The 230,686-nt window shown below is 49.4% G+C and carries 217 protein-coding genes, 2 tRNA genes and 3 pseudogenes (2 of these 222 cut by a window edge); 94 read left to right on the plus strand and 128 right to left on the minus strand.

The window, feature by feature from the left end:
• Both AWQ22_RS01370 and AWQ22_RS01375 read right to left on the minus strand, forming a co-directional pair.
• A protein-coding gene (locus AWQ22_RS01370; protein ID WP_065709951.1) for a TIGR03279 family radical SAM protein crosses the window boundary here: on the minus strand, positions 1-376 show its beginning. Its footprint begins 959 nt before the window's first position; 376 of the gene's 1,335 nt are visible here — the first part of the coding sequence; it begins with the start codon at positions 374-376; the stop codon falls past the left edge of the window.
• Between the two features lie 3 nt (positions 377-379).
• Complete coding sequence (locus AWQ22_RS01375; RefSeq protein WP_065709952.1) at positions 380-1,348, minus strand: undecaprenyl-diphosphate phosphatase; 969 nt, start codon at positions 1,346-1,348, stop codon at positions 380-382.
• A gap of 319 nt (positions 1,349-1,667) precedes the next feature.
• Between AWQ22_RS01375 and AWQ22_RS17025 the strand changes: the two genes are divergently transcribed.
• Entirely contained in the window at positions 1,668-2,297 is a 630-nt protein-coding gene (locus AWQ22_RS17025; RefSeq protein WP_315862007.1) for a DUF3120 domain-containing protein, read from the plus strand.
• Between the two features lie 18 nt (positions 2,298-2,315).
• Here AWQ22_RS17025 and lipB read toward each other — a convergent pair.
• Positions 2,316-2,960: pseudogene (gene lipB / locus AWQ22_RS16275) on the minus strand (lipoyl(octanoyl) transferase LipB); the annotation flags it as partial.
• Positions 2,961-3,527: 567 nt separating this feature from the next.
• Here lipB and hpf point away from each other — a divergent pair.
• Positions 3,528-4,109: a ribosome hibernation-promoting factor, HPF/YfiA family gene (gene hpf, locus AWQ22_RS01385; RefSeq protein WP_012305897.1), complete on the plus strand. Its 582-nt coding sequence runs from the start codon at positions 3,528-3,530 to the stop codon at positions 4,107-4,109.
• Positions 4,110-4,270: 161 nt separating this feature from the next.
• Here the strand turns inward: hpf and AWQ22_RS01390 are convergent, their stop codons facing one another.
• On the minus strand, positions 4,271-5,059 hold the full coding sequence (locus AWQ22_RS01390) for an S-adenosyl-l-methionine hydroxide adenosyltransferase family protein (protein ID WP_065709953.1): 789 nt from the start codon (positions 5,057-5,059) through the stop codon (positions 4,271-4,273).
• Between the two features lie 85 nt (positions 5,060-5,144).
• On the opposite strand from AWQ22_RS01390, the gene AWQ22_RS16900 reads away from it, so the two are divergent.
• Positions 5,145-5,309 carry a hypothetical protein gene (locus AWQ22_RS16900; RefSeq protein ID WP_012305899.1) on the plus strand — a complete coding sequence of 55 codons (165 nt, stop codon included), beginning with the start codon at positions 5,145-5,147 and terminating at the stop codon, positions 5,307-5,309.
• Between the two features lie 170 nt (positions 5,310-5,479).
• Here the strand turns inward: AWQ22_RS16900 and AWQ22_RS01395 are convergent, their stop codons facing one another.
• Positions 5,480-6,643, minus strand: a complete 1,164-nt coding sequence (locus AWQ22_RS01395) for a GuaB3 family IMP dehydrogenase-related protein (RefSeq protein ID WP_012305900.1) — start codon at positions 6,641-6,643, stop codon at positions 5,480-5,482.
• Positions 6,644-7,105: 462 nt separating this feature from the next.
• Complete coding sequence (locus tag AWQ22_RS01400; RefSeq protein ID WP_041443725.1) at positions 7,106-7,282, minus strand: hypothetical protein; 177 nt, start codon at positions 7,280-7,282, stop codon at positions 7,106-7,108.
• A 347-nt stretch (positions 7,283-7,629) separates the two neighbouring features.
• Between AWQ22_RS01400 and menB the strand changes: the two genes are divergently transcribed.
• Both menB and AWQ22_RS01410 read left to right on the plus strand, forming a co-directional pair.
• Positions 7,630-8,466, plus strand: coding sequence for a 1,4-dihydroxy-2-naphthoyl-CoA synthase (gene menB / locus AWQ22_RS01405; protein WP_065709954.1), 837 nt, complete (start codon positions 7,630-7,632; stop codon positions 8,464-8,466).
• Positions 8,467-8,648: 182 nt separating this feature from the next.
• Positions 8,649-9,485, plus strand: a complete 837-nt coding sequence (locus AWQ22_RS01410) for a photosystem II manganese-stabilizing polypeptide (RefSeq protein ID WP_012305903.1) — start codon at positions 8,649-8,651, stop codon at positions 9,483-9,485.
• Between the two features lie 236 nt (positions 9,486-9,721).
• On the opposite strand, the gene sigC is transcribed toward AWQ22_RS01410, so the two are convergent.
• Positions 9,722-10,918 carry an RNA polymerase sigma factor SigC gene (gene sigC / locus AWQ22_RS01415; RefSeq protein WP_062431912.1) on the minus strand — a complete coding sequence of 399 codons (1,197 nt, stop codon included), beginning with the start codon at positions 10,916-10,918 and terminating at the stop codon, positions 9,722-9,724.
• 414 nt (positions 10,919-11,332) lie between these two features.
• Between sigC and AWQ22_RS01425 the strand changes: the two genes are divergently transcribed.
• Positions 11,333-13,444, plus strand: coding sequence for a TIGR00300 family protein (locus AWQ22_RS01425; RefSeq protein ID WP_065709956.1), 2,112 nt, complete (start codon positions 11,333-11,335; stop codon positions 13,442-13,444).
• Positions 13,445-13,643: 199 nt separating this feature from the next.
• Here the strand turns inward: AWQ22_RS01425 and AWQ22_RS01430 are convergent, their stop codons facing one another.
• Positions 13,644-13,898, minus strand: a complete 255-nt coding sequence (locus AWQ22_RS01430) for an RNA-binding protein (protein ID WP_012305906.1) — start codon at positions 13,896-13,898, stop codon at positions 13,644-13,646.
• Between the two features lie 375 nt (positions 13,899-14,273).
• Here AWQ22_RS01430 and mgtE point away from each other — a divergent pair, with 375 nt between their 5' ends.
• The 3 genes from mgtE (at position 14,274) to AWQ22_RS01445 (ending at position 18,844) form a co-directional block, all read left to right on the plus strand.
• The gene (mgtE, locus tag AWQ22_RS01435) at positions 14,274-15,644 is read left to right on the plus strand and encodes a magnesium transporter (RefSeq protein ID WP_012305907.1); all 1,371 of its coding nucleotides are present in this window, start codon (positions 14,274-14,276) and stop codon (positions 15,642-15,644) included.
• Positions 15,645-15,680: 36 nt separating this feature from the next.
• A complete protein-coding gene (locus AWQ22_RS01440) occupies positions 15,681-17,240 on the plus strand; it encodes a WD40 repeat domain-containing protein (RefSeq protein WP_065709957.1) in 1,560 nt (519 codons plus the stop codon).
• 110 nt (positions 17,241-17,350) lie between these two features.
• Entirely contained in the window at positions 17,351-18,844 is a 1,494-nt protein-coding gene (locus AWQ22_RS01445) for a type II CAAX endopeptidase family protein (RefSeq protein ID WP_232321435.1), read from the plus strand.
• Here AWQ22_RS01445 and AWQ22_RS17030 read toward each other — a convergent pair.
• Genes AWQ22_RS17030 through AWQ22_RS01465 form a run of 5 tightly spaced genes read right to left on the minus strand, consistent with a single transcriptional unit; the run spans position 18,841 to position 21,348 of the window.
• Complete coding sequence (locus AWQ22_RS17030; RefSeq protein WP_232321437.1) at positions 18,841-19,302, minus strand: DUF4351 domain-containing protein; 462 nt, start codon at positions 19,300-19,302, stop codon at positions 18,841-18,843. The genes AWQ22_RS01445 and AWQ22_RS17030 overlap by 4 nt on opposite strands.
• A gap of 60 nt (positions 19,303-19,362) precedes the next feature.
• Positions 19,363-19,791: a hypothetical protein gene (locus tag AWQ22_RS17035; RefSeq protein ID WP_232321439.1), complete on the minus strand. Its 429-nt coding sequence runs from the start codon at positions 19,789-19,791 to the stop codon at positions 19,363-19,365.
• 31 nt (positions 19,792-19,822) lie between these two features.
• Positions 19,823-20,023 carry a hypothetical protein gene (locus AWQ22_RS01455; protein ID WP_012305911.1) on the minus strand — a complete coding sequence of 67 codons (201 nt, stop codon included), beginning with the start codon at positions 20,021-20,023 and terminating at the stop codon, positions 19,823-19,825.
• Between the two features lie 53 nt (positions 20,024-20,076).
• The gene (thiS, locus tag AWQ22_RS01460; RefSeq protein ID WP_012305912.1) at positions 20,077-20,280 is read right to left on the minus strand and encodes a sulfur carrier protein ThiS; all 204 of its coding nucleotides are present in this window, start codon (positions 20,278-20,280) and stop codon (positions 20,077-20,079) included.
• Positions 20,281-21,348, minus strand: a complete 1,068-nt coding sequence (locus tag AWQ22_RS01465) for a thiamine phosphate synthase (protein WP_065709959.1) — start codon at positions 21,346-21,348, stop codon at positions 20,281-20,283.
• Positions 21,349-21,492: 144 nt separating this feature from the next.
• Here AWQ22_RS01465 and AWQ22_RS01470 point away from each other — a divergent pair, with 144 nt between their 5' ends.
• Entirely contained in the window at positions 21,493-22,149 is a 657-nt protein-coding gene (locus tag AWQ22_RS01470; protein WP_065709960.1) for a 7-carboxy-7-deazaguanine synthase QueE, read from the plus strand.
• The gene (gene queC, locus AWQ22_RS01475; RefSeq protein ID WP_065709961.1) at positions 22,150-22,827 is read left to right on the plus strand and encodes a 7-cyano-7-deazaguanine synthase QueC; all 678 of its coding nucleotides are present in this window, start codon (positions 22,150-22,152) and stop codon (positions 22,825-22,827) included.
• A gap of 57 nt (positions 22,828-22,884) precedes the next feature.
• On the opposite strand, the gene grxC is transcribed toward queC, so the two are convergent.
• Positions 22,885-23,151: a glutaredoxin 3 gene (grxC, locus tag AWQ22_RS01480; protein ID WP_030006074.1), complete on the minus strand. Its 267-nt coding sequence runs from the start codon at positions 23,149-23,151 to the stop codon at positions 22,885-22,887.
• Between the two features lie 205 nt (positions 23,152-23,356).
• Here grxC and AWQ22_RS01485 point away from each other — a divergent pair, with 205 nt between their 5' ends.
• On the plus strand, positions 23,357-25,396 hold the full coding sequence (locus tag AWQ22_RS01485) for a cation:proton antiporter (RefSeq protein ID WP_065709962.1): 2,040 nt from the start codon (positions 23,357-23,359) through the stop codon (positions 25,394-25,396).
• 42 nt (positions 25,397-25,438) lie between these two features.
• Here the strand turns inward: AWQ22_RS01485 and AWQ22_RS01490 are convergent, their stop codons facing one another.
• From AWQ22_RS01490 to AWQ22_RS01540, 11 genes are all read right to left on the minus strand, one after another.
• Positions 25,439-26,017, minus strand: a complete 579-nt coding sequence (locus AWQ22_RS01490) for an HPP family protein (protein ID WP_030006076.1) — start codon at positions 26,015-26,017, stop codon at positions 25,439-25,441.
• A 264-nt stretch (positions 26,018-26,281) separates the two neighbouring features.
• On the minus strand, positions 26,282-26,557 hold the full coding sequence (locus AWQ22_RS01495; protein WP_012305919.1) for a MoaD/ThiS family protein: 276 nt from the start codon (positions 26,555-26,557) through the stop codon (positions 26,282-26,284).
• 103 nt (positions 26,558-26,660) lie between these two features.
• Positions 26,661-27,968, minus strand: coding sequence for a threonine synthase (gene thrC / locus AWQ22_RS01500; RefSeq protein ID WP_012305920.1), 1,308 nt, complete (start codon positions 27,966-27,968; stop codon positions 26,661-26,663).
• A gap of 188 nt (positions 27,969-28,156) precedes the next feature.
• Complete coding sequence (gene kaiC, locus AWQ22_RS01505) at positions 28,157-29,707, minus strand: circadian clock protein KaiC (protein ID WP_012305921.1); 1,551 nt, start codon at positions 29,705-29,707, stop codon at positions 28,157-28,159.
• A gap of 182 nt (positions 29,708-29,889) precedes the next feature.
• Positions 29,890-30,204 carry a circadian clock protein KaiB gene (gene kaiB / locus AWQ22_RS01510; RefSeq protein WP_030006078.1) on the minus strand — a complete coding sequence of 105 codons (315 nt, stop codon included), beginning with the start codon at positions 30,202-30,204 and terminating at the stop codon, positions 29,890-29,892.
• A 66-nt stretch (positions 30,205-30,270) separates the two neighbouring features.
• Positions 30,271-31,170 carry a circadian clock protein KaiA gene (locus tag AWQ22_RS01515; protein ID WP_065709963.1) on the minus strand — a complete coding sequence of 300 codons (900 nt, stop codon included), beginning with the start codon at positions 31,168-31,170 and terminating at the stop codon, positions 30,271-30,273.
• A 162-nt stretch (positions 31,171-31,332) separates the two neighbouring features.
• Positions 31,333-33,114, minus strand: a complete 1,782-nt coding sequence (locus AWQ22_RS01520; protein WP_065709964.1) for a glycosyltransferase family 39 protein — start codon at positions 33,112-33,114, stop codon at positions 31,333-31,335.
• Between the two features lie 60 nt (positions 33,115-33,174).
• Positions 33,175-35,877 (minus strand): PEP-utilizing enzyme, encoded by a 2,703-nt coding sequence (locus tag AWQ22_RS01525; protein WP_065709965.1) that lies wholly within the window; start codon positions 35,875-35,877, stop codon positions 33,175-33,177.
• Positions 35,874-37,052: an LL-diaminopimelate aminotransferase gene (locus AWQ22_RS01530; RefSeq protein ID WP_065709966.1), complete on the minus strand. Its 1,179-nt coding sequence runs from the start codon at positions 37,050-37,052 to the stop codon at positions 35,874-35,876. The genes AWQ22_RS01525 and AWQ22_RS01530 overlap by 4 nt, the downstream gene beginning before the upstream one ends.
• A 27-nt stretch (positions 37,053-37,079) precedes the next feature.
• On the minus strand, positions 37,080-37,406 hold the full coding sequence (locus AWQ22_RS01535; protein WP_012305927.1) for a co-chaperone YbbN: 327 nt from the start codon (positions 37,404-37,406) through the stop codon (positions 37,080-37,082).
• A gap of 211 nt (positions 37,407-37,617) precedes the next feature.
• Positions 37,618-38,421: a PspA/IM30 family protein gene (locus AWQ22_RS01540; RefSeq protein WP_012305928.1), complete on the minus strand. Its 804-nt coding sequence runs from the start codon at positions 38,419-38,421 to the stop codon at positions 37,618-37,620.
• A gap of 585 nt (positions 38,422-39,006) precedes the next feature.
• Here AWQ22_RS01540 and AWQ22_RS01545 point away from each other — a divergent pair.
• Positions 39,007-40,149: an ATP-binding protein gene (locus tag AWQ22_RS01545; protein ID WP_315862432.1), complete on the plus strand. Its 1,143-nt coding sequence runs from the start codon at positions 39,007-39,009 to the stop codon at positions 40,147-40,149.
• 89 nt (positions 40,150-40,238) lie between these two features.
• Positions 40,239-41,492 (plus strand): tryptophan synthase subunit beta, encoded by a 1,254-nt coding sequence (trpB, locus tag AWQ22_RS01550; RefSeq protein ID WP_012305930.1) that lies wholly within the window; start codon positions 40,239-40,241, stop codon positions 41,490-41,492.
• A gap of 73 nt (positions 41,493-41,565) precedes the next feature.
• Here the strand turns inward: trpB and AWQ22_RS01555 are convergent, their stop codons facing one another.
• The 3 genes from AWQ22_RS01555 to AWQ22_RS01565 are packed head-to-tail and all read right to left on the minus strand — an operon-like array spanning position 41,566 to position 43,134.
• Positions 41,566-42,225: an HAS-barrel domain-containing protein gene (locus tag AWQ22_RS01555; RefSeq protein WP_012305931.1), complete on the minus strand. Its 660-nt coding sequence runs from the start codon at positions 42,223-42,225 to the stop codon at positions 41,566-41,568.
• Positions 42,226-42,243: 18 nt separating this feature from the next.
• Positions 42,244-42,414, minus strand: a complete 171-nt coding sequence (locus tag AWQ22_RS01560; RefSeq protein WP_012305932.1) for an NAD(P)H dehydrogenase subunit NdhS — start codon at positions 42,412-42,414, stop codon at positions 42,244-42,246.
• A 54-nt stretch (positions 42,415-42,468) separates the two neighbouring features.
• Positions 42,469-43,134 (minus strand): RNA polymerase subunit sigma-70, encoded by a 666-nt coding sequence (locus AWQ22_RS01565; RefSeq protein ID WP_065709968.1) that lies wholly within the window; start codon positions 43,132-43,134, stop codon positions 42,469-42,471.
• An 82-nt stretch (positions 43,135-43,216) separates the two neighbouring features.
• On the opposite strand from AWQ22_RS01565, the gene AWQ22_RS01570 reads away from it, so the two are divergent.
• Positions 43,217-43,798, plus strand: coding sequence for a glyoxalase-like domain protein (locus AWQ22_RS01570; protein WP_065709969.1), 582 nt, complete (start codon positions 43,217-43,219; stop codon positions 43,796-43,798).
• Positions 43,799-43,813: 15 nt separating this feature from the next.
• On the opposite strand, the gene nadB is transcribed toward AWQ22_RS01570, so the two are convergent.
• The 8 genes from nadB to AWQ22_RS01610 all read right to left on the minus strand — a co-directional run bounded on the left by nadB (position 43,814) and on the right by AWQ22_RS01610 (position 50,387).
• A complete protein-coding gene (nadB, locus tag AWQ22_RS01575) occupies positions 43,814-45,487 on the minus strand; it encodes an L-aspartate oxidase (protein ID WP_065709970.1) in 1,674 nt (557 codons plus the stop codon).
• Positions 45,488-45,811: 324 nt separating this feature from the next.
• Positions 45,812-46,303: a Dps family protein gene (locus tag AWQ22_RS01580; protein ID WP_012305936.1), complete on the minus strand. Its 492-nt coding sequence runs from the start codon at positions 46,301-46,303 to the stop codon at positions 45,812-45,814.
• A gap of 194 nt (positions 46,304-46,497) precedes the next feature.
• A complete protein-coding gene (locus tag AWQ22_RS01585) occupies positions 46,498-47,319 on the minus strand; it encodes a ChaB family protein (protein WP_084448940.1) in 822 nt (273 codons plus the stop codon).
• A 50-nt stretch (positions 47,320-47,369) separates the two neighbouring features.
• Complete coding sequence (locus AWQ22_RS01590; RefSeq protein ID WP_012305938.1) at positions 47,370-47,690, minus strand: hypothetical protein; 321 nt, start codon at positions 47,688-47,690, stop codon at positions 47,370-47,372.
• Positions 47,691-48,132: 442 nt separating this feature from the next.
• Complete coding sequence (locus tag AWQ22_RS01595; RefSeq protein WP_062431953.1) at positions 48,133-48,612, minus strand: DUF4079 domain-containing protein; 480 nt, start codon at positions 48,610-48,612, stop codon at positions 48,133-48,135.
• A 125-nt stretch (positions 48,613-48,737) separates the two neighbouring features.
• A complete protein-coding gene (gene folK, locus AWQ22_RS01600; protein ID WP_012305940.1) occupies positions 48,738-49,289 on the minus strand; it encodes a 2-amino-4-hydroxy-6-hydroxymethyldihydropteridine diphosphokinase in 552 nt (183 codons plus the stop codon).
• A gap of 5 nt (positions 49,290-49,294) precedes the next feature.
• The gene (gene folB, locus AWQ22_RS01605; RefSeq protein WP_012305941.1) at positions 49,295-49,657 is read right to left on the minus strand and encodes a dihydroneopterin aldolase; all 363 of its coding nucleotides are present in this window, start codon (positions 49,655-49,657) and stop codon (positions 49,295-49,297) included.
• A complete protein-coding gene (locus AWQ22_RS01610) occupies positions 49,650-50,387 on the minus strand; it encodes an SDR family oxidoreductase (RefSeq protein WP_065709971.1) in 738 nt (245 codons plus the stop codon). Before AWQ22_RS01610 ends, folB begins: the two co-directional genes overlap by 8 nt.
• 218 nt (positions 50,388-50,605) lie before the next feature.
• Between AWQ22_RS01610 and bioB the strand changes: the two genes are divergently transcribed.
• From bioB to lspA, 3 genes are read left to right on the plus strand one after another with little or no spacing between them, the layout of a single operon-like run.
• Complete coding sequence (gene bioB / locus AWQ22_RS01615) at positions 50,606-51,694, plus strand: biotin synthase BioB (RefSeq protein WP_065711595.1); 1,089 nt, start codon at positions 50,606-50,608, stop codon at positions 51,692-51,694.
• A gap of 3 nt (positions 51,695-51,697) precedes the next feature.
• Positions 51,698-52,339 (plus strand): biotin transporter BioY, encoded by a 642-nt coding sequence (locus tag AWQ22_RS01620; RefSeq protein ID WP_030006089.1) that lies wholly within the window; start codon positions 51,698-51,700, stop codon positions 52,337-52,339.
• A gap of 56 nt (positions 52,340-52,395) precedes the next feature.
• Complete coding sequence (lspA, locus tag AWQ22_RS01625; RefSeq protein ID WP_065709972.1) at positions 52,396-52,902, plus strand: signal peptidase II; 507 nt, start codon at positions 52,396-52,398, stop codon at positions 52,900-52,902.
• Between the two features lie 69 nt (positions 52,903-52,971).
• On the opposite strand, the gene AWQ22_RS01630 is transcribed toward lspA, so the two are convergent.
• The gene (locus tag AWQ22_RS01630) at positions 52,972-53,358 is read right to left on the minus strand and encodes a hypothetical protein (protein ID WP_030006091.1); all 387 of its coding nucleotides are present in this window, start codon (positions 53,356-53,358) and stop codon (positions 52,972-52,974) included.
• Positions 53,359-53,580: 222 nt separating this feature from the next.
• Here AWQ22_RS01630 and AWQ22_RS01635 point away from each other — a divergent pair, with 222 nt between their 5' ends.
• Positions 53,581-54,714, plus strand: coding sequence for an extracellular solute-binding protein (locus tag AWQ22_RS01635; protein WP_065709973.1), 1,134 nt, complete (start codon positions 53,581-53,583; stop codon positions 54,712-54,714).
• A 73-nt stretch (positions 54,715-54,787) separates the two neighbouring features.
• Positions 54,788-55,933 carry a Gfo/Idh/MocA family protein gene (locus AWQ22_RS01640; RefSeq protein WP_065709974.1) on the plus strand — a complete coding sequence of 382 codons (1,146 nt, stop codon included), beginning with the start codon at positions 54,788-54,790 and terminating at the stop codon, positions 55,931-55,933.
• Here the strand turns inward: AWQ22_RS01640 and AWQ22_RS01645 are convergent.
• Together AWQ22_RS01645 and coaD are read right to left on the minus strand one after the other, a co-directional pair.
• Positions 55,915-56,628: a hypothetical protein gene (locus AWQ22_RS01645; RefSeq protein WP_030006094.1), complete on the minus strand. Its 714-nt coding sequence runs from the start codon at positions 56,626-56,628 to the stop codon at positions 55,915-55,917. The two genes, AWQ22_RS01640 and AWQ22_RS01645, sit on opposite strands and share 19 nt — an antisense overlap.
• Positions 56,553-57,089, minus strand: coding sequence for a pantetheine-phosphate adenylyltransferase (coaD, locus tag AWQ22_RS01650; protein ID WP_012305950.1), 537 nt, complete (start codon positions 57,087-57,089; stop codon positions 56,553-56,555). The genes AWQ22_RS01645 and coaD overlap by 76 nt, the downstream gene beginning before the upstream one ends.
• Before the next feature lie 127 nt (positions 57,090-57,216).
• On the opposite strand from coaD, the gene purC reads away from it, so the two are divergent.
• From purC to lpxC, 3 genes are all read left to right on the plus strand, one after another.
• Positions 57,217-57,969 carry a phosphoribosylaminoimidazolesuccinocarboxamide synthase gene (purC, locus tag AWQ22_RS01655; protein WP_065709975.1) on the plus strand — a complete coding sequence of 251 codons (753 nt, stop codon included), beginning with the start codon at positions 57,217-57,219 and terminating at the stop codon, positions 57,967-57,969.
• Positions 57,970-58,143: 174 nt separating this feature from the next.
• Positions 58,144-60,315: a BamA/TamA family outer membrane protein gene (locus tag AWQ22_RS01660; protein ID WP_062436449.1), complete on the plus strand. Its 2,172-nt coding sequence runs from the start codon at positions 58,144-58,146 to the stop codon at positions 60,313-60,315.
• 45 nt (positions 60,316-60,360) lie between these two features.
• A complete protein-coding gene (gene lpxC, locus AWQ22_RS01665; RefSeq protein ID WP_065709976.1) occupies positions 60,361-61,188 on the plus strand; it encodes a UDP-3-O-acyl-N-acetylglucosamine deacetylase in 828 nt (275 codons plus the stop codon).
• Between the two features lie 112 nt (positions 61,189-61,300).
• On the opposite strand, the gene AWQ22_RS01670 is transcribed toward lpxC, so the two are convergent.
• Positions 61,301-61,936: a peroxiredoxin gene (locus AWQ22_RS01670; RefSeq protein ID WP_030006099.1), complete on the minus strand. Its 636-nt coding sequence runs from the start codon at positions 61,934-61,936 to the stop codon at positions 61,301-61,303.
• A 3-nt stretch (positions 61,937-61,939) separates the two neighbouring features.
• Positions 61,940-62,113 (minus strand): hypothetical protein, encoded by a 174-nt coding sequence (locus AWQ22_RS17040; protein ID WP_157094564.1) that lies wholly within the window; start codon positions 62,111-62,113, stop codon positions 61,940-61,942.
• A 130-nt stretch (positions 62,114-62,243) separates the two neighbouring features.
• Between AWQ22_RS17040 and psbU the strand changes: the two genes are divergently transcribed.
• On the plus strand, positions 62,244-62,660 hold the full coding sequence (psbU, locus tag AWQ22_RS01675; RefSeq protein WP_012305956.1) for a photosystem II complex extrinsic protein PsbU: 417 nt from the start codon (positions 62,244-62,246) through the stop codon (positions 62,658-62,660).
• A gap of 108 nt (positions 62,661-62,768) precedes the next feature.
• On the opposite strand, the gene AWQ22_RS01680 is transcribed toward psbU, so the two are convergent.
• The 3 genes from AWQ22_RS01680 to AWQ22_RS01690 all read right to left on the minus strand — a co-directional run bounded on the left by AWQ22_RS01680 (position 62,769) and on the right by AWQ22_RS01690 (position 66,151).
• Positions 62,769-64,181: a hypothetical protein gene (locus AWQ22_RS01680; protein WP_065709977.1), complete on the minus strand. Its 1,413-nt coding sequence runs from the start codon at positions 64,179-64,181 to the stop codon at positions 62,769-62,771.
• A gap of 158 nt (positions 64,182-64,339) precedes the next feature.
• Complete coding sequence (rpe, locus tag AWQ22_RS01685) at positions 64,340-65,029, minus strand: ribulose-phosphate 3-epimerase (RefSeq protein WP_012305958.1); 690 nt, start codon at positions 65,027-65,029, stop codon at positions 64,340-64,342.
• Between the two features lie 120 nt (positions 65,030-65,149).
• Positions 65,150-66,151, minus strand: a complete 1,002-nt coding sequence (locus AWQ22_RS01690; protein WP_045441446.1) for a TrkA family potassium uptake protein — start codon at positions 66,149-66,151, stop codon at positions 65,150-65,152.
• Positions 66,152-66,396: 245 nt separating this feature from the next.
• Here AWQ22_RS01690 and AWQ22_RS01695 point away from each other — a divergent pair, with 245 nt between their 5' ends.
• On the plus strand, positions 66,397-67,653 hold the full coding sequence (locus tag AWQ22_RS01695; protein ID WP_065709978.1) for an acetylornithine transaminase: 1,257 nt from the start codon (positions 66,397-66,399) through the stop codon (positions 67,651-67,653).
• A gap of 89 nt (positions 67,654-67,742) precedes the next feature.
• On the opposite strand, the gene AWQ22_RS01700 is transcribed toward AWQ22_RS01695, so the two are convergent.
• The 3 genes from AWQ22_RS01700 to fbp form a co-directional block, all read right to left on the minus strand.
• Positions 67,743-69,308 carry a B12-binding domain-containing radical SAM protein gene (locus AWQ22_RS01700; protein WP_012305961.1) on the minus strand — a complete coding sequence of 522 codons (1,566 nt, stop codon included), beginning with the start codon at positions 69,306-69,308 and terminating at the stop codon, positions 67,743-67,745.
• Positions 69,309-69,422: 114 nt separating this feature from the next.
• Positions 69,423-69,641, minus strand: coding sequence for a hypothetical protein (locus AWQ22_RS01705; RefSeq protein ID WP_065709979.1), 219 nt, complete (start codon positions 69,639-69,641; stop codon positions 69,423-69,425).
• 53 nt (positions 69,642-69,694) lie between these two features.
• Positions 69,695-70,744 carry a class 1 fructose-bisphosphatase gene (fbp, locus tag AWQ22_RS01710; RefSeq protein WP_012305963.1) on the minus strand — a complete coding sequence of 350 codons (1,050 nt, stop codon included), beginning with the start codon at positions 70,742-70,744 and terminating at the stop codon, positions 69,695-69,697.
• A 236-nt stretch (positions 70,745-70,980) separates the two neighbouring features.
• On the opposite strand from fbp, the gene malQ reads away from it, so the two are divergent.
• The 8 genes from malQ to AWQ22_RS01740 all read left to right on the plus strand — a co-directional run bounded on the left by malQ (position 70,981) and on the right by AWQ22_RS01740 (position 75,176).
• Entirely contained in the window at positions 70,981-72,498 is a 1,518-nt protein-coding gene (gene malQ, locus AWQ22_RS01715) for a 4-alpha-glucanotransferase (RefSeq protein WP_065709980.1), read from the plus strand.
• A complete protein-coding gene (locus tag AWQ22_RS01720; RefSeq protein WP_065709981.1) occupies positions 72,499-72,882 on the plus strand; it encodes a DUF1818 family protein in 384 nt (127 codons plus the stop codon).
• Between the two features lie 101 nt (positions 72,883-72,983).
• Positions 72,984-73,148 (plus strand): hypothetical protein, encoded by a 165-nt coding sequence (locus AWQ22_RS16675; protein ID WP_157094565.1) that lies wholly within the window; start codon positions 72,984-72,986, stop codon positions 73,146-73,148.
• A complete protein-coding gene (locus AWQ22_RS17330) occupies positions 73,129-73,311 on the plus strand; it encodes a type II toxin-antitoxin system RelE/ParE family toxin (protein ID WP_065709982.1) in 183 nt (60 codons plus the stop codon). The genes AWQ22_RS16675 and AWQ22_RS17330 overlap by 20 nt, the downstream gene beginning before the upstream one ends.
• Positions 73,308-73,604: a helix-turn-helix domain-containing protein gene (locus tag AWQ22_RS01730; protein ID WP_065709983.1), complete on the plus strand. Its 297-nt coding sequence runs from the start codon at positions 73,308-73,310 to the stop codon at positions 73,602-73,604. Before AWQ22_RS17330 ends, AWQ22_RS01730 begins: the two co-directional genes overlap by 4 nt.
• A gap of 112 nt (positions 73,605-73,716) precedes the next feature.
• Positions 73,717-73,935, plus strand: coding sequence for a hypothetical protein (locus AWQ22_RS01735; RefSeq protein ID WP_030006109.1), 219 nt, complete (start codon positions 73,717-73,719; stop codon positions 73,933-73,935).
• On the plus strand, positions 73,932-74,201 hold the full coding sequence (locus tag AWQ22_RS17335; protein WP_030006110.1) for a hypothetical protein: 270 nt from the start codon (positions 73,932-73,934) through the stop codon (positions 74,199-74,201). The genes AWQ22_RS01735 and AWQ22_RS17335 overlap by 4 nt, the downstream gene beginning before the upstream one ends.
• A 45-nt stretch (positions 74,202-74,246) precedes the next feature.
• Positions 74,247-75,176 (plus strand): nuclease-related domain-containing protein, encoded by a 930-nt coding sequence (locus AWQ22_RS01740; RefSeq protein WP_065709984.1) that lies wholly within the window; start codon positions 74,247-74,249, stop codon positions 75,174-75,176.
• Here the strand turns inward: AWQ22_RS01740 and AWQ22_RS01745 are convergent.
• Positions 75,150-76,790: a rhomboid family intramembrane serine protease gene (locus tag AWQ22_RS01745; RefSeq protein ID WP_065709985.1), complete on the minus strand. Its 1,641-nt coding sequence runs from the start codon at positions 76,788-76,790 to the stop codon at positions 75,150-75,152. The two genes, AWQ22_RS01740 and AWQ22_RS01745, sit on opposite strands and share 27 nt — an antisense overlap.
• Before the next feature lie 83 nt (positions 76,791-76,873).
• Here AWQ22_RS01745 and AWQ22_RS01750 point away from each other — a divergent pair, with 83 nt between their 5' ends.
• Complete coding sequence (locus tag AWQ22_RS01750; protein ID WP_065709986.1) at positions 76,874-77,803, plus strand: putative selenate ABC transporter substrate-binding protein; 930 nt, start codon at positions 76,874-76,876, stop codon at positions 77,801-77,803.
• A 90-nt stretch (positions 77,804-77,893) separates the two neighbouring features.
• On the opposite strand, the gene gloA is transcribed toward AWQ22_RS01750, so the two are convergent.
• The 4 genes from gloA to pbpC form a co-directional block, all read right to left on the minus strand.
• A complete protein-coding gene (gene gloA / locus AWQ22_RS01755; protein WP_065709987.1) occupies positions 77,894-78,289 on the minus strand; it encodes a lactoylglutathione lyase in 396 nt (131 codons plus the stop codon).
• 42 nt (positions 78,290-78,331) lie between these two features.
• Positions 78,332-78,616: a transporter substrate-binding domain-containing protein gene (locus AWQ22_RS17045; protein WP_232321443.1), complete on the minus strand. Its 285-nt coding sequence runs from the start codon at positions 78,614-78,616 to the stop codon at positions 78,332-78,334.
• Positions 78,598-79,416 (minus strand): transporter substrate-binding domain-containing protein, encoded by an 819-nt coding sequence (locus AWQ22_RS01760; protein WP_232321445.1) that lies wholly within the window; start codon positions 79,414-79,416, stop codon positions 78,598-78,600. The genes AWQ22_RS17045 and AWQ22_RS01760 overlap by 19 nt, the downstream gene beginning before the upstream one ends.
• 651 nt (positions 79,417-80,067) lie before the next feature.
• Positions 80,068-82,386, minus strand: coding sequence for a penicillin-binding protein 1C (gene pbpC, locus AWQ22_RS01765; protein ID WP_084449027.1), 2,319 nt, complete (start codon positions 82,384-82,386; stop codon positions 80,068-80,070).
• Between the two features lie 164 nt (positions 82,387-82,550).
• Here pbpC and AWQ22_RS01770 point away from each other — a divergent pair, with 164 nt between their 5' ends.
• The gene (locus tag AWQ22_RS01770; RefSeq protein WP_030006116.1) at positions 82,551-83,156 is read left to right on the plus strand and encodes a HupE/UreJ family protein; all 606 of its coding nucleotides are present in this window, start codon (positions 82,551-82,553) and stop codon (positions 83,154-83,156) included.
• Between the two features lie 155 nt (positions 83,157-83,311).
• Here the strand turns inward: AWQ22_RS01770 and fusA are convergent, their stop codons facing one another.
• Positions 83,312-85,399: an elongation factor G gene (gene fusA, locus AWQ22_RS01775; protein WP_012305975.1), complete on the minus strand. Its 2,088-nt coding sequence runs from the start codon at positions 85,397-85,399 to the stop codon at positions 83,312-83,314.
• A gap of 452 nt (positions 85,400-85,851) precedes the next feature.
• Between fusA and AWQ22_RS01780 the strand changes: the two genes are divergently transcribed.
• The gene (locus tag AWQ22_RS01780) at positions 85,852-86,601 is read left to right on the plus strand and encodes an RNA methyltransferase (RefSeq protein ID WP_065711596.1); all 750 of its coding nucleotides are present in this window, start codon (positions 85,852-85,854) and stop codon (positions 86,599-86,601) included.
• 3 nt (positions 86,602-86,604) lie between these two features.
• Here AWQ22_RS01780 and AWQ22_RS01785 read toward each other — a convergent pair whose 3' ends face one another.
• Positions 86,605-88,131: a bifunctional pantoate--beta-alanine ligase/(d)CMP kinase gene (locus AWQ22_RS01785; RefSeq protein WP_065709989.1), complete on the minus strand. Its 1,527-nt coding sequence runs from the start codon at positions 88,129-88,131 to the stop codon at positions 86,605-86,607.
• Positions 88,132-88,150: 19 nt separating this feature from the next.
• Positions 88,151-89,017, minus strand: coding sequence for a septal ring lytic transglycosylase RlpA family protein (locus AWQ22_RS01790; protein WP_065709990.1), 867 nt, complete (start codon positions 89,015-89,017; stop codon positions 88,151-88,153).
• Between the two features lie 332 nt (positions 89,018-89,349).
• Between AWQ22_RS01790 and purM the strand changes: the two genes are divergently transcribed.
• The 4 genes from purM to nblB all read left to right on the plus strand — a co-directional run bounded on the left by purM (position 89,350) and on the right by nblB (position 92,114).
• Positions 89,350-90,375: a phosphoribosylformylglycinamidine cyclo-ligase gene (gene purM, locus AWQ22_RS01795; protein ID WP_065709991.1), complete on the plus strand. Its 1,026-nt coding sequence runs from the start codon at positions 89,350-89,352 to the stop codon at positions 90,373-90,375.
• A gap of 52 nt (positions 90,376-90,427) precedes the next feature.
• The gene (locus tag AWQ22_RS01800) at positions 90,428-90,874 is read left to right on the plus strand and encodes a hypothetical protein (protein WP_062431989.1); all 447 of its coding nucleotides are present in this window, start codon (positions 90,428-90,430) and stop codon (positions 90,872-90,874) included.
• Positions 90,875-90,961: 87 nt separating this feature from the next.
• A complete protein-coding gene (locus AWQ22_RS01805) occupies positions 90,962-91,426 on the plus strand; it encodes a CBS domain-containing protein (protein ID WP_065711597.1) in 465 nt (154 codons plus the stop codon).
• 31 nt (positions 91,427-91,457) lie between these two features.
• Positions 91,458-92,114: a phycobilisome degradation protein NblB gene (gene nblB / locus AWQ22_RS01810; protein WP_062431990.1), complete on the plus strand. Its 657-nt coding sequence runs from the start codon at positions 91,458-91,460 to the stop codon at positions 92,112-92,114.
• Between the two features lie 173 nt (positions 92,115-92,287).
• Here the strand turns inward: nblB and petL are convergent, their stop codons facing one another.
• Both petL and ftsH2 read right to left on the minus strand, forming a co-directional pair.
• Positions 92,288-92,383, minus strand: a complete 96-nt coding sequence (gene petL, locus AWQ22_RS17340; protein WP_099240448.1) for a cytochrome b6-f complex subunit PetL — start codon at positions 92,381-92,383, stop codon at positions 92,288-92,290.
• 137 nt (positions 92,384-92,520) lie between these two features.
• On the minus strand, positions 92,521-94,407 hold the full coding sequence (ftsH2, locus tag AWQ22_RS01815; RefSeq protein ID WP_065709992.1) for an ATP-dependent zinc metalloprotease FtsH2: 1,887 nt from the start codon (positions 94,405-94,407) through the stop codon (positions 92,521-92,523).
• 400 nt (positions 94,408-94,807) lie between these two features.
• Here ftsH2 and AWQ22_RS01825 point away from each other — a divergent pair, with 400 nt between their 5' ends.
• A complete protein-coding gene (locus AWQ22_RS01825) occupies positions 94,808-95,839 on the plus strand; it encodes a DMT family transporter (protein WP_065709994.1) in 1,032 nt (343 codons plus the stop codon).
• Here AWQ22_RS01825 and gcvH read toward each other — a convergent pair.
• The 4 genes from gcvH to pdhA all read right to left on the minus strand — a co-directional run bounded on the left by gcvH (position 95,818) and on the right by pdhA (position 99,049).
• Complete coding sequence (gcvH, locus tag AWQ22_RS01830; RefSeq protein WP_030006127.1) at positions 95,818-96,216, minus strand: glycine cleavage system protein GcvH; 399 nt, start codon at positions 96,214-96,216, stop codon at positions 95,818-95,820. The two genes, AWQ22_RS01825 and gcvH, sit on opposite strands and share 22 nt — an antisense overlap.
• Positions 96,217-96,395: 179 nt before the next feature.
• A complete protein-coding gene (locus AWQ22_RS17235; protein ID WP_257784300.1) occupies positions 96,396-96,518 on the minus strand; it encodes a hypothetical protein in 123 nt (40 codons plus the stop codon).
• A 15-nt stretch (positions 96,519-96,533) separates the two neighbouring features.
• On the minus strand, positions 96,534-97,859 hold the full coding sequence (locus AWQ22_RS01835; protein WP_065709995.1) for an aminopeptidase P N-terminal domain-containing protein: 1,326 nt from the start codon (positions 97,857-97,859) through the stop codon (positions 96,534-96,536).
• A gap of 158 nt (positions 97,860-98,017) precedes the next feature.
• Positions 98,018-99,049: a pyruvate dehydrogenase (acetyl-transferring) E1 component subunit alpha gene (gene pdhA, locus AWQ22_RS01840; protein WP_065711598.1), complete on the minus strand. Its 1,032-nt coding sequence runs from the start codon at positions 99,047-99,049 to the stop codon at positions 98,018-98,020.
• A gap of 278 nt (positions 99,050-99,327) precedes the next feature.
• On the opposite strand from pdhA, the gene AWQ22_RS01845 reads away from it, so the two are divergent.
• The 5 genes from AWQ22_RS01845 (at position 99,328) to AWQ22_RS01865 (ending at position 107,414) form a co-directional block, all read left to right on the plus strand.
• Positions 99,328-101,478 (plus strand): IMS domain-containing protein, encoded by a 2,151-nt coding sequence (locus AWQ22_RS01845; RefSeq protein ID WP_065709996.1) that lies wholly within the window; start codon positions 99,328-99,330, stop codon positions 101,476-101,478.
• The gene (locus AWQ22_RS01850) at positions 101,478-102,056 is read left to right on the plus strand and encodes a metal-binding protein (protein ID WP_065709997.1); all 579 of its coding nucleotides are present in this window, start codon (positions 101,478-101,480) and stop codon (positions 102,054-102,056) included. The genes AWQ22_RS01845 and AWQ22_RS01850 overlap by 1 nt, the downstream gene beginning before the upstream one ends.
• A 2-nt stretch (positions 102,057-102,058) precedes the next feature.
• Complete coding sequence (locus AWQ22_RS01855; protein ID WP_065709998.1) at positions 102,059-102,532, plus strand: phosphoribosyltransferase; 474 nt, start codon at positions 102,059-102,061, stop codon at positions 102,530-102,532.
• 78 nt (positions 102,533-102,610) lie between these two features.
• Positions 102,611-103,807 carry a GNAT family N-acetyltransferase gene (locus AWQ22_RS01860; RefSeq protein ID WP_065709999.1) on the plus strand — a complete coding sequence of 399 codons (1,197 nt, stop codon included), beginning with the start codon at positions 102,611-102,613 and terminating at the stop codon, positions 103,805-103,807.
• A 118-nt stretch (positions 103,808-103,925) separates the two neighbouring features.
• Positions 103,926-107,414, plus strand: coding sequence for a DNA methyltransferase (locus AWQ22_RS01865; protein ID WP_065710000.1), 3,489 nt, complete (start codon positions 103,926-103,928; stop codon positions 107,412-107,414).
• 41 nt (positions 107,415-107,455) lie between these two features.
• Here the strand turns inward: AWQ22_RS01865 and AWQ22_RS01870 are convergent, their stop codons facing one another.
• Complete coding sequence (locus AWQ22_RS01870; protein ID WP_030006138.1) at positions 107,456-107,977, minus strand: TolB family protein; 522 nt, start codon at positions 107,975-107,977, stop codon at positions 107,456-107,458.
• Between the two features lie 78 nt (positions 107,978-108,055).
• Here AWQ22_RS01870 and AWQ22_RS01875 point away from each other — a divergent pair, with 78 nt between their 5' ends.
• The 3 genes from AWQ22_RS01875 (at position 108,056) to AWQ22_RS01885 (ending at position 110,970) form a co-directional block, all read left to right on the plus strand.
• Positions 108,056-109,585 (plus strand): YifB family Mg chelatase-like AAA ATPase, encoded by a 1,530-nt coding sequence (locus tag AWQ22_RS01875; RefSeq protein ID WP_065710001.1) that lies wholly within the window; start codon positions 108,056-108,058, stop codon positions 109,583-109,585.
• A 125-nt stretch (positions 109,586-109,710) separates the two neighbouring features.
• Entirely contained in the window at positions 109,711-110,175 is a 465-nt protein-coding gene (locus AWQ22_RS01880) for a DUF6978 family protein (RefSeq protein WP_065710002.1), read from the plus strand.
• Between the two features lie 3 nt (positions 110,176-110,178).
• Positions 110,179-110,970, plus strand: a complete 792-nt coding sequence (locus AWQ22_RS01885) for a DUF1828 domain-containing protein (protein ID WP_065710003.1) — start codon at positions 110,179-110,181, stop codon at positions 110,968-110,970.
• Between the two features lie 109 nt (positions 110,971-111,079).
• On the opposite strand, the gene AWQ22_RS01890 is transcribed toward AWQ22_RS01885, so the two are convergent.
• Positions 111,080-112,801, minus strand: a complete 1,722-nt coding sequence (locus tag AWQ22_RS01890; RefSeq protein ID WP_065710004.1) for an FAD-dependent oxidoreductase — start codon at positions 112,799-112,801, stop codon at positions 111,080-111,082.
• Positions 112,802-112,847: 46 nt separating this feature from the next.
• On the minus strand, positions 112,848-114,263 hold the full coding sequence (locus AWQ22_RS01895; RefSeq protein WP_065710005.1) for an LCP family protein: 1,416 nt from the start codon (positions 114,261-114,263) through the stop codon (positions 112,848-112,850).
• A 295-nt stretch (positions 114,264-114,558) separates the two neighbouring features.
• Between AWQ22_RS01895 and moeB the strand changes: the two genes are divergently transcribed.
• A complete protein-coding gene (gene moeB / locus AWQ22_RS01900; RefSeq protein ID WP_012305997.1) occupies positions 114,559-115,734 on the plus strand; it encodes a molybdopterin-synthase adenylyltransferase MoeB in 1,176 nt (391 codons plus the stop codon).
• A 225-nt stretch (positions 115,735-115,959) separates the two neighbouring features.
• Here the strand turns inward: moeB and AWQ22_RS01905 are convergent, their stop codons facing one another.
• Positions 115,960-117,057, minus strand: a complete 1,098-nt coding sequence (locus tag AWQ22_RS01905) for an RpoD/SigA family RNA polymerase sigma factor (protein ID WP_030006142.1) — start codon at positions 117,055-117,057, stop codon at positions 115,960-115,962.
• Between the two features lie 659 nt (positions 117,058-117,716).
• On the opposite strand from AWQ22_RS01905, the gene priA reads away from it, so the two are divergent.
• On the plus strand, positions 117,717-120,134 hold the full coding sequence (gene priA, locus AWQ22_RS01910) for a primosomal protein N' (protein WP_065710006.1): 2,418 nt from the start codon (positions 117,717-117,719) through the stop codon (positions 120,132-120,134).
• A 25-nt stretch (positions 120,135-120,159) separates the two neighbouring features.
• Here the strand turns inward: priA and nadC are convergent, their stop codons facing one another.
• The 10 genes from nadC to petG all read right to left on the minus strand — a co-directional run bounded on the left by nadC (position 120,160) and on the right by petG (position 128,887).
• A complete protein-coding gene (gene nadC / locus AWQ22_RS01915; RefSeq protein WP_065710007.1) occupies positions 120,160-121,023 on the minus strand; it encodes a carboxylating nicotinate-nucleotide diphosphorylase in 864 nt (287 codons plus the stop codon).
• Positions 121,024-121,028: 5 nt separating this feature from the next.
• A complete protein-coding gene (locus AWQ22_RS01920) occupies positions 121,029-121,340 on the minus strand; it encodes a DUF2973 domain-containing protein (protein WP_030006144.1) in 312 nt (103 codons plus the stop codon).
• A 143-nt stretch (positions 121,341-121,483) separates the two neighbouring features.
• Positions 121,484-122,794 (minus strand): lipid-A-disaccharide synthase, encoded by a 1,311-nt coding sequence (locus AWQ22_RS01925; protein WP_065710008.1) that lies wholly within the window; start codon positions 122,792-122,794, stop codon positions 121,484-121,486.
• Positions 122,795-122,810: 16 nt separating this feature from the next.
• Positions 122,811-123,602: a hypothetical protein gene (locus AWQ22_RS01930; RefSeq protein ID WP_157094567.1), complete on the minus strand. Its 792-nt coding sequence runs from the start codon at positions 123,600-123,602 to the stop codon at positions 122,811-122,813.
• A gap of 97 nt (positions 123,603-123,699) precedes the next feature.
• Complete coding sequence (locus AWQ22_RS01935; RefSeq protein WP_012306004.1) at positions 123,700-123,900, minus strand: hypothetical protein; 201 nt, start codon at positions 123,898-123,900, stop codon at positions 123,700-123,702.
• Entirely contained in the window at positions 123,890-125,275 is a 1,386-nt protein-coding gene (locus AWQ22_RS01940; RefSeq protein WP_339374699.1) for a PP2C family protein-serine/threonine phosphatase, read from the minus strand. Before AWQ22_RS01940 ends, AWQ22_RS01935 begins: the two co-directional genes overlap by 11 nt.
• Before the next feature lie 325 nt (positions 125,276-125,600).
• Positions 125,601-126,551 (minus strand): glycosyltransferase family 2 protein, encoded by a 951-nt coding sequence (locus AWQ22_RS01945; RefSeq protein ID WP_030006148.1) that lies wholly within the window; start codon positions 126,549-126,551, stop codon positions 125,601-125,603.
• A gap of 51 nt (positions 126,552-126,602) precedes the next feature.
• Positions 126,603-128,543 (minus strand): transglycosylase domain-containing protein, encoded by a 1,941-nt coding sequence (locus tag AWQ22_RS01950; protein ID WP_065710011.1) that lies wholly within the window; start codon positions 128,541-128,543, stop codon positions 126,603-126,605.
• Positions 128,533-128,661, minus strand: coding sequence for a hypothetical protein (locus tag AWQ22_RS17240; RefSeq protein ID WP_255447975.1), 129 nt, complete (start codon positions 128,659-128,661; stop codon positions 128,533-128,535). Before AWQ22_RS17240 ends, AWQ22_RS01950 begins: the two co-directional genes overlap by 11 nt.
• Positions 128,662-128,770: 109 nt before the next feature.
• Positions 128,771-128,887, minus strand: a complete 117-nt coding sequence (petG, locus tag AWQ22_RS01955) for a cytochrome b6-f complex subunit V (protein WP_012306008.1) — start codon at positions 128,885-128,887, stop codon at positions 128,771-128,773.
• A 182-nt stretch (positions 128,888-129,069) separates the two neighbouring features.
• Here petG and AWQ22_RS01960 point away from each other — a divergent pair, with 182 nt between their 5' ends.
• From AWQ22_RS01960 to AWQ22_RS02025, 14 genes are all read left to right on the plus strand, one after another.
• Positions 129,070-129,444 (plus strand): cytochrome c, encoded by a 375-nt coding sequence (locus tag AWQ22_RS01960; RefSeq protein ID WP_012306009.1) that lies wholly within the window; start codon positions 129,070-129,072, stop codon positions 129,442-129,444.
• 54 nt (positions 129,445-129,498) lie between these two features.
• The gene (locus AWQ22_RS01965) at positions 129,499-130,197 is read left to right on the plus strand and encodes a DUF2834 domain-containing protein (protein ID WP_065710012.1); all 699 of its coding nucleotides are present in this window, start codon (positions 129,499-129,501) and stop codon (positions 130,195-130,197) included.
• Positions 130,197-130,934 (plus strand): SDR family NAD(P)-dependent oxidoreductase, encoded by a 738-nt coding sequence (locus AWQ22_RS01970; RefSeq protein ID WP_065710013.1) that lies wholly within the window; start codon positions 130,197-130,199, stop codon positions 130,932-130,934. The genes AWQ22_RS01965 and AWQ22_RS01970 overlap by 1 nt, the downstream gene beginning before the upstream one ends.
• A gap of 110 nt (positions 130,935-131,044) precedes the next feature.
• Entirely contained in the window at positions 131,045-131,293 is a 249-nt protein-coding gene (locus tag AWQ22_RS01975; protein WP_012306012.1) for a DUF3146 family protein, read from the plus strand.
• Positions 131,294-131,464: 171 nt separating this feature from the next.
• Positions 131,465-132,028, plus strand: a complete 564-nt coding sequence (locus AWQ22_RS01980; RefSeq protein WP_030006152.1) for a cyclic nucleotide-binding domain-containing protein — start codon at positions 131,465-131,467, stop codon at positions 132,026-132,028.
• A gap of 64 nt (positions 132,029-132,092) precedes the next feature.
• Entirely contained in the window at positions 132,093-132,899 is an 807-nt protein-coding gene (locus AWQ22_RS01985) for an aminotransferase class IV (protein ID WP_232321449.1), read from the plus strand.
• A 132-nt stretch (positions 132,900-133,031) separates the two neighbouring features.
• The gene (locus tag AWQ22_RS01990; RefSeq protein WP_065710015.1) at positions 133,032-133,850 is read left to right on the plus strand and encodes a TPM domain-containing protein; all 819 of its coding nucleotides are present in this window, start codon (positions 133,032-133,034) and stop codon (positions 133,848-133,850) included.
• Positions 133,851-134,078: 228 nt separating this feature from the next.
• Positions 134,079-135,137: a ribonucleotide-diphosphate reductase subunit beta gene (locus AWQ22_RS01995; RefSeq protein WP_198166514.1), complete on the plus strand. Its 1,059-nt coding sequence runs from the start codon at positions 134,079-134,081 to the stop codon at positions 135,135-135,137.
• A gap of 151 nt (positions 135,138-135,288) precedes the next feature.
• Positions 135,289-135,645, plus strand: coding sequence for an STAS domain-containing protein (locus tag AWQ22_RS02000; protein ID WP_065710016.1), 357 nt, complete (start codon positions 135,289-135,291; stop codon positions 135,643-135,645).
• Positions 135,646-135,659: 14 nt separating this feature from the next.
• Entirely contained in the window at positions 135,660-136,055 is a 396-nt protein-coding gene (locus AWQ22_RS02005) for a Mini-ribonuclease 3 (protein WP_030006156.1), read from the plus strand.
• Between the two features lie 544 nt (positions 136,056-136,599).
• Entirely contained in the window at positions 136,600-137,445 is an 846-nt protein-coding gene (gene rlmB, locus AWQ22_RS02010) for a 23S rRNA (guanosine(2251)-2'-O)-methyltransferase RlmB (RefSeq protein WP_045441474.1), read from the plus strand.
• Positions 137,446-137,575: 130 nt separating this feature from the next.
• A complete protein-coding gene (locus tag AWQ22_RS02015; RefSeq protein ID WP_062432053.1) occupies positions 137,576-137,854 on the plus strand; it encodes a DUF1816 domain-containing protein in 279 nt (92 codons plus the stop codon).
• Between the two features lie 199 nt (positions 137,855-138,053).
• The gene (gene glyQ, locus AWQ22_RS02020) at positions 138,054-138,935 is read left to right on the plus strand and encodes a glycine--tRNA ligase subunit alpha (RefSeq protein ID WP_012306021.1); all 882 of its coding nucleotides are present in this window, start codon (positions 138,054-138,056) and stop codon (positions 138,933-138,935) included.
• A 38-nt stretch (positions 138,936-138,973) separates the two neighbouring features.
• On the plus strand, positions 138,974-139,843 hold the full coding sequence (locus AWQ22_RS02025; RefSeq protein ID WP_065710017.1) for a fructosamine kinase family protein: 870 nt from the start codon (positions 138,974-138,976) through the stop codon (positions 139,841-139,843).
• Here AWQ22_RS02025 and AWQ22_RS02030 read toward each other — a convergent pair.
• On the minus strand, positions 139,824-140,528 hold the full coding sequence (locus AWQ22_RS02030; RefSeq protein ID WP_232321451.1) for a TIGR04282 family arsenosugar biosynthesis glycosyltransferase: 705 nt from the start codon (positions 140,526-140,528) through the stop codon (positions 139,824-139,826). The genes AWQ22_RS02025 and AWQ22_RS02030 overlap by 20 nt on opposite strands.
• The gene (gene tsaB, locus AWQ22_RS02035; RefSeq protein ID WP_065710019.1) at positions 140,456-141,115 is read right to left on the minus strand and encodes a tRNA (adenosine(37)-N6)-threonylcarbamoyltransferase complex dimerization subunit type 1 TsaB; all 660 of its coding nucleotides are present in this window, start codon (positions 141,113-141,115) and stop codon (positions 140,456-140,458) included. The genes AWQ22_RS02030 and tsaB overlap by 73 nt, the downstream gene beginning before the upstream one ends.
• A gap of 165 nt (positions 141,116-141,280) precedes the next feature.
• Here tsaB and rpsN point away from each other — a divergent pair, with 165 nt between their 5' ends.
• Entirely contained in the window at positions 141,281-141,583 is a 303-nt protein-coding gene (gene rpsN, locus AWQ22_RS02040; RefSeq protein ID WP_012306025.1) for a 30S ribosomal protein S14, read from the plus strand.
• A 225-nt stretch (positions 141,584-141,808) separates the two neighbouring features.
• A complete protein-coding gene (locus tag AWQ22_RS02045) occupies positions 141,809-142,057 on the plus strand; it encodes a hypothetical protein (protein ID WP_062432061.1) in 249 nt (82 codons plus the stop codon).
• 34 nt (positions 142,058-142,091) lie between these two features.
• Here the strand turns inward: AWQ22_RS02045 and AWQ22_RS02050 are convergent, their stop codons facing one another.
• The 9 genes and pseudogenes from AWQ22_RS02050 to AWQ22_RS02090 all read right to left on the minus strand — a co-directional run bounded on the left by AWQ22_RS02050 (position 142,092) and on the right by AWQ22_RS02090 (position 152,438).
• Positions 142,092-143,729 carry an ABC transporter substrate-binding protein gene (locus AWQ22_RS02050; protein ID WP_065710020.1) on the minus strand — a complete coding sequence of 546 codons (1,638 nt, stop codon included), beginning with the start codon at positions 143,727-143,729 and terminating at the stop codon, positions 142,092-142,094.
• A gap of 20 nt (positions 143,730-143,749) precedes the next feature.
• Positions 143,750-144,616 carry an ATP-dependent sacrificial sulfur transferase LarE gene (gene larE, locus AWQ22_RS02055; RefSeq protein WP_065710021.1) on the minus strand — a complete coding sequence of 289 codons (867 nt, stop codon included), beginning with the start codon at positions 144,614-144,616 and terminating at the stop codon, positions 143,750-143,752.
• Between the two features lie 471 nt (positions 144,617-145,087).
• Positions 145,088-145,822, minus strand: a pseudogene (gene urtD, locus AWQ22_RS17345) (urea ABC transporter ATP-binding protein UrtD); the annotation flags it as partial.
• A 9-nt stretch (positions 145,823-145,831) separates the two neighbouring features.
• On the minus strand, positions 145,832-147,001 hold the full coding sequence (urtC, locus tag AWQ22_RS02065; RefSeq protein ID WP_041443328.1) for an urea ABC transporter permease subunit UrtC: 1,170 nt from the start codon (positions 146,999-147,001) through the stop codon (positions 145,832-145,834).
• Between the two features lie 36 nt (positions 147,002-147,037).
• Entirely contained in the window at positions 147,038-148,216 is a 1,179-nt protein-coding gene (locus AWQ22_RS02070; protein ID WP_065710023.1) for an urea ABC transporter permease subunit UrtB, read from the minus strand.
• Between the two features lie 99 nt (positions 148,217-148,315).
• Positions 148,316-149,632: an urea ABC transporter substrate-binding protein gene (gene urtA / locus AWQ22_RS02075; protein ID WP_012306032.1), complete on the minus strand. Its 1,317-nt coding sequence runs from the start codon at positions 149,630-149,632 to the stop codon at positions 148,316-148,318.
• Between the two features lie 219 nt (positions 149,633-149,851).
• Positions 149,852-150,802, minus strand: a complete 951-nt coding sequence (locus AWQ22_RS02080) for an ADP-ribosylglycohydrolase family protein (protein ID WP_065710024.1) — start codon at positions 150,800-150,802, stop codon at positions 149,852-149,854.
• Positions 150,803-150,808: 6 nt separating this feature from the next.
• The gene (locus AWQ22_RS02085; RefSeq protein ID WP_065710025.1) at positions 150,809-151,198 is read right to left on the minus strand and encodes a hypothetical protein; all 390 of its coding nucleotides are present in this window, start codon (positions 151,196-151,198) and stop codon (positions 150,809-150,811) included.
• Positions 151,182-152,438: a folylpolyglutamate synthase/dihydrofolate synthase family protein gene (locus tag AWQ22_RS02090; RefSeq protein WP_315862434.1), complete on the minus strand. Its 1,257-nt coding sequence runs from the start codon at positions 152,436-152,438 to the stop codon at positions 151,182-151,184. Before AWQ22_RS02090 ends, AWQ22_RS02085 begins: the two co-directional genes overlap by 17 nt.
• Positions 152,439-152,657: 219 nt before the next feature.
• Here AWQ22_RS02090 and AWQ22_RS16285 point away from each other — a divergent pair, with 219 nt between their 5' ends.
• Positions 152,658-153,851 (plus strand): glycosyltransferase, encoded by a 1,194-nt coding sequence (locus AWQ22_RS16285; RefSeq protein WP_071925375.1) that lies wholly within the window; start codon positions 152,658-152,660, stop codon positions 153,849-153,851.
• Positions 153,852-153,853: 2 nt separating this feature from the next.
• Here AWQ22_RS16285 and AWQ22_RS02100 read toward each other — a convergent pair whose 3' ends face one another.
• The 17 genes from AWQ22_RS02100 to AWQ22_RS02180 all read right to left on the minus strand — a co-directional run bounded on the left by AWQ22_RS02100 (position 153,854) and on the right by AWQ22_RS02180 (position 169,594).
• Positions 153,854-155,146 carry a glycosyltransferase gene (locus AWQ22_RS02100; RefSeq protein ID WP_071925376.1) on the minus strand — a complete coding sequence of 431 codons (1,293 nt, stop codon included), beginning with the start codon at positions 155,144-155,146 and terminating at the stop codon, positions 153,854-153,856.
• A gap of 11 nt (positions 155,147-155,157) precedes the next feature.
• Entirely contained in the window at positions 155,158-155,553 is a 396-nt protein-coding gene (locus AWQ22_RS02105; RefSeq protein WP_084448945.1) for a UDP-N-acetylglucosamine 2-epimerase, read from the minus strand.
• A gap of 225 nt (positions 155,554-155,778) precedes the next feature.
• Positions 155,779-156,189, minus strand: coding sequence for a hypothetical protein (locus tag AWQ22_RS02110; RefSeq protein ID WP_065710030.1), 411 nt, complete (start codon positions 156,187-156,189; stop codon positions 155,779-155,781).
• Positions 156,190-156,352: 163 nt separating this feature from the next.
• Positions 156,353-156,775, minus strand: a complete 423-nt coding sequence (locus AWQ22_RS02115; RefSeq protein WP_065710031.1) for a DUF29 domain-containing protein — start codon at positions 156,773-156,775, stop codon at positions 156,353-156,355.
• 111 nt (positions 156,776-156,886) lie between these two features.
• Complete coding sequence (wecB, locus tag AWQ22_RS02120; RefSeq protein ID WP_065710032.1) at positions 156,887-157,975, minus strand: non-hydrolyzing UDP-N-acetylglucosamine 2-epimerase; 1,089 nt, start codon at positions 157,973-157,975, stop codon at positions 156,887-156,889.
• Positions 157,976-157,995: 20 nt separating this feature from the next.
• A complete protein-coding gene (locus AWQ22_RS02125) occupies positions 157,996-159,291 on the minus strand; it encodes a hypothetical protein (protein ID WP_065710033.1) in 1,296 nt (431 codons plus the stop codon).
• Positions 159,292-159,371: 80 nt separating this feature from the next.
• Positions 159,372-160,652, minus strand: a complete 1,281-nt coding sequence (locus AWQ22_RS02130) for a lipopolysaccharide biosynthesis protein (protein ID WP_065710034.1) — start codon at positions 160,650-160,652, stop codon at positions 159,372-159,374.
• A gap of 19 nt (positions 160,653-160,671) precedes the next feature.
• Complete coding sequence (locus tag AWQ22_RS02135) at positions 160,672-162,117, minus strand: aminotransferase class I/II-fold pyridoxal phosphate-dependent enzyme (protein ID WP_269465851.1); 1,446 nt, start codon at positions 162,115-162,117, stop codon at positions 160,672-160,674.
• A complete protein-coding gene (locus AWQ22_RS02140) occupies positions 162,114-163,013 on the minus strand; it encodes a bifunctional 2-polyprenyl-6-hydroxyphenol methylase/3-demethylubiquinol 3-O-methyltransferase UbiG (protein WP_065710035.1) in 900 nt (299 codons plus the stop codon). The genes AWQ22_RS02135 and AWQ22_RS02140 overlap by 4 nt, the downstream gene beginning before the upstream one ends.
• Positions 163,014-163,022: 9 nt before the next feature.
• Positions 163,023-163,886, minus strand: coding sequence for a sugar phosphate isomerase/epimerase (locus AWQ22_RS16290; protein ID WP_071925377.1), 864 nt, complete (start codon positions 163,884-163,886; stop codon positions 163,023-163,025).
• A 40-nt stretch (positions 163,887-163,926) separates the two neighbouring features.
• Positions 163,927-164,391: a GNAT family N-acetyltransferase gene (locus tag AWQ22_RS02150; protein ID WP_065710036.1), complete on the minus strand. Its 465-nt coding sequence runs from the start codon at positions 164,389-164,391 to the stop codon at positions 163,927-163,929.
• Between the two features lie 42 nt (positions 164,392-164,433).
• Positions 164,434-165,495 (minus strand): N-acetylneuraminate synthase, encoded by a 1,062-nt coding sequence (gene neuB / locus AWQ22_RS02155; RefSeq protein ID WP_065710037.1) that lies wholly within the window; start codon positions 165,493-165,495, stop codon positions 164,434-164,436.
• Between the two features lie 2 nt (positions 165,496-165,497).
• The gene (locus AWQ22_RS02160; RefSeq protein ID WP_065710038.1) at positions 165,498-166,199 is read right to left on the minus strand and encodes a cytidylyltransferase domain-containing protein; all 702 of its coding nucleotides are present in this window, start codon (positions 166,197-166,199) and stop codon (positions 165,498-165,500) included.
• A gap of 92 nt (positions 166,200-166,291) precedes the next feature.
• Positions 166,292-166,894 (minus strand): acyltransferase, encoded by a 603-nt coding sequence (locus AWQ22_RS02165; protein ID WP_065710039.1) that lies wholly within the window; start codon positions 166,892-166,894, stop codon positions 166,292-166,294.
• 2 nt (positions 166,895-166,896) lie between these two features.
• The gene (locus tag AWQ22_RS02170; RefSeq protein WP_065710040.1) at positions 166,897-167,319 is read right to left on the minus strand and encodes a DUF29 family protein; all 423 of its coding nucleotides are present in this window, start codon (positions 167,317-167,319) and stop codon (positions 166,897-166,899) included.
• Positions 167,320-167,324: 5 nt separating this feature from the next.
• On the minus strand, positions 167,325-168,269 hold the full coding sequence (locus AWQ22_RS02175) for a Gfo/Idh/MocA family protein (protein ID WP_065710041.1): 945 nt from the start codon (positions 168,267-168,269) through the stop codon (positions 167,325-167,327).
• Complete coding sequence (locus AWQ22_RS02180) at positions 168,266-169,594, minus strand: nucleotide sugar dehydrogenase (protein WP_065710042.1); 1,329 nt, start codon at positions 169,592-169,594, stop codon at positions 168,266-168,268. Before AWQ22_RS02180 ends, AWQ22_RS02175 begins: the two co-directional genes overlap by 4 nt.
• A gap of 247 nt (positions 169,595-169,841) precedes the next feature.
• Between AWQ22_RS02180 and AWQ22_RS02185 the strand changes: the two genes are divergently transcribed.
• Positions 169,842-170,081 carry a DUF29 family protein gene (locus AWQ22_RS02185; RefSeq protein ID WP_065710043.1) on the plus strand — a complete coding sequence of 80 codons (240 nt, stop codon included), beginning with the start codon at positions 169,842-169,844 and terminating at the stop codon, positions 170,079-170,081.
• Positions 170,082-170,260: 179 nt separating this feature from the next.
• Positions 170,261-172,051 (plus strand): aspartate--tRNA ligase, encoded by a 1,791-nt coding sequence (gene aspS, locus AWQ22_RS02190; protein WP_065710044.1) that lies wholly within the window; start codon positions 170,261-170,263, stop codon positions 172,049-172,051.
• 128 nt (positions 172,052-172,179) lie between these two features.
• On the opposite strand, the gene hetR is transcribed toward aspS, so the two are convergent.
• The 8 genes and pseudogenes from hetR to speD form a co-directional block, all read right to left on the minus strand.
• Entirely contained in the window at positions 172,180-173,124 is a 945-nt protein-coding gene (gene hetR / locus AWQ22_RS02195) for a heterocyst differentiation master regulator HetR (RefSeq protein ID WP_232321453.1), read from the minus strand.
• A gap of 244 nt (positions 173,125-173,368) precedes the next feature.
• Positions 173,369-174,494: pseudogene (locus AWQ22_RS02200) on the minus strand (aldo/keto reductase).
• A 23-nt stretch (positions 174,495-174,517) separates the two neighbouring features.
• A complete protein-coding gene (locus AWQ22_RS02205; RefSeq protein ID WP_232321455.1) occupies positions 174,518-175,588 on the minus strand; it encodes a tetratricopeptide repeat protein in 1,071 nt (356 codons plus the stop codon).
• 178 nt (positions 175,589-175,766) lie between these two features.
• Positions 175,767-176,813: a recombinase RecA gene (recA, locus tag AWQ22_RS02210; RefSeq protein ID WP_030007051.1), complete on the minus strand. Its 1,047-nt coding sequence runs from the start codon at positions 176,811-176,813 to the stop codon at positions 175,767-175,769.
• A gap of 168 nt (positions 176,814-176,981) precedes the next feature.
• Positions 176,982-178,646 (minus strand): bifunctional 3,4-dihydroxy-2-butanone-4-phosphate synthase/GTP cyclohydrolase II, encoded by a 1,665-nt coding sequence (gene ribBA, locus AWQ22_RS02215; protein WP_065710046.1) that lies wholly within the window; start codon positions 178,644-178,646, stop codon positions 176,982-176,984.
• Between the two features lie 78 nt (positions 178,647-178,724).
• Positions 178,725-180,386: an ATP-binding protein gene (locus tag AWQ22_RS02220; RefSeq protein ID WP_065710047.1), complete on the minus strand. Its 1,662-nt coding sequence runs from the start codon at positions 180,384-180,386 to the stop codon at positions 178,725-178,727.
• Positions 180,387-180,598: 212 nt separating this feature from the next.
• Positions 180,599-180,829 carry a hypothetical protein gene (locus tag AWQ22_RS02225; protein WP_030007054.1) on the minus strand — a complete coding sequence of 77 codons (231 nt, stop codon included), beginning with the start codon at positions 180,827-180,829 and terminating at the stop codon, positions 180,599-180,601.
• 371 nt (positions 180,830-181,200) lie between these two features.
• A complete protein-coding gene (gene speD / locus AWQ22_RS02230; protein ID WP_041443332.1) occupies positions 181,201-181,584 on the minus strand; it encodes an adenosylmethionine decarboxylase in 384 nt (127 codons plus the stop codon).
• A gap of 208 nt (positions 181,585-181,792) precedes the next feature.
• On the opposite strand from speD, the gene clpB reads away from it, so the two are divergent.
• The 3 genes from clpB to AWQ22_RS02245 all read left to right on the plus strand — a co-directional run bounded on the left by clpB (position 181,793) and on the right by AWQ22_RS02245 (position 187,068).
• Positions 181,793-184,786 carry an ATP-dependent chaperone ClpB gene (gene clpB, locus AWQ22_RS02235; protein WP_065710048.1) on the plus strand — a complete coding sequence of 998 codons (2,994 nt, stop codon included), beginning with the start codon at positions 181,793-181,795 and terminating at the stop codon, positions 184,784-184,786.
• Positions 184,787-184,953: 167 nt separating this feature from the next.
• A complete protein-coding gene (locus tag AWQ22_RS02240; protein ID WP_065711603.1) occupies positions 184,954-186,303 on the plus strand; it encodes an AAA family ATPase in 1,350 nt (449 codons plus the stop codon).
• 3 nt (positions 186,304-186,306) lie between these two features.
• Entirely contained in the window at positions 186,307-187,068 is a 762-nt protein-coding gene (locus tag AWQ22_RS02245; RefSeq protein ID WP_065710049.1) for a hypothetical protein, read from the plus strand.
• 59 nt (positions 187,069-187,127) lie between these two features.
• Here the strand turns inward: AWQ22_RS02245 and AWQ22_RS02250 are convergent, their stop codons facing one another.
• Positions 187,128-189,197 (minus strand): M3 family metallopeptidase, encoded by a 2,070-nt coding sequence (locus AWQ22_RS02250; RefSeq protein ID WP_065710050.1) that lies wholly within the window; start codon positions 189,195-189,197, stop codon positions 187,128-187,130.
• A gap of 178 nt (positions 189,198-189,375) precedes the next feature.
• Here AWQ22_RS02250 and AWQ22_RS02255 point away from each other — a divergent pair, with 178 nt between their 5' ends.
• The 6 genes from AWQ22_RS02255 (at position 189,376) to AWQ22_RS02275 (ending at position 194,951) form a co-directional block, all read left to right on the plus strand.
• Positions 189,376-191,955 (plus strand): M1 family metallopeptidase, encoded by a 2,580-nt coding sequence (locus tag AWQ22_RS02255; RefSeq protein ID WP_065711604.1) that lies wholly within the window; start codon positions 189,376-189,378, stop codon positions 191,953-191,955.
• Between the two features lie 270 nt (positions 191,956-192,225).
• Positions 192,226-193,299 carry a Gfo/Idh/MocA family protein gene (locus tag AWQ22_RS02260; RefSeq protein WP_012306070.1) on the plus strand — a complete coding sequence of 358 codons (1,074 nt, stop codon included), beginning with the start codon at positions 192,226-192,228 and terminating at the stop codon, positions 193,297-193,299.
• Positions 193,300-193,401: 102 nt separating this feature from the next.
• A complete protein-coding gene (locus AWQ22_RS16905; protein ID WP_012306071.1) occupies positions 193,402-193,539 on the plus strand; it encodes a hypothetical protein in 138 nt (45 codons plus the stop codon).
• Positions 193,540-193,667: 128 nt separating this feature from the next.
• Positions 193,668-194,693 (plus strand): hemolysin family protein, encoded by a 1,026-nt coding sequence (locus AWQ22_RS02265; protein WP_315862435.1) that lies wholly within the window; start codon positions 193,668-193,670, stop codon positions 194,691-194,693.
• Positions 194,694-194,790: 97 nt separating this feature from the next.
• Positions 194,791-194,875 (plus strand) — tRNA-Tyr (locus tag AWQ22_RS02270).
• A 4-nt stretch (positions 194,876-194,879) separates the two neighbouring features.
• A tRNA-Thr gene (locus AWQ22_RS02275) sits at positions 194,880-194,951 on the plus strand.
• A gap of 325 nt (positions 194,952-195,276) precedes the next feature.
• Here the strand turns inward: AWQ22_RS02275 and AWQ22_RS02280 are convergent.
• On the minus strand, positions 195,277-195,528 hold the full coding sequence (locus AWQ22_RS02280; protein ID WP_030007062.1) for a hypothetical protein: 252 nt from the start codon (positions 195,526-195,528) through the stop codon (positions 195,277-195,279).
• 166 nt (positions 195,529-195,694) lie between these two features.
• On the opposite strand from AWQ22_RS02280, the gene AWQ22_RS02285 reads away from it, so the two are divergent.
• Entirely contained in the window at positions 195,695-197,089 is a 1,395-nt protein-coding gene (locus AWQ22_RS02285; protein ID WP_065710052.1) for a sensor histidine kinase KdpD, read from the plus strand.
• 157 nt (positions 197,090-197,246) lie between these two features.
• Here the strand turns inward: AWQ22_RS02285 and rpsF are convergent, their stop codons facing one another.
• Positions 197,247-197,594 (minus strand): 30S ribosomal protein S6, encoded by a 348-nt coding sequence (gene rpsF / locus AWQ22_RS02290; protein WP_012306075.1) that lies wholly within the window; start codon positions 197,592-197,594, stop codon positions 197,247-197,249.
• Positions 197,595-197,841: 247 nt separating this feature from the next.
• Between rpsF and AWQ22_RS02295 the strand changes: the two genes are divergently transcribed.
• A complete protein-coding gene (locus AWQ22_RS02295; RefSeq protein ID WP_065710053.1) occupies positions 197,842-198,636 on the plus strand; it encodes a fumarylacetoacetate hydrolase family protein in 795 nt (264 codons plus the stop codon).
• A gap of 45 nt (positions 198,637-198,681) precedes the next feature.
• Positions 198,682-200,403, plus strand: coding sequence for a peptide ABC transporter substrate-binding protein (locus tag AWQ22_RS02300; protein ID WP_065710054.1), 1,722 nt, complete (start codon positions 198,682-198,684; stop codon positions 200,401-200,403).
• Between the two features lie 11 nt (positions 200,404-200,414).
• On the opposite strand, the gene AWQ22_RS02305 is transcribed toward AWQ22_RS02300, so the two are convergent.
• Entirely contained in the window at positions 200,415-202,091 is a 1,677-nt protein-coding gene (locus tag AWQ22_RS02305; RefSeq protein WP_065710055.1) for a serine/threonine-protein kinase, read from the minus strand.
• A 365-nt stretch (positions 202,092-202,456) separates the two neighbouring features.
• Between AWQ22_RS02305 and pheT the strand changes: the two genes are divergently transcribed.
• A complete protein-coding gene (pheT, locus tag AWQ22_RS02310) occupies positions 202,457-204,886 on the plus strand; it encodes a phenylalanine--tRNA ligase subunit beta (RefSeq protein WP_065710056.1) in 2,430 nt (809 codons plus the stop codon).
• A 47-nt stretch (positions 204,887-204,933) separates the two neighbouring features.
• Here pheT and AWQ22_RS02315 read toward each other — a convergent pair whose 3' ends face one another.
• Positions 204,934-206,325 carry an NAD-dependent malic enzyme gene (locus tag AWQ22_RS02315; protein ID WP_065710057.1) on the minus strand — a complete coding sequence of 464 codons (1,392 nt, stop codon included), beginning with the start codon at positions 206,323-206,325 and terminating at the stop codon, positions 204,934-204,936.
• 248 nt (positions 206,326-206,573) lie between these two features.
• On the opposite strand from AWQ22_RS02315, the gene AWQ22_RS02320 reads away from it, so the two are divergent.
• Positions 206,574-207,176 carry a Uma2 family endonuclease gene (locus AWQ22_RS02320; RefSeq protein WP_065710058.1) on the plus strand — a complete coding sequence of 201 codons (603 nt, stop codon included), beginning with the start codon at positions 206,574-206,576 and terminating at the stop codon, positions 207,174-207,176.
• Between the two features lie 185 nt (positions 207,177-207,361).
• Complete coding sequence (gene glmM / locus AWQ22_RS02325; RefSeq protein ID WP_232321539.1) at positions 207,362-208,768, plus strand: phosphoglucosamine mutase; 1,407 nt, start codon at positions 207,362-207,364, stop codon at positions 208,766-208,768.
• On the opposite strand, the gene recN is transcribed toward glmM, so the two are convergent.
• Entirely contained in the window at positions 208,765-210,531 is a 1,767-nt protein-coding gene (gene recN / locus AWQ22_RS02330) for a DNA repair protein RecN (protein ID WP_065710060.1), read from the minus strand. The two genes, glmM and recN, sit on opposite strands and share 4 nt — an antisense overlap.
• Positions 210,532-210,650: 119 nt before the next feature.
• On the opposite strand from recN, the gene AWQ22_RS02335 reads away from it, so the two are divergent.
• The gene (locus AWQ22_RS02335; RefSeq protein WP_065710061.1) at positions 210,651-211,547 is read left to right on the plus strand and encodes a D-hexose-6-phosphate mutarotase; all 897 of its coding nucleotides are present in this window, start codon (positions 210,651-210,653) and stop codon (positions 211,545-211,547) included.
• Positions 211,548-211,571: 24 nt separating this feature from the next.
• Here AWQ22_RS02335 and AWQ22_RS02340 read toward each other — a convergent pair whose 3' ends face one another.
• From AWQ22_RS02340 to AWQ22_RS02350, 3 genes are all read right to left on the minus strand, one after another.
• On the minus strand, positions 211,572-212,300 hold the full coding sequence (locus AWQ22_RS02340; protein WP_065710062.1) for a Stp1/IreP family PP2C-type Ser/Thr phosphatase: 729 nt from the start codon (positions 212,298-212,300) through the stop codon (positions 211,572-211,574).
• A gap of 64 nt (positions 212,301-212,364) precedes the next feature.
• Positions 212,365-214,107: an AarF/ABC1/UbiB kinase family protein gene (locus AWQ22_RS02345; RefSeq protein ID WP_065710063.1), complete on the minus strand. Its 1,743-nt coding sequence runs from the start codon at positions 214,105-214,107 to the stop codon at positions 212,365-212,367.
• Between the two features lie 79 nt (positions 214,108-214,186).
• Entirely contained in the window at positions 214,187-214,516 is a 330-nt protein-coding gene (locus tag AWQ22_RS02350) for a DUF6825 family protein (protein WP_030007074.1), read from the minus strand.
• A gap of 162 nt (positions 214,517-214,678) precedes the next feature.
• On the opposite strand from AWQ22_RS02350, the gene leuD reads away from it, so the two are divergent.
• The 3 genes from leuD to AWQ22_RS02365 are packed head-to-tail and all read left to right on the plus strand — an operon-like array spanning position 214,679 to position 216,909.
• The gene (gene leuD / locus AWQ22_RS02355) at positions 214,679-215,272 is read left to right on the plus strand and encodes a 3-isopropylmalate dehydratase small subunit (RefSeq protein WP_065710064.1); all 594 of its coding nucleotides are present in this window, start codon (positions 214,679-214,681) and stop codon (positions 215,270-215,272) included.
• A gap of 6 nt (positions 215,273-215,278) precedes the next feature.
• On the plus strand, positions 215,279-215,656 hold the full coding sequence (queD, locus tag AWQ22_RS02360) for a 6-carboxytetrahydropterin synthase QueD (protein WP_012306089.1): 378 nt from the start codon (positions 215,279-215,281) through the stop codon (positions 215,654-215,656).
• Positions 215,656-216,909, plus strand: coding sequence for an FGGY-family carbohydrate kinase (locus AWQ22_RS02365; RefSeq protein ID WP_065710065.1), 1,254 nt, complete (start codon positions 215,656-215,658; stop codon positions 216,907-216,909). The genes queD and AWQ22_RS02365 overlap by 1 nt, the downstream gene beginning before the upstream one ends.
• Here the strand turns inward: AWQ22_RS02365 and AWQ22_RS02370 are convergent.
• The gene (locus AWQ22_RS02370) at positions 216,906-218,576 is read right to left on the minus strand and encodes a serine/threonine-protein kinase (RefSeq protein ID WP_065710066.1); all 1,671 of its coding nucleotides are present in this window, start codon (positions 218,574-218,576) and stop codon (positions 216,906-216,908) included. The genes AWQ22_RS02365 and AWQ22_RS02370 overlap by 4 nt on opposite strands.
• 131 nt (positions 218,577-218,707) lie before the next feature.
• Here AWQ22_RS02370 and AWQ22_RS02375 point away from each other — a divergent pair, with 131 nt between their 5' ends.
• Positions 218,708-220,324 carry an MFS transporter gene (locus AWQ22_RS02375; protein WP_065711605.1) on the plus strand — a complete coding sequence of 539 codons (1,617 nt, stop codon included), beginning with the start codon at positions 218,708-218,710 and terminating at the stop codon, positions 220,322-220,324.
• Between the two features lie 178 nt (positions 220,325-220,502).
• On the opposite strand, the gene AWQ22_RS02380 is transcribed toward AWQ22_RS02375, so the two are convergent.
• Complete coding sequence (locus AWQ22_RS02380) at positions 220,503-222,104, minus strand: iron uptake porin (protein WP_065710067.1); 1,602 nt, start codon at positions 222,102-222,104, stop codon at positions 220,503-220,505.
• Positions 222,105-222,385: 281 nt separating this feature from the next.
• Between AWQ22_RS02380 and AWQ22_RS17245 the strand changes: the two genes are divergently transcribed.
• From AWQ22_RS17245 to AWQ22_RS02390, 3 genes are all read left to right on the plus strand, one after another.
• A complete protein-coding gene (locus AWQ22_RS17245; protein ID WP_257784301.1) occupies positions 222,386-222,514 on the plus strand; it encodes a hypothetical protein in 129 nt (42 codons plus the stop codon).
• A gap of 95 nt (positions 222,515-222,609) precedes the next feature.
• Positions 222,610-223,380, plus strand: coding sequence for a hypothetical protein (locus AWQ22_RS02385; protein WP_065710068.1), 771 nt, complete (start codon positions 222,610-222,612; stop codon positions 223,378-223,380).
• A gap of 91 nt (positions 223,381-223,471) precedes the next feature.
• A complete protein-coding gene (locus tag AWQ22_RS02390; protein ID WP_065710069.1) occupies positions 223,472-224,605 on the plus strand; it encodes an amidoligase family protein in 1,134 nt (377 codons plus the stop codon).
• 39 nt (positions 224,606-224,644) lie between these two features.
• Here AWQ22_RS02390 and AWQ22_RS02395 read toward each other — a convergent pair whose 3' ends face one another.
• A complete protein-coding gene (locus tag AWQ22_RS02395) occupies positions 224,645-225,202 on the minus strand; it encodes a zinc-ribbon domain-containing protein (RefSeq protein WP_065710070.1) in 558 nt (185 codons plus the stop codon).
• Positions 225,203-225,371: 169 nt separating this feature from the next.
• On the opposite strand from AWQ22_RS02395, the gene AWQ22_RS02400 reads away from it, so the two are divergent.
• Positions 225,372-226,157 (plus strand): proteasome-type protease, encoded by a 786-nt coding sequence (locus AWQ22_RS02400; protein WP_030007082.1) that lies wholly within the window; start codon positions 225,372-225,374, stop codon positions 226,155-226,157.
• Positions 226,158-226,188: 31 nt separating this feature from the next.
• Here AWQ22_RS02400 and AWQ22_RS02405 read toward each other — a convergent pair whose 3' ends face one another.
• The 5 genes from AWQ22_RS02405 to AWQ22_RS02425 all read right to left on the minus strand — a co-directional run.
• The gene (locus AWQ22_RS02405; protein ID WP_065710071.1) at positions 226,189-227,118 is read right to left on the minus strand and encodes a bestrophin family protein; all 930 of its coding nucleotides are present in this window, start codon (positions 227,116-227,118) and stop codon (positions 226,189-226,191) included.
• A gap of 64 nt (positions 227,119-227,182) precedes the next feature.
• Positions 227,183-228,073: a mechanosensitive ion channel family protein gene (locus tag AWQ22_RS02410; RefSeq protein WP_065710072.1), complete on the minus strand. Its 891-nt coding sequence runs from the start codon at positions 228,071-228,073 to the stop codon at positions 227,183-227,185.
• A 243-nt stretch (positions 228,074-228,316) separates the two neighbouring features.
• Positions 228,317-229,201: a transglutaminase family protein gene (locus AWQ22_RS02415; RefSeq protein ID WP_065710073.1), complete on the minus strand. Its 885-nt coding sequence runs from the start codon at positions 229,199-229,201 to the stop codon at positions 228,317-228,319.
• 45 nt (positions 229,202-229,246) lie between these two features.
• Positions 229,247-230,197, minus strand: coding sequence for an alpha-E domain-containing protein (locus AWQ22_RS02420; protein ID WP_030007086.1), 951 nt, complete (start codon positions 230,195-230,197; stop codon positions 229,247-229,249).
• A gap of 72 nt (positions 230,198-230,269) precedes the next feature.
• Positions 230,270-230,686: the 3' end of a circularly permuted type 2 ATP-grasp protein gene (locus AWQ22_RS02425; RefSeq protein WP_065710074.1), read on the minus strand. The gene runs 1,035 nt beyond the window's last position; 417 of the gene's 1,452 nt are visible here — the last part of the coding sequence; the start codon falls outside the window, past its right edge; the stop codon is at positions 230,270-230,272.

A 230,686-nucleotide genomic window follows, 5' to 3' on the forward strand; every position in this document is an offset into this window, starting at 1 on the left:
AGAGAAAGCTGAGGCGATAGTCGTCATCTTTTAAGTAGAGGCTTTGGCGTTTGCCGGGGGGCTGCTGGTCGATAAAGCAAAAGGGACAGCGGTTATTGCATTGGATCAAACCGTCAAAGAGGGCGTTGTCAAACTCTAAACCCAGGTCTTCGTCGTAGTCTTTTTCGATTTCGAGGTGATGGGATTTCCCCTTAGCATCGAGGACTTCTAATTCGAGGTATTCGTCGGCGCAGAGAAATTGATAATCGATGAGATCCCTCGGCTTCATCCCATTAATGGAAACGATGGCATCACCAGCCTCAAAGCCAATTTCAGCGGCAATGGAATCGGGGACAACGTGGCAAATTTGGGCGGGCTTGATGGTGGAGACGCTCATGGGTTAACGCAGCAGGGTTAATGCCAAGATGATCATACCAAAGCCTAATCGATACCAGACGAAAACCCAGGTTTGGTGTTTTTGGAGAAATTGGATCAGCCAGGCGATCGCCAAGTAGGAAAACACCGCTGAAGAAATCAGACTGACAATTAGGGTGAGGGGCGGCACTGTTGTTAAGCCCCCACTCACTAATCCCTGGAATTCCACCAGGCCAGCGATGGTAATGGCGGGAATCCCTAGCAGAAACGAAAAACGCGCCGCCGTAGCTCGGTCTAGATTCATAAACAGGCCCGCTGTAATCGTCGAACCAGACCGCGACACTCCGGGGATGACAGCGAGAGCTTGGGCGCAGCCCATGAGAATACCATCCTTGAGGCTGAGCTGGTCAAAGGCGCGTTGGTGCCGGGGATAACGTTCGGCAAGGGCTAATAAGATCGCCATCACAATGGAGGCGATCGCAATGGCGGTTAAGCTGCGCAACGGTGACGCGTCATAGTTAGGGACAAAAATTTTGAGCAGCAGACCCACGCAAAGGATCGGGAAAGTCCCCCACACAATGCCCCAAAACATGCGCCACTCTTGTTTTTGCCAATCTTTTTGTTGCCAAGCTTGCCAGGCCCCACCAATGACCTGCCGTAAATCTTGCCAGAAATAACCCAGCACAGCGACGATGCTCCCCAGTTGAATCACGGCGGTGAGAGCCACCCCTGGATCGGGCCAACCGAGGGCCACGGGGATCACCTTGAGGTGAGCAGTGCTACTGATGGGGATGAATTCGGTTAAGCCTTGCACCAATCCTAAAATAATCCCTTGGAACCAATTGAACTGTACCGGGGCGATCGCCAACGTATTTTCGGGCGTGGCGGCATTGATGCGCAGATGCCAAAAGCTAATCAACAGAAATAGAACCAAGCCGAGGGCCACCATACTGCTGAACTCAAACCAGTGCCGTTGTTGCTTTTTTTTGAGCATTGATGTCGCTTCCCTTGGGCGTCGGGTAAATCTGCCTCAACTACTCTAGTCAATCTGGTTGACCTTGACTAGCTTTTAGAAAAATCCGGCCTGGGGATTCCCCACTCGGAGGTTAAATCCTCGGCGATCGCCCCTCAGAAATGGCAAAATCAGGCAAATTTCCCGTCCTCTTTATGAGAAAATCGGGAGTCATAAGTTAAAATTCATTAATAAATATTTACAAGTTATTGTTACAAACCACTTTGTTTTGCTGAACCATCCTCTTTTCTCTGTCGGTGCAGTGTATGTTCTCAAGCGACAACAGGATCTCCGCCGCAATATTCCCCTCCTAATTTGCCTCGCATCGGGCTTCTTGGTTTCTGTGCCTGTTTTTTTCCAAGCCCCCCTGGTCAGGACGGCTCCCTGGCTGAGTTTGGCATTGACTCTCCTCTGGGTAGCGATCGCCTGTGGCCTCCGGCAGCGAGAAAATACCGAAATTTGGGGTGATCTCCTCTGGGGTTTTAGCTGGAGCTGGTTAGCCGGAGCTATCTATTGGGGCTGGTTGCGCTATGAACCCTTTTTACATCTTCCGGTGGAGGCGATTGGGCTACCCTTTGCCCTGTGGGGCCTGTGGCAAAAGCGGGGCTTGGTGGGACATTTGTTTTACCTGGGTTCCCTCCTTGGTACGGCGATCACCGACATTTACTTTTACCTCACGGATTTGATCCCCTACTGGCGCAAGCTCATGTATGCCGAGCCAGATTTTGTGATGCCCATTTTCCAAGCGGCCTTAGCCCAGATGCAGACCCTCTGGGGCATTAGTTGGGCAGTTGTTCTGGTGAATTTATTGATCGGCATTAGTTGGTGGGCCTTCCGTCAGCCCCAAATCCCCTACTGGAGTTTCGCCGGGGCCGTGGTCAGTACTCTCCTCGTCGATGGTCTGTTTTGGATTGCGGCTTGCTTCGCCTAGGAGATTTTGTTGCTTGATCATCTCCAACTGAAAAACTTCACCAAAAATCTTCGGTAAATCTTCGCGCACTTGGGCCAAGGTAATCTCCGGTAAAAACTGCTGCAAACTCCCCACGGGGCGATCGCCAATGCCGCAGGGAACAATCCGTTTAAATCCCGCCAAATCCGGGCAAACATTCAGGGCAAACCCATGCATCGTAATCCAGCGCTTCACCTTGATGCCAATGGCTGCCACCTTGTGACCCTCGACCCACACCCCAGTTAGTCCAGGAATTCGTTCCCCCACCAAGCCATAGCGCGCCAAAAGCCGAATTAAGACCTCTTCCAATTGCCGCAGATACCAATGCAGATCCTGTTGGTGGCGACGCAAATTCAAAATCGGATAACCGATCAATTGTCCCGGACAATGGTACGTTACTTCGCCGCCCCGCTCTGTCCGATGCAATTCTACGCCTGCGGTTTCCGGGGAAAATTTCACAAAATCCAGCTTTGAACCTGTCCCTAGGGTATAGACCGGAAAGTGTTCCAGCAGCAGTAAAACATCACTCAACTGCCCATCCCGTAGGCGTGCTTCCACCAGTTGTTGTTGCTGTGCCCAAGCTTCGGTGTAAGGCCAAATTCCCCCTTGATAAAATAGACAAGAGAAGAAAGGGTGTGAATTGATATGACGCAATGTCAAGGGATCCGACAAAACATTAAAAGTCATCAAGGGGCGATCGCCTTTTGGCAAAACAATGTTAGATATTGTCCTCACCATAGCAAAGAGTTAAGAACTGTAAAAGCTTCCTGGCTTTCTTAATGTTTCAAAAAAGATAAATTGACAAGGCCCAAAGGCAAAACCTACAATTAAAACTATAGAGAGAAAGAGATAAATCCTAAAAATTCCCAGTCAATAAGTTGTCAGCAACTAATTTTCTCCAAAAGAACTAAAAACCGCTTAATTTTCAGTTTGTTTATCTCATCAAAAAAAGTTTCTCTAGTATTCAAACCTACGCTAATACTTGTAGAAGTGTTGCGTAATATTAAACGGACGGATCTATATATGACGCCACCACAATAGTTTTTCGCCTTGAAGAAACCTTGCTAGAATAACGAAACACTTCACCAACAAGTTCTTGTTTACACCAGTCATTTCATTGCGAATTTTCTTAGGCTTTAAATCCAGATTTCATTCGTAAATTGTGTACAAAGTAAACTTGTTTTATCCATTCAGATGGAGTAACCAGAGACTATGAAGCTATTGATCCAAGGCAACAACATTGCAGTAACTGAATCGATCCATGACTATGTTGAAAGCAAGCTTGAAAAAGCAACTAAGCACTTTCAAACCTTCGCCACAAAAGTAGATGTGCACTTGTCTGTTGCTAACAATGCTCGCATTACCGACAAGCATAAAGCTGAAGTTACTGTTTACGCCAATGGTACAGTGATTCGCGCCCAGGAAGGCAGTGAAAATCTCTACGCCAGCATTGACCTTGTTTCTGATAAAATCGCCCGCCAACTCCGCAAATATAAAGAGAAAAATTTTGGCAAGAAAACCCACGTTCAGGAAAAAACCAGTGAAGTGTTACCTGAGGATCCGGTGCCAGATAATCTCATTGGCGATCGCGCCCCAGAGCTTCCCTCTGAAGTGGTGCGGATGAAGTATTTTGCGATGCCCCCCATGACCATTGATGAGGCTTTAGAGCAGTTGCAGTTGGTAGACCACGACTTCTATATGTTCTTGAACAAAGACACAAACGCCATCAATGTGATCTATATCCGCAACCACGGTGGTTATGGTGTAATCCAACCGCGCCTTGGCAAAGAATAGTTGATTTTTTCCAGGTTCATTTAATGACTTTTAGACAATAGTTATTATTTGGATCTTCGGCAAATCTAATCCCTGATTTAAAGGAAAGTTTTTTAACATAAAGCTTTCCTTTTTTATTGCTTCTTTTTTGTGGGTTATCAGAGACTAATTAACTTAAATAGTTAGCAAATTTGGTATTGAACCATTGCGCTCCGTTGCACCTGAAAAAAGTGTTGGGCATTACCTTGATTTACACTGATTTCTAACCAACCATGGCTTCCTACCAAGGCACAGGGATGATTTTTCGGCACATCTCCATAGGTACAAACCAGGGGAATTTGTTGACCCGCTAACGTTGCTTGGCCCTGATTATTTGCACATACAGTATTGGGAATGGTGGTAATCAAGTTCCCAAAGTGGTCGATGTGCTGGATTATCCCGGTGTAGGACTTGCCATTGCTCTGATAGGGGGGAACATCTAAACGAATGATTTCTGTTGATTTGAGGGGACGGCCCAGTTTGGATAAAGGAACGCCCAGGGAAAGATGGGCTGCCACTGGCGCGAAAATGTCCCGGCCATGGAAAGTGTGACTCAGGTTTTCCCTCAGAGGCGATCGCCAATACTGGGGATTATCCAGTTCTACCGCCGCAATAATGGCATCCTCTGCAAACAAACCGCTTCCTAAACCGTTATTCGGCCCCACAAAATAACCTTGGTTCAATGCCACGGCGATCGCCTGGCGGTCAGTGCCTACCCCCGGATCCACAACGCCCACGAAGATTGTTTCCGGCGGGAAATAAGGCGCTGCACTCAACAGACAAAAGCGACCAGCCCACAGATCCTGGGGCGGAATATTGTGGCTGAGATCAATCACTAGGGCTTGGGGGGCGATCGCCGCCATAACCCCCTTCATTGTCCCCACATAGCCGTCCTGTAAACCGAAATCTGTCACTAAGGCGATCGCCATCATGTTTTAAGTATTTTGTAGTATTTGATACAGTTTAATCTGAAGCCTGTTACTCTAAAAATAGCCAATTATCCCCTGCGAGAAGATCATGTTTAGAAACGTTCAACAGCAAATCGTCAAGCAAATTAAACGCACCCACCGCGAAAACCTCAAGAAAAATTTGCAGCATCGCCTCGAAGCCGCCCGGAATTCCGGCAATGACCACCTCGTGCAGCAGTTAGAAGCAGAGGCCCAGTACCTTGGGATCGGTTAAACAATATTCATCTCAGTCGAATAATTTTTTTACCAAAACAAGAAAAAAGGGAGTGTTAAAAAACATTCCCTTTTCTTTCGGTTAATTTGATGGATTTGCTTAAAACGAAGGCTCACTTTTCAAAAAGCTAAATAAACCTCCATGCCGAAAATCAGCAATCATTGCCGAGCCTATTTACCCATGCCCAGTTTTTGGGCTTTTTGGTAAACCTTCCCTTCCGTCAACAGCGAAGGAGCAATTACTACTTCTACCTGTTGCATTTCCTTGATATTTTTGGCGCCGAGGGTTCCCATACTTGTTTTGAGAGCGCCTAAGAGATTATGAGTTCCATCATCAAGTTTCGCTGGCCCCGTCATAATCTGGGTGATCGTGCCAGTTGTTCCCACATTAATCCGGGTTCCCCGGGGTAGTACAGGGCTAGGTGTCGCCATCCCCCAGTGGAAACCGCGACCCGGTGCTTCCGCCGCACGGGCAATGGGAGACCCAATCATTACTGCATCTGCCCCAGAAGCAATACATTTACAAATATCGCCACCAGTAACAATTCCACCATCGGCAATGATCGGCACATAGCGGCCAGATTCTTTCTCATAATCATCGCGGGCCGCAGAACAATCAGCAACTGCGGTTGCCTGGGGGACACCAACTCCAAGCACACCACGGGAGGTACAAGCCGCTCCGGGGCCAATCCCCACGAGCACGGCCGCTGCCCCTGCACGCATCAGTTCCAACGCCGCATCATAGGTAACGCAGTTCCCCAGGACAACTGGAATGGGCAGTTCAGAACAAAGTTTGTGCAAGTTTAGGGGGACAATCCCTTCAGGAGATAGGTGAGAAGTAGAAACTACCGTTGCTTGGATAAAGAGAATATCGGCCCCAGCATCAGCGACAATTTTGCCATATTTGGTGGCACCGACAGGGGTAAGACTCACTGCAGCGAGGCCGTTTTGGGCCTTGATTTCTTGGATGCGTTTCTGGATTAGCTCCGGTTGGATCGGCTTGGAATAGAGCTCTTGCATTAAGCCGACAAACTCGGTTTTATCAACTGCGGCGATCCGATCAAGGACTGGGTTGGGATCTTCATAGCGGGTTTGGAGTCCCTCAAGGTTCAATACGCCCATTGCACCCAAATCAGAAAGCAGCGCTGCCATTTTTACATCGACAACGCCATCCATTGCACTGGCTAAAATTGGGATATTTAGCTTAATTCCACCAATTTCGAGACTGGTATCTGCCAGTTCAGGGTCTAGGGTACGACCGCCCGGAACGAGGGCAATCTCATCGAATCCGTAAGCACGACGAGCTGTTTTGCCACGACCAATTTGAATGTCCACTCTTACTCCTTAATGATTGCCAAAACTTAAATGTGTCAGTCTAGGATAACTGATTGCTTGCATTTTCTTACAAAAAAGCGACCACCAGACGTCAATCTTTCTGGAGGCTGAATTTTGGGCTTGGTGCTGGTGACTCAGTTCGTGTGTAGATTCACGTAAAAGCAACTCGATGGACTAGCCTCATTTTCACGGAAGCGAACAACCATTTCTCCTAGTTAAGAATCACTTTGTTGCAAAAGAATTGACAGATAAGAGTGAGAATTAGAGTGAAAAATGACTAGGATTTTGATTGTCGGATCCAAAGAAGTGGTAGAGAATATTCTGGGAAAGAGGCTCCCAAGGTATTGAAGCTTGAGAGGTCGCTAAAGGGTTCTAAAATTTTTCCTGGGGAAAGATTTTGTCTTTAAAAAAGATTTACGGGTGATTGGCGATCGCCAAGGGACTATCGACCATTAAGCGGCCCTAGAAACTATAAAGGCCAGGGGCATAAGATTCGACAACATTACCGGTTTCTTCACAACTCACCATTAAATAATCGCAGGTTTCACAAGTTGTTTCCCGCAGGCTAGAGTTGTGTAAATAACGGCGCAGAGCTGGAGCACCACAGTTCGGACAAGGGAGCGAATATGAACAATCCATAGCTTTGTCCTGAATTCTAAAAAAATTAAGGTCGGTGATTTTGAGGGTCGTTTGAAGTTTCATTAAAAAGCTTTTAAATGCAATTGAGTTGATCCCAAGAATATTCTCTTACCTTTTTCTTTGATCCTAAACATACTTAAGACTAATTTAAGTTTTTACCGAAAAATAGTCAAAAACAGTTTCGGGTTTTCCGTACTTTTAAGTAAAGGTTAACAAAAAAATATTAAGTTTGTCGGCCCTTTAAAAGAGTGTGAGCCTCCGTCGGGACACATCTTTCACAAGGCCAGTGAACCTTAGCAGTAGGGGAATGGGATAAGATGACGGGCAGTCATTGTCTATGAAAAATTATGGAATCTCTTGCTTGGCAAGCCGTCAAAGCTTACGAAGATATTTTGTATCAAAAGTTAGATGGGATTGCAAAAATCACGATTAATCGTCCCCACAAGCGCAATGCCTTTCGACCCCAGACAATCTTTGAAATGTATGAGGCCTTCTGCGATGCCCGGGAAGATCAAGACATCGGTGTCATCCTGCTCACGGGGGCTGGCCCCCATACGGATGGGAAATATGCGTTCTGCTCTGGTGGCGACCAATCGGTGCGGGGTGAAGGGGGTTATGTCGATCAAGCCGGGGTACCGCGCCTAAACGTGCTGGATCTGCAGAAACTGATTCGCTCGATGCCCAAGGTGGTGATCGCTTTGGTGGCGGGCTACGCGATCGGCGGCGGCCATGTACTGCATCTTCTCTGTGATCTAACGATTGCCGCAGATAATGCAATTTTTGGGCAAACGGGGCCAAAAGTAGGCAGTTTTGACGGTGGATTTGGGGCGAGTTACATGGCGCGCATTGTCGGACAAAAAAAAGCCCGGGAAATTTGGTTTCTTTGTCGCCAGTATGATGCCCAGCAAGCGTTGCAAATGGGCTTGGTAAATCAGGTGGTTCCCGTCGCCCAGCTAGAGGCTGAGGGGGTGCAGTGGGCCAGGGAAGTGTTGAGTAAAAGCCCCATTGCGATTCGCTGTCTTAAGGCGGCGCTGAATGCTGATTGTGATGGGCAAGTGGGCCTCCAGGAGCTAGCGGGGAATGCCACTATGCTTTATTACATGACAGAAGAGGGCAGAGAAGGGAAGCAGGCTTTTTTGGAAAAGCGATCGCCAAATTTCCGCCAATATCCCTGGTTGCCGTAAAAAACCCAAGGTGATCACCCAGGTAAGATGAGGATTCATTACCACTAAAGGATCCCAATTTGGTAGAGTAGATACCGATATAAAACCGGATAGCTTGTCCCTATTAGATCCCAGACTTTTAAAAAATTAAGTGGAACGGACAAGATTAGTTCCGCCCTGAGATTGACAAAAAGAGGTTAATCATGAAGTTACGTTCGTTATTAGCAGCCATTCTGGCTCTGTGTATCGGCGTGCTAACTGCTTGTAGTGAAGCGCCCGATGCTGCGACCGTCGATGTGAAGCAACTAACATACGACGAAATTCTCAATACAGGACTCGCGAACTCCTGCCCCCAAATCGCGAACTTCACCCGGGGAACAATTCCCATTGCCCCCAATGAAACCATTGAATTCTCTGACCTCTGCTTAGAGCCTCAAACCTATTTCGTTAAGGAAGAGCCCCTCAACAAGCGTCGTGAAGCTGAATTCATCGAAGGTAAGCCCCTTACCCGCTACACCTCTTCCCTCGAACAAATGACCGGGAAGATCAAAGCCGATAGCGAAGGGCTCCTTACCCTGGTAGAAGAAGACGGTATCGATTTCCAACCGATTACGGTTCAGTTGCCCGGTGGTGACCAAGTACCTTTCCTCTTCACCATTAAAAATCTAGTGGCCCAGACCTCTACCCCGTCTGACTCCATCAACACTTCCACTGACTTTATCGGTGAATTCCGGGTCCCCCCCTATCGTGGTGCCGTATTCCTTGATCCCAAGGCCCGTGGTACCGCTAGTGGTTATGACAACGCTGTCGCTCTACCTTCCCAAGCCGATGAAGAAGAGCTAACCCGCGCCAACATCAAGCAGTATGAATCTCGCACTGGTGAAATTTCCCTGCAAATTGCCAAAATCGACGAGAAAACTGGTGAAATTGCCGGCACCTTTGAAAGCGAGCAAACTTCATCCACTGACATGGGTGCAGAAGATCCCGAAGAAGTCCGAATTCGCGGTATTTTCTATGCACGTCTAAAGACGGCTGCTTAATTTCAACTTCTCAAACACTGTTCAATCGAGGGGCGGCAATGCCCCTTTTTTGTGGTCTTTTTTCGTTGTGGTTGACTAAATTTTCGTCTACCTCTTTCCCAAACTCTTTTAGAGAAAGCTTTCGAGAAGAAAAATCTGGATTTTAGGCTAGTCGTAAAAAAACTGAACATAAAAAAGATCCAGAGTCAGGGAACCCTAGATCATCGCCTCATCCTCTTGGGATGGCTCATTGATGTTTAGGACAATGTATCCAAGTAATCCCGCATAATATTGCGACGTTTGGGCTGGCGGAGTTTCTGGAGGGCCTTGGCCTCAATTTGGCGTACTCGTTCCCGCGAAAGCTCTAGCATTCGGCCAATCTCTGCGAGGGAGTAGGTTTTACCATCGCCTAGACCATAGCGCAGTTGAATGACTTCCCGTTCCCGGTCGGTGAGTTCTGTCAGTAAGTTATGCAAGTCACGTTGCAGAGACTCCCGCACAAGATTTTCTTCGGGGGAAGCATCTTGGGTTTCTAGGAGATCGCCTAATTCTGTGTCTCGGTCTTTGCCGACGCGAATTTCGAGGGAGACGGAACGGGGAACCTTTTGTAAGACCTCTCGCACCTGCTCTGGGGTCATCTCCAGGGCCTGGGCTACGTCGTCTAAGCTGGGGGTACAACCTTGGGTTTGGGAAATTTGCCGCTGTGCTTTTTTGATTTTATTGAGCTTTTCGGTGACATGAACCGGGAGACGGATGGTGCGACTTTGGGTGGCGATCGCCCGGGTAATGCCCTGACGAATCCACCAGTAGGCATAGGTCGAGAAGCGATAGCCCTTTGTCGGGTCGAACTTATCCACCGCCCGCTCTAAACCGAGGGTTCCTTCTTGGATAAGGTCTAAAAGTTCGAGGCCGCGATTCTGATATTTTTTGGCCACCGAAACCACCAAACGGAGGTTGGCCTGGATCATGTGCTCTTTTGCCTTGGCCCCAGCCTTGAGGATCGAGTCAAGTTCTTTAACGCTTAAGCCCACTTGCTCGGCCCAACGCTGTTTACCCTGGCGAATGATATCCCGCAACACGGCTCGCTCTAGGTCCATTTCCTGGGCCCAGCGATTGAGGGAAGGACGGCAACCCAACTCAATGGCTAGGCGGTCATGGACATTGATACAACTCAAAAATTCTGCCAAAATTTCGTCGCCTGCTTCTGCCCCCTCTTGTCGTTTTTCCAAAAGCTGGATATAATTTTGAACCTTGCGGGCTTCCGTTAGCTCCTCATCTCTTTCGAGTAACGGTACGCGCCCGATGTCCTGCAGATACAGCCTCACTAAATCTGTGGTCTGACCATTCCGGAGGGTTGTTTCATCCGGATCAAACACAGCAAGCTCATCGTTGCTAGCGGTTTCGGTTAGGGAGTCAAAGGAACCTTGGCTCTTGGACTGCTTGGCGGTGGTCATAATGGCGACTCTCCTGAAAAATATTAGGGGGGTGCTTACCCTTAAATTTCCCTGAATAAAAGTCCTTTTCAAGGTTTTGATATATAAATTAACATCTCGGCCCTAGTCCAAAGGCGATCGCCGCTACAGTTTCATGTCAAATTTTCATGACAAAATAATCCTTTAAAGGCCAACAAAATCGTCAAATATTGCCAGTATCCAAGGCGTTTTTGTCAGCATTTACCAATATAAAAACAAGGCGATCGCCCCCAAAGCCTAAAAACTCGAAAAACTTAATTTGCGGTGGTTCTAGCGACCCCATAGAATTAAACTCGCGCCACAGAAAACAGGGTTTTGTACCGTACCGATCAATACAATTCGCCCGCTTTTCCCGTTGCATGATTAGTCCTAAACCATTCAGCTTTTAAATTGACCATGACCAACCCAACCCGCATTTTGATGTGTGCCCCCGACCATTACGAGGTGGACTATGTCATTAACCCTTGGATGGAAGGAAACGTCCACAAATCGTCCCAAGCTCAAGCCATTGAACAGTGGCAGGCCCTACATCAAATCATCAAAGAGTATGCCGTTGTTGATCTCGTGCCCCCTGCCCAGGGCTGGCCAGATATGGTTTTCACGGCCAATGCCGGTCTGGTCTTGGGTCAAAAAGCGATTCTCAGTCGTTTCTATCACCCAGAGCGCCAAGGGGAAGAACCCTACTTTAAGCAATGGTTTGCGGAAAATGCTTTCCAGGTCTATGAGCTGCCCCAGGATTTGCCCTTTGAAGGGGCAGGCGATGCCCTCTTTGACCGGGATTCTGGAGCGTTGTGGGCTGGTTATGGTTTTCGCTCTGAACTCGACTCCCACGCCTACATTGCCCAATGGCTCGATGTGGAAGTTTTATCCCTACGCCTGATCGATCCCCGCTTTTATCACTTGGATACTTGCTTTTGTCCCCTCAGCGGCGGTTATCTCCTCTACTATCCTCCCGCCTTTGATACCTACTCCAATGCCCTAATTGAGCGGCGGATTCCGGCGGAGAAGCGTATTGTTGTCCCCGAACCGGATGCGGTGAACTTTGCCTGCAATGCGGTCAATGTCGATGATGTGATCATCATGAATAAAATCAGCCCAGAACTCGAAACGGCGATCGCCACCAAGGGCTTTCAGGTACGACAAACGTCCCTCACTGAATTTCTCAAGGCAGGGGGGGCTGCAAAATGTTTAACCCTAAAAACCACAGAACCGATTCAAGAAACCGCCCAAGCCAATGCTCCGGTGGATAGTCGGATTATTCACCTCGAAGGGCATCTCCTCGATGCGGGCATTTTGAACCAAGCCTTGGATTTAATCAATGAACAGGGCGGCAGCGCAAAAGTATTAAATTTCAACCTCGGCATCGAGCGAAAAAATACGTCATCGGCCAATGTACGGGTATCCGCACCCTCTCCCACCACCATGGAGGACATTATGTCCGCCCTCATTGAAATGGGCGCGATCAGTGCTTCGGCAGAAGATATTCAGGATGCGCACCTAGAAACCGTGAAGCAAATGGGAGTCGCCCCCGATGATTTTTATGTGACGAATATCTATCCCACGGAAGTCAGGATCAAAGGCCAATGGGTTAAGGTGAGCCACCAACGCATGGACGGGGCGATCGCCATTAGTGAGAGCAACGGCACTATTCATGCCCGCTGTCGTCTGTTGCGGGATCTCCAGGTGGGGGAAAAGGTCGTTGTGGGCATCGACGGGATTCGCACCAACCATAAAACCACCGCTCGCCCCAGTGCCGAAAAACAAGAATTTAGCTTCATGGGGGCCGGGGTTTCGAGTGAACGCCGTGTGGAATTGGTCGTTGAGCAAATTGCCTGGGAACTCCATAAAATCCGTGCCCAGGGTGGAAAAGTCGCGGTCACGGCTGGGCCAGTGGTGATCCATACCGGGGGGGCGCAACATCTCGCTAGTTTAATTCGCCAGGGCTATGTCCATACTTTGCTCGGTGGTAATGCGATCGCCGTCCACGACATTGAACAATCAATGATGGGCACTTCCCTCGGCGTTGACATGAATAAAGGCGTCCCCGTGCGTGGTGGCCACCGTCACCATCTCAAAGTAATCAATACCATTCGTCGCTGTGGCAGTATCGCCAATGCCGTGGCCCAGGGGCTCATTACAAAGGGGGTAATGTATGAATGCGTCCAAAATAATGTGCCCTTCTGTTTAGCCGGATCTATTCGTGATGATGGCCCTCTCCCGGATACAGAAATGGATCTGATTCGCGCCCAGGAAGAATATGCTCGCTTGCTAGAAGGCACCAATATGGTTTTGATGCTTTCGACAATGCTCCATTCCATTGGCGTCGGCAATATGACTCCTGCCGGGGTGAAGATGGTCTGTGTCGATATTAATCCTGCGGTGGTCACAAAACTAAGCGATCGCGGCTCGGTGGAATCCGTCGGCGTGGTCACCGATGTGGGACTATTCCTCAGTCTCCTGACGCGACAACTGGATCGACTCAACCAAAAGGCTGCCATCACTGTGTAATTTTCCCAAATAATCCAGGCGATCGCCAAAAAACTCCCTCGGAAATTCTGGGGAGTTTTTTTGTTGCTGCTCCCGAATCATAGCGATTAAAAAAACCACTAGATACAAAACTAGTGGCCTCACTGAATTTAATTCATGTTGTTTGGGAGCATGGGTCGTTTCTTAGAAATTACATCCCATGCCAACGCAGAGATGATATTTAGCGGCTGTTGGTGCGGGGTCTTGCTTTATTGACCTTCATGTCGCGGCCCATCCAGCTAGCACCATCGAGGGCTTCAATCGCCTTATCTTCTTCTTCATCGTTAGACATTTCCACAAAGCCAAAGCCACGCTTTCTTTGGGTTTCACGGTCTACCGGAAGATAAACGCGTTTTACTTTACCGTAGTCATTAAAGACTTCACGAAGATCGTCTTCTTCTACGGCGTAGTCCAGGTTTCCAACATAAATTGACATAAAAATTGTCTCCTTAAAGATGACTTAATCTGTGCATCGGGGAAGGAGAGTTCGTAGTCGTATCGGGCGGGGAGATTTTCTGTCAATACTGTCGTAACCAAACACAATACCAAACGAGACAAAACCGTAACCGAGTACTTTCGAATTCTTTTGATTCCCAACAATACTAGGCTAGCACAGTCAAAAAAATAAACACAAGTTTTGGGGGGCACTTGTTTTGTAGAATAAATAAAGTTTTATGAAGCGCTTTCTCCTTTTTTTGATAGCCTGAGCACTTTTACTTAGATAATCGCAGAGTCACCCTTCCTTTAAGCTTTGTTCTGGGTACCCAGGCTGTTGTTGGCCGCACATTCCGAGGCAAAACGATCCATCAAGATGACTACATCCGCTAAACATACTGAGCTGCGCCAGTTGGTCCGAAGCCAATTGTTGCTTTTGCTGGAATCGAATAATTTGCAAGGGGCTAAATCGCTACTTGTGCCCGTACAGCCCGTTGACATTGCCGAGGCGATCGAAGATTTACCAGAATCGATGCAGGTCATTGCTTTCCGTCTGCTTTCTAAAGCAGAGGCCATCGAAGTCTATGAATATCTAGATTCATCGGTGCAGCAGGCCCTCATTCAAAAATTTAAGCGCCAGGAAGTGCGGGAAGTCGTTGACCAGATGTCCCCCGATGACCGGGTTCGTCTTTTCGATGAATTACCGGCGAAGGTGGTACGGCAGCTCCTAGAACAGCTCAGCCCTGAAGAAAGACAGGCGACGAATCTTTTGCTCGGTTATGAGGAAGATACCGCTGGCCGGGTAATGACCCCGGAGTATATTTCCCTCAAAGAAACCTTCACCGTTTCAGAAACCATCGAGCGGATTCGGCAACAGGCCAGCAAATCGGAAATTATCTACTACCTCTATGTCACTAACGCGTCCCGGCAACTGGTAGGCATTGTCTCCCTACGGGATCTTGTTGTCTCTGAGCCAGATTTACCGTTGTCAGAGATTATGACCAGGGATGTGGTCTCGGTTCATACAGATACTGACCAAGAGGAAGTGGCGCGAACGATTCAACGGTATGACCTACTCGCTTTACCTGTGGTGGATCGAGAAGATCGTCTGGTGGGGGTCGTTACGGTGGACGATGTGATCGACATTATTGAACGGGAAGCCACAGAAGATATCTATGCGTTGGGGGGGCTGCAAACGGATGGTGATAATTATTTCCAAATGAATCTGTGGACGGTGGCTCGACAGCGGGTTGTGTGGTTGTTTGTGTTGCTAATTACGAATACCTTTACGGGCTGGATTATTAGCTCCCAGCAGTCGCTCTTGGAACAGGTGGTGATTTTGGCGGCATTTATTCCGCTCTTGACGGGGACTGGAGGAAATGTGGGGGCACAGTCTTCAACGGTGGTGATTCGGGGTTTGAATACGGAAGATTTGAACGATCTAGGGCCAGCGAAGGTAGTCGGACGGGAGGCGATCGCCGGGGCTTTGTTAGGGGCGATCCTGGGGATTGTGGTGATTGTCTGGGCCTACTTTCTCCAGGGAAATCTGGCGGTGGCCATTTCGGTGGGGATCAGTTTGGTGGCGATCGCCGTGCTGGCATCGGTGGCTGGCTCCTCGCTACCATTTTTGTTCCGATACCTAGGGTTAGACCCGGCCCTAATGTCGGCACCCTTTATTACAACGGCGGTGGACGTGATTGGGGTTTTGATTTACTTTAATATCGCCCGCATGATGTTGAGGTTATGATAAGGCGAACGCACCCGTGAGGAGGGTCATGTTTTGATGGGAAAAAAGCAGCAATGGTTGGAATTTGCAGAATTAGGTTTGCTGCTGCTGGTTTTCTTGGCGTGGATCTGGGATGTGATTCAAGGCGACGGTAATTCGACAGCTTCATTAGTCATGTTCCTGTTCTGGATCACCCTAGGGCTAAATTTTTTTAACCGCATTGCCCATCAACGACACCAGCGGCGACAAATCCTGGGCATGGTGCGCAGCCTTGAGCAACGTTTACAAGGTCAGTTTCAAGGACAACTGCAACCCCTCACCGAACAAATTCGCCAAGCGAGCCAAATCAATGCCAGCCTGGCCCAAATCGAAACAGATGGAGAAATGCAAACCTATCTGCGCAGTTTAGAAAAAGCCCTAACCAATGTGGTGCAGTATCTCAATGAAGCTGTCTTGGATGAACGACTCACGAATTTAGAACAGGAATTTTTACGGCAGCAACCTACCCCAGCCGCAACATCTCCAGCCATCGCCCAGGCAGTTGCCGATGATCTAAAACCAGAGGCGATCGCCGATCCTTGGGCCACGGAAACACTCCCCGCTCCAGAACCACCCGCAGCGCCGCAACCCAAGCAGCAATGGCAGTTAGTCGCTACTATCCCAGCCCACCGAGATTGTGTGAGTGCTTTAGCCTTTAGTGCCGATCAAAAATTCCTCGCGAGTGGCAGTTGGGATCATCAATTAAAACTCTGGCGCGTAGACGATCAAAAGCAAATTTCCCAAGTGAACGCCCACGAGCAGGGTATTTTAAATCTAGCATTCATCCCCCCTGTGACCGGAGCCAAGGCGGAGACAGAACAAATAGAAACATTGGCGATCGCCAGTAGTAGTTTTTCGCCGGAGATCAAGCTCTGGCACCTCGACCAAAGCCAAGCGGTGCCCCAACTCACGCTTCAAAAATCCCTGGAGGGACACCAAGGGGCCGTTTATGCCATGGCTTTGACAGGCCAACAAACACTCATCACCGGGAGTCACGATCAGACCCTGCGCCAGTGGCAACTTGAGGCTGGTAGCGTTTATCAACAAACCCTTGATCTCAATGATCAGATCCAGGCGATCGCCCTGGCTCCCAAAGAAAACCTCTTTATCAGCGGTGGCACAGAGGGCATCCTCAAGTTTTGGCGCACCACGGATCATCGCTTACTCGGTAGTTTAAAAAATGATCCCCCCGCAGCTATTGCGGCGATCGCCATCCGCACTGATGGTAAATTGTTTGCCTCTGCTGGCGAACATGGCCTGATTCATCTGTGGCAAGTGGATATTAATCACCTAGAGGTTTTACCGGAAACTGTGCCTTGTTTTACCCTCGAAGCCCACGAAAAGCCCATTACCCAGCTTCTGTTTAGTCGTCAAGGTCATTTTCTCCTGAGCAGTAGCGTCGATGGCACGATCAAAATTTGGCAGTTAGGCATCACTGAGCCTTTGACGACGTTAAATTTCAACACTCCCGACCAAGAAGATCATGTACGTTTACTGTCCCTAGCCCTCACTGCCGATGGGCGGACCCTCGCGGCGGGCGGTTCCGATGGCACGATCAAAATTTGGCAGCAAGTTTAATCAGATTTCATTCACGATAGCCAGCCAGGGAAATTATCCACCGTTAAATATTGATTCCGTGAGAAACAACAGGCTAGGCTAGATCCACTGTTTTTGTGCGGGTAGCTAACGTGAAGCGCGTAATTTTAATTCTGTTGACGATTATTACCCTGGTGCCGCTCCTGTCTTCGTTGTGGGCCAGTTTCCAGGAACCGCAGATCCAGGGCCGCCTCGAACTGTATCAAACCAACTTGGTGCTTCAGGCCGCAGAGTACGATCCCAATTCCACGGCCACGACTTCCCCTGAGGCGATCGCCACCCTCGTGACCCAACTGACGGGCCAAGATCCCTACAGTAGTGCGATCGCCCAGTATAAAAAAGTGCTCAGTAGTAGTGAAGCCCGCCAAAAACTCCTCACAGACTCTACAGAAACAAGCGCGACTCAAACCCAGGCGACCAAAAAGGCGATCGCTGAAACCGCCACTTTAATCGATGAACTCCAGCTCAGACTCGGAATTTTGTATGCCAGTCGCGGCAAGCTCGAACAAGCACAACAGCGATGGGAAGCCATTTCCGGAGAAGAATCTGATGGTTTGGCCCAAACTTTAGCGCCCCTCTGGCTTAACTCCCAAGCTCCCACTGACCCAGATGCCTTAACCCAGGCCCAGCTTGAAACCTGGTTCGAGCAACAAAATCTCCAAAAGCTATACCAAATTCAAGACAATCTTCCGGCACAACAGCAACTCCAGCAACAAATTCAACAGAATGCGCAACGGGCTTTTTTAAAATTAACGGTCATTACCGTCTTGCCCTTTAGTGTGGGGCTTTTTGGCTTGGGTTTTCTCATCTTTTTGGGCGTTCAAGCTTTCCGGAAGCAGGAAGCAGCCCTTTTGCACATTGATGATCAAGCGACTTGGAACACCCCCTGGAATGGAGAAATTATCTGGCAAGTTTTTATCGTTGGCTTCTTTCTCGTCGGTCAAATTATTTTGCCCCTTGCTTTACCTATCGCCCTCCAGGCCTTTAGCATCGATGCCACCGCTTGGAGTGTACGTGAAAAGGCTGTTTATACCCTCATCACCTATTCACTGATGGCGATCGCTGGTTTAATCGTTCTAGCGGCTTCGGTTTGGGAATTTCGGCCCCTCCCCCAGGGCTGGTTTCAGGTGAAATGGCTGGATAACTGGACGGTATGGGGATTTGGAGGCTACATGGTGGCCTTGCCGCTGGTGTTACTCGTTTCCCTACTCAATCAACAAATTTGGCAGGGCCAGGGGGGCAGTAATCCGATTTTGTTTCTCGCTCTCAAAGCCCAGGATCAGGTGGCTTTAACAATTTTCTTTTTGACGGCCTCGGTGATGGCTCCCCTCTTTGAAGAAATTATGTTCCGAGGTTTTCTATTGCCTTCTCTAACCCGTTATGTCCCAGTGTGGGGCAGCATTATTCTCAGTGCGTTCTTGTTTGCGATCGCCCACATGAGTTTGTCGGAAGTTCTACCTTTAATGACCCTGGGCATTATTTTGGGATTCGTTTATGTTAAATCCCGCAACCTGCTGGCCCCGATGCTCCTCCATAGTTTGTGGAACAGCGGCACTCTATTGAGTTTGTTTATTCTCGGTAGCTAGGTAGGGTTGCCCTCGGTGGGATTTTCCCGTAACCAAGTTTCTAGTTCTGTGGCTGACTCAAACCCAAATAGGCGATCGCTTAGGGCCTCCAGTTGAGTTAGATTCAGGGCCTGGATTTGTGGGGCGAATCCTGAAGCTTGCTCCGGGAAGCGTTGCTGAACAAATCGCAAAATCAACTTGCAAGCCTCCTCCTGTCGTCCTTCCTGGCGGCCTTGCTGTAGACCTTCTTCCATCCAAGACGTGACAATTCGCAGTACCTGGGCTTCCTCCTGGGGCTGAATTCGGTGTAGTTCCTGCTCAAAGATCTGCTGTTCTGCCATATTTAACCTCAGATAAGTATCCACAAAACCCGACAACAAATGAATTCTGGCCGAATCTAAACGAAGCGTCACAATCATCCGTAAACATTCTAACTTGACCTTTGGGCGTTCCTCTGAGCTAAAGTGCATCTTTGCCATGAGCGCAGCCGCAACGGGGTTTGGTTGGCGGAGAAAGTCATGCCACGGCAAGCGGTTCAATTAAATAGTCTGGAAAGAAAACCTGAGAATGTCCTTGGAAGGAAACGCCACCGAAAAAGTTTCCGGTTCTAGCCTCTGGGGAGAGCGGTAAGAAAATAAGGCAATGGGGTAAATGGGTAAACGATACTTTTCGTACAACCGCGCAAAATAGAGAAACATCCGTTCCGCAAAATCTGCTTGGGAGGTTGCTTGATTTTCAACGTGTACGAGAAAACAAGTCTCTTGGCCGCGAAAGTGAAGTTTCGCCACAATATCTACATTGCGACGCGTTTGGCCAGGTAGGTCATTGAAAACTTCTTGGGTAAGAAAAGTTAAGGAGTCCTGTTCGGCTGTTTCGAGGATTTCCGGCGCAAAAAGGGCGAGAAAATCCCAGAAAAAGGTCGTCAGCAACTCCTTAAACAACAAATCATGATCGATGGTTTGGGTCATGGTTCAACCGGAAAACCAAGGTAAAAGCAGTCTAAATTTCGTCGGGGATTACCCATTTGGGGGGTTCCATCATTTTCTTGAGGCGCGCTGCTTCGGCGATTTCGTGCATTTTGTCGATGGAGACGGTCTGCACAAATTCGCTGGCTTGGGCTGCATATTCTTTGTTGGGGCAGTCTTCCCCTAGGATGCAACCATTGACGCACTCAACGGCACAGTTTACGGTTTGACTCATTTTTCGCTCAAGGAGTTGAAGGTGTGTTGCTCTGTAGTGTAACGGTTTCAGCCTCAGCCACCACCGACAATGGTGACAATTTCTAGGCGATCGCCTGCTTGAATCAAGGTATGCTCCCACCGCTGACGGTGCAAAATTTCGCCGTTGTATTCCACTGCCACGAGGCGCGGGTTCATGCCCAATTGCTCAAGACAGCGGGGTAAAGATAACTCACTCGCAATGGTTTTTAGTTCACCATTCACCCAAACATCGATCATTTATGCCGTGGCCTCCTCAAGGTTTTGTAGGGTTTGTTGGCGGTGTAATTGGGCCGCAAAAAACTGAGCTGTCAGGGTCGGGTCTTCACTCTGCATCAAGGCCCGCACCACTGCAACCCGTTCGGCTCCGGCGGCCAGAACCTCGCCGAGATTTTCGGTGTCAATGCTGCCAATCGCAAACCAGGGCACAGGACAATTTTCCCTGGCATGGCTGACATAACTGTGACCCGCAGCGGCTTTCCCCGGTTTAGTAGGGGTTTCATACACGGGGCCAATACCCACATAATCGGCTCCTTCACTCAATGCTTTTTCTAATTCCGTGGGATTGGTGGTGGAGCGGCCAATAATTTTATCGGGGCCAAGGAGTTGGCGGGCAGTGGCAATGGGTAAATCCGTTTGGCCGAGGTGAACGCCGTCGGCATCCACGGCTAGGGCAAGATCCACACGGTCATTGACGAGGAATAAAGCATGGTAGCGATCGCATAATTTTTTCAGGGCGATCGCATTGGCAAACCGTTGTTCATCGGGGGTTTCTTTGTCACGGTATTGCACAATTTCAACGCCCCCCTGGAGAGCTGCTTCGGTCACTGCCAAGAGCTTTTCGTGGGGAGAAGTCACTAGATAAAGTCGTGCTTTTTCGAGACGTTGTTTCAGTTGGGGGCTAAAGAGTTGACTTTCGAGGGTATAGACCTGATACCGCATCTGTTTACAGGCGATCGCCATCTCCGTTTTGTAGAGTTTGGCGTACTCTTCTAGCACCCGGAGCGCTTCTTCGACCCGACAAAGATTGGCCCGGAGCAAATGATTAAGATCCGTGCGGCTTTCTTCCTGGGGATGACTGAGGCTGGTGCCTACATCGTTGGGCGTATCCCGTGCGGCGCGCAATTCGTCGTGATGCCATTGGGCCAGGGTTTGGCGCATTTCCTTGCAACGGGCGGCCAGTTCAGCATGGTTCAAGCCAAATCGAAACCATTCTTCAACAATGCGCAGTCCCTCCCTGGCTCGGTCAAGGTTGGCATCGAGGATGCGAAAAATAGCGGTGGTATCGGTGGAAGCAGGTTTAACCATGGTGACGGCGCACAAAACAGAATCGGCAGGCAAATTCTTACTTTATCGCATCTCCTAGGGGATCTCTGGATTTTGCCCCGGAGACAGGCGATCGCCTTTTAGAATACAGTAGTAACCCTGTGTTATTTTTTGTTGCCCAAGGCCATGGCCCTTCGTACCGTACCGCGACCCTTGCTTGATTCCGTTGATTCTTTAGAGATTGCATCCGTCACCTATCCCGTCGTAGAAACCTTTCATTCGATCCAGGGGGAAGGCTTTTGGTTTGGCACAGCAGCTTTTTTCATTCGCCTTGCCGGTTGTGATGTGGGTTGCCCCTGGTGTGACACAAAAATTTCCTGGAATCCGAAACGTCATCCCCAAGTTTCCGTTGGTCAATTAAGAGATCAAGTGCAAGTGGCCCAGCCGAAGATCATTGTCATTACGGGGGGGGAACCTTTGATGCATGACCTTTATCCTTTGACGATTGGGTTGAAAGAAACGGGTTTGCCGCTCCACCTAGAAACCTCCGGCGCCCATCCCCTCAGCGGTCATTTTGATTGGCTGACCCTGTCCCCAAAGCCTTTTAAAGCGCCATTGCCGGAAATTTACGATCAGGTCAGTGAATTAAAGGTCGTGATCGACCAAGCCACGGATTTTCAGTGGGCCGAAACCCAAGCCCAAAAAATTGCCGCAGAAATTCCGCAATATCTCCAACCCCAATGGGAAAATCCTGCCAGTCAGAGCCTTATTTTCGACTATATTTTGGCTCACCCCGAATGGCGTCTTGGTCTGCAAACCCATAAGTTTCTGGGGGTGCGCTAGATGAAACGGGCTGTTGTTTTACTCTCCGGTGGCTTGGATTCGGCCACCAGTGCCGCCCAGGCGATCGCCGATGGCTATGAAGTGTTTGCTCTCTCCTTTCGCTATGGTCAGAAACATAGCCGGGAATTGGTCGCCGCCCAGAAAATTGCCGAACATTTAGGGATCGCCGAGCATTTCATCATGGATGTGAATTTGTCCCAGTGGGGCGGATCTTCCCTAACTGACGTTAACCAAGCGATTCCCCAAAGTGGTGTCCAGACAGGGGATATTCCCTCGACCTATGTCCCCGGTCGTAATACGGTATTTTTGGCGATCGCCCTTTCTCTCGCTGAAGCAAAACAAGCCGAAGCGATCTACCTGGGGATCAATGCCGTGGACTATTCCGGTTATCCTGACTGTCGCCCCGAATATCTCGCCGCCTACCAGAAGTTAGCGGATCTGTCTTCCAAAGTTGGCATTGAAGGTCACGCACCCCAATTGGTTGCGCCCCTTGTGCTTGATACCAAAGTAGAAATTATCCAAAAGGCTGTGAAATTGGGGGTTCCCATTGCCGCAACCTGGTCTTGCTACCAAGGGGGAGAACATCCCTGCGGCTTATGTGATTCCTGCCGGATTCGGGATGAAGCCCTGATCAAAGCGGGTTATCCAGAGCTAACGAGCCAGAACATTCAAAAATAACCAAACAAAAACCCCCAGACCGAAACCGAGGGTTGGGGAAATTAGTGCTGGTCAAATCTAAGCCGCCTGCATCAGAAGATCGTCGAGTTTGCCTTGGTACTCTAGTTCATGGAGATCATCACAGCCGCCCACGTGCTGATCGTTAATAAAAACCTGGGGGAGACTACTGCGGCCATTGGCTCGGTCTGTCATGGCCTCCCGCGCTTGGCGATCGCCATCAATGCAATACTCTGTATATTCCACTTGCTTACTGTCGAGGAGATGCTTGGCCCGGATACAAAAAGGACAGGTGCTCCAAGTATAAATTTCAACGGTTGCAGCCATAATTTGGATTTTTCTGAAATGTAACAATTTATTTCAAGTTTAACGTTTCCTGGGCCTAAAAGCGGCGATGCCCTTTTCTCTCTGTAGGGAAATTTGAGCAAGCTTAAGGGCCAAAATTCCCTGTTTTTGCCATAAAATTGACAATTTATTTTCGTTATAAACTTCTTCCGCTACACTGGGAGGCTAGCCTTTTTCTCGGACTGCCATGGTTGCCGAATCGATCCAATACATCACAGAAAATCCGATTTTTACGTTTATTCTGCTGCTGTTGGTCTCCCTGACCATTCCCCCTATTTTTGAACGGCTGAATTTACCTGGCTTGGTGGGCTTACTCTTTGCAGGGATTATCCTTGGTGAAAATGCCCTAGGCCTCCTCGACTCAGAGAGTGAAACAATGGTTTTATTCTCGGAAGTGGGCAAAATTTACCTGATGTTTGTGGCCGGATTAGAAATTAATTTGGCGGAGTTTCGGAAAACCCAAGATCGCTCCATTGGCTTTGGTTTTTTGACATTTATTGTGCCGTTAACGATGGGAACGGTGGTCGGCCTCAGCTTTGATTTTGGTTGGAATGCGGCGATTCTCATTGGGTCTTTATTGGCTTCCCATACGTTGTTGGGTTACCCAATTATTAATCGGCTAGGGATTCTCAATAATGAGAGTGTAACGGTCACGATTGGCGCGACGATTTTTACGGACATTGCGGCTTTGTTGGTGCTGGCGATCTGTGTGTCAATTCACCAGGGCGATTTTTCTACGGCTTCTTTGGTCTTGCAACTGGCATTATTGGTGGGCTACGGAGCTTTGGTACTTTTCGGTCTGTCCTGGCTTGGTCGAGAATTTTTCCAGCGCAATGGGGATGAAGAGGGCAATCAATTTTTATTTATTTTGCTGGCTGTCTTTCTCGCGTCAGTGGGGGCCCAGGTGATCAATGTCGATAAAATTGTGGGGGCTTTTTTGGCGGGTTTGGCGGTCAATGATGTGGTCGGCAAAAGCCCGGTAGAGGAAAAAATCGAATTTGTGGGCAGTACGCTATTTATTCCATTCTTCTTTGTGGGGATGGGGTTACTGCTTGATATTCCGGCATTTATTAATAATTTGCTCTATGAATTTCCTCTCACGTTTTCGATTGTGGGTGGGTTGTTGTTGTCTAAATTTATTGCGGCGGCGATCGCCAAACAGATTTATCGCTATAGCTGGGCCGAAACCCTCACGATGTGGTCGTTGTCGATCCCCCAGGTGGCGGCAACCCTGGCGGCGGCCTTGGTTGGTTTCCGGGTGGGACTGATCAGCGAATCGGTATTTAATGCGGTGATCGTGCTGATGCTAGTCACTTCGATGCTGGGGCCGGTGTTAACCCGTCGCTTTGGCCGTTTATTACCCAGTAGTGGCAAGGATATTGCCCTGACAACGGTTAAGGTGTCGCCATCGACGGATCGGTTCAAAATTGTTGTGCCCATTGCCAATCCCAGCACCAAGGATTATTTGCTCGAAGCAGCAGGGCTTTTAACTCGTATTCGTCAAGGGGTTGTGATGCCTGTGTCGATTGTGACGGGCCACGCCCACATGGATGATCCGGCAGTGATGACGGGGATCAACCGGAGTCAAAGCTTACTCCAAGAGGCGATCGCCCAGGGGGAGCAACTGCAAATTACAATGCAACCAAAAATTCGCATCGATGACGATGTGGCCGCCGGGATCAGTCGCGTGGCCCGGGAAGAAAATGCCAACTTAATTTTGATGGGCTGGGGAAAAACCGAGGGTCTCAAAGCAAGGCTCCTGGGGACTTTAATTCATAATGTCTGTTGGTCGGCCCATTGCCCGGTGGCGGTCGTGCGTCTCTTGGATGACCCGAAAAATTTGCGGCGGATCATGGTGCCCTTTAAAGGGATCTCAGCCCAAAATTTACAGATGGTGCAATTTGCTGAACTTTTGGCGATCGCCAACCAAGCCGAAGTCACCGTCTTCCATGTGTGCGAAACCTGGATGACCAAAGACCAACGCAACTTGCTCAAAGCCGACCTAGAAAATGCCCTGCAAAATGCCGGAATCACCACCAAAATGCAGATTCGGATCATCCGTTACCACGACGTGGCCAAGGCAATTCTCCATGACGCCAAAGACTTCGACCTTGTCATTCTGCACTCTACCCGTTACCGTACCGCCGGAGGCCTAGCTGTGGGCGATGTCACCACAAAAATTTCGAGCCAAATCCAAACATCCGTCGTCATTTTCAACGAACTCTAGCCCTCATTCGCCTAACAAAAGTAGCGTTTTTTAAAGTTCAACCTAAAGCCAGTGCTTTGGATAAGGACGTCCCGGCACCACACGACTAAAAATTACCGTCAACCACACAATCAACACAGAACCGCATAAAGCAGGCGTCAAAATAAATTGCCAGGACGCATGACTCAAAATACCAATTAAGGCTACGGCCCCCGAAGGCGGATGGACGGTTCGGGTCAGTTGCATGAGCTTAATCGTCACTGCCACCGCCAAACCCATAACCCAGGGCGCATCTCCGAACAAGTGAAATAACACCACACAACTGCAAGCCCCAATTACATTCCCCACAATTACGTTGCGGGGCTGGGCTAATGGACTATCCGGCACCCCAAATACCAGCACGGCCGTGGCCCCAAAGGGAGCCGCAATCAAAGGATAGGAACTATAAACCGAGATGTAAGCCAGGGTCGAAATACCAATAAAACTGCCTAAAAATGACAAACCAATATGTTGTCGGGAGAAGCTGGGTTGATGTCTACGGCTCTGTTGCAGCGTATAAAATTTGCGTCGCCACCGCCTCAAAATTGCTGTATTAGAACGTTTTTTTAATCGAATAGATGCCCGCCGGGGAAATGATGACATAAAACTTCCAATCAAGATCGATAGGATTGCTGGATTTTAATAACCTTGCTTCATGCAATTATTTAAATTTATCATGACGTTCTTGCATTTATGGCTTTTTTATGAGATCAATTTTTAATTTCAAGGTCAATTTTTGCTTATAAAGTCAGCTAAAAATCAGCCTATTTTTAATCGAATCAAATGTCATCAACAAATCAAAAAATAAAAAAACGAGGGAAGTATTCTTCCCCCGTACAAAAGCATTCATGGTTATTACTCGAAACTTTAGCCCCCTGCCACAGCGGGTACAATGCTGACCTCATCACCGTCATTTAGAGCAGTATCGACACCGTTCAGAAAACGGATATCTTCTTCATTGACGTAGAGGTTTAAAAAGCGTCGAGGATTGCCCTGTTCATCACAGAGGCGAGCCTTAATGCCGGGGCAGTTTGCTTCTAGGGAATCGAGCAATTCTTTAATGGAAGAACCAGCGCATTCAACGGTGGGTTGATCCTTCGTAAACTTTTGGAGGGGAGTTGGAACTAAAACTTTAATTGCCATTTTGAGTCAGACAAATTTTTTTAAAACTAAACGATAAGGAACAGGGATTGGGTCAGATCTACCGTGCAGTGACAATGAGAAAAGACCCAATTTAGAACAGCAACTATACCAAAGTTTGCTGCCACTCTAGACGCTCGAGGGTGCGGGCACGATCAAGAGCCTGCTCGAAACTTTCCAGGTTGGCTTCGATGGTGAGGGGTTCACCAGCAGCATTTTGTACTGCTTCTTGGGTCTTGAGGCCGTTCCCAGTGATGTAGACGACTGTCTTCTCGTCGGGGTTGATCTTGCCTGCTTCTACGAGTTTTTTCAAAACGGCAATGGTGGTGCCACCAGCAGTTTCGGTGAAAATGCCTTCGGTTTCAGCAAGGAGTTTGATTCCGTCAACAATTTCGGCATCGGTGACGTCTTCAATGTTGCCGTTGGTTTTGTTGGCGATTTCTACGGCGTAGACACCATCGGCCGGGTTGCCAATCGCAATGGACTTGGCGATCGTGTTGGGCTTCACAGGAGTAATAAAGTCACGGCCTTCTTTGTAGGCCTGAGAAATGGGAGAGCAACCTTCAGCTTGGGCACCGCTGAAACGAACCGCTTTGTCTTCAACAAGACCGACTTTGACGAATTCGTTAAAGCCTTTGTAGATCTTGGTGAAGAGGGAACCGGAAGCCAGGGGCGCAACCACGTGGTCGGGGAGTTCCCAGCCAAGTTGTTCGATGACTTCATAGCCCAGGGTCTTGGAGCCTTCGGAGTAGTAGGGGCGGAGGTTGATATTCACAAAGCCCCAGCCGTGGGAGTTGGCAACTTCAGAACAGAGGCGATTCACCTGGTCATAGTTGCCGTGGACGGCCATCAGAATGGGGTTGTAAATCAGCGTGCCGAGGACTTTCCCGGCTTCGAGATCGGAGGGGATAAAGACGCAACAGTCTAATCCGGCATGGGCGGCGATCGCCGCTGTGGAGTTTGCCAAATTACCAGTGCTGGCACAGGAAACGGTCGAGAAACCTAATTCGCGGGCGCGGGTCAGGGCAACGGATACCACCCGATCCTTGAAACTCAAGGTGGGCATATTCACCGCGTCATTTTTAATGTAAAGCTCCTTGATGCCGAGACGACGGGCCAAACGGTTCGCTTTGAGGAGGGGCGTAAAGCCAGTGCCCACATCAATGGGTTCTCCGGCAACGGGCAAAAATTCTTTGTAGCGCCAGATGGACTTGGGGCCAGCTTCGATGCTTTCACGGCTCACTTTGCTGGCGATTTTCTCGTAGTCGTACTTCACTTCGAGGGGGCCAAAGCAAAACTCACACACGTGGAGGGCTTTGGGTTCGTACTCAGCGCCACATTCCTTACAGGCGAGGGCGGTGAAGTTGGCGGTGTCGAGGGAGGCGACGGCGGTATCAAGGGTTGCTTGCGTCATTAGGGTTTTCTCCGTTTCCATGAATGCTGAATGCTTAATTGAAAGCCATAGTAAACAGTTCCAAAACTGTCGTCAATCATACCCGATAAAAATAGTCGGGATTAAATCTGCGTAAAAAGAAAGAGGCGATCGCCTCTTCTCCCCCAAAAATATTCTCCCCTGGGGGAGATGCCGCTAGGCAGAGGGGGTCATTCCGGCAAGGTCTTATCCTGTACACCCCGCATAATCCGCGACAACTCCGACTTCTCATCCACGGCAATCCGCGTCGGCGAACCACTAATAATCCGTTCGTAGTTTCGGAAAGAATCCTTAATCGCTGCCCCACCTTCACTGATGGTGTATTCCCGAATGCCCTTGTCATGCCAAGATCCCCGCATCTTAAAGACGTTGATCGCCCGGGACATCTCGCCGCGAATCTCGACATATTGCAGCATTAGAATCGTGTCCGTAATCGTCGAAATGTGAGATTCCGTAATCGAGTGGGCCCCCATAAACTGATCCGTTGTATTCGTAAAGAAGCCCGTAATCTCTTCCTGTTTCGCGTAACCCGTTACCCCAATCACAAATTGGCGAAACGCATTATTGGTCACGCCCCGCGCTAACGCTGATAGTGAGTCAATCGCAATCCGGGACGGCTTAAATTCAGAAATTTCTGACTTAATCATCTGCAAGTGATCCTCCAGACCCGCCGACTCTGGATAGGAACAGAGTAACTTGAGCAGCCCTTTGCGTTCCATCTCCTCAAAATCAATCCCCCAGGAAGAGGCATTACGCGATAACTGTGCCCGAGACTCTTCATAGGCAAACAGGATCGCCCGTTCGCCGCGCCGACAACCTTCTTCGAGGAACTTACTTACGAGTAAAGTCTTTCCAGTACCTGTGGCTCCCGTGGCTAGGATGATCGAATCTTTAAAGAAACCGCCGCCGCACATTTTATCCAGGGTTTCCACCCCGGAAGAAATCCGTGCATTAGAAGACCGCTGGGTCAGACGCATTGCCCCCAGTGGGAAAATATTGATCCCGTCGTTGGTGATCGTGAAGGGATATTCCCCCTTCATGTGGGTTGTTCCCCGCAGCTTAAGGATTTCAATAGTGCGTCGCCGCCGTTCCCCTTCTAGGACATTCCGCAGGATCACCACGTTATCTGAGACAAATTCTTCGACCCCAAAGCGGGCTACAGGGCCATATTCATCCAGTCTTTCCGTGGTCATGATTGAAGTGACCGCAAGGTGTTTCAATCGCGCAACCAGGCGAAAAATTTCCCGCCGGACGACGGGGGCAGCATCATATTGCTGAAAAACCGCTGTCACCGAGTCAATGGAAACAAGCTTGGCATTATATTTACGAATCGCGTATTGAATCCGTTCAATCAAGGCAGATAGATCAAAGTTACCCACCACTTCTTGACCATCGGGATCTGGGGAAGCATCGAGAATAAAGAGCTTACCTTCATCAACGAGACTTTGGAGATCCCAACCGAAGCTATGGGCGTTCTGGATAATATCCCGGGGAGATTCCTCAAAGGTGACAAAAAGCCCTGGGTAATCGAAATGCTTGATGCCGTGGTAAAGAAACTGAATTGCCAATAAGGTTTTCCCAGTCCCCGAAGTACCACTCACTAGGGTTGTTCTGCCTGAGGGTAAACCACCATGACTAATCTCATCGAGACCTTCGATGAGGGTACGGATTTTTTGGACGCCTTTGATGGCACCGTTATTAGAGGAGGTGGGCTGATTCATTACGACTTAGGGACTGGAGATATAAATAAAAAAACGAAGAGATTTAACTAGGGTTGTCCTAATGCAGGGAGAGCAAGCGCTTGAAACGCCATCTTTTTGGACGGCATAGCCTGATAACCCAACGAGACGAAGGAAGTATACGAAATCAAATGGCTTTATCCTACTAGAAAGTGCTCCTGTTCTTAAAGCTCTTCTTCCCGTTCTAAAAACTCTTCGTAAAGGAGATCGAGACCAATCAATACTTTTTCTCGGTCGGAGAGGTCACCGATGATCTTACGGACGGGAGGTGGAAGCACTTTGGAGAGGGTTGGTGTCGCCAAAATCTTATCTTCTTCGGCTAGTTGGGGGTTTTGGAGGACATCAATTACTTTTAGGGCATAGACCCCTTTAAAGTCGGTTTCTAAAATATTTTTTAAGGTTTTGAGGGCGCGGACAGAGTTGGGGGTATTGCCAGCCACATAAAGCTTTAAAACATAAGTTTTCTTTAGGAGGTTCATAGACAAGGCTGATGTGGGTAGGAATAGGGTTAGGTGCTAGGCGTCGTGGAGGGGAATGATTTCATCCTAGTCTATCCGAAATAGAAGTTCAAAAGGTAGATCTTCACGGGGGATGGAACGACGATACATTTCACACAAGTGGGCGACGATATCGATGAGGGTAAGGCGATAGTCTAGGAGGATTTCTTCGCTTCTCCCTTCAAGTTTGAGCTGTTGGGCGAATTCGTCCATTAACTTCATGTGAGTTTCGAGGATGTAGGAGACAGAAACATCGGCAAAAAAAGCCTGATTGACAAATTGATCAATGGCTTGATTTGTGGGGAGATCACCACTGAAGTAGCTTAGGACAATATCGCGATAATCGGCGACAAATTGCTCCCGAAATTCTTGCTGTTCTTCGGGGGAAAGACTGCGATAAAAATATTTGGGATTGCGCTTGTAATAAACGCCGAGATAGCCTAATCGTTCCCGTAATTTTTCGGCGAGACGGCGCTGTTGTAACAGTAAAAAAGCTTGGTGGGTTTTATCGGGATCGCTGTGGTGGGGATCTTGGGGTTTGTCGCTCAGGGCACAGCTTGGGGCGAGGTGCAAAAATTGGGCGATCGCCTGATCGATGGTCAACGATAAGTTTTCGAGATTGGCAAAATCCAGGTATTTTTCGGCACTATGGTATAGCTGCTCGGAGACATCTTCTTGGGAAATTTCACAGGCGGTGGTCGGCCCAAGAAAGACACAGGGGAGTAAAATTCCACTCTGAGTTAAGCGCTCAAAATAGTCTTGGTTTTCTTTCCCTCGAACAACCACAAGGCAGTCAATTTGTTCTTTATTTGCCTCAAGAAATGCCAGGAATTTTTGGCCATAGTCAAGGAGCTTGATCTGATAGCGATCGCCTGTCAATTGAGCTTCAATTTTTCCGGGTTGAAAACCAGGAGGTGTAACTAGATAAAGGGAGAGTTTAGAAACCAAAGTAGACCGACCAACATCGAAATAAGCTTAAGTTAAAGGATAGCTTTCTTTTAATAATGGGACAATTATAAAGATAAGCTTAATTTTTTTTGCTTGCTTGGGGTTACGGTAACATCTTTTGTCAAAATAGGCTGAGATTTTACCGGAAATTTAGCGCCAGCATTATTTTTGTACCCGCAACAGTTCGTAGGGCGATCTTTCCAGGAGGAGATCAAGGGTTTTGTCCCCTAGGGGAAGTTCTGGGCGGGTGGATGTGCGCACCACCAACAGAAAAGAAGAATTGGCCTGGGTTAAGGTGCTATCGATGGCGGCGAGTTCCTCTTCTTTATCATCGTCAATAAAGAGAATATCTTGGCCTGTATAGAAGACGAGGCTCGGCTTTTCAAACCCCACCATCATCACTGTTTCGTCAGGCCGCTGCTGGGCTGTAATGGTATCGGCAATTTCCCGGAGACTGGCTTGGCGAGCTTGATCCAGCAAAGTGCTGGCGGGTAGTAAAACAAGGACAATAAATGCCACCATAATCGCCCCATTAGCTAGCCAGATCCCCAGGCGCGATCGCCACACACAAACCGCAAGAACAACCGCCCCCAGGAGCCAAATCCCACAGCCCCACCAAGCAAGGTTTGATTGGGCATAGGTCGTAGCCAGATCCGGGGCCGCAGGATCATAACCAATGACTTGGGGGCTATAGATCATAAACCCGCTGAGAATCAGCAACAGCCCCACATTGGCGATCGCACTCCAACGGAATCCTGTTGAGGGTTGCCGGGGCGTTTCAATAACATGGCTGAGAAACAACGCCACCAAAATTGCGGCGGCGGGCAAGAGGGGAATTGTATAACTCGGTAGTTTGGTGACGGCGATGGTAAAGAAGCCAAAAATCACCCCAAACCAAATGCTTGCAAAGACGGCAAGGTGGGTAGAACGCGCCTCCTGACGCCAACGGGCCGGACGATGTAACTTGAGTCGGGCGATCGCCGCTGGTAGATACACAGACCAGGGCAAAAACCCCACCAATACCACTGGAAAGTAAAAATACCAGGGAGCATCGTGGCCATTGACTACCCCCGTAAACCGATCAAAATTGTGGTAGCCAAAAAAACTATCAATGTACGCTTGGCCATTGCGGAGGGTCACCAGGACAAACCAAGGTAAGGCGATCGCCGTGAAGATCAAAGCCCCAGTCAAGGGTTTCGCTTCCCCCAGCAGTACCTCACGGAACTTGCCGACATAAAGCAAAAAGAGCATGATCACGAGTCCCGGCACCACGATCCCCACCGGCCCTTTGGTCAAGACCGCACAGGCAAATAACGCGTAAGCCGCCATGTACCAGCCATTGGGTAACCAGCGATTGATCGGCTGTCCACCGCTACCATAACCATAGAAAAAACAAATCAAGCCCCCACTAAAGCAACCATTAAGGAGCATATCGGAGACCCCCTGCCGCGCCCAGACAATGGTTTGTAAGTTCAAGGCGATTAAGCTACTGCCGATCCAAGCTGCCAGCCAGAGTTTGCGTTGGGTATTAGGAGCTTCGGGATTTTGGGCCGCCGCCGCTGTACCAAAACCAAACTGACGCAGCACCACAAAAACCAAGACCATTAAACCAAGAGCCGCAAAGGCAGAGGGTAATCTGGCCCCCCAGGCATTCACCCCAACAATTTTGTAGGCGATCGCCATCAGCCAATACACCAGGGGCGGCTTATCAAAGCGGGTGGCATCGTTGTAATAGGGCGTAATCCAATCCCCTGTGGCTAACATCCGTCGGGCCGCATCCGCAAACATGGGTTCCGTTTCATCCACGAGGCCCACAGCGCCAAGATGCCAAAAAAAAGCGAGTCCCCCCAGGAGACCCAAGGCGATCGCCGAAATGATCCCCGTGGTTTTCGGGAATTTCTCATAGCTGTGGTACCAACGACGAACAGAATCAAGGGGCGACATGGGCAAATTGGAGGATTTTAAGTAAAAAACTTCAGCGATTGTAACCTGCTACGTGGGCAACTAATTCGCATCCGTAGACAGGGCTTCTGGATCTAAAAGTTCCACCTGACCCAGGCGACCGTCGAGGCGTACCCATTGGCCTGGTTGGAGAAGCTCAAGGGCCATGGTGACATTAGCAACCATTGGAATTTGGTGTTGGCGGGCCAAACTTGCCCCCTGGGAGAGCATGCCCCCCTGGGTTGTGATAATGCCGCTGACCTCCTTGAGATGCTCTAGAAAATGTTCATCAATGTAGGTGGTCACCAAAATATCATTGGGACTCCAGGACATGACCCGTTCCCCAGGTAAACAGCGATGGACACGGCCAATCACCGAGCCACTACTCACCGCTTGACCCTGGAGTTTTTGTAAAAAGCAACTACTCGAAACATCTTCTTTCGTGGTCAATTGACCGTAGATAATCTCTGGGGGAGGCCCCTGTTCTTGGTTTAAATTCATTTGCGATCGCCGATATTGAATTTTTAGCTGGAGGCGGGAAAACTCCTGGGATTGGGGGGCATTAATCAAGGCCTTTACCTCCGGGAGCTTGAGCCAAAAAATATCCTGGGGCTGCTCTAGATAACCTTGGTTTTGCCAAATCTGGGCGATCGCCAAAAAATGCCAGCGCAACTGGGCCAAGAACGTTTCACAAAGCCCCGTCACTACTTCCTGTTGACGGTAGATCTGCTGGAGTTGGCGCTGGGCGGAGCTAAGGTCAGGGGGAGAAATGGCGGTGCGCGGCTGGTTCACTAAATCCGTTAATTGTTGGCGGATCGTCCCCGAATCTTCTCGCCAGCGCCGCTGGGCCAACTCCCAAGGGAAATCTGCCCCATCCCCATGCTCCTTCAGCCACTGATTTAAACGACCAAATAAATGTTCACCATCGGGCAGCTCTGCGAGTTGGGCAAATAAAGCCGCCCGTGTAAAGGGTTCAACGGCCCCCTGGCGTGGTTCCCCTGTGGTGCGGAGGGTCCCCCGGATATCCACGGCCAACTGATTGAGAGCTTGGAATTTGGGGGGGAGCGGCGGCAGAAAATGGGACAGCCCCGTGGTCAAACGGCGACGCCAAAGGATCACTTCCCCCCGGAGCCAATAGCCAAGCAGGAGTTCCAGTATCTCCGTGATTTGCTCGACATTTTGCACCAAATCCGCCAGGCTGAGGGTCGAAAGATCATTGCGGCTGATCATTTTGATCGTTTTTAGCAGAGGGTAACAAAGGCGCTCCGCTTCCTGCTGAAACTCTGGGTACCATTGCCAATCCCAATGCAAATAGCGGTAACAAAACAGAGGATGGCGAAAGCTAAACAGCAGACACCCCAGTCGGGATTGGAGGTCGCTAAATTCAAAATTTTCCCGGCGACAGACCCGCTCCCAAAAGCTGCGATTGAGATAGCTATATCCCCGATGATGGGAAATCAAGGCGATGTTCTGGAGATTTTCGCGCCCTTCCCACAGGGCATCATAGATACTGGCGATCGCCCCTGGTGCCGTGACCTCTAATAGGGAGGCGCTCAAAGGGGATAAAGGTTTGGGGAAATGGCTCGCAATTTCTTCCCTCGTCCAGACCGGATGGAGATGATAGATCGGCCGCACCCGTAAAATCCAAATATCCTGGCCCGTAAAACACCATTCCAGGGCCTGGGGACTGCCCTGTTGATGTTCCAACTGACGGCTGAGGTGGGCCACTTCCTGCAAAATATCCAAGGGAGGATGGTTAGCATAGGGTTTCCCGCCCAGGGGCTGGGGTGAATCCAGACCGTAGTACAGCAAAAATTGGCCTTCTCCAATCACGAGCGGCGTAATAAAATCTCGGACAACTTCCGTGAGGGGATCCTGGCGCTTGTAGGGGAGCGGCGGGCGACTGTAGGTAATGCCAGACCATTGCACCGTGGGTTGGGCTTGCACCAGCAGTGCTTGTTTCCCCACTGCCGTTTGACTAAAGCCATTCACCAGGGCAACTTCCAAGGCTTCTGGGCTGGTGAGTTGCTCCGTGGGAATCTGAAATCTGGGAAGGACTTTTTCGCTGGAGAGACGCACCATATAAGGGCGATCGCCACTGGGTTTTAGTAAATCAACCAGTCGTTTAAAATCATCCCCTGGTTTTAGCACCCACCCCGGCAAAACAGGATAACCCAAATATTTCAATTGGCTGAGGGTCGCCGCATCCTGGCCCACTTGGGGACTACTGAGGCGCTGATCGAGGGAGAGAAAGCCGGATTCAGGCCGAAAAATTTGCCAAACTTGCCGACTATTTGTTGTCTGTTGACTTAACCAGCCCAGGAGTCCCCCCAGGGCGATCGCCGCGACCCAATAGCCCGGCACCGCACCGTGGCGGATCGTGAGAGCCACAAAAATCAAAGTCAAAACGGCCCAGATCCCCAGGCGAATTTGTCGAAATACCGTCAAGCCCACCAAGCCAATAAAACTGACAATGGGCGTAATCTGCCAATCGTGGAGTAACAAGCCTCCCCACACCGCCGCAAAAGCCAGATCTTGGGTGCGCCAATAGCGGCCCATCATAAAAGCTAAAAGACTGATGAGTTCCCAAGGGGATTGGTACGGGAAAAAATACCGGGTGAAGAGCACCACAATTATCCCCAGGAGACAATCTCCCAACAGTTGCCTAGGGGGATGGCGATCGCCCCAGGGCAAAATACAAACTGCACCGAGGATTGGGATTAAAGTGAAAATGAGTAGACAACCCCAGACCTGCGTCAATGTCATGGTTGTGGCGAAAGGAATGTTTGGATCCGGCGCACGGCTTCCCGCAGTACCGCTGGTTCCTGAACGAGGGCAAAGCGGACATAGCCTTCCCCTGTTTTACCAAACCCTGATCCTGGCGACAGGGCAATGCCCGTTTGGGCCACTAATTGGGTACAAAATTCCAAAGAAGTTCCTGACCAAGCTTCTGGCAACTTGGCCCACACATAGAGGGTCGCCCCAGGCTTGGGTACAGACCAACCGTGGTCATTGAGGGCTTCGACGAGGGCATCCCGGCGGTCTTGGTAAACGCGCACATTTTCCGCGATGGTGGCTTGATCCCGTTGGAGAGCGGCGATCGCCCCGTTGAGAATCCCTTGGTATTGGTTAAAATCAACCACCGCCTTAATTTGGCGTAGGGCCGCAATCAGTTGGGCATTCCCCACCGCAAAGGCAGTACGAAAGCCTCCCATATTAAAGGACTTTGAAAAGGTAAAAAATTCAATGCTACAGGTTCTTTCCGGATCGGCCTGTAATACCGACGGTGGTGCCGTTTCCCCAGCAAAATAAATGTCGTTGTAGGGGAAATCATGGATCAGCGCCAGATCATGGGCCTGGCAAAATGCTACTGCCCCTTGAAAAAAATCGAGCGTGGCGATCGCCGTCGTGGGATTGTGGGGATAACTGAGAATCATTAAGCGACTTTTTGCCAAAATATCCTGGGGGATCGTCGCGAATTTCGGCAAAAAATGATGTTCAGCGGTGAGGGGCATAAAGTAACTTTCGCCACCCGCCAGCGCCACCCCACCCGCATAGGAGGGATAGCCCGGATCCGGCAGCAGAGCATAGTCACCGGGGTCGAGCAAGGCCAGCGGCAGGTGGGCCGTCCCCTCCTGGGAACCAATCAGCGCCAAGACTTCAGTATCGGGATCAACGGCAACCCCATAACGCTCGGTGTACCAAGTGGCGATCGCCTCCCGAAAAGCCTGGGTATTGCGGTGGAGGACATACCCATGGGTTTGGGAGTCTGTTAATGCCTGGGCAATGGTTTCCGTGGCGATCGCTGAAGCAGGGAGATCAGAAGAGCCGAGGGATAGATCAATTAAATCCTGACCCGCTGCCACCGCCTTGGCCTTGGCCCGGTCCATATCTGCAAACACATTTGCCGAAAGCCGTGATAACCGCTGGGAAAAATGCATAGGGGCAAATCAAATCGCTGAAAAATATTACAGTTGGGCTTCAACAAAATCCTTAAGACCCTGCTTCGTAATCGCCCCCTCATGGCTCGCCACAACCTTCTGGGCCTTAAAAAAGCGCAGGGCCGGCACCCCCTCCACTTGGCATTGGGCAACGGCTTCCGGATTGGGGTCTACTTCGAGCTTAACGACTTTTAGGCGATCGCCATACTCCTGGGCGGCCCAACTGACCGAGGGCGAAACTAACCGACAAGGCCCACACCAACTGGCCCAAAAATAGACCAAGATATCTTGATTGACGTTGAGGACTTCCTGCTCAAACTGGGAATCGGTAATTTCCAAAACGCTGCCACTCACAGGGGGTGAACTCCTTGATTACTTACAAAATGAAGACAGTTCCTTACGTTAACAGTTTTCGGCGATCGCTGGATCAATGGATTTACGAACAGCCACAAAACTCCATAAGCGAGCCAGGTAGGAATTCTTTGGACTTCTACCCAGCCAAGTAATCTGTTTGTAAGGTTTCAAGACCCAAAAACCGGGATAAAGCCCCCCTCAAGGCAAGACCCTAGAGATTTTTCATTTGGGTGCGTAGGGCCTCCAGCTCAGCATCCACCGCCGCAAAATCAGCATCCGTTGGTTCGGGAGTTTCGACGGGAGTATCGGATACTTCTTCCATTTCATCCACCATCTTGGCCGCTTCTAGGGCTGGTGCTTCCTGGGAAGCCGCTTTGAGCATCGCCAACTCATCATCAATGGAATTGGAGGCTTCGAGTTGGGCAAATTCTTGATCTAAACTGGCACTGCCCAAGACATTGGTTGCTTCAGATTGGGCTTCGAGTTCCATGATTTTGTCCTCCATCCGCTCGAAGGCACTCATCGCACTGCTGGTGTCGATGTTGTTCATGGTGCTCTGAAGTTGGGCATTCGCTTTCGCAGCGTTGGCCCGGGCCTTAAGCATATCTTTCTTGGTTTTGGCCTCTTGGATTTTGCTTTCTAGGGCAAGGAGGTTTTCCTTGAGGGTTTTTACCTGGGCATTTTGTTGGGTCAGTTGCTGTTGGAGGACTGCTGCGGTGTCCGCAAAGGTTTTTTTCCGGACTAGGGCTTCCCGGGCAAGATCTTCTCGACCGTTCTTAATGGCTAATTCTGCTTTCTTTTGCCAAGTGGTCGCTTCGGTTTGGTTTTTGATCAGCTGTTGCTCAGTTTTTTTCTGGGCGGCGATCGCCCGGGCCACCGACTGGCGTAATTGCACCAAACTTTCCCCCATATCGGCAACGGCCTGTTCCAATATTTTTTCGGGGTCTTCGGCCTTACTGACCATATCATTGAGGTTGGCTTTAACAACACGACCAAGACGATCTAAAAATCCCATGATGCTATATCTCTATACGTGATTGAGTGCAATTTAAACTGTGACTTACTCTGGCAAAGGGGTAAGCATACTCCTTTACATTTTAATCACTCCTTTGGTTTTCTATGGTAGTCGCTTCTACTGCTTGGGTCATTGGCTAAGAAGCTCGTCGGGTGTGAATGCCCAAAGGAAAGCTGTATTCACCCGCAAAAGTTGCATTTTGGTGTAGTTGGTGGTCAATGCGAGTTCGATTTTCTAAGTTTAATTTTTAAGACCACACTGCTATCTTGGCTGGTTTTCGTATTATTTTGAGATTAGTAAAACAAAATATGACGATATCTAATCAATATCTAACCAATGGGGTAAAGCCTAAATAGGTTATTGTAAGATAGTGACTTTCCTGGAAAAATCATCCTCGTGAAAATTCAGCACCAGTTGTAAATCGAAGGGATATAGATTCCTGATATCGATGCAAGTAGGCGAGTAACGGCCACTTTTCAAGGGAAAAGCCTGGGGTGAAAAAGCGAGATTGCAAGTGAATTTGGCCTGACTTCCCCAACTGTCGCGACTAAACTATGCACTTATGATGATCTACATATTCTGCTCATTGAAGATAATTTGGCGGAAGCTGAATTGTTAGGGGATCTACTGGCAGATATTGAGATGGTGCAGTGCGATATTGTGCATTTTGCCCACCTCGAAAAGGCGATCGCCTGTCTCGAAGACCAAACCTTTGACGTGATTTTGCTCGATTTGAGCTTGCCCGACAGCCAAGGCCTCAGCTCCCTCCCGATGCTGATGGGCATTGCTCCGGACGTTCCCATTGTGGTGCTGACGAATACCAATGATGCCGAGTTAGCCCTCGAAGCGGTGCACCAAGGGGCTCAGGATTATTTAATCAAAAAAAATATCGCCTTTGACCAAGAGACATTACTCCGCTCAATTCTCTACGCCATCGAACGCAAGCGGAATCAACAGGCCCTCAAGTTAGCCAACGAGCGACTCCGGCAAGAGATGAAGGCCCGCGAAGCAATGCAGCTCAAACTTGAACAATCCAACCAGGAGCTTGAACAATTTGCCTACATTGCCTCCCACGATTTGAAGCAACCCTTAGCGAGTATTTACTCTTGGTCTCAACTGCTCCAGGTGCGCTACGGCAATTGTCTGGATGAAAAAGGGAGTAGTTACCTCAATGCGATCCAAGATTCCGTGCGCCAGATGACCCAGCTCATTGAAGATCTTTTAACCTATTCGCGGGTCGATCGAGTAGAAAATACGGCGGTGGATGTGGATTGTAATTTGATCGTCCATCAGGTTTGTAATCGACTCAGTTCGGCGATCGCCCAACAAAGCGCCAAACTCACCATTGATTCCTTGCCTACCATCCAGGGAAATCCCCTACAAATCAGTCAAATTTTCCAAAATTTAATCGAAAATGCCCTCAAGTATTGCCGGGAAGAGGTGCCCCCCCAGATTCGGATCAGTGCCGTCCAAAACGATAACCACTGGGTTTTTAGCTGCCACGACAATGGCATTGGCATTGAAGCCGATTATTTTGAGCAAATTTTCTACGCTTTTAAACGCCTCCATTCCCAGAGTCAATATTCCGGGACAGGCATTGGCCTCGCTGTCTGTAAAAAAATTGTGCGCCGTTATGGTGGTGAAATTTGGTTGACTTCTACCTTTGGTGAAGGCTCTACTTTTTACTTTTCCTTTCCGATGCAATCTTCCTCCAAGGACAATGCCTAGGAAGCAGCTCTAGGGTATCTGCGAGGGAGTTTGATCAAGTTACAATAAAGCTGACCCAGACCTAGTTGATTTCACCTGATACAGACACCGTGACTATTTCTCCCATTTCTCCCCAAGACACTACCTTTAACCCCAATCAACCCGATGCCTTTGGGCGTTTTGGGAAATATGGTGGTAAATATGTGCCTGAAACCTTGATGCCCGCTTTGGCTGAATTAGAAGCGGCCTATGCCCAGTATCGTAACGACCCGACTTTTCAAGCAGAATTAGCTGGACTATTAAAGGATTATGTTGGTCGTCCCAGTCCTCTTTATTTCGCGGAACGACTGACGGCTCGCTATGCTCGCCCCGATGGTTCTGGCCCGCAAATTTACCTGAAACGGGAGGATCTCAACCACACGGGTGCCCACAAAATCAATAATGCGATCGCCCAGGCCCTCCTCGCCAAACGTATGGGCAAAAAACGCATCATCGCCGAAACTGGTGCGGGTCAACATGGCGTTGCCACAGCGACGGTCTGTGCCCGGTTTGGGCTGGAATGCATTATCTATATGGGGGTGCAGGACATGGAACGCCAAGCCCTCAACGTCTTCCGGATGAAATTATTAGGAGCCACCGTCCAACCCGTAGAAGCGGGCACTGGAACCCTCAAAGATGCCACCTCCGAAGCCATTCGGGACTGGGTAACAAATGTAGAGACAACCCACTATATCCTCGGTTCCGTAGCTGGCCCCCACCCCTACCCGATGATGGTGCGAGATTTCCACGCGATCATTGGTGCCGAAACTCGCCAACAATGTGCAGAAAAGTGGGGTGGCCTCCCGGATATTCTGATTGCCTGTGTGGGCGGTGGCTCCAATGCCATGGGGCTTTTCCACGAATTTGTTAAAGATTCGACCGTGCGCTTGATTGGCGTTGAGGCCGAAGGGTCTGGGATCACCAGTGGTCACCACGCCGCTACCCTCACCCAAGGGAAACCAGGGGTCCTACATGGGGCCATGAGCTACCTATTGCAAGACACCGAAGGCCAAGTCGTCGAGGCCCATTCCATCAGTGCGGGCTTAGATTACCCTGGCGTCGGCCCGGAACACAGCTACCTCAAAGATACTTGTCGGGCTGAATATTACAGTGTCACTGACCAAGATGCAGTGGCTGCCTTCCGACGGGTGTCCGAGTTAGAAGGAATTATTCCCGCCCTGGAAACCTCCCATGCCTTTGCTTATTTAGAAACCCTTTGTCCCCAGTTGTCGGGTAGTCCGCGCATTGTGATCAATAGTTCTGGTCGGGGCGATAAGGATGTACAAACGGTGGCAAAATATCTCGATCGCCATGGTTGGGACTAGAGAAATTCGAGATTAAAGTCTAAATTACGGTAAATAACGAGGGGGATTGATTGTAATCCCTCTTTTTTTGTGGCTACCAATGAATCTGACTCAGGATGTAGCGGAGTCGGTCGTAGTCGTCCTTGAGGAGGGTGCTGATCATGCGACCCACATCCACTAACCATTGGCGATCGCCTTTTCGCAGTCGGTAGACTTCCCGCACTGCTGCCGCCATGAGGGATTCTGGGGGCACCCAATTCACCTGCAAAAGCACCCGGAGAAACTCTAATCTGTCGGTGAAGTGAATAATTTCGTCCGGCTCGCAATGGTAAACCGATTGGTGAATTTGGGGGGGACGGGGCGGTAAATATTGAAACACTTCGCCCCGCCGACCATTGCGGCGATTACTGGGAATTTCAAAACCGACGATGGCCGCCCGAAACTCTGTTTTGAGCATCGCAAAAATTTGCGGCTGTTGTTCTCGCAACTCTTCGAGGCTCATCCCCAAGGCCCTGGCCCGATGGACTGAATCAATGGGGGCCGTGGTGACATAGGTAACGACCCCGTAGACGATGTTGCCTGATTCTTCGTCATAGGATTTTACCCAACTGCCAAAGGGGGGCATCACTGGGAAGCTGAGGTCTTCCGGCTCCAAACATTGGGCAGTAAACTCAGTGGTGGCAGTTTCAATGACCTCGGCAATGTGATCGGGGTGGCGATCGCCAGGGGAAAATTGGGGCAAGGGCAGACGCATAGGACGAGCCAAAGGGACTTATTTCGTGACTTCAAGCTCCGCGAGGTTAAAGGTAATCAGTTTATCCCAGTTCCCCCCTTCAAAAAGAACTGCTGCCCGACCATCACTGACCCGTTGGACGAGGCCCTTAAACCGATAAAAGGTGTCATCGGGGTTGATTACGCGCACCGTGCTACCAGGGAGAATCATCGCTTCCAAACCTTTCACTGAAATGACTAAGAAATTTTACCTATCATAGCGCGTTCAATTGGCGTTACTCGCCGAATCTGTCAGGCGATCGCCTTCGTTATTGAGTTGGGGTAGGGATTCTGGAAAGTAGATCGTGCGAATATCTGTCGGCAACTCTTCTAAAATCAATTGACGCCCTTGGTTAAGCCAATTCTCCACATCCTCAACGGTCAAATACTCTCTCTCGGCCTGGAGATGGGCAGAAATGCGGGTCGAGCTCCAGTGAAAATGATCCGCGAGCACCACAATCAACCGGGGCAGTGGCGGAACTAAATCCAAGGCTTGTTCCAGGTAACACCACAGGGGCGGCGTTGTCCGCTTAATGTCATAGTTAATGCTGGCCACCGGCGGAATCTCAAACTGATCCTGGTAGGCCGTTGCCACTTCCAAAAGCCACTGCTGTAAAGATTGAAACCCTTGGGCTTCTAAATCGAGGGTGCGCATTTCGTGGAAAATTTGCCGCCAGGTCAGGGCAAAAAGATAGTCCGTCTGCACAGGCGATCGCCCCCCATGGCCAACGAGCGTGTACACCAACGGCGCATATCGACAAAAAATCCCTGTGAAGTATTTCCCTTGATCAGAATAGCGTTGACAAAAAGTCAGCAGATCCGAATCGCTATAATGATTGAGGGCCAAAATCAGTGGATGATTGGTTTCAGAAAAACTCGGAATCTGAATCATGTCCTGCAATAATGCCTAAAAAGTGCCTGTGCGGCGTCACTTGATTTTAATCATAAGCGATTCACCTCCCAACTTTTGTTCCATGACCGTTGCTTTCTCTGCATTGTCCCATCCCTCAATGGCAGCCTTTTTCCCCGCCTTCGATAGCCTGTTTTCCACCCAAGGCATCATGGTGATGTTGCTCTGTGCCTATGGGGTCGCCATGTGGATGTTTCTGACCACAGCCCCCAAAGTCCACACGATTATGGTCTCGGATCTAGAAGTGGCCAGGGGATTTTATGAAGGAATTTTGCAGCTCCCCGTCGCCGATGTCCCCCTCCACTACTACTACAACTATGAACAAACCCTAGGGGCCGCCAGCCTTGACCCGATGTATATGGGGGCCAGTCCCATGGCGATGGGCCGCACTGAAACCTTGGGGGGGGCAGACGGGTTATGGTATCAACTGAAAAAAAATACCCAACTCCATGTGGTATCTGGGGCGAGCCTTGGAAAAAAGAATCGCCAACGCCACGTTTGTTTCGATAAGGATTGTTTAGAAGCGCTCCTGCTCCGTGTCCAAGCCCGCCGTCTCAAATATAAAATTCGCCAGGAAAAACCCTTAAACTTTCTGGTCAAAGACTGGGATGAACGGGTGATCGAACTCGCAGAAGTCATTAATTAACTCGCTATAGGTTTATCAACGTAACGGCCCCAGGCGCGACGGTGCAGAACGTTGCAACGTTTCCCCTTCAACTAACGTATGCACTTGCCAAGGGACTTCAGCGTTGGGATAGTCGGTGCGATAGTGCCCACCACGGCTTTCGGTACGCCAGAGGGCACTCTTGAGGATTAAGAGGGCAACATCGGTGAGATTACAGGTTTCTGCGTAGAGACGAATTTGCGCCTCGGCATCGGGATGCCTTAGATGGATTTGCTGTGGGGGATGGCCCTGAAGAAATTGCGCCAGGGGCATTTGCTGGAGTTGTTTTTGCCAGGTGCTTACCTGGGCGATCGCCTCCTGTAAGATTTTTTGTTCTCGACAAATACCAGCGCTTTGCCAGAGCAATAGGGGGAGATCGGCCCGGATCGTTTGCACTTTAACGGATAATTTTTTCCAGCTTGCGGTGATGGTCTGGATCTCAGGATCTTGTACCGCTAGGGTCGATGGTTTTGGCTGGAGATCCCGCAGTTGCGCCGCAAAAACCAGACATTCTAGCAAGGAGTTACTCGCGAGACGGTTCGCCCCATGGACGCCCGTACTTGCGGTTTCGCCAATGGCATAGAGCCCTGGAATCGAGGTTTCACAGTCTGTATTGGTGGTAATCCCTCCCATCCAATAGTGGGCGGCGGGGGCCACAGGAATCGGCTCCGTAAAAACATCCACCCCCCACTCGGCACACATCCGAATAATGTTCGGGAAGCGACGGCGGATTTTTTCGGCGGGGATCACACTCAGATCGAGGTAAACATGGGCATTGGCCGGATCACCGGCATTTTCGGCTAGGTAGCTAAAAATAGCGCGACTGACCACATCACGGGGGGCGAGTTCACCGTCGGGATGGTAGTCAAAGGCAAAGCGATCGCCATTAAACCCCAATAAATGCGCCCCTTCACCCCGTACCGCCTCACTAATCAAAAAATGGGGGGCGTTCGGTTTCGTTAAGGCCGTGGGATGAAACTGAAAAAATTCGAGATCCCGCAACTGGGCACCTGCCCGCCAGGCTAGGGCCACCCCATCCCCGGTACTGACAGTGGGATTTGTGGTTTGGGCAAAAATTTGGCCGCCACCGCCTGTCGCTAAAATTACGGCTCCTGCGGCAATCCATTGGATGTGGTGATCAAATAAAACACTGACCCCTTGGCATCGGCCCGTTTCATTGCGCCAGAGTTGGAGGGCAAAGGCCTGGGAAACAATGTGAATGTTCGGACGTTCAACCACCTGCTCGATCAAGGTGGTAATGATCGCTTTGCCGGTGGTGTCGGCAGAATGTAACACCCGGGGGCGGGAATGGGCGGCCTCCAGGGTCATCGCCAGTTCCCCATCCCTACGGTCAAAGGCGACTCCCATGGCCACCAGATGATCAATGGCTTCCTTCGCGTGGTTAACTAAAAACTCAACAGCCTCAGGGTCACACAGGCCCGCCCCCGCCTTGAGGGTGTCTTGGAAATGTAATTCTGGGGAATCCATCGGGGCGATCGCCGCCGCAATCCCGCCCTGGGCCCACTTACTCGATCCAGTGCGTAGCTTTGCCTTTGTGATGAGACCCACCTGTAAATGACTCGGCAAGGACAAGGCTGCATACAAGCCCGCTGCGCCACTCCCAATGACAACAACATCAAATTGAGTCGGCAAATTGGTCACGCTGGTCATTCCTTTGGGCAGTGGGTGGGCAATAAATTCTAATCACTATAGCTTTAAACCGCGGCGAACTGTGAGTTGTCCTTGACTACCCATGACGCCTGGTTGATTTCAAGGCGATGGCGCAAAAGAAAAACATTTCTGCCATTGAATTCACAAAAAAAATCCCCCCAGAACGGAGGGACTTGCTTTTTTTTCGGGGTGTTGGGAAATTTTCCTGGCTGAAACTAACGGTAAGTTAGCCATTGGGAAAATAACTTGAAGCTATAGCCGCAGTAGATGAATATCATGGGCAAAATTAACCGAAATCAACAAATTTTCAGTGAAAGTTTCGATTTATCGCACAATGCTACTGAGCATCCAAGCTTGTTTCTCATGATCGCGGATCCGGCCACTGAGGAGTTCTACTGTAGAAACATCGTGGTTTTGTTCTGCCTGTTGCAGGACGCCCTTCAGCTTCTCGGTCAGGGTGATGTGGTCATTCGATAGCTCGGCGATCATTTCTTCGGCGCTGGCTAAACCACTGGCCTCCTTGAGAGAACTCAATTCTAGGAACTGATGGAAGGAACCAGGGGCGGATAAGCCTAAGACCCGGATACGTTCGGCAATGTCATCTACGGCGATCGCCAAGGCTTGATACTGCTCTTCAAGTAGGTTGTGAATACCGTAGAACAGATTCCCTTGGACGTTCCAGTGGAAATTCTGGGTCTTTAGGTAAAGCAAATAGGTATCTGCCAGAATGTGGGACAGAGATTGGGCGATCGTTAAGGATGCCTCTTGGTTTTGGGTCGTTGTACCAGTGGTGGGGGCTTGTAAAGTCGTAGCCATAAAATATTTTCCTCCTAATGTTGTTAAAGGGATTTGGTAAATGGGTTAGAGAGGCCCGGTTAGCAGGGTGAAGTCATTCGCTCCGACCCCCGGGCTAAACAGAGTTGTGTTCTAGGACAAACTCTGCTTTAAGGTTTTTTAGAATTCATGGTTCTTAAATGCTTCAGCGTGCTCACTGTGAGTCAAGGTTTAACCTAGGCCTGTTGTAGGGTTTTGGGTTTTGCCCAGATGCCCTGGCTGTTCTGTTCGTATTCATCTTCGACCCGCATCCAAGCGCGGTAGGCAGCGACGTGTTGATTTTGCTTCTCTGTGTAGACCTGGTTGTAAACCTCGACAAAGGTTTCTTGGGCCGCATCAGCAAGGCGTGAGCGCACAGACTCCGGCAAATCCTCGGTTGAGCTGACTTTTCCAGTATCAAAGCGGGAGAGCAAGAAGTCTTTACAGGAGAGAATGTCTGTCCCGCCTTCCGCCTGGAAGAGACTTTCTAATTCTGTGGCAGTACCCTGACTTGTTTCGGCGGTCAGCATCAAGCCACCTGCTTTAATCTTCGTTTCGTAGATGGCTGCCTTTTCTTTGGGCATGCCGAGGCTAACGAGGGCAGAGATGAGTCCGACACCTGCACCACCGGCGATCGCCCCGCTAGTTGCGCCGAGGAGGGCCGCACCGATGGGGCCACCCGCGACCACCGTACCAATGAAAGGAACAAATAGGACACCGAAGCCACTCAGGGCACTAAATAGGGTTCCGAAGAGGGCACCGTAGATTGCGCCGGACTGCAGACCTTCTTTAATGAAATCTGCCCGACCGAAGAAACCAGTGATTTGGGTTTCTGACTGCAGATTCTTACCGATGATGGAGATGTCTTCTCGTTTCACCCCCATATCGAGCAACTGCCTTAGTACTTTGTTTGCCTGTTGGCGATCCTCAAAGATCGCGGAAACAGTACAGGGTACTTTGGTCTGAAGATCAGCCGTTTGTTGATTGTTTTGGTTCTGATCAAGGGTTGCCGTAGTCATGGATTATCCTCCCATTGTCTCTTGTTCGTGTTGCGTGGTGAGACAGAGGATTAGAAGTTGTTGACAGCTTTCTGGAAGGATTGGTCTAACTCTTGCCAAGCACTTTCAAAGCCCTTCTGCAAGTCATCCCAGGCTGATTCGCTGGCATTCTGAAGTTCGTCGAATTTCTGTTGGGCAGCATCCCGCTTGGCGGTTAGCTCTTCGAGCATATTTTGGTATTTGAGTTTGCCGTCTGCCTCTGCTTGATCAACTTTGGCACGGAACTCATCAATGCGGGCGTCGATTTTATCAATCTGCGCTTTGACTTTCTCTTTATAGCGTTTTTGATTTTCTGCGTTTTGTTCTAGGGTTTTATTTAGTTGGTTAGCCATAAAGTAAGGCTTAAACCTCCTTGTTGATGTGTTCTTCAAAAAATCAAGCACGGGTCAGATTCAAAGTTCAAAATGTTGTTTTGAAATCGAATTCGTTTTTGCTTGACTACACCTTTAATATTATGAAATATTCCGACTGAGTACATCTATCGATAGACATAGATCGCTTCTGAAATGCTTATTTATCAAGGGTTTCAAATTTCAAAGGTATTGTTTTTGCAATATTTATTCGGTTTCCCGAACCTAAACCGAACCGTTTTTTTAAAGTCTTTCTGAATTGCTCAAAAAAGACTTTAACCATAATCTTTTATTGTTTAATTTTGCTCCCATATAATTTTAGCAAGCTGCCACTAAATATCTGGGCGGATACAATAAAAAAGAGGCCGCCCGGATGACGACCCCCAGAAATTTTCTTTTTAGGCGTAAAATTTAAGCTGTTGATTTAGAAGGATAAACCGAGATTAATGCCGAGGGCAGCATGGACCACAAGGAGAGCGATCGCCGCCGACCCCACATAGGCATGCACCGTGCGCAGGGAATCTTTGCCGAGGAATTTTGTGATCGATAGCGCACCGTTGGCCATCAACATCCCAATGGCGATCGTGCCTGTCCAGAAGTGGGGACTTTCAAAAATTGGCTCTCCCTGCATGACTAGAGAAAGAACACCCCCTGTCCAACCCAGGCTGATAAAGGTTGTGAGCCAGAGCGCTGCTTTTTTGTGCCAGTAGGCGCTCTCGTTTTTGTCGCTGACATCTTCACTACGGCGAATCTGCCAACCCTTAACGGCGGCAGAACCACCGACGGCCACGATGACAATGCCCATCATCAAGGGATGCCCCCAGTGGGTAACGATTTCTGGGATCGGTAAAGTATTGAACCAAGCGGCAATTGGTTCTAGATAAGGACGAATGAACTCACCCATGTTATTTCTAAAAATTTTCTTAAAAAGTTTGCGTTCTCTATCTTAGAGGATTCGTTAAACCGCCCACGACTTTCGGCGAGAGGAAATATGGCCAATGGATCACAAATGGTTGGATGGAGTGACCGTTAGGCGATCGCCAAAATTTTTTCCCGGAGCGTTTGGTCTTCGGTGAAGGTCTGGTTGGTGGCTGCCAAATCATCCAAGAGGGGCTGCAGATAAACCCGGAGCGGCTGGGCATCATCGGGGAGGGAAAGGTCTGGGTTGATATCGAGGATGCCCTGGGTGAGGAACCAACGCTTTTTAATATCCGGATCTGGAATGACCAAATTTTCCGCCTGGATCACCGCGTCATTAAAGAGCAAAATATCGAGATCCAGGGTGCGGGGGGCATATTTATCAGCAGTGCGGACTCTGCCGAGCTTTGTTTCGAGCGATCGCAAAATATCAAACTTAAATGCTGTCGCCTCGTACTCTGTTTCGACAAAGGCAACACAGTTAATGTAATAGGGCAGATCCTTGGTGGGGGCTTGGCCTGGGGCCGGAATCGCGTCCGTCACAAAACACCGCGAGACCGCTTTGAGCTGACAGAACTGCTTTAATTCCGTCATCGCTTGCAAGATATTGGCTTCCGGTTGAATATTCGAGGCGACGCTGAGGTAGACACGATTCTGGGCCATGGCTTTTAACGCTCCCGGTAGATGGTAACCGCCGAAGCCTTGGCAAAACGGAGGGCGCCGGGTTTATCAATGGTGACTTCTACCTTTTCGACAAGGGCATCGGTAAAGCAAATATCAGCGACGACCTGGGCCATTTTTTCGATCAAATTGTAGCTAGAAGGCTCAATGGCGGCCAAAATTGCCTTGGTGATTCGTTTGTAATCAACGGTGTCATCGATACTGTCGGTTTGGCCCGCTTTGGTGAGATCCGCATGCATCACCACATTGATCACTACATCCTGTTTTTTGGTGCGTTCTTCCGGAAAAATGCCGATAATGCAGCGCAACAGCAGGTCACGAATATAAATTTTATCGAGGCTTTTAGACATAGAAATTTTCTCCTAGGTGAAACCCACCATCAACACAAATGACTTGGCCAGTGATGAAGTCATTTTTTAAATAAAACAGTACCGTCTGGGTAATATTGCGTGGATCACCAAACCGTCCCAGGGGGGTTTTTGCAATCACGGCTTGCACCCGCTCATCTCCCTCCGCATTAACTGGTGGCAAGATGGGGCCTGGGGCGATCGCATTGACACGAACATTGGGGGCAAGCTCAAATGCTAACATCTTCGTGAAACTATGGAGCATCTTTTTGCTCAGGTGATAGGGCACGTGCTCATGGTCGTAGCCGTAGATGCGCGTATCAAGGAAATTAATCACATTCCCGTGGCTAGATTCTTTAGAAAAGAACGCTTTCGTCAACAGAAAAGGGTGCAGGGCGTGAACTTGAATATTGTCCCAGAGATTTTCTGGACTCAGGGCAAACAAACTTTCCGTATTAAACATCGAGGCATTATTAATCAAGATGTCTAGTTGGGGCGTTTTCGCTTTCACCGTCTCGATCATCGCCTCCACACTGTCCCGCTGGAGCAGATCCGCCGCCACAATATCCACCGAAATTGGCAAAGCTGAAAGCTCTTCGGCCAGTTGTTCTACCTCGGCTTGGGAAGAGCGGTAATGGAGGATGAGATTGATTCCTTCCTGGGCGAGGGTCCGGGCGATCGCCGCACCGATGCGTTTTGCTCCCCCTGTGATTAAAGCGGTTTGTTGACTCATGGTTCCCGTTCGGCAATTAAAACCCATAGAAGTTAACCTATTCTTTCTGGAGAAAGCAAGCGTGACCCGGATGATGCGTACCAACCGAGAGATCCGCCACCGCTGCCTGAAGATGTAACAGATGTACAGAGAACCTTTAAGCCAGGGAAACGGGAATGATAAAATTTGGAATACTTTTTTAGTAAAAGAGAGAGAAGGTCAACGTGGTTCAAGTACCGATCAAGCCCACCCCGCAAACCCCCGCCCCCACCACTGCAATTCCCAACGGCCCGGCCCTCGAAGCTTGGTTAAATGACTGGGCGCAGCGGATTATTAATGGCGATCGCCTCACCCGTACCGAAGCTCTCCGTCTCACCGCCATCACTGGCCCCGAAAATATCCTCAAACTCTGTGCCGCTGCAGATTTGATCCGGCACGAATGCTGTGGCAATACCGTTGACCTCTGCAGCATTGTTAATGTCAAATCTGGCAGTTGCTCCGAAAACTGTAGTTTCTGTTCCCAGTCCGCCCACCACCCCGGCGAAGATTCCCCTGTGTATGGCCTCAAAACCGCCGAAGAAATTATTGAACAGGCCAAAGCAGCCGAAGCCGCTGGTGCCAAACGTTTTTGTCTCGTCAGCCAAGGCCGGGGCATTAAGTACAATAGCCCCAGAGACAATGAATTTGAGCAAATTTTAGAAACTGTGCGCCGCATCCAGGCAGAAACAGCGATCAAGCCCTGCTGTGCCCTCGGCGAAGTCACCCCAGAACAAGCCCAACAGCTCCGGGAAGCCGGCGTCACCCGCTACAACCACAACCTCGAAGCTTCGGAAAATTTCTTCCCCGATATCGTCACCACCCACAGTTGGCAAGACCGGGTCGAAACCATCAAAAATCTCAAAGCAGCAGGCATTCAGGCGTGCAGCGGCGGCATCATGGGCCTCGGTGAAAGTTGGGAAGACCGGGTTGATTTGGCGATCGCCCTGCGGGATCTCGAAGTCGAATCTGTGCCTTTGAATCTCCTCAATCCCCGTCAGGGAACTCCCCTCGGAAGCAATGACCGCCTCGATGTCTACGAAGCCCTCAAATGCATGGCAATCTTCCGGTTTATCTTGCCCGAACAAATTATCCGCTATGCTGGCGGTCGCGAAGCAGTGATGGGGGAACTACAACATCTCGGCCTGAAGGCAGGCATTAACGCGATGCTCATTGGCCACTACCTCACCACCATGGGCCAACCCCCCGAACAGGATCAAGCAATGCTCGAATCCCTTGGCTTACAAGGGGGTGAAGCACCGATTCCTGGCCAATATTCCGCCGCCCAATAACCCTTGAAAGCGAAAGCCCTCCCCAGATCCTTGTCCCCAAAGCAAACTGCCACCACTGGCCCGAACTGGTTTAACCAACTCCTGTGGGCATTGATCGGTGTATCCCTGACGATTGGGGGCACCTTCATCGAGGCCCATCGGCTCAATCTCCCTTGGGACTGGTCAACGGCGGGACTACAAACTCAGTCTTTGGGGATTTACTGTCAAGTGGCTGCCGTTCTCCTCACGGGCTGTTTGGGGGGCAAAAATGCGGGGATTATCGCCCAGATTGCCTATATTCTGATCGGTTTGTTTTGGTTGCCAGTGTTCTCCCAAGGGGGAAAACTGGGATATCTGACAGAACCCACCTTTGGTTACATTCTTGGCTTTATCCCAGCGGCGGGCATTTGTGGTTGGCTTGCCTTTCGGTATGTGCTGAGTTTAGAAGCCCTCGCCCTCAGTGCTTTTTGTGGTCTGATCGCTCTCCATAGTTGTGGCATTCTTTATCTGGTGGGGCTGACCCTCCTGGAAAAATTACAGGCGACGGAACTGAGTTTGCTCCAGGCGATCGCCCTCTACAGTGTGACTCCCTTTCCGAGTCAGTTAATGCTAGTCTGTGGTGTGGCCGTGTTGGCCTATGGGGTACGACGGATTTTGTTCTATTAGGCCAAAGTATTGGGCTTGATATTCTTTCTTTTTAGCGAAACGGAAACTCTCTCTCCATGGATCTGCGCCAAGATTTACTGAAAAATCGCTGGTTTTGGCTTGTTGCCTTCCTCGGATTAGTCCTCGATCAACTCACAAAAACCATTGTGCTCCAGACCTTGCCGGAGGTGGGTGATACCTTTGCCCTCTGGCCGAATGTCTTCCACTTCACCTATGTGCAAAACACTGGGGCCGCCTTCAGTATCTTTACCGATGGGGTGCATTGGCTCCGGTGGTTGTCCTTGGGGGTCAGTGTGGGTTTGATGGCCTTGGCTTGGTTTGGCGATCGCCAAACGCTCTGGGAACAAAGTGGCTACGGATTTATTCTTGCGGGGGCGATGGGCAATGGCGTCGATCGCTTTTTATTTGGCTATGTGGTCGATTTTCTAGACTTTCGCCTGATTAATTTCCCCGTGTTTAACATTGCCGATGTCTGTATCAACATTGGCATCGCCTGTTTATTGCTCAATTTATGGTTTTCCTACCGCCTCGCCCAAACAGAATCGCCCCCTAACTCTAAGTAATCTTTTAATAATCTGGATTTTAATAATCTGGAGGGTGGAGCGATCGCCGTTATGGATTCTCAGAAAATATCAAGAATAGATATATTCACTGCCATTGTGTTCGTTTTGCTGCGAGAGCAACTGCTCTTCTAATTGGGCAATACGTTTGTAGGCCACCGTCAACTGGGCCGTTAGTCGCTTGATCTGCCATTCCGGGCTCATTTGCTTCTCGTCCATGGAACGCCCTTCTAAGCCTAGGGTTTCATCAAATAAAACATCTTTGTGGTGAAAGGATTCTCCCCCGACCCGAAAATCTAAGCCAAAGACCGCTGGATCAATTTTGGGAACCATTGTCATCAAATCTGCTTCCGACAAGGATTGTCCCGTTGGGCCTAGCCCCTGCTGCATTTGTTCGACGGTTTGATACAACAGATCAAGCTGATGTTTCAACTCGTTGATATAGCCTTGAACACTCATATTTTGTCAGCCTAAAGTCGGGTCTTTGTCCCATGCTAGTACCAACCCCAAGGCTGTGAATATTTATCCTGATATATTTAAGATTCTCTTAGAAAACCTTAAGAAAACCTTGCCTCTCTAAGGATAAAGTTGCAATTGTCCTGGCTAAGGTTGCACTTGATTAAAGGCTAAATTTGCTATTTTTTGAAAAGATATTTCCCAGGGGAAACGACATTTAGATTTATGCCCAATCGCCGCCATTTTTTAACTATTTCCGCACTCTATGCCCTTGCTGGGTGTTTGGGAGGGTGTCAACGAACCTCGGAGACAACTTTACAAATCAATACATTACGGGGGTCAATCTCGCCACAACTGTTGACATTATTTCGGCAAAACCAAGGGCAAATGGTCAGCTTAGATCTCAAACCCCTAGAACAGCTCCAAGAATTATTTGTAGTGCTGCAGGATGCGGCCATGAGGATACCGGAGACGTCTGAAAATTTCCTCAATCGCTCGGCAGCGGTGCCGGATTTGCTGACCCTGGGCCATGGTTGGTATCAACAGGCGATCGCCTTGGGATTTGTTCAACCGTTATCTCTGGAGGAACTAACGCGGTGGGAAGAGTTGGGGGAACCTTGGCAACGGTTTTTGCGCCGCAATGTCCAGGGCGAGATCGACCCCCAAGGGCAACTGTGGGGACAGCCTTACCGCTGGGGCACGACGATGCTGGTCTACCGCAAGGATAAGTTGAAAAACCTGGGGTGGACACCGACGGATTGGGCGGATCTATGGCGGCCAGAATTACAGGGAAAAATTTCTCTGCTGAACCAATCGCGGGAAGTGTTGGGGCTTTTGCTGAAAAAACGGGGGAAATCCTACAACGAAACTGATCCAGAGGCGATCGCCAATTTAGAGAGCGATTTCCAAACCCTCCACCGCCAGGTCAAATTCTATAGTTCCACCCACTATCTCCAGCCCCTCAACATGGGCGACACCTGGATTGCCCAGGGGTGGTCCCAAGATATTTTGCCGCTCCTGCAACGCTACCGGAATTTAGGGGCAGTGATTCCCGCCAGTGGCACGGCTCTCTGGTGTGATCTGTGGGTGCAGCCCCAACGCAGCCAAACTTCTTTTGAGACCCTAAAAACTTGGTTAGATTTTTGTTGGGAACCGGCAGCGATTCAGCAGATTTCCCGCAGTAGTCATGGGGCCTCTCCACTGATTTATGCGGCGACCAATTTAGACCCTGCCATCACTGATAATCCGTTAATTTACCTCGATCAAAATACCTTCCGGGCCAGTGAAATCATTGAGATGTTAAACCCGGAGGTGACAGCCCAGTATCAACAGGTTTGGCAAGCAGTGCGCCAGGGCTAGGCCAGAAAAATTTTGATTTTGCCCACCGCTGTTCTGGATAATGCGGAGGAAGATCATCGATTGAGGAGTTCCCATGACCCACGACACCATTGGGGTGGCGATCGCCGGTACCGGTTTTGGCCAAAAAATTCACATTCCCGGCCTCCAACACCACCACCGCACCGAAGTGGTCTCGGTTTACCATCGCGATCCGGACAAAGCCCAGGCGATCGCTGCTGCCCATCAAATTGCCGAAAGTGCCAGCGACTTTAATGCGCTTCTAGAAAATCCTGCCGTTGCCGCCGTTGCCATTTCGACGCCCCCTTTTTTGCATTATGAAATGGCCAAACAAGCCCTCCTGGCCGGGAAACATGTCCTCTTAGAAAAACCCATGACCTTGAATGGGGCTGAGGCGCGGGAGCTCTACCATCTAGCAGCAAAAAAAAATCTGGTTGTAACCCCAGATTTTGAATTTCGCTTTGTCCCTGCTTGGCAATGTCTCGCGGAATATCTGCAACAGGGTTTTGTGGGTGAAAAACGCCTGATTACGATCAACTGGTTAGTGACCAGTCGAGCCAACCCAGACCGACCTTGGAATTGGTATGCCCGCCAGGATCAAGGGGGCGGTGCTTTGGGGGCGGTGGGTTCCCACGCCTTTGATTATGTCCATTGGTTGTTTGGCCCTGTGAAACGTTTGGCGGGTCATCTCAGTTGCGCCATTAAAGAGCGACCCGACCCCAAGGATGGCGATCGCCTTAAACCCGTCGATGCCGATGACACCTGCTTGATCATGCTAGAACTGGCCGACGGTACGCCCTGTCAAATCAATATCACCTCCGTCAGTCACCACGGTCGGGGCCACTGGCTCGAAGTCTATGGCGATCGCGGTTCCCTGGTTTTGGGGAGTAGCAACCTCAAGGATTATGTCCATGGTTTTACGCTCCAGGCGGGCCAGGCGGGTGAAGCACTGCAACCTGTGGCCATTCCAGAGCGCCTTGAATTTCCCCAAACCTTTGCCGATGGCCGCCTTGCGCCCTTTATCCGGGTCGTCGATCATTGGGTCAAAGCCATCGACCGCTGTCAACAAAATCAAGGGATACCCGCAGATCCAGTGGCGATCGCCCCGACGCTCCGGGAAGGGGTCTATTCTCAGTTGTTAATGGATTTAACCCACCAGGCCTATACCCAAGGCCGTTGGTTAACGGTGCCGGATCTCGATACCTATCTCGATCTAGGCTGACGCGGTTGGGGAGAAGTACGCCGTCCCTGGGGATTTTGGCCAGTCGCCTGGGGCGCTAACCCATTATTCGAGGATGGTGGTGGTTGGAGTTGCCGCCGTCCATTTTGGACAATTTCTAGTTGCTCCCGGAGATTCACCTCAAGGCGGCCAAGGAGATTGTGGGCATATTGATCCGCATCTTGTTGGATGGCCTGGGCCTCGGCGATCGCCTGGTTTTTCATTTGCTGCACTTCCTGGGACACCTGCTGCCGAAAGGCCTCTAGATCGGCGAGGGTACTTTGGCGGAGGGCTTGGCATTCCTGCTCTGTGGTGTAGCGTAATTGGGCCGCCTGTTGCTCAGCTTGCCGGGTGAGGGCCATCTCGTCTAAGTATTGGGCGGCCTGCTGCTTGGCACTGGTGACAATCCGATCCGCATCGGCTTCGGCCTGTTCAACGAGGTGTTGCTTGTATTGGAGCACTTCGACGGCCCGCTCAATAATTTCAGGAACACTGGCCCGTACCGCATCGAGCTGGTCTAAAACATCGTTGTCTTTAACGAGAGTTAGTCCCGTGAGGGGAATTTGAAAGCCTTCAAAAATTACTTCTTCTAAATGGGTGAGCTGTTCCTGCACATTCAAGTCTACCCCTCGATAAAGGGTTGGGGAGTTGGCATTATTGTCGGTGGGCTTACCTGGGGAGGATGAACTTTGTACCATTGATAAAGATCTTCAGCGACATTGTCAGGAACGAGGTGATCAACGGAACCACCAAATTTAGCAATTTCTTTGACGACGCTGCTGCTGAGAAAACTATATTCGTTGGAGGTCGCCAGGAATACTGTCTCGATATTATCCCAAAGCGTCTTATTTGTATGCGCCATCTGTAGCTCCTTCTCGAAGTCGGATAGCACCCGTAGTCCTCGTAGTAATACACCCGCATTACGTTGCCGCGCGTAGTCGGTGGTTAAACCCGTGAAACTCGCCACTTCTACATTGGGTAAATGTTGGGTACAGCGACGAATCTGGGCCACGCGCTTTTCGAGGCTAAAAATCGGCGATTTACTGGGATTGCACAGCACCGCCACGATTACTTTTTCAAAGAGGCGATCGCCCCGTTCAATAATATCGAGATGACCCAGGGTGATCGGATCAAAGCTTCCAGGATAAATAGCAATCACAAAATACAGCGCCACACAGAAGAGATCGGCTTTATTGTGACATATTGTTTCCCCAAGCCCCTAGGCAAACCCAGGGACATCAGCCCCTACAATGGAGAATGATTTTATCCACGATTTTAACCAGCTTATGAGCGAGCACCACCCGGAAAAAAAATACGAAGGTAAGGCAAAAATTCTCTACAGCACCGCCGACCCTGATGTTCTCCTCACTTACTTCAAAGATGACGCCACCGCCTTCAATGCCCAGAAAAAAGGCACCATCCAGGGCAAAGGAGAAATGAACTGCACCATTGCCGCTGCCCTCCTCCAATGGCTGGAAACCCAGGGTATTCCGACCCACTTTATCGAACAAACCAAAGCCGATGAAATGCTCGTTAAAGCAGTTGAAATTCTGCCGGTAGAAGTGGTTGTGCGCAATATTGCGGCGGGTAGTCTTTGTAAACAAACGGGTTTGGCCCAGGGCACAGTTCTCCCCCAACCCCTCGTGGAGTTTTATCTCAAGGACGATGACCTCGGTGATCCGCTCCTAACCCGCGATCGCCTTATGCTGCTTCAGATCGTCACCGCCGAGCAACTGGCCCAACTCCAGAACTATGCCCTGCGGATCAATGGTCTGATGCAAGGCTTTTTTGAGCGCTGTCAGATTACCCTGGTGGATTTTAAAATCGAGTTTGGCACCGACAAAACAGGCACAATTCTTTTGGCCGACGAAATTAGTCCCGACACCTGCCGCCTGTGGGATCAAACCGAAACAGACCCCAACCTGCGGGTGATGGATAAAGACCGCTTCCGTCAAGACCTCGGTAACATCGAAAACGCTTATCAAACTGTCCAGGCTAGGGTCTTGGCCCAGGTGCAGCAATTGCAATCCCTCGCCTAAATTTTCCCGACCCAAGGCTAAATTACGGGGTCTAGACATGGAAACATAAGCAACGCTTCCCCGTCTTCGACTCTGGTACAATCCAGCAGAGTAAATTACTCATGTTGGCCGATTTACAGAAAAAGCACTTATAAATATAGTGCTGATAACTTTCGTTTGATCTGGTGTTTGGACGTGCAGAAACAACAAAATTTAGACTATTTTTCCCCCCAGGCCCTCGCACTTTGGGCGGCGATCGCCTCTTTGGGTGTGATGTCTCCGGCCCATGCCGAACCCCGATCAGAAGGGAGTCACTCCGATCCCCTGGTGCCAACGGCGACCCAAGTTGTTGTGCCAGCTCTGCCCGTAGAGGATGTAGCCCCCACAGCAGCACCAGCTTCCCAGACGCCAGCGCCCCAATCCGAAAACCTGGCCCAATCATCAACCCAAGCTGTTACCTCTCCCGTTGCTCAGGCTCAAGAAGCTCCCCAAGATAGTAATCTGCCGCAACTCTACGCCCAGCAGCAGGGAAATTCCAATGCCCAGCAAGCCAACCCCAACGAGCCTAGGGTATTGGTCGCAGAAATTCAGATTAATGGTGTGGGCGACAACGTCGAACTGGAACAAAGAATTATCCGGGCCATTGAAACCCAAGCCGGGCGGCCGACGACGGTTTCGCAAATTCGTAATGACGTGAACCGCGTTTATGCGACAGGTTTATTTGCCAATGTAGTCGCCACCCCGGAAGATACACCCCTTGGGGTACGGGTGACCTTTGACGTGGTACCCAACCCCGTTTTGACCGATATCGTCGTGCAGGCATTGCCCCTAGAAGGCAGTCAAAATATTACCCCTCCCGAAGTTGTCGATAATATTTTTAGCGATCGCTATGGCGAAATTATCAACCTCAACGATTTCCAAGAGGGCAGTAATAAGCTGCAACAACTCCAGCAGTGGTACCAAGACAATGGCTACGATTTAGCGAAAGTGATCGGTATTGATGAACCCAGTGCCGATGGGGTTGTGACCCTCGTCGTCGTTGAAGGGGTGATCGAAGATATTCAGGTTAATTTCATCAACGCCGACAATGAATCCGTTGATGGCAAGACCCGAGACTTTATCATCACGCGGGAAATGGAACTCAAACCAGGAGACGTTTTCCGGCGGGATGTCGCCCAACGGGATCTCCAGCGGGTGTTTGGTCTGGGGTTATTTGAAGATGTCCAGTTAGATTTCACCACAGGCACCGAAGATCCGACCCAGGCCGTCCTCAATCTAAATGTCATTGAAGGAAATACAGGCTCCATCGCTGCAGGTGGGGGGATTAGCTCCGCCAGCGGTTTCTTTGGGAGTGTGAGCTACCAACAACAAAACCTGGGTGGCAATAACCAGCGTCTGGCTGCAGAATTCCAATTAGGACAACGGGATGCTCTGTTCGATCTATCCTTTACGGATCCTTGGATTGCCGGCGATCCTTACCGGACGTCCTATTCGGTCAATGCCTTCCGCCGTCGTTCTATTTCACTGATCTTTGATGGTGGGGAAAATGATGTTGATCTGCAAGACAGTGGCGATCGCCCCCGAATTAATCGGATTGGCGGTGGGGTGACCTTTAGTCGTCCTTTATCGAAGGATGTTTTTGGCCCCTCTGAATGGCGCGCCTCCCTCGGCTTCGACTACAATCGCGTCCGGATTACCAATGCCGATGGTGATACAGAGTTTATCGACGAAGCTGGGAACCAACTCAGTTTCTCTGACAATGGTATTGACGATATCTTTGCCCTGAGTCTAAATGTGGTGCGCGATAAGCGGACGAGCTTCGATGGGGCAACCCGCGGCTCCATTACCCGTTTCGGCACCGACCAGACCATTCCCATTGGTAGCGGCAGTATTCTCTTTAACCGACTCCGGGCCAGCCACAGTATCTATATGGATTCACCGATTAAACTCCCCAGTTTTGGCAGTGAAGAGAAACCCCATACTTTGGCCTTCAATATCCAAGGGGGCGCAATTATCGGGGATTTACCCCCCTACGAAGCCTTCTCCCTTGGGGGCAGTAACTCGGTTCGGGGCTTTGAAGAAGGAGACCTCGGCAGTGGCCGTAACTACATCCAAGCGACAGCAGAATATCGCTTCCCCATTTTCTCGGCGGTGGGTGGTGCGTTATTTGCGGACTATGCCACAGACCTCGGTTCCGGGGATGATGTGCCTGGAGATCCGGCGGGAACCCGTGGTAAGCCCGGTAATGGTTTCGGCTATGGTATCGGTGTGCGGGTGAATTCTCCCCTGGGGCCAATCCGGGTGGATTATGGGCTTAACGACCAAGGGGACAGTCGTATTCACTTTGGTATTGGTGAGCGTTTCTAGGGTGTTATCGGTCTGATTTCGTGGGGGGCAACCCCCTTTTTTGTGATGGTTAAAACGTTAAAAACAACCGTTGAATGTTCTGGGGTGGGTCTCCATTCGGGGCAACGGGTCACCCTAAGGCTCATGCCCGGCGATCGCCACCATGGTCGTTATTTTGTGCGTACAGATTTACCAGGGCAACCCCAGATCCCGGCCCGAATTGAGGCCGTCGATCAAACCCTTTTGTCTACGGAATTGGCAGTGGGTGAGGCCAAGGTCAGAACCACAGAGCATTTGTTAGCGGCATTGGTGGGTCTTGGGATCGATGTTGTGCGCCTCGAAATAGATGGGCCGGAGTTACCCCTGTTGGATGGCTCAGCAGCGCAGTGGGTAGAGGCGATCGCCAAGGCAGGCACCCAGACCCTCATGGATGAAGCGATCGCCGTTCCTGTGGTCACAGAACCCGTTTGGCTCCGGGAAGATGACGCGTTTGTGGCAGCCTTACCCTCACCGGAACTGCGGTTTACCTATGGCATCGATTTCACCTACAAGCCCATTGGCAACCAGTGGCACAGTTGGAGCCCCGCAGCAGAACCCTTTGCCCAGGCGATCGCCCCGGCCCGGACGTTTGGCTTTGCCGATCAAATTGAGCAATTGAAAAAAGCTGGTTTAATTCAGGGAGGCAGTCTTGATAATGCCCTCGTTTGTGATCAGGAAAAATGGCTCAATCCGCCGCTCCGGTTTGAGAATGAGCCGGCTCGCCACAAATTACTTGATTTAATCGGGGATTTGAGTTTGCTTGGTACGATCCCCACGGCCCATTACCTGGCCTATAAAGCAAGCCATAAACTCCATACCCAGCTTGCTAAAACCTTACAGGCAACGCTTTTTTAAAATTCTAATCAAGCTGCTATTGGGTGAAGGATAACGCCGATAGTTTGACCTGTATTGCTGGGGCTGGCGATCGCCTTTTTTCAGAGACTGCCAACCCCTAGGACCTGAAGCTCTACTTATTTGGTTGGGGGGTCATGCGCAGATAGGGCTTGATTTCCTTAACGCCCTTTGGAAACTTGACCTTCGCATCCTCAGTGGAGATTGCCGGAGAAACCACAACATCTTCACCATCCTGCCAGTTGACAGGGGTCGCTACGCTGTAGTTGTCTGTGAGTTGCAACGAATCCAAAACCCGCAAAATTTCTTGGAAATTCCGGCCGGTGCTGGGGGGATAGGTAATGGTTAAACGCACCTTCCGCTCAGGATCAATGACAAAGACTGTCCGCACCGTTACCTTCGGATTGGCATTGGGGTGGATCATGTTGTAGAGGGTAGCGACCTTCTGATCTGCGTCGGACAAAATCGGGTAATTGACAGCACATCCCTGGGTTTCGTCGATATCACCCACCCAGCCATTGTGGGAGGCCGTGTCATCAACGCTGAGGGCAATTACCTTAGCATTGCGCTTTTCAAACTCTCCCTTTAACCGAGCCACTTCGCCCAATTCGGTGGTGCACACGGGGGTAAAGTCAGCGGGGTGAGAAAACAAAACAACCCAACTGTCGCCGGCCCAATCGTAAAAATCAATTTCCCCAATGGTGGAATCTTGGGTAAAGTTGGGGGCCACATCGCCTAACCGGAGAGACATAAACTAAACTCCTGATGTTAAATAAACTACCAAAGGATCATTATGGCCCATCTCCCTGGGAAGATGCCAAGGGAGGCGATCGCCACCGGAAAATGATAAGCTGCCGTCACAGAGCGCAATATTTATTAACTTTTGTTGCCATTCTTCAGAATCAAAAAAGCCGAGGGTGACAATCAAGCCGGAAAAATGAAATAATAAGCCAGAATTTTTTACGTTAGTAGTTTCAGGCCGCCTGAAGCTTGGTATTTTACATAAATCTAAGAATCATCAAAAAAAGCTGGGAAAAGCCTAGGAGGAATCAATCATAATGAGTAGAGTTGTGAGTGCATTAATGGGGCTCGTCCTCATGTTCGGTTGCGCGTTCTTTAGCGTTCAGCCCCAAGCCCAAGCCCTCGATTTAAGCAATGGCTTTGTTTCTGCAGCCGTGCTCGGTGAGCGTGTTAATCCCGCTGACAAGGTGCTTGAGTCAGAATATGGCAAGAAAATTGACCTAAACAACGCCAGCGTCCGTCTTTTCCGCGAGCTCCGTGGATTTTATCCCACATTGGCCAAACGCATCATCGAAAATGCCCCCTATGACAGCGTTGAAGATGTATTGAATATCCCCGACCTCAGCGAGAAGCAACTGGCACGGTTAGAGGAAAATTTGGAGCGTTTCACTGTAACACCGCCTGCCGATGTGTTTATTGATGGTGACCAACGTCTGAACACCGGTGACTATTAAAAATACAAACGAAATCTTGCTGCGTTTAGGAAGATGTTTGTGAGTCAAACCTAAATTTTCAATGGCAATTAACCTATTCCTGAGGGATAGGTTTTTTTACGACAATTTTTAGGATTTGGGGCTCGGTTGGCATAGTCGATAAAACTGAGGTACCCAGCGGGATTCCCAATAAAATGCCCCAAAGGCCAGCACGGGCGCGAGGAAAGTCAGCAGCAGAAAGCAACCCGCCAGGGTTGACAGGGACATCGCGAAAAAATCTTGGGTCAGACGCACCAGGTCATGGTCGAGGAGGCCCCCTTTCCCGACCCGGTAGGCAATGCGGAACGTTTCGCTGGTCATGAGCCGCCCGAAAAAGGCACCATTTTCCAGAAAGCTAAAACTGGCCAACAGAGCATAAAGGGTTTGTTCACCGGAGACATGGCAAAAATATTTGCCGAGGGCAAAGTACAGACAAATAAAGACGGCGGCAATTTCTAAGAGATGACCCATGGCGATAATGGCGATTTGATCCCAACCCGTCAGGATCAAAAGGATTTGCAAGAGAGTCAGACCAGCCAAGGTAATCAGGGTGCCGCGATTGCGACGGTATTGCCAAGCGAGATAGGCGATCGCCCCGTAGAGCAGCCACAAAATAATGCTGGCGCGGCCGAGGGCGAGGGTAATTCCACCCCCAAAGATAAAGTCAAAACTCGGCACAGCGGGATAGCCAAACAGCCAAAAGGCGATCGCATGGCCAATTTCATGGACGAGGGTGAGAAAGGTATTCAGAATAAAGCGACTGGGGGGCAGCAAAAAGAGAATCAGACCTAGGCCGCCACCAATGAGGAGCGCCTGGGGGGTATCCGGAGACAGTTGCCGTGACCGGGGGCGCTGGTTGGGGATTTGGGACGGCAGAGCACCATGGAGAGAAAAACAGGTTTTGAGGAGGTATTGTCGTTGCTGACGATGGTAAACATTAAGGTAAACTTTCTCGACATCATCTAGGGAGAAATGCTGCAAAGCCTGCTGGATAATCTGGCAATAGTCTTGGCGATCGCGCTGGTCAATTACCGTTAACTTGATCACCAAGGCCCCAGCGGAAGGGGTAACTTTGATACTCCATAGGTATGCAGCGAGTAGTTGCCGGAGTTTCAGGGTGAAAGCATCATTCTTGAGGGCAGTCTTTTGGGGCGGTTCTTGGGTGCTGAGTGCTTCCGGGGAGGGTTCTCGTTCGGCTGGGGAGAGTAAGCCCGCTACAATTGTCCATTCCCAGTCGGGAGTAACTTCCCCAAACCGCAGGCCTTCAACAGTAAAGGTTTCTGTGATCGTGTGCTCCCAGATTTTCTGCCAAGGGGTAAGGATTTGTTTGGCGATCGCCTGGTCGGGGGTATTAAAACCTTCGAGTTGAATTTTGAGGTGCTTATCAGCCACCCGTTTGAGCATCACCCGGATCTGGTGGGGTTGAAACGCTTGCCTTAACACCTGGGCGATCGCCTGGGGATTTCCCTGTTCCGCCAATCGACGCAAATCCGACTCTTTCACAGCACAACCATTCTAGAGGGGAGCATTTCGATTATGCCACCAGACTCCCTTGGCCACAAAAATAGGGAAAAACAGTTCTGTCTTTCCCCACTCATTCATTGTGCTAAAACATCTTCCGGTCTGAAGTCCCCCTTTGAAGGGGGATTTAGGGGGATGTCCTAGGCCGCAACCGCTTCTGATTTCTTACTGTTACGAATCCCTTCAATCGCCTCAGCATAACTGGGGGCTTTGAAAACAGCAGAACCCGCAACAATCGCATTTGCACCCGCATCAATCACTTGCCACGCATTAGCAGGCTTGATCCCACCATCGACTTCAATCCAAGGATCCAGGCCGCGCTCATCACACATGGCCCGGAGTTTTTCGATTTTGTTCACCATCGAAGGAATGAAGCTTTGGCCGCCGAACCCAGGGTTTACGCTCATGATCAAAATCAGGTCACAAACATCAAGGACGTGCTCAATGATGTCAAGGGGCGTAGAAGGATTCAACACAACCCCAGATTTTTTACCCAGTTCACGAATCTGGCAGAGGGTGCGGTGGAGGTGGGGAGACGCATTGTGTTCTGCGTGGACGGAGATAATGTCAGCGCCAGCTTTAGCAAAATTTGCCACGTATTTTTCTGGCTCAACGATCATCAAATGCACATCCAAAGGCTTTTTGGTGTAGGGACGAATGGCTTCGACGATTAACGGCCCAATGGTGATATTCGGGACAAAACGACCATCCATGACATCGACGTGGATCCAATCAGCGCCAGCCTCATCGACTGCTTTAATTTCTTCACCAAGGCGGCTAAAGTCCGCTGAAAGAATGGACGGGGAAACTACAATTTTCTTGTCAGTCATGGTGGGTGGATTCCTCTTATTATCTCAAGAATTCTAAGTTGGTATCAATATTAACAAAAGTTTGTATCAATATTTTTTGTGGCCTAGCCTGGGTAGAGCATTGTTTCAGGAAACACTGACCTAGCGCTGGGGGGGACGTAGAGGCCCATCGGTTTGTACAGGGATCAAAATACTATTTAATTTACGCAGTTGTTCAGCTGTGCCCATACAAATTAAAAAGTCCCCAGATAACAGTAAGGTATCACCCGTCGGCCCAGGAATAAGGCTGCCATCTTGACGGCGAATTGCGAGGACGAGGGCACCGGACTGTACCCTGAGTCGGGCTTCACTGAGGCTTTTGCCAATGTAACCGCCGCAATTGCTATCCACACGGATTTCTTCGAGGTAGTAAGACCGTTCTGCGCCAGTCAAAATGCCATCAACAAAATCCATAACCTGGGGTCTCAGGGCAGCGGCGGCTAGGCGACGTCCCCCGGTAATGTAGGGAGAAACAACGGCATCGGCTCCGGCGCGGCGTAATTTTTCCACGGCTTCTTCGGTACTAGCCCTGGCGATCGCCCGAATTTTTGGATTCAATGTTTTGGCAGAGAGTACCGTATAGAGATTTTCTGCATCGGAGCTGAGTGCCGCCACCAAACAAGTTGCCCGGTCGATTTTCGCTTCATGGAGATGTTGATCGAGGGTGGCATCTCCTTGGATGCAAATGTAGCCTTGATCCTGAGCGGCTTCGATAATGTCGGGATCTTGGTCAATGACGACAAAGGGAATATTTTCGGCGAGAAATTCCCGGGCCACCTGCTGCCCTGTGCGACCGAGGCCACAAACAATGTAATGGTTATTGAGACGACTAATTTGCTGCTGGTACTGTTTCAATTTTTTTATCTCCTGAAAATAGCCGCTAATCATTGCTTCGATGAAACGGTTGACGATATAACCAACCGCAATCAAGCCTAAAAAAATCAGAATAATGGTGAATATCCGAGAGCGATCGCCTAGGGGATGAATTTCCCCAAAGCCCACCGTGGCTAAGGTGATCATCGTCATGTAGGCCGCATCTACCCATGACCACTGCTCCACGACAATAAACCAACTTGTCCCCAGCAGAAACAGCGCCACAAGCATCAGCAGACCCAATTGCAGTTGCCCCCTGAGGCGTCTATATTTTTGCTCAATGCTGTACACCGATGAACCTCAAGATAAGTCTGATGTTTGTAGGGAAAGTTGCAGACAATTTCAGCCGACCCGTAGGAAGCTAAAAAAACATAGAATTTCTTTAGCTCATTCCCCCCTTGTATTTAGCAAAAAAGATTACCCATTGGCTAAACTGAAATTTAACTTTGAGTCTCGCCATCGAAGAGGAGTAACCCGTGAGTCCCCAAACGCTACTGAACCATTCCCCAGCCCAAAGCTTTAACCCAACTCAGTTCGATCAGTATGTGATGCATACCTATGGGCGCTTTCCGGTGGCGATCGCCAAGGGGGAAGGATGTCGTCTGTGGGATACCGAAGGGAAAAGTTACCTCGATTTTGTCGCAGGCATTGCCACCTGCACCCTGGGCCATGCCCACCCAGCCCTGATCCAAGCGGTCAGTGCGCAGATTCAAAAACTGCACCATATTTCTAACCTCTACTACATCCCAGAGCAAGGCGCTTTAGCCCAGTGGATCGTCGAACATTCCTGTGCCGATAAAGTCTTTTTCTGCAACTCCGGGGCCGAAGCCAACGAAGCGGCGATTAAATTAGTCCGTAAATATGCTCACACCGTCTCAGATTTCCTCGAACAACCCGTGATCCTTTCGGCGAAATCGAGCTTCCACGGGCGTACCCTTGCGACGATTACCGCCACCGGACAACCCAAATACCAAAAACATTTCGACCCGCTCCCCGATGGGTTCGCCTACGTGCCCTACAACGACATTCGCGCCCTCGAAGAAGCGATCACCGACATCGATGAAGGTAACCGCCGCGTCGCCGCCATTATGCTCGAAGCCCTCCAGGGAGAAGGGGGCGTCCGGCCTGGTGATGTGGAATATTTCCAAGCAGTGCGGCGCATTTGTGACGAAAACGGAATTCTCCTTGTCCTCGATGAAGTGCAAGTTGGGGTCGGGAGAACTGGCAAATACTGGGGCTACGAAAACCTCGGCATTGAACCGGATATTTTCACCAGTGCGAAGGGATTAGCGGGAGGAATCCCCATTGGCGCGATGATGTGCAAGGATTCCTGTGCGGTCTTTAACCCTGGGGAACACGCCAGCACCTTTGGCGGTAACCCATTCTCCTGTGCGGCGGCCCTAGCGGTGGTTGAAACCCTCGAACAGGAAAACCTACTCGAAAATGTCAACGCCTGTGGGGAGCAGCTCCGGGCGGGCTTAAAGACCCTGGCTGAAAAATATCCCTACTTCAGCGATGTCCGGGGCTGGGGTTTGATCAATGGTATGGAAATTAAAGCAGACCTCGAACTCACCTCCATTGAAGTGGTCAAAGCAGCGATGGAAAAGGGTTTATTGTTAGCTCCCGCTGGCCCGAAGGTAATCCGATTTGTGCCGCCTCTGATTGTTTCCGCCGCAGAAATCAATGAGGCGATCGCCCTTTTAGACCAGACCCTCGCTGCCATGGCCCTCTAAATTTCTTTATCCTGCCCAAAGCAATAAAAAGCTCCCCCATTGTTAAAAAATCGGGGAGTTTTATTTTTACATGCTTGGCCCAGTGGGAATTACACCGTAACGGGGGTGGGAGTAGAGGTTTCTTCCTGTTCTAAAAATTCCGTTAACTGGGTTTCGATGCTGTCTTTGACGATCTGGCGATATTCCAGGAAATGCTCGTTGTGGGCGCAGAGGGTGAGGTAATGCTCAAAAACTGCCGGATTGTGGCGCAAAATACCAAATAAATGGTGCCAGAAGCGCCAGCGGGTATCCCGTTTAATGCCCTGTCGCCAAATGACGATCGCCAATGCCTTGAGATCGACCAGGCTGGGCAACTTGGCCGGGGGATGACATTTGGGCGCGCCCAATTTCAGGAAACAACGATAAATGCGGTCTAGATAAAGGTGGGGATCGTAGAGTTGCCAAAAGGCGTGGACATACTCATTGGCAATGTCTTCGAGGGGACGGGTGGGGATGAAATTCATCAGGGTCGTTTGGTTGATGTTGCCGTCCTTTTTCGCCCGGAGTCGCCCTTCTGCTTCGAGGCGGTGCCAGAGAGCCGTATTCGGTAAGGCCTGGAGCATCGCAAAGGTGGTGGTGGGGATCGCCGTCAGTTCTGCAAATTTGATAATGCGATCGCCTGCCCCTTTCTTCTCCCCATCGAAGCCGATAATAAAACCCGCCATGGGCCGCAATCCCGCTTGAATAATTTTGTCAATGGATTCAGCGAGGGAACTGCGGGTATTTTGAAATTTTTTCGTCAGTTGCAGACTCTCTTCGTCAGGGGTTTCAATACCCAGGAAAACCGCATCAAAGAAACATTCCACCATCAAATCCATCAGTTCTGGATCGTCAGCGAGATCCACCGAAGCTTCAGTATTGAAGCGGAAGGGATATTGATGTTCCCGTTGCCATTCCTTAAGGGCCTTGAGGAGGAGTTTGACATTGCGTTTATTGCCGATGAAATTATCATCCACCATGAAAATACTCCGTCGCCAACCCAATTCGTAGAGGCAATCTAACTCCTTAAGAAGCTGCTCTGGGGTTTTGGTGCGGGGTTTGCGCCCATAGAGGACGATGATGTCACAAAATTCACATTGGAAGGGACAGCCCCGGGAAAATTGCACTGACATCGAATCATACTGATCCAATTCCAGCAGATCATAACGGGGGACGGGGGTGGTGGTGACATCGGGTTTTTCCTCAGCCCGAAAGGTGCCTGAGGTTGCGCCATTATTAACGGCCTCCACAAACATCGGCAGGGTGATTTCCCCTTCATCGAGGATCAAAAAGTCCGCCCCCACATCCTGGACTTCTTCAGGTACCGACGTCGGGTAGGGGCCACCAACGGCCACTAATTTATCTCGTTTTTTGGCTTCTTTGATTTGATCGAGGAGGTCATCCTTTTGGACGATCATCGCCGACATCAAGACCAGATCGGCCCATTCCCATTCCGCTTCGGTGACAGCACGGATATTGCGGTCAACCAGCTTAAATTCCCATTCTTGGGGTAAAATCGCCGCCACAGTAATCAAGCCCAAGGGGGGCAGCAGCACCTTGCGGTTGACCAGTTCAAGGATTTTTTCGTAGGACCAAAAGGTGGGCGGAAAAACCGGATAAATGAGGAGGACACGCATGGTATTTAAAGTTTTATGATGAAAGGGTTTTAAAAAGGCTGATTTTTAGAAGGCGATCGCCGACCATCATCAAAACTGATGTCAGGTAAGCGCACAAGTGCCTTCAGTGTAGCGCTAAAGTTTTGTAACAGTATCCACGGCGAAAATTGGCCCCACCATGGCGATAGAAACCGCATCGGCGAGGACTTCTCCCGTTACAGTAACTTGCAGCCCTGGCTGCTGACAGGTCTGGGGCAAATCCCGCAGTTCATAGTTGACCCCCGCTGCTGTTTCGAGAACCCATACGCCAACACCCAAGGATTGATGGGCAATGCGCCCCGTTAACTCTTGCATTCAGCTTCACCTCACAGTTGTCGATCCGAATTTTTGCCACATCCTCTCAATGCTTAAACACCGACGGTTTCCCGCTCTGCCTCTTGGATAAACGATTCAACCAATTCCACATTTTCCACACTGCCGAGGATTGTCGGGGTGCGCTGGTGGAGATAGGTCGGCACAAAATCCAGGAGCGGCATAGTGCCTGTGCTGGCTTTCCCCCCGGCCTGTTCAATGAGCCAAGCTAAAGGTGCTGTTTCATAGAGGAGGCGCAGTTTGCCCTCTGGCTTTTTCTTTGTGCCCGGATAGAGAAAGACGCCCCCCTGCATCAGGATGCGGTGTAAATCCCCCACGAGGGCACCGCTGTAGCGGGCCGTGTAACCTTCGTGGCGGTGCATATAGCGGATATAATCCCGAATCGAATCTTCCCACTGCCAGAAATTCCCCTCATTGACGCTGTAGATCGAGCCATGGTTGGGCATTGTGATGTTTTCTTCGGCGAGGATAAATTCCCCCAAACTGGGATCGAGAATAAACGAGTGAACCCCTGTGCCAATGGAGTAAACCAACATGGTCGAAGGGCCGTAGAGAATATAACCAGCAGCAATCTGTTTATGGCCATTTTGGAGGAGGTCGGCGGCGTCTCCGTCAAGATCCATGCCTTCCTGTTGGCGAATGGAGAAGATAGACCCCACGTTGAGATTAATATCGACATTGGAGGAGCCATCAATCGGATCGTAGAGCAGCGTATAGCGACCGATGGGGCAGTTTTCAGGAATGTAGTAGGGTTTTTCCATTTCCTCGGAGGCGAGGCGACAAACGAGGCCACTTTGTTTGAAAACGGAAATAAAGACATCGTTGGCATAGAGATCCATCCGTTTGACAGATTCTCCTTGGACATTTTCTTCGCCCGTGAAGCCGAGTACCCCTTCCATCAAGCCAGCGCGACTGAGGCGACGGGCAACGAGCTTTCCGGCGAGGGCAATGCGATTCATGATGGCGCTGATGTCCTGGGCCGCCGTGTCGAAGCTCTGGAGCTGTTGCAAAACATGGCGGGAGAGGGTGGTGCAGTCGCGGTCAAGACTGGGACTTTGGGTAATGTCGTTATTGTGATCTGGCATAGGCTTTTTCCTTTGTGGGTTTGCTCCAATGGTAACGATTGTGTTTGGGGGATGCGCTCTTGCTAAAGGATTACTTAATGGAAAAGCAAGGAAAAAAGGAAAGTATTTGGGCAGAATGGGCGGGATATAGGCAAACCTTGACCTTAAGCTGTCAAAAATCGTCACAATCTCCGGCTGTACGGGAAACGGTTGCTAGGATGGCCAGTAGAGAAAAATTGTGAGCTTGTAATCTGCGTATGTTTCAACGTCGTGCTAGTGGTGTTCTGTTGCATCCTACGTCTTTGCCGGGTCGATTTGGAATCGGCGATCTAGGGCCAGAAGCCTATCGATTTATTGATTTTCTTGCCGATAGTGGACAGCAGGTTTGGCAAGTTCTACCCCTGGGGCCAACGGGGTTTGGGAATTCTCCTTATCTGTGTTATTCGGCCTTTGCGGGCAATCCGATGCTGTTAAATTTGGAATGGCTGGCTTCAGAAGATTTATTAGAAGAAGCTGATTTGGCGGCCTGTCCAAGCTGCCCTAGAGACCGGGTGGACTATGATCAGGCGATCGCCTTTAAGATGCCCCTCCTGAGAAAAGCCTGTAAACGCTTCCAGGCGGTGGCGACCCCAGAGAGAAAACAAGAATTTCAAACCTTTTGCGAAGAGCAGGCCTATTGGCTCAATGATTATGCGCTCTTTATGGCCCTCAAGGAAGCCCACGATGGTAAAAGCTGGTATGACTGGGATGCGGCCCTCGCTTGGCGTGATCCAAAGGCGATCGCCGAGCAGACAGAGATCCTCGCCGATCAAATCTTTTTCCACAAATACGCCCAATCAGAATTTTTCCGCCAGTGGTCAACCCTAAAAAGCTATGCCAATGAAAAGGGCATCCAAATCTTTGGGGATTTGCCGATCTATGTGGCCCACGACAGCGCCGATGTGTGGGGCCATCCGAAAATTTTCCGTCTCGATTACGAAACCGGGGCTGCCAAGTGGATGGCGGGAGTCCCACCGGATTATTTCAGCGAAACGGGCCAACTCTGGGGCAACCCAGTCTACAACTGGCGTAACCTGTCGCGCCGTCACTATTCTTGGTGGATCGAGCGCATTAAAACCATGCTGGAGTATGTCGATATTGTTCGTATCGATCACTTCCGGGGTTTTGAAGCGTTTTGGGCGGTGCCTCAGGGCGAAAAAACGGCGATGAATGGCCGCTGGATCAAAGCTAAGGGTGACGAATTTTTTGCATTACTCAAAGATAAACTCGGTGAATTGCCCATCGTTGCCGAGGATCTAGGGGTAATCACGCCGGATGTGGAGGCCCTGCGGGATAAATATCGCTTGCCAGGTATGAAGATTTTGCACTTTGCCTTCGATAGTGATCGCGCTAATCCGTTTCTACCGTTCAACTACACTAATCGCAATTGCATTGTCTACACGGGCACCCATGACAATGACACCACTGTGGGCTGGTTTGACAAGCGCAGTGACGAAGAAAAGGCACGGGTCACGGATTACCTTGGTTGTCTCTGCGATGAGGGGATTCACTGGGGCTTGATTCGTCTGGCGTTGGGTTCCGTGGCAAATCTGGCCGTTTTCCCCCTCCAGGATCTGCTTGGTTTGGGATCTGAGGCAAAGATGAATACCCCTGGAGTGGCGGCAGGCAACTGGACTTGGCGCTACCAGCCGGAAATGCTGAGTGATGACCTCATTGGCAAATTACGCTACCTCGTCTATCTTTACGGGCGTGAACCGGAGTATCGAGGCGAATAAATGGGGCGATCGCTCAAAAAAGGGACGGGTTGGCGGTTAGGCTGGGATCCTGACCCCACCCGGACTTTCCAGGGCTTGGTTGGAGCCGATGATTGGGCTGTGGAATTAACCGCAGCAGAATTTGAAGATTTTTGTCGCTTGTTGGTGCAGTTAGCCGATACGGTCGAAAGTATTGCCTCGGAATTGATGCCAGAGGAACGGATTGCCATCGAAGCAGAAAGTGATTTGGTCTGGCTAGAGATTGAAGGATTTCCAGCCTGTTATAGCCTGCGTTTGTTAGTCCTCACCCAACGGAACATTGAGGGAAATTGGCAACCGGAAGCTGTGCAGCAGTTGGTGCAATTAAGTCATGTTTTTCATAAAAGTCACGAACTTCCCCTTTAATACTCCCGAAGAAAGGAGTCAGAAGATTATCGGAGGTGGCGATCGCCCTGCAACCTCCTAGAAATTCAAAAAAAATGTAACATTTATGTTATGTTGAGGCTATGTCCTGGAGCGTTGAATACCCTTACCCTGATGTTGAGAAGTTCATCCTTGAACTCCCACCGAGTTTGGCGGCTAAGTATTTTCGTCTCACGGATCTAATGCTAGAGTTTGGTTCCCATCTCGGTATGCCCCATACCCGACCCTATGTCAGATGGCTTATTTGAACTTCGCATTAAAGGTAGAGAAGGGATTGCACGAGTGTTTTACTGCACGCTAGTAGGGAAACGGATCGTTATGCTGCATGGCTTTGTGAAAAAATCTCAGAAAACACCAGCGAAGGAACTCAGAATTGCCAAACGTCGTATGTTGGAGGTCAAGAATAAATGAATCATACTGAACTGAAAAAAAAGGCATTAGCTAATCCTGAAACGCGTATTATGTACGACGACATGGAAGCTGAATTTTCATTGTTGAGACAAATGCTCAAAGCAAGGCAAGAAGCTGGTCTTTCTCAAGCGGAGGTTGCTGCTCGCATGGGAACTAAAGCCCCCGCTATCACACGGTTAGAATCATCTCTTAGTAATGGCAAGCATTCACCTTCTTTGGCAACCCTACGCCGTTATGCTCAGGCTGTAGGTTGTGAGCTTCAGGTAACATTAATTAAGTCTGAAAATATTTAGAACTTTACATAGTTTTTCTAACGAAATTCTAAGCGATCACCCTGAAACCCACTAACCGTCTAAGAATTTTATAATTCCGCTATAATCTGATTAGAAAACAACGGCTTTTTTTATGACTGAACTTCTAGAACAAGCAATTAAACATCTGCAATCTTTGGATACAGAAAAGCAAGATGCGATCGCCACTTTGATTATGGAAGAGCTTGAGGATGAAGCCAAATGGGATACTGCTTTTGCTCAATCCCAAGAACTTCTAGCAGATTTAGCAGCTGAGGCGATCGCTGAATATAAGGCAGGCCAAACTCAAGCACTAAAATTTGAAGAATTGTGAAGTCAAGAACAACAGCTAAATTTCGTAAGGCGCTCGCAAACTTACCTAATGCTGTTCAAAAACAAGCACGTCACGCATATCGTCAATTTCAAGAGGATCCAGCCCATCCCAGTTTGCGGTTTAAACAGGTTCACCCCAAGTTACCAATCTACTCAGCTCGCATCAGTAAAAACTACAGAGCAGTTGGCCAACAAGATGGCGACACAATAATTTGGTTTTGGATTGGTTCCCACGCAGAATATGACAAACTCCTATCACAAATTTAGTTGTCATAATATTTTTTATTCGGACTACCTTATAAATTAATCAGCATGATCATCAAAGAAAAAGATCCCATTGATGCAAACATAGAGCAGTTAAAAACGATCATCAATTTACCTAATTTATCCGAAGCAAAAGTTTTGCAGGCAAAAACAGAGCTAAAGAGACTCACCTCTGGTAATCAAGGAGAAAAGGATTCTGCTTATTTTATTGACTTTTATTATAAAAATTCACCAAACTGGGCGATTATTCACGATCTTAGAATTGAACATAATGGATTAGTTGCTCAAATTGACCATATCTTAATCAATAGATTTCTTGATTTTTATATCTTAGAAACCAAACATTATGTCCGTGGTATCAAAATCACAGAACATGGCGAATTTTTAGTTTCATTCCAGAAAAGCTACAGGGCAATAGAGTCTCCCATTGAGCAAAATAAAAGACACATCAAAGTTTTAAAGAACCTTCTCCAGGGTGAAGAAATACTACCTAAAAGATTAGGAATACCATTACAACCCCATTTTCTTGCTTATGTTTTAGTTTCGCCAAAGTCCCGTGTAATTCGTCCCAAGACAAAAGATTTTAAAACAGATGCTGTCATTAAGTCAGACGAATTTTATAAACAAACACGAGACAATCTCAATAATGAAAGTATATTGACAACTCTTGGTTCAATCACAAAAATAATTTCATCCGAATCATTGCAGCAAATAGCGAAAAACCTAGTCAGTTATCATCGACCTTCTCAGTTTGATTACTATAAAAAATTTTCTATTTCTAGAGAAAGAGACAATCGGCACCCCGTTTCAATAGAACAGACAAAGAAAACAAAATACTATTGCTATTGCTGTAAGCAACCTATTTCCAAAAAAGTCGCAATGTTTTGTTTTAATAATAAAATTCGCTTTGACGGAAAAGCATACTGTTTCGATTGCCAAAAGCAATTCCCCTTAAATTCGCCTCAACAAAAGGGTTAGGGTAACTCCCCAACAGAGGCCCAGTAAATGGCTGTAAAAACTAACATTCGGGGAACTCAGATCCACCGCAAACTGGATCACAATAATTAAGCAAATCAAGCGAAATTGTCTGCCTGCAGCTTCGAGGTGAAACCGTCGCCATCCCTGCCACAACACCACGGCGATCGCCCCGATCATGCCCATAATCGAGCCAGAAGCCCCGACCCACACCTGGTAGCCATAGCGAATTTCTGTAGTGAGATAGGCCAACCACGCCGGAAATGCCTCGTAGTCAAAGCCCTGGGCCAACAGCACCAACCCAAACAGCGTTACCGTCGCCCCGAAACCACTGCCTAAATAAACAAGGAGATAACGCGATCGCCCCAGATGTTTTTCGGCAAAGGGGCCTAGCAACGCCAAGGTTGCCATATTCATTAAGAGATGGGCCAGCCCCACATGGATAAAATTCGCCGTAAACAAGCGCCACCATTCCCCCCGCAACACTTGGTTGGGAATGAAACCACCACCCTGGAGAACCGCTTCTGGATTTTCGGGACTGCTAACGGCGATCGCCCCCAGGAATACCAGACAGTTGACGGCAACTAAAACAGAATTCACCGAAAGTTGCTTTTGCCCCGCAGGTAGTTGGCCCACGAGGGATTGATAAAGCTGCTCTTGGGTTTCCTGCCGTACTAGGCGACTAAGGCGGGCCAGATCAGGATAAACGTCTACGAGGAGGAGCGATTGGGCTGGTCGGGGAGGATGTTGGCGGCGCATCTGGACGGCATTGCGGAAACGTTTATTTGAGTCCTCCTGGAGAGTCTGTAAAATGGCATTTCCTTGGGAGACACTTCCGGCCCCATAGTGGGCGATCGCCAGCCAAAAACCCTTGATCTCTTTGGCATAATCCCGGAGAGGGCCTGTTAATAGCCGTTGCACCGTCTTGATTTCGCCACAAAAAGCCGCCGTAAATAGTAATACCAGATGCCACTGACGGCGATCGCTCCCCCGCAATAGTTGCGCTTTGGTTTCTGGTTTCAGCACCAGTTGTAAGAGTTCCGACAGTTGACCCGTTTCCCCCAGGGCGCGGCAATAGTAAACCAAAAGCAAAGGTTCTTGGGGGGTTTGCGCCATTCCCCGGAGCCAAGCCAGCAACCCCATCCAATCAAACCGCATCGCATAATCCATGGCGATCGCCTGACGGGCTAAAAAACTGGGGTGATCCTGGTATTTCTCTAAAAGATTTAAGCCTGGGGTGAGTTGGCCCCGTTGACTCAAAATTAAAGCGCGAATGATCTGCGGCTGTTCCCACCAACCATCAAAGGGATGGAGATATCGCAAATACAAAGCCCATTGGTAGGCCCGTTGAAAATCTTGCCGGGACAAAAGACCTTGGATCTGCCGCAAGCCCAAAGATGGCACGAGGATCAACAGAAACCAAGCGATACCGCCCCACCAAGCAGCCCAAGCCATCGAAATCAGGTTCATTCCCCAGGTGAGGACGAGGACAAACCCCGCCACCCAGAACCATCCCAGAGGACGGGGTCGTGGCGATCGCCAAATACGGAGCATCAAAACCCCGCAGGAAAAAGAAACAGCGTAAAACCAAATTAGGGGCCACAAAGCAGATGCCATTACGAAAGCCATTGGGGGGAAAAAACATTAATTGCTATCTTAAGTTGGGAACAAATCTTTTTCTTTCCCTTGAGAAATTACCCATGAAAAAACGGCTCCTGTCTGCCCTCTGTCTGCTTTCCCTCAGTGTCTTTGGCTGTACCGCCCCATCGACTACGGATGTTAGTCCCGTTGAAAATGAGACGCCAACAACGGCAGTGCAACCCTTGGTCACGGGGGCGATTCCCGACCAGGATCCTGAAAAATTGCAGCGACTCTATGGCCTGCTGGCGGATTATCTCAGTGCTGAACTGGGAGTTCCTGTGGAATATAAACCCGTCACCGATTACCTCGCTGCAGTCACAGCCTTTAAGGTGGGAGATTTAGATTTAGTCTGGTTTGGTGGATTAACGGGTGTCCAAGCGAGATTGCAAGTCCCTGGGGCTGAGGCGATCGCCCAACGGGATATTGACGCTGAATTCCACTCGGTACTGATTGCCAATGTGAATAGCGGCCTGGGGGAATTAGCCAGTGACGCCGATTTAACCCAAGTCAAAGGCAAAACCCTCACCTTTGGTAGTGAATCCTCTACCTCTGGCCGCTTGATGCCCCAATACTACCTAGAACAGGCCGGAGTCTCTCTTGAAGATTTCCAAGGGGAAGTGGGTTTTTCGGCCTCCCACGATGCCACCATTCAACTGGTCGAAGCGGGCACCTATGACCTGGGGATGCTCAATGAACAGGTGTGGAACAGTCGCGTCGAAGCTGGGGAAGTAGATACCAATAGAGTGAACGTGATTTGGCGATCGCCCGCCTACTACGACTATCACTGGGTCATTTCCCCCGACGTGGACGAGCGCTATGGGGAAGGCTTCCGGGATAAAGTTCAACAGGCTTTGCTCCAACTCGATCCCAACAATCCTGACCACAAAGAAATTCTTGATTTGTTTGGGGCGACCCAGTTTATTCAGACCAGCAACGAAAACTATGCTGAAATCGAAGCTGTGGGCCGCCAGATTGGCAAAATCCAATAAACGAAGGTTTTCTTGAAGGCTAAGAAGTCTCTTGATCTGCCTCCTAAAATCTCCCCCAGACTGGGGGCCGGGGGGCTTTATCAATCAGCTCTAAGCGGCGGCCTTTTTCATTTCGATCAATTCGATCTTGTAGCCATTGGGATCTTCGACAAAGGCAATCACCGTGGTGCCGTGCTTCATGGGGCCGGGTTCCCGGGAAATTTTACCGCCCAGCTCGCGGATTTTTTCGCAGGTGCCATAGATATCATCCACACCCAGAGCAATGTGACCAAAACCATTGCCGAGGTCATAGCGATCGGTGTCCCAGTTGTAGGTTAGTTCGATCACGGTATTGTCTTTCTCGTCGCCATAACCGACAAAGGCTAGGGTGAATTTGCCGTCGGGGTAATCCTTTTGGCGCAGGAGTTTCATCCCCAGAACATCACAATAAAATTTGAGGGATTCTTCTAAATTGCCAACCCGAATCATGGTGTGAAGCATTTTCATAGGGGCTGTTTTTCTCCGTTGGTAACAAACTATTTCTAGTGTCTATTCTAAATTGAGTTTCCCTTGGAGCCAGTCTTGGGCAGTGCGGACGAGGGTACCGTCTTCTTCAAGGGCCACGATACTCACATCGAGGGGCAGGGCTAGGGGACTATCGTAAGGTAAAACAAAACCCAAATTTTCGGTATTTAGGTTAAAGTCAGCAACCCGCAAGGGTAAGTCAGGATTCTGACTGAGGTAATACTCCAGGGTTGGCCGATCAAAAATTACACCGTCTGCTTTATCGGCTTCCATTAAGGCGATCGCCTCTTCTAAGCTAGGGCGTTGCACAACTTTGGCACGATATTCGGCAGCAAAAGCTTCCCCTGTGTGCCTTGGACAACGGCCATGCGGGTGCCGCGTAAATCTCCAGGGTCACGGATTGCATCCTCTGGCAATTTAGCGAGGGCAAGGGTAAAAGCCGAGGCCAATCCCCCGATTAAAGAAGAAACCGCAATCAAAGAGATCAACATCCAAACTCCGGCGATAAACCGTCCCCAAGGGGTTTTGGGCGAGCGATCGCCATAGCCCACCGTCGTCAGAGTCACCAGGGCAAACCACATCCCATTGCCCACGCCGCGCAGATACTGGTTGGGGAACTCTTCTGGATTATGGCGTCTCTCCACGAGCCACATGCCGTTACCCACTAGAAATAAACACACTAGCAAAACCCCCACCGATGAGAGGGCTGTGCGCGTGAAAAAAGGCCGCACCCGTTCCCAAATGGGGGGCGACTCTTCGGGCAGCAAAACCCCTAATCCAGAAATGAAAAAAGGCTGGGTGAAATCAACTGCTTCTAAACGCTCGGCGGTAATACTAAACGGCCCCACCAGGAGGTCTAATTCCCCGGTGGCCACGGCATCCAGGGCCGCTTGTGTTTCCGTTTGCAGAATCAACTCATATTCCCAGCCATTCACAAAGGCGATAGTTTCCCAGATATCCGGCACAATCCCTTGAAAGTCACCGTTGACCGACTCCACTAAAAAAGGAGGGGTGCCGCCAATGCCAACCTGGAGAATTTCTGCCGCTTCATCGTCTGGCAAATTATCAGGACTTTGGGCCAATCCGACTTGGATCTGTGCTTCGGCCAAGATGGATAAGCCAATTAAGCCAAGAATTTGTAGGCCCTTCTGCCTAAGTTCCCTGATCGAAAAAAAATCACCTACTTTTTTTACATTAACCATTCCTAAGATTATTCAAATAACGACAGTGCCATTGTAGTCACTAGCAATATTCTATTGGTGAGCTGATTTTTAGACACAAGTGAAGCACTTCGTAAAATCAATCTCTGTTTAAAACCTGATTTTCTCGCCTGTAGATTGACGACAGCAGTTGCATATTCTGTAACGATGGCCTTTACTTCCCCTGGCTTGTTTACAATAAAGCTAATGTTTCTTCCCACACATCATTAAATGCTCAAGCTGGTTGTTGAGATCACCAAAACTTGAGTACTGCCAAGGCTTACAGATTTATTTTCTGGAGCCTTTTTTATATTTAAAAATGATTGAACGCCATCTCTGAGGCAACGACATGCTGCATTTCTAAGGTGATATGCACTGATTTTCAGCAATGGGAAATGCTAGAAATCAAAAAATAAGTACTGACATCATTGTTTAATTTTCTTTGAAAGCAATTTCAAAAAACAACACAGTCAGTAAAATCAGTTTATTTTGGGTTAGCTGCCGATGAATCATCCAACTTACAAGAGATTTAGAATCTTTTTGGGGACAGAACATCAGCATTTAATTCACTGAAAATCCCCGCTTCGTGGTTTGGGACGGGGCTACTTCTACGGAAAAGTTGACTTGATCCTGGCGATCGCCTTGACGAATTTCTAAGGTCTGGGGGCCAGGGGTCAGTCGTAACTTCGGGTTCTGGGGATCATCCGGTTGCCAGGGATTGCCATTGAGCCGCCATTGCACAGGCTCTTGGTTCGTGGTTTGAAATTGGACTACCAGTTGGCCGGGATTGTTGGGGTCGCTCAGGAGGCGATCGCCATCTTGGGGAAACAGAATTTTTAAGCCGCTTTGGGGCATCGCCAAGGTCGTTTGGGTCGCCAGCCAGCGGTCATATTCCGGGGGCAACACGAGACGAATCTCGCCGTTAATTTCCTGGTAAAAGTCATCTAAATCCATTTCGTACTCGGCTAGATCTTCTGGGAAAAAATATTCCTGGACGATGACTGGACAAAGGCCCGTGGATTTTTTGCCAGACAGGGCACAAATAGGACGTTTGACCATGGCCGCTGGCTCAGAAAATGCTGAGGGCTCACGTTGTTGGTGCAAGTGCAACATAATTTCGCGCCAGAGCGGTGCAGCCCCTGCCACCCCTGAAACTTGCTGCATGGGTGTGCCATCGAAGTTACCGATCCAGGTAGCGACAGTGTATTTTTCGCTAAACCCCACCGCCCAGGTATCACGATAATTTGAGGATGTTCCCGTTTTGACCGCCGCTGGAAATGGTAAATTTAACGCCGAATCGACCCCAAAGGCGATCGCCCTGGCCTGTTTATCACTCAGCATTTGGGTAATCAGTTGCCAAGTTGAGGAGTCACTGAGAAATGTTGTGGCTGATTCCGGATGAGCAAAATGACTCACCAAATCACTTTTTTTCCCGCCATTAGCCAAGGTGCGATAGGCATTGGCCAACTCCATCAGGGTTACTTCACCGCTCCCCAGGGTGAGACCCAAGCCATAGTAGTCGGGGGCTTCGGTTAAATGCTGAAAACCCAATTGGTGCAAACGTTGTAAAAATGCCTCAACGCCCACTTTTTCTAAAACCCGCACCGCCGGAATATTGAGGGAATTTCCCAAAGCGAGACGCACCCGCACCGGGCCTAAAAATTTTTCATCGTAGTCCGTGGGTTCATAGAGTTTGGCGTCGGGAATGGCATAGTAGGTGGGAATATCCGCCAAAATCGTATTGGGGCGAATGATGCGGTTTTCTAGGGCCAATTGATAAAGAAAAGGCTTGAGGGTGGAGCCTGGTTGCCGAAGGGATTGTATCCCATCGGTTTCGCCTTGGGGCGTAAAGTAATCCGTAGATCCCACATAGGCCAAGATTTCGCCGGTTTGGTTATCAATGGCGATCGCCGCTCCTTGGTGAACATGATTTTGGTTTAAATTTAAAACGCTCTGGCGCACCTGTGCCGCAACAAAATCCTGGAGATTTTTATCGAGGGTAGTGCGAATCACGGGGTTTTGGCTGGTGTCCAATTGGTCTGTTAACAAAAAAACAAAATGGGGCGCACTGAGAATGCCCTGGTGACGCGGTTGCAGGGTAACGGCTTCCTGAAAAACCCGATCCGCCTGTTCTGGAGAAAGTTCTCCCTCGGCGACGAGGCGCTCCAACACATACCGTTGCCGTTGTTTGAGATTGTCCCAATAGTGGTAGGGGTTGAGATAGGTGGGACTGTTGGGAATGGCCGCAAGGAGGGTCGCCTGGGCCAAATTAAGATCTGCTGCCGCCACACCAAAATAAATCTGAGCTGCCGCCTCAACGCCATAGATATTGCCCCCCATGGGTAAACGGTTAATGTAAGCGGTGAGAATTTCTTGGCGATTCATGCCCGCCCCTAAACGCCAGGCGACCCAAATTTCCTGGAGTTTCGCGTGCAAAGTCCGGGGGCGATCGCCTAACATCCGGGCAAGCTGCATCGTAATCGTCGAAGCCCCGCTGACAATTTTTTGATGTTTGATGGCTTGGTAAGTGGCCCTGGCGATCGCCTGGAGATCCAGGGGGCCATGGTGGTAAAAATCACCATCCTCCGCCGCGATAATTGCCTGCTGAAAATAGGGCGAAACTTCATCGAGGCTGACAACAGAGGTATTTTCTTGGTCAGCGCTGAGGACTGTCCCCAAAAACAAACCATTGCGGTCATAAAAGCGAAAGGCTTGGTCGGTTTGGGCAATATCCGCTGCTTGCAAGGGCATCAGGAAGGGCGTTAAACGCACCACCAAGGCGATCGCCCCCAGGACAGCGATCATTTTTAGAGGGAGGGGCGATCGTCGCCAAATTTTTAGGAGCCAGTCACGCAGCAACACAAGCAGCTTGGGCCTCATCTCTTTTCGTAGTTGTAGCCCTTTTCTGGGGCGATCGCCCAAAGGCTTAATATTTTATATTTTGCAGTTTTACCGAATAAAGCGAATCTTTAAGACTCATCACCAAAGCGATATTACCCATGGGATTGTTCACTAAAATTGGAATGTTTCAAAGGAGCGACACCATGGGTCAGCGTCACATTCGGCACGGTTTGTTATTTCTTGGGGCGATGCTTTGCGTTTTTCTGCCATCAGTGGCGATCGCCCACGTTGGCGGCCACGAAACCGCTGGCTTTTGGCATGGCTTTCAACATCCCCTTGGGGGCCTCGATCACCTCGTTGCCATGTTAGCGGTGGGGATTTGGGCCGTTCAAGTCGAAGAAAAGCAAGGGCGTTTTTTACTCCCCCTGAGTTTTCTGGGACTGATGTTGGTGGGCGGTTTGCTCGGCATGGTCGGCATGACCGTACCAGGGATCGAGGTTGGCATTATCTTTTCCGATCTACTGTTAGGTTGTTTTGTTTTCTTTGGCACCCGTCTGCCGTTGCTGTGGAGTAGTCTCATTATTGGGGCACTGGCCGTTTTTCATGGCTATGCCCACGGCGCTGAAATGCCTGCCAATGCCCAAGGTCTTCAATATGCCCTCGGTTTCCTGGCGGGGACTGCGAGCTTACACCTCATCGGCATGGGAACGGCTTTTCTGGCCTTGCGTCGTCAACAGATTCAATTTTTCCGCATTGCTGGGGTGATGATGGTGGTCGCTGGTGTGGCGGTCTTGGCCCAAAGCATTTAAGCAGCGATACTGACAGGTTTGATCAAAGAACTCTCCGGGTTTCAGTGGAGAGTTTTTTAATGGGTTGATGGCGACCAAAGAAAAAACCGACTGGCATTTTCACCAATCGGCTTTTTGGTTCTAATCTCGCCCGGTGGGAGAGCATCGTCTAATGGTTAGCTATTCGCTTCCGCCCGTTCTTTAGCTTCCTTGATCACTTCATCCGCAACATTCTTCGGACAAGGATCATAATGAGAGAACTCCATGGAGAACTGACCACGGCCAGAGGTCATGGTACGCAGATCACCGATGTAACCGAACATTTCACTGAGGGGCACTTTGGCTTTGATGCGGATCCCAGTGGCACCGGATTCTTGACCTTCGATCATGCCACGACGACGGTTGAGGTCACCGATCACATCCCCAACGTAATCATCGGGGGTAAAGACATCCACCTTCATGATCGGTTCGAGGATTTGGGGGCCAGCCTTGGGTAGGGTTTGACGGTAGCCACTCTTGGCGGCGATTTCAAAGGCGATCGCCGAAGAGTCAACCGGGTGGAAACCACCATCCGTCAAAGTCACCTTCAGGTCAACACAGGGGAAACCTGCCAGCACACCCTTCTCGATGGATTGCTCGAAACCTTTTTGAACGGCGGGCCAGAATTCACGGGGAACGTTACCACCAGTGACCTTGGACTCGAACTGGAAGCCGCTACCGGATTCGCCAGGTTCAATAGTGTAGTCGATTTTCCCGAATTGACCGGAACCACCAGACTGTTTCTTGTGGGTATAGCTGTCGTTGATGACCTTGGTGATCGATTCACGGTAGGCAACCTGGGGTTTACCCACTTCTACTTCCACGCCGTAGGTACGCTTGAGGATGTCTACTTTAATATCGAGGTGAAGTTCGCCCATCCCTTTAATAATGGTTTCACCGCTCTCTTGGTCGGTTTCTACCTGGAAGGAGGGATCCTCTTGCACCATCTTGCTGAGGGCAACCCCCATTTTCTCGTTGCCGCCTTTAGTTTTGGGGGCGATCGCAATGGAGATTACCGGGTCGGGGAAGACCATCGGTTCGAGGGTCGCCGGATTGTCCTTATCACAGAGGGTGTGACCCGTTTGGACGTTCTTCATCCCGACGATGGCGATGATGTCACCCGCTTGGGCTTCATCGATTTCCTCACGGGAGTTGGCGTGCATTTCTACCATCCGCCCGATGCGCTCAGTTTTGCCCGTGGCCGTGTTGAGGACAGTGTCACCCTTTTTGAGCATCCCAGAGTAAATCCGGGTAAAAGTCAAGGCCCCAAAACGGTCGTCCATAATCTTGAATGCCAAAGCACGGAGGGGCTTTTCGGGGTCAACAATCGCAAAGTTGCCCGTTTCGTTCCCTTCAATGTCCGTTTCCGGCTGGGGATTGACTTCCATTGGGTTGGGGAGATAGTCCACAACCGCATCGAGAACCAGTTGTACTCCTTTGTTCTTAAAGGAGGAACCACAGTAGGTGGGGAAGAAAGCCAATTCACGGGTTCCTTTCCGGATACAAGCCTTGATTTCGTCAATGCTGACTTCTTCGCCTTCAAGGTATTTTTCCATGATCTCGTCGTCTTGTTCGACAGCGAGTTCGACGAGGGCTTCGCGGTATTCTGCTACTTGATCCTTCATGTCTTCGGGGACATCGGTGATCTCGTAGTTCATCGGATCGCCAGATTCGTCCCAAATCCAAGCTTTTTCGGTAAGCAGATCAACAACGCCCTTAAATTCGCTCTCTGTACCGATCGGCAGGGTCATTACCAGGGGGGTTGCCGCCAGGATATTTTCTACCTGCTTCACAACGTTGTAGAAGTTAGCACCGATCCGGTCTAATTTGTTGACGTAGATCAACCGTGCAACTTTAGAGTCGTTGGCATAACGCCAGTTAGTTTCAGATTGGGGTTCTACACCACCGGAACCACAAAATACACCGACACCACCGTCGAGTACTTTTAGGGAGCGATAAACTTCAATGGTGAAATCGACGTGACCGGGAGTATCGATAATATTGAGCTGGTGATCTTTCCAGAAACAGCTTGTGGCAGCGGATTGAATGGTAATCCCGCGCTCCTGCTCCTGCTCCATGAAGTCAGTGGTGGCTGCACCGTCGTGCACTTCACCTAATTTGTGGATTTTTCCGGTTAACTTCAGGATACGTTCGGTGGTGGTGGTTTTACCCGCATCGACGTGAGCGAAGATACCGATATTACGATATTTGGTCAGGTCTTTCATAGGTTTATGTTCGCTCGATAAAATTTAAGTACTACTATTTTTACTAGGGTGATCACTCGGTGCAATTAGACGTACAACTGAAAACGTCTCGGTCTTGTTTGAGCCAATCTAAAACCGATGTGGTTTATGGTGAGTCGTTAAGGGACTAATTTGTATTGTAAGTGTCACGCGCTTGGTTCGTATAAGCTGCCGCTCCAGTCTTGGGAAAACTGAATATTTTGCTACAGCAAAGAATATTAAAATCCTTGCGGGGCACGATGGCAACATTACAGATTGTAAATTATCTTGCGGTCAACTTAAAAGGATCTTGGGGGGCGATCGCCAATGGGTGAGGTAACCATGACCCAAATATTGAGCCGATGGAATCAGATTCCGATTTGGCGATCGCCAGGGTTTTTTTGGGGTCACGCCCACGGCACAATGGGGAGTTGCACTGCGATGGAGAAAATAGCTTGGCGAGTTTGACGCATATTCGGATTGTGGTTGTAGAACCTGCAGGGGCCCTAAATCTTGGCTCCATTGCCCGGGTGATGAAAAATATGGGCCTAGGACAATTGTTCTTAGTGAATCCCCATTGTAACCATTTGGGCCAAGAGGCTTTTTTAATGGCAGTCCATGGGCGGGAATTTCTCGAACGGGCGGTGGTTGTTCCCGATTTGACAACGGCATTGACGGGTTGCAAAAAGGCGATCGCCACCACTGGACTCCAGCGCAGTTTACCGATGCCTGTGGAAACCCCCAAAGCAGCTTTGCCCTGGTTTTTAGAAGACGATCAACCCAGTGCGCTAATTTTCGGGCGAGAAGACCACGGCTTGAGCAATGGCGAATTAAACCAAGCCCAAAGGCTGGTCTGCATTCCCACGGGGGATGCATATACATCCTTGAATTTGGCCCAGGCGGTCGCTGTTTGTGGCTACGAATTGCGCAGTTTAGCCACCGAAAAACCCACTTTTGTCCCAAGAAAAATAACCACAGCAGTCCCGGATCTGGCCGATCTCAGTGAATTAGAGGGCTATTACCAGCACCTAGAGCGGGTGTTGTTGCAGGTGGGATTTCTGTATCCCCACACCAGTGCCTCACGGATGGAAACGTTTCGGAATTTGTACCACCGAGCCAGCCCCAGTAGCCGCGAGGTGGCGATGTTACGGGGAATTTTACGACAGGTGGAATGGGCGATCGCCAACGCCGCTTCACCCGAATAATATTTAGGCCTGATTTATACCTTTATATAAATGAATAATTTTAGCGACCACCGCCTCAATGCTGAGGTTATCGGTAATTAACTCCACCGCATCGGGAGCCTTGGTCAAAGGAGCAATGGCGCGGGTACTATCAAGGCGATCGCGTTCGGTGATTTCTGCCTCTAGTTGTCCTAGGTCAATGTTGGTTTCTCCCTGGGAGGCGAGATCCTTGGCGCGGCGTCTGGCCCGTTCGGCAGGGGTGGCAGTCAAGAAAATCTTGAGTTCGGCATCGGGAAACACATGGGTACCGATATCGCGCCCCTCTGCCACGAGGCCCCCATTTTCACCGAGGCGTTGCTGCTGCTTCACTAGGGCTTGGCGGACAGCGGCTTGGGCGGCGATAACGGATACGTGTTTTGTCACAGTCGGCGTGCGGATTGCCTGGGTCACATCAAGGTTATTCGCCAGCACGGTAATGGGTTCGGTGGGCGCCTTGGGGGGCACTAAGGTAATGGTGGCGGTACTGACGAGTTCGGCGACGGCAACTTCATCCTGGGGATTGATGTTGTTTTCTAAAACGAGATAGGCGATCGCCCGGTACATTGCCCCGGTATCTAGAAAGAGAAGCTTGAGCTGCTCGGCCACTTGGCGGGTAACGGTAGATTTACCAGCTCCGGCGGGGCCATCAATGGCAATAATCGGCTGACGGGTTTTTAGCATGGTGTTATCAATCAAACGGGTTTGACCGACATAGGCGGCGATCGCCAGTAAACCAGATTTTTGCACCTGGGGCAGGGGCGTCAGGGTTTCTGGATCGACTAATTCTAAATATTGCAGTTGTACCCCCGGAAATTTAGCGAGGGTTTCTTTGGCTGCCGCAATGAGCCGACCTGCGTGCCGTTCCCCCGTTTGAAATAGCGCTTGGGCAGTTTGGAGGGCTTGGGAAAGGGCGATCGCCTCGGCTTTTTCGGCAGTAGATAGATATTGATTGCGGGAACTGAGCGCTAACCCCGATGGCTCCCGGACGATGGGACAACCCCGGACAGTGACGGGTAGATGCAAATCCTGCACCAGCCGTTTAATAATTGCCAGTTGTTGGGCGTCCTTTTCACCGAAATAGGCGATCGCTGGCCGTACCAATTGCAACAGTTTCACCACCACCGTCGCCATCCCCGTAAAATGGCCTGGACGAAAGCGACCACAAAGCCCGCTGGTCAACCCAGGAGGCGGCAAGATCTGCACTGGTTCTGGCCCCGGATACATTTCGGCTACTGTGGGGGCAAAGATGAGGTCTACCCCCAAGTCGTCACAAAATTGGCGATCGCCTTCCCATTGCCGGGGATAGTGGTCAAGATCTTCGTTGGCCCCAAACTGCAGAGGATTAACGAAGATACTCACCACTACAAAGTCTGTTTCCACCCTTGCCCGTTGGATTAAACTGCCATGGCCTCGGTGGAGTGCCCCCATCGTGGGGACAAAACCAATTTTTTGCCTCGGGGCAACCTGGGCGATCGCCGTTTGTAATCCAGCAAGGGTGCGTACAACTTTCATCGGCTAAGGGATGGAGACGTTAGTTCAGAACCTCTAACTTTACCGTAGCCACGCCAGCACTGACTAACCCAATCTGCTGGGCCGAACCCTTGGACAAATCGATAATGCGACCAGGGGTGAAGGGGCCACGGTCATTGATGCGCACCACCACAGAACGACCATTGCGGACATTTGTTACCCGCACCTTTGTGCCAAAGGGTAAGCTCTTGTGGGCGGCAGTCATCGCATTTTGATTAAACCGTTCGCCGCTCGCCGTGCGTCGGCCATGGAATCCTGGCCCATACCAAGAGGCCCGGCCTTGCATGGTGCGTTGTACCTTCAGGCCAGCACCCGCCACATTTTTTGCCTTGGGGGCATTGGTGATCGCCGCCATGGGTTCAGCACCACCGAGGATCCGCCGGAAGCGATTCACCGCAATCAGAGCATCCTGGGTCTCATTGCCCGTCCGATCCGCGAGGAAAACCGAATCATCTAGGGTGATCAAGGGTGCATTGTCATAGAGCAAGTCATATTTGCCTGCGGCCTGCCAACTTGCAGAAAATTTCGTGGCATCAAAGTCCGCTTGGGCAACGAGGGTATTTAATTCTTGGGAAACTTTTTGGGCGATCGCCTGGGCCTCATCATCGGCGGCATCACCAGAATTGAGAAACGTGAGAACGGGGAGTTGATTGACGTAGAGGGTGGTAGCAGTCCGTTCTTCGTGGGGATAAGAAAACAACGTCGCAATTGGTTCTAAACGTTCTGCCGCAGCGGTCACTTGAGTACGGGCCAGAACACGAGGAGACGTATCCGTATTTGCTAGGGTTGGTGCTGCGGTCAAGCTCAAGGGAGCAAAGGTCGTAAAGGCAGCAGACAAAGCGAGCAAATGTTTACGTTTTAAGGTCATGAAAAAAAATTGAATTCAACTACCGCCGAAAACCATGCCTCACCAAAAACAATTGACAGTAGAGGGTTTCCTTTGGTCAAAGGGGCCGTTGCATCCAAAAAATGCGCTTACCCACACCTAAGTCAGAACGTTGTGATCACGTTACATTTCTTAAGCCGACATACAGTAACACAGGCTTTTTTGGCTTCACATCCGTATACACAGAGTCGAAAATGGGGTTTCAGGTCAAAATAAATGGCAACGAATAAAGTTAAAGCACGGTAAAATCTGCTTTTCGAGTTTTGTCAGACTCGACAATTTCCCTTGACCAATTCATAAAGAATTTTTATCGCATGGACTACCAACAAGCAGGAGTAGATATCGAAGCAGGGCGTTCCTTCGTCAAAACCATCAAGGATAACGTCGAAAGCACATACCGACCGGGGGTACTGGGTGGCCTCGGTGGGTTTGGCGGCTGCTTCGAAATTCCCGCTGGCTATCGTCAACCGGTGTTGATTTCCGGTACGGATGGGGTGGGCACAAAGCTCAAAATCGCCCACCAGACCGATCAGCACCACACCGTCGGCATTGATTTGGTGGCAATGTGTGTCAACGATATCCTCACCTCTGGGGCCGAACCGCTCTTTTTCCTCGACTATCTAGCAACGGGCAAGCTCGAACCGGAACAATTGGCCCAGGTGGTTGTCGGGATTGTTGAAGGGTGTAAGCAGAGTGGTTGTGCGCTTCTGGGGGGCGAAACAGCGGAGATGCCGGGTTTTTACCAAGCAGGGGAATATGATCTTGCGGGCTTCTGTGTGGGGATCGTCGAAAAGAGCGAAATTTTAGACGGCTCCCAAGTGCAGGTCGGCGATGTGGCGATCGCCTTACCCAGTAGCGGTGTCCACAGCAATGGTTTTTCCCTAGTGCGGAAAATCATTGAAACGAATCAATTGTCCTGGAACGACAAACCCGCAGAATTTCAGGGCAAAACCCTCGGTGAAGTCTTCCTTACGCCCACCCAAATCTATGTCCAGGCGATCCAAGGTGCCCTCAAGGCCAACATGGAGATCCACGGTATGGCCCACATCACCGGAGGCGGTCTCCCCGAAAATCTGCCCCGGTGCCTCCAAGCCAATCAATCCATGGCCATTGATCCGAGCACCTGGGAGATTCCCACCCTTTTCCAGTGGCTGCAAACCATGGGCGATGTCCCCCAATCGGCCATGTGGGACACCTTCAATATGGGCGTGGGCTATGTGGTGATTGTGCCGGCCCCCAAAGCGGCGGAAAATGTTGCTTGGTTTAAGGCCCAGGGGATCGCGGCTTGGCAAGTGGGTACGGTGGTCGCAGGTCAAGGGGAAGTCCTCGGGCTACAATAGCTACGGTCATCCTTGCCAACGATTAATAGTTACTAATATTGGGTTTGAGTTCATGTTTTCCTCCTTCGACAATCAAGGCCCGCAACCCAGGGAAAAATGGCGATCGCACGTGGATTGGTTCGTCCAAGACTACCGCTCCCAACTGACGGCCCTCGCCTGGGGGCTCCAGCAGGAATGGCACCACGACGGCACGATCCTCGGCATTGACCTCAAACCCCAGCCCCATTTTGTGCCCTGCTCCCCAGAAACCCTCCAGACCTTGAATCGACGGGTGGGGGGGCGTCTCCAGGAAATCCTGGGAATCATTGCAGGGGCAGACTTTGAGCAGGAAGTGATTATCCTCTGCATTGGTGACGGGCAGGTGAAACTGGTGTATTACCAAGCTGACCCCAGCCCTGAAACCTGTTGGCAAACCCATGGCCCCGACCTGGATCAGTTGATTGCCGATTTAGAAGCGGCCATGGCTGAATCTATCCAGCTTGAATCAGCCTCGAAGTAACGATCTACTACGAGAACCCCACAATAAAGCGAGATTTTCCTAAAATAAAGACAGAAAATCCTAAAAATCCCCTAAGCTGGCATCATGATTACCAAAACCGTGGCTGAAGTCATGACCCCCGATCCCGCCGTGGTCAAAGCAGATGATTCGCTCCAAACGGCGATCGCCCTCCTTGTGGAGAAAAAAATTAGCGCCCTTCCCGTTGTTGATGGTCAGGGTAAATTGGTGGGGATCATTTCAGACAGTGACCTCACCTGGCAAGAAACAGGGGTAGATACGCCCCCCTACATCATGTTGTTGGATAGTGTGATTTATCTGCAAAATCCCGCCAAGCACGACGCTGAGATTCACAAGGCCCTCGGCCAAACGGTGGGGGAAGTCATGAGCAAAAAAGTTTACACGATCCACCCCGAAAAAATTGTCCGGGAAGCGGCCCACTTAATGCATGAGAAACACGTGGGTCGTTTACCCGTCATTACCCCAGACAGCGAAAAAGTCATTGGGATCATTACCCAAGGTGATATTATTCGAGCAATGGCCCAGGCCTCTTAAATTCCATTGTTTCATTTGGTAAAACATCTTCATGGCTTCCCTCGAATCCGTCCGACAACTGCTTTCTTCCGATAGCTTTGGCGATCGCATTTCCGGCTTAAATCAGCTCCGGGCTTTTTCGTCCCAGGATGCGTTTCCCCTGATTCAGCCCCTCCTGAGTGATCCCGAAGCACGGGTACGTTATGCGGCGGTCAGTCAAATGGATGCGGTGGGCCAAGGCTTTGAAACAGAGGCTTTAGCACTACTCCGCCATGCCCTTTTTAACGATTCGGAATTGGATGTCAAGGCAGCCGCCGCCGATGCGATCGCCGGCTTAAAAATTGCCGAAGCCTATGATGATTTGGCCCAGGTGTACCATTCCACCTCGGAGTGGTTGTTGCAATTCAGCATCGTGGCAGCCCTCGGTGAATTGGGCAATCCTAATGCCTTCGATTTACTCAAAGAAGCCCTCAAATCAGAAACAGAGTTAGTACGCACCAGCGCGATCAGTGCCCTCGGAGATCTAGGCGATCGCCGCGCCATTGAACTATTAACTCCCTTTATTGCTGATCCCGATTGGCAAGTGCGCTACCGTTTGGCCCAATCCCTAGGACGGCTGGGGGGTGAAGAAGTTAAGCCCTTCCTAGAAACCCTAGCCCAGGATGAACAAGTGGCAGTGGCCGATGAAGCGAAGCACCATCTTAATTAGGTTTTATCGTAATTAAAGGGACTCATTTTTGAATTTTTTCTGCTTAACCATAGCATTCATTTTTAACTGAATAAACAACAAAAAACTGCCTCGGATTTTCATGTCAATGATTTCTCCTGGGGCAGTTTTTTAGAATGAGTTTCTAACGAAATATCGCGCTAAAAATCAATTCCCTAGATAATGTTTGCGGCCCGTAGACCAAGGAAGCCAGCAAGGGCAATACCAGTGAAAACAACGATATAACCCGCAAAAGGAATAATGGCAGCCATCTGATGTAGTCCTAATAAAAACATTGCCATTCATTATAAAGGAAAGGGCGATCGCCCCAAAAAGTTGACCCAAGAAAAGAGGGAACAAGTCAGTGACTAGCTCCCCCCGATCCTTAGATTAATCTCAAATTATGGGTTTAGAGTTGTGGTACAAACTGCTCCTTTTCGGGAACGGTTGTGTATTCCGCTACAATCTGCCGAAACTCTTCTCCATCGATAGTTTCTCGTTCGATCAGCAGATCTACGAGACGATCAATGACTTCTCGGTTATCACGCACCAGTTTGCGGGCGAGGCGGTGGGCTTCTTCGGCGATAATCCGAATTTGCTCATCAATGCGCGAAGCAACTTCTTCAGAATATTCCGAGCGGTTCATAAAGCCACCACCGAGGAAAACTTCACCCTGCTGGCTTTCTAGAGACAACGGGCCAAGATCACTCATCCCAAAGCGGGTCACCATTTGGCGGGCCATACCACTGACCTGTTGGAGATCACCCCCAGCGCCAGTAGTTACTTCATCATGGCCAAAGATTTCTTCTTCGGCAGCCCGGCCTCCGAGGGCACCAGCAATGCGGGCCATTAGCTGAGATTTCGTCGTTAAACCCTGTTCCTCGTTAGGGGTGAACCAGGTTAAACCTTGGGCTTGGCCACGGGGAATGAGAGTAACCTTCTGCACCGGATCGTGATCCTTGAGTAGGGTGCCGACAATCGCATGGCCTACTTCATGGTAAGCAATCAGACGCTTGCTCTTGCTGTCAACGAGGGGTGTCCCTTCCATCCCAGCGATCACTCGGTCTACGGCGTCATCAATTTCCGCCATGGTGATTGCTTCTTTACGGCGACGGGCTGTGAGAATTGCTGCTTCGTTCAAGAGGTTAGCGAGATCAGCGCCACTAAAACCAGGCGTCCGGCGGGCGATGACATCGAGAGAGATTTCGTCAGCAAGTTTTTTGTTGCGAGCATGGACTTCGAGGATGCTCAAACGACCTTTGATATCGGGGGTGTCCACAGTCACCTGACGGTCAAAACGACCGGGACGCATTAACGCAGAATCTAGCACGTCGGGACGGTTGGTTGCGGCAATGATGATGATGCCAGTATTACCCTCGAAACCATCCATTTCCGTTAGAAGCTGGTTCAAGGTTTGTTCCCGCTCGTCGTTACCGCCACCGATGCCTGCACCCCGTTGACGACCAACGGCGTCAATTTCATCGATAAAGATTAAGCAAGGGGCATTTTCCTTGGCTTTTTTGAAAAGGTCACGTACCCGGGACGCACCAACCCCAACGAACATTTCGACAAACTCAGAACCAGAAATACTGAAGAAAGGTACGCCCGCTTCACCGGCGATCGCCTTGGCGAGGAGAGTTTTACCCGTTCCAGGAGGCCCCACAAGCAGTACCCCTTTGGGAATTCGCGCCCCCACTGCGGTGAATTTTTCCGGCTGTTTCAGGAAGGTGACAACTTCTTGGAGTTCTTCTTTTGCTTCTTCGATGCCAGCAACGTCATCGAACATGATGCCCGTTTGGGCTTCCATCATGAACTTAGCTTTAGACTTGCCGAAGTTCATCGCTTGGCCAGGGCCACCGGGCATATTACTGGAGCGACGGAAGAGGAAGAATAGCGCCGAGATTAACAGGATTGGGAAGATCAGATTGCCGAGAATGCCCCATACAGCGCCATTGTTGCTGACAGGGTGAGAATCGAAATCTACCTTGGCGTCCCGGAGCTTACTAATCAGCTCAGGAGAATTGCCCGGTAAATCAACCCGGATTTGTTGCACACGGTTATCGAGTTCTGGGTCAACCGCTTCGATGATCGCTGTGCGGCCCCCTTCGTAGAGATCAACACTTGTTACCCGGCCAGCATCTAAATACTCAAGGAAGCGGCCATAGCTCATGCGGATGTTGGCGCTATTACCAACGAGGTTGGAGGGATTTGCCGAAAAGGCTCCCTGCCAGACAAAAAAGCTGATCACGAGTAGGGGAAGTGCCCAGAGGACAACGGTTTTCCAAGATGGTTTCATGGGTTAATCTTTGTTATGTTTGATTCAATAAATGGATGCGGCGAGAAGTAGCGCTAGGCCACTCATCTTTGCAATCCCTAGGGGCGCACCACGAAGCAAAGGTTTCCGCGCTTGTTAGCAATATGAAAAGAAAGCGTTGCTTAGGGGCTTTGCCTATAAATTGGCATTTTTATGACGATGTCTTAACTAAATTTAACTTAATTCTCATTTTGATAGCAACTTTCTGGGATTTTCTTAGGGCGAATCGCTGCTTTTCGCTGGGCGAGGGGAATGCCGATGATTGGCTGCGTTTCCCAGACAAAGGGAGGACTGATCGTTTTCTACTGTAGATTTGGTTAAGGTTAATTGGTTAAGGTTAAATATTTAATTCAATTTTTTAGATTTTCAACGTGATTTTGCTGTGATCTCTCCTTCCCCTGTTCCCCAAGACTCTCTGGCCACCAATGCGGCGGCTCCCCATGACCCAGTTTCCCCTGATTCATCAACCCAGTCGCCCTTACAGTGGACTTTATTTTTGCTCATTTTGGCGTTGCTGGCGGTGTCGTTTGCGGCGATTTTTATCCGTTGGTGTAGTACGGAGCTAGGGGCCGGGGCCACGGTTTTTAATCGGTTGTGGTTGGCGACGGTGGTTTTGGGCTTGTGGGAGCTGTTGAAACCCAGGGCAGATGATCGCAATGTTACGGCGATCGCCCCACGGATTACCGGCAAAGATTATGCTTTGTTGCTTTTGGTGGGGGCGGTTTCTTCGAGCTCTGTGGTGCTGTGGGCGCTCTCCCTCGCCGAGACGAGTGTGGCGAATTCGACGGTTTTACGCAATTTGACGCCACTGTTCACAACCCTGGGGGCTTGGTTATGGTTACGCCAAAGTTTTGACCGACGCTTTCTCTGGGGTCTGGTGGTCGCTATGGGGGGGGCGATCGCCATTGGGGTGACGGATTTCCAGTTGGCCTGGCAGCATTTGACCGGGGATCTGCTGGCCCTACTGTCAGCTCTTTGTTATGGCGTGAATTTGCTCTTGGTGGAAAATCTGCGCGATCGCCTGGGGGCCAGTCAAATTTTGCTCTGGCGCTGCGGTTTCGGTTGTCTGTTACTGTTGCCTTTTGTGTGGCTCACCGAAGACCATCTGTTTCCTCAATCGCTACCGGTATGGGGAGCCGCCATTGGTTTAGCTATTTTGTGTCAGTGTTTTGGCCAGGGGCTAGTGGTCTATAGTCTCAAAACCTTTTCGTCTGGCTTTGTGGCAATTTTTCTCCTTTTGGAGCCAATCATTACGGCGGTGTTTGCCTGGGGTCTCTTGGGTGAGACGTTAACGCCGACCAATGCGATCGCCTTTTGCGGGGTGCTTGGGGGAATTTATCTGGCGAAATCGGCCCAGACCCAAAAGCTCCAAACCCAAGCTGCCACCCAATCCTATTCTTCGCCTGCCACCTGAAGCCGGTATTCTTCGGCGGTCATCGTTTCGGCGAGCATTTCATCGTCGAGGTTATCGACCCGCACTTTGATAAACCAGCCCTCTTCGTAGGGGTCTTCGGAAACCATCTCTGGGGATTGGATCAACGTCTCATTACGGTCAATGACAGTGCCGGAAATCGGCGCGTAAAGATCCTCGACGGCTTTGACTGATTCAATGCTGCCAAAGGTTTCGCCCACAACAATTGCATCCCCTTCCTCTGGTAACTCTAGGAACACAATATCCCCCAATTCATCGATGGCATGGGCACTCAAGCCAATGGTGGCAATTTCCCCATCGAGGCGAATATATTCGTGGCTATCTAAATAGCGGAGGTCATCTGGATATTCGAGTTCCATAGTCAATTTCTCTAGGCTGGAAGGTTGCAGGGCACAGACAGAAAATCGCCATGGATGTGTCAAGTCTGTACAACCCTTGGGCTACTTTATTCTGGAATTTTGGCAAGATCAAGGCTTAACCAGAAATTTGTTACGATTTCTGAGCCATGGCCACAATGGCCGCAACGCCTCAAGGCCCATTAGCGGCGATCGCCTTTTATTTTCTGACCGATTTTAGTGCCCATTTCCGTTTTCGCCGACCAAAATAGATAGACCGTTAGACTCAGAAAAAATAGCCCAAAGCCGAGTAAATCACGCTGCATCTCGAAAATGATTCCCTAGTGCTCTAGATCTTTAATTTCCTTGGGGACAGCCGCCGTCAAAACCTCATGGCCCGTTTCTGTAACCAGCACATCGTCCTCGATGCGAATGCCAATACCTTTCCAGTGGTCGGGAATTTCTGGCTGACCTTCGGCCGGTTCAATGTAGGGGGAAATGTAAATCCCCGGTTCAACGGTGACAATATTGCCCGCCGCAAAATTCGTCCAAGCATCCTTTTCCGGGCCGATTTTGTAGATCCCTGCGTCATGGACATCTAACCCTAACCAGTGGCCCGTGCCGTGCATAAAGAAAGGCTTATATTTCTCCCCTTCGATCAATTCTTCGAGATCGCCCCGGAGTAATCCCAAATCCAATAACCCCTGGGTGATGACCCGCACGGCAGCGGCATGGGAGCTTTGGTAGGAATGTCCGGGTTGGACGGCTGCAATGGCTTGTTTTTGTGCTTCGAGGACAATTTCGTAGAGGGTTTTTTGTTGCGGGGTAAATCGGCCACCAATGGGGAAGGTGCGGGTAATGTCGCCGTTGTAGTAGTCATAGCAAGCCCCTGCATCGATCAGGAGTAATTCGTTGTCCTGGAGTTGGGCACTATTTTCAACGTAGTGCAAGATACAAGCATTGGCCCCCCCGGCAACAATGGAAGGATAGGCAAAGCCGGCAGCCCCTTCGAGGCGGAACAGGTGTTCGATCTCGGCTTGGACTTGGTATTCGTAGAGTCCAGGTCTCGCATATTCCAGTGCCCAGAGGTGGGCTTTGGCAGAAATGGCTGTGGCCCGACGCATTAGGTCTAGTTCCGCTGGGCTTTTGACCATGCGCATCTGATGTAAAATTTGCCCCGGATCTTCAAGGGCAGTGGGGCCTGTACCGCGCTTCGAGCGGGTTGCCAGGAGACGTTGGTAGTGTTGCAGAATCGTTTGGTTGAATTTTTCGTCCCGGCCCAGGTGATAAAAAAGGCGATCGCCGCCCTTGAGATATTCCGGCAGTTTTTCGTCTAATTCTTGAATTGAGTAGGTGATATCCGCGCCAAATTTTTCCTTGGCCCCTTCGACTCCGGCCCGGTAGCCGACCCAAATTTCCTGGGCCAAATCCTTTGGTTGCACAAACAGAATAAATTGATGTTCTGGGTGGTGGGGAGCGAACACAGCCACCGCATTGGGCTCATTGAAACCCGTTAAATAATAAAAATCGCTATCTTGGCGAAAATTATATTCCACATCGTTATGCATCACCGCATGGGGCGCACTGCGTAGGATGGCGGTTCCCTGACCAATTTCGGCCATGAATGCTTGGCGACGCTGTTGATATTCCTGCGGTGTAATGCCCATTGATTTTTATTGATTTGCGCTTGTTTTAAGTGAATAAAATGGTAGCAAACTTTTCTGTCCCCGAATTTAGCCCCGGAAATTGACCCATAAAAAAAGGTTGGCGACTTCACCCAAAAGGCGATCGCCAACCTTTTTTTTTAGATCTCTAAAGATCTGTTCTAGCTTTCGGCAAAAATGTATTTGCGCAGATCTGCCGGATTCGGCTCGGGACTACTTTCAGCGAAGGTCACAGACTCATTTACAACTTCTTGAATTTTCTTCTCAATCGCCTTCAGTTCCTCGGCGGTGGCCAAGCCCCGATTGGTGACAAATTTTTCAAAGCGTTTAAGCGGATCCCGCTGGGCCCAGAATTCTTTTTCTTCAGCAGACCGCAATTCGTCGGGATCGGCGAGGGAGTGACCCCGGAAGCGGTAGGTTAGTGCTTCGATCAAAGTTGGCCCTTCTCCGGCTCTGGCTCTGGCCACGGCTTTTTGGGCCACATCCCGCATTGCCAACACATCCATCCCGTCCACTTCATAGCCGGGCATCCCAAACACACTTGCTTTCTTATAAATCTCCGGCTGGGACGTTGCCCGTTCATGGGCCATACCAATCGCCCACTTATTGTTCTCTACGACAAATAAAATCGGCAATTTCCAGAGGGCCGCCATATTCAAAGTTTCAAAAAACTGACCATTATTGGACGTTCCATCCCCGAAGAAACAAGCCGTCACATTATCAGCATTTTTATTGCCCATCACTTCCTGGCGGTATTTACTTTGGAGAGCCGCACCTGCCGCCACCGGAATGCCTTCCCCGATAAACGCATAGCCCCCCAGGAGACCATGTTCCTTGGAAAACATGTGCATTGAGCCGCCCCGACCCTTGCTGCAGCCTGTCTCTTTCCCAAAAAGTTCCGCCATTACTTCCCGTGCGGGAACCCCAGCGCTGAGGGCGTGCACGTGGTCACGGTAGGTACTACAAACAAAATCTTCCCCCTGCCGCATTGAGCGAATCACCCCAGTGGAAACCGCTTCCTGACCGTTGTAGAGGTGAACAAAGCCAAACATTTTGCCACGGTAATACATCTCAGCACACTTATCCTCGAACAAGCGTCCTAAGGTCATATCTTCGTAGAGCATGAGGGCTTCTTCTTTGGTGATCTCTACCGAAGAACTATCAAATTCTGGGGCTGTCCGTTCTTTATGCATCATTAACATTCAGGATTTTTCGGTTAGTCTTATGAGTCGATCACGCGGCGCGAGGGCTGTGTGAAATCTGCAGTAACAGTTTAGAATCAAATTGACTTCCATAGAAGCAAAGCATCATCGGTTCAATCGCTTAGCAATCAACAAACCAGAGGGTCTGAGGTCTATGTTCTAAGGATTGCGGGGCTCGGTAACGCTACAGCGTGCAACCTATGGTGTTTAAAATTCTTTGGTTAATATAACCTTAATTGACCTGACTTTTGCTGATAGGAAAGTAAACTGTGCGCATTCCGCTCGACTATTACCGCATCCTATGCGTCCCCGCCAAGGCAACCACTGCCCAAATTACCCAAGCCTATCGCGATCGCCTTTCCCAATTTCCCCGTCGCGAACATAATGCCTTGGCCATTGAGGCCCGCAACCGGATTATCGAGCAAGCCTTTGAGGTGTTATCCCAAACAGAAACCCGCGCCGTCTACGACCATGAGCTGTCGGGCAATATGTTTCGTTCCCTCGTCCCCAGCCGTCCGAAACTGCCTTTTCCCGATCGCCCCTCCAGTGACACAGAGTTAGAAGCCCTGACGGCCCACCAACCAACCATTGACATCGCGGAAAAAGATTTACCGGGGGGACTGCTATTACTCCTCGACTTGGGGGAGTACGAATTAGTGCTGAAGTGGGCTGCCCCCTATCTCAAGGGCAAAGGCAAGTTGGTCAAGGAAGGGAAATTTGGGGCCGTCGAAATCGTCGAGCAAGAACTGCGGCTCTGTTTGGCCCTAGCCCATTGGGAATTGAGCCGGGAACAGTGGCTCCAACAACATTATGAACAAGCGGCTCTCTCCGGTCAGAAGAGTCAAGAGCTACTGGTAGATGTGGCACAATTTGCAGACCTCCAACGGGAAATTCAAGGGGATCTCAATCGCCTCAGACCCTATCAAGTTCTAGAACTTCTGGCCCTACCCGAATCAGAAACCCAAGAGCGACAACGGGGCTTACAACTGCTCCAGGAAATGTTGAGTGCTCGCGTGGGGATTGATGGCCAGGGGGACGATCAGTCGGGTCTAAGTATTGATGATTTTTTGCGCTTTATCCAGCAGTTACGCAGTTATCTAACGGTGCAAGAACAGTTGGATCTCTTTGTGGCAGAATCAAAGCGACCTTCGGCGGCAGCGGCCTACCTAGCGGTGTATGCTCTCTTGGCTGCTGGGTTTTCGCAACGGAAACCTGACCTGGTCGTGCAAGCCCAGACCCTATTAAAACGCCTCGGCAAACGCCAGGATGTTTTCTTGGAGCAATCAATCTGCGCCTTACTTTTAGGTCAGCCAACGGAAGCTAATCAACTGCTAGAACAAAGCCAGGAACAGGAAGCGATCGCCTACATTCAAGAGCAGTCTGAGGGGGCACCGGATCTACTCCCAGGCCTATGTCTCTACGGGGAACAGTGGCTGAAGACAGAGGTTTTTTCCCATTTCCGCGATCTCCGGCAACGGCGTGAAGATGGCTCTGTTTCGTTGACGGCTTACTTCGCCGATCCTGAAGTGCAGCAATATCTTGACGATCTCCTCACGGAGGCTGTCCCCACACCCACACCTCCTTCAGACACAGAAAGTACAGCGGCCCCGTCGGAAAAGCCACCGGAAACATTACAGTCAGAAACCGGTGTTTCGCCGCACCCTAGTCGTCCCGCCAAGGTTGATTCCTTTGAGGATCTCGTCACTCAAACTCCCGCTACAGTTCCCCCGGCACCGCCTTCTCCTGGTGTAGCACCTGTAACTGCGGCATTAAACCCAGACCCGGAAGCGTCTTCCGCTTCGTCAAAATCAATTTCGTCAAAAAAGTCTATCGGGCCTTGGGGGGCGATCGCCGCTATTGTGGGGAGTGTTTTGCTGGTCGTGGGCCTGGTGCGAATTTTGTCTGGCCTAACTACCCAGGAACCCTTACAGGTCACCCTCAACGGTGAGCCACCCCTAACGATCCCCAGCTTAGACACCGCCGAGGCAAATAATCCGGAGAATGGGACAACCGATACAACGACGACAACGCCTGCGCTCAATGAGGCGATCGCCGCTGAGGTGATCCAAACTTGGTTTAAGAGTAAAGCTAGAGCCTTTGGCCAAGACCGTGATTTGGCGGCCCTAGAAAATATTTTGGCAGAACCGTCCCTGTCCCGCTGGCGCAGTAGTGCCCAGGCCGTCCGCAGCGCTGGTACCTACCGCACCTATGACCACAGTTTGACCATTGAAACGGTGAGCTTCAACCCAGACCAACCCAATGTAGCGACCGTGGAGGCCCAGGTGCAGGAAAAGGCAGATTATTACCGGGCGAATGGGGAACGTGATCCCGGCCAGTCCTATGATTCTGACCTGCGTGTCCGCTATAGCTTGGTGCGCCAAGGCGATCGCTGGTTGATTCGTTCTTCCCAAACCCTGTAATGCCTTCTGGACGTACCCACGATCAGATCACCTTCTGGGGGCTGCCTGTGGTGGTGGGCCTTGGTTTTTTCCTACTGCGGCGGTGGGAATTGGCCCTCATTTTAAGCTTGGCCTATCTGTTTAGCGGCTTAATGTTTGGCCCGGACTTGGATATTCATTCCGTGCAGTTTAAGCGTTGGGGGATCTTCCGCTGGATTTGGCTCCCCTATCAAAAAAATCTCCGCCATCGTTCAGCCCTTTCCCACGGGTTTTTAATTGGCACAATTGTTCGTCTCCTTTATTTAGGGACAATTCTGCTGTTGGTCACAATGGTTGGCGTGGCGATCGCCCAATTAATTCTTGATTTTCCCTGGAACTGGCGCACTGTCTTTCTCAATATCCAGCAACAGTGGCAACAACATTATTGGGCGGAAAGTTTGGCGCTCTTTGTGGGGCTAGAAATCGGGGCGATGAGTCATTCCGTTAGCGACTGGCTTGGTTCCATGGTTAAGCGTTCCCAAAAAAAAGGCTTGTTTTCTTTCTTTTCCCGAAAAAAGCGCAAAAAACGCCGTAAATCTCCCCGTTCTTCCCGAAGATAACCATGGCAGACCTCAAGATCAGTTGGACTGAATATCACGCTTTAATTGAACAATTAGCCGTCACAATTCAAAGATCCCAGTGGGAATTTAATCAAATTCTCTGTTTGGCGAAAGGTGGCTTAAGGATTGGTGACATTTTGGCGCGCATTTTCGATCAACCCTTGGCAATCTTCAATGTGGCTAGCTACGGCGGCATCGGCAACCGCGAACAGGGAAAACTCTTGTTTGCAGAACATTTCACAAATTTTGGCCCCCTCGGCGATCGCCTTTTACTGGTAGACGATTTAGTTGATTCGGGGCGGAGTCTCCAGCAAACCCAGACCTGGCTCCAAACCCAAGCCCCCCAGATTACAGAAATTCGTACCGCCGTCCTCTGGTACAAAGGCCATTCCCAATTTCAGCCCAATTACTTTGTCCAGCATTTGCCCGATAATCCTTGGATTCAGCAGCCCTTTGAGCATTACGAAAAATGGTGAGCCATGCCCAGGGAGAGCCATGCAAAATCAAGCGAGATCCATTAAGGTATAAAAAATTCTTAAATTTTGCCCAAATCAATGGTTGCCCCGTCGCAAATTACCGTTACTTGGCACAGTGAAATCGCGGAAATCCCCAAAGCTGCCTGGGATGCGATCGCCGCGCCATTGAAAACCCCTTTTTTAGAATGGGATTGGCTCCACAATATTGAACTGTCTGGCAGTGTCGGCCCCCGGACAGGCTGGCAACCCTGCCATCTCTCGGTGCAGCGGGATGGAGAATTTATTGCCATGGCCCCCCTCTACATCAAAGGCCACAGCTACGGCGAATTTGTCTTTGACCACCAATGGGCCGATCTGTCCTACCGCCTGGGCCACGAATATTACCCAAAACTCGTGGGGATGACCCCCTTTACGCCAGCCGTGGGCTACCGCTTTCTCATTGCCCCCGGCGAAAATGAATTGACCCTCTCCCAGGTCATGGTCGCTGCCATTGATCAATTTTGCGATCGCCAACAACTGTCTGGTTGTAATTTTCTGTTTGTCGATCCCACCTGGCAAAAAACCATGGAACAACTCGGCTTCCGGGCTTGGCTCCACCATGGCTACATCTGGAGTAACCAGAATTTCGACAACTTCGACGACTATCTCGGTGCTTTTACCTCCAACCAACGCAAAAATATTAAGCGCGAACGCAAAGCCGTTGACAAAGCAGGTTTATCCCTCAAGATGATGACCGGGGACGAAATTCCCGCCCATTACTTCCCACTCATTTATCGTTTCTATAGCAGCACCTGCGACAAATTTTTTTGGGGCAGTAAATATCTCCGTAAACCCTTTTTTGAAACCCTAGAATCCACCTATCGCCATCGCGTTGTTCTGGCCGCCGCCTACACACCAGAAGATGATAAACATCCCGTCGGTTTATCTTTTTGTATCCGCAAAGATGATTATCTTTATGGCCGCTATTGGGGCGCCTTTGATGAGTATGACTGTCTCCATTTCGAAGCCTGCTATTACAAACCGATCCAATGGGCAATCGAGCAGGGAATTACGATGTACGATCCGGGCGCTGGCGGAAAACATAAGCGACGACGAGGTTTCCCGGCAACCCCAAACTATAGCCTCCACCGTTTTTATCAACCCCGCATGGGCCAAGTTTTAGACGCTTATATTGATGAAATTAATGCCATGGAGCAACAGGAAATTGAAGCGATCAATGCGGATATTCCCTTTAAACGGCAGGAAGTTCAATTGAAAATTTCCGAGCTTCACTAGCCAAAAGCGCGATCGCCCACCGACCATCCTCCCTTGGGGGAGATGCCACAGGTAGAGAGGATTCTCTTAGTGTATGGAGTAAAATTAAGGGGCGATCGCCTCAATATGTGTATAAGGTATGACGGATTTTATTCAGAAATGGCAGAACTCAGAAGGAAATGAGCGAGCCAATTACCAGAGCTTTTTGAATGATTTTTGTGAATTTCTGGGGGTAAAAAAGTCGCCACCGAAGGGAAGCGGGAATAATAGTTATTGTTTTGATCGGGATGTGAAAATCATTGCGCCGAGTGGGGCGGCAACGACAAATTTTATTGATTTCTACAAAGAGGGTTGTTTTGTCTTCGAGACGAAGCAGGGTAGCAACAGCAGCAATAAGGGGCACGGGAAACGGGGGACGGCTGCCTACCGGAAGGAGATGAAAAAGGCGTTTGGGCAGGCGCTGAAGTATGCGCGGTTTGTAGAGCCGAAGCCGCCGTTTTTGATTACCTGTGATATCGGGGATCATTTTCGGGTTTGGCAGGATTTTAGTGAGTCGTGGCTGAGTGCGAATGGGAATTACGGAACCTATGACAGTGTGCCGAAAATTCCGTTTACGGATCTGGAAAAGCCGGAAGTTCGGGATTTTTTCTACAAAATTTTTACGAATCCACAGGCGTTAAACCCGGAAAAGATCGCGGCGCAGGTGACGCGGGAAGTGGCGGCGGATTTGGCGGAGTTGGCGAAAACGTTGGAACAAACCACCAAGCCTCAAGAAGTAGCGCAATTCCTGATGCGGTGTATTTTTACGATGTTTGCGGAGGATGTGGGTTTACTTAAGGAGCAGCTATTTACGGAGGCTCTTAGGGAGCGTTGGATTCCGAAACCAAAGGATTTTAAGCCTCAGGTTGAAGCGTTATGGCAGGCGATGAATGATGGGACAAGTTTTGGGTTTCATGGGCAGTTGCTGCGGTTTAATGGGGGGCTGTTTGCGAAACCGCAGGCGATCGCCCTCACGACAGACCAGCTGAAAATTCTCCTCACGGCGGCAGAACGGGATTGGAAAAATGTGGAGCCTGCGATCTTTGGGACATTACTCGAAAGAGCTTTGGAGAAGAAGGAGCGGAGTAAGTTGGGGGCGCATTATACGCCGAGGGCTTATGTGGAACGGTTGGTGCGTCCGGTGATTATTGAGCCTTTACAAGAAAAGTGGCAACTGATCCAAGGGGAGGTGGAAACGCTCTTGGAGGAGGAGGAGGAGGCTAACTCGGCATCAGCGAAGACGAAAAAACGGAATGCGGCGGCGGATAAGCTGACGGAATTTCTGGGGGAGTTGCGGCAGATTCGGGTGCTGGATCCGGCTTGTGGGTCGGGGAATTTTCTCTATGTGACGATGGATTTGATGAAAACGCTAGAACTGGAGGTGTTGAATCGTCTGGGGACGGTGATGGGGGCTTCTCAGTTACGGCTAGATTTTGATCAGATTAATCCGTCGCAGTTTTTGGGGATCGAGATTAACCCCAGGGCGGCGGAGATTGCGGATTTGGTGATCTGGATTGGTTATCTGCAATGGCATTTTCGGTTGTTTGGGAGTTTGCCGCCGGTGGAGCCTGTGTTACGGGAATATAAAAATATTGAGAATCGGGATGCGGTGCTGGATTATGACGGGACGAAACCGGCGATCGATCCGAAAACGGGTAAGGTGCGGACGCGCTGGGGTGGGCGCACAATGAAGCATCCGGTAACGGGGGAGGATGTGCCGGATCCGAGTGATCAAGTTGAAATTTTGGAATATATCAACCCAAGGGAAGCGCAATGGCAACAGGCTGATTATATTGTTTCAAATCCGCCCTTTTTGGGTAATGCCAGAATGCGGGAATATTTGGGAGATGGCTACGCAGAAACGCTGCGGAAAGTGTATAAAGATGTGCCTGATACTGTTGATTTTGTAATGTATTGGTGGCATAAAGCTGCAGACTTAATTAGAAAAGATAAAACTGCAAGATTTGGATTTATCACAACAAATAGTATTCGACAGTCTCGATTACGTTCTGTTGTAGATTTTCATTTCAATCAAAAGACAAGAATTAGACTATTTTTTGCTATCCCAGATCACCCGTGGGCAGATGGGGAAGCCGCCGTAAGAATTTCAATGACAGGTGCAGAAAAGAAAACTAATAAATTACAATTTTCTCAACTTACAAACTTAACACAAGAAATTAAGGGTGATACTCCAGAAGACACAGCTTATAGCTTAAGATTTACCTACAAAAATACCAAAGACATTTTTAGCAATCTCCAATCTGGATATGATGTCACGCAATCACAATCTTTATTGAGCAATCAGGATTTGGCATCGCAAGGTTTTGTTGTTGGTGGTTCCGGCTTTGTTTTAAAGGGGCAACTTTTAGATATTGTAAAACAATTAGAATCGGAGTTTATTTATCCTTTCAGCACAGGAAGAGACTTGGCACAAAATCCAGAAACTAGATATGCAATTGATGTTAATCATCTAACAGCAGAAGAATTGCCTGTTAAATGTCCTAAGATCTATCAATGGCTTTTAGAAAGTGTTAAGCCGGAAAGAGAGACAAATAATGACCCCAAGCTAAGAAGAGAATGGTGGAAATATAGAAGAGCGAATTCTAGTATTAGATTTGGAATCAAAGAAATTTCGAGATATATTGCCACAACACGAACTTCTAAACATCGAGTTTTTCAGTTTTTAGAATCGTCAATTATGGCTGAAAGTGGAGTAGTCATGATTTTTCTTGATGATGCCTATTGGTTAGGGATTTTATCAAGTCAATTACATATAAATTGGTCAATTAAAGCTGGTGGATGGATGGGAGCGGGGAATGACCCTGTATATAATCATGCTCGGTGTTTTTATACTTTTCCATTTCCAGATCCATCGGAAGAACTGAAACAAGAAATACGAGAATTAGGCGAGCGATTAGACAGCCACCGCAAACAAGTCCAAGCCGCCCATCCCGAAATCACCATTACCGCCATGTATAACTGCCTCGAAAAAATGCGGAGTGGCGAACCCTTCACCGATGGCGACAGAGAATTTAATAACAAAGCCCTGATCACCACCCTCAAACAAATCCACGACGACCTCGATCAAGCCGTATTCCGTGCCTACGGTTGGGACGACCTGATCCCCCTGTGGCAACAAACCCAAACCGACCCCAACAACACCGAAACCAAAGAACAACTCGAACAAAGCATCTTGCAAAGATTAGTCGATCTCAACGCAGAACGAGCCGAAGAAGAAAGAAACGGCTTTGTCCGTTGGCTCCGTCCCGAATACCAAGCCCCCGATCAAGTCGTCACCCAGAAAGTCATAGAAGGTATTGGCGTAGAAGAAGAAACAAAAGAAGCCGTTATTGCCCCTCCTGAACAACAAAAATTCCCGACAAAACTCAAAGACCAACTCGCCGCGATCCGAGATTTATTGCGTACCCAAGGCGGCGAATGGACAATTACCCAAATTGCCGCCCAGTTCAAAGGCACAAGCGCAAAAAAATTAGAAACGATTCAAAACTGCCTAGAAATCCTCGAAGACCTCGGCGTCATTTTGAGTCACACCGAAACCGAAACCAAGTGCTACTACGCTACCCTCTAGTGATCAGTTGGTGCTGCATTAGCTAAGAAGGTCAGGAGATATTATTCGACATCTAATTGACGGCCATTGCGATCATAAACGAGGATATCCCACTGGCCATTTTCAGCGGCTTCAAAGGCAATTTTAGACCCATCAGCACTAATGGTTGGATTACGCACTTCTTGGTTTAAGTTGTCGGTTAGATTCCGCTTTTGTTCAAACTCGCGATCATAGAGATAAATGTCAGATTCGCCGCGACGATTGACGGCAAAGACAATGTAGCGACCATCTTCAGAAACGGCAGGATGGGAGGCAATTTCATTCAGGGCATTTAAACCCGGTAACAGGATTGTTTGTCTGGTACTGGTATCGAACAAATAGATATCCTGGGAGCCGTTGCGGTCTGAGGCGAAAACGAGGTAAGGTTCGGCGATCGCCGGGTCAAATTCGAGGGCTCGACTATTTAAACTGCGGCCACCGGGATCAACGGGAAAATTAACAATGCGCGGATAACCAACGCAGCTCTGGAGCAGCAAACCAAGGCTACCGAGAAACAAACTGCGTAGAAAAGGAACATAGCGCATAGGTCAAAGGGAAATCAAAGGGCGGGCGATCGCCAATTTTTCTATAATATTGTCCTAACAGCACACTAAAACAGAGCCATGCTAGCAAAAATTTGGAGTGCCACCATTGTCGGGGTCGATGCCCTCAGGGTCGGAGTGGAAGTGGATATTTCCGGCGGCTTACCGAAAATGATGGTGGTCGGACTGCCGGATACAGCAGTACAAGAATCCCGGGAACGGGTCAAGGCCGCCCTCAAAAATTCTGGCTTCGGCTTCCCTGTGCGCAAAATTTTAGTCAATCTCACCCCCGCCGATCTCCGCAAGGAAGGCCCTAGTTTTGATCTTCCCATTAGTGTGGGCATTTTGGCAGCGACGGAACAAATTGAAACAACGCTCCTGGAAGATTTTTTATTTTTGGGGGAAGTGTCCCTCGATGGCACTCTCCGGCCTGTGGCAGGGGTTTTACCGATCGCCGCCGCCGCCCAAAAATTAGGGTTTAAGGGGATGGTCGTTCCCACTGCTAACGCCCAGGAAGCAGCAGTCGTAGCGGGTCTAACAGTTTATGGCTGTGGAAATTTAAAGGAAGTGGCGGATCTGTTGGGGGCACCCCATGGGCACCAAGCTGTAAAAATCGATATCCGAGAGGCGATCGCCAAAGCCGCCCACCTCGTCCCCGATCTCAAAGACGTCAAAGGCCAGACCCATGCCCGTCGCGCCCTCGAAATCGCCGCCGCTGGGGGCCATAATCTCGTTTTTGTGGGGCCACCCGGTAGCGGAAAAACGATGCTAGCCCGAAGATTACCGGGCATCTTGCCGAAACTGTCCTTCGATGAAGCCCTAGAAGTGTCACAAATTCATTCCGTCGCTGGTTTACTCAAAGATCGTGGCACATTGGTAACAGCACGCCCCTTCCGTAGTCCCCACCACTCCGCCTCTGGCCCTTCCCTCGTCGGTGGTGGTAGTTTTCCGCGCCCTGGAGAAATTTCTTTGGCTCACCGGGGGGTATTGTTTCTCGACGAATTAACAGAGTTCAAACGTACTGTTTTGGAGTTTTTACGGCAACCCCTAGAAGATGGTTTTGTGACCATTTCCCGCACCCGCCAGTCAGTGGAATTTCCCGCCCAATTTACCCTCGTTGCCAGTACAAATCCCTGCCCTTGTGGTTATTTTGGTGACCCGATCCAAGCTTGCACTTGCAGTCCCCGCGCTCGTGAACAGTACTGGGCGAAACTTTCTGGGCCGTTGATGGATCGTATTGATCTCCAGGTAGCGGTCAATCGCTTGAAGCCAGAGGAAATGATGCAACAGGGTGTCGGGGAAGATTCTCACACCGTCGCAGAACGGGTTAACCAGGCGCGACAGATTGCCCAAGTGCGATTTCAGGATCACCCTCAAGTGCACTGTAACGCGGAGATGACCACCAAGGATTTGCGGCAACATTGTGGCCTTGACCAAGGCAGTCGTAACTTACTCGAAGGGGCAATCCGCAAGTTGGGATTATCGGCCCGGGCCATGGATCGGATACTGAAGGTATCCCGGACAATTGCCGATTTAGCCGCCGCTCCCACCATCCAAACAGTCCACATTGCTGAAGCGATTCAATACCGCACCATTGACCGAATGCAGTAAAGAGAGTTTTAAAATTGTCTTAAAAGCTGCAATAGACTAAATGTATACTACAACAGATAACAAAACTAAGTGATTGAATTAACGAGTTTACAAAATCATTAAATTTTTAACTTTGTCCATCAGCGATGTTAATCTTGTCTCAAAGCCAGTTTGATTTATTACTTCTTGATAAAACAAAAGAAATTTATGGTGACATTCATTGGGAAAAAGATCTAGAACACCAAGGTTCTTTGATTTTTCAAGTAGGTATTGATTCATCTATTGAAAATAACTTATTCATCAAAGGCACTTTTAATCAAAAGAGAGAAACACTGACTTATTCAATGATATTGCCACCATATGGCAGTATTTATCGGTTGGATATGGGACAAACACATCGTAATCCTGACAGAAGACAGAAAATAGGAAGAGTGCATAAGCATCGCTGGACTGAACAATACCGAGATAAGTGGGCTTATGCACCAGATGATATTACAGAGCCAGTGACTAATCCAGAAGGAGTATGGCGACAATTTTGTTTGGAATCAAATACTAAGCACGCTGGAAATATGATTGGATTATCAACTGGTTTACAGGGAGAGCTGTTTTGAAATATGAATATTTGCAAGCATATTTTAGATAATCTTGAAAATTTGTTTGAATGCGATCCTCATGGTGAATATGTCCGGATAGAAACCCCTTTTATTTATCCTGACGGAGATATCATTGATTTGTATTACAAAAGTAAAGATCCACTTTTTGCAGTACTGACTGATTTAGGTGGAACACATGAATGGCTGAGCGCACAAATCCTTTCTCAAGGAAGATCACAAAAACAAAATGATCAAATTAAAGATATTTGTCTTACCTACAGGATTGAGTACAGAGGGGGAGAATTCTTTATAGATATGGGAAAAGGAAATGAACAGAGGAATATATCTGAAGCAGTATTTGATCTAAGCCAAGCAATTATAAGAGTAGCTAGTTTGTGGTTTGTCCAATTGGATAGGGTTCGTAACGACGCACTTAATTCGGTGGAAATGTTCTTGGATTTACACGATTTTCAATATGAAAAAAACAAAAAAATTCAAGGGACGTCAGGTCAAAATTGGAAGTTAGATTTCTGCATCAATCATCCAAATAAAACAAGTTATTTATGCTTGCTTAGCACTGAGAAAAAAAATAACACCAGAAATATTATAAATCGTATTTATACAACTTGGGGGGATTTAAGGGAACTCAAAGAAAATGATAAGTCAGGTCATTTACAGTTTATCTCTCTGCTAGATGATCGTTATCCGGTTTGGACATCTAAGCAAAAAAAGTTACTTAAAGATGCTGATTCTATTGTCAAAAACTTTTCTAATAGAAATGACATCAAAAACACTCTTGCTGGGATCACATAAAAATAAGAGAACAAGCGATCCCATAACAAAGCTGGTGGCTAATTCAAACTTTATATCATCGAGGTTATCCAATATCGCATCCTTAACTGGATGTAGTAGTAGGTTTTATTTAAATTCCCTCAAGGACAAACCAAGGGGCGGCCTTGTTAATTCTGCCGATCGCCTGAATTTTTTGGGGAGTCTGCAAATTTCCCAGCCATTGGTGCATCTGGGGATCGAGGGTTACCACCTGAATTGGTTGCGACTGATCAGGTAAGGCGATCGCATATTGGCAATTACCTTGGGAAAAAATTTCACCGCTGTAGAGTTTTGCCTGGGGTGTGGGTGCTGAGACAAACGGCCTGCGATCGCATAAACCATTTTCAGGATATTGTTCGGGATGATCGAGGTAAAATCGTTGCCATTTCAACCATTCGGGATGGTCAAAGGCCAAATTATACAAAGGGATCACTGCTGCGGGCGCGACGTTATCCGTCAATAATTTTTCTTGGAGTTGCCGGACATCAATCTCTTTTGGGGCGCACTGATTTTGAATTGCCAGGGCCGCTGCTTGGCCTGCTGCCTGACCAAGATTGAGTACCAGGGGTTGCAGGCGCGTTGCCCCGTTGGCGATGTGGGAAACGGCGATATTTTTTTCACAGGCAAGCAAATTTTCCACCGTGGCTGAGCACAGAGCCATGTAGGGAATCGTAAAGGGAGTACCTGTCCAGCGGCCACCCCAGGGGATCGACTTTGGCGTGAGGGGAAACTCAAAGCCCGGATAATGGTGGTCATTGGCGTAATTTCCCACGGCGATCGCCTGGACTTCTCCGGCTGAATTTAACGGCAAAGGTGCAACAGTACCCTGGGGTAAAATTTGCTGCTCCGTAAGGGTTTCTGTCCCGATCAAACGCCGACTTTCCCGGAAATAGGGCATCAGGGCAAAACTGCCGCCGTACAAGTCATGGGGAAAAACGCCCGTCGCTAGGCCATATTGGCCGCCAGATACTTGGGAAATGTAATCCGCAAACGCCAAACTGTGGACCTGGGCTTCCCGATAAAAATTAAGGCGTTGCTGGGGATCTAAAAGGCGATCGCCCCCCAAACCAAAATCATTACCAGCGAGGGGCCAGTTCATCATGTAGTGGCCATTGGGCAAGCCCCCATAATTCAGAAAATGCTCCAGGCCATATTTTTCCCAAGCCCCTTGGAACGCCGAAAAATCGCCATGGCTAGGCGGTGGCTGCCCCCCTTTTTCCTTTAGATAAAAAACCCAGGTGGGCGACTGCACCGGGTAGGTTTGTGTCATTTCGTTGGGAGCAGCAGGGGCGCTGGGTTCCTTAAATTTCTCTGACCAATCCCAACCCCAACGGTGGGGCACCTCCCCCAGGGCCAGTAGATCCCCTAATTCTGTCCCGTCGAGGATCATGTCCGCCTCAATCCAATAATCTGGGAAACGTACCGCACAAAGGCGATCGCCTTGTCTTTTGACTTCCAGGGGGATCTGTCCCGCAATCCAGGTTAACTGCTGCTCTCCTTTAACCCAATCTGCAAAAATCTCAGCCCCAACTCGCGGCTCAAAAGTGAACATACTCACCCAACTGTGATCCAAGCCTGCTTGCTGATGTCGCCGTTGTAGCTCCCGGAGAAAAGCGCCCCAAAGTCCCGTCTGCCAGGCCTTGAGTTCATTGCCATCCGGTGCCGCTACCCCTGCCGCCGTGAGCATCCCCCCCAACCAGGGAAACTCACTCACCAAAATTGTTTTAATTCCTTGTCGCGCACATTGGAGTGCCGCCGCTGTCCCCCCGGTGCCGCCCCCGACCACCAAGACCTGCGTCCGTAAGTTTTCCATTAATTTGCTTAGTGTTTAGTTTCTAATCGATTCAATTACTTTCAAATTAATTGGACACAAACGATTCCTGGGATCGTTCCAGCCAATCTTGGCCCACACGGATCGTAAAGTCCGATTCAATTTCGCCGATGGAAGAAGCTTCAACCCTGCCCGTACCTAGGTTTGCTAGCAGTTGATTTGCCCCAGCCACATTTCCCTGTTGGGCGATCACTTGGGTTTGCTCAAGGCGGTCTGGATAATCACTCGACAAATAAATATTCGTAAAGCCCTGGGTCTGCAAAAATTCCGACACCTGCCGCGCCATACCCGGTGAACCAGAGGCATTTTGAATCGCAATGCGCACGTTGTTCGTTAAAGTGCCGTCATTTTCGCCGGGTGCTGACCAGACGGGCGATTCCACCGCGAAAAATTCTGTCATCACCTGGTTTTTACCCTGGTCAGAAATAATCCAGTAACTACGGTTATATTCACCCACGTCACTAAAGCGCCCTGGGAGCATCACCATCTGAAAATTTTCGGGCTCAAGCTGTCGCGAAAAATTCATCAATGCCAGCATTTCTTCCCAAGTTAGATTCGTATCAATGTGTTCACGTACTAAACCAATCAGAGCCGGGAGACGGGGAATAATCGCCGGGGATTGAATTTTTTCCCGGAGCGCTTTGAGGAGTATCTGTTGGCGTTGTACCCGACCAATGTCACCATATTGATCCTGCCGGAAGCGGACAAACTGTTCTGCCTGTTCTCCATCTAGCACTTGCCAGCCTTTTTCGAGGTTGATCTCTAGGCCCTGGGTCTGGTCTGTGTATTGCATATCCGCTGGGACAAACACATTAACTCCCCCCACGGCATCAACCAACTCTTTGAAGGTGTCGGTGGTCAAACGCACATAGCGATCGACTGCCACACCATTTAAGGCGTCACTCACAACCTGGGCCGCCAACTGGCCGCCACCGTAGGCATTGGCTTCATTAATTTTTGTAATGCCCACATTGGGAATTCTGACTTGGCTATCCCGGGGGATCGAAAGCATATTGACTTGTCCCTGTTCTGGCTCGAAGCGAACCAAGAGGATTGTGTCGCTGCGTCCATTAAATTCGGCTTCTGGATTCTCCGTCCCTTCGACGCGATCAACCCCCATCACAAGGACATTCACGGGGCGACCCAAGCTGTAAGTCCCTAATTGCCGCAAACCGTCGGTGGCAAGGCTTCCCAGGGGAGCTGGCAGGAAAGGTAATACCAATTGGGCAATGGGGGTATAGACGGCGATCGCCGTGCCTAGGGAAGCGGATAGGAGAATTGTGCCCATAAACCCAACCCCCCATGACAGTCCCCGCACGAAAGGCGAAAAAACCTTAGACTTTGGCTTATGGCGGCGGGAGAGATTGTGGCGCGGTGATCGAAGAAGCTTCGTGGAGCCTTTGCGGGGGTGATCCCCATTCGTAACTTCCTGACCGTGAACCATAAGACCGTTTCTCCTAGGGATCAATACAAAATTATCCCGCTTAGTGAATCCTAAAAGCGACTATACCCTGTCAATATAATTTGCCGCAGTGTTGCACAATGCTTTCCTCAAAAAATACCAATAAATTCATCAATCGTCGCCTATTCCTGGGCAAAATATTTTCTGCCCAAGGCACAATCCCTTAAGCTAACCTAGAATCTAACCCCACAACGCAGTAGACTAAAAGACTGCAATCGTGTTCTTGGTCGTGACCCCAGACCGCAGACTCTAAAACATTTCCTCAGAACACCCAAAAATGTTAAATCCTAATTTAGACACTATAGAACTAACAAAGGATGACTACGAACGCTATTCACGGCACCTAATCTTGCCGGAAGTGGGCGTAGATGGACAAAAGAAGCTTAAAGCCGCCAGTGTCCTTTGTATCGGTAGTGGTGGTCTCGGCTCGCCATTACTGCTCTACCTTGCCGCTGCGGGAATCGGTCGGATTGGTCTGGTCGATTTCGACATTGTAGATTTTTCTAACCTGCAACGCCAAATCATCCACGGCACTTCTTGGGTTGGCAAGCCGAAGATCCAATCGGCTAAAAACCGGATTCTAGAAATCAACCCCTTTTGTCAAGTTGATCTCTACGAGACCCAGATTAATTCGAGTAACGCCCTCGACATTATTAAAGACTACGACATCGTTGTGGATGGGACTGATAATTTCCCCACCCGTTATCTCACGAACGATGCTTGTGTGCTTTTAAATAAGCCCAATGTCTACGGTTCGATTTTCCGGTTTGAAGGCCAAGCCACCGTCTTTAACTATGAAGGCGGCCCTAACTACCGCGATCTATATCCCGAACCCCCGCCACCAGGCATGGTGCCATCCTGTGCAGAGGGTGGTGTCCTTGGTGTATTGCCAGGGATTATTGGCACGATCCAAGCCACAGAAACCATCAAGATTATCCTTGGGGCAAAAAATACCCTCAGTGGCAGACTTTTACTTTTCAATGCCCTCGATATGAAATTCCGGGAATTGAAATTACGTCCCAACCCAGAACGTCCTGTAATCGAAAAATTAATTGATTACGAACAGTTTTGTGGCATTCCCCAAGCAAAGGCAGCGGAGGCAGAACAGCAGGCAGCTATGGAAGAAATGACAGTTACAGAACTCAAGGCATTGTTGGACAGCGGTGCTGATGATTATGTTTTGATTGATGTCCGCAATCCCCACGAATATGACATTGCCCAAATTCCGGGGGCGACCCTGATCCCTCTCCCCGATATTGAGCAAGGCGATGGGGTTGATCAGGTCAAGGAATTACTGACAGAAGGGAAAAAGTTAATTGCCCACTGTAAGATGGGCGGCCGCTCAGCGAAAGCCCTCGGTATTCTCCAGGAAGCAGGCATTACAGGCATCAACGTCAAAGGTGGGATCAAAGCCTGGAGTGAAGAAGTTGATGCTAACGTTCCCTTGTACTAGACAGTCTTGGGAATGAGGCTACAGGTTGGAACCACATAAAATCGTTGAAATGATTAATTCATGAAAAACGCGCCCGCACCAAGCGGGTTTTTTTGTGGGCACAAAAGCAATAAACCATAGAAAAAACCCCTCTTAAATATTACAGAGGGGCTACGGGGGCAAAAGCGAAAGGAGGAATAATCTAGGTTGGCGATCGCCAAATCCAGCAAAGATTAATCTGGGGGATCAATACAGCCAACTTTTGAGGCGGCGGGCCACCTGGGGACGCCGTAACTTACGCATCGCCTTACTTTGGATTTGTCGTACCCGCTCCCGAGACAGATTAAACATCCCACCCACTTCTTCGAGGGTATGGGGTTGCTCAGAGGACAGGCCATAGCGGAGGGCAATGACTTCTTTTTCACGGTCAGTGAGCACGTCACCGAGGACATCCCAAAGTTCTTGGCGCATCATCGCTTCACTCATCCGTTCTTCGGGAAGTTGAAGGCCATCATCCTCAAGGAGATCGACCAGTTCCGTGTCTTCGCCTTTACCCACCCGGTGGTTCAGGGAGAGAGATTGACGCCGGAGTTGAAGGAGTTGGTGAAGTTGATCAGCGGTAATATCGAGTTCTTGGGCCAATTCCGCTTCAGTTGGGTTCCGTTGCAGGCTTTGTTTGAGCGTCCGTTGGGCTTTTTTGAGTTTGTTGAGCTTCTCGACGATGTGGATCGGTAAGCGAATTGTCCGGGCATCATTGGCAATGGTGCGGGTAATCGCCTGGCGAATCCACCAATAGGCATAGGTCGAAAACTTGTAGCCTTTGTTGGGGTCAAATTTTTCGGCGGCACGGTTAAGGCCGATCGCCCCCTCTTGAATCAGATCCAGGAACGGTACACCCCGGTTAAGATAGCGTTTCGCAATGGAGACCACAAGACGCAGATTGGAGCGAATCATCTTCCGCTTCGCCACCCGGCCTTTGTACAGGGCAGAGTTGAGCTGTTTAACCGTTTCGAGGCCAAGGACACTCGCCCATTCTTCATTGGTAGGCGATCGCCCCAATTGTTCCTGAAGTTCAAGGCGACGCTCTTCGGCATCATTGAGGAACTTAACACTGTGGGCCAGTTGAATTTCTTCGTCTGGCTTGAGGAGGGGGTAGCGGGCCATTTCTTTAAAAAAAGCACCGACAGTATCCTCATTGCGACTACGGACTCCCCGCAAATTTGTGAGTTCTGTCTCTGAAAATTCCGCTTCAACCATTGAATTGCTCGATTCTAATTCAGTGGCTTGATGGCTATCTTGAGCATACACAGGGTCAAGACTGTTGGTTGTGGTTGTGTCGAACATAATCCTACGAAATAAAGAGTCAGGGGATGTGTGGTGGGAAGCGAGGATTAGCTAAAGAAAAACAAAAATAAGCAGAATTCAATACCAAATAATCGTTTATCAGGATGCAGCTAAAACAATTTCAAGGAGCAGACAGTTCATTCCTTAGAACTGTTATACCTGTTTGAGCTCTGGGAATGTAAATAAGCTTTTAATAAAAATCAACAATTGCAGCAATTAGTAAAGGTTTCTGGGAAAAATCCGAGACTTTTCTCAGAATTAATGTAGCAGATGGTTGAGTAGAATATGGTTTTGTTAAATACAAAATTAAGGTTTTGTTGAGTGGATCTTTTGCCCAGGGAAGTTGTGTAAATTTTTCTTAAATTGCTTGCCAAGCCCCAAAAGATCGGTTGCCCATCAAAATAGCTTGACATAGCAGACTGGCGGCATCTGCATTATCAGCGACACTTCTTTTAAGGATTATTTAATGTGATGTAATCCAGGAAATTTTAAGAAAGTTTAGTTTTGATTAGAAAAATAAATTCTCATAATTTACTTCTTACTTCCCTCTACCTAGGGTTGTATATAGAGAAAAATAATTATGCTTATTTGAATTGATAAAAAATCATGGGGTATAGTGCTTTTGCAGTGAGTTTTGGGAATCTTAGGAGATCGGGGATTTGGATTGGCTTGAGGTCTTAGTTGATTGTGGTTATACTCAGGGGCTTTTTACCTATGGAGTGCCGCCAGAATTGACGGTAGTGCCAGGGGATATTGTATTGGTTGGGTTTGGGGCGCAACAGGTGGGGGCGATCGCCATTCGCTTCATTGCAAAGCTCCCCCAGGGACTAGATCCTGAGCAAATTCGTCCGGTGCAGGGGATCATCGCGCGGGGCTTTTTTTCGCCCCACTATTGGCAGCTTTTATTGCGGGTTGCCCAGGCCTATCAAACGGATATGATGACGGTGGTACGAATGGCTTTGCCGCCGGGTTTATTGCGGCGATCGCAACCCCGTGTTCGGCTTTTGAAAACCGATCTCGTCTCCATCGACATCGACTCTTTACCACCGACGGCCCAACAACTTTTCCAGTTACTCCAGCGGGGATCAACCCAGGACTACAGTGTGAAGTACCTCCAACGACAGATTAAGTCGGTCTATCGGGGGATACAGGAATTGGAAAAGGCGGGCCTCGCAGAACGATATTTGGCGACCCCCCAGGTCATCCACGGACAGCGGCAAAAGTGGGTGAGTTACGTGGGCGAACGGGAAGGGCTCACCAAACGACAACGGGAAATTTTGCTGGTGTTGCGCCATGAAGGGGGCGAAATGTGGCTCTCGGAATTGGTGGGGGTGGCGAAAACAACGGCGGCAACGGTGACGAAAATGGCAAAGGTCGGTTGTGTGGCGATCGCCGAACGGGAAAAATTACGCTTACACCGCGCCCCAGATCAAAATTCAGATCAAGCAAAAACCCTAACTGCCGCCCAACAACAAGCCTTAGAAACGATTCAAGCCATCCAAGGATACGGGGAAGTTTTGTTACATGGGGTGACGGGTTCAGGGAAAACGGAGGTTTATCTCCAGGCGATCGCCCCCCTGTTATCCCAGCAAAAATCTGCCCTTATTCTCGTGCCAGAAATTGGTCTCACACCGCAACTAATGGATCGGTTTCGGTCACGGTTTGGCGATCGCGTTTTGACTTACCACAGCGGCTTATCAGAAGGGGAACGCTACGATACCTGGCGACAAATGTTGCGCCCCGACAGCCAAATTATTATCGGCACCCGTTCCGCTGTTTTCGCTCCCCTGCCCAATCTGGGGATGATCATCCTCGACGAAGAACACGATAGCAGCTACAAACAGGATCAGCCCGCCCCCACCTACCACGCCCGCACCGTTGCCCGGTGGCGATCGCAACAGGAAAATTGCCCTCTGATTCTTGGTTCTGCGACCCCGGCCCTGGACACCTGGGTGAAGTTTCAAACGACCCAGGCCCAAAACTCGAATTACTATTACATTTCCCTACCTGAGCGGGTGTATGCTCGTCCGCTGCCCCCTGTTCAAATTGTTGATATGCGCCATGAACTGCGGGTCGGCAATTATTCCCTGTTTAGCCAGTCTCTCCGGCAAGCCCTTGAACGCATCGCCCAGACCCATGAACAGGGCATTTTATTCGTTGCCCGTCGCGGTCACAGCACCTTTGTTTCCTGTCGCAGTTGCGGTTATGTGATGGAATGTCCCCATTGTGATGTGTCTCTCTCCTACCACTATGTCCAGGAGGGAAGTCTGCCTCTATTGCGCTGTCATTATTGCGATCATAGCCAGCTCCAACCCAAACATTGCCCTAGCTGTAATTCCCCCTATTTCAAGTTTTTCGGGAACGGCACCCAAAAGGTTTTTCAGGCGATCGCCAAGGAATTTCCCCAACTACGTTGTCTGCGATTTGATAGTGACACGACCCGTCGCAAAGGAGCGCACCGCGACTTACTGGGACAATTTGCCCGCGGTGAGGCGGATATTTTACTGGGAACCCAAATGCTCACGAAGGGTTTAGATGTGTCTCAAGTGACTTTAGTGGGGGTGATTGCGGCGGATGGCCTGTTGCATCAAAGTGATTATCGGGCTGCGGAACGCACTTTTCAGACCTTAACTCAGGTGGCGGGTCGGGCGGGTCGAGGCGATGAACCGGGACAGGTGATCATTCAGACCTATTCCCCAGAGCATCCGGTAATTCAAGCGGTGAAAACCCATGATTACCTGACCTTTGCCGAGCGGGAAATCAGTCAACGGCAGGAATTGGACTATCCGCCCTTTGGCAAATTAATTTTGCTGCGCTTTAGTGGAGAAAATCATGATCAGGTACGTTACACTGCCGAGGCGATCGCCGAAAAATGTTTCCCACTGCTCGAACCCGAAGACGAACTCCTTGGCCCTGTGCCAGCGAATATTCTGCGGGTGGCACGGCGGTACCGTTGGCAGGTGGTTTTAAAATTTCCCCAGCGCAAAACGGAGATCCCCGATTTAACTTTTTTGCGGGAATTTTGCCCGCGTCCGGTAAGCCTTGCGATTAATGTTGATCCGTTATATATCGATTAGCCATTCAGTGAAAATTTTTTTAACACTAAGCCGTAATTTTCATACTGATATCGAGCCACGGCGCACGGGTAATCGTCGCACTGGTGGAAATATAATCGATCCCCGTCAACGCCACCTCCCGCAACGTTTCCAGGGTAATATTGCCCGACGCTTCCAATTTCAGACGGGGATTTTTTTCCCGTAACTGGGGGATCAAACCCGTCATCATCGCCACGGACATATTATCCAGCATCAAAATATCGGCCCCCGCTGTCACCGCTTCAAAGGCCTGTTCCGGGGTTTCGGCTTCTACTTCAATCGCTAGAGGATAGGGCATATTTTGCCGCACAAGGGCGATCGCCTGGGAAATTCCCCCTGCTGCCTGGATGTGATTGTCCTTGATCATCACCGCATCATCTAGCCCGAAACGATGGTTTTGCCCGCCACCCACCTGCACCGCATATTTTTCCAGCAGACGTAAGCCAGGAGTGGTTTTGCGGGTGTCCACCAATTGCGTCGGCAAATCAGCAATTTTTTCCACATACTGCGCCGTCATTGTGGCGATCCCGCTCAAGCGCATCAAAATATTCAACGCGACCCGTTCCCCCATGAGCAAAATATCGAGGGGAGCCGTCATCGTGGCGATTAAATTCTTCGGCTGTCCCGAAGAACCTTCTGACAAAACCGTTTCAAATTTAAAATTCTGGGGATCCAGTAACTGAAAAACCCGTTCCACTAAAGGTAAACCCGCAACCTTACCATCTGCTTTTAAAATCAATTTCGCCTGACCGATGGGGGCTGGGGTATTTGCAAAAAGGGATTGGGTGGTGCGATCACCTCGTCCGAGATCTTCCTGTAACCATTGTTGGAGGAGGGGATCAACGATGAGCCAAGGGGGTAAGGTTGCCATCGGTTTTAGGCATCCTCTTCTTGATTATTTTCACCACTCGGCGATGAGTTGTATAAATTATCCAGGCGTTGCCTCGCGTCTTCTACATCCAGCGATCGCACGACCAATAGCGGTTCATTAATCGGTTGGCCCAAGTCGTCAACCATTTCTGGGTGGGGGGTCGGCCGGGGCCGTTGGGATTGCGTTCCTTGGGTATTACTCTGAAAATTCGGGTAGACCCTTGTTTCATTACTCAGCATCATAAAGCTGCGCACCAAGTTCACCGCTGCGATGGTGGCGATAATTCCAAATGCCAAAATAAACAAGAAATGAAACATTATTAATCTGTGCCTCGCTTCAATAGCAGCAATTCGGTGCAAAAAAAGGGCTACGCTATGCTTAGGTCTATTATCTCGAAAAAATTCCCGTCTGGCAAAGGGTGATCGCCTTTGATCCCCAAAGGTTAAGTATTTATCCTTAACTATTCTCTTTGGTTTAAGCGGGAATCCCGATGGTGTACTGGCGGCGGCTGATGGCCTAAATCCACCGTCGTTAAGTGCAACAGATCACCGATCATCAGCGTTAATTTATGGGCGGCCCCCGCCTCGCCACGACAAGCCTGGAGAGAGGCTTGCATCGCCTGAAGTTTTTCAGGATGGTCTAAATAATCTAACACCAACGCTCCTAGGGTTTCTGGATCTAATTCCCCCAACAGCTCCGGCACAATGTCTTTTTTCGCCCAAATATTTGGCCAAGCATAACGCACTCGATGTTTGCGGGCATGGGTAATAATGCGTCGATTAAGCCAGCGCACAAACCAGGTTCCCAACCAGGGAATTTTCGCAATGAGACCGGGAATGCCATCCCAGGCGCGCATCGCGTCCAACTGTTGCGTGGGCAAAAGCACCAGCATCGGCAAGCCCAAAGCGCCTAATTCAGCGGTATTTGCGCCAACGGTGGTGAGACAAAGTTGACATTGCCTTAAGTCCTGGTGAGCAGGAAAGTCAGTAACCAGTTGAATCTGCGTGCCATCGGCGACTTGTAAATAGGGCTGATCCCCGGTGTGGCAAAGCTCAAGGGCAGGTGCAGCAAAGCGTTTTACCATGGGATTTCGTTGGCGATCGCCATAGTGCAGTAGCGTTTGCACGGTAATGGTCGGGGCTACGGGGAGTAAAAATTTCACTGCTGGGCGCTGGCGGCGGATCACACCGGCGGTGGCCACGAGTAAAGGGACTCCCTGGGCGAGTTTCATCCCCTTAGAGCCTGGTAAGAGACCGATGATCGGTGGGGTGCTGGCTGGCTGTTCCTCCTGGGAGATATCCACCATCAGATCGCCGACCACTTGAAATTTAGCCTGGTACTTGGGGGGAATTTTCGCTAGAACCTGAGCATTCATTACCCCAAAACCATCAATCCAGCGCCACCAGCGGGCTTCCCACTCGGCGTAAATTAGGGTTTTAAAGCCGAGGCGTTTACCAATCACCAGGGGAAAAAATTGATCCCCACCGAGGAAGAGCACCACCCCCTGGGAAAACCAAGACCAAGATTCGGCGGTTTTTCCCCAGAGCAGAAATGGGAAAAAATGCTTGGCGGCCTGAACCCGGTCAACTTCGGGATAACTGCGGGCGATCGCCGCTTCTTGACCCGTGCTGTGGGAACAGGGAGCCAAGACCACAGAAATGCGTGGGAGGCTTCCCCAATGGGCACGCACGGCCTGCACGACGGGACGGAGCCAAGTGGTCACTTCACCGGGGCCATTGGTCAGGATAATCAGGTCAAAGGGTTGGGCCATTGTTGCTCAAAAACCCCTAGACCTGCTCTTTGACTAAAGATTTGCGGGTTTGCTGCTGCCTGGTCAAGTTGAGGGGAGGGCGGGATTTTTGGAGTTGGAGGGGCCGGGGAGATGGGGTTTGGGGTCTGGTGTAGAGGCGCAGTATTCCCAGAAGAGCTTCCCGCAGGGGCTTTTCCCGTTCCTGTTGCCAGCTTAATTGCAAAAAGTTATGGAGGGTGTGGCGCTGTTCTGCCGTCAATCGTTGCTCTTGTAATAACTGCCGCAATTGACGAATCGCGTAGAGTCGGCGGATACTGCTGCGATCGCCTAAATTTTCAAGGGCTTGCTCGAATTGTTGTTGAGGCGATCGATACTGCCAGTGGCGACTGAACATCAGGGCAAACATCGCACTAATCATGAACCCTTGAATGAGCATCACGCTGGTCAGCCAGTGGTTCGCCATGGATTGCCAAAAGGCGATCGCCCCATAACTCAGTAACACCGTGAGGCTGCCGCCCATACCCGCCAGGAGTAACCGTCGGTGGCGACTATGCCAGAGTCGATAACCTTCTTCTAAATATTTCTGCCAAGGCGAAGCTTCAAAAAGATAAATCGCGGCCATTGCCCCAGCTCCCAAGGCGATCGCCACCAGCAGTTGCCATTGCCAGAGCCAAAGACTAGTAATGCCGACCCCCAATCCGCCAACTTTGCCCACCCAAAGCCAATCCACAGACCGACTGAGGGCAAACCATCGACGCGGGCGCTGACTGAAACGGCGCACCTTCGCAATCAAAGCAGGAGATGATCGTACGCGAAAAGACTTAGACACGAAAACAGTCTAGGGGCTAGTAATATCGACAGAAATCTTTCCAAAGCAGGAAAAGTTCCTTTTAAGCATACCGTACTTATCAGAGGAGAGAAATCCCTTAACCGCGACGGATGCCACTAAACCAATAACCGAGGACAAAACCTAAGATCAAGGCCCACATTTGACCACTATCGACGAAATTTTGAAAGCCATCACGGATTTGACCCAAAATATCAGGATCTTCGACATAGCCCGTTTGGGCGATCACAATTTGCTCAGATGCTACGGATGGTAAGGGCAAAGGAGATTTAGCAGTCATGGTGTTGACACAGATGGGACTCAATTGCTTCTGATTGTACCTGCACAACAACCAAGGTCATATCATCACCGCCACGCACTTTGGGATAGGTGAATTTTTCCACTTGGGTAAAAAGTTCCTGCACAATTGCTTCCGGCGTCTGGCAATTTTGGCAGGCATTTTGAAAGACGCGCACAAGGTTTTCTTCGTCAAAGCGATCGCCATGGGAGTTGACGGCATCGGTAAACCCATCGGTGTAGTAGAGGATGATATCCCCCACCTCCAGCACCACTTTAGCGTCTTCGTAGGACGAATCTAGATCCAGACCAATCAACATGCCCTGGGTGTCGAGGGGTTCGATGTTTTGGGTTTGGGCGCGCCACAGTAGCGGCGGGTGATGAGCCGCATTGCTATAGGACAGGGTACGGGTTTTCGGATCGTACTCTGAATAAAATAGGGTCACAAATCGGTGGGAATTATCTAGATCCGCGTACATGACCCGGTTTAGGTGTTCAAGGATTTTAGCGGGACTGTGGCGGTTGAGCACTTCGGCCCGGAGCATCCCCCTGGTCATGGTCATAATCAAACCTGCCGGGACGCCTTTCCCCATGACATCGCCAATGACGATACTCCAGGGGACACATTGCACAAGCTTCGGATCATCCTGGCGGCGGATGCGGTCGTAGTTACTGGGAATGAAGTCGTAGTAGTCGCCCCCAACCCGGTAGGCATTGCGATAATCGGCGGCGATCGCCAAACCTTTGATTTGCGGACATTCACTGGGTAAAAGATGGTTTTGAATTTCCGAGGCGATTTCTAGTTCCCGGTCTTGCTTTTCTTTGCTCCGGAGTTTACTGGTGAGGTCATTGTTGGCGATCGCCACCGCTGTTTGATCCGCCACCAGTTGCACCAATTTTCGCCGGGTAATATCCCAGCCATACTGGGGATCACGACTAAATACATAAAGCTTGCCACGGGTCACATTTTTGACAAGGATGGGCGTGCTACAAACCCGAATTTCTTCGCCAAGCTGGGCCTGGAGTTTTTCGTCAAATTGCAACGCTTCCTGGGCCGTACAGGTCGCTGCCTCTGGGTTTGTGGTCCGCGCTCCCGTCTGAAGCTGCGTAAATGCTTGTCGGATAAACTGACAATCTCCCCCTTCACCACAATAAAATTTTTCGAGCTGCACCTGGCCCTGGGCATCAAACAGCACCAAAGCACCACCATCAGCATCCACCACCCGCGCAGACATTAGGGGGGTCAACTCAAGAAATTGGTTGAGGTTGTTAAAACTTCTGAGGGCAAAACCCAGGGAACTCAACAGATCTTGAACCTTCGTTTGCTCTCGGCTGAGCTTCGCAATTTGCGCCCGCAAAAATTCGACATCTTCGCCAATAGCCGTTTCTAAGCGGGAGTCTGGCTTGCCGGAAACGAGCTGCAACTCTGACTCCCGGGCGGCAGGGTCAAAATACTTGGGAGTGGCAAAGTTAGAGGCAGAAGGAGTCACAATCGTCGTTTTCGTGGGATGTGTAGAGAAATAGACCTAGTACAAATAAAATTGTTAAAAAATCAACCCTGAGACAGATTCCGTAACTAACAAAAAGTTAGCTTTTTTCAGGAAAAAAATACTCGATTTTTAAGAACTGAAAGAGATTGATTTTTTACGGTTGCTAATTCATAGCTCAATCCCCATGATCTTGTCAAGATAATTTTTGCGCAATTCAAGATCGACGGGCCAGTTGATCTTCCCGGTAGGCAGCATAGACCCCCTGCACGTTATACCAATTGAGAAAAATCCGGGCAATTTCGAGGGCCAGTTGTGATTTTCCTCGCTGGATTAGCCAACCTAAAAGGGGTTTTAGACGTTTTTCATTGAGCCAGCCCCCCAGGGAAAGGATGCCCCAGAGCAGACGGTGGAGCCAGGTCATTTGGATCATCATGCGAACTTCCCAGGTGGGGTGTTTTTTGTAGAAGATGACCCCCATTTTGCCCCGCTGAATTTCTTGATCAATGAGCTGAGGGATTTGCGCCAAACTGAAGGGGGGATGCCAGTGGTAACCGACGGCATCGGGACATTTAATCAGGGTGAGACCCAGTTTTTTGAGACGGACACCCAGTTCTAAATCTTCCCAACCATAGAGCTGAAAGCCGGTATCAAATAAGCCAGCTTCGAGGAGCCATTTGCGGGCGATCGCCACATTTCCCGTCGCAAAGTAGGCCGCCGAAAAATCTGTCACCTTAAAGGGTTCACTGGTGGGATCTTCAAAATTGGCAGTATTGATCACACGTCCGTAGGTAAATAGGCGATCGCTTTTGAGTTTGCGTTTACCCCGGCGGAGTCCCTCTAGGTGGGCTGCCAAAAAAGTTTCTGTGACGACCAGATCACTATCAATAAAAATAATAATCTCCCCCTGGGCCTGTTCTACGCCGAGGTTTCGGGCCGCCGCCGCCCCTTTGTGAGACTGTTCAAAGAGTCGTATGTGGGGATATTGATCCGCTTCGGTCTGGAGCCAATCCACTGTGCCATCGGTGGAGCCATCGTCCACCACCACCACCTCGTAGCCTCCATTTTCTAGCTCTTCCGGCACTTGCTGCTGTTCTAGGGCCTGGAGGCATTTTGTCAAAATGGGTTTGCGATTGTAGGTGGGAATAACGACACTAATGTAAACCAAAGTTTTAACCCAAGGAAATGGAAAAAGACTGTCCTATTATGCCGGATACCCCTACGGTTTAGGGCGGGGATATTTAGACGCTGCCGGGAAATATTGGGGTTCTTCTCCCTTAAGGGCTTCCTGCATAAAGGCGCGCCAGATGGGAGCCGCATCGCCGCCGCCAGTGGTACCAGTGCCCATGGGCCGATAGTCATCATTGCCAATCCAAACCGCTGCTGCCAGTTGGGGTACATAGCCCACAAACCACACATCCCGTTCTGAGGAGGTAGTGCCAGTTTTTCCGGCGGCGGGGCGATCGCCTAAATTAGCGGCCTGACCTGTGCCGCCATTCACAACTCCTTGGAGCACTGTTGTCAGGGAGGCCGTGGCCCAAGGATCTAAAACTAAACGTGGCTGGGGTGTATTATCCAAAAGAACATTCCCTTGGCTATCGGTGACCCGTAAGATCAAAGTTGTTTCACTTTGCCAGCCATTACTCGCAAAAGTGGCGTAGGCGCTGGCCATTTCTAGGGGGCTGATCCCCACTGCGCCGAGGGGCAGAGAAATAACTGGTTGGAGCGGACTCTCGATTCCCAATAAACGACATAGTTCAATCACCTTTTCGAGGCCCACTGCTTTCCCAAGTTTGACAGCGGGAACGTTTTTGGAAGTGACTAGGGCGTCATACAAACTCACGGTGCCAGAAAAAGATCCCCCATAGTTTTGGGGTGAATAGGTACCGTTGCCATCGGGGTAACTCACAGGGCTATCGTCGATGGTCGAAAAGGGCGTATAGTTGCCACTCGCAAAGGCAGTGTAGTAAACAAAAGGTTTAAAGGCTGATCCTGGCTGACGTTGAGACTGAATCGCCCGGTTAAATTGGCTTTCTTCGTAGTCTCTGCCCCCCACCAGAACCTTGACAAAATGGGTACGCGGATCAACGGCAGCTACGGCAATCTGGTCAGCCCGTAACCCCCGACTGCGGGCCTGCTGAAAGGCTTTTTGTACCGTTTCTTCGGCACGGCGTTGCATATTGAGATCCACGGTGGTCTGGACGCGCATCCCGCCTTTACGAACTAATTCTTCGCCAAAGCGTTGGGTGAGCTCTTCTTCTACGGCTTGGGTGATATAGGGGGAAGCACTGGCTTTCCAGGCAGTCGGTTGGCCCACCAAAAGGGGTTCTTGGGCAGCAGCGGCGGCTTCTTCGGGAGTAATCCAACCGAGATCCTCTAGGCGATTTAGAACGATTTTTTGCCGTTGTTTGGTGGCTTGGTAATCTCGAAAGGGGCTGTAATCTTCGGGGGCTTGGATCATCCCGGCCATCACGGCGGCTTCGGGCAGGGTTAGATCGGCGGCGGATTTATTGAAATAGGATTCGGCGGCTGTTTCGACGCCATAGTTGTTGTGGCCCCAATAGATGTTATTGAGGTACATTTCTAGGATTTCGTCCTTGGGGAAAATCTGTTCGATGCGGAGGGCGAGGACGGTTTCGGCGAGTTTACGGTTGTAGGTACGATCTTGGGCTAGGAAGAGGTTTTTCACCAATTGCATGGTGATGGTTGAGGCTCCTTCGGTGATGCCGCCTGCTTCAAGGTTGGAGAGGATTGCCCGACCAATACTGGTGGGATTGATGCCGTTGTGTTGGTAAAAATGGCTATCTTCGATGGCGAGGATGGCCATCTTGAGTTCGGGGGAAACTTCACTGAGTTCGATATTGGTTCGGTTGGCTTCACCGTGGAGGCTCAGGAGGACTTTGCCGTTGATATCGTAGATATAGCTGGTTTCGGTGGGCACATAGGTCTTTAGGGTCCGCACATCGGGCAGGTTCCGGAAACTAATGGCAAGACCCACTAACCCCCCAGCGGCGATCGCACTGCCGAGCATGGTGCAACCAATCACCGTTCCCATGGCCTTTTGGGCAACTCCCCGCAAGAAACCTTGGGGCGATCGCCTTTCCTTGGACTGACGGGCAAGGGCTTTTTTCGTTTTGTGCCGAACGGTACTAGATGACAATGGCGCTAACCTCTAAAGACTTGAGAAGGTAAGTTGAAACAGTCCAAACCATGGGTGGGGAGCGATCACCCACAGCAACGGTGTTGCCCACCAACGTTTCTGCCCAAAATTCTAACAAGGGAAATTCCCTTTTAAACCCGTGGTGCATTGTGTTGTAAAAAATAATCCCTGCTCCAAAAAAGCAAGGATTGGCGATCGCTACTGGGATAGAAGCCGTAGATGGCTAGTTACTCCATGCCGAGGTCATTACCACGCTTGTACTGGAGATAGGCAGCGACGAATAAACCAGCGAGGGTTACGGGGATCAGGCCCAACACAATACCGAGTAAGAGGGGTTCAATCACAGGGGTTTCTCCTTATGGCGGCAGATTAAAGCTAACTGTTAAAGATTTTTAATCATTCTATGGGATGGAGGAAGTCCGTGCAAAGGGATTTGATTCGACATTCTTAGGCGATCGCAGTAGGATAACCATTAAGAAAAATTGCGTAATATCAACAAAGTTGTATCTCCTCTACAGCAAACCCCGTGGCTAATTCTTCTGAGCTTTCCGTCCCAAATTTTTCGAAGCTCCTCTTCGTAATCATCCTAGTGCTGGCCATTGCTGCCCTGGGGATCTTTGGTGTGTACAGTACCCAGGCCAGTGACCCCTACATTCAACAGGTTTTAGCGCTCCAAGGGGATGAACTGCGGGGCAATGCCATTTTTCAAATTAATTGTGCTGGCTGTCACGGCCCCCAGGCGGATGGCAACGTGGGGCCAAGTTTACGGGCCGTCGCCCAGCGAAAATCCGACGTGCGTTTGATTCAACAGGTTATCAGCGGGAAAACGCCCCCCATGCCGAAATTCCAGCCGGCCCCCCAGGAAATGGCGGATCTCTTGAGTTACCTCCGCACCCTGTAGTTGTTTCAATGACGCCATTTATTATTCTTCCCTGTCCCTAGGAGTTCACTCGCTATGGCCCGCTCGATTTTCCTTGGTTCCCTGTGGCTTGCCTTTGTGTTGTATGCCTTTTTGGGTGCGCCCCCCAACCAACCGGAAACCCTAGAGCTGATTACCGCTTTATCCGGTGGACAGTGGGACGGCATCAACCCGTTGATCATTGCCCTGTTTAACATCATGGGTATTTTCCCGGTCATGTATGGGGCGCTCTTGTTTCTCGATGGCGATCGCCAAAGGTTACCCGCTTGGGTCTTTGCGGCAGGCAGTTTTTTCCTCGGTGCGTTTGCGTTGCTGCCCTATTTAGCGTTGCGGCGCGATAATCCCACCTTTACGGGGCAGAAAAACTGGTGGCTCCGGTGGCAGGATTCGCGACTGTTGGGCTTGTTTTGTTTGGTTGCGCTGCTGGGACTCCTGATTTACGGATTCAGTGCAGGGGATTGGGGGGATTTTGGCACCAGATTTTGGGGCGATCGCTTTATCCACGTGATGAGCTTAGATTTTTGTTTGCTGGCACTCCTATTCCCGACCCTGATCAAGGACGATTTAGCCCGCCGTGGCCTTGGGGAGCAAAACTGGTTGCTGTGGGCGATCGCCTTTACCCCTCCCCTTGGTGCTGCTTTATACCTTGCCCTACGTCCTCCCACCCTAGAGGCTCACGAAAACCCTGCGGCCCCCAGTCAGACCTTAAATACTGCGGAGGTAAGTCGTCCATAATGGAAACCCTTGTTATTGGTGCTGGTCGCGGCATCGGCCTAGAATTTGTCCGGCAATACCTCGCCTCAGATCTGTATCAGCGGGTCTATGGCACCTACCGCCAGCCCTCCGCCGATCTCCTGGCGTTACAGGAGCGCTACCCTGATCGACTCCAACTAATCCCCGTGGATGTGACCCAGGAAGCGCAGATCACAGCGGCGATCGCCACCCTCAAAGCCCAAACCTCTCGCCTTGATGAAGTAATCTATTGCGTCGGTCTTCTGCATCACCAAACCCTCCAACCGGAAAAAAGTCTCCGCCATATTCAAACAGAAAATTTACTGACGTACTTTCAAGTCAATGCCATCGGTGCTGTCCTCTGGGCCAAGCATCTCCTCCCCTTTCTCCGTCACCCAGAACCCGCAATTTTTGCCGCTATTTCCGCTAAAGTCGGCAGCATCGAAGACAATCGCCTAGGGGGATGGTATGGCTACCGTGCCTCGAAAGCAGCCTTGAATATGTTTTTGAAAAATATCGCCATTGAATGGAGTCGCGTTGCCCCAAATATCATTGTGGCGGCCCTGCACCCAGGGACAACGGCTACCGATCTCTCCCAGCCTTTCCAGAAAAATGTCCCCCCCGAAAAGCTCTTTTCGCCCACGCGGACAGTGAGCCAACTGCGCCAAGTGATCGCCAATCTGCATCCCCAGGATACGGGTAAATTTTTTAACTGGGATGGTGAGTCTTTGCCCTGGTAGCGACAGAAAGTGGGACGATTTTGCCATGAAATGCTGAAATGATGGTGCGTTTTGCGGCAAAAACTTCCACAATAGGGAACGTTCTTTAGCACCAAATCAAGGTTGTTGTTGTGCCTGAAACCCCGGCCCATGTGCGAATTTTGCAACAGTCCTGGCAGCAGGGCAAAATCATTGGCGAAGTGCAAGCGGGTTCCTATCAATGGGAATTTCAGTGGCATTTCCGCCAGGGAAAATTGCGGGTACATCCGACCCTTGGCCGCGCCTTAATTTACGAACCCCTGGGCCGATTTTTGGAGCAGAGTGATTATCGTCTGGAACCAGGCGGCGATTATCAGTTCACTCTCCGGTCACGGCTATAAAGTTCCTCCAACTCCCTTTCGGATCAATTGTGGGGAGACTGAAATTTAGATAGTGACACGGTAACCCAATCAAAAAATCTTGTTACACATCGCCGCAGCGGTCTAAGTCCCTTGGAGATCCGGGGTAAAATAACCACAGACCGCACCATTCGTGCTAAAAGGACATTGGCAATGCAGAAAGTATTATTTCTGTTTGGAGAATTAAATGATGATGATATTGACTGGCTTATCACTGCCGGTAAGATTGCCAAAATTCCGCCGCAAACAGTTTTAATCCAAGAAAATCAACCTCTGGAAAATTTCTACATTCTCCTCGATGGCTCGGTATCGGTTTTCATTGACCTCATGGGAGTGACAAAGGATATTGCGGTGCTCCAGAGTGGGGAAGTTTTTGGGGAACTGTCTTTTATTGATCAGCAGTTACCCAGTGCCAGTGTCAAAACCTGTGGTGAATGCTTATTACTGGCCGTATCCCAAGACAAAATTTCCGATCGCCTGAATCAAGATATTGGCTTTTCGGCACGATTTAATCGGGCGATCGCCACTTTTTTAGCGAGTCGTCTCCGGAATACGGTGCGTCACCTCGGTGAGGATAAAGATTTCGTGTTTAATCAAAGTCGCGCTACCGAAGCCGTGCCCAGCATGATTCAAGAAAATCTCAATGTCGCTACCACCCGCTTCGATTGGTTGCTGCGCCGGGTACAATCCCAAACGGCGCCGGAAAATCCTGTTTAACGCTCTCCGCCAGGTAAAAGCAGTTTGAAGTATGGTGTGATGGAAATTTTAGAATTTTATGGTCATGGGCTATTGGTACGCGGGGGCTTGGTACGAGGGGACAGAACTGACTCTCCCGGTTAGTGATCCGAGTTTTTTATTTGGGGCGACCCTCTTTACGACGCTCCGGGTTCACCAAAACTCCCTCACGGATTCCCGCAGTCTATGGTCTCACCATGGCGATCGCCTCCGCCACAGCATCAAAACTTTGCAATGGCCAGCACCCGATTGGGAGCGCATTAACCAGGGTGCCCAAAAAGTGGCCACCGTTGCGCCCGTGGTGCGGGTGACAATCCTCCATGATGGCCGCGAACTGATCCTCGGTCGTCCACTGCCAGAACATTTAGCCCAACAGCAACAGCAGGGAATCCAAGGTTGGTTGGCCCAAGACCCCTATTTCCAGAGACCCCAGGCGGATTTTAAAACAGGGAATTACCTCAGTGCGTGGCAGGCCCGTCAACGGGCGATCGCCTTGGGGACAGGAGAAGCAATTCTGCAAGCTCCCAGCGGCCACTGGCTCGAAACCGCCACCGGAAATTTATGGGGTTTTAAACAAGGCACTTGGTACACGCCGCCCCTGGGGGGAATTTTGCCTGGGGTGATGCGATCGCACCTCCTAGGGCAATTGCAAAATCAGCAACTCCCCGTCCAGGAAATTCCTTGGGACATTGATCTGATCCAAACCTTCGAGGCGATCGCCTACAGTAACAGCGTCGTGGGCCTGATTCCGTTCCAGGCGATTCAGGGAGTTAATTTTTCCTTAAACACTCTCCAAATCAACCATCCAGCCCTGCGCCACCTCCAGCATTTGAGCGGTCAACTGGTCGTGTAATCCAGGTAAATCCTCGAAAAGCATTGAGAAAAATCTTAAAATACTTAAAATAAAGTAACAAGCCGTAATAAAAACGCGATTAATTTTCATAATTAGCGGCCCCTGCTGGCTTCATTATTTTCAGAAATTTCTATGAATCATTTCTTGCCTCGTCCCCTGCTCCGTAGTCTTTTCGCGGCCTGTTTGGCGGTGATGACCTGGGCGATCGCCCCCGCTGCCTTCGCCGTTAACAACCCTGAACTGCTCCCCGATTATGAAACGCCGGTCGTGGATTTGGCGAACTTCCTCCCCCAGCTCCAGGAAGAAAATCTCGTGACGGATCTGAACAATTTTGAAGCAGAAACGGGCTGGAAAATGCGTGTCTTAACCCAATTTGACCGCAGTCCCGGACGGGCCGTAAAGGAATACTGGGGTCTCGATGATAAAAGTATTTTGCTCGTTGCCGATGGCCGGGGGGGTAACCTCTTGGCCTTTAGCATTGGTGATGATGTTTATGAGCTGATGCCCCGCACCTTCTGGATCGAACTCCAGACCCGCTTCGGCAATATGTATTACGTCCGTGAACATGGCGAAAATCAGGCGATCGCCGATGCCCTAGAAACCGTTAAAGTCTGTGTCACCAAAGAAGGCGGCTGTATCGTTGTACCTGGCTTACCCCGTGAACAGTGGTTACTCACCCTCATTAGTTCCGTTGTTGGGGGCGTTATCTGTGGCTTTGCTGCCATTCCCCGCAAGGAAGGTCAAGCCTTTGCCTGGCAGTGGGCCTTAATCATGTCTCCTCTCTGGGGCATCCTCTTTCTCGCCTTTGGGGTTGGCCCCGTTGTCACCCGCACCTCTGACTGGTTACCCTTACTCCGCAATATCCTCGGCTTCATGATGGGGGCGATCGTGGCATTTATTGCGCCGATGTTTAATCAACCGAATCCTTCCGAATCCGAATCTGAATCCTAAAGCTTGTCCCCTTGTAAAATTCAACCTGATGCCTCTCAGTTCCTTGGGAGGCTTTTTTATCTGCTCGCCCAGAAAAAAAACAAAAATTGCAATCAGACTACAAATAGTGCTTTCTGGGGGACAATCATTCCAACTACACCCATCACTGGTGTGGTATCTCTCAGCAAACTCTTTTAAACTAAACTAAGACCTTTTAAGATTTGTATCCTCTACGCGGCCCCAGCCACTATGCAACAATCTCTCCTTGACCGGATGCCCACCAATCCCATCTTTAATCCCGATGGGAATGACGATATCGCCCACCGTTCCATTTGGTTCGGAGAAACTACCAACCTGATGCAACTGAACGACGTTCGCTACCCTTGGGCGGTGGGACTGTACCAACAGATGCGCGAAAACTTTTGGATTCCCCAGAAGCTGGACATCACCCAGGATGTCACCGACTACCACAACCTGACAGATTCAGAACGCCGCGCCTTTGACGGGATCCTCAGCTACCTCACATTCCTTGATTCTGTCCAAACCTGTAATCTTCCTCACATCAAAAGTTCGATTACGGCCCCAGAAATTAGTCTCTGCATTGCCGAGCAGATCTCCCAGGAAGGGATGCACAACCAGTCCTATCAATACATGATTGAGACGATCATCCCTAGCGATCGCCGCAGTGCCGTCTATGATTTTTGGCGCACGGATAAAGTTTTACGCGATCGCTGTGAGTACATTGCCAGCAACTACCAGCGCTACATTGACAATCCCACCCCAGAAAACTATTTCACGACCCTCGTCGCCGACTATTTGCTAGAAGGGCTGTATTTTTACAATGGCTTTGTGTTCTTCTATAATCTCGCCTCGCGGATGTTGATGCCCGGTTCTGCGGATATTTTTAAAATGATTAACCGGGATGAACTTAGCCACGTGCGCCTATTCCAAAAACTGATCCCAGAGGCTATGGCCACCTTTGATCACTCTGTCAATCACATCTATGAAATGGTGGAACGGGCCGTACAGTACGAATGCCAATGGACAAACCACATTGTCGGTAACGATATCCTTGGCATTACAGAACAAAGCACCGAGATTTACACCAAGTATTTGGCGAATATTCGTCTTCAAGCCATCGGCCTCGAACCGTTGTACAAAGGGGATCAATACAAGAAAAGCCCCTACCGTCACCTCGAACGGTTTTCAGACACGAAAAAAGAAGGCAACACCAAAGCCAACTTCTTTGAGGCCGGGGTAACCAGCTACGTGATGTCATCGGGAATTACAGGCTGGGATGAATTTTAAGCAGGCACTAGGGACGATGGTGCGGCAAAAAATCTGTAGTTTGTTGTACTGTTTTTCGTCCCTTATTCTGCCCGCAGTCGCAATGAGCTAAAATTAGCGTTGCATATCCGTTCAGTTTGAGGAGGAGAGGACTATTCCTGAACCGCTAAATCTGACTGTAAGTTTGAGAGGAACTTACGAAGTCATTGACAACAAATATCAAATTTTCCGCTTAACTGGGTTATTGGATGCTTTTTCCGAGCCTGTGTTTAGTACAGCCATCAAAAACCGCATTAATGAAGGCCCCCACGATATTATCCTCTCCCTAGCCCAAATTGATTTTGTGGATAGTTCTGGTATCGGTGCCCTGGTGCAGTTGGTAAAACACACCCAAAACACTGGGGGAACGATGCAAGTGGTGACCAATCCACGGGTAACCCAAACGGTGAAGTTAGTTCGCCTAGAGAAATTTTTGTCTCTACGGAACTCCATTGATGAGGCGATCGCCCACCTAGACGAGAAAAAATAGGGACGAGAAAACCATTGTTTGTCCCTGACATTACCGCTGATCAGCTCCGACAATTATCCCCCGCGTCCTTAGCCTATGTGGGGGATGCTGTTTATGAACTCTACAGCCGCTGTTATTTTTTGTTGCCCCCCTGTCGCATCGCGGATTACCACGGTAAGGTGGTGGCGGAGGTGCGGGCAGAAACCCAAGCCCAATATTTAACTCTCCTGGAACCCCATTTAAGCGAGCTAGAACAGGATATTGTTCGCCGGGGGCGCAATGCAGCCACCGGAAAACCAAGGCGTCTGAGCTTAGCTATTTATCGGCAGGCCACAGGTTTTGAAGCCCTAGTCGGATATCTCTATCTCACAAACCCGCAGCGTTTGGCCGAATTATTTACCTATTTACCCCAAGAACGGTCTGGGGTCTGATATGATCGACTCTCTTTTGTGTTTCGTTGGGGCTTTTTCCCCTAGGGAGCGCCCCGCCTGAGGTAAGACCAAAATATGTTTGTGTTGATTTAACGGTTGGCTGAAAAAGGTGACTTTGTTGATTTTAAATAACCGGAGTCATACTCTAGGCGATCGCCCCAGCCCCTGCAACTGATTTTCCTTGACAAGTTAATACATCTGAACGACCAAAGACTGATTTTTTATGAACAAGCCACATCGATCCGATTCGGGTAAAAAATACGGTAGAGCTGCTGGGGGAAGAGACCGCAAGCCGAGCAAAAAGTATGGAAAAGCTTCTTCCTTTGATCGGGATCGACGTTCTGATTGCCGCGAAGATGGCGGTAAATTTGAACGGGGCGATCGCCCAGCCCCCCGGCGCAAGGGTCAATTTTCCCGACGAGACGAAGGAGGAGAGCGCTCCTTTAAACGCTTTGATAAACGCAGCAGCCAAGGTGCTGGCCCGAATAAAAGACGCCCCATTACAGACCGTCCCAAACCCCAGCGTAGCCAAGGGCCAGAATTCATCCCCCAAGATGCGCCTGAACTCACGCCCCAAACCGCCCCAGAGGAAGTTACCGAAGCAGTCACCCCAGAAGAAGATAATGACTTGATCTACGGCAAACATGCGGTGTTATCAGTGCTGGAGAGCGAACGTCCCCTCAACCGAATTTGGGTCACCTCCCGCCTGCGCCACGCTAATCGTTTCCATACCCTCCTCCAGGCCGCCAAGAACCAAGGCACGGTCATCGACGAGGTGAGTATGTCCCGCTTAGACTATCTGACCAACCGGGGCGTCCACCAGGGCATCGCTGTGCAGACGGCTCCCTATGAATATATGGAGTTGCCGGATCTCATTGAGCAAGCGAAGGCCAAAACAGAATCTCCCGTGGTTGTGATTGCCGACGGCATCACCGATCCCCATAATTTGGGGGCGATTATTCGTACTGCCGAAGCGATTGGTGCCCAAGGGATGATTATTCCCCAACGGCGGGCGGTGGGGGTAACCTCAACGGTAATGAAGGTGGCCGCTGGTGCCCTTGAACATTTCCCGGTTGCGCGGGTGGTTAATCTTAGTCGGGCCATGGAAGAACTCAAGGAAGCTGGTTTCTGGATTTATGGCACTGCCGCCGGAACCAGTAAAGCCTTACACAATATCAAATTTGAAGGTGCGATAGGATTAGTTATCGGTTCGGAAGGACAAGGTCTTAGTTTGTTGACGCAAAAGCATTGTGATGAACTGGTTGCAATTCCGATGACCGGGAAAACCCCTAGCCTAAACGCTTCCGTCGCTGCGGCGATCGCCTTATATGAAGTGTACCGACAAAAGCTTGTACGCCAGGTGCAAATCACCCTCCCGGATACCCCCTAAGGCAGTATGCAAAGTGAGCGCTTTCGGGATAAAACAAGAGTTGTTGGTTTGGATCCAGACAAGCTATCTTCAACAACAAGTATTTTTCCAGTAGACCCATACCTCAAACTTCACCACCACAGGGACAGATATGAAAGAACTTTTGCTCAAGCTCTTCGAGACCATTGGCCGTGCCTATTGGCTTGAAATTACCACTGAGCAACCGGAGTGTACCTACTACTTTGGTCCTTACCTCAGTCGCAAAGAGGCGATCGCCGCCCAGCCCGGTTTCCTCGAAGACCTTACCAACGAAGGCGCCCAGAACATCGACGTAAACCTACAACGGTGTCGTACCCCCAAAGAGCTCACTATTTTTGATGACTCTGGGTCAAAAAAAACCCTGATGCCCATCTTTAGCTTTAGCCACTAGCTTCTGAATTATTCCCCCTGGTAATCCCCATTTTCTGTGTGTGCCCCGGCGCTATTCATAATGGGGATTTTTGTCGTGGTTGCGAAGCCGCTTCCCTGAAACCAGGACGCCACAGGGGTAGAAGTCTTGTGATATCTTCATTAGGGAACAAAATCTATAATTCTGTCCATTTCCTAGCAAGTGTTCGAGGCAAAATAGCGTGTCGTTAAATTTTCAAGAAATCATCGCCACCCTCAATCAATTTTGGCGGGATCGTGGTTGTCTAATTGCCCAGCCCTACGACACCGAAAAAGGGGCCGGCACCATGAACCATCACACTTTTTTGCGGGCGATTGGCCCTGAACCTTGGTCCGTTGCCTATGTCGAACCTTGCCGTCGCCCTACCGATGGCCGCTACGGTGAAAACCCCAACCGGGTACAGCATTATTTCCAGTACCAGGTGATCATCAAACCGTCACCGGACAACATTCAAGAGATTTATTTAGACTCCCTCAAAGCCCTGGGGATTCAGCCGGAAGATCACGATATCCGCTTTGTAGAAGATAACTGGGAGTCGCCGACCCTCGGTGCCTGGGGCGTGGGCTGGGAAGTGTGGCTTGATGGCATGGAAATCACCCAATTTACCTATTTCCAGCAATGTGGTGGCCTCGACTGTCGTCCGGTTTGTATTGAAATCACCTACGGCCTAGAACGCCTGGCAATGTACCTCCAGGAAGTGGATGCGATCACCAAGATCCGCTGGAATGAGACCACCAGCTACGGAGATATTTTCCTGCAAAGTGAAATTGAGCAATGTACCTACAATTTTGAAGCGTCTAATCCGGAAATGTTGTTCCAGCTATTTTCGCTCTACGAAGCAGAAGCCCAACAACTCATTGAGAAAGGGTTGGTGATGCCGAGCCTTGATTATGTGCTGAAATGTTCCCACACGTTTAATTTACTCGATGCGCGGGGAGTGATTGCCGTGGCCGAACGTACCCGTTACATTGGGCGGATTCGTCACATGGCCCGCCAGGTGGCCCACCTTTACCTTGCCCAACGGGAAGAATTGGGCTTTCCGTTACAAAAGGCGATCGCCTAAGCTGGAGATAGACTCCGCCGACGAATTGAGGTATTGCGATGCGTACTTCCCTAGGGGCCATTGCCGAGCACATTGCGGCAACCACTGGCCAACCGTTTACCCTCGAACAGCAGCGTTCCGTGGGGGGCGGCTGTATTAATCAGGGCTACTGTTTGGCAGGCTCTGGCCAGCGGTATTTTGTGAAGCTCAATCGCCCGAATCAGACGGCAATGTTCGCCGCAGAAGCCTTGGCCCTCCAGCAAATGGGCGCAACCCAAACTATCCGTGTTCCAAAGCCCATCTGTTGGGGGGAAACCGAGAGTAATAGTTATATCGTCCTGGAATGGATCGATCTCGGTGGTGGTAGTGGTGAGGCTTGGCAAGCTATGGGCCGCCACCTCGCAGAACTTCACCGTCGGGGTACGGCGGAAAAATTTGGCTGGGATCGCCCCAACACTATTGGTTCTACGCCCCAAATGAATGACTGGCAAAGCAATTGGGCTGAATTTTGGGCGGAACAACGCCTTGGCTATCAACTGCGTCTTGCGAGGCGAAAAGGGGGCGATTTTCCGGAGCCACAGCGGATCATTGAAGGAGTACGAAGAATTTTGCGGGATCATCAGCCCCAACCCTCCCTCGTCCATGGGGATCTTTGGTCAGGGAATGCCGCAGTGACGGCCCAAGGAGAACCGATTATTTTTGACCCGGCGGCCTACTATGGCGATCGCGAAGTGGATATTGCGATGACAGAGCTATTTGGTGGCTTTCCGGGACGTTTTTACCAGGGCTATAACGAGGCTTGGCCCCTGGATTCTGGCTATGGTGATCGCCGCGATTTGTACAACCTCTATCACGTACTCAATCACTTCAATTTATTTGGTGGGGGCTATGGCAACCAGGCCAAGCGAATTATTCAGCAGCTTTTTTAAGAGTGTTTTTAAGGTTGTCCCAAACCCTGAGATCGGCGGGTTCGTCAATGTCCTGGAGTATTGGCAGTAAGGCAAGGCTTAGATTTAACTGCTGGCAGCGGGCCTCAGTTGCCGAGAAAACTTGAGCTGTACCCCAGGGCATTTCTGTAAAGAGAGCAGCAATATTTTGGCGCAGACCAATCAGATAATAACCGCCGTCCACTGCTGGGCCAAGGACAACTTCAGCCGCATCTAATTTGTCAAAGGCCGCTGCGAGAATTTCATCGGTAATGCCTGGGCAATCGATACCAATCACCACGGTTTTGTCATAATCTTGTTGCTCACTGGTTTGAAAAGCATGAATCAGGCGATCGCCTAAATCTTGGCCCTGTTGCGCTTGATAATGCCACTGTTCCCCCAGCCAGGCCGCCATTTGGGTTGTTGTACCACCGGAAAAGTAAATCGAAATCTCGATATTTTTCAAAACTTCTACGGTTTTCAGAGTATGTTCCGTCAGGTGGCGTTGTAGTGTTGCGGCCCCTTCCGCCCCTAAAGCGGGAATTAAACGGGTTTTTGTCTGGCCCGGCACCGGGTAGCGGGTGAAAATAATGAGATGAGCTGCTTTGTGACACATTACTGATAAACGGGGTGTTGCCCATAGAACGGTACAACCGCGCCCCAAGGCCCCTGGGGGTCTGCTTGCCATTGGGATTGGGCAAGGCTTAAAACTTCAGTCACAGTATCACCAATCGTTTCTGGGGGATCGATCACCTGCAAATCAGGAAAATTGCCCTGACAATCTGCCCAGGCCGTGGGGGTGAATAACTGATCCGGCACGAGGGCGATCGCCCCTGTCGCAGTGATTTGATAAATGGCCCCAAAGACTGCGCCCCGTCGCGCTGGCAAAGCCACAGCCACCGTTTGACCCAGACAATTTTCTCGGTTCTGAAAGGCGCACCCCGTCGTGGATCGCTGCGCGATCGCCGCTAAGGTCGAGATGCCATAGAGGGGAATGTTTAACTGTTGGGCGAGGGTGCGGGCCGTGACAACGCCTAACCGAGTGCCCGTGAAGCCACCAGGCCCCTTTGCCACCCCTAAAAAAGCGATGTCTTGCCAAGCATGGGGCTGGATAAACTCCTGGAGATAGCAATGGAGTTGGGCCGATAAATCCCGTCCCAGTTCCCACAGGGCCGTGCGTTGTTCCCCTGTGACCAAGTTCCGTAAACTCAGCCCTAACTGGGGAGTTGTGGTGTGGAGTGCTAAACCCAAGGTGGGCTCCGGTGCGATCGCCATAGATGTCTGCAAATTGCCACAAATAACAGGCCTTTCATTCTAGGCGATCGCCTGCCGATTACCCAACGGTAGCCCCATAAATTTAGCCTTAGGGATTAGGAATTTTGGCCATTTAAGCTATGATAGAAAATGCTGTCTTTATATAGAATTTTTAGACTAAATTTCATGGCCAAGAAATCAATGATTGAGCGCGACAAGAAACGTGCTCGCATGGTGGCAAAATACGCCGCAAAAAGAGCTGCCCTTAAGGAAGCTTTTAACAACGCAGCTGATCCCCTCGAAAAACTCGAAATCCACCGCAAAATCCAGAATCTTCCCCGCAACAGCTCTCCGACCCGGATGCGCAACCGTTGCCAAATTACTGGCAGACCCCGCAGCTACTACCGCGACTTTGGTCTGTGCCGCAACGTCCTCCGGGATTGGGCTCACCAAGGCTTGCTCCCCGGTGTGGTCAAATCCAGTTGGTAGTGACTGGTCTCAGCCCCAAGGGTTAAGACAATTTAGCGATTATTTTTATATTTTTTTTCGAGGTAAGGCTTAGCTTTACCTTTTTTTGTGGCGATGGGAGATGGGCAATTTTCAAAAAAGCAGCAATTGTCACCTCCCCTGAAGAAATTCTTTCGTTACACTAGAGGCGTCTCTTGGTGTTTTGTATTGATTCAAACCTCATTGGAGTTACCTAAGGCGATCGCCATGTCTGAATCCGAAAAAGAAAAATTTCTATTTCCCATTGAGAGCTACCGAGGCGAATTCAAAATGGAGAAAGTCCTCTTTAATGCCAACCTACAGGAGTTTGCCCAGCGGGTAAATTTTATCTGCAACTTAGAAACGAACGGCAAAATTTCATCACAGCAAGCCTATCAAGAAATTAAAAACCTTTGGAAAACCCTAAAAAGTACCCGCAAAAGCCTTGAACTCCCCGATGAGGAGAACAAAGCTTAGTCTTTTTTGGGGAATAATATTGGCGATCTTTTCGCTACTTTTCCACCAGCCAGAGAGGTAAACTTTGGCTCGGGTTTACGGCCAAACCTTGAATATTAGCCTGGGCAAAAACATATTCTTTCCCTTGCCAAATGGGGATATAGGGCACATCTGCCACCATTTGTTCTTGGATTTGCGTAAAAATTTCGAGGCGTTTTGTTGGGTCAGTTTCGGTTCGTTGGGCATCAATTAATTGGTTCATCGCTTCATTCCAATAAAAAGACCCTTGGTTTTGGGCGCCCCCCGATTCACAGCCCGTTTCTGGCGATCCCACCTCACAATTCAAAAGGGGATGAATGTAATTATCCGCATCTAAAAAGTCCGGGTACCAGTTCCCCAAAGCCGCCGGATAAATCCCCTGGGCGATATTCTGGAAAAAGGTTGCCCCTTCCACACTGCTGGGTTCAAATTGCAACAAGCCCTCCAGTTCACGGTTGGCATACTCCCTTAGGGTTGTGGCGATAATGCCACGGGTGGTGGAGCCAGACGGGTACCACAGGGGAATTACAGCCGGATTTTCTGGGGTAAAGCCCGCTTCGGTAAGGAGAGTTTTGGCCTGTTCAATGTTGGCATCACCATAGGCGCTTTGGAATAGCGGTTGTGATGCTGGAAAAGAAGTCGGAATCAAACTATAGAGCGGATCAGCCTGGCCATTGAGTACCCGTTCGTTGATCAGGTTGCGGTCGAGGAGAGCGGCGATCGCCTGGCGGACTTCGAGCTGATCGAGGGGGGCTTGGTTACGGTTTAGCACCATAAAATTCACCGCTGTCCCCTCTGCTTCTAGGGCTTGAATTTCGCCGCTTTCTGCCTCCCGGAGGAGATTACTCACCTGTTCCGGCTCCAGGGATTGGTAGGCAATATCCACGGCCCCCGTCTGGAGCGCATTAAATAAATTGGCGGCATTACTATTAAAAATTTGGATATCAACTCCGGCATTCTTCGCGGTTTCGCCCCAGTAATCGTCATTGCGGTCGAGGGTAATGGTGTCACTCGTAAAGGCCGTTAGCTTGTAGGGGCCAGTGCCCACCAGTTGACTGGGGTTAAAGGCACCTTCGCTGATCTCGTAGGCCGCAGGGGAAACAGCACTAGCCCCAGCAAAGGCCAATAATGCAGGAAACGCAGCAAAGGGTTGCTTGAGGGTAATGGTCAGTTCATATTCCCCGGTCGCTTCGATATTCTCGATAATGTCCCCTAGTAAAAAGGAAGGTTTGCCTTTGTTTTCCATGAAGCGATCTAAAGAAAATTTCATCGCCGCCGCGTTAAAGGGTTCGCCATCATGGAAAGTGACGCCTTCCCGCAGGGGAATTGTATAGGTGAGGCCATCGTCGCTAATGGCGGGCAGAGCTGCGGCCAGGAGGGGTTTGATCTCCGTGGTCCCGATTTCGTAGGTGTAGAGACTTTCGGTGACGTTGTAGATGATATTTAAACCGGCAATTTCGTAGCTATCGGCGGGATCGATGGTGCGGGGTTTGGCGGTGGTGCCTAGGGCCAAACGATTATTGACATCGGCGCTAATGGTCGTCGTTTCGCTGCTGGGGGTTGTGCCGTTGGGATTGGGATTACAGCTCACCAGGAGGGAACCAAAACAAAGGGCGATCGCCGCTGCGGAATAAAATTGCCGGGAATGGATCATAGTGCTTTTGGACAACAGGACTAGGTGGACTTGATCATAGCGGGATTTGACCCCGAATATTGTTGGTTAGACCGGGTTTGGGGATCGAGGACTTGGTTCAGCTTGCCACTGCGGTAGCCCTCTAGGTCTAGGGTGACGTACAGAAACCCATAGCCTTGGAACGTTTTGACCAGGGCATCAAGATCTACCTGGACGACAAAATCGCGAATTTGTTCGGGGGGCAACTCAATGCGAGCCGTGTCACCTTGGGAACGAACCCGCAGCGATCGCCAGCCCAAACGCCGCAGATAAACTTCACAACGACCGACCCGCTGGAGTTTTTCGGTGGTGATCAGTTCACCGTAAGGGAACCGGGAACTGAGGCAGGGTTGCGCGGGTTTATCCCACCAGGGCAATCCCAACTGTTTGGAAATTTCCCGCACTTCTAATTTGGTGATCCCCACTTCTGCCAAAGGCGATCGCGCCCCCCGTTCCTTCGCCGCTTGAATCCCCGGACGATAGTCCTGGAGATCATCGGCATTGACCCCGTCAATCACGTAGGGATAGCCCCGTTCTAGGGCCAGGGGTTTGAGGGTGTCGTGGAGTTCGCTTTTGCAAAAATAGCAGCGGTTGGCCGGATTACTGACGTAATTAGGGTTGTCCATTTCGTGGGTTTCCACCTGTTCGTGGACAATACCAATGGTTTTCGCCTGGGCGATCGCCGCTTCGAGTTCTTCGGGTAACAGGGATGGCGAAACGGCAGTCACCGCCACGGCGTGATCGCCCAAAACATCGTGGGCTACCTTGGCCACCAAAGTGCTGTCAATGCCCCCAGAATAAGCAATTAAAGCCCGTTCCGTTGCCTCGAAAAAATGTTGCAGTGCCGTGAGTTTTTCTTGCCAAGCCATGGATCGCCGCGTTCACTGAAGGTTTAGCCTGGGATCTTAACAGATTGCTCTGGTGCTTTTGGCCCCAAGGCGATCGCCATCTCCCTAGCCACCATAGATTTGATCAATCTCGGCCTCGATTTCCCGCACCATCTCCAGAGGAAGCCCCAATTGCCCCAGGAGTTGCTGGTAGACAATGCTCTCTAGTTCATTGACCCCATTGGCCCGAATGACCTCATAACTGAGCTTTAGGGCGGTAATTTTTTCGTTTTCCGTGGTTAGGGTATCTGTCAACTGCTCTAGGGGCAGATTGCTTGCCAGATAATTTTCCAGTTCCCCTTGCAGTTGCGCCTGGTGCTGACTGTCGTTGGTAAATTGCTCACTCAGGCGACTGAGGATCACCTGTTTCTGCTCTGGGGCAAAGTTGCCATCGGCCCAGGCCATACTCGCAGCGATGCGAATCAGGTTCATTTGCTCCGGTGTGACGGTGGGCGCTTCCCCCAGATAAACCTCAATCACTTTGGGGTCGTTCTGTACCTGATTCATGTTGCCTTCACAGAGCACAGAACCCTGGTGCAGTACCGTTACTTGCCGCGCAATCTGGCGCACAAACTCCATATCATGTTCAATCACGATCAGGGAATGGCTTTCGGCGAGGGCGAGGAGTAAATTACCGACATTTTCCGTTTCCTCATCGGTCAAGCCCGCCACGGGTTCGTCCACCAGCAACAGATCCGGAGACTGGGCCACGAGCATACCAATTTCTAAACGCTGTTTTTCCCCATGGGCTAACCAGGCCGCTTGGATATCGGCTTTTTCGGTAAGGCCAATGGTTTCTAAAAGACTTAGGGTTTGGGTTCTTTCCGTGGCCTTGGTTCCCCCAAAAAGAGTCGGTAAAACATTTTTGTGGCGATTACAGGCGAGGTCTAGGTTTTCGCGTACCGTTAAATTTTGGTAGACCCGAGGCGTTTGAAATTTGCGACCAATGCCGAGGCGGGCCACTTTATGTTCCGGGAGACCGCTGATGGTTTTGCCTTTAAATTTGACTTTGCCTGTGGTGGGTTTAACCTTGCCGGTGATTACATCTAAAAACGTAGTTTTCCCCGCACCATTGGGGCCAATGATCACCCGCAGCTCCCCTTTACCCATGCGGAAGGTGAGGTTATTGAGGGCTTTAAAGCCATCGAAGTTGACGGTCAAATTCTCAATTTCCAAGATATTTTCCATGGCCTCGCCCTACTCCTTTGTCACTAATTGGTCTTCTTGGATATTTTGCACATCGGGATCGTCGGCGATCGCCGGATAACTCACTGGTTGTCCGATCCCCAACAGACGGGCCACCTTGACCCAGAGAACGTCCCGCACCCAGCCCACAATGCCGTCGGGAAGCACCGTCACCACGATTAAAAACAGCGCCCCTTGGAAAAACAGCCAAATTTCTGGGAAGCTTTCACTCAAATAAATGCGGGCAAAATTGACCAAAATCGTGCCAATAATTGCGCCGATCAGGGTCGCCCGGCCCCCCACTGCCACGGAGATCACCATCTCAATGGAAAAGGCCACTTCCATGTAGTTCGGCGTGATAATCCCACTTTGCACCGTATAAAGGGCTCCGGAAATTCCGGCGATCGCCCCGGCGATCGCAAAAACAACGACCTTAAACCAGGTGGGATCGTAGCCCGTAAACCGCACCCGCGTTTCATCATCCCGAATGGCGATTAACATCCGGCCAAAGCGACCACTCGTTAGCCAGCGACAAAGGAGATAAACCAACAGCAAGGCGACAATCGTTGTTTCATAAAACAGCAACTGAATCCCTGAATCCCCGACTCGCTGCCCTAGGAAAACGGCGGTATCTGTTTTGAGACCGTTGGTGCCGTTAATCAGTTTTTGCTGACCATTGAAAAAATTGAAAAAGACCAACAGCGCCGCCTGGGTGATGATCGAAAAATAAACCCCCTTAATGCGATTGCGAAAGACGAGATAGCCCAAAATCCCCGCAACGATCCCCGGCACCAGCACCATGGCAAGCAGAGTCAGGGGTAGCGAGTAAAAGGGCTGCCAAAAGAGGGGTAATTTTTCGACGCCATAGAGCATAAAAAATTCGGGAATGGCACCATCAGGCAGTTGCAAACTGAGGTGCATCGCCAGGGCATAGCCACCGAGGGCAAAGAAAATCCCTTGGCCAAGACTAAGCAAGCCAGTGTAGCCCCAAATGAGGTCGATCCCCAGGGCGACGATCGCCATGGAGAGAAAACGCCCCACGAGTTTGAGGCGAAATTCCGGCAAAATCAAGGGCAGGATGACCATCGTAATGATCACCAGAGCAAGGATGATTGCTCCCTCAATGAGAAGTTTGGTGCGCTGTTGTTTGCGCTGGTCACGTCGGGTTAAACCTACATTCATGGTGCTGTTTATGGGCTGGGCTATCGGGAAAAGGGCTTATAGTTCTGCGGTTCTGCCTTTCGGCGGGAAGAGACCCGCAGGCCGGAACTGGAGGAAGCCGATAATAATCACAAAGGTCATCACTTTCGCCATACTGGTGGTGGCAAAAAAAGTGGCCAAATCCAAGAGAAATTGTGGGGCTTGGAGGGAGGTGAAAACGGTAACAAATGTGCCAGAACCGATGAGATAGTTGATAATCCCCAAACCGAGGGCCGCCAAAATGGTACCAAGCAAATTACCAACGCCACCAACGACCACCACCATAAAGGCATCGACGATGTAGTTTTGGCCGGTATTTGGCCCGACGGAACCCAACAGGGCGATCGCCACCCCGGCAATGCCTGCTAAACCAGACCCCAGGGCGAAGGTCAAAGCATCAACGCGGGCGGTAGGAATCCCCAAACAGGAACTCATTTCACGGTTTTGGGTGACGGCACGGATTCGGAGACCCCAGTTGGATTTGTTCAAAAACCAGTACATCGCCCCTAGACAGATCAGGGTCAAGACGATGATAAAAATGCGGCTGTAGGGCAGTTGGGCAGAACCCAGGGAAAGTCCCCCCTGGAGCCATTTGGGCGCAGTCACATCCACATTTCGGGCACTAAACCACGGCTTTGTGAGGGCGTCATTTTTCGTCAGATTGACCGTGAAAATCACTCCAAAACCAAGGGCAAAGGCGGCAACCACATTTAATTTATCCAGCCACGTTTTTAGGGTCGCAGATTGGATCTTGGCGAGATTTAAGGCTTGGAGCACGGCCCAGCGGATCACATCTTTAAGGAGAAAGGCAATGACCCCGAAGGCGATCGCCCAGTTCACACTGCGGACAAACTGCTGCAAAATTAGGCTAACCCCCCAGGTGGCCAAGAGGGTTTCGAGGGGACGGCCATAGAGATAGCGGATTACGCCCCGCTCTAGGCCAAAGCCTACTGCGGCGGCGACAAAAAAAGCCAGGGGAATCGCAAAGATAATGTAGAGATTAAAAAAAGGTTCTCCGAACCCCCGGAATACATTTTGGACCACAAAGGTTGTGTAGGCGCCCAGCATCATCAATTCGCCGTGGGCCAGGTTGATCACCCCCATCAAACCAAAGGCGATCGCCAAACCCAAGGCCGAAACCAAAAGCACAGAGCCAATGCTGACTCCGTTAAAAATACCGATTAAAAGTTCTGTCACAGGGCAAACCCACCACAATACGCGCAATAAAACCGCGAGAAAGCCGGATTCTGTAGGGCGGAATCCCAGCTTTCCCGAAAAACATCTGGGCGTTAAACCCTAGATGGCATATTTTTCACCCTTTGTGGGGTCGCTCCAGTCACAGGCAAATCCTTTGGTGGATTCAACATACTGGTTCCAGGCTTGGGGGGCGATGGGGCCGTCGGTTTCCCAGACGATATCGAACATCCCGTCTTCCCGTACCTGACCGATGCGCACGGTCTTTGAGAGGTGGTGGTTAACATTCATCGTCACCGGGCCTTCGGGAGCCGCAAATTCTTGACCAATGGCGGCACTCCGTACAGCTTCGAGGTCATAGGCATCGGTCGCCCCATTGGCGATCGCCGCTTCTACTGCCTGCTTCCAGATGTAGACCATGATGTAGGCCGCTTCCATGGGGTCATTGGTCACCCGGTCTTCACCGTACTCTGCTTTAAAGTCTGCCACCCACTTTTCATTTTCAGGGGTTTCCACGGTTTGGAAGTAGTTCCAAGACGCATAGTGACCCGTGAGGTATTCGGGGCCAATTTGACGGACTTCTTCTTCGGCGATCGACACCGACATGACCGGATATTGCTCCGGGGTGAGGCCCGCATCACGAATTTGTTTGAAGAACGCAACGTTACTGTCACCGTTCAAGCTATTGAAAATCACGCCGCCGTTGGGAAGCGCTGCTTTGATTTTGGTGATAATCGGCGTCACTTCAGTGTTACCGAGGGGCAGATAGTCTTCGCCGACCGTGGTGCCACCTTTGGCTTCTAACTGGGCTTTGATAATGGTGTTCGCAGTTCTGGGGAATACATAGTCAGAACCCACGAGGAAAAATTCTGTGCCCTTATTTTCGAGGAGCCAATCCACAGCGGGCTCGATTTGTTGGTTCGGGGCGGCCCCAGTGTAGAAGATATTCTTCGAGCATTCCTGGCCTTCGTACTGGACAGGGTAGAACAGCATGTGGTCTTTTGCTTCAAAGACATCTTTAACCGCTTTTCGGCTGGCAGACGTCCAGCAGCCAAAGACGACGGCGACACCATCTTGGTCAATGAGTTTTTCGGCTTTTTCTTTGAAGACATCCCAGTCGGAGGCACCATCTTCGACAATGGCTTCGATTTGTTTGCCATCGATGCCACCGGCGGCATTAATTTCTTTGATGGCGAGTTGTTCAGCTTCGACCACGGTGGTTTCACTAATGGCCATGGTGCCACTGAGGGAGTGGAGAATGCCAACTTTGATCGTGTCACCACTGGGGGTTGAAGTTGTGCTGCCACTATCGGGGGTATCAGGGGTTTCTGTGGGTTGGCCGCAGGCTTTGAGGAGAATACTGGAACCGAGGGCGGCGGAACTGTAGAGAATAAATTTACGTCTTCCGAGATTACTCATGGTTAATGCGATTTTCTCAAGGGGCTTTGGGATAGTGTGTGGGAGGAAAGAAGCTTAAAAGTTTAAGTCGTGTTTAAGCTTTGCAGTGTAAAAGTCCCGCCCCTAAAAAAATGTGACACTTGATACAAAGTGCCGATGCGCTTGATTCAAGGGTTTGTTAATGGAGAAGAATTAATTTAACTTTACATTAAAGAAAATGGACTGCTTGCCCCTGCTCGGTCAGCGGATAGCCCTGAAGAGGCGATCGCCTAACTGGAGAATGTTATCCCGCCGGGGAATTTGCGCCAGCCAGTCAGGGGGAATATTGTCGAGGCCGTAGTAAAGTCCGGCTAACCCCCCGGCGATCGCCGCTGTGGTATCGGTGTCGTCCCCTAAATTCACCGCCGCGAGCACCGTATTCGGGTAATTATCATGGTTTAAACAACACCAGAGGGCGGCTTCGAGGGCATGAACGACATAACCGCTCGCTGCAATGGTTTCCCTGGGAAGTGTGGCGAAATCTGCCACCAAAAGCCGCTCATAGTGGCTGAGTTCCGGCTTATAGATGGAATCGCGATAAAACTCTTCAGCCCGTTGTATCCCTTGCTGGTAGGCAATTTCAATACTTTTTCCGTGTAACAGTTCCAAGGCAATGGAAATATAAATGCCGCAGGCAATGAGTGAACGGGGATGACGGTGGGTCAGGTAGGAAATGTTGTGTACGAGATCCAAGAGATCGGCATAGGGCAGTCGCTCACCACAAAAGGCGAGGGGCAAAATACGCATCAAGGAGCCGTTGCCATTACTCCGCTCCCCGATCCCACCTGCTTCCAGGGGATTGATACCCGCTAAAATTTGGTGAATTGCGGCGGCAGTCGTGTTGCCCACATCAAAGGTTTCGCCGTGGGGTGTCCAGTAAGCTTCCTTGAGCCAGAGACCCATCTTGCGGCCCAGATGTTCGGGGAGCTCTTCGCCTAGACCCACTTCGGCGATCGCCTCGGCCAGACAAAAAGTGAGGGAACTATCATCCGACCAAGTGCCAGGGGGTTGATTGTAGGTGCCATAGCCCCGCATCGTTGTCACAGGATCCCGCTGTCGGGTGCGGCGCTCAGAAAATTCCACAGGCACGCCCAGGGCATCCCCCACACAAAGCCCCAATAATCCCCCGTGAATCTGCGCTTGCGTGACCATCAACGATTACCCTCCTAAGTGATCAAATTGCTCAAACATATTGTGGATCAACTGTTGGGTTTTCGCTTCCAGTTTTTGCCAATCCACGGCCCCGGACGCCTCGAACAGGGTTTCATCTATTTCCACGGCGCAGCCATTTTCCACGAGGGCTCCGGTGGGATAGGCGACAAAACAAATCTGATAACAGAGATCCCAGATATTGACTGTCGTTTCGATGGTGTCTTTTTTCAGGCGTAAAATATAGCCAGGGTAGGGATCTTGGATATCTTCGTACTCACCAGTCCAGGGGGAATCTTCGAGCTGGGCGCGGAAATTATCGACGACCCGAATAAAGGCTGGTTGGAGCAACATTTCGGCCTGATTCCAAGCTTTACGGGTTTTAAATTTTGGCTGCATAACTTAGAAATTCTCCCAAAAGATATAACGAACCACATAACACCCTAGTGTGGGGGGAGGCGATCGCCTGATCAAGGGCTTCGGGTAAGGTTTCATGGGTTTGACAGGATGCGAGGGCCGGACAAATCACCTGGGCCAACATTGCTAGGGCTTGGGGATCAGCGCTTCTATGGCCCCCCACTGGTAGGAGATGCAGGTGATCCCCGTCTCGTAGGAGGGCTTGAAGGACATTTTGGTGATCCTTGGTGGAGAGCATTCCCATGACCCAAGTGACGGGTTGGGGGAGGGTGTCTACATATTTGCGTAATTCCGCCGCCGCCACACCATTATGAGCGCCATCAATGAGGATTTTTTGCCCCTGCCACTGGTGCCATTCAATGCGGCCCGCCCAGCGAGTTTTCGCAAGGCCATCGCGCAATTGTTGATCGGAAATTTGCCAACCTTGTTTGCGCAACGCATAAATAGTTTCAATGGCGATCGCTGAATTATGCAGTTGAATATCCCCTAAAAGCGGCAAAAAATATTCAAAATCACCGTATTTCGCTATCCTCCTCTGTTCTCCTCCTGAAGGGGGATGAATGGCTTGGGCGGGTTGAATCCAGGTGGCAGGACAATTTAACTCACTAATTTTTTCACGAATCACTTTCGCCGCGATCTCCGGCACTTCCCCAATCACCGCCGGACAATCTTGTTTTAAAATGCCCGCTTTCTCCCCGGCAATTTTATCTAAGCTGTTACCTAAGCGCTGCCAGTGATCCATGCCGATGGAGGTAATGACAGAAACGAGGGGGCGATCGCAAACATTCGTCGAGTCCAAGCGTCCCCCCAACCCCACCTCAATCACGGCAATATCTACCTGTTCCTGGGCGAAATACAAAAATCCCGCCGCCGTAATCACCTCAAATTGGGTCGGTGTTTCTTGGTTGGGATCAATGGCCGCTTTCACCTGTTCCAAAACCGTCAATAACCGCTCGGACGGAATCGGCTGATTATTCAAACAAATCCGTTCTGTCCAGTCCACCAAATGGGGCGACGTAAACCGCCCGACCCGATAGCCTGCCGCCGCCAAAATGGAAGACAAATAGGCACAGACCGACCCTTTCCCGTTCGTGCCTGCCACATGGAGAATCGGTACTTGGCGCTCTGGATGACCAAGGTTCGCCAATAGTTGGGTAATGCGCGTTAAACCGAGGTTAATGCCAAACCGTTCAAAGGTTTCAAGGAGATTGGCGATCGCCACTTGGCTCATGGTGAATATCAAAAATTTGGGACAATATCCCCAGACTATAATGGATTAACGTATGGGAAATTTCCAAAATCTGGGTTAATGCTGTTTTACGGAACTCCGCTACTGGTTCGATCTCACAGAGACCGACTGACAAGCCCTAGTCGATGCCTGGCTGTTTGGGAGGAATGTGAAAAAATACTTTAAGCTGTAATTTTCTGACCAAAAAGCCAAGTGAAAATTTTAGTTATTCATAATAGATATCGTAATAGAGCAGGAGAAGACTCTACTTTTGATCAAGAAGTTGCTTTATTACAACAAAGCAATCATTCCATTCAAGTCTGGACGAAGGACAATAAAGACATCAACGTAGGTAATTTTTTAGATGCCATAAGATTAGCGCTTAGTACAATATGGTCTAGCAAATCTTACAGGGAGCTTTTAGCTATCATCGATGATTTTAAACCAGATATTATTCATGTCCATAATACTCTGCCATTGCTTTCGCCATCTATTTTTTATGCAGCTAAAAAGAGAACAATTCCAACGGTTATTACTATTCAAAACTACCGTTTGAGTTGCCCTAAAGGAACTTTTTTTCGGAATAATAGTACCTGTGAGATATGCCTGAATAAATCTTTATTGTTTAGTGTTTACTATAAATGTTATCGAGATTCAAGATTGCAGACCGCAACAGTTGCATTGATGTTACAAGTTCACCGTTTATTGAGAACTTGGACAGAAACTATAACTGCCTATATTGCGGTAAGTCCATTCGTTAGAAATAAGCTTGTTGAGATGGGGATTCCTGCGGAAAAAATTTATTTAAAACCCAATTTTCTTCAAGGCGAGACCAAGTGGCTTGAAACTATTGACTTTGGAAAATATTATCTTTTTGTTGGCAGACTAGAAACAGAAAAAGGAATTCTAAATTTATTAAATGCATATCAAAATTTAAAATCTGAATATCCTTTATATATCGTCGGCAGTGGTAGTTTACAGTCAGTAGTGGAACAATATGCCTCTGATAATCATAAAATCCAATATTTAGGACAAAGAACGCGGGAAGAAGTTATTCAATATATGCAAGGGGCGATCGCCTTAATTTTTCCGTCTATTTGGTATGAAGGTTTTCCTTTAACAATTTTGGAAGCTTATAGTCAGTCTTTGCCAGTGATTGGTTCAAATATCGGCTCCGTGAGCTATGCAATCCAAAATGGAATTACGGGTTTAACTTATCCAGCAGGTGATGAAAAAGCTTTGAAACGAGCATTGTTGTCTATTGAAAATGATAGAAAAGACTGGATTGATCTCAAAAAAAATATTCTAAACAACTTAGATGAGATCTACTTTGTTGACAACAATATAAGCTTTTTGGTAGAAATTTATCAAAGAATAGTTAAAGACTATTATTGTAAAGAAAATTGAACTTATTGGTTATTTTTGTTACTGTCTGCACGCTGAATAATTAATTGTATTAATTTTGCAGCTAATGCTTCCCGTGTATATTTTTTTAGAATTTCCGGGTTGGGTGAATAACTGAGTTGTTCAGCATTAAGCATTTTTTTAATAACGTCTTTGATGCTAGAAACTGAATTCCCTAAATAGACACCTACTCCTACTTCTTCAATCAGGTCGCTGGCAATTGTTCGTTTGTCAGAGCCAATTGCTAGAATCAGGGTGCCAGAATACATATATTCAAATATTTTGTTTGTTAGTATTCCACTCACTTTGGGGTCATTCCAATCCAGAAAAATTAATGCATCAGCTTCTTTTTGAATGTTTAAGATCTCTTTTCGAGGCAAATAAGGTTTTATTGTAACAATTTTAGAGACTCTAAATCTCTCAATAAGAGAATTGATATATTGGAAACTTAAAGAATAGAAAATCACCTCTATTTTTTTGTCTATATTCTTTTGTTGCTTTGATAATTCACTTAGAGCTTCAAAGAGAGACAGTGGATTTTGTTTTTCTAAAACTGTGCCAGTATAAACCATTCTCACTTTACTTGTTTTTAAATTGGCTGACATGCTCTTTAATGAATATTCATCGATATCAAACCCATTTTCTATAACAAAAGTTGGCTTTCCAAGCTTATTTTCTAAAGTAAGTTTTAACGGTTCAGAAACAACGGTAAGCAAATCGCATGAAGCAGTATATTTTTTTTCAATGTATCTTTCTAGGCGAGAAAATATTCCCTTAGATTCAAACAAGTGTCCATCACTCCATAAGTCTCTATAGTCAGCCACCCAAAATATTTCTTTGTGTCTTTTTTTGACATAGTGGCCAATGATATGAGCAGCAGGTGGGCCAAAGGTACTAACAACGATATCAAAATTATTTTTTTTGTATATTTGGCTAATCTTTTTTATCGCCGGAGTAATCCATAACATACTCGCAAAAAAGAGAGAACCTGTCCCAAGAAAAGTATTTGCTTTCCTGAAAAAAGAGCGAAGCTTTGTGTATTTTGTCGAAGAGGATGGTTGATGATTTGAATTATTTAGTTTGGATTTAATGGGGAGATACTGAACTTCTTCAACCCACATAGACTCTAGCTCTGGATAACTTTCTAAATCTAGAGGTGTTCTAAAGGATTCTAATTTGGCAGTTACAACACAAACTTCGTGACCTAGTTTTTTCCAATATTTTGCCCAGGAATATGGTCTCAGCGACGCTGATCGATTGGTTGGGGGGAAGTCATGGGCAATAATCAGGATTTTCATGTACTGATGATTTAGCTGAGGAGGTGATGGACGATGAGTTGGGCGGCTTTTCCATCACCATAGGGTTTAGTTGTATCTAGCGGAGGTGGTACCGCTTCAAACCGCTGTTGTAGCTGTTCCTGCATGGTAGCTTGATCAACTGGTGGCAGTAAATAGTTCCAGCCCAGCTCAACGAGTTCGACCCATTCTGTTTCTTCCCGGAGCGTGACACAGGGGACACCATAGAAAAAAGCTTCTTTTTGGACACCGCCAGAGTCTGTGATAGTGAGCCGGGCATTTTTTTCGAGCATGACCATATCCAGGTAGCCGACGGGTTCAATAACGGCAAGAGTTTGGGCCATTATAGGTAGATTCGCTTTTTCTAGAGCTTTGCGAGTGTGGGGATAGAGTGGGAAGACAACTGGGATTTGTTTGGCCGCCTAATTACCTTCACGGGTTGACATCACCCTCAACAGTATAGCCAGGTCTGTCATAATTTTTTGACGGAGAATTTGCTGTTGACTATTAAAAATTCAAAGAACGATCTAGTACATCTGCCAAGCGATAAGAACAATCCTTTGGCATATCGATACCTGTTTCGGCGATCGCCTAAAACAAATCTCCATATTCTGTCAACACTGCCAAAGCAACCTTTAGCTTTCGTCGGTTCGATTCGGAGGGATCAAGCTGAAATTCGATTTCGGCAATACGGCATCGAGTTTCAATTCGAGTTCGGCGAGCCGCATATTCTTCCGTTCTAGCTCGGCGTTGCTCTTCTTCAAGTCTGCGTTGCTCCTCCTCAGCTCTTCGAGACTCAGCTGCTCGTTCCTGAGCCATTCTTCGTTCTTCCGCTTCAATTCTGCGTTGCTCCTCCTCAGCTCTTCGTTGTACTTCCTCAGCTCGGCGTTGTGCTTCTTCAACCAAGCGGTTTGTTTCTCGATTTCGACGGTTCCACTCAACGCCGAAATTAGCCAATGTAGCCAGGAGGGCTGCCACAGTACATCGGTTGCTCCAGATTCTTGGTTCGGCGATGATGCCGAGAAATTCAAAGTCGGTTTGGTCATAGAACCTCAAAAACGCAATGGCGATTAACAGCAGGGTCAGAACGGTAGAGGGCAACAGCCCCAGAAAATTGAGCCACATCTAAATCAACAGCAGGATTTCACTATTTTACTCAACGCCCCCCAACTCTGGCTCCCTGGACAGGGATTGTGAGGTGATCGCCTTTTAAAAATTCAAAGAACGATCTAGTACATCTGCCAAGCGATAAGAACAATCCTTTGGCATATCGATACCTGTTTCGGCGATCGCATTCAAACGGGCGTTGACATAGGCTTTATCAATCCACTGTTGCGTCAGAAAGCGTTTTAAACTGGGACTGTCTTCAAGGTATTGTTGAATATTATTGCGCTCCCGTTCAATGGTGACCTGCCAACTGCGAGACCGTTTTTGAGGTTGATGATCCCACTTTAATAGGTGATGTAAAATCAGCCGGATACTACTCAAAAGGCGATCGCGTTCCCGTTTAGACAAATCCCGAACCTCTTCCACTAAATTCTCGATATCAAGGGCACTGAACTGACCGTTTTCAAGCAATTCGGCCATGGTTTCGGCCCATTGACTAAAGTCTTGTTCATACAGGGTACTCATGGGTCTTGCTGCCGATGGGTGGGTTTGTTGATTTTATTTCGATTATAGTGAGCTGTTATGGAGAGAAGAAGGCGAGTATGGGAATGATGCGGATTTTTATGTACTGATGATTTAGCTAAGGAGGTGATGGACGATGAGTTGGGCGGCTTTTCCATCACCATAGGGTTTAGTTGTATCTAGCGGAGGTGGTACCGCTTCAAACCGCTGTTGTAGCTGTTCCTGCATGGTAGCTTGATCAACTGGTGGCAGTAAATAGTTCCAGCCCAGCTCAACGAGTTCGACCCATTCTGTTTCTTCCCGGAGCGTGACACAGGGGACACCATAGAAAAAAGCTTCTTTTTGGACACCGCCAGAGTCTGTGATAGTGAGCCGGGCATTTTTTTCGAGCATGACCATATCCAGGTAGCCGACGGGTTCAATGATGCTTAAGGCTTGGGTCAGGGAGGCGAAAAGATCCGTTTTTTCTAAGGCTTTGCGAGTGCGGGGATGCAGGGGAAGCACGACTGGAATTTGTTTCGCTATTTCGCTGAGAACCCCGAAGATCGCCTGAAGTCGTTGGGGGTTATCTGTATTTTCCGCGCGGTGGATAGTGGCCAGTAAATAGTTTCTGGGTTGTAGCTGGAGGGTCTGTAGAATTTGGCTGCGGCTTTCAGCTTTTTCTCCATAGTAAAGGGCGGCATCATACATCACATCGCCAACTAAGGCTATTTGATCTGCCCTGATACCTTCATGATGGAGGTTGGCAACGGCGGTTTCGGTGGGGGCAAAAAGTAAATCAGAAATTCGGTCTGCCAGAATTCGGTTAATTTCTTCGGGCATCTTTTTGTTAAAAGAGTGGAGTCCGGCTTCGACGTGGGCGATGGGAAGGTGTAGTTTGGCTGCAGCTAAAGCGCCAGCAAGGGTCGAATTAGTATCGCCATAAATCAAAACCCAATCGGGTTGTTCTCTGATCAGAACGGCTTCAATGGCACTGAGCATTTGTCCAGTTTGGGTGCCATGGGAACCAGAACCAATGCCTAAATGGTAATGGGGGGCTGGAATTTCCATTTCCTCGAAAAAAATGGCTGACATATTCTCATCGTAGTGTTGTCCGGTGTGGACAAGGATTTCTTTTAGACCAGGTGTGTTTTGAATGAGACGAGAAACGGTAGCCGCTTTGATGAATTGGGGACGGGCACCAACAATAGTTACAGTTTTCATCCATTAATTTTTGTTGCACTTTATCTATATCCTGATTGATTATTCACTGTCATGACAATTTTATTTATAAAATCATCCAGGTTAAGCTGATAATTGGTAAATATTGAATTAACTTTACTGTTGCCTAGCTTGAGCTTTATCCAATTTTCAATATCCATATCATTTAATGGTACGGTTTCTGCAATTTTTAGATTTCGCTCATGACTGTAATATTGACTACGATTACCGTCTGGTCGAATTTCTGGATCAAGCAATCCAGTACTCACATTCATCCAGGCAGCTTCAATTGTCGTACTACTATTATAAGTGATATGTAAGTCAGACAAATTTAATATTATAGGAAGAGGAAATTCACTAGATTTTTCCCATTCTACTGTTTTGATATGTCCAAAGGTTTTAGCCAAATACTTTTCAATAGTTGAAAACTCAGAACCACGGATTTGTACTGGATGCAAACGAATTAGCCAATTGTAATTTTCACCCAATTTCAAAATTGTTCTTTCAAGAGCATAGGGCATGACACCATTCGGAACATATTGACCAAAATGTTTTTTCATTCCCCACTGAAGCGTGATTATAATAGTTGGCTTTTTGTTTTGTAAAAATAAATTTTTGTTTATAGTTTCTTTGACAAGAAAATCCTGATAATCATTAACCAGAAATCTCTGAAACCAAGGGTTGCCAATAATATCCACAGAAATTCTTTTTGAAGTAGTCCATTTTTTAAGGGCTTTGGCACTGCTTCCATCCCAGCAAAGAAAACCACTAGGAAGATCTATAGGGGAAGTATTTTTTCTATACTTTTGTCCATACCAAGAGTGTTGATCTGTAATAATGCCGTGCTGCAAATCATAGACGGGAATTGATAGTGAGTGACAAGCTTGACATAAAGATGAGGATGGTTGGATAACAATAATAACTTTAGGGCAAGCAATACTTAAAATTTTGAGCCATAATTTTTTCCTCTTTTCCTTAACCCAAGACAACCTTTTCTTTTGTCCTTGAAAAATATTAATTAATCTAGATTGTAGAGCAATCCATAAAAAGCTTTGGTTGAAGCTTAATGGATTACCATATCCTAATTGTCCAGTTAATTGAGAAAAAGGTTTCGCCACAGTGATAATTCTCAAATTTTTTTGTCTTAATAAATCACCCATACTATCTAGGAGATGAGCATAGGCTTGATTCTGATAATTATGTCCACGATTATTGTCGTGACAGATTAGCAAAACATCACAAGAATTGATAGAATTCCAATCGTCACTCTTAATAGATGAATAAAAAATTTGACTTATTTTTATTAATTTTTGAATCATAATTGCTTTAGGAAATTACTGCTTATCAAGAATGTAGATAAAGATGAATTTTACTTTGAAAGTGAGTCTTAATTGTATCTTTAGAAGTTATTTTGAAAGAACAGATTCCAAGGCATCTTATAGACTCTAGCAGATAGAAGCCATGTCATTAGAAATGACAGAAAAAAAGCTATCATAGTCCCCTGGGCTGCGCCGATCGCCCCATTCCAGATAATCAAAAAGTAGCTACTGATTAAATTAACCACTGCTGTTAAAAATGTTACCCAAGCTAGTAAATGGGTCTTTTGGGCATAAAAAATATAGTTTGTCACCATATAATACATTCCCTGAAAAGCTCCACCTAAAGCAATCCAGATGATAAACTGACTAGAACTGACAAATTTTTCCCCTACTAGGAATTTTAAAAAGAAAGGCGCTGTAGTAGCAAGAGTGATTGACAGCATTAAAATACAAAAATCATAAACATAGGTCAGTTTGACTATTTTTAGATTAAGTAGAACATCCTCTTTTTTTAGTTGACTAAAAAGCCAAGGAGAGTAAGCCCGATTAAAGGATGTTGCCAGTATGCTAATAATCATACCTATTTGGGAGCCTACTACATAAATACCAGTATCTTGGATTCCTACTAAATTAGTAATTAAGATTCGGTCAGTGGTGGCGATCGCTAAACCACCTAGAGTATGTGGAATAAGTGGGATTCCAAAGTCAAGGGCATTTTTAATATAAAAAAAACTAAATCTAGGTTTGAAGCAATTTTCTCGAAATAAAATTAATAAAGCTAGAGATGCAAATATTCCTACAGCAATTACTTGTGCATAAATTCTACCTTGCCAATTCATACCCCAAAATACTACAAATAGAATTGAAAAACTTACATTAATTAATGTTTGAATTATTTGGTAGGTTCCATACTGAATGGGCTTTTTTTGAACCTGCCAAAGAGTTAGAAGAATTGTAATAATAAATTGTCCTATACAAACCAAGAAAACTGCCGATAACCATTTTCTGGGGAATTGAGTAATTTGACTAATCCAGCCTGATAAAAATAGCGTGACTAAGCCAGTCAAAACTGAACTAGCAATTAAAATATAAAAACAATTAGTAATAAATTTGGGAAAATCAATTGATTCTTTTTCGTAAAATTGTCTGGCAATAGCCCCATGGACATTGAGACCGATAAAAGTGGCCATCATGCTGACTAAAACGGAAAACATAGAAACAATTCCATAATCTTCTGGACTTAGGAATCGAGTCATTATTGGCAAAACCAAAAAGGGTATCGCGCTATTTAAAATGTTGGTTATAGTGTAAATTCCCGCCGATTGAATTAAAGGATAGTAGAGACTTTTTCTAAAAAGCATATATTTTAAAATTGACAAATTACTTGCCAATTATTGCTTCAATGGTTCTCTGAATATCAGAATTCGACATAGAAATAGCACTGGGTAAACTCAGCCCTTGCTTGCTTAATTTTTCTGCTATTGGCAAAACTTCTCCTTGGTTATAAATTGGTTGGAGATGAAGGGGGGGAAATAAAGGACGGGTTTCTATATTTTTGCTTTTTAATACTTCCATTAGCCGATCTCGATCCATTTCAAATGCTTGATCGTCAATCAAAATAGAATAAAGCCAAAATACACTGTTTGCCCAATCTGCTTCAGGGGGTAACTGGATACCTGCTACATTCTGCAATCCTGTAGTATAAGCCTGAGCAATTCGTTTTTTAGCGGCAATAATACCATCGACTCTCTCCATCTGGGCTACACCTAAAGCTGCTTGGATATTAGTCATTCGGTAGTTATACCCCAAGACGGGATGCCAATAGCGTTTTTGTGAGGACATTCCGTGATCTCGTAAAATCCGAACTTTTTCAGCTAAATCACTACGATTTGTAACAACAATACCTCCTTCACCCGTTGTGATTATTTTGTTCCCGTAGAAACTAAATGTACCAAGATCGCCAATTCCTCCAACAATTTTTCCTTTATATAGAGCTCCTTGTGCCTCAGCCGCATCTTCAATCACTGACAAATTATATCGATTAGCAATTTCTAAAATAGGATCTAGATTGCAAGGATGGCCGTATAAATGAACTGGAATAATTGCTTTCGTCTGAGGAGTAATAGATTGCTCAATTAAATCAGGATCGAGATTCCAAGTTTCTGTTTCACTATCAACAAATACTGGCCTAGCTCCTGTGTAGCTTACCGCGTTAGCTGTAGCAATAAAGGTTAAAGAAGGTACAATCACTTCATCACCACAACCGATTCCCAGAGACAACAAGGCAAGATGAAGTGCCGTAGTTCCACTACTGGTAGCAATAGCATAACGAGTCCCACAAAAATCAGCCATCATTTCTTCAAAGCGAGTCACAAATTTACCTGCTGAAGAAACCCATCCAGTGAGAACACATTCCGTCACATAGCTTAATTCCTTTTCTCCCAAAGAAGGTTCAGCTACGGGCAAACGCATTCTATTATCGAAAATAGCCAAGTCAGCAACTCGATGATGTTCATCTAAAAGAGGAATTACCCTAACAGGATCGCTAAATAAAGATGCCACCTCTTCGCTTGACATTCCTAAACGAGCCGTCTTGGAATTAGGTCTTGGTACATCTGATATAGGCGATTCCAAACCATAACCTTTCAGAATAGCTCTGCGAATATCCCCATCAGTAACTAAACCGACAAAAACCTGAGTATCTGGCTCAACAAGTAAAGCCGTACCGAGGGATCCTTGGTCAATTGCTTGCATTGCCTGTCTGATAGTGCCTTTGTATGACAAACTCATTGCTTGAATACTTTCTCTATTTATATTTGTCTTCACTTTCTGACCTCTACTATTAATGTATCACTCGTTAATCGCTCTTCCCGATCGCGCTTATATAGAGATTCTATGCGTTGTAATATAGGCTTAGTTTCTTGGAAACTAGGTGCTGATAGTTGGGGTTTCCCATAATCTAGCCAATTAAGTAAATTACGCAACCCATAACGCTGTACTCCACGAATTGTAAACGCTGTAAAGCTTGCTTTCCTTAAAGCATATCCCAAAGTATCAGCAGTAAAGTAACTCAGATGAGCAACTTGCCAATAAAAATTTCTGTAATCAGATTGCTGTTCTAGCAACTCATCGTCACAATTAGGTACTTCAATCAGAAGATACCCGCCAGGAGCCACAAATTCAAAACACTGTTTTAAGAATTTAATTGGATTACGAACATGTTCTAAAACGTGGAATAAAGCAACTGCTTGAAATTGACCTCTATAAGGTTCTATAAATTCAGGTCTATCTATCCATCCCCGAATAAATTTTCCATCTAAATGAGCCTGAGCTAATTTGATACGACAACTGCTAATATCTATGCCTAAAGCATCATATTTCTGTTGCGCTAGTAAATCAACGAAAAAACTATATCCACAACCAATATCTAAAACTTTTCCTCCGGGAACTAAAGATTGAAGCCACTTAACACGCCTTTCAGTATCATCAACACTTTTTTTTCTCCATACTGCTAAATCAGTTTTACCCATAATATTTTGGGTTTGAGAATCTGTATTATAAAACTCTGTTTCTTCTATTTCTGAAGGCAAAGGATATAGTTGAATGTGATCGCTGACCTGATGACGAACCACTTTAATTTTCTTTGAAGGATCATCTCGCAATGTTTCGCTGACTACTTCATAGCTGCCTTTTTGTTTTGTCAATAAATCTTCAATTTCCATAACTTTTTCTTAGTTCTCTAGTTTTAAAACTTTTTTTACAATTTCGTAATCTTGCTGTATGGATTCTAATTTACGATAAATTTCTAAAGTAATTGTTTTGCTCCTAAAATCGTAGGCTCTCAATTCGTCTAAAGTTTTGCTATCTTGATTAAACCCTCTGTTTTGGTCGTGAAATCCATCATTTTCGCTGATATGAATATAGTTAGTGTGATTAAATAAAGTGCCGAATTGCTCTGCAAAATCAAGTTTTAATGAATTTACACTCACTTTTAAATGAGCAATATCTAGTAATAATTCAAACTCCAACCTGTCCCTAAATTCTAAATAACTGTCATAATCTGTTAACAGAAAAGGATTTTGCCCATTATATGTTCTAGCATTAGTCTGAGAAAACACATTATTTTCTATATATAGTTCGATATCATCACCAACAAGCTCTTTAAGAATATTAAAGGCACGACAAAAACGATTAATTGCCTGATTTTTATTAAATAACTTATCTTTGCCGATTTTTTGTCCGATCTCCTTGACTCTAATATCAACGAGGAAACCGGCATGAAACCCAAGTTTTTTAGATCCAAGTTTTTTAGACAGTGTGATCGCATTTTTGCAATGTTCTAAACTTCTCTCATAAATTTCATCATTGAGAGATGCTAAATTTAGAACAAAATGATTTTTAGGAGGTGGAAAGTAGTTATGAACCAAATAGTTTAAACTGTACTGATCTTGAAGCTGCAATAACTCCATTTCATAATCATTATAGTAATGAGTTCCCCCTGTAAGTTCTATATTTGTAAATCCTCTTTCAGCTATCTCTTTTACCGATTCCCCGATTTTTTTCCGTGAAGAACAAGCCGATGATATATAAATCATAAATTATATTATAATTTTTTGAGCTGATTAATTTTAAGTTTTATATTTCCAAAAAGCCAACTAATTGTTCATTTTCTCGCTCTTTAAATTTATATTTTAGTGCTTTATAGAGATTCAAAGCTGGATTATTATCTGCATACACTTTTAAGCGAATTTGATTGGCACCTTTAGTTCGAGCTGCTGCGTGAAGAAAAAACATCATTAATTTACCCAATCCCTTTTTTCTATATGCAGGGTGAATATAAACTCCTAAACTAGGAACTGTGTAACCTTCATCCCATCCCCGGAGCATTCCATAGCCCAGTATAGTTCCGTGCCTTACTAAAATATAGTACAAATCCTGGCCTATATACTTGCATAATTTTTTTGCATACTCTTCAGTAAAGGGGTGAGGATGAAATATTAGCGAATCCCCATTTTCTTCTATGGTTTTAAATAAACTTACCAACTGTGGCTCCCATTGCCGATCTAAAATTCTGCATTCTAATTCTGATGAATTTTTCATAGATTTATTAAATGATATTTCAATTATTCTTCTAGAAGCTTACTAACTCCAATCTATGTCAGATAAGGTCAAGTAACTTTCAGCAGAGATATCTCTAGTCACTCCCTTACCCAGAATGCGATCGTACCAAGACGGTTGCAATCCAAAGCCAGGACGCTTACAGACCAAATCCTCTGCTGATATAATTTTTCCGGCTTTTATATGCCGACGTGCCACCAAACTTTTCTGCATCATTGGCTTGTTTGGCAACTCACTTGCTGTCGGCTGTTTAATACCATCTCCTAAAGCTGCTTCCACATCTCGAATAGTTTGAACTAATGCAGAGAGTTCAGCAGGTTCTAAGGAGGCTCGGTGATCGGGGCCGTTCAAAGTACGATCTAAAGTAAAATGCTTTTCGACCACACAAGCTCCTATTGCCACTGCCCAAGGACTAGCTCCAATTCCTGTTGTATGGTCAGAGAAGCCGACAGGAAAACCGAAAGCCTGTTCTAGCGTTTTCATCGCTCGTAAGTTTACTTCATTGATAGGGGCAGGATACTCAGAAGTACAATGCAAAATTACTATTTTTTCTGCTATTCCTCCTGTTTTTATCGTGTTTACTGCTTCCTCGACTTCTGCTAAATTTGACATCCCTGTAGATAAAATAACAGGACGCCCCTTGCTTGCTACATAACGCAAAAATGGTAGATTAGTTGTATCCGTTGAGGCAATTTTATAAGCAGCAACATCAAGATGAGCGAGCATATCAACACTTTTGTTCTCATAGGGAGTACACATATATATAATCCCTGCGCGATCGCAGTGTGTTTTTAATTCTTTGTGCTGATCGTCATTCAGTTCTACAGACTTGAGCATTTCATACTGACTTCCAGGCTTTCCAGTTGTTTCAACTTGATATTGTGCTTTTGGAGCTTCTGGAGTAATTAATTCTTCCGTTATAAAACTTTGAAATTTAACAGCATCCGCACCTGCTTTGACGGCAGCATCAACTAACTGATGAGCTAATTCTATGTTGCCATTATGGTTTACTCCAGCCTCAGCAATAATAAAGCAAGGTTTATCCTGACCAATTTCTCGATTACCAATTCGCACATATTGACTCATGTTTATTTGCCCTTCATCCTTTCTCTAATTAAAACTTCTGCAATTGTAAAGTCTAGTTCACTATCTATATCGATACTTCGATTTTCAGGCATCAGATAGCCTTGCATATCCCCACCATATAGCATTTTATTTTGCCGAATAAACTTAGTTCTTATCACATCCACTGCACCATTTAGGCGATAAACAGGTGGTAGTTTCTGACTTTGATAGTATTCTCGTTCATCTTTGCCCTCCAAAAAAGGAACGAGGCGATTTTCATCTATAAATGATTTCATCCAATACGGATGATGGTTTACTTTACATACTGAACGAATACAATCAGCGTCATGATTTTTGAGTTTTTCAATGCATTGTTTCACATCTTCTGGAATTCGCAAAGGAGATGTAGGACGCAACCAAACCACCATATCTGGTATATAATTCTCTTTTTCTTTTAAAAAATCCAAAGTATGTAAACAGACTGGTAAATCTGGGGTTTTATCTAAGGCTAATTCAGCCGGACGTAAAAATGGAACTTCTGCTCCATATTGAGAACTAATTTTAGCAATTTCAGGAGAGTCCGTAGACACTAGAACTCTATTGTCAAGAGAAATAGCCAATTCTATAGTCCAAGCGATTAAAGGTTTTCCTGCCAAGTTACGAATATTTTTCCCAGGTATTCTTTTTGATGCAGCTCTTGCTGGGATGATTATCAAAGTTCTCATAAAATGAAGTTTTGTTTTACATTATTCAAAATTTAAGTAGCTTACATTCTTAAAGATATAGACTCAAAGAGTTTACTCATTGAAAGGTTTGTTTATTTTACTTTCTTGATAGTCATTGAAGAAAATTTTTGATATGAAACTCCTTGAGAATCGACTGCCAAACCAGTCGCATCAAACTCTAACACATCTCCATAAGCACTCATCCACCCAACCAAACGTGCCGGAACCCCAGCCACCATTCCATAGGCCGGAACATCCTTCGTGACCACTGCCCCCGCTGCCACAAAAGCGCATTCATAGAGCGTTACCCCACAGACAATCGTTGCATTCGCCCCAATACTTGCACCCCGCTTAATCAACGTTGTTCCGTAGTCATCACTCGTATTGCGAGGAAACTCAGACCGGGGCGTTTTCACATTCGTAAAGACCATGCTAGGGCCACAGAAGACATAATCCTCTAAAACAACCCCCTCATAGAGGGACACATTATTCTGAATCTTACAGCCGTTCCCAATCGCCACCCGATTCGCCACAAACACATTTTGCCCCAGGGAACAATCCCGGCCAATCTTGGCCCCACCCATCACGTGGGAAAAATGCCAAATCTTTGTCCCCTGACGGATCTCCGCACCAGGGTCAATATAGGCCGATTCGTGGGCAAAATAATCACTTGTTTTTTCTTTCTGTTCGTTCATCTTCAGTTCATAACCTGGTCTAAAGCTGCTGCCAGAATCTCATTTTTGTTCACCTGGGCTTCTAGCTCGATAGCCGAATACTTGCCTTCAAAAGCCTCTAGGGCTGCCTTGCGGATCGCCGTATCAAACGCATCCTCCAAGATTTCTGTTAATTCCTCCCGATTCGCATAAACACCCCCAGCCTTGCGCCGCTTATTTGTCCGCTGCATGGCCTTTGCCGCATTGTAAATCGAAAAATCCCAAGAGCGGGTCGTCCGATTTTCCGCCGCCTGCTTAATCAAATGCAGGAGCAAAATCACGCCATAACTATAAATTTTGTTGAGCTTGTCCTCCTTCGACATTTCCTCCATTTCCTCGATGAGCGCGAGGGCATCCCCATAATTTTCCGTTTCGATATACTGCCGCAACAGGGTCAATTCTTCCATGGGATTTACCTCTCTAAATCACGCTGAACCTGCTCCAAAATGTTAACCACTGCTACCCCATTCCAGCCATCGGAGCGGGGGCGTTGTCGTGTTTCCATACAGTCCAAAAAATGTTGGCATTCCTGGCGGAGGGGCGGTGGACTCTCAAAGTTTGCTAGCCAACTGCCTTGATCCTGATTTTGCAGATCCTGATCCACCGTTTTTTGGTAAACCGTCACCTGCCCAGACACCTCATCATAGACCAGCATCTCCTGGGAACCAATCACCATTGTTTTCCGTTCCAGTAAAGGCGCATACCAAGAACAATGGATATGGGCGGTTTGTCCCCCGGCAAAAGTTAAAGCCACATCGACATCATCCGCCACTGTGGGTTGGAGCATTGTTCGTCCCGCCGCTTTTACTTGTTGTAATGTGGGTTGTCCGAGTAAGTCTAAGACGACGGAAACATCGTGGGGCGCAAACGACCACCAGACATTTTCCTCGCGCCTAACCCGTCCCAGCTTGGTTCGCCGCGTTGCCACATGCAAAACCTGGCCCGCTTTTCCCGTTGCGAGATAGTCCCGCATCCAGGCGATCGCCCCTTGGTAGAGCAACAAATGACCGACCATCAAGATCCTTCCCTGCTGATCCGCATATTCTGCTAGGGCCTTGGCTTCATCTGCCCTGAGAGTCATTGGCTTTTCTACAAAAACATCCTTGCCCGCTTCTAAGGCTGCTAGGGCTAGGGAATAGTGGGTCGGGGCAGGGGTCGCAATCACAATCCCTTGGGCTTCACTGTTTAGCGCTTTGGCGAAGTCAGCATAAACTTGTACATCAGGATATTGCTGGATAACTTTTTCCCGAAGCACCGGTGCCAATTCGACAACCCCGGCCAATGCTCCCAATTCATAAAAATTTTGAACGAGGTTTTTGCCCCAGTGGCCCGCCCCCACAACAATCACTCGACTCATAACAACGTCACCTTATCTTTGTCACAGTTCAAATGGCGCGTCACCCCCCGCGTATCTAGCACCGCCTGGGCCTGCTTGACCACATTGCCATAATCAATGGCACGATGATCCGTCGTAATCACCACCAAATCAACGGCTTGAAGCAATTCATCTGTGAGGGAAATTGAATGCAATTGCTCACTGTTGACCTGAATCTCAGGGACGAAAGGATCATGGTAAAAGAGGGTGACGCCAGCTTGGGAAAGCCGTTCAAGTAAGGCGATCGCCGGTGATTCCCGACAATCTCCCAAATCTTTTTTGTAAGCCACCCCCAAAAGCAACACTTGAGATTTTGAGGGCGCAACCCCCACCCGATTTAAGATGCGCCAAATTTTGTCCGTCACAAATTCCGGCATTCGACGGTTAATTTCTCCCGCCAACGCGATGAAATGGGTTTCAAAATTATATTCTTTCGCTTTCCATTCCAGATAATGGGGATCAATCGGGATACAATGGCCCCCGACCCCAGGCCCCGGATAGAATGGCATCATCCCGAAAGGTTTTGTGTTGGCCGCATCCAACACCTCCCAGACATCAATCCCTAGGCGATCGCACAACATTGCCAACTCATTCACAAGGGCAATATTCACCGCCCGAAACGTATTCTCAAAGACTTTGACCAACTCTGCGGCCTTAGCACTGGTCACCGGCACCACATGATCGATAGTTTGGGAGTAAAACAACATCGCCGCCTCTAAAGAGTCAGGATCAGAAGCCCCTACCACCTTATTTGTATTTTTAGTGGTATAGCGCTTATTGCCTGGATCGACCCGCTCCGGTGAGTGGGCCAGAAAAAAATCTTTCCCTTGTCGCAAACCGCTAATCCCTTCCAACAGGGGGCCCATTACCTCATCCGTTGTCCCTGGATAGGTCGTGGACTCAAGGGTAACCAGTTGTCCTGGCTTTAAATGTTCAGCAATTTGTTGGGTCACACTTTCTACATAGGACAGATTCGGCGTGAGATTTTGAGTTAATGGTGTTGGCACACAAATGACGACCACATCTAGATCTGGAATCGCCGTAAAATTTTCGACGGCCCTAAGGCGACCACTCTGAACAAGTTGCTGTAACGCCTCATCCTCTACGTCAGGAATATAATTTTCAGCGGCGTTAATTTTGGCTGTTCGTGCGGGATTTTGCTCAATCCCGATAACATGAAAACCGACTTTAGCCTTCTCAACTGCAAAGGGCAAACCGACATAACCAAGGCCGACAACACCGACTGTTGCTGTACGTTGCCGAATTTTCTCTTTAAATTGAGTGAGCAGGGGAGCTTCTGAATTCACAGCTTATTTTCTCGAAATTTTGGGCAACTGAAACTCTTTAAGCTTAGATTACCCGAACCAACGATAAAAGTCCTCAGATTCAAGGCTGCCTAGCACAGTGAAAAAGAAGACAAAAGGCGATCGCCCTGATCAAGAATTCTTTTTGGATGTGGTTTAGATACCATAAAAATTGTAAACGCTTGATTGAGCAAACCTTCCTTAAAGCCGATGAAGCCCAAACCTGTTGCCTCATACGAAAATGATTTTTATGGCTGGGCTCAGTGGCAAGCCCAGGCGATCGCCCAAAGGCAAGTATCAGAGGCGGCGTAATCCTAGCTTAAAATCTCGGCTCACCGATGCCGTAGAGGATGGATTTGAGGCTGGCCTTGATTTAGCCCTACGGAAAACAGATTTGCCCCTAAAAATTTTCCCTGAGCAATGTCCCTATGGTTTTGAAGCGGCGATCGCCGATGACTTCCTCTGTGATGTGAGCCAGGATTGGCAATAACTGACTTGAAAGCTTATCGGTTGGTTTTGGTGAGAGCAAACGGGTACCGGATTTTTGTTAGATGGCAGCCAGTTTTACCCTTAAGTTTGGGATGCCCAAGAGAATGTAGGCAAGACCCAGGATCTTTGGTAGGCTTAGTATCGCTTTAAAACTCTATGCTTTAACTATATATACTAACTATGCGTACTCATTACTGCGGGGATTTGCGCTCCGAGCACATTGACCAGACCGTAACCCTGTATGGCTGGGTCGATCGCCGTCGGGATCATGGTGGCGTAATTTTTATTGATCTACGCGATCGCACGGGCATTGTCCAGATTGTCAGTGACCCCCAGCGAACTCCAGATTCCTACAATGATGCCGATGCTAGCCGTAGTGAGTATGTCGTAAAAATTGTTGGGAAAGTCAGTGCCCGCCAAGAAGGGGCGAAAAATCCCAAATTACCCACCGGCGAAGTGGAGATCTACGCTGACACCATCGAGATCCTAAATGGCGTCCATAAACAGCTCCCGATCCTCGTTTCCAGTAGTGCCGACGGCGATCAAGTCAAAGAAGACCTCCGACTAAAATATCGCTACCTCGACCTGCGCCGAGAAACCATGGCGAAAAACCTCCAACTGCGCCACACCGTCGTCAAATCAATGCGCCGCTTCCTGGAAGACGATGAAAACTTCATGGAGGTGGAAACGCCAATCTTGACTCGGTCTACCCCCGAAGGCGCGCGGGATTATCTGGTGCCGTCCCGAGTGAACCCAGGCGATTGGTATGCCCTGCCCCAGTCGCCCCAGCTTTTTAAACAATTGCTGATGGTGGCCGGCTGCGATCGCTACTATCAAATTGCCCGCTGCTTCCGCGATGAAGACCTCCGGGCTGACCGCCAACCGGAGTTTACCCAGTTGGATATGGAAATGAGCTTCATGTCCTTCGACGAGATTATTGACCTCAACGAACGCCTAATTTGTCGTATTTTCCAGGAGGCCCAGGGCATTGAACTAGAGCGCCCCTTCCCGCGCATCACCTACGCCGAGTCTATGGAAAAATATGGCTGCGATCGCCCTGATACGCGCTTTGGCCTGGAGCTAGTCAATGTCTCCGATATCGTTGCGGACATGGGCTTTAAAGTCTTTTCTGGCGCGGTTAAGAGCGGTGGCCAAGTAAAAGTCCTCCCGATTCCCAACGGAAACGATGCTATTTCTAATGTACGGATCAAGCCCGGTGGTGATCTGTTTAATGCCGCCGTCGAAATGGGAGCCAAAGGGCTTGCCTTTATTCGGGTGCGGGAAGACGGGGCGATCGATACCATCGGCGCGATCAAGGACAACCTCAGTGACGCTCAAAAACAAGAACTCCTCCGTCGCACTGGAGCTGAAGCGGGCACGCTCCTCCTCTTTGGGGCTGGGGCAACGGATATTGTCAATAAGTCCCTAGACCGGGTGCGACAGTTGGTCGGTGCCGAGATGGGCTTGATCAATGAAAATCAGCTCAATTTTGTTTGGGTTACAGATTTTCCGATGTTTGAATATAACAGCGACGAAAAACGCCTCGAAGCCTTACACCATCCCTTCACTGCACCGAATCCAGAAGATCTAGAGGATCTGGCAACGGCCCACGCCCTCGCCTACGACATCGTCTTAAATGGCATTGAAATCGGTGGCGGCAGTCTACGGATTTACCAGCGGGAAGTCCAAGAAAAAGTCTTCCAGACCATTGGCTTATCAGAAACCGAGGCCCAAGAAAAATTTGGTTTTCTACTTGAAGCCTTTGAATATGGCACCCCGCCCCATGGCGGCATTGCCTATGGTTTAGATCGTTTGGTGATGCTTATGGCCCAGGAGGATTCCATTCGTGATGTGATTGCCTTCCCGAAAACACAACAGGCCAGCTGTCTGTTGACCGATGCCCCGGCGGGAGTCGATCAAAAGCAACTGAAGGAGCTCTTTGTCGCTTCTACGGCCCCGGAAAAAGACTAGGCCATTGGCTTTCAAGACAACTGAAATTGTTTTCAAAAAGAATAATAGGGGATGATCGTGCAATTTCGGCGATCGCCCCTGTTTTTTTATGCTCTACATCGTTTGGGAAAGGGCGGCTGTTCTCGGCTTTAGGAAAGGGAATGATCTTTGGGGCCAAACATCATGTGAATCGCCATGGTGGGTTTGCCCCGTTGGTGATATTTTTTCGCCCAGTGCCGCATTAATTCATGCAGTTCTGTCTGGGCCTGGGATAGATCGGCGGGGGCAATATCAAGGGATTCAAAAATGCGCATGACGTTGTGTTGTTGCTTTGTCCAGGCATGGCTAAGGCGCAAAAAGTGGGCGGCGTCTTCGAGGAGGGAATGGGGGGCTTTTGTTGGGCTGTCGGGGCCGCCGTAGGTAGAACTCAAAAGGATGTAATAGGGCATCCCCCAGGGATTATCGAGGCGCATCACGGTCTCGGCGTGGAGCAAACGGCGTTTGATATGTTCGGCGAGGGCTTCACTGAGGGGCAATGGGCGATCGCCTGGGATTTTTGCCTGGGCCTGTTGGTGTAAAAAAGCAATAAGATCCGCAAATTCGGCGGAGGAGATCCCCTGGGCCGCTGGGAGATCTGGGGGCAGTTTCGCTTCGAGGTAAGTCTGTTGGTCTTCGCTGAGGCGATCGCCCGTTAACCGGGGTTGGGAGTGATGCCAGGGATACTGCCCTAACCAAACCTGGGGCAATTCAGTCAGGTAAGTGGGTTCCTGGAAAGCCGCATGCTGCAACCGTTGGCCCGCCTGGAGACCCTGCTCAATTTCCTGGACAATGGCCTTGACCCGTTTCGGTTCGATGTGGTGCAAATGCCCAGTCATGCGTAGATTTCCCCCCTGCTCTACATAGGTGGTATAGACCGCACATTTGGCCGCCGTTGCCGCCGCATCCAAAAAAGCCCCATGGCGATAACTGCTTTGCCGGAGCGCAAAAAACGCCAAAGACAACAACACTTGATCAAAGGCACTCGGATTTAGGGCTTGGAGCAGTTCTAGTTCCGGTTGTGCCATCGACGAAAAAGCCCCAGAGGAATTGGTCAATTTTCAGAGTTCCCCAAACGAATCAACTGGCAAGTTAGACAAGAATAATGAAGTTTCGATGATCCCTTTAGGGGCTAAATTCTACTTGGCTTTTGGCCATTGGCTGTGGCTTATCCCCTGAAAATAGGGAAAATCTGACATTTGGCTGAGTTTAATGACCCGTTTTGGCGACGAATCGGCCTCACGAAAATTTAATGGTTATTGACAGGCTAAATGCATCCGCCAATATGCGCAAAAATCAAAATCAAGTTTCCCAAAGACGACGGCGCGGTTTTCCGTTCAAGCGCTGGTGGGCCTCCTGGAGCAGTTGGGGGATGGGCAGTTGGCTGGGGCAACGGGGTAAACAGTCGCCACATTCTGTACAGGCATTGCCTTTTTTTGCCAGGGAACCAATGGCCGGCATTTTCGAGCATTTGATAGCGGTATTCGCCGTAACTTTGCATATCGTAGGCGATCGCCAAATTTCTGAGGCGGAGAATTTCGGGGATTGCAATCGCTTCAGGGCAGGGTAAGCAGTCGTAACATTGGTGGCATTCTGTCCCCTGGAGGCGTTGGTGTTGGTGCTGACTCAGGTTTGTGAGGCGCTGTTGTTCCTGGGGGGTGAGGGGCTGATCTTGGTCAACGAGGGGCACCAAAACAGCCAATTCAGTGGGATTGGCTGCCCCAAAACTGAGGGTCGTAATCCGGCGATCGCCCAACAAAAAACGGTAGGTGAGCTCTAGGGGTGTGTCCGGTTGGCAGAGGGTCTGGAGGGTCTGGGGTGGGGTAAATAGTTGGCCTCCTTTATCACCAGGGGAAATGATAAAAATCCCTAAATCTCGTGCTGCAGCAAGGGCGATCGCCTCAGCATTACGCTGAAAAAAATAATAGTAATGGAGGTTAACAAATTCAAAATAGCCCGTTTCGATGGCCGTGAGAATTAAAGGCAGGGGACCGTGGGTCGAAAAACCAAGGTGGCGAAATTTGCCTTGCCGTTGCAATTGTTGGAGCGGCCCTAGTCCCGTTTCTAAAAACCACTGGAGATGTTCTGCTGTATTAATCCCGTGGATCGCCAGGCAATCTAAATAATCGGTGCCTAAATTTTCTAGGGAAGCTGTGATGGTCTGCTCAATTTCCGCCGCCGCCCCCTTGGGTAATAGTTTGCTAGTGAGAAAAAAATTTGACCGGGGGAGACCCAATTTGCAAAAAGCTTGCCCCAACAAACGCTCACTCACCCCGTAGCTCGGCGCTGTTTCAAAATGATTAATCCCCAACTGCCAAGCCCGCTGCACCGTTGCCGTCATGGTTGCGCTGCTGTCTAAAGCTCGCATTGTCCCCAGGGAAAAAATAGAAATATCTAGTCCTGTTTTCCCAAACCGTCGGTAGCGCATGGTGATCGTGACTGGTGCGGTTCCTAGCCCTCTTCGATGGCCGCCATGAGAGATTCCGTAATATTAACCCCCCGGCGGTCGCCCCGTTGTTGGTAGAGATCCCGCGCCATTTCTAGAGCTTCGAGGGCTTCGCGGGAACGTCGCCGCCCCTGGAGGGCCACCGCAAAATTGTAAAAGGCCGCCGGATCCGTGGGGGACAATTCCGTTAGGGCGCGGTAGGCAATAATGGCGTTGATATAATCCTCGGTCTTCATCGCCGCCGATCCATATAAAGCAAAGGCTTCGCGGGATTGGGGATCGACAAAACTAGCCTGTTCATAGGCGGCGATCGCCTGGGGGAATAAATTTTGGGTTTCGTAGATCTTGCCGACCCGAATTTGCATCGCACTGTCGCGGGTGCTGAGGCGGCGGGCTTCTTCCAGGAAGGCGATCGCCTGGTCACGATCATTGAGACCAAACCACGTCACCGCTGCCTTAATGCGAAGTTCTGCGTCATTGGGCCGTTGGCGCAGCAAATCAGGAAACAGCACTGCCGCCTCTTGGTTCCGTCCTAATTGCAACAAACTGGTTAAACTATTTTGCAGCGCCATGGTGTTGTTGCTGTCTTTAGCCAAAACTTTACGGTACGCGACCAGAGCTTGATCGTAGTCCCCGGCCCGAAATTGCACGGTCGCTAAACCCAGACTGTAGGCCAGGTTATTCGGCTGCAGTTGGGTGGCTCGCTGGTAGGCGTTGATGGCACTGCGGTTATCGCCACTTTGGGCCAAATTAAAACCCAGGGCATTGAAAAACTCTGCATTGTCATCTTCTAATTCCGTAGCCCGGCGGTAGGCCGTCACCGCTTCTGAATAATTGCCCAGTTGAGAGAGGGCGTAACCGAAGGCACCATGGATCCGGGCGTTGTTGGCTTCTATGGTGAGAGCCTGGCGGTAATGCTGCACTGCTTGGGCAAAATTCCGATTGGTCAGCTGTTCATTTCCCTGTTCGAGGAGGGCATTGAGTTGGGGATTAGCCCAAGTGACTGAAGGGGACAATACACCGAAGGCGATCGCCACACCGCAACCCACTAACCAACGAGAGAAACGAATACCCATAGTGAACGTAACGTTTTTTTTCAAAATGACGCATCCGATTCTAGCACGCCGCAAATTATGCTGTTGTCTGGTGTCTGTTCCCCTAATTTTCAAAAAACTCAAGAAAAAAGAGGCTTAAATTCGCCCCTTGTCTCACCATCTTGCATTGGGTAAGGAATATTTGCTGCCACAAAAATGCTTATTCTTCTTCGGTGGTGTGGTGCTCATCCCCGAAACCCATGGAACTCATATCCAGATTTTCCCGGACTTTTTGGGTGACGATCGCCGCAACGTCCGGATTTTCCTCTAGATACTTCACTGCATTGTCGCGACCCTGGGCAATGTTATCCCCTTCGTAGCTGTACCAAGCACCTTTACGGGTAATAACTCCCGTTTGTTCAGCGAGGTCTAGCATGCAGCCCACACGAGAGATTCCTTTCCCAAAGATAATGTCAAATTCAGCAATGCGGAACGGTGGGGCAACTTTATTTTTGGCCACCTTAACCTTGGCGCGGATGCCAAATTCCCCTTCGCTCCCTTTCTTGAGGGTTTGGATGCGTCGGATATCGAGGCGCACGGAAGCATAAAATTTAAGGGCTGTCCCGCCAGTCGTCACCTCTGGATTACCGTAACTAATGCCAATTTTTTGGCGCAATTGATTGAGGAAGATTACTGTACAACCCGAACGCCCCATATTCCCGGCAATTTTACGGAGGGCTTTACTCATGAGACGGGCCTGGAGACCCACCTGCACATCGCCCATTTCTCCTTCGATCTCTGCCCTGGGCACGAGGGCCGCCACCGAGTCAATCACAATCAGATCCACCGCCGCTGAGCGAACCAATTGGTCGGCAATTTCTAAAGCGGATTCGCCGTTATCGGGTTGGGCCACCAGCAGGTTTTCAATATCAACTCCCAAGGCCGCGGAATAGGTGGGATCCAGGGCATGTTCAGCGTCAATAAAGGCAGCGACGCCACCCGCTTTTTGGACTTCGGCGATCGCATGGAGAGCAACCGTCGTTTTCCCAGAACTCTCCGGGCCGTAGATTTCCACAATTCGCCCGCGTGGGAACCCACCCCCCATCGCCTGATCTAGGGTCAAAGCTCCACTGGGGATTGTTTCGACCTTCATCTGGGCGGCATCCCCCAACCGCATAATTGCCCCTTTACCGAAGTTGCGCTCGATTTGGTTGAGCACTAGGTTTAGGGCTTTTTCTTTGTCGGGATTATTGGTGATGGCTGACATGGTTACCTCGATCGCCGTGGCGTAATGGGTCAAAGGTGATTGGGTTTCTGAGTTCAATCGTACTTATGGTATCGCAATTTTTCCGGAAAGCGACCAGAGGATTTTTACAATCCGACAAAAGGCAGATCCAGGCGAGATTTCGGCGACAAACAACCCTCACCGGGATGATTATTTGGGCTGCTGGAAGTGGTAGATAGTCTGGGTTTTGACGGGGGCCGCTTGGATAAAGGTGGGTAGCTGGGGCCAGGTCAAAAATTCACGGTCGAGTTGAATTTGTAACCCCGTCATTGGGTCATCCCCTGTGGCAATCATAAACTCCAATTCCGTGAGATCGTCCCATTGGGCAATGTCACCGAGGAGGGAGGCGATCGCCTGGAGATAGGGATGTTGCGTATCGGTGTACCAATCTGCGCGGGCTAACTTGGCCTGGTCGAAGCCTAGGTGAACGATTAACGGCGCATTGGAAAAGACCGCACTAGCAACCGGACGGGCTTCTTCTCGTACCAATAAATGTTGTTTTTGGGTCAAGTGGCGGAGCCGTTCTAAATGCTCATAGCGTTGGGTGACATTATCTTTCCCTTGCCAACGGAGGGCAATGGTCGCTAGGTGGGTTTGCAGGAGCATATGCCCCAACTTTTGGGCCTTGGTATTGAGATAACGGGTATTAAAATCATTACTCTCAATCAGAAGCGGCACCCGATCGACCACCTCTAGGCCGTAGCCCTTCAGGCCCGCAATTTTCCGGGGATTATTGGTGATTAAACGAATCGCATGGACGCCCAGGTCATTGAGCATTTGTGCCCCCATGCCGTAGTCCCGGAGATCCGCCGGAAAGCCGAGCCGTTCGTTGGCTTCTACTGTATCTAAACCCATATCCTGCAAGGAATAGGCCTTGAGTTTATTAATCAAGCCAATGCCGCGCCCTTCCTGACGTAGATAGACCACCACCCCTTGACCGGCATTTTCGATCATCTTGAGGGCGGCAATCAGTTGCATCCGACAATCACAGCGCAGGGAACCGAGGGCATCCCCCGTTAAACATTCTGAGTGAACGCGCACCATCACAGGCTGGTCGGCAAAATTCTTCGGATCACCTTTCACAATGGCCACGTGCTCTGTGCCGTCCATGGTGTTGCGGTAGGCATAGATTTCAAATTGACCAAACTCCGTAGGGAGCTTCGTGACGGTCTCACGGTAGACAAAGCGGTCATTTTCGAGGCGATAGGAAATCAAGTCGGCAATGCTAATAATTTTGAGGTCAAACTTTCGGGCATATTCAATCAGTTCCGGCAGCCGCGCCATGGAGCCATCGTTATTTTGAATTTCGCAAATGACCCCCGCTGGGTATAAACCAGCTAAGCGGGACAGATCCACCGCAGCTTCGGTGTGGCCAGCGCGCTTGAGGACACCACCGCTCCGGGCTCGGAGGGGGAAAATATGGCCGGGGCGATTGAGGTCTTCGGGGCAGGAGGTGGGGTCAATGGCTACCTGGATCGTGCGGGAACGGTCTTCGGCAGAAATCCCCGTGGTAACGCCCAGGCGGGGATGGGCATCAATGCTGATCGTAAAGGCGGTTTGGTTGCTGTCGGTATTTTTGTGAACCATCAAAGGCAGATCTAAGGCATCGAGGCGATCGCCGGTCATGGCCAAACAAATCAAGCCCCGTGCTTCCACGGCCATGAAGTTAATCATGTCTGGGGTGGCATGTTGGGCCGCACAGATGATGTCCCCCTCATTTTCACGATTTTCATCGTCTACGACAACGATGGCCCGTCCGGCTTTGATGTCGCCCAATGCCGCTTCAATTGAATCAAACTGCCAAGCTGTATCCACGTATTTTCCGGTCTGCTAAATGTAATGTTTCTTTAATATTTAGTCTCTATTGTAACGTTTTGCCGGGGTCGGTGCGGCCTAGATAATCACTTGGGGATCCTGGTGCTTGGGCTGTTTGAGCACGGGTTTTTGCTGGAGAAGTACCGAGAAAGTGACCGTTGATCCTAAGCCTTCGCCCATACTGTAGAAAGAGATTTTGCCGCCACAGGCTTCAACCAGTTTCTTGGAAATGGCGAGGCCCAACCCCGTACCGCCATATTTGCGGGTATGGCCACCCCGCACCTGGGAAAAATTTTGGAAGAGCTTAGATTGCATATCCAAAGCCACACCAATCCCCGTATCGATCACACTGATTTTGACCATCCCTGGAAATTGTTGGTCGTCGTGGATGACGGGTTTGAAAACTAGCTCAACATTGATCGTAATACCACCAGCATTGGTGAATTTGATCGCGTTGCCCACGAGGTTCAGGAGCACCTGAAAAAGACGCTGGTAGTCGCCGTAGAGGATGATATCGTCGTGGCTTTCGGGCACCAACATTTCCCAGGTGAGATTTTTGGTTTGTAACTGGGGCCGGGCAAAGTTATTGAGGTTATCGAGCAGTTCCCCTAGGCTAATGGGCTGGAGATCGAGGTCGAGTTTGCCTGATTCAATTTTGGCAATGTCGAGGATATCGTTGATTAGGTTCAGCAGGTGGAGGGCACTTTCGTGGGCGGCGGCAATGAAATCTAACTCTTCGGCGCGGCCATCGGCCATTTCATCGAGGACGAGGGTCAGAAAACCGATGATGCCATTGAGGGGGGTGCGGAGTTCGTGGGTGGTATTGGCGAGGAAGTCGTTTTTGAGGCGGGCGGCTTCGGTGGCGGCTTGGTGGAGTTGTTCAAGTTCTTGGTAGAGGGTGGCATGGGCGATCGCCGTTCCCAGTTGTTCGGCGAGCTCCTGGGCAAATTCTTGCTCAACTTCCTGCCAAATCCTGGGGCGATCGCACTGTTGCAGACAGATAAAACCATTGACACTACCTTGGTAGAGGGTAGGCAAGATAAGCACCGCTTGACTGTCGGCCAGGGCCGGGCAAAGGGTTGTTAAAGATTGGGAAACTTGAGTTTGATAAATTTCTTCGAGGACTGGGCTATCGGGCGATCGCCAACTAGCCCCAAGACAGGAGGGAACCGAGCTGCAACGATATTCTGCTTCGACCTGAAATCGGCTTTGGGTTGCATCGGCGGTCAACAATAGACAACGACTCACCTGTAAAGTTTTACCTAGGCCATTCATCGCCTCTTGACGAATCACCGTCAGGTCAAAGGTATTGCGGATCTTGCGAGCAATGCGACTGAGGGCTTTTTGATAGGACAGGGGAGAGAGGGAACTGGGGGCAACAGCCTGGGGGAAACCCACCACCAACAGTTGGCCCGCGCCGATGGCAGTGACCAAAAGCTTGAGGGGAAAAGTCTGGTCGGCCCATTGAAAAGTACCGTCTAGGGTTTCGGGGAGGCCCCCCTGACCCACCCGTTGCAGAGCAGTTGTGTAGATGGCGTTGTCTACCGTGATCCATTGCTGAAAAATTTCTGTTGTCACCATTGCCTGGGGTTGGCAGCCAAAGGTTTCTGCCCATTGCCAAAAAAAAGCGGTACAAACCCCCATATTGTCCTGGAGCCAGATAATTTCTGCGTTGAGGGCTTGCCAATAGGCGAAGTGCTGCCGTTGATCTGCTGGTAGTTGAGGCGGAAAACAACCCATGGAGGCATTGAGTGAATATTGTCGAGATTAAGTCCGGGTATTTGATGACTAGCCCAGGCGATCGCAATGGGATCCGCTGCGCGGTGCGCTTTTGGGAAAATCAAACCCTATTGGGGATTTTATCGGACTTTTTCTTGATGGCTGACAAAGGCCCATTATGACTAACAATTTGGGGGGTAAAGGCCAGCTTAACAACAATATACTTACCTTTCTTAATCGTTCCATTCCCCCTTGGGCGGAACTGGAGGATTGCGCCGAAACCGTCGGGTGAGTTCATCATCGCGGACCCGTTCGCCCCGGAGCCACTGCTTAACGGCAGTTTCGATCACTTTGCTGGGGTCGTTAGTAAGATGTTTGATCTGATCGAGGACTTCTGGATCGATGTGAATCGAAATCTGAGTTTTTTCGGGCTGTCTTTGGGGGTCGGTGGGGTGATTTTCCATAGAAATGGCGGCCATTGGATGAGCTACATTCTATCAAAGGGTGTTTGCGTCTCTGTATCAAGGGGCTTGGGTAATTTCCCTAATCGAGGTTGTTATCTTTTGCGCCATCACAAGCTCTCTAAGAGGATGCTAAAGACTTTTAATGTAGGGTCTGCGGAGGCGATCGCCTTTGGTTAAGACCATGATGAAGGATTCATTTGGACAGCCAAAATTGTGACGGTTTCTTGATGGGACTGCCATTTTGTTGCCCAAAAACAAGGAACCCCTCTGGTCTGGGGGACATAGAGGGGCATCTAAACTTATTGAGTTATTCAGTAATAACTGGACTGCCGGAGAGGTTCAATTCCGCCCTGGAGCAGTCGTTAGATTATTTAGGCGATCGCCGCAGCCATGGAGGGCACCAAAATTTCTTTGGGGAAACCGCGATCAAATTCGGTCATTTTACATTCCGTTGCCTGTAGCGCCTGCTGGAGGAATTTCATGGCTTCAACGGGTTTGCCGCGACCACAAAAGAAAAGATCAGCCGCAAAGTACCCATATTCGGGCCAGGTATGAATGGCAATGTGGGACTCAGCAAGGGTTGCGGTGGCTGTTACACCGTGGGGACTGAATTGATGGACACAGAGATCAATTAGAGTCGCTTCTCCGGCGGCGATCGCTTCGATCATGGCCCGACGGATACCTTCGGGATCATTGAGGAGGTTCGCAGGGGAACCCCAACCATCCACCACAAGGTGAGTACCCAATTTTTTCATTCTTTTTATCCTTACACTCCGAGTAAAGGGGATAAACTTTGCGTTCATATCACAAAGAAGATCTCAGTTTCAATGATTTTCTGAGGAAAATAAATCCGTATTTTTACCTAAATTTGGATCGGGGAAATTTTCGCACTGCCCCCAAGGGACAATCAGCAACTTGTTATACTGTGCTGATAAAAACCGTTAACGCCAAAACAAACTACTGATGCAGCCCACCGATTCCAGCAAATTCACCGAACAAGCTTGGGATGCGATCGTCAAGTCACAGGAGATCGCCCGTCGCTACAGACACCAAAATCTTGAGGTGGAACATCTACTCTTGTCATTGCTAGAACAGGAGCAGGAACAGGGATTGGCCCAAACGATTTTGACCCAGACAGGTGTCGATGGGATCAGGCTCCAGCAGCAGTTAGAACGGTTTGCCCAACAACAGCCGAAACTAATGCGGGGCGATCAGCTTTATCTTGGTCAAGGTTTAGATGTGATGTTAGACCGGGCCGAAGCCTGTCGTAACAGTTGGCAGGATGATTTTATTTCTGTTGAGCATTTGCTGGTGGGCTTTGCGGAGGATGAGCGGATTGGACGGCGATCGCTGAAAAGTTTTAACCTCGACCCCCAGGATCTCGAACTCAAGATCAAAGCCCTCAAAGGTAGCCAAAAGGTCACCGCCCAGAACCAAGAGGAAACTGGTAGCACCTATGGCGGCAGTCCCCTGAGTAAATATGGCCGCGATCTCACTGAACAGGCCAAGGACGGCAAACTCGATCCGGTGATTGGGCGAGATGATGAGATTCGGCGCGTGATTCAGGTACTTTCTCGGCGCTCGAAAAATAATCCGGTTTTAATTGGGGAACCAGGGGTTGGGAAAACGGCGATCGCCGAAGGTTTGGCCCAACGAATCGTCAATGGCGACGTGCCCGAATCCCTGAAAAATCGGCAGTTGATGTCCCTCGATATGGGTTCCCTCATTGCCGGCGCAAAATACCGGGGCGAATTTGAAGCCCGTCTGCGGTCTGTGCTTAAAGAAGTGACCCAGTCCGACGGACAAATTATTCTCTTCATTGATGAAGTCCATACCGTCGTCGGCGCAGGTTCCGCCAACGGTTCCATGGATGCCGGAAATCTCCTCAAACCGATGTTGGCACGGGGTGAATTGCGCTGTATTGGGGCGACCACCCTCGACGAATTCCGCAAACATATCGAAAAAGATCCTGCCCTCGAACGGCGTTTCCAGCAGGTGTTAGTCCAACAGCCTACCGTCGAAGATACCGTCTCAATCCTGCGGGGCTTAAAAGAACGCTATGAACTGCACCACGGCGTCAACATTACCGACTCCGCCCTCGTTGCCGCTGCCACCCTCTCCAACCGCTACATCACCGACCGTTTTCTTCCCGATAAGGCGATCGATCTAGTAGACGAAGCTGCCGCCAAACTGAAAATGGAGATTACCTCCAAACCCGTTGAACTCGAAGCGATTGATCGTCGCCTAATGCAGCTACAAATGGAGCAGCTTTCCCTCAAAGGTGAAGAACAACTCGGCGCGACTTCCCCGGCCTATCTCGCTTCCAAGGAACGTTTAGATCGGATCGACGAAGAAATTAAAAGCCTTGAAATCCAACAGAAAGACCTTTCTTCCCAGTGGCTCGCCGAGAAAAATCTCATCGATGAAATTAATTCCCTCAAGGAAGAGGAAGAACAACTGCGTCTCCAGGTGGAACAGGCAGAACGCGCCTATGACCTCAACAAAGCGGCTCAATTGAAATATGGACGTTTAGAAGGTTTACAAGCAGAACTCAGTCAAAAAGAAGTCAAACTGCTGGAAATCCAAGCCGCCGGAGATGCCATGCTCCGGGAACAAGTTACGGAAGCTGACATTGCCGAAATTGTTGCCCGTTGGACAGGGATTCCCGTGAATCGCTTGATGGAATCCGAACGGCAAAAACTGCTGCAACTCGAAGGACATTTGCACGAGCGGGTGATCGGTCAGCAGGAAGCGGTGGAAGCGGTCTCGGCGGCAATTCGTCGTGCCAGAGCAGGGATGAAGGATCCTAGTCGTCCGATTGGTTCGTTTATGTTTATGGGGCCGACAGGGGTCGGGAAAACAGAATTAGCGCGGGCTTTAGCAGCGTTCCTCTTTGATAGTGAAGAGGCGATGGTACGCATTGATATGTCCGAATATATGGAAAAACATGCGGTATCCCGATTAATCGGTGCGCCTCCGGGTTATGTGGGCTACGAAGAAGGAGGACAACTGTCGGAGGCGGTGCGTCGTCGTCCCTATTCGGTGGTGCTGCTGGATGAGGTGGAAAAAGCCCATAAGGATGTTTTTAATATCCTGTTGCAGGTGCTGGATGATGGGCGGATCACCGATTCCCAAGGGCGGGTGGTGGATTTCCGCAATACGATCATTGTGATGACGAGCAATATTGGTAGTGAATTTATCCTGAGTTTGTCGGGGGATGACGCCAACTACGACAAGATGCGGGACAAAGTGACGGGGGCATTACGGAAAAATTTCCGCCCAGAATTTTTGAACCGGATTGATGAACTGATTATTTTCCACACCCTGAAGCGGGATGAGTTGCGCGAGATTGTCAAACTGCAAATTCATCGCATTGAAAAGCTCCTGGCCGACCAAAAAATTACATTGTCGCTCACGGATGCAGCCCTCGACCATGTAGTAGAAGCAGGCTATGACCCGACCTTTGGGGCAAGACCTTTAAAACGGGCGATTCAACGGGAACTCGAAAACCCGATCGCCAATCGCATTTTAGAAACGGACTTTATGGAAGGCGATCGCATTTTAGTTGATTGCGTCGAGGGTGCCTTGGTTTTTGATCGGCAACGACCTGAACGAGAAGTGCCAGAGGTGATTTCGGAAGAGGCGATCGCCCCAGCACCGGAAGAGCAACCCATAGAAACAGAAGAGGCATCTATAACAGAAGCAGAAATCCTTCCTGTCGTCGCACCGGATGAAATTGTGGTTGCAGAGGCTGAACTTGATGAACCCGATGATGATTGGGGTGAAGATGAGACGACTGTTTCCTTTGATGCCGAACAACCCGATGATCAATGGTTTGGTGCCGATGAGCCAGAGCAAACAGCTAATGGTTTAGAATCTCCAATCAGAGAAACTAACCCGCCAGCCTATGTTGGCGCGGATTCCGATTCAGAGGAAAACTGGTTAGATTCTATCTAGGTGTTGAAGCAAAAGGATAATGTCAAGCTCGAATTATTCTTGGGCGTTATGTACAAAGAAATACTTTGTAACTTGCTAAAGTTATCCTTCTAAAATTTATAAAACTTCAAAAAAACTGGTATCCACATAGGAGATAATGGGCGAAGAAACACAATGTTTTGAGTGCCGTGATTCCTGATCCCAGTTCATTTCGTAACGAAACAGAAGTCGAAAGTAAATTAATTGTTCATTACTTATTGCCAAAACTAGGTTATCCGCCTAACACTTGGTACCAAGAAGTTGCCTTTGGCAATATTCGTCTTGATTTTATGGCGTTTACCGCGACGGTAATGCCTTTCACTTGGGATAGTAGCTCTCCTCTAAATCTTATTATTGAAGCCAAAAGTCCGAGAGAAAATTTAGATCGTCATGTGCCTCGTCTAAGAACCTATTTGACCAGTTTAAAGTCCCCCTATGGAATATTAACGAATGGCAAAGATTTTCGTATTTACGAACGAGATGGCTCAAAAATAGATCTGTGTTTTCAATGCTCAGGATCAGAAATTGATGCTAACCTAGAAAAAATCAAGTTTTTAGTTGGTCGTGAAAGTTTAAAACCCGTTCCCAGTAGTCGGAAAAAGTCTGAAATTCAACCAGAAAAAAATTTAACCGCGCGAAAAAATCGTATGAAAATCATCGCTGTTTATCACAATAAAGGCGGAGTTGGCAAAACAACAACAGTAGTCAATCTCGCCGCCGCATTGCAGAAGCAAGGCAAACGGATTTTAATTGTTGATTTGGATAGCCAAGCAAATACGACTTATGCAACTGGTTTGGCAAAATTTCTTGATGAGAAAGACGATGACCTTAAAAATAACAATATTTTGCAACTCATTCAATCTAGAGAAAAATATCCAGTCAAAGCAGTTGCAAGACCCTCAACTTACGTATCCCAAGGTATTGATGTAATTCCATCTCATATTGAGATGATGAAATATGAATCGGAATTAACCCGGATTGAACCAGCCAAAACTCGACTATTATCTAAGCTAAAAGATGTCAAGAATGATTATGATATTGTTCTAATTGATACTCCTCCCTCACTTAATTTGTATGCTCGTATTGCTTTACTAAGTGCAGGTTATCTAATCATTCCTTCAGACCTTAAACCATTTGCTAATGAGGGTTTAAATAATGTCAAAGATTTTATCGCGGATATAAACGAAGCCAAAGATATGTTTGGCATGTCTCCTTTGAAAATTTTAGGTGTTTTACCGTCGAAGATTTCAACGAATGCTCGCTTTGTCCAGTATACATATCCCAAACGTCGCAGAATGGTCGAACAACGTTATGGTTTTCCCCTAATGTCTGCGGCAATTTATGAACGAGAAGATCTTGCCAAAGCGTTGGAAAATACCTTGGAGTATGGAGAAGAAGATATTCCGGATCCACTCTCTATTTTTGACTATAAATCAGATTCTGTATCAGCCCATGAATTTGCAATGCTAGCTAGTGAAGTATTAGAGAAAATCAATTAAATTATGCTAGAAAACCTTTTAAAAATTCAACTAATTGATATTCTATCTGTTGATAGCCCAGAACCCCGATCTGGTTTTTCTAAGGATAAAATTGAAACTTTGGCCAATAGTTTTTTAACAGTCGGTGGGAACTCTCAACCTATTCTTGTTCAACGCTTAGATTTTGATTCATTTACCGTTGTTTCTGGACATTTAGAATATTATGCAGCAGTCCGAGCCAGAGAAATCAATGATGATTTTGAGATGATTAACGCGATCATTATTACTCCTGAAAATGAAGCGCAGATCAAGCATCAATATGATTATTTAAATACTGTGCAAGAAAGTTCTGCGACTAACTCTTTGGAGCATAGTTTAAACAAAAATGAAATTGCTAATTTAGAAAAAAATCTTTTAGCTCACCTTCAAGATCAACTTAAATTTGAAGTTTCTCGCTTAGAAAATAATTTATCGAGAAATCTTGAGCAAAAATTTGATGGTGTTAAAATTCTTGTGCCTCGTGATGAGGATCACCTAGAAGCCTTTAATGTTTCTGATTTCAAAATTTTAGTCGATAAACTAGGTTCTGCTGGCTTTACTGGTAAGAAAGGTCAGAAAATGGCAACAGCAATTATTCAAGAGAGAAAAAAAAGTCGCTTTAGTTCTTTGGGAGAAATTATTAACAGAGTGCGGTTACAGAACAAAAATAGAGCTATTACTGAAACTTCAATGGTAAAAATTCTAGATGCTTGGAATCGATTTATTGATGTAGAAGAAACTAAATAAAAGAAAAAGCCTTTGGAATATCCCAAAAGCCTTTTTTTACGCTCATTTAAAGAATGGAGTTAAGCAGTTTGCAATAGACCACTATGGCGAAGCAAAGGTTCTGTTTGCGGTTCCCGACCCCGGAATTTCTTGAACACTTCCAATGGGTGGAGACTGCCGCCTAAACCGAGGATCGTTTCGCGGAATTTTTTGCCCACATCGGCGATCGCCACCGTATCTTCGAGGCCAGCTTCTTCAAAGGCCGCAAACGCATCCGCACTGAGCACTTCCGCCCACTTGTAGCTGTAATAGCCCGCTGCATAGCCCCCCGCAAAGATATGACCAAAGGCACAGAGGAACGAATCTTCCGGCAATGGTTTCATAACGGTGGTGGTTTCAGCGAGGCGATCGCGCACCTGTTCCGGGGTCTCACCACTGGCCGGGTCATACTTCGCGTGCAGTTCAATATCCAGCAAACTAAAGTGCAACTGCCGCAACATCGCCGACCCACTCATATAAGTCCGTGCCGCCAAGAGTTTCTGGTAATAATGCTCCGGTAACGTTTCCCCCGTTTCGTAATGTTTCGCCATGCCGAATAGCGTTTCTCGGTGGTAGCACCAATTTTCCATAAACTGACTGGGCAACTCCACCGCATCCCACTCAACATTATTAATTCCCGCCGCACCAGGGTAATCCACATGGGTCAACATATGCTGCAACCCGTGGCCAAACTCATGGAAGAGGGTTTCCACTTCCCCAAAGGTCATCAAACTGGGCTTACCGTCTACGGGGGGCGTTTGGTTACAAATCAGATAAGCCACAGGTAAACGGGTAACGGTGTGACCATTCACCACCAACTTCGCGCGACCGACGCAATCATTCATCCATGCCCCACCCCGTTTTTCTGCCGGACGACTGTAGGGATCAAGGTAAAAACTGGCAATTTGTTCTCCAGACTCGTCGTTAATTTTGAAATAACGCACATCTTCATGCCACACGGGCGCTTCGCCATCGGCAGCGGTAATTTTGACGGAAAACAAGCGTTGCGCTAGGCCAAACAAGCCATCTAAGACCCGCCCTAGGGAAAAATAAGGGCGCAATTCTTCGGCGGTAAAGCCAAACTTTTCTTCCCGTTGTTTCTCTGACCAGTAAGCCACATCCCAGTGGGCCAAGTCAGCCTGTCCCGAAAAGGTTTTTAGGGTCGCCAATTCTTGCTGGGCAGCCTCAAAACTCACTTGGCGCAACTCTTCCATAAGTTGTTCAACGGCGGCCACACTCGGGGCCATTTTCCGGGCTAGACTCAGTTCGGCATAATTTTCAAAGCCTAAAATCTGCGCCTTTTGTTTGCGCAACTCAAGGATGCGATCAATGTGGGGGTGATTATCAAATTCCCCAGAAGAAGCCTTCGAGACTGCTGCTTTGTAGACTTTTTCCCGCAGTTCCCGGTTTTCGGCATATTTCAAAAAGGGGAGATAGCTGGGGTAATCAAGGGTAATGACCCAGGGGCCATTTTCTGGGGTCGCGTTTTCTTCCCCTTCGCTGCGGGCGGTTTGGGCGGCGAGGCTCAGGGCGCTATCGGGTAAACCAGCCACATCTTTTTTGTTGGTCAGTTTGAGCTTAAAGGCCTTGGTCGCATCGAGGACATTATTTGAAAATTTCGTCGAAAGATCCGCCAGTTCTAATTGGATCGCGTTGAATTTCTCCTTAATTTCCCCTTCGAGGCTCACCCCAGCGAGTTCGGCTTCCTTGAGGGCGGTTTCGATAATGCGTTGCTGGGCGGGTTCTAGTTTGTCCCATTGGTCACTTTCGCGAATTGCTTTGTAACCTTCATAGATGGGGCGACTTTGGCTCCAACGGTTAATAAACTGCACCACAGCAGGTTGCATTTTTTCGTAGGCAGCGCGCAGTTCTGTACTATTTTTGACACTCATGAGATGACCGATCACCCCCCAAGTCCACATCAGCTTTTCTTCGAGCTGGGTGAGGGGTTCGACAAAGTCTGTCCAGGTGGGTTTGAGGTTCGCCTCAAGATCGCTGACCTGTTGTTCTAGTTCCGCCAGAAGAGTGGTGACAGCGGGTTCAACATGTTCGGCTTTGATCTCGGCGAAGGGGGGCAGACCATGGCCGATAAGGAGGGGATTCTGGGTCATATGCGGTTAATTTTTCTGATGTTTACGCTATTTCCCATTATGACAGCAAGTTTTTGGGGAAGGCAGTGGGGATATCTGGGCATGGTTGGCTGGCCCATCAACGGGATTGTTATGATTTGAAACGAATGAATTTTATGGGCGGCGATCGCCTTTTGAGCCTGAGGATATGTCGAGCAAAATGTCTGGAATTAATTTTGAAGCGTTTGTGGATACAGAAACGACCCGTTCTTTTGAGTTGCCCGGCGCAAAACCCCACTACAACCCCGACCGTCCGGGACAGGTGGAGCATATCTGTTTGGATTTGGATCTCGACATTACGGGGCGATCGCTCTTTGGGACTTGCACGATTACCCTGGTGCCAGTGCGTTCTGGGGTGATGTCCCTGACCCTTGATGCGGTGGACATGGCCATTGAATCAGTAAGCATCGACAGCGTTAGTCAGCCCTTTGATTATGATGGCGAAACCCTGAATATCCGCTTACTGCAACCGACGACGACGAAAAAAATTGAGTTGGCGATCGCCTACCGGTTAACGGAACCCCAACGGGGCATTTATTTCATTCAGCCGGACGACCATTACCCTGATAAACCTATGCAGGTCTGGACTCAAGGGGAAGATGAAGATTCTCGGTTTTGGTTTCCCTGTTTCGACTATCCTGGTCAGCTTGCCACCTCTGAACTAAAAATTCGCGTGGCTAATCCCTACCGGGCTATCTCCAATGGTGAATTGATCAGCAGTGAGAAACAAGGAGAAAAAACGGAATATCACTGGTATCAAAAGGAAATTCACCCGTCATATCTAATCACCTTGGCGGTGGGTGATTTTGCCGAAACAAAAACCGAATGGCAGGGAATTCCTGTCCTCTACTACGTCGAAAAAGGGCGCGAAGCCGATGGCGATCGCAGCATGGGGAAAACGCCCCAGATGATGGATTTTCTCAGTCAAACCTACGGCTACCAATACCCATTCCCAAAATACGCCCAAGTGTGCGTCGATGACTTCATTTTCGGCGGCATGGAAAACACATCTACCACCCTTTTGACGGATCGTTGTTTACTCGACGAACGGGCGAGCCTCGACGATCAGCGCACTGAAACCCTCGTATTACACGAATTAGCCCACCAGTGGTTTGGCGATCTGGTAGTGATTAAACATTGGAGCCACGCCTGGATCAAAGAAGGGATGGCCACCTACGCCGAGGTGCTCTGGACGGAACATGAATATGGCAAGGAGGAAGCAGCCTATTATCTCCTCGAACAGATGCGGAACTATCTCGACGAAGACAGCAGCCGTTACCGTCGCCCCATCGTCACCCATGTTTATCGCGCCCCCATTGAACTTTATGATCGCCACCTCTACGAAAAAGGCGCTTGCGTCTACCACATGATCCGCACGGTGTTGGGGGATGAGTTGTTCTCAAAAGCAATTCAAAAGTTTGTTCAAAAGCACGCCCACCAAACAGTCGAAACCGTTGATCTCCTGCGGGCGATTGAGGAATCCACTGGGTTTAACCTTGCGCCTTTGTTTGATCAATATGTTTTTCGGGGTGGCCATCCGGATTTTGAAGTGGCCTACAGTTGGGACGGGGAAAATGGTTTAGCAAAACTGACGGTCAAACAAACCCAGGGGCAAAAAGACGAAAAAGCTCTGTTTGACCTCAAAATTCCCGTTGCTTTTAACTATCTCGATGGGGAAACGGTCAACCAAAAAACCTTTACCTTTAAGCTCAATGACGCGGAACATACCTTTTATCTTCCCCTCGACCGCAAACCGGATTTTGTCAGCTTTGATGTGGGCAACCATTGGACAAAAACGGTGAAATTGTTCTACCCGATGGCAGAACTAAAAAATCAATTGACCCATGATCCCGATCCCATTTCTCGCATTCAAGCAGCCGAGGCGATCGCCAAGGAAGGGAACCTCGAAGCGGTCAATACGTTGCAAACAGCTTTAACAACAGAAGCGTTTTGGGGTGTACGGGTAGAGATTGCCAAAGCCCTCGGGACAATCCAACTCAATCAAGCCGAGGATGCCCTGATGGCAGGGTTAAAAGATGCCCATCCCCGTGTCCGCTGGGCCACCCTATCTAGCCTCGGTAAGTTCAAAACCGAAAGTAGCTACGAGGCGATGAAAACTTTTCTCTTGGCAGGAGATGTCAGCTACTATACCGAAGCCGCCGCCGCCCGCACCTTAGGCGCAATGGTTTCTGTTGGTTTAACGGACAAAGCCGAGGCCACCCGTGATTTGCTTAACCAGATCCTCGAAACCCGCGCAGGTTGGAATGAAGTTGTCCGGGCCGGAGCCATTGGCGGACTCGCCGCGATGAAAACTTCCCCCGAAGCCGTGGACGCGATCCTGCCCTACACCGAACTGGGCATCCCCCAACCGCTACGCCTTGCCGCAATCCGGGCTCTAGGCACCGTCGCCAGCGGCCAAACCAACGACAAATTAGCAGTCATTCTCAATTGCTTAGAGGCGATCGCCAGGGAAACCTTCTTCCTCACCCAAGTTGCCATTGTGAGCGCCCTCGGCCAGATCGAAAATCCCAAAGCTGTTACGCTCCTCCAAACCTTGGCCAACCAAGCCCCTGACAAGCGCGTCCGCCAGCGGGCCGAAGAAACCGTGAGCAGCCTCCAGAAAAAGCTCAGCACCGACAAAGCGATTCAAGGATTGCGCGAAGACCTCGATAAACTGCGGGAAGACAACAAACAACTGCAAAGTCGCCTCGCCAAACTCGAAGCCCAGGGCAACCATTGATCACACTTTTGGGGCGAACTTTCCGGGGCGATTTTGCGTCGAAAAAAATGAGGTGAATAGCCCAGCAATTTGTCAACCACTTGGCGATCGCCCCAAGAATTATCCCAAGGCCGGATCCATTGGCGATCGCCCTCTGCCATTCCACAAAATCTACTTATCAATTCTTTAGACTCCGGACATCCGTGCTACCATCGGTAGTCAAAAAGGTGGCGAGGCAACATCATCCCTCATCATCTGCGGTGGAGGAGTTCAAGGAGTTTCCTAAATCTTATGGCCCAACTACAGTCCAGTCTATCCCCCAATACGAATCTCAGAATCGGCGTGATTGGCGTAGGCAACATGGGGCAACACCACACCCGTGTCCTTAGCCTCCTCAAAGATGTTGAACTCATTGGCGTCGCGGATCTCAACGTTGAACGCGGCTTAGACCTCGCCAGTAAATATCGCATCCGTTATTTTGAGGACTACCACGCCCTGCTTCCCCTCGTCGATGCGGTTTGCATTGCTGTCCCCACCAAGCTCCATTACCAAGTGGGCCTAGAGTGCATGGCAGCGGGCAAGCATGTGATGATCGAAAAACCCATTGCGGCGAGTATCAGTGAAGCCGAAGCCCTCGTTAATGCGGCCGCCGAACATAACGTGATCCTCCAAGTTGGTCACATCGAACGGTTTAATCCCGCCTTCCAAGAACTGAGCAAAGTGCTCAAAACCGAAAAACTATTAGCAATCGAAGCCCATCGCATGAGCCCCTATTCCCAACGGGCAAACGATGTTTCCGTCGTCTTGGATTTAATGATCCATGATATTGATCTGCTCTTAGAGATGGCAGCTTCTCCGGTGGTCCAACTAACGGCTACGGGTTCAAAGAAAGACGACTCTAACCATTTAGATTATGTAACAGCCACCTTGAATTTCGCCAATGGCATCGTGGCCACCCTCACGGCAAGCAAAGTCACCCACCGCAAAATCCGCACGATCGCCGCCCACTGCCAGAATTCCCTCACCGAAGCCGATTTTCTCAATAACGAGATCGAAATTCACCGCCAAACCACCGCCAATTACACCACCGACTATGGCCAAGTTCTTTACCGTCAGGATGGTTTGATCGAGCAAGTTTACACCAGTAATATCGAACCGCTCCATGCCGAACTCGAACATTTTGTTCAATGTGTCCGGGGGGGCGAACAACCTTCCGTTGGGGGAGAACAGGCGTTAAAAGCCCTCCGCCTTGCGAGCTTGATCGAACAAAGCGCCCTGGATGGCAAAGTCTGGAAAGAGGCTGATCGCCATTACCAACACCTCAATAAACCGAAGACCATCGTCACGCCCCTCTCCGTTTCTTGATATTTTGCGTTTTCGATGCGTGAAGGGGCGCAGTTTTCGCTACCCTTAATAGATAAACAATCATCCTTTGACTTTAGCGGGTAAGGAGCCGCTGCACTGACTATGTCTGATCTCAATCGTGGCATCATGAAATTTGACGGCGCAGATAAACCCATCGTCGTCGCCGTTTCTGCTGTTTTAGTTTTAGGGGCGATCGCCGCCCTGGTGATCTGGGGTCTCACAACCGCCTATTCGTTCTAAACTAATCCAGTCACCTCTAGCTCCTACGACACACTTTGAATTTCCTGTTTGCGATCGCCGCCGCTGAATCTAGCAAACCAAGTCCCCTGCTGGGGGAAGTCTGGCTTGATCTCGCTGTTTTGGTGGTCATGATTGGCCTTTCTGCCTTTTTCTCTGGCTCCGAGACCGCCATTACTGCCTTTGATAACCTCAAACTCGAAGGACTGATTAAGCGCCAAGGCGATCCCCAGGGCATCTTCCGGATCGTCCTCAAAAATCGGACGCGATTTATCACGACCCTGCTGCTGGGGAACAATCTCGTTAATAATTTCTCAGCGATTCTCACCAGTAACCTCTTCGCGATTTGGTTAGGGAACGCCGGGATCGGGATTGCGACGGCTGTCGTTACCATCGTCGTCCTCATTTTTGCAGAGATTACCCCCAAGTCCCTCGCCATCCTCAACGTGCGCTCGGCCTTTACCTTCGTTGTGCCGCCCATTTATTGGCTGTCGCGTATTCTGTCGTCCTTGGGGATCATTTATATTTTTGAAACCATCACCGAAAAAACAATCAAGATCTTTGAAGGCCGCCAGAATAAAAATTCTCCCACCAGCGAAACCCTCACTGAACTGCAACTGATGATCGAAATCCTGGGAGGGAAAGGCAAGCTTGATCTGCAACGCCGCCGCATTTTAGGGAATGCTCTCCTCCTCGATGAAATGATGGTCAAAGATGTGGTTAAACCGCGCATCGATATGCAAACCATCGCCCATGATGCTACCCTCCAGGAGTTGGTCAACCTCTGCCTCGAAACGGGCTACACCCGCATTCCTGTCCAGGAACAATCCAAAGACCACATCATCGGCATTGTTAACCTCAAGCAAGCCCTCAAGGGTCTCCATTCTCCAGAATCTCCCCAGGCCCAGACTCCAGCCATTGTCCGTTCTGTGATGGATACGCCCGTTTATATCCCTGAAACGAAGCGGGTAGCCGATTTGCTCAAAGAAATGCTCCAACAACGCCTCCACATCGCCATTGTCGTTGATGAGTATGGCGGAACGGTGGGTCTCGTCACCCTAGAGGACTTACTCGAAGAGCTGGTGGGAGAAATTTATGATGAGAGTGATTATGCTCCCCGTGAGCCGGGTTTGCCAGGGCGGTTTTCTGATCGATAAAAATTGAATTGGGAATCTGTCAGAAAAAAAATTGGCGATCGCCTTGCAATATTTTATTTTTATGCTAGGATTGATAACTGTGAAAACAAAAAAACGTGGGTCGGTGCCCGAGTGGTTAATGGGGGCGGACTGTAAATCCGCTGACTATGTCTACGCTGGTTCGAATCCAGCTCGGCCCACCACATTGCCCATATGGCTCAGGGGTAGAGCACTCCCTTGGTAAGGGAGAGGTCACGAGTTCAAATCTCGTTATGGGCTTCTTAGAACAGTTAATTGTTAACCAGTATAAAAAGCGTTTGAATATTCGCTTAAATTATTATTCCTGCGGATATCTGCCGTTGCCGCAATCTTTTGTTTTTCTTTAGGATTAATGGAGGCGCACTGGGTTTCCCCATTGCCTTTGTAAAACTGAATTATCCTAAGCATCTATGACTGAGAAAAAAAAGACCCAGCCAGCACCCGCCCAGGGAACCACAACAACATCAGAAAAGGTACTGTGTCCCCACTGCAAGCGCACTGCGACTAATGGCATCAAATGTAAGGGGATCTGTGTTGCTGATAGTGATTATTAATCGATTGCAGCTCAAATCATAAAGGAAATGCCATTTAAACTAATTAGCAGCAATAATAAACCAAAATTTACCCACAATTCTTTTTTATAGGTATTCATCTTTTCCCCAAGAATGCGGGCTGTTTTTTGTTGTAAATAATGGCGCAATTTTAGGGGCAGTTTTTCGTAATATTGCCGATACTCCAGGGCCGTTAGCAGGACATTCCCAACGTTGTAGAGGGTGATGCCGAGGAGAATCCAGCGGTAAAGGTTATAGAAATTCATGGCTTACAAAAATCTATGGCAGCCGGAGAATCAATCTGAAGTTGATGGCTGAGGGAAAAGAAATAGCAGGTAAAACCCCACTCGGTGATGTTCGGTTGTACTGCTTCTATTTTGGAAAAAATCCTTTTAGTATCAATATAACCTAGGGTCAGAAGAGAGCAATACTGTGGTGGATTTAAAGAAACTAGAAGAACTCAATATTCAGCAAACGGTGGCCGGCATTCTCCAGGACTTTAACCCGATCTTTTCGTCTACTTCTTCTTCTGGACAAACTGGGCAGTGGCGCGCGGCGATCGCCGCCTTAACGGATTTACTCCTGCGCTCCGGGGGCGAAACCCGTGGTGTTATTTTATCGAGCCCTAGCCCAGTCTTTGACGCGCCCCAAATCACCCGCCACCACCATCATTACGTTTTAACGCCGAAAAATCTCCAGGACATTGCCCTGAGTCATCTGCAATTGCCGGGGGCCGGCTTGAATCAAAGCATTCGGCACCACAATAATCAAATCGTTGAGTTTCCAATTCTGCCCAATGATCCGTTGGCCCAGGAACAATTTTGTTTGATTTTGACGGCGAAGTTTAATTTTGCGATGGCCCTGTCTCCCCAGGGATTGCTCTTTTCGTTTGACCCAGAGGCGATCGCCGCCATTTGGCAAATTTTGCAGTGGCGCATGGCCCTAACGCAACCATTCCAGTTCCAAACCCTCGCCCAACTTTGGCCCCGCTTTGCCGAGGTTGTTCCGGACTACCGGCTTGTCTCCCGGTTTAGCCAGTTAATGGTGCGATCGCTGACGGTTAATTTACCCCAGGCTGATTCCCTACCATCTCCAGAACCCCACCAAACCCCTGAACCAACCGCCCAAGCTCAACCGGAATTAGAGCTATTGCAGGCCCTCACCCATGAAATTCGCACTCCTCTAACAACAATCCGTACCATGACAAAGTTGTTGTTAAAAAAGAAAACCCAACTGACTCAGGATATTGTCAAACGCATCGAAACCATTGAGCAAGAGTGCAACGAACAAATCCGGCGCATGGAACTTATTTTTCGGGCGGCCGAATTGGAAACTCCATCCCATCACCCGAAGCAAACTCTGCAACTGGTGCCCATTTCCCTAGAGCAAATTTTCCAGGAGGGAACACCCCGTTGGCAAAAACAGGCCCAACGGCGCAATGTCAACCTAGAGGTCGCCTTACCCCCATACCTGCCCCAGGTGGTGAGTGATCCAGCGATGCTTGACCAAATGCTGTCCGGGTTAATCGAGACCCTCACGCGACGCCTACCGACGGGAGCAGAGGTACAAATCCAAGTCAGCACCGCCGGCAACCAACTCAAGTTAGAAGTCCAGTCCCACGGTCTGGGTCAAAAATGCCTTGAAAAGGCGATTGGCCAGTTACTCATTTTCCAACCAGAAACGGGCAGCTTGAGCCTGAATTTAGATGTGACCAAAAATCTCTTTCAACAGTTAGGCGGCAAACTGGCAATTCGACGCCGGGCTTCCGGGGAAGAAGTCTTTGCTATTTTCTTACCCCTCGGCAATAGCTTCGCTGTGCCCCTCTAGATCTCGTAAGGGCATGGTAGAGCACCCTAAATTCCCCTTAGGAATGTCTCTGCTAACCAAACGCTGAATTTCACCATTGATGCAAAAAAAGATGGGCCACACTAGAGGAGCCCATCTCTGTTAATTTTCGATTTAGTTTTTATCGGGTGCTGGAAGTTTAGGCACCAGGAGCCGCTGGCTCAGAGGGAGGTGCGTCGGCTTCGAGGGCAATGGGTTCTGCATCCAGCTTCATGGTGAGGTAGCGAATAACCATTTCCCCTAAGCGCATATCCCGCTCGACGGCTTTGATTTGGCTGCCATCGGCTTTGTAGTTTACTTGGATGTAGATTCCATCGTTGAAGTTCTGGATCGGATAGGCGAGGTGGCGCTTGCCCCGTACTTGAACCTGAAGATCGCTTGCCCCAGAGTCTTGGAGCATGGTCTTGTATTTGCTGGAGACTTCCTGCACCTGCTCTTCGCTGAGGTCGGGGCGCAGGATGTACATCATTTCGTAGTTGTTGCTCATTACTGTTTGATATAAATCCTTCTGGACAATAAGGCCGCTCGATGTGTGGAAATTTCGGATTTCTTTTACGATTCGAGAAGCAAGGATATAAAATTCTACTACACCTTGCCCCCTTTTAGGGAGTGTTGGCTGGATCTGAAACTGATGAAAAACGGATCATGACTTGGGTCTGAGGGTCTGTCATCGATTGGCGATCGCCACCTTGAGGTGGAGCTCTGTTCTGTGTTTAGTTGATCAAAATTCATTTATGGCGCAACGATATGTTCGGGTTCAAACTCCCCAAGGGCAAGTATTATACGGACTGCTAAAGCTCAACCGTGAAGTGCAGGTGATCGATGCACCGGCTTGGTTGGGGGGACAACCGACGGGGGAAAGTCTGGCGCCGGATGAGTACCAATTATTGGCCCCCTGCGCCCCGTCAAAAATTGTTGCGGTGGGTCATAATTATGCCGCCCATGCGGCGGAACTCCAGCAGCCGATTCCGTCGGAACCAGTGTTATTTTTGAAACCTCCCAGTGCGATTGTGGCCCACCAACAGGGCATTGTGTATCCGGCCCAATGTCAACAGTTGGAGTTTGAGGGGGAATTGGCCCTTGTGATTGGCGATCGCACCCGCCATTGCTCTGAAGAAGAGACCCACCGAAAAATTTGGGGCTATACCATCGCCAATGATGTGACGGCGCGGGATCTCCAACGGCAGGATGCCCAGTGGACGCGGGCAAAGGGATTTGATACGTTCTGTCCCCTCGGTCCTTGGATTGTGCGCGAGCTTAGCCCCGATGCCAAGTTGCGCACCTATGTAACGCCCCTGGGGGAAGAACTCCCTGAACAACCAGACCCAGCCCAGGCCGCCTCGGTGCAGGATATGGTTTTTTCCGTGGCCAAATTGGTGAGCTACATCTCCGAAATTATGACCCTGTTGCCCGGTGATGTGATTTTGACGGGGACTCCCGCCGGAGTTCACACTGTCCGCATTGGCGATCGCCTTTTGATCACCATCGAAGGGATCGGCGAGCTCGAAAATCCCATCATCGCCCCCTAAGACTTGTTTCCATTCTCCATTGCTTGTCGCTTACCACCCGTTACCATGCCCATCGCCAAACGTTTTTTGACCCGTACCTGTTCCGTCGCCTGTCTTCTCCTTGTGGGTTGTGGTACGGCGAATAACATGGCGCCGCCGAATTCCAGCGAACCGACGTTGCTCCGACTGCTGTACTGGCAAGGGCCGACCATTTTAAATCCCCATCTTTCTACAGGTTTTAAGGATTGGGAAGCCAGCCGGATTACCCTCGAACCCCTGGCAACGTTTGATCCTGATAGCGAGTTGGTGCCTGTGTTAGCCGCAGAAATTCCCAGCCTCGAAAATGGGGGGCTCAGTGCCGATGGACGCTCCGTAACCTGGAAACTCAAATCGGATTTGCGTTGGTCTGATGGGGAGCCGTTCACGGCGGCGGATGTGGTTTTTACCTATGAATTCATTACAAACCCGGCGGCGGGGGCGACTAATGCGGGGGTTTTTCAGGGGGTAGAAACCGTAGAAGCCATCGACGAAACAACGGTGAAGGTTACTTTTAAAGATGTGACCCCTGCCTGGTTTGGGGTTTTTGTCGGGGCTGAGGGGATGATTTTACCCCGTCACAAATTTGTCGATTACCAAGGAGAACAGGCCAGAACTGCGCCAGCAAATCTGTTACCGGTGGGCACAGGGCCATACCGGGTGGTGGAATTTAAGCCGGGGGATGTGGTGGTTTACGAAAAGAACCCCCATTATCGGGATGTCGAGCAGTTAGGTTTTGAGCGATTAGAGCTAAAAGGGGGTGGGGATGCCACCGCAGCGGCGCGGGCTGTCCTCCAAACAGGGGAGGCAGATTTTGCCTACAATCTCCAGGTAGAAACCAAGGTTTTGACGGAACTGAGTGCAGGGGGACAGGGGCAAGTTTTAGCGAACTTTGGATCCTTGAGTGAACGGCTAGTCCTCAACTTCACTGACCCCAATCAGGAAACCCCCAGTGGTGAACGGTCGAGTTTGGCTTTTCCCCATCCTTTCTTGACGGATCGGCGCGTGCGGGAGGCGATCGCCACGGCCATTGATCGCGAGACCATTGCCCAGGAACTGTATGGTGTCACGGGCAAACCCACCAGTAATTTTGTAGTGAATCCCCCTGAGTTCGTCTCCCCCAATACCAGCTATCGCTTCAACCCAGAACAGGCCAAGGCCCTCCTCGACCAAGCGGGCTGGGTCGATACCAACGGCGATGGGACCCGTGATCAAGACGGCGTGGAGATGCGGTTGCTGTTCCAGACTTCTGTGAATCCGCTCCGCCAGAAAACCCAAGCGATTATTAAGCAAAATTTGGCCGAAATTGGGATGGCCGTTGAGCTAAAAAGCATTGACGCCAGCATTTACTTTTCCGGCGATCCGGCCAATGTGGACACCACAGAACGCTTTACGGCAGATTTGCAGATGTTTACGACGGGTAATACCAATCCTGATCCCCTGCCCTATTTCAAACGTTACACCTGCGCTGAAATTCCGACCCAGGCCAACAACTGGACGGGGGATAACTATGCCCGTTATTGCAACCCCGATTATGACGAACTCTGGGCCGCAACCACCCAAGCCCTCGATCCAGAAGAGCGGCAAGCCTCGTTGATTCGCCTCAATGATTTGCTGATTCAAGAGGTTGCGGTCATTCCCCTCATTCACCGGGCAGAGACCGCCGGGATTGGCGATCGCCTTACGGGGGTCAGCCTCACGCCCTGGGATATGAATACTTGGAATATTGCCGCCTGGCGCAAGGAAGCCTAGGAATGACGGCCCTAAAATAGACCCCGCCGACCATTCGGCATGATAGTGGCCCAGTTCGTTTTAGCGGTTTTGAGTTGCTGGTCTGTGATTTTGGCGTTGCGCAAATTCGCGCCACAGAGATTCGCCCCGTCCAGCAGAGCGTAGTTTAAATAGGCCTGTTCTAGGTTAGCTCCCCGCAGATCGGCTTGGCTGAGGTTGGTATAGCTCAGGTAAGCCTGTTCTAGATTTGCGTCCCGGAGATTCGCTTGGTGTAAGTTAGCTTTGCCAAAATCAGCACGACTGAGATTTGCCCCCTGGAAATTGGCTTGAATCATTTGGGATTGGTGGAAAATACAGCCTGATAAATTCATGCGCGGCAGGCTGAGACCTAACAGTTGTAGTTGAGCAAAGTTTCGGCGACCTTGGCCATAGGCACTCAACATATCCTGGGCGGTCAACTTAGTTTCCATCGGATTTGCCCGATTAGCTTTGTTCGGCTCGATCCGCATAGTTTTGCCCATGGTAGAACGGGGTTTGTTACGTCCTGCGGTCAATCGATTAATACGCTGGGCAGAGGCAGAGGGGTGATAGGTGTCTGTCTGGGAAGGGGCACCATAGGGTTTCTTTTGGCGATCGCGTCTTGCTCGGATGGCCATCGCTAACTGAGAATTAGCCAGGGTGGAAGGGCCGCCCGTCAGTTCCCCATCGTCATCGCTTGAGGCGGTGGAAGAGACTTGGCCCCCAGTGGTTCCCGTAAAGGATTCTGCGCCACTCAAATCTGCCATGCCCTGGGCCAGGCTTTCCATATAGGGTTCCATTTCGAGGGCATCAAGCACATCCTGGGCGGATTGATAGCGGTGCTTGACTGAACTCTCCAGCATTTTGTGGAGGACACTCGCGAGGCTGTTGCTGATATTGACGTGGGACTCCCACAGCAGCTCCCCCGTTTTGGAGTCGTAGTCGAGTTCTTTGGGGGGTTTCCCGGTGAGCAAATAAAGACAGGTGATCCCCACCGCATAGATGTCACTGGCATAGACGGGACGCATGGCCATTTGCTCTGGGGGAGCATAGCCTGGGGTGCCAACGGCGAAGGAGGTGAGGGCCGTTTGTTCTGATGTCGAGGCGATCGCCTCGACATTAATTTGATTTTTTACCGCACCAAAATCAATCAAAACTAATTTTTTATCTTGGTCACGGCGAATCAGGTTGGCGGGCTTGATATCCCGGTGGATGACCTGTTGGGAGTGAATGTATTGGATGACAGGTAAAACTTCGCTGAGGAATTGCCGCGCTCCGGCTTCGCTAAATGGCCCATTTTTTTTTACTTCCTGCTGCAGGTTATTGCCTTTGACATATTCCTGAACCAGGTAAAAATGATTGTCGTCTTCAAAGTAATCCAGGAGGCGAGGCACCTGGGGATGATTGCCGATGCGACCGAGGGTCTCCGCCTCCCGTTCAAAAAGTTCGCGGGCCATCTGGAACAAGTGCGGCACGTTGCTCGCAAGACGCAGTTGCTTGATCACACAGGATGGTTTGCCGGGGAGGTTCAAATCTACCGCGAGAAAGGTGGCACCAAAACCACCATGGCCTAAGCTTTTGAGGGGTTTATAGCGTTGGCGCAGGATTAGGCTACTGCCACAGGTTCCGCAGACTCGCGCCTTGAGAGGATTTTTGGGGTTGGAACATTTGGGATTGATACAGTAGCTCATCCAGAGTCACCTTAATGGGAGAGGCGATCGCCTCTGCAAGGAAAGAGTTTTGGTCGCCTATTTTGTTACCGTGAGCAAGCATGGCGTTGTGATCTGACGCACCAACGGGGATGACCTGTGATGGTGTGTTCACCTCAAGCTCCATCATATCCCACCACCTTAACGTACTGGGATGGTGTCTGGGGGTTTGCTAGGCGTGTTCTTAGCGTTCCCTAAAAGGGCGCGTTTCGGCTCAGGGCTTGGGTCTTTCTGTCAGGATCTGTGGGGTATCATCTATGGCGATCGCCCCCAATATTTTCCCCGGTAAGGGGAGGGAAACGTTTAAAATAAACTCCTTGAAACTAGTGTAATGCCCCAAAAAGTCAATGCGGATTTCCCTGAATTGGTTAAAAGAGTTTGTTGAGATCACCCTATCGCCAGAAGAATTAGCCAAAACCCTAACCATTGCTGGGTTTGAAGTAGAAGAAATCGAGGATCGCCGCCGCCTAGCCGATGGTGTCGTTGTTGGTAAAGTTGTGAGCCGCGAACCCCATCCCGACGCCGACAAACTGAGCGTCTGTCAAGTCGATATTGGTACAGACGAACTTTCAACCATTGTCTGTGGGGCGAAAAATGTCCGGGCCGATATCTTTGTCCCCGTCGCTACCCTAGGCACCTACTTACCCACCATTGACCTCAAACTAAAACCCACCAAACTCCGGGGTGTAAAATCCTCCGGGATGATTTGCTCCCTCTCCGAATTGGGCTTAGAAAAAGACTCCGAAGGCATTCACATTTTTGAACAACCAGACCTGAAACCAGGAATGGATGTGCGCCCCATCCTCGGCTTAGATGATGTGGTATTGGATTTAACCGCCACCGCCAACCGAGCCGATGCCCTCAGTATGGTCGGCGTCGCGCGGGAAGTGGCGGCCCTCACGGGAGTAGACGTCAAACTCCCAGAAATTCCGGCCATGGATATCGCCCCAGAAACATTGACCATTACCGTGGCCGATCCTGTCGCCTGTCCCGCCTATCTCGGTACGGTGATCGAAGGTGTGACGACAGCGCCTTCTCCTGATTGGTTAAAATTCCGGCTCCAAGCGGCTGGCACTCGCCCGATTAATAATGTTGTTGATATCACCAACTATGTACTCCTCGAATGGGGACAGCCCCTCCATGCCTTTGACCGGGAGCGTCTTGCCCAGGTGGCAGGATCTGAAACCGTTGCCCTTGGGGTGCGGTTTGCCAAAGCCGGAGAAATGTTAACGACCCTCGATGGTCAAGAGCGCAAGCTAGCTGAGAAAAATTTGGTGATTACCGCCAATGATGTCCCTGTTGCTTTGGCCGGGGTAATGGGTGGTGAAAGTACGGAAGTTCACAATGGTACCCAGAATATTGTTTTAGAAGCAGCCCTATTTGAACCGGTCACTATCCGACGGTCTTCCCGTGCTGTGGGTCTGCGCAGCGAATCTTCGACTCGCTATGAACGGGGCGTCAACCAAGTGGAATTAGACCGGGCGGCCCAACGGGCGATCGCCCTCCTCCAAGAACTCACCGGAGGCACTGTGGTTCAGCGTGGTCTCACGGATACCCGACCCGATCCCAACGCCCGCCCCAAAATCCCGCTGCGCTTACAACGGCTCCACGAAGTCCTCGGCCATGTCCACAAGGACGGCAAAATTTTTGATGTGCCCCTCGCCGATGTGGAACGCATTTTAGCTGACCTCGGCTGCACCCTCGAATCCACAGGAGAAGGGGTCTGGGAAGTGGCTGTGCCTCCCTACCGTTATCGCGATTTAGAACGTGAAATTGATCTCATCGAAGAAGTGGCCCGCCTTTATGGCTATGACAATTTCTGCGATACCCTGCCAAGTCAATCCGCCGCTGGTTTCTTGTCCCCAGCAGAAAAAGTGAATCGTCAATTGCGGGGGAGCTTCCGAGCGATTGGCCTAACCGAAGTGGTTCATTACTCCCTGGTTAAACCAGAACTTGCTGATATTAAACTCAGTAACCCCCTGTTTGTGGAATATTCTGCCCTACGAAAGGAGCTGCTCACAGGGTTAATTGATGCCTTTGCCTACAACCAATCCCAAGGCAATGGTGCCCTCAATGCCTTTGAACTGGGTCGCGTTTTTTGGCTAGATGACAACGAAAACTATGCCGAAGCCGATTATCTAGCTGGAATTCTGGGGGGCAATCTCAATCCCGATGGCAGTTGGGCCGTCGGTGGCAAAGGTCAACCGATGTCTTGGTACGAAGCAAAAGGATTTCTTGATGCCGCCTTTAGGCAACTGGGCTTAGAGGTGAGCTATCGGGCAGATACTAGCAACGAAAAATTGCATCCCGGCCGGACAGCGTCTCTCTGGCTTCAGGGGCGTCAACTGGGGATTTTCGGGCAACTTCATCCCCAATTGCGGCAGGAAAAAGATTTGATCGATGCGGTGTATGTTTTTGAGCTGAAACTTGATCTGCTGCAAACGGTGTTGAGTCGTCCATCCCAACAGGTGCCCATTTTTAAGGCCTTTTCTACTTACCCCGCAGTCACCCGCGATTTGGCGTTCTTTGCCCCCCTCGAAACGTCTGTAGCCGACCTGGAGCAGGCCATGCAGAAAACAGCAAAAAAACTGTTGGCTGGGGTGGAGTTATTTGATGAATATCGCGGTGAGCACGCCCCTGAAGGCCAGCGCAGTTTGGCTTTCAGTTTGCAGTATCGAGCTGCGGATAAAACCCTAACGGACGAGGAGATTGATCCAGTCCACCAAAAGGTGCGAGATGCGCTGGTCAAACAGTTTGCCGTGACCTTGAGAAGCTAACCCCTCTGCCTCGCGGCATCTCCCCTCAAGGGGAGAATCAAGGTGTTCTAGCGGCGGGCAACACCATCTTGGCGGGCGGCTTGACCGACGGCGGCGGAAACGGCGGCGGCGACCCGTTGATCGAAAACCGAGGGAATAATATGCTCTCGATCCAACTGGGCCGGGCTAACCAAAGAGGCGATCGCCTGGGCCGCTTGGAGGCACATATTGGTGGTAATGCTGGAGGCGCGACAATCGAGGGCACCCCGGAATACCCCCGGAAAGGCGAGGACATTATTAATTTGGTTTGGGTAATCACTCCGGCCAGTGGCCACCACCGCGACTTTATCCATGATCAGTTCCGGCTGAATTTCGGGGATCGGGTTGGCCATCGCAAAGACAATCGGGTCTTTCGCCATGGATGTCACCATTGCGGGGGTCACCACACCGGGCGCACTCACCCCAAGGAAAATATCTGCATCCTGCATCGCCTCGGCGAGGGTACCAGAGGCGGCCACGGCAAAGGCTTGCTTTTCGGGGGTGAGATTATCCCGCTGGCTGGAAATAATGCCCTTGGAATCACACATCCAAATATCCGTTGCCCCTGCTTGCCGGAGTAATTTGGCGATCGCCACCCCCGCAGCCCCTGCTCCATTGATCACGATTTTGACGGTTTGGAGGTCTTTTTTGACTAATTTCAGGGCATTGAACAGCGCCGCCAGGGAAACAATCGCTGTACCATGTTGATCGTCATGGAAGATGGGAATATCCGTTTCTGCCTTCAGCCGTTGCTCAATCTCAAAACAGCGGGGCGCGGCAATATCTTCTAAATTCACACCGCCAAACACCGGGGCGAGATATTTCACCGTGCGGACAATTTCTTCGACATCCTGAGTCGCCAAACAAATGGGAAACGCATTCACCCCAGCAAATTCCTTAAAGAGCATCGCTTTCCCTTCCATCACAGGCATTGCGGCTTCCGGCCCCAAATTGCCTAACCCCAAAACAGCACTGCCGTCGGTGACGATCGCCACCATATTGCTTTTCACGGTCAAATCATAGACCTGTTCCGGTTTCTCGGCGATCGCCTGACAAACGCGACCCACCCCCGGCGTATAGGCCATCGCTAAATCGGACTGCACCGTTAGGGGAATGCGACTTTCGACGGTAATTTTCCCCCCCTGATGAATCGCAAAGGTGCGGTCTAGAACCTTGAGGATTTCAATCTCTGGCACCGCTTTGACGGCATCGACAATGTCCCCAGCGTGTTTTTCACTGGAGGCATCCACGGTGATGTTGCGGATTAAAAATTTCAGATCCCGTTCTACCAACTCAATATTGCCAAGGCTGCCTCCCACGTTGGCGATCGCCTGGGTCACATTGGCCAAAGTGCCCGCCCGGTTGGGAATGCGTAGCTGGATCGTGACACTGTAGCTAGGATTTGGGGTGAGGGCAACCATAGAATTTGCGTTAAATTTTGCTTATTGAAAAAACGAGAAGCGGAAAAATTCCCATCTCATTTAACCCTACTTTTCCCTTTTCCTAAAGTATTCCGGCTTACGAAATGGTTTGGGACGATCTCAAGAAAAGACACTTTATCTTGCCCGGAGCTGACCTAAATCAAATCGCGAATCATTACTCTTAGGGATGCCGCCCCGCAAATTCTTGGCAAAATAGAGGGGAATGTCACCCAATTGTTGAAAACATCATGGTTGCCCTCACCTCAGATCAGTACCTCAGTCCCGAAGAATATTTAGAGTTAGAGAAACATAGCGACATTAAGCATGAGTATATCGATGGAGAAATCTATGCGATGGCCGGCGCTAGCAATGTCCATAACAAAATCAACACTAATCTGTTAGTTTCCCTCAGCCTTAAACTCCGGGGTTCTGGTTGCCAACCCTATAGCAGTGATATGAAAGTACGCGTTCAGGACGGACGACGCTTTTTTTATCCTGATTTGCTCGTAAGCTGCGATCCAGAAATCAATGACTTAACCGCCTACGCGATGGATCATCCACGGTTAATCATTGAAATCCTCTCCGAATCGACGGAAGGCTTTGACCGGGGTGATAAGTTTAAGTTTTACCGCACGATTCCCAGCTTGCAGGAATACATTTTGGTCAGCACAACCCATTACTCAGTAGACTGCTTTCGGCGTAGCGAAGGGAAGCTCTGGATTCTAGAAAGTTACCAAGGCCAAGAGGCAACGCTTAAACTGCAATCCCTAGACCTCGAAATTCCCCTAGTGGATATCTATGCCACGGTAAGTTTGCCGGAAGTTGAGCCGGAATTCCCCGATGAGAAATAAATAAAGGCGATCGCCACCCAAGCCTCACCCCAGGTTTTTAAACCAGACACTATTGATACCAATCCCTGATAAAAGCGGCCCCATAGTGGTCAGGACAAATCAATCACTGATATCGTTGTGTCTGTATGTTGTGAGGAGCAAAACCCATGATGATCATGCCAGAGGAAGGACATCCCCTGAGTCGTATGTTGGCGAGCTATCCGCCCCAAGCCCTACGGTGTGATTTACCCGCAGGCTCATTATTTGGGACTGACGGGATTCGGGGTAAAGCGGGGGATCTGCTGACGGCTCCCTTTGCGCTCCAAGTTGGCTACTGGGCTGGACAAGTGCTCCAGGAAACAGCGGCACGACGCGCCCCTGTGATCATTGGGCAAGATTCTCGCAACTCCAGTGATATGTTAGCGATGGCGATCGCCGCTGGTTTGACCGCCTCTGGATTAGAAGTGTGGCATGTGGGCCTTTGTCCAACGCCCTGTGTTTCCTATCTGGCCCGCACCACGGACGCCATTGGTGGCATCATGATTTCCGCCAGCCACAACCCCCCCGAAGATAATGGCATTAAGTTTTTTAGTGACGCTGGGACGAAACTGCTCAAGGATCTCAGTGCCAAGATTGAAGCGGGTCTGCGCGGCGATCGCCTAGAAAATATTCTGTCGCAAACCAATAACTGTGGTTCCTACCAACACCAAAAGGAACTGACCCAACAATACCGGAATGCAGTTTTTGCGACACTTCCCCAAGGTTTATCCCTCGACGGCCTCAAAATTGTGCTCGATTTGGCCTGGGGCGCTTCTGTGCATTTGGCTCCCGAACTTTTCCAAGCCCTCGGTGCAGAAGTGATTGCCCTGCACCACCAACCAGACGGCAACAAAATTAACGTCAACTGCGGTTCTACCCACATCGACCAACTCCAAGGGGCGGTGCAGTTCCACAACGCGGATCTCGGCTTTGCCTTTGATGGGGACGCCGACCGGGTGATTGCTGTGGATAACACAGGCCGGATCGTTGATGGGGATTACATCCTCTATCTTTGGGGGAAACAACTCCAGGCAGCGGGTCAACTGCCGAACAATTTAATTGTCGGTACCGTAATGGCAAATCTGGGCTTTGAGCGGGCCTGGGAAAAACTGGGAGGACAACTTCATCGGACTGCCGTTGGCGATCAGTATGTCCAAGCGGCCATGTGGCAGACGGGGGCGATGCTCGGTGGCGAACAATCGGGTCATATTCTTTGCCATCACCACAGCGTTTCTGGGGACGGGATCCAAACGGCATTGCATTTAGCGGCCTTCGTCCGGGAGGCGGGGGTACCCCTCAATGAGTTGATTGACCAAAGTTTCCAGACCTATCCCCAGTTCCTGAAAAATGTGCGGGTCGAAGATCGCGATCGCCGTTTAAATTGGCAGAACTACGACGTACTCCAAACGGAAATTGATAAGGCCGAAGCGGCCATGGGTGATAAGGGACGGGTGTTGGTGCGAGCTTCGGGGACAGAACCTGTCATTCGGGTGATGGTTGAGGCCGAGGAACAGTATCTCGCGGAATATTGGACACAACACCTGGTCAATGTGGTGCAAAGCCATTTGGGCTAGGCTTGGGTCATTTTGCTGCCCGCCTTGAGGGTTTGGGCCTGGACTAAGAGGGATTCGGCGAAGGAAATCGCTTCCTCGGCGGCATGACCCCCCGTCAACTGGGCTAATTCGTCCCGGCGTTTCTGATGATGCTGTAGGGATTCTACGGCGACAAGGGTGCGATCGCCTTTTTGTTTTTTTGTCTGGGATTGCACTTGTTTTGTCACGCGAAAATGCCCATCGGCCATGGCGGCAATGAGGGGTTGGTGGGTGACGCAAAGCACCTGATGATACTGGCTGAGGTGGTGGAGCTTGGTGGCGATCGCCTGGGCCACTTTCCCCGAAACCCCCGCGTCAATTTCATCAAACACCAAAGTTTTCGGCGTCGTCTGCTGCTGGGTAAAACAGGCTTTGAGGGCGAGGAGAAAGCGACTCATTTCCCCACCAGAAGCAATCTCGGCGAGGGGTTGAGCCACCTCTCCAGGGTTCGGGCTGAAATAAAACGTCACCTGATCGGCTCCGGCGGCAGTAGGCGAGATGGGACTAAGGCGACATTCAAAGCTCACCTTTGCCATCGCCAGGGGTTTCAGTTCTTTAATCAGTTGCTTTTCTAATTTTTGGGCTGCTTTTTGGCGTAATTGGCTTAATTTTTGGCAATGGACTTCTAAGTCTTGATATTTAATTCTACAGTCTTGCTCTAGGGCTTCAAGGGACTGATCCGCAGCGGTGAGGACATCTAGCTCCCCCTGAAGTTTGTCCCGGTAGGCGATCGCCTCGCTGAGGGTCGGGCCATACTTACGGCAAATTCGCTTTAGTACCCGCATTCGGGCCTCAATGTCAGCCAATTGTTTTGGGTCAGCTTCAAGATTGTTGTTGTAGGTGCTGATTTGGTGGCCTGCTTCTACTACCTCTGTAAGGGCATTGCGCACCATGTCGAGAATGCCATTTAACTGGGTATCATAGTCCACCATTTCTTTGAGCAGGTTCTCAGCCTCCCCCAAAAGATCCGCCACCGCCGGGGTTTCGGGATCGTCATTTTGGTACAAAATTTGGTGTGCCTGGTAACTGAGCTGTTGCAATTCCACCACATGGGAAAGGCGATCGCCTTCCTGTTGCAATACTTCTAGCTCCTCAGGATCCTCTAAATGGGCGTCACATAGCTCCTGGAGTTGATATTGCAGTAAATCTAGCCGTTGGAGCCGTTCTTGCTCCGAAGTGCGCCGACTTTCGAGTAATTGCTTTGCTTTGAGATAAGTTTGATAGGCTAAATTTACAAGTTGCCGCTGCTGTTGCACCTGGGAGCCACCGTAGCTATCCAAGAGAATTCGCTGCCGTTCGGGAATCAGGAGTTCAACCGTTTGTCCCTGGGCGGTAATTTCTAGCAGTTGCGCCCGGAGTTCCGCCATCAAACCCTGATTGAGAATAATTCCGTTAACGCGACTGCGCGATCGTAAACCAGTGCGGGTCAGACTCAACTCCCGACTACAAACCACCGTTTCATCTTCTAGCAGATCAATGTCTTGGCTCTGTAACCATTGTTTGATGCTGGGGGTGAGGGTAAAGGTGGCTTCAATAAATGCCCGTTCTCCCGTGGCATCTCCTTGATCATTTTTCGCCCGAATTAACCGCGCCGTCGCTTTTCCGCCAAGGGCAAGATCGAGGGCATCCAGAATAATTGACTTTCCGGCCCCCGTTTCCCCGGTCAAAACCATCAACCCAGCCTGTAAATCGAGCTCTAGATGATCGATCAACGCAAAATTTTCAATGCGGAGGCAACACAGCATAAATGGTTGGGGAAAAGAAAAGTCGTTCGCTGTCTATTATGCCGGAGTTTTGGGGCGGCAGTGGCAGATTCTGGCCCTGGCAATTTTCACTAAAATGGCAGTAGCGCTCCACAGTTTTTATGCATCTTGACCAACTCAATCAACAATACGGCCTGCCTGAACTTTCCTTTGGCGATCGCCAACGGGGTTTTCCAGTGATCAAAATTAAGAATCGGTTTGCCACGGCAGAAATCTCTCTCTATGGCGGACAGGTGCTCTCTTTCCAACCAAGCAACACCCAGGCTGATCTTTTATTTTTGAGCGATCGCAGTCATTACCGACCAGGAAAAGCGATCCGGGGTGGCATTCCCATCTGTTGGCCCTGGTTTGGGGCAGACCCGGACGGATTAGGGCGAGCAAACCATGGTTTTGCCCGCGATCGCCTCTGGACTGTCCGGCACACCGAAACCCTCGCCAATGGCGCAACCCGCGTTATTTTAAGCTTGCAAGATGATGAAGAGACCCACAAAATTTGGGATTATGCTTTTGAACTGGCGATCGCCGTCACCGTGGGCGAAACCTTAGATCTCGAACTCACGAGTCATAACCGCGATCAAAGGCCGATGACCATTACCCAAGCTCTCCACACCTACTTCACCATCGGCGACATTCAACGGGTTAAAGTGCTGGGCCTCGCAGGTTTGGACTACATCGATAAGGCGGATCAAGAAAAACTCAAACAACAAATTGGCGAAGTCACTATTCAGGGGGAAGTAGACCGCATTTATCAAAATACCGCCCCGAAGCTGTTCATTGATGATCTTAGTCTTGAGCGCAAAATTGAGGTTTGTAACCGAAACAGTACCACGACCATCGTCTGGAATCCTGGCATGGAGAAAACTGCAACCATGGGTGATCTTTCTCCGGACGCCTATCAACGATTTCTCTGTGTTGAAACGGCCAATGCTGCCGCCGAGACTATCACCCTCGCTCCCGGCGAACGCTATACCCTCGGTATTACTTACCGATTGTTGTGAGTTATGGATTATGAAAAATTTGGGCTAGTCGGCTTCAACCTGCACCAATACTACGGTGACGTTATCGGAACCACCGTTATCTTTAGCCGTTTCAATTAAAGCCGCCGCTGCCTGGTCGAGGTCATCATTAGCGCTCAGAATAAATTGGATTTCTGAATCGTCCACTTCTTCGGTCAGTCCATCGCTGCATAACAACAGGCGATTGCCACTGTGAATCTCTAGGGTAGCCAGGTCAATCAAGCTTAAATCTTTACGACCCAGACATTGCGAAAGGACATGACGCCAGGGATGCACCTTCGCCTGTTCTGCCGTAATATCTCCCGACTGCACCGCCTGGGAGACCCAGGTATGATCGCCAGTTACTTGAATGAGGGTGTCTCCCCGGAAACTATAGAGGCGAGAATCCCCCACGTGGGCGCGCCAAACATGATCGCCCCGAAATAGCACCATCACCGCTGTCGTACCCATGTCTTGACGGGCTGGGTTGTCGAGTTGATCCGCGAGGATTGCCTCATTGGCTTTGATAAGGGCCGTTTCTAAAAGATCTTCTGAGCTTTCTGGGCTTTCCCAATTAGCCTCTAAATATTGCTGGATGGTTTCTACGGCAATCCGACTAGCTTCTTCTCCCCCTGCGTGTCCTCCCATGCCATCGGCAACGATGAAAAATCGCCCGTCGGGATCACAATAGTAGGAGTCTTGGTTAGCGGAGCGCACCAACCCGGGATCAGTTTGCCCCGTAAAGCGACATTTCATAAGCATGGTTTCGGGAAAATAGCTGGAAAAGTAGCGTACTAGATTAGAACTTATCTAAATTTAGCTAAAATTTGCGGTCGTAGCGATCTAGTTTTTTAAGGAGACGCCATAATGCCCAACCAGGCACCAAGGCGATCGCCCCCACCACCGCCGTCGGAATGAATGAGCCATTCACAAATAACAGGGTAGCAGACAAAATCAGCGCACAAAAAATCAACGTATAATTTGTCGCCAGTTGCATTCCCCCCAATTTGCGGAGCAGTCGGTCAGACTCCTGGGCCCGCACCCGGATACGAATATCACCCCGGTCTAGCTTGTCGATGGTGTCTTCAATGCGCCGTGGCAAACCAAAGGTGGACGTGCTCAGTTGTGCCGCCTGGCGTCCTAACTGGTCAATAATGTTGCTGCCGCTGGGTAAATTTTCACTCATAACCTGGAGGGCGAAGGGTTGAGCCACCGCCATAAAATTGAACTCTGGATCAAGACCTTTGCCGACCCCTTCTAAAGTAGAAAAAGCCCGCATCACAAAGGTAAAGGTTGCTGGAAACCGAAAGGGCTGGTCGTAGGCAATTTCGTAAAGGTCATCACTAATCGCCGTAATCGATTGGGCCTCAAAGGGCTTATCCATAAAATTATCCAACATAAATTGGATCGAACGGCGCACTGGTGCCAAGTCTCCGGTTGCTTCCAAGGCCCCTAGGGTAACGAGGGAGTTCATCACCCGGTCGGCATCCTTTTCTGTAATTCCCAGCATGGTTTCCATAAGGCCAGCTTTGACATTGGCCTTGATTTCTCCCATCATCCCAAAATCATAGAAAATGAGTGCCCCATCGGGACTCACCGCCAGATTACCGGGGTGGGGGTCAGCATGGAAAAAACCATCATTTAGTAATTGTTGTAAATAGGCCCGGGCGCTGAGTTTCGCCAATTGTTTGCGTTCTAGGCCGGCCGCTTCCAGGGCTTCGTAATGGCTAATTTTAATGCCTGGTACATACTCCAAGGTCAGCACTCGCGGTGAGGCATAACGCCAGTAGACCTTTGGTACTTTTACCCAGTCAATCCCCCGGAAGTTACGCCGGAAGGTATCGGCACTGCGTCCTTCCTGGAGGTAATCTACTTCCTGCCAGAGGATACGGCAGCATTCAGCGTAGATTCCAAGCCAGTCACGGTTTTTGCCCCAACGGGGATGATTTTGGAAATACCAGGCAATTTTTTTGAGGATCGCCAGATCAATGGTGAAAAGCTGTTTCAGGCCCGGTCGTTGGACTTTAACCACTACTTCTTCGCCGCTGTGGAGTTGGGCTTTGTGGACTTGACCGAGACTCGCCGCCGCGAGGGGCACGGGGTCGAAACTGCGAAACAGGACATTAATCGGTTTGCCGAGGTCTGCTTCGATTATTTGCTTCGTTTGTTCGTAGGAAAAGGCTGGGACGCGGTCTTGGAGCTTAGACAGTTCCTGGACGTATGCTTCGGGAAATAGGTCAGCGCGGGTTGAAAAGAGTTGACCGACTTTAATAAAAGTAGGCCCCAATTCGAGGAAACTATCTTTGATCCACTGGGCTTGGATTTTTTGCCGGGCTGCGAGTTTCTCTTCGGTAAAACCACCCGCATAAGTCCATTTCTTGCCGTTGCGGATTAGTTTAAAAATCAGGGTGAGCACAAATACCCAAATGTCGAACCGTCGCCGATTTTTGGAATAGTTTCCACGGTTCCAGCGATAGGTAGATTTAGCCCGCTCTAGGCGCGGTGCTGGGGTGGCGTTGGGATTAGAGACCCTGGAATTGGCTTGGGAAGACAGAGCAGACACAAAGAATTTGCCTATCGAAATGGGTTTACGGAAAAGAAAAGTATGGTGTGGCTAGGGCGATCGCCTTGGGAGAAAAAGCTTAATTTTGGGTATCGCGATATTGCTTGAGTTCCGCTTTGAGGCTCGCAATTTCTGCCCGGAGATTGTCGATCATCTCCTGGAGGTCAGCGGGGCGATCATCGCCGTCAATGTCGATGGTGATCGGGCGGCTAGAATTACCTTGATTGGCCGCTTCCCGTTCGGCGCGGGCCTGGACTTCTTGGGCAAATTCCTGAAACCATTGATTGCGTTCTGCATCGAATTTACCAAGATCACTAAGCAGATCCGTCAAACTGTCTTCTACCCTCTCTTTGAGGACTTCTGCAAAGGCGCGGCCATAGGCCAGGGCTTGGAGGACGGGGTTGTTCATGGGACGCAACATTTCTTAATGGCTTTCGTAACAGATTATATCTATTAAACGAGGTTTCGTCTTTTGGCGATCGCCCCTGGGGTTTCCTTTTCACTGCGGCAATTGCCCCAGGAAAGTATGCTAAATTAGCAATCTCCCACTGGTCACCGATTCAAACGAGATATGAGCAGCGAAATCAAGCAAGTTTCTGGCACAGGGATCCCGCTCCGGGGCAACGACATCGACACAGACCGCATCATTCCCGCACGGTTTCTGAAGTGTGTCACCTTTGATGGCCTTGGGGAACAAGCTTTTGCGGATGATCGCCAGCAACTAGACGGCGAGCATCCCTTTGATTTACCCCAGTATCAGAATGCGAATATCCTCGTGGTCAACGGTAATTTCGGCTGCGGTTCTTCACGGGAACACGCCCCCCAAGCCCTTTTGAAATGGGGTATTGAAGCCATTGTGGGTGAAAGTTTTGCGGAAATTTTCTTTGGGAACTGCCTCGCCAACGGCGTCCCCTGTGTAACGGCGGATCGGGCTACGGTCGAAGCATTACAAAGCCAGTTAGAAGCCAATCCCCAGGCGGCCACCAGCGTCGATCTAGAAAATTTGACAGTTTCCTGCGGTGACTGGTCGGGTCAAATCCAGCTAGGAGAAGGGGCTAGACAAGCATTACTCGCTGGCACTTGGGATAGTTGTGGTCAATTGGTGGCGAACCAGGCGGAGATTGCCACAACGGCGACAAAATTGCCTTACCTGGCCTGGGCCTAAACCATCATGGCCCAGTGGGAACTCTATAAAGAATTTCGCTTTGAGGCAGCCCACCAACTGCCCCACCACGATGGCAAATGTGCCCGTCTCCACGGCCATAGTTGGGTGATGCGAGTGTATCTGCGGGGCGATCGCCTCCAGGAAACGGGGCCAAAACAGGGGATGCTTTTCGATTTTGGCGAGATTAAAAAATACGTCCAGCCGCTACTAGATCAGTACCTAGATCACTACCATTTGAATGATTCCTTGGGGATGGAAAGTCCCACCAGCGAGGCGATCGCCCAATGGATTTACCAAGAGCTGAAAAAAGTGGATTTACCGGGTTTAGCGGCGGTAGAAATTAAAGAAACTTGCACCGCTGGCTGTATCTATACCGAAGACTGATGACCGCGCCATTTTACCTTGGCCTTGATTTCGGGACTTCTGGGGCGCGGGCGATCGCCATTACAGGTGAGGGTGAAATTTCCCAGACAGTTAGTGTAAATCCCCTTGAACAAACGCCCCAGGGTTGGTGTGAGGCACTCTGGCATTTACTCGCCGCCCTCAATCTAGAGATTCGGCAAAATCTCCAGGCGATCGCCCTCAATGGCACCTCTGGCACAGTTCTACTCTGTGATGGCTCCGGAGAAGCGATTACAGAAGCCCTGCTTTACAACGATGACCGGGGCCAGACTGTTTTACCAATGCTCCGCACCTTGGCACCGCCCCAACATCTCGTGCAATCGGCCACGGCCAGCCTCGCTAAATTACTCTGGTTTGAATCCCAGAGGTTAACCCAGGGGGCCAACTATTTTTGCCATCAGGCGGATTGGTTAAGTGGCTTACTCCACGGCAACTTTGGCCTGAGCGACTACCACAACGCCCTAAAACTCGGCTACGACGTCGAAAATCTCGGTTATCCTCCCTGGTTACAACAGCATCCTCTGTTTCATTTACTGCCCCAAGTGCAAACCCCCGGTGCTGGGAAACAGAAGATTTTAGTGACCGTTGCTCGGCGGTTTGGGATCAATCCCCACTGTCAAATTTGCGCCGGAACCACCGATAGTATTGCGGCCTTTATCGCCAGTGGCGCCCAGGAAATTGGGGAAGCAGTGACCTCCCTCGGCTCCACGTTGGTGCTGAAATTGTTAGGCGATCGCCCGATTCAAGACCTGGCCGCCGGGGTCTACAGTCATCGGTTTGGTCATCTGTGGCTCGTGGGTGGCGCTTCAAATACAGGCGGTGCGGTGCTCAAACATTATTTTGATGACACACAACTACAACAACTCAGTGCCACTATTAATCCCCACCAGGACAGCGGCTTAAATTATTATCCGTTGCTACGGCCTGGCGATCGCTTTCCGATTAATGACCCAACTTTGCCACCAAAATTAACCCCACGGCCCCAAGATCCCCGCCAGTTTTTGCAAGGCCTCTTAGAAGGCATTGCCCGCATTGAAGCCCAGGGTTACCAAAAGTTACAGGCCCTAGGAGCGCCCCCCGTTAGCACTGTCTTTACCGCTGGCGGTGGGGCAAAAAATCCAGTCTGGACACAAATTCGTGCCCGTTACCTTCGTTGTTCAGTGCTTATTTCACCCCAACCAGAAGCCGCCTATGGGAGCGCTCTCCTCGCCCAACGGGGACTGCCCAGAGCCTAATCGTGGAAGCCGGGATTCCAAATGCCGAGATAAAGGCGATCGCTATCGTTGCGTTTAATTTGACCCCGGTGGTTAGCCGTGGTGAAGGATTGGGAACTGCTATTGCGGTTGTAGACACTAGCCACCGCTTGGTTCACTTCCGGGGGCACGCCTTCGGGCAAGAGGCCACCCAGGGTTTGTTGGATCACGCTGAGGTCAGTCCCCACGGGAAAAGTGATTTCCGTCTGGGCTAAGGTGCCCGTTGTGTTGTCAACGATGTAGCCGAGGCTGACATTCGCCGGGCCATAGTTGCGATACAAAATCGCCGTACTATCACCCCAAAAGCCAGGCCGTTGATCGGTGGGGGGCACAGCAATAATTTGGGGAATGGCGGCGCCGGGAGTCCCCACGGGAATTAACGGAATTTCTCCGGGACTGGGAGTAGGTTCTGGGGTCGGTTCTGGCTCCGGCTCCGGCTCTGGAATGGGTTCGGGTTCTGGCTCTGGTTCTGGAATGGGTTCGGGTTCCGGTTCCGGCTCTGGGGTCGGTTCGGGTAGGGGAGTCTCAAGAACAGGCGAATTGCTCTCTGTGTTCAAGGCTGGATCTTCAGGGAAAGTTTGAGGTTCAGGCGATCGCCCGACGAGGGCAAAGGTCAACCAAATTCCCGCACTAATGCCAATACCGCTAAACAAAACCGTGAGAATCGCCAAACGCCAACAGCCACCATTTTCTGTTTCCTGGGGTTGGGCGGCGGTGGTGCTTGTCGGTAATGTGGTACGTCTTGCCACGGGGGGCGATCCCACAACCCGCGTGGCGGTGGTTTGATTGCCATTAACTACAGGAGCCGGAGCCGCCGCAGTGCCCACTGCATTCCGGAGAGCATTTAACATCGCCTGGGCCGTGGGAAAGCGATCACGGGGATGGAATTTCACCGCCTTAGCAATGACTTGACCCAGGGGCGTTTGCAGATAGGGAAAATCTTGCTGCCAAATCAATTCCCCCGTTTGGGGATCATTGGGAAACTGTTGGGGAGATTGGCCAGTGAGGAGAAAAATCGCCGTAAACCCAAGGCCATACAAATCACTGGAATAGACGGGACGCCCGGTGCCCTGTTCGGGGGCCATGTAGCCGGGGGTGCCGATCGCCACAGAGACGGGCTGGCTCAAGTCCAGGTGAATGGCGGTGGTCAGGGCTTCCTTGACGGCCCCAAAGTCAATTAAAACAGGTTTGCGATCGCTGCTGCGCAGAATAATATTTTCTGGCTTAATATCCCGGTGAATGATGTATTGGTCATGAACCAGTTGGAGGACAGGCAACAAGTCCAGCAAAATTTGTTGTACCTGGAGTGGGCTTAGGCTGCCCTGCTGTTTAACGATGTCCTGGAGCGTCAGCCCATCGATCCATTCTTGCACCAAATAAAATCGTCCCTGCTCCTCAAAGTAGGCGTAGAGCTTGGGGATCTGGTTATGTTTTTCCCCCAGGCCTTCGAGGATGGCGGCTTCCCGTTGAAAGCGTCGCTGCATCTCCTGGACCGTTTGGGGGCTGGTGGCCTGTACCTTGAGGGATTTCAGCACACATTGCCGTTGGGAGGGCAGTTGTAGGTCTTTCACCAAAAAGGTATCCCCAAATCCACCCTGTCCGAGGGTCTTCACGATTTGGTAACGGCCATTGATCAAGGAAGATTGCATAGGGATTTGGTTACGAAAAGGCGTGAATTTTATTTTACATTCCCCGTTTCTGAGTTGGCGATCGCCGATTACCGTAGCAGCCACTACAATTGCAAGCAGTTTCTTTGCGCCCCCAAGCGGGCGTCCCTGCCATGACCCAGCCGCTCCATCCCCCATCAGAAAAACTCAACCTATCGACAAAAATTGCCTTTGGGGCGGGCGATATTGGGCCAGCTCTCACGGCAAATGTCTTGGTTTTCTTTCTGTTGTACTTTTTTACCCAAGTGGCGGGTTTACCACCGGGCCTGGCGGGGAGCATCTTGATGATCGGCAAAATTTCCGATGCCATCAATGATCCGATTGTGGGGGTTTTGAGCGATCGCACCCGTCATCCCTGGGGCCGACGCTTGCCCTGGATGCTGGGGGGAATTATTCCCTTTGTCTTTGTCTTTTTTGGGCAGTGGTTGGTTCCCCAATTGAGCGAAATTGATCAAGTGAATGATTGGTTTTTGTTTGGCTACTACATTGTGATGGGGATTTTATTTAATCTGGCCTACACAGCGGTCAATTTGCCCTATGCCGCCCTCACTCCAGAGTTAACCCAGGATTACCACGAACGCACCAGTCTCAATAGTTTTCGGTTTAGTTTTTCCATTGGCTCTAGTATTTTTTCGCTGATTGTGGCGCGGTTAATCTTCCAAGCTTATCCCGATGATCCCCTAAAGCAATACAGTCTCCTGGGGCTAGTTTGTTCAGTGTTTGCGGGCTTGGCGCTGTTGTGGTGTACGTTGCGGCTTCAAGAAAAGGGGCGATCGCCAATCCTAAACCCTCAGCAACGGCAGCGATTGGGTCAAGGGTTATGGGGAATGGCTGGGGTGAGTGGCCTGGTTGGGTTGGGGTTGCTCCAAGGGCCAATTTTATGGCCATTTTTGTTTATTTCTGGGGCGCTATTACTGGCGGTGGCGGGTTGGACATTTGTACGCTCTGTGCCGGAACCCCATTTAGTAGTGCCTTTGGCTGAGCAAACGGATCTTGCGGCCCCGATTCCCTTCCGGGAGCAACTGAAAATTGCCTTTAGTAACAAACCCTTTCTCTTCGTGATTGGGATTTATCTGGCCTCTTGGCTGGCGATTCAATTAACCGCTTCGATCTTGCCCTATTTTGTGATCAACTGGATGGGCTTGCCGGATGCGATGTTTCCCAATGTGGCTCTGGCGGTACAGGGGACAGCCCTGGTGCTTTTATTTGTAGCCAGCGCCCTCAGTCAACGCTTAGGGAAAAAAACGGTGTATTTTGGGGGCGTTTTCCTGTGGATTATTGCCCAGGTGGGGTTATTTTTCCTACAACCGGGACAAATCGGTTTAATGTTTGCCTGTGCAATTTTGGCTGGCTGTGGGGTGTCCGTGAGCTATCTGATCCCCTGGTCGATGGTGCCCGATGTGATTGAGCTAGACGAACTCACCACCGGACAACGGCGGGAAGGCGTTTTTTATGGCTTTATGGTGCTCCTCCAGAAAATAGGTCTGGCTATTAGCTTATTTCTGGTGGGTCAAGCCCTCGCCTGGGCTGGTTTCGTTGAATCGGTTCCGGGTCAAGCGCCCCCGGTGCAACCTGATTCTGCCCTCCTAGCAATCCGCTTGGCGATCGCCCCCTTACCAACCATTACCCTCATTATTGGGCTGGTGCTGGCCTATTTTTATCCCATTACTCAGCAATACCACGAGGAAATTCGTCTCAAGCTTGCTGAACGACGAGTCGATCAAGCCTAGTCTAAATGCTAGTGTGAATAGATTTTCAAATCTCGCACTCTTTTCCATTAGACGAAGCCTCCGACAAAAGTCATTAACTCTGAAACTCAGATAGCAGATAATTAAAAACCTCGCCCGGAGGCGAGGCTCACAAAGAAAATGTGTGAAAAAACAAAGATTTTAGGTGAGATAAACCTGCTTAGAACGTGAAGGTGGTGCGGAGAGTACCAATGAGTGCATCTTCTTCACCATAGGCACCTTCGCCTGGATTACTTAACCAAATTAAACCAGGAGTAATGGAAATCCCATCATTAAGTTGATACTTGTAAAAACCTTCCACTTGAATCGGAGTCTCATCACCATCAAAGGCTACTTGTCCAGACCCATCAAGGTAAGGGGGGACACCCGCAAACAAACCAAGCACATTCCCTTCTTTACCAAGATCAGAGAAAGAGACACCTAAGCCATAGCTGTATACGTCAAGGTCACCACCACTAATAACATTGAGATCGGAATACATGCCATAGGCGGCAATATCAATTTTGTCAGTGAGGGAGAACTTTCCTTGGACACCATAAGTATTTGCTTCGAGATCACCGACACTCAGTCCGTTAGCTGCAAATGTTCCATTTACGGCAGCACCACCACCAAAGTCGAAGATCGCGCCGCTGTCATGGTAACTGTTGACGTATGTTACGCCGAGCTCAGCACGCTCACCGAGGTTAAAAGCAATCTGTGCCAAAGCACCGTATTCACCGTTAAAAAGACCATCACCTTCGGCAGAAGAGCTGGCCTCATCAGCTAAGTAACCCAAGGAAATATCAACAGGGCCAAGAGGCATGTTGATACCAAGACCAGAGCCGCCACCAATGGTATAGATGGGGCTAGACGCTGCAAGTTGAGTTAGAGAACCAGAAGCACCGGTAAAATCTTCTAAACCATTGGCACCAAAAGTGGTACTTGTGTAATCACTGTGGAGACCACCAAAGGCTGCTAGATAAACGTTTGCTCTTCTGAGCGGGAAGTAGTATGCCAACCAGTCGATAACGACATCATTACCATCGGTGTCAAGATTGAAGGTTTGAAAACCCACGCCACCACCGATTTCAGGTGCCAAGCTTACCGAATTACCGGCTGTTAAACGGGTAATCAGAGTGTCTTTACCAGTGAAGCTGGTTTCGAGGGTTAACCGAACGCGATCACTGAAGGTTGTTGCTGTGTCATCTTCATCGACACCGCCATCAGACACCGTATCACCAAAGCTATCTTGGATGGCGAAAACAACTTCACCACTGAGCTTGGTCGTGGTAGAAAACTGGTGATCTTCGAGGAACTCAACACGGCCTTCGAGATCGTCAACACGAGCACCGAGGGTAGCGAGTTCCGCTTCAAATTCGTTGATCAAGCGACGGAGAGCAGCGAGATCTTCGGGGGTTACTTCAGAACCATCACTTTGAATCATCCGCTCGATTTGTTGTAAACAAGCGTTCAGACCAGCCGCAAATTCGTAACGGCTGAGAGGACGACTGCCACGATAGGTGCCATCGGGGTAACCAACGATACAGTTGTAGTTTTCGACTAGGTTACGAAGCGCATCAAAAGCCCAGTCAGAGGGAGAAACATCGCTGAGTTGGAAAACGCTGTTTACCTGAGCAATGTCACCTTGACTGTAGGTGTTGATCTGGTTAAGGAGTTCGCTGTTATTTGCTTGGGCTTGGGCGGTGCCAGCAGTGGCAACGGAGACGCCAACAGCAGCCGAAGCAATGGATAAAGACTTCCAGAGAGATAGAGATGTTTTCATTTTTTCCTCACACGATTAGGCTATTAAACTTGAGAAACTTAATAACTGGTTGCGAGATCTTAGCTCATTTGTTTGAAATTTTCAGATCAGCGATTTCTCGGCAGAAAGCTAAATGTCTGGAACTTTTGACCGAAACTGAAGAATAAGAGGAGTAGGGTCCCATCCACTCCAAAAAATTTACAGAGAGAAGATCGTCTTCCCTTTCCACTAAGCCTTCATCTCAAAAATATAAATCTGTAACGTACTTTCTTTGGAGAAAAATCGTCTTAACCTGAATTAAAGTGATCGCCTCCTTACCGACCCTTGCGCTTATCATTGGCTTAGGACTCGCTTACTTTTATCCCATCACCCAGCAATACCACGAAGAAATTCGTCTCAAACTTGCTGAACGGCGCGTTGATCAAGCCTAGTTGCAGTGGCGATCGCCCCACAAAGTGCATCGGTAAACAGGCGGCACAACTAAGACCGGGCAACACACAAGAATTCCCACTTAACATCAAGAGCCATGACAACCACACTTTTTACCGCCCCCCGCACCCTCTTACAAATGATTGCCACTGGTGCAGTATTTGTGTCCGGATTCTCCGCCAATGCCCTTCCTACCACCGCTTCCCCTTTAACCGTAAGCCCCGCCCAGGATGCAACTGATTTATTCTTTGCAGACTACACCTGGTGCGATGCAAAAATGCTGGGGGAATTCTGGGGAGAAGGCCCCGGTAATGCCAAGGTCAGTGCTGGCAAACTCCTCCAGGATGGTGACTATCAAACCGTTGAAAGCAAATTAACGGCGGCCCGGGACTATTACGGTGGCCAAGGTCTTTGCAACTATACCGACGAAGGCTTTAGCTATGAAGATATGGTTGTCGTTGCCGAATATTGGGATGTGTCTGTGACTGAAGCAAAAACAACCATCGCTGACAAATTGGAATGGGGCTTACCGGGTGTTGCCCATGACATCGTTGAGATGGCCTACGCCGAGCAATCCCACTATGATCCCACCGCGATTGTCGAAACCATTGCCTTTGAGAATTTGAATCGTGATGGCCAAACTCTAGGTTATTTTGTCCAACGGGCCGATGGTCTATGGGTCGAGCTTACTGCTGCCGGGGAAGAAATTTTTTACTTCAATGAAATTGAGCGGGATCCGTTGGTGGTGACCCTCTTCGACGCTTCACGCAATATGGAAATTCATTTGGACTATCATTTCAATCAAATTCAATATCGCTATTCTTCCGATCCGGGTGCGCCCCAGCCCCTCTATGCGATGGGTTTCTAAGCGGCAATCATCTTGGGAGGTGAGCCATCATCTCCCACATTTTTTTGGATAAACATCGACGACAACAGACAAGGGCCGAGGCGCAAAAACTGTGATTACTCTAGATTGGAAAATTGGCTTTGAAATTGAGTTATTGGCACCATCAGGAAGCAGTCGTCAGGATCTAGCAGCGGCGATCGCCGCCGCCCAGGGAGGCCAAGTCCATCGCTTTTTTCATCCCCAATCGGAACCCAGCAAAGTACCGGGCAAACCAGTCTTCCACAATTTAACCCTCGGCTTTGAGATCCGAGATCCCCAGCAACGGATGATCGCCCAATGTGTCGATGATCTAACGTTACAAAAAGACCTGAAGCGCCAGGCCAAACCCCAAGCAGGTTGGTATCGCATTGTCAGTGATGACGAGCGTCTGCTGCGTTTGATTGCCCGTCAGACCGAGGCTAAAGCCCCTTTAGAAACCGTGATGGATCCCATCGGCGATTTGTTTGGCACGGTACCAGAACCGGGGCCAGGGGGGATGCGGCGGGTGAATGATCAAAGCGGGGCATCCGTGGCGATCGCCGCCCCACTACCCGGAGAACGAGAACGCCCCTGTGAACTAATTACAGCGCCCCTGGAGACAGACCACGAGCATCAATTAGAAACCCTATTATCCTTAGCGCGGCACCTAAAATTTACGGCTCCCGTTGAAGGCGCAACTCACCTTCATTTTGAGGCGACGCCCCTCCAGTCAGCCCCGGCGATCGCCAATTTAGTGAATCTGTTGTGGCGCTATGGGGATATTCTCAAAACTCTCATGGGCACGAATCCCCATTGTCGTCGCCTCGGCCCCTGGCCCGAAACTCTTTTTACTACCGTGAACCAGTCGGAGTTTCGACAACTCCCCTGGCCCGCCGTCCAACAGCAACTCCATCGCCTCAAGCTGACAAAATATTGTGATTTTAATTTGGTGAACTGCATCAATGCCCTACCCCACAAAAACACGATTGAGGTGCGGATTCTTCCCGTTTGGCTAGAGACAACGCCAATTCTTCAGGCCGCTTCTTTATTTACCGCCGTTTTACATTTGGCTGCTCAGGGAGAGGCGATCGCCCCAGGCCCCCCAGAAAAATATACCCGTGCGAATGTCCAAGCTCTTTTGCAACAACTGCAACTGGATACAGAGCAAATTGATCTTTGGTTGCAACGGGTGCCCCAAACCAAGGCCCAGAAAAAAGGTTTTCAGTAATTTCAACGATGGAACCCTTAGTTAGATTAAGCGCTATCGCTAGGACGACAAAGGCTGACCGCACTGGGTACAAAAGCGATCGCCTGCGGTAATGGCTTGACCACATTGGCCGCAAAACCGTTTTGGCTTATTATTTGCTGCTGGCGTCGGTTGCTGCTGGGCCGGTTGATTCAGATCATCGATCCGCATCTCCATATTGCCCAGGCGCATTTCCATCGGCTTCATTTTCATTTCCATGTTGCCCATTTTGAGTGGGGGCAGGGGTTCTAAAGATGACATTGGCTCCGGAGATTTCGCCGCCGTTTGCTCTAAAGGCAGCGATTGGGCACCCTGTAAATTGAGGGGTTGTTCACAAAGGGCGATCGCCTGGCCTTGTACAGAAATTTGCGTTGTTTTTGTCGCGCTAAAAACCGTGATCACCGTGATCCCGCCCGCTTGCATCACCGTTGGTTGTGCCGTCCAGGTGCCCGTTAGGTAGCGGTTTGTGCTTTGTTGTTGTTGTCCGGGGCCACTTTGGCTGAGGGTAATAACGGTATGGGAGCCTTGGTTCGCCAAATCAAGCCGTTGCCCAGAACCGAGATAACAAACGTAATTCATGGGGAAACTCCAACAATAATTTGCAAAAATAATGCTCGCGCAGCTTGGAAGATATGCGATGATTAACGTGACAGCAACTGGCTTTTGTCGTCCATATCCTGACAGGTTACGCTCGGCCAACCCAAAATTTTTTCTGTGAATCCCATCAGGTCAAACGAGGTCATCAAGATTGACGTATTGTTTAGGAATCTTAGTTCGCCAGGGTTTTATTCTCGCCGCCGATTCACGCACCAATGCGGGGGTTGATTACGTCTCATCCTATCAAAAGTTATTTGATTTTTCCTGCCCAGGGGAACGGGTGCTTATTCTCTGTACTTCGGGCAATTTATCCATTACCCAAGCCATCACCTATCAACTAGAACAGGAGATTCGCAGTGGTACGCCCCACAATCTCCATACGATTCCTAGTCTTTATGATGCTGCCCGCTACATTGGCAAAAAGACTCGCCAACTGCAACAGGAAGATCGACCTTGGCTCGAAAAGGATCACATTGATTTCCAGTGTAATTTTCTCCTCGCTGGGCAAATTGCCGGGGCACCACCGGAGCTTTTTCTCATCTACAGCCAGGGAAATTGTATTCGCGCGACCCCAGAGACCCCTTATCTACAGATTGGCGAAACGAAGTATGGCAAACCGATCTTGGATCGTACCCTTTCCTATGAGTCTTCTTTAGATGCGATCGCCAAATCAGCCCTCCTCTCCATCGACTCCACAATGCGTTCTAACCTGTCTGTGGGGCCTCCCATCGATATGATTTCCTATGCGGTCAATAGCCTCAAAATCCAGCACCGTTTGCGGTTAGAAGCCCGCGACCCCTACTTACTCAAAATTCGTCGCTATTGGGAAAATGCCCTCAAACAAGCCTCCGAAGCAATGCCAGGGGTGGAATGGAACCGGGACTTTAATCAGCAGGATCAAGATCCCGCAAGCAATGGCACAGATTTTCTTGAGTGACGCAATCGGGAGTATTGTTTGTCATCCCTAATCACGATACAGACGCTAATTCTTTCGTCTGGCCATGCAAACTAGAGACACGTTCAAGATTGCCTTCGATCACATCACAAAGATCGTCTAGGGGCAGATCATTAACATCAAAACCAAAGGGATTTTCTAGCTCCCGGGCGACTTCTTCAACGCCTAGTAACAGGAAGCTAACCACAGCCACAATCGGAATCGCCCACCAGGTCATCTCAGGCACCAAGCGGAACGGTAAACCAAAACAATAAATTAAAATCAAGCGCTTTAAATAGACACGATAGGTAATTGGAATTGGGGTGGTTAAAATTCTTTCGCAACCACTCACATTGTCCGTGAGATTATTCAGCATACCGGTGGTCATATTTAGCTGCGCATCCCCAAAATTTTTCAGCTTGAGTTGCTGATGTAGATAGGTGCGTAACCAAAATTGAATATCAAGGGGGCGATTTTTCGAGTCTTTCAGTTGCGCGACCTGCTCCGGCTCGACCAATGCTTCTAGTCTGTCGTTTACTTGGTCTCCCCGTAGGTGCAACTTGGTGGCGATCGCAAAAGCAAGCAGTAGATTTAAAGCTTGTTTTTTGCCTTGTATTTCTTTTTCTGTTGAGGTCGTAATCCCAATCAAAATTTCCTGGGCAAGGTTACGGATATTCACAACGATTCCTCCCCATGCTTTTCGCCCTTCCCAAAAACGCTCGTAGGATGTGTTGGTGCGAAAAACGATGAGCAAACCCAGAATCAGATTGTAAATAACATTTGTGGTCAAATCTCCCAGTTTCTCAAGATAAATAGGTAAACCCTGGAGGTAGATAAATGTCAATGCCGCAGTCAAAATACAGAAAAAAAGGATGCGCGGCAAAATCATAGACAAGACAGCCCCCTTGACCTGAAAGATAGTACTGAGCCAATCGGGTTTATCCAGTTTGTCAGAGGTAATCATCGGTATCTAAAGTAATTTTTTGTGTGAGTCAACAAATTAAATATTCGGTTTTCAAATCAGCTTTCTAAGTATCATCTCCTGCAGGTAATTGGCTGGGCAAATAATCATTGTATTTATCCTGATTGTAATAATATAAAGTGCGAATAGGATAGGGGATATTAATATCAGCTGCGTCGAATACTTCTTTGATCTTAATAATTGCCAGGGTTTGGACGCGACGAACTTCTTTTTGTTTAGGCATTGTCCAATAGCGGACAATAAAGTCAATGGAACTATCGCCAAAACTGACGAGATCAATTTCGGGGGCAGGCTGTGCTAAAACGCCATCCAAATCACAAATCGTTTGCTGTAATAAATCCTTGGCCATTGGCAGGGGCGTATTGTAATCTACCCCCACACCGAGATCAGTGCGCCGATTAGGATAAGCTGTTTTCACCATTACCGCATCAGTAAACACGCTGGCATTTGGTAACAAGACTTTTTCCCCCTGATAGGTGCGAATGCTCGTTGTGCGGATGCTGATATCTTCAATAATACCTTGGTAATCACTGACTGCAATTTCATCACCGATGCGAAAAGGCTCCTCAACCAGTAGGATAATCCCCGCAAAAAAGTTTTTGACGATATCCTGAAACGCAAAACCAATGGCGATTGAACCCACCCCTAAAGTGGCAACAATATCCCCTAAACTCAGGCCAGGAAAAGCGACTACACAGGCAAATAAAACACCTAAAACCCATGTCCCCACATAAACGCCTTTGTCAGCCAGAATTTGTAGTGAATGATTTTTGATGGTTTTGGCGGTAACTTCTTTGGTTATTTTCTGGAAAATTTCCGAGCAATACCTTGTTAAAAATAGAATAATGATTCCAGTTAGCAAGCCAGGGATTCGTTGAATACCGATACTTAAAATGGCTTGTAGACTGTTAATAATGGTTTCTGTAATTTGGCTCATAAAATGTGTGGCTTCAGTTTGTAGTGAAACTCAATATAATCAGGAGAATAATTCAACAAAAATTTTAGGATTGGCAACAATGCCATCAGTACTGAGAGAAAATAAAAAGTATTCTGCTCAAGCTAACTGAACCGATTTCATGGTGAAAGCTTTCCGTAAAGCTGTCAAGTTAACGGGGTTTGGCATATAGAAATGATTCGCTAATGCCATCCTCTGGCTTAACTGATGATAGACCCTAGAGCATTATTGCGATTGTGATTGTGTTTGGGAAAAAAGCGCATCATCAACCAGACGAATATCGCAGACCAAGCTCGTCTGGGGTCGCCCCAAGGGACTCTGGATATCCCCTGATACAGGGGCCGCCCGTCGGGGATCTCCCGTTGCGGCGACGACAATATGACCGTCTGTGACCGCTAAACCTAAGGTGGGATCAAAGCCACGCCAGCCACCTCCCGGCATATACACTTCTCCCCAGGCATGGAGTTCATGTTGGGTTGTGGTTTCATCGCCCCGTTGGTAGCCACTGATAAACCGCGCCGCTAGACCAGCGATTCGACAGGCCTCAACCCATAACAAGGCAAAATCACGGCAAGTACCTGTCCGCTGGCTGAGGGTGATCCCAGGGAGTTGGGGTGCCCCTTCAAGGCGATGGATATAGCGACAATCTTCATAGATGCGCTGGGTCAGTTGGCTCACAAAGAGGCCGGCATTCCCTTCTACTTGGTGCAAGAGATCCTGGGCTAACTCCACGACGCGGGGATGGGGAGTTGTGAGTTGTCGGTAGGGATAAAGTCTGAGGGCGAGGGAACTGGGGTAGTCCCAGGGACAGGCGATCGCCCAGGGAGCCGCAAGATAATCAAAGGGATTCTGACAGACGACTTCCACCTCTGCCGTTGTGACGAACTTTAGGGACTGTACAGGTTGCGGATCAAACCAGAAGCGATCTGCCACGTTGCCATCTGGATCCAGGAGGCGGGTGTGCTGTCGGGGTAGCGGGTCAACTTCTATGTGAAACTGCCGGAGCCGTTGCTGGCCATCGGTGCGTGGACATAATTTGACACAATGACTGCCCAGTTCTACGGGATGACTATAGGTGTAGAGGGTCGAATGGGTAATCTGATAGCGCACAACACAGGCCTAAAAAAGTAAACAGTTAATTCAAACTCATTCAAACTAAACCGCCAGGGGGACGGCGATGAAATCTTCATAAATATCCTGACCAACGCGATTCAATTTACTCTGAAGATCGTCAAGAAATTCATGGAGGCCCTGGTCAAAAATTTCATCCATCGTCATGTAATCCAACGCAGAACAGAGGCGACCAAGGGAGCGCTCACTAGAGCAACTCCAGCTCCCAACGGGAGTCCCGGCAATGCAATGGAGAGATTTTTGGGCTTCGAGCAACGAAAAACAAATCGACCGGGGAAACTGTGCATCCAAGATCAAAAAAGCAGCCACATTCTCTGGGGTAATCCGATGTTGGCGTTTGCGGTACATCTCGTAGGCACTGGCAGATTTGAGTAGAGCAATCCACTGTAAATTATCTAAAGGACTCCCCACATCCTGCAAGGAAGGCAAGAGGATAAAGTATTTCACATCAAGGATTCGCGCTGTTTTATCTGCCCGCTCCAGGAGACGCCCCAACTGGCCAAAGTGCCAGCCTTCATTGTGGGACATTGTCGCTTCCATAATGCCCGCAAACAGATGACTCCCCATGCGAATGGCGGGATAAAATTGATAGCGCTCCTCTAGGGTCATGGGCTGACTCGCGGCCCGTTGTACTGTGTGATAAAGCTCGTTGAGCTGTTCCCACATTTCAGAAGAAATATTGGCCCGGACAGCATGGGCATTTTCCCGCGCCCGTTTGAGACAGGACACAATTGAACTGGGGTAGTTCTGATCAAAGGTTAAAAATTGCAGGACATTTTCGCTGGTGGCTTCGCCATAGGACTCGCGGAATAGAGCAGAATCTCCTGTGGTGGTGATCAGAGCTTGCCAGTAGTTGGTGGTGGTTGTCGTATCCAACAAGAGGGTTAAATTGACCTCCACAAAGCGAGCGACATTTTCGGCCCGTTCGACATAACGATTGAGCCAATAAATAGAATCAGCAACACGACTCAACATGGTGGATCTTTACTCCTCGAATTTGCTTAGGGATAGGGTGTAGTAGGGAGTTTGCAGTTTGGCGTAATTTTTTTAGGCGGCCTTGGTATTAATCACCCAGGTATCTTTGCTGCCGCCCCCTTGGGATGAGTTGACGACTAGGGAGCCTTGTTTGAGGGCGACACGGGTCAGGCCACCAGGATTAACATAGGTGCGATCGCCACCGTTGAGGATGAAAGGCCGCAGATCCACGTGACAGCCGACAAATGCGCCATCAATTAAGGTTGGCACCCGCGATAAACATAATGTGGGTTGGGCGATATATTTTCTGGGGTTAGCTTTGATATAGCCTTTAAATTGCTCCCGTTCACTGGGACTGGCATGGGGGCCGACCAACATCCCATAGCCCCCGGAGGCATCGGTGGCCTTCACCACAAGCTCGTCTAAATGGTTCAACACATGGGATTGCTGCTGGGGATCTTCACAAAAATAAGTCTCGACATTGGGCAA

Source organism: Picosynechococcus sp. PCC 7117, from assembly GCF_001693275.1.
Lineage (GTDB): Bacteria > Cyanobacteriota > Cyanobacteriia > Cyanobacteriales > MRBY01 > MRBY01.

Coding starts and splice junctions, on each gene's coding strand:
- AWQ22_RS01375 (WP_065709952.1), bottom strand. CDS start 1,348: ATGCTCAAAAAAAAGCAACAACGGCACTGGTTTGAGTTCAGCAGTATG.
- hpf (WP_012305897.1), top strand. CDS start 3,528: ATGAAGCTATTGATCCAAGGCAACAACATTGCAGTAACTGAATCGATC.
- AWQ22_RS01390 (WP_065709953.1), bottom strand. CDS start 5,059: ATGATGGCGATCGCCTTAGTGACAGATTTCGGTTTACAGGACGGCTAT.
- AWQ22_RS16900 (WP_012305899.1), top strand. CDS start 5,145: ATGTTTAGAAACGTTCAACAGCAAATCGTCAAGCAAATTAAACGCACC.
- AWQ22_RS01400 (WP_041443725.1), bottom strand. CDS start 7,282: ATGGATTGTTCATATTCGCTCCCTTGTCCGAACTGTGGTGCTCCAGCT.
- menB (WP_065709954.1), top strand. CDS start 7,630: ATGGAATCTCTTGCTTGGCAAGCCGTCAAAGCTTACGAAGATATTTTG.
- AWQ22_RS01410 (WP_012305903.1), top strand. CDS start 8,649: ATGAAGTTACGTTCGTTATTAGCAGCCATTCTGGCTCTGTGTATCGGC.
- sigC (WP_062431912.1), bottom strand. CDS start 10,918: ATGACCACCGCCAAGCAGTCCAAGAGCCAAGGTTCCTTTGACTCCCTA.
- AWQ22_RS01425 (WP_065709956.1), top strand. CDS start 11,333: ATGACCAACCCAACCCGCATTTTGATGTGTGCCCCCGACCATTACGAG.
- AWQ22_RS01430 (WP_012305906.1), bottom strand. CDS start 13,898: ATGTCAATTTATGTTGGAAACCTGGACTACGCCGTAGAAGAAGACGAT.
- mgtE (WP_012305907.1), top strand. CDS start 14,274: ATGACTACATCCGCTAAACATACTGAGCTGCGCCAGTTGGTCCGAAGC.
- AWQ22_RS01440 (WP_065709957.1), top strand. CDS start 15,681: ATGGGAAAAAAGCAGCAATGGTTGGAATTTGCAGAATTAGGTTTGCTG.
- AWQ22_RS17030 (WP_232321437.1), bottom strand. CDS start 19,302: ATGGCAAAGATGCACTTTAGCTCAGAGGAACGCCCAAAGGTCAAGTTA.
- AWQ22_RS17035 (WP_232321439.1), bottom strand. CDS start 19,791: ATGACCCAAACCATCGATCATGATTTGTTGTTTAAGGAGTTGCTGACG.
- AWQ22_RS01455 (WP_012305911.1), bottom strand. CDS start 20,023: ATGAGTCAAACCGTAAACTGTGCCGTTGAGTGCGTCAATGGTTGCATC.
- thiS (WP_012305912.1), bottom strand. CDS start 20,280: ATGATCGATGTTTGGGTGAATGGTGAACTAAAAACCATTGCGAGTGAG.
- AWQ22_RS01465 (WP_065709959.1), bottom strand. CDS start 21,348: ATGGTTAAACCTGCTTCCACCGATACCACCGCTATTTTTCGCATCCTC.
- AWQ22_RS01470 (WP_065709960.1), top strand. CDS start 21,493: ATGGCCCTTCGTACCGTACCGCGACCCTTGCTTGATTCCGTTGATTCT.
- queC (WP_065709961.1), top strand. CDS start 22,150: ATGAAACGGGCTGTTGTTTTACTCTCCGGTGGCTTGGATTCGGCCACC.
- grxC (WP_030006074.1), bottom strand. CDS start 23,151: ATGGCTGCAACCGTTGAAATTTATACTTGGAGCACCTGTCCTTTTTGT.
- AWQ22_RS01485 (WP_065709962.1), top strand. CDS start 23,357: ATGGTTGCCGAATCGATCCAATACATCACAGAAAATCCGATTTTTACG.
- AWQ22_RS01490 (WP_030006076.1), bottom strand. CDS start 26,017: ATGTCATCATTTCCCCGGCGGGCATCTATTCGATTAAAAAAACGTTCT.
- AWQ22_RS01495 (WP_012305919.1), bottom strand. CDS start 26,557: ATGGCAATTAAAGTTTTAGTTCCAACTCCCCTCCAAAAGTTTACGAAG.
- thrC (WP_012305920.1), bottom strand. CDS start 27,968: ATGACGCAAGCAACCCTTGATACCGCCGTCGCCTCCCTCGACACCGCC.
- kaiC (WP_012305921.1), bottom strand. CDS start 29,707: ATGAATCAGCCCACCTCCTCTAATAACGGTGCCATCAAAGGCGTCCAA.
- kaiB (WP_030006078.1), bottom strand. CDS start 30,204: ATGAACCTCCTAAAGAAAACTTATGTTTTAAAGCTTTATGTGGCTGGC.
- AWQ22_RS01520 (WP_065709964.1), bottom strand. CDS start 33,114: ATGTCGCCCCTTGATTCTGTTCGTCGTTGGTACCACAGCTATGAGAAA.
- AWQ22_RS01525 (WP_065709965.1), bottom strand. CDS start 35,877: ATGACATTGACGCAGGTCTGGGGTTGTCTACTCATTTTCACTTTAATC.
- AWQ22_RS01530 (WP_065709966.1), bottom strand. CDS start 37,052: ATGCATTTTTCCCAGCGGTTATCACGGCTTTCGGCAAATGTGTTTGCA.
- AWQ22_RS01540 (WP_012305928.1), bottom strand. CDS start 38,421: ATGGGATTTTTAGATCGTCTTGGTCGTGTTGTTAAAGCCAACCTCAAT.
- AWQ22_RS01555 (WP_012305931.1), bottom strand. CDS start 42,225: ATGCGTCTGCCCTTGCCCCAATTTTCCCCTGGCGATCGCCACCCCGAT.
- AWQ22_RS01560 (WP_012305932.1), bottom strand. CDS start 42,414: ATGATTCTCCCTGGTAGCACGGTGCGCGTAATCAACCCCGATGACACC.
- AWQ22_RS01565 (WP_065709968.1), bottom strand. CDS start 43,134: ATGATTCAGATTCCGAGTTTTTCTGAAACCAATCATCCACTGATTTTG.
- AWQ22_RS01570 (WP_065709969.1), top strand. CDS start 43,217: ATGACCGTTGCTTTCTCTGCATTGTCCCATCCCTCAATGGCAGCCTTT.
- nadB (WP_065709970.1), bottom strand. CDS start 45,487: ATGACCAGCGTGACCAATTTGCCGACTCAATTTGATGTTGTTGTCATT.
- AWQ22_RS01580 (WP_012305936.1), bottom strand. CDS start 46,303: ATGGCTACGACTTTACAAGCCCCCACCACTGGTACAACGACCCAAAAC.
- AWQ22_RS01585 (WP_084448940.1), bottom strand. CDS start 47,319: ATGACTACGGCAACCCTTGATCAGAACCAAAACAATCAACAAACGGCT.
- AWQ22_RS01590 (WP_012305938.1), bottom strand. CDS start 47,690: ATGGCTAACCAACTAAATAAAACCCTAGAACAAAACGCAGAAAATCAA.
- AWQ22_RS01595 (WP_062431953.1), bottom strand. CDS start 48,612: ATGGGTGAGTTCATTCGTCCTTATCTAGAACCAATTGCCGCTTGGTTC.
- folK (WP_012305940.1), bottom strand. CDS start 49,289: ATGGCCCAGAATCGTGTCTACCTCAGCGTCGCCTCGAATATTCAACCG.
- folB (WP_012305941.1), bottom strand. CDS start 49,657: ATGTCTAAAAGCCTCGATAAAATTTATATTCGTGACCTGCTGTTGCGC.
- AWQ22_RS01610 (WP_065709971.1), bottom strand. CDS start 50,387: ATGAGTCAACAAACCGCTTTAATCACAGGGGGAGCAAAACGCATCGGT.
- lspA (WP_065709972.1), top strand. CDS start 52,396: ATGGATCTGCGCCAAGATTTACTGAAAAATCGCTGGTTTTGGCTTGTT.
- AWQ22_RS01630 (WP_030006091.1), bottom strand. CDS start 53,358: ATGAGTGTTCAAGGCTATATCAACGAGTTGAAACATCAGCTTGATCTG.
- AWQ22_RS01635 (WP_065709973.1), top strand. CDS start 53,581: ATGCCCAATCGCCGCCATTTTTTAACTATTTCCGCACTCTATGCCCTT.
- AWQ22_RS01640 (WP_065709974.1), top strand. CDS start 54,788: ATGACCCACGACACCATTGGGGTGGCGATCGCCGGTACCGGTTTTGGC.
- AWQ22_RS01645 (WP_030006094.1), bottom strand. CDS start 56,628: ATGGTACAAAGTTCATCCTCCCCAGGTAAGCCCACCGACAATAATGCC.
- purC (WP_065709975.1), top strand. CDS start 57,217: ATGAGCGAGCACCACCCGGAAAAAAAATACGAAGGTAAGGCAAAAATT.
- lpxC (WP_065709976.1), top strand. CDS start 60,361: ATGGTTAAAACGTTAAAAACAACCGTTGAATGTTCTGGGGTGGGTCTC.
- AWQ22_RS01670 (WP_030006099.1), bottom strand. CDS start 61,936: ATGTCTCTCCGGTTAGGCGATGTGGCCCCCAACTTTACCCAAGATTCC.
- psbU (WP_012305956.1), top strand. CDS start 62,244: ATGAGTAGAGTTGTGAGTGCATTAATGGGGCTCGTCCTCATGTTCGGT.
- rpe (WP_012305958.1), bottom strand. CDS start 65,029: ATGACTGACAAGAAAATTGTAGTTTCCCCGTCCATTCTTTCAGCGGAC.
- AWQ22_RS01690 (WP_045441446.1), bottom strand. CDS start 66,151: ATGCTTGTGGCGCTGTTTCTGCTGGGGACAAGTTGGTTTATTGTCGTG.
- AWQ22_RS01700 (WP_012305961.1), bottom strand. CDS start 69,308: ATGCGTGTCCTCCTCATTTATCCGGTTTTTCCGCCCACCTTTTGGTCC.
- AWQ22_RS01705 (WP_065709979.1), bottom strand. CDS start 69,641: ATGCAAGAGTTAACGGGGCGCATTGCCCATCAATCCTTGGGTGTTGGC.
- fbp (WP_012305963.1), bottom strand. CDS start 70,744: ATGCCAGATCACAATAACGACATTACCCAAAGTCCCAGTCTTGACCGC.
- malQ (WP_065709980.1), top strand. CDS start 70,981: ATGTTTCAACGTCGTGCTAGTGGTGTTCTGTTGCATCCTACGTCTTTG.
- AWQ22_RS01720 (WP_065709981.1), top strand. CDS start 72,499: ATGGGGCGATCGCTCAAAAAAGGGACGGGTTGGCGGTTAGGCTGGGAT.
- AWQ22_RS16675 (WP_157094565.1), top strand. CDS start 72,984: ATGTCCTGGAGCGTTGAATACCCTTACCCTGATGTTGAGAAGTTCATC.
- AWQ22_RS17330 (WP_065709982.1), top strand. CDS start 73,129: ATGTCAGATGGCTTATTTGAACTTCGCATTAAAGGTAGAGAAGGGATT.
- AWQ22_RS01730 (WP_065709983.1), top strand. CDS start 73,308: ATGAATCATACTGAACTGAAAAAAAAGGCATTAGCTAATCCTGAAACG.
- AWQ22_RS01735 (WP_030006109.1), top strand. CDS start 73,717: ATGACTGAACTTCTAGAACAAGCAATTAAACATCTGCAATCTTTGGAT.
- AWQ22_RS01740 (WP_065709984.1), top strand. CDS start 74,247: ATGATCATCAAAGAAAAAGATCCCATTGATGCAAACATAGAGCAGTTA.
- AWQ22_RS01745 (WP_065709985.1), bottom strand. CDS start 76,790: ATGGCATCTGCTTTGTGGCCCCTAATTTGGTTTTACGCTGTTTCTTTT.
- AWQ22_RS01750 (WP_065709986.1), top strand. CDS start 76,874: ATGAAAAAACGGCTCCTGTCTGCCCTCTGTCTGCTTTCCCTCAGTGTC.
- gloA (WP_065709987.1), bottom strand. CDS start 78,289: ATGAAAATGCTTCACACCATGATTCGGGTTGGCAATTTAGAAGAATCC.
- pbpC (WP_084449027.1), bottom strand. CDS start 82,386: ATGAGGCCCAAGCTGCTTGTGTTGCTGCGTGACTGGCTCCTAAAAATT.
- AWQ22_RS01770 (WP_030006116.1), top strand. CDS start 82,551: ATGGGTCAGCGTCACATTCGGCACGGTTTGTTATTTCTTGGGGCGATG.
- fusA (WP_012305975.1), bottom strand. CDS start 85,399: ATGAAAGACCTGACCAAATATCGTAATATCGGTATCTTCGCTCACGTC.
- AWQ22_RS01785 (WP_065709989.1), bottom strand. CDS start 88,131: ATGAAAGTTGTACGCACCCTTGCTGGATTACAAACGGCGATCGCCCAG.
- AWQ22_RS01790 (WP_065709990.1), bottom strand. CDS start 89,017: ATGACCTTAAAACGTAAACATTTGCTCGCTTTGTCTGCTGCCTTTACG.
- purM (WP_065709991.1), top strand. CDS start 89,350: ATGGACTACCAACAAGCAGGAGTAGATATCGAAGCAGGGCGTTCCTTC.
- AWQ22_RS01800 (WP_062431989.1), top strand. CDS start 90,428: ATGTTTTCCTCCTTCGACAATCAAGGCCCGCAACCCAGGGAAAAATGG.
- nblB (WP_062431990.1), top strand. CDS start 91,458: ATGGCTTCCCTCGAATCCGTCCGACAACTGCTTTCTTCCGATAGCTTT.
- petL (WP_099240448.1), bottom strand. CDS start 92,383: ATGGCTGCCATTATTCCTTTTGCGGGTTATATCGTTGTTTTCACTGGT.
- ftsH2 (WP_065709992.1), bottom strand. CDS start 94,407: ATGAAACCATCTTGGAAAACCGTTGTCCTCTGGGCACTTCCCCTACTC.
- gcvH (WP_030006127.1), bottom strand. CDS start 96,216: ATGGAACTCGAATATCCAGATGACCTCCGCTATTTAGATAGCCACGAA.
- AWQ22_RS17235 (WP_257784300.1), bottom strand. CDS start 96,518: ATGCAGCGTGATTTACTCGGCTTTGGGCTATTTTTTCTGAGTCTAACG.
- AWQ22_RS01835 (WP_065709995.1), bottom strand. CDS start 97,859: ATGGGCATTACACCGCAGGAATATCAACAGCGTCGCCAAGCATTCATG.
- pdhA (WP_065711598.1), bottom strand. CDS start 99,049: ATGCATAAAGAACGGACAGCCCCAGAATTTGATAGTTCTTCGGTAGAG.
- AWQ22_RS01850 (WP_065709997.1), top strand. CDS start 101,478: ATGCCTTCTGGACGTACCCACGATCAGATCACCTTCTGGGGGCTGCCT.
- AWQ22_RS01855 (WP_065709998.1), top strand. CDS start 102,059: ATGGCAGACCTCAAGATCAGTTGGACTGAATATCACGCTTTAATTGAA.
- AWQ22_RS01860 (WP_065709999.1), top strand. CDS start 102,611: ATGGTTGCCCCGTCGCAAATTACCGTTACTTGGCACAGTGAAATCGCG.
- AWQ22_RS01865 (WP_065710000.1), top strand. CDS start 103,926: ATGACGGATTTTATTCAGAAATGGCAGAACTCAGAAGGAAATGAGCGA.
- AWQ22_RS01870 (WP_030006138.1), bottom strand. CDS start 107,977: ATGCGCTATGTTCCTTTTCTACGCAGTTTGTTTCTCGGTAGCCTTGGT.
- AWQ22_RS01875 (WP_065710001.1), top strand. CDS start 108,056: ATGCTAGCAAAAATTTGGAGTGCCACCATTGTCGGGGTCGATGCCCTC.
- AWQ22_RS01880 (WP_065710002.1), top strand. CDS start 109,711: ATGTTAATCTTGTCTCAAAGCCAGTTTGATTTATTACTTCTTGATAAA.
- AWQ22_RS01885 (WP_065710003.1), top strand. CDS start 110,179: ATGAATATTTGCAAGCATATTTTAGATAATCTTGAAAATTTGTTTGAA.
- AWQ22_RS01890 (WP_065710004.1), bottom strand. CDS start 112,801: ATGGAAAACTTACGGACGCAGGTCTTGGTGGTCGGGGGCGGCACCGGG.
- AWQ22_RS01895 (WP_065710005.1), bottom strand. CDS start 114,263: ATGGTTCACGGTCAGGAAGTTACGAATGGGGATCACCCCCGCAAAGGC.
- moeB (WP_012305997.1), top strand. CDS start 114,559: ATGTTAAATCCTAATTTAGACACTATAGAACTAACAAAGGATGACTAC.
- AWQ22_RS01905 (WP_030006142.1), bottom strand. CDS start 117,057: ATGTTCGACACAACCACAACCAACAGTCTTGACCCTGTGTATGCTCAA.
- nadC (WP_065710007.1), bottom strand. CDS start 121,023: ATGGCAACCTTACCCCCTTGGCTCATCGTTGATCCCCTCCTCCAACAA.
- AWQ22_RS01920 (WP_030006144.1), bottom strand. CDS start 121,340: ATGTTTCATTTCTTGTTTATTTTGGCATTTGGAATTATCGCCACCATC.
- AWQ22_RS01925 (WP_065710008.1), bottom strand. CDS start 122,794: ATGGCCCAACCCTTTGACCTGATTATCCTGACCAATGGCCCCGGTGAA.
- AWQ22_RS01935 (WP_012306004.1), bottom strand. CDS start 123,900: ATGACTGCTAAATCTCCTTTGCCCTTACCATCCGTAGCATCTGAGCAA.
- AWQ22_RS01965 (WP_065710012.1), top strand. CDS start 129,499: ATGGCCCGCTCGATTTTCCTTGGTTCCCTGTGGCTTGCCTTTGTGTTG.
- AWQ22_RS01970 (WP_065710013.1), top strand. CDS start 130,197: ATGGAAACCCTTGTTATTGGTGCTGGTCGCGGCATCGGCCTAGAATTT.
- AWQ22_RS01980 (WP_030006152.1), top strand. CDS start 131,465: ATGCAGAAAGTATTATTTCTGTTTGGAGAATTAAATGATGATGATATT.
- AWQ22_RS01985 (WP_232321449.1), top strand. CDS start 132,093: ATGGGCTATTGGTACGCGGGGGCTTGGTACGAGGGGACAGAACTGACT.
- AWQ22_RS01990 (WP_065710015.1), top strand. CDS start 133,032: ATGAATCATTTCTTGCCTCGTCCCCTGCTCCGTAGTCTTTTCGCGGCC.
- AWQ22_RS01995 (WP_198166514.1), top strand. CDS start 134,079: ATGCAACAATCTCTCCTTGACCGGATGCCCACCAATCCCATCTTTAAT.
- AWQ22_RS02015 (WP_062432053.1), top strand. CDS start 137,576: ATGAAAGAACTTTTGCTCAAGCTCTTCGAGACCATTGGCCGTGCCTAT.
- AWQ22_RS02025 (WP_065710017.1), top strand. CDS start 138,974: ATGCGTACTTCCCTAGGGGCCATTGCCGAGCACATTGCGGCAACCACT.
- AWQ22_RS02030 (WP_232321451.1), bottom strand. CDS start 140,528: ATGGCAAGCAGACCCCCAGGGGCCTTGGGGCGCGGTTGTACCGTTCTA.
- tsaB (WP_065710019.1), bottom strand. CDS start 141,115: ATGGCGATCGCACCGGAGCCCACCTTGGGTTTAGCACTCCACACCACA.
- rpsN (WP_012306025.1), top strand. CDS start 141,281: ATGGCCAAGAAATCAATGATTGAGCGCGACAAGAAACGTGCTCGCATG.
- AWQ22_RS02045 (WP_062432061.1), top strand. CDS start 141,809: ATGTCTGAATCCGAAAAAGAAAAATTTCTATTTCCCATTGAGAGCTAC.
- AWQ22_RS02050 (WP_065710020.1), bottom strand. CDS start 143,729: ATGATCCATTCCCGGCAATTTTATTCCGCAGCGGCGATCGCCCTTTGT.
- larE (WP_065710021.1), bottom strand. CDS start 144,616: ATGGCTTGGCAAGAAAAACTCACGGCACTGCAACATTTTTTCGAGGCA.
- urtC (WP_041443328.1), bottom strand. CDS start 147,001: ATGAATGTAGGTTTAACCCGACGTGACCAGCGCAAACAACAGCGCACC.
- urtA (WP_012306032.1), bottom strand. CDS start 149,632: ATGAGTAATCTCGGAAGACGTAAATTTATTCTCTACAGTTCCGCCGCC.
- AWQ22_RS02080 (WP_065710024.1), bottom strand. CDS start 150,802: ATGGTCACGCAAGCGCAGATTCACGGGGGATTATTGGGGCTTTGTGTG.
- AWQ22_RS02085 (WP_065710025.1), bottom strand. CDS start 151,198: ATGCAGCCAAAATTTAAAACCCGTAAAGCTTGGAATCAGGCCGAAATG.
- AWQ22_RS02100 (WP_071925376.1), bottom strand. CDS start 155,146: ATGAAAATCCTGATTATTGCCCATGACTTCCCCCCAACCAATCGATCA.
- AWQ22_RS02110 (WP_065710030.1), bottom strand. CDS start 156,189: ATGACCAAACCGACTTTGAATTTCTCGGCATCATCGCCGAACCAAGAA.
- AWQ22_RS02115 (WP_065710031.1), bottom strand. CDS start 156,775: ATGAGTACCCTGTATGAACAAGACTTTAGTCAATGGGCCGAAACCATG.
- wecB (WP_065710032.1), bottom strand. CDS start 157,975: ATGAAAACTGTAACTATTGTTGGTGCCCGTCCCCAATTCATCAAAGCG.
- AWQ22_RS02125 (WP_065710033.1), bottom strand. CDS start 159,291: ATGATTCAAAAATTAATAAAAATAAGTCAAATTTTTTATTCATCTATT.
- AWQ22_RS02130 (WP_065710034.1), bottom strand. CDS start 160,652: ATGCTTTTTAGAAAAAGTCTCTACTATCCTTTAATTCAATCGGCGGGA.
- AWQ22_RS02140 (WP_065710035.1), bottom strand. CDS start 163,013: ATGGAAATTGAAGATTTATTGACAAAACAAAAAGGCAGCTATGAAGTA.
- AWQ22_RS16290 (WP_071925377.1), bottom strand. CDS start 163,886: ATGATTTATATATCATCGGCTTGTTCTTCACGGAAAAAAATCGGGGAA.
- AWQ22_RS02150 (WP_065710036.1), bottom strand. CDS start 164,391: ATGAAAAATTCATCAGAATTAGAATGCAGAATTTTAGATCGGCAATGG.
- neuB (WP_065710037.1), bottom strand. CDS start 165,495: ATGAGTCAATATGTGCGAATTGGTAATCGAGAAATTGGTCAGGATAAA.
- AWQ22_RS02160 (WP_065710038.1), bottom strand. CDS start 166,199: ATGAGAACTTTGATAATCATCCCAGCAAGAGCTGCATCAAAAAGAATA.
- AWQ22_RS02165 (WP_065710039.1), bottom strand. CDS start 166,894: ATGAACGAACAGAAAGAAAAAACAAGTGATTATTTTGCCCACGAATCG.
- AWQ22_RS02170 (WP_065710040.1), bottom strand. CDS start 167,319: ATGGAAGAATTGACCCTGTTGCGGCAGTATATCGAAACGGAAAATTAT.
- AWQ22_RS02175 (WP_065710041.1), bottom strand. CDS start 168,269: ATGAGTCGAGTGATTGTTGTGGGGGCGGGCCACTGGGGCAAAAACCTC.
- AWQ22_RS02185 (WP_065710043.1), top strand. CDS start 169,842: ATGGCTGGGCTCAGTGGCAAGCCCAGGCGATCGCCCAAAGGCAAGTAT.
- aspS (WP_065710044.1), top strand. CDS start 170,261: ATGCGTACTCATTACTGCGGGGATTTGCGCTCCGAGCACATTGACCAG.
- AWQ22_RS02205 (WP_232321455.1), bottom strand. CDS start 175,588: ATGGGTATTCGTTTCTCTCGTTGGTTAGTGGGTTGCGGTGTGGCGATC.
- recA (WP_030007051.1), bottom strand. CDS start 176,813: ATGTCAGCCATCACCAATAATCCCGACAAAGAAAAAGCCCTAAACCTA.
- AWQ22_RS02220 (WP_065710047.1), bottom strand. CDS start 180,386: ATGGGTTGTTTTCCGCCTCAACTACCAGCAGATCAACGGCAGCACTTC.
- AWQ22_RS02225 (WP_030007054.1), bottom strand. CDS start 180,829: ATGGAAAATCACCCCACCGACCCCCAAAGACAGCCCGAAAAAACTCAG.
- speD (WP_041443332.1), bottom strand. CDS start 181,584: ATGAAAAAATTGGGTACTCACCTTGTGGTGGATGGTTGGGGTTCCCCT.
- clpB (WP_065710048.1), top strand. CDS start 181,793: ATGCAGCCCACCGATTCCAGCAAATTCACCGAACAAGCTTGGGATGCG.
- AWQ22_RS02245 (WP_065710049.1), top strand. CDS start 186,307: ATGCTAGAAAACCTTTTAAAAATTCAACTAATTGATATTCTATCTGTT.
- AWQ22_RS02250 (WP_065710050.1), bottom strand. CDS start 189,197: ATGACCCAGAATCCCCTCCTTATCGGCCATGGTCTGCCCCCCTTCGCC.
- AWQ22_RS02255 (WP_065711604.1), top strand. CDS start 189,376: ATGTCTGGAATTAATTTTGAAGCGTTTGTGGATACAGAAACGACCCGT.
- AWQ22_RS02260 (WP_012306070.1), top strand. CDS start 192,226: ATGGCCCAACTACAGTCCAGTCTATCCCCCAATACGAATCTCAGAATC.
- AWQ22_RS16905 (WP_012306071.1), top strand. CDS start 193,402: ATGTCTGATCTCAATCGTGGCATCATGAAATTTGACGGCGCAGATAAA.
- AWQ22_RS02265 (WP_315862435.1), top strand. CDS start 193,668: ATGATTGGCCTTTCTGCCTTTTTCTCTGGCTCCGAGACCGCCATTACT.
- AWQ22_RS02280 (WP_030007062.1), bottom strand. CDS start 195,528: ATGAATTTCTATAACCTTTACCGCTGGATTCTCCTCGGCATCACCCTC.
- rpsF (WP_012306075.1), bottom strand. CDS start 197,594: ATGAGCAACAACTACGAAATGATGTACATCCTGCGCCCCGACCTCAGC.
- AWQ22_RS02295 (WP_065710053.1), top strand. CDS start 197,842: ATGGCGCAACGATATGTTCGGGTTCAAACTCCCCAAGGGCAAGTATTA.
- AWQ22_RS02300 (WP_065710054.1), top strand. CDS start 198,682: ATGCCCATCGCCAAACGTTTTTTGACCCGTACCTGTTCCGTCGCCTGT.
- AWQ22_RS02305 (WP_065710055.1), bottom strand. CDS start 202,091: ATGAGCTACTGTATCAATCCCAAATGTTCCAACCCCAAAAATCCTCTC.
- pheT (WP_065710056.1), top strand. CDS start 202,457: ATGCGGATTTCCCTGAATTGGTTAAAAGAGTTTGTTGAGATCACCCTA.
- AWQ22_RS02315 (WP_065710057.1), bottom strand. CDS start 206,325: ATGGTTGCCCTCACCCCAAATCCTAGCTACAGTGTCACGATCCAGCTA.
- AWQ22_RS02320 (WP_065710058.1), top strand. CDS start 206,574: ATGGTTGCCCTCACCTCAGATCAGTACCTCAGTCCCGAAGAATATTTA.
- glmM (WP_232321539.1), top strand. CDS start 207,362: ATGTTGGCGAGCTATCCGCCCCAAGCCCTACGGTGTGATTTACCCGCA.
- recN (WP_065710060.1), bottom strand. CDS start 210,531: ATGCTGTGTTGCCTCCGCATTGAAAATTTTGCGTTGATCGATCATCTA.
- AWQ22_RS02335 (WP_065710061.1), top strand. CDS start 210,651: ATGCATCTTGACCAACTCAATCAACAATACGGCCTGCCTGAACTTTCC.
- AWQ22_RS02340 (WP_065710062.1), bottom strand. CDS start 212,300: ATGAAATGTCGCTTTACGGGGCAAACTGATCCCGGGTTGGTGCGCTCC.
- AWQ22_RS02350 (WP_030007074.1), bottom strand. CDS start 214,516: ATGAACAACCCCGTCCTCCAAGCCCTGGCCTATGGCCGCGCCTTTGCA.
- leuD (WP_065710064.1), top strand. CDS start 214,679: ATGAGCAGCGAAATCAAGCAAGTTTCTGGCACAGGGATCCCGCTCCGG.
- queD (WP_012306089.1), top strand. CDS start 215,279: ATGGCCCAGTGGGAACTCTATAAAGAATTTCGCTTTGAGGCAGCCCAC.
- AWQ22_RS02365 (WP_065710065.1), top strand. CDS start 215,656: ATGACCGCGCCATTTTACCTTGGCCTTGATTTCGGGACTTCTGGGGCG.
- AWQ22_RS02370 (WP_065710066.1), bottom strand. CDS start 218,576: ATGCAATCTTCCTTGATCAATGGCCGTTACCAAATCGTGAAGACCCTC.
- AWQ22_RS02375 (WP_065711605.1), top strand. CDS start 218,708: ATGACCCAGCCGCTCCATCCCCCATCAGAAAAACTCAACCTATCGACA.
- AWQ22_RS02380 (WP_065710067.1), bottom strand. CDS start 222,104: ATGAAAACATCTCTATCTCTCTGGAAGTCTTTATCCATTGCTTCGGCT.
- AWQ22_RS02385 (WP_065710068.1), top strand. CDS start 222,610: ATGACAACCACACTTTTTACCGCCCCCCGCACCCTCTTACAAATGATT.
- AWQ22_RS02395 (WP_065710070.1), bottom strand. CDS start 225,202: ATGAATTACGTTTGTTATCTCGGTTCTGGGCAACGGCTTGATTTGGCG.
- AWQ22_RS02405 (WP_065710071.1), bottom strand. CDS start 227,118: ATGATTACCTCTGACAAACTGGATAAACCCGATTGGCTCAGTACTATC.
- AWQ22_RS02410 (WP_065710072.1), bottom strand. CDS start 228,073: ATGAGCCAAATTACAGAAACCATTATTAACAGTCTACAAGCCATTTTA.
- AWQ22_RS02420 (WP_030007086.1), bottom strand. CDS start 230,197: ATGTTGAGTCGTGTTGCTGATTCTATTTATTGGCTCAATCGTTATGTC.